This is a genomic window from Amylibacter sp. SFDW26 (assembly GCF_009184395.1).
Taxonomy (GTDB): Bacteria; Pseudomonadota; Alphaproteobacteria; order Rhodobacterales; family Rhodobacteraceae; genus Amylibacter.
On sequence record NZ_WEIC01000004.1, the window covers coordinates 1 to 225,992 of the forward strand.

Consider the following 225,992-nt stretch of genomic DNA (forward strand, 5'->3'; position numbering starts at 1 on the left):
CGACAACTTGAAGTTTGCAGTAGAATTGATCTACCCAATCGCGATGGAAGAAGGCTTGCGCTTCGCTATCCGTGAAGGTGGCCGCACTGTAGGCTCAGGCGTCGTTTCTAAAATCCTTTAATACACTACACTAATAACCTTCGGGTTCGACGTAGGGCGACAGGTTCTCTGTCGCTCTACCTATCAACTCTAACGCCTTGAAAGGCTAAACAATGCAAAGCCAAAACATTCGTATTAGGCTAAAAGCTTATGATTACCGTGTGCTAGATGCGTCTACACTGGAAATCGTAAACACAGCCAAGCGGACTGGTGCACAAGTACGTGGCCCAATCCCTATGCCGAATAAGATCGAGAAGTTTACTGTTTTGCGTGGTCCACACGTAAACAAGAAATCTCGTGAGCAATTCGAAATCCGGACGCATAAGCGTCTATTAGACATCATTGACCCAACTCCACAAACAGTAGACGCGCTTATGAAGCTTGATCTTGCTGCTGGTGTGGATGTTGAGATCAAACTATAAAAGGGGCCTGGATATTATGCGCTCTGGAATTATAGCAAAAAAAGTTGGCATGACTCGTTTGTTCATGGAAGACGGTAAACAGATCCCTGTAACTGTTCTTCAAATGGAAAACCTACAAGTTGTGGCACAACGCACATCTGAAACTGACGGCTACACAGCTGTTCAACTTGGTGCTGGTGTTGCTAAAGCAAAACGCCAATCTGCAGCAATGCGTGGCCACTTTGCAAAAGCAAAAGTAGAACCAAAACGCAAAATCGCGGAATTCCGTGTTTCTGCTGACAACCTGATCGAAGTTGGTGAAGAGATTACTGCAAACCACTTCTTAGACGGTCAGAAAGTTGACGTATCCGGCACATCAATCGGTAAAGGTTTTGCTGGTGCGATGAAACGTTGGAACTTCTCTGGTTTGCGTGCGACACACGGTGTGTCTATCTCTCACCGTTCACACGGTTCAACAGGCCAATGTCAGGACCCTGGTCGCGTTTTCAAAGGTAAGAAAATGGCTGGTCACATGGGCGCTGCTCGTGTCACAACACAGAACTTGGAAGTTGTTAAAACAGACATCGATCGTGGTCTTATCATGATCAAAGGCGCTGTTCCTGGTTCAAAAGGTGGTTGGGTGACTGTTAAAGACGCTGTGAAAAAGAAAGCCCCAGAAGGTCTTCCTTTCCCAGCAGCTCTACGCAGCCAACAAGCACCAGCTCAGGTAGAAGAAGCTCAAGTTGCGACCGCAACCGAAGCACCTGAAGGAGGAGCAGAATAATGAAAGCTGACGTAATCAAGTTGGATTCTAAAGCCGCTGGTTCTATCGATCTTGACGATACAATCTTTGGTCTTGAGCCACGCGCTGACATTCTTCACCGTGTTGTGCGTTACCAATTGGCGAAACGCCAAGCGGGTACACACAAAGTGAAAACACGTTCTGAAGTAAGCTACTCAACAAAGAAGATTTACCGTCAAAAAGGTACTGGCGGCGCTCGTCACGGTGCTCGTTCGGCGCCTATCTTCCGCGGTGGTGGTGTTTACAAAGGTCCAAAAGTTCGCTCACACGCGCACGATTTGACAAAGAAGTTCCGTAAATTGGGTCTTCGCCACGCTTTGTCTGCAAAGGCAACTGCTGGTGAGTTGGTGATCCTAGATGCGGCGACTTTGAAAGACGCAAAAACTAAGGAATTGGCAAAAACTGTCAAAAACCTTGGCTGGAAAAAAGCACTTGTGATTGATGGTGCTGAAGTGGATGCAAACTTCTTGTTGGCATCACGTAACATCGACGGTTTGGACATTTTGCCAAGCCAAGGTGCGAACGTGTACGACATCTTGAAGTCAAACACTTTGGTTCTAACAAAAGCTGGCGCTGAAGCATTGGAGGCTCGTCTAAAATGAGCACTAAAGCAGAACTATACGATGTAATTCGCAAGCCGATCGTTACGGAAAAAGCAACTATGGCTTCTGAAGCCAACGCTGTTGTTTTCGAAGTTGCTATTGATGCGAACAAACCTCAGATCAAAGAAGCTGTAGAAGGCTTGTTCAATGTTAAAGTAAAAGCAGTGAACACTACGATCACTAAAGGTAAAGTAAAGCGTTTCCGCGGTCAGCTGGGTAAACGTAAGGACGTTAAAAAAGCATATGTTACACTTGAAGAAGGTAACACAATCGACGTCTCTACTGGTCTTTAAGACGGTTTAAATAGATTTAAGAAGCCCTCGGCGTATGCTGGGGGCTTTTTTCGTTTAGGGGGTATGTCCCAGTTGGGACATTTGTCTATCTTATTGATAGTAATGCGCCTTTCTCTGATTAACTTAAATTCTGTGTGCTGGTTTGAACATCATGTCTTGTTTCTTAATGTGTAATTATGTTATAATATAACAATCTTAGTATCTTGGATAAAATGACGCCAATAATGCCCACATCTGCCACACGCCTGCCTGTCACTTTGCTGACTGGGTTTTTGGGTGCGGGTAAAACAACGCTTCTTAATGCAATATTGGCCAATGCCGTTGGTACAAAGATTGCTGTGATTGTGAATGAGTTTGGTGAAGCTGGGCTTGACCATGATCTTATTCAAACCGTGGACGAAGAAGTCGTGTTGATGCAATCGGGGTGTTTGTGCTGTTCCATTCGCGGTGATCTGGCGCAAACTTTGCAAGACCTGATGGAGCGTAAACAGTCAGGCAACATAACGTTTGACCGTGTGGTGATTGAAACAACCGGTCTTGCTGATCCTGCCCCAATTCTGCACACGTTATTGGTCGATCCATATTTGGCAAAGAACTTTCGTATGGACGGTGTTGTGACAGTGGTCGATGCAGCGGCAGGCCCTGATACGCTTGATCGTCAATTCGAAGCTGTTTCACAGGTGGCAATGGCGGATTTGTTGGTGCTAAGTAAAACTGACCTAGTGCCAGAACATGAGTGGCATACATTTGAAACGCGCCTAAAATCACTGAACCCAACAGCAAGCATTTTAAAAGCCGATCGTGGTGTCGTTCCGACTACCTCTCTTTGGGGGCTGAGTGGTATGGATGAAACGGGGAAACCAGATCAGGTTATGGCGTGGTTGATACCGAATGATATCAAGCCCAAGCCAACATCATTGGATAATCTTTCGGGGTTGGCACCGTTCACGCCAACGAAAGCATTGCCACATGCACATGATGCGCGCATTGGTTCAGCATCAATCGTGCTGGATGATCCCATTCCGTCTGACGTCTTTGATCTTTGGCTAGATACTTTAATCTTATTGCGCGGTTCTGATATTTTGCGTGTCAAAGGGATTGTGCACCTGGAGGGTATTGAAACGCCGTTTGTTTTCCATGGGGTGCAACACTTGTTTGATCCACCCGTAGCTTTATCAGATTGGCCAGGGGGTGATCGCCGTTCCCGTGTTGTTGTGATTGCGCGGGATATGACGAACCCAGAACTGGCCCGCAGTCTTGATATGTTGCGAAGAAATAAGTTTGAAGAAGATCATTCGGCTGTTGAGATACTGTAGTCTGTTGCGAAAGCTCTGCGTGAATATTACCGAAACACCAAGCGTAACTTATTCCTAATACGGACCTCACCAACATTGGTTTGTTTTGTAAATGCGATGATGAGGGGGAGGAGTGGATCATCTGGGGTCAAGTGCCCTTCGTCAAACAACATCTGCAAAATTAATGATCTGGTGCGCTTGGTTATGTAAATGGTGTGCAAACTGTTGCTGTGTGGAAATATCATCATGGGCTAATACGCCGCTCCCTTAAATCAAATATACAAATGAAAACGGCCGTCGGATGATCCGACAGCCGGGGAGTTCGTTAGCCGCGTGAACCACGACTGCTATGACCTTTAGGCCGAAACCCTGGACATACGTCATAACCTCCCCGACCTTTGAATATCGAGAAGGTATCATTTCAGCTGACACCAGCTGGTTCACGTGGGGTAACGACACCCCGAGATGAGCTGTGGCTCATCCTGAGGTTAGGATAGGGGATGTGTTCGGGCTAGGGAAGGGGGAATAAATTTTATAAATATTATGTGGTTTAATAAGTAGATTTCTTTTTAATAATAAGGATAGTTTTTAAATCTTATTTTGGAGCAGAAAAATGCGCGAAAAGTGGAAAAGTATCCCCCCCGTAGGTCACTCAAGCTGGAATGATATAGAGGCTTGGATGAGCGCACATTATCCAGACGTATTCGAAGAATACTTTCCTGAGCGTAATCGGGGGGATAAATATTTTTGGTATAAAGAGGTTACAAAGCGGCTTGTTATTGGTTTGATAGGATTCATTATAGCTGCTATTTTCTATTGGTATAATACAGTTAAGAACCCATCAGGTCTCTTTAATGTTGTAATTTTTCCCGACAGCTCAATTGGAATGTCGATAAATACATTTATGTTTTTTTTATTAGCAACATGTATTTCCGTTAGCCTGATTGTTTGCTGTTTCTTTTTATATAGAACTATTGTTTGTAAACGCTCTTTTGGAAAAGCGAATAGCATTGGTGCCCAAATTAATGAGTTAAAAGTTAAGTCCCAGACCCAACCGTCAGTAGTGGTCGGGGATCAAAGTACATTGAACATGAATTGGGGTAATGAAAGTATTGTGGGTGCTAATACTGTGTCTAATACTAACACTTATAATATTGGTGAATTTAACGCAGAGATAAAAAGACTGGTGCAATATTGCAGTTCTAATGAAGAGCAAGAGGCTGTAAAAATCGTACATTTTTTGCAACAGGCAATTGAGAAAGGTGAAAATAAATCAGTTATTTTTAAAATATGGAACCAGCTTTTCAAAGTGATTTCTGATGTTAATCAATTAGCTAAATTGGAAAACTATATAGGCCAATACTTTAATGGGCATTAGCGCCCGATCCGAGGGTGGGTGTGAAGCACCCGCCCGTGGGGGCGGATCGGGTGCTGTCCGTGCCTTGCACGGACTGGGTGCGGAAAGCGCGGTGTTTTGTAGGATCGTTTTGGTGGTTTGAGCGTCTAGATGGCATTATGTGGCATGCTTGCAATCCCCAATAAAACAACGCTAAACCTATAGACAGTCCCCCCTATCCCTGATACTCCCACCCAATCGATTGGCTTCAGATTCGTTCTGGGGCCTCTCATACTTTTTAAAGCCGAGTGTTTTGCACTCTGAATTGACGGACCTACGGGGCCGTATAACCACAGCGGTCTGCGGATCGCGCTAAAAACGGAAGACAGAAAGAAATGGCACTAAAGTCGTATAAACCGACGACGCCAGGCCAACGTGGGTTGGTTCTGATTGACCGTTCCGAGCTTTGGAAAGGCCGTCCTGTTAAAGCGCTCACTGAAGGTGTGCGTAAAAACGGCGGTCGGAACAACACCGGACGGATCACTATGCGTCGCAAAGGCGGTGGGGCGAAACGCCTATACCGTATCGTTGACTTCAAACGCAACAAAATGGACATGCCAGCCACGGTAGAGCGTATCGAATACGACCCTAACCGTACTGCGTTCATCGCGTTGATCAAATATGAAGACGGTCAACAAGCATACATCCTTGCACCACAGCGTTTGGCTATTGGTGACAAAGTAATTTCATCTGCTAAGGCAGATATCAAACCAGGTAACGCAATGCCGTTCACTGGTCTACCAATCGGTACAATCATCCACAACATCGAGTTGAAGCAAGGCAAAGGCGGCCAAATGGTACGGGCTGCTGGTTCATATGCTCAGTTTGTTGGTCGTGATGGTGGCTATGCTCAGGTGCGTTTGTCATCAGGTGAGCTTCGCTTGGTTCGTCAAGAGTGTATGGCAACAGTAGGCGCAGTATCTAACCCAGATCACAGCAACCAAAACTTGGGTAAAGCTGGTCGTAACCGTCACAAGGGCATTCGCCCATCTGTACGTGGTGTTGTTATGAACCCTGTTGATCACCCACACGGTGGTGGTGAAGGTCGTACATCTGGTGGTCGTCATCCTGTGACACCATGGGGTAAGCCGACTAAGGGTGCTCGTACACGTTCAAACAAGACAACGGATAAATACATCGTTCGTTCTCGTCATGCTAAGAAGAAGGGTCGCTAAGATATGCCTCGTTCAGTCTGGAAAGGCCCATTTGTTGATTCATACGTGCTTAAAAAAGCGGAAGCTTCACGTGAATCAGGGCGTAATGAAGTAATTAAAATTTGGTCTCGTCGTTCGACGATCCTACCTCAGTTCGTTGGTTTGACTTTTGGCGTTTATAACGGCCACAAGCACATCCCAGTAAACGTATCTGAAGATATGATTGGTCAGAAGTTTGGCGAATACAGCCCGACCCGTACATACTACGGTCACGCGGCTGATAAAAAAGCGAAAAGGAAGTAAAAGATGTCTAAGTCTAAGAACCCTCGTCGCGTTGCAGATAACGAAGCTATGGCCGTATCTCGCATGCTAAAGACTAGCCCGCAGAAAATGAATCTTGTTGCGCAACTTATTCGCGGCAAATCAGTAGACAAAGCGTTGGCTGATCTTACATTTTCTAAAAAGCGTATTGCTGATGATGTTAAGAAAACATTGCAATCAGCGATTGCGAATGCGGAAAACAACCACGGTTTGGATGTTGACGAGTTGATCGTTGCAGAAGCTTGGGTTGGTAAAAACCTTACAATGAAACGCGGACGTCCACGTGCTCGTGGCCGCTACGGCAAAATCTTGAAGCCATTCGCTCAAGTTACTATCGTAGTACGTCAACCGTCAGCTGCAGCAGAGGAGCAAGCATAATGGGTCAAAAGATCAATCCAATTGGCTTCCGTTTGCAAGTCAACCGTACATGGGACAGCCGCTGGTTTGCTGAAAGCAAAGACTATGGCGACCTTCTATTAGAAGACCTTAAGATCCGTGACTTCATCAAGAAGGAATGTGTTCAAGCTGGTGTTGCTCGTGTTATCATCGAGCGTCCACACAAGAAGTGCCGTGTGACTATTCACTCTGCACGTCCTGGTGTGATCATCGGTAAAAAAGGTGCTGACATTGAAACACTTCGTAAGAAGGTTTCTGCGCTTACAGATTCTGAATTGCACTTGAACATTGTTGAAGTTCGCAAGCCAGAACTAGACGCTGCATTGGTTGCTGAATCAGTAGCTCAACAGCTAGAGCGCCGTGTATCTTTCCGTCGTGCGATGAAACGCGCTGTTCAAAACGCAATGCGTATGGGTGCCCTTGGTATTCGTATCAACTGTGCAGGCCGTCTTGGTGGTGCAGAGATTGCGCGTACTGAATGGTACCGTGAAGGTCGCGTTCCGTTGCACACATTGCGTGCGGACATCGACTATGCACGTGCAGAAGGTCTGACAGCTTATGGTATCATCGGTATCAAAGTTTGGATCTTCAAAGGTGAGATCATGGAACATGATCCACAAGCACATGATCGCCGTGCTGCTGAAGCACAAGAAGGCGGTGCGCCGCGTCCACAGGGCAACCGCCCTCCACGCCGCTAAGCTGAAGGAGAACTACAATGCTTTCACCAAAGCGTACTAAATTCCGCAAAGCGTTTAAGGGCCGTATCCACGGCCAAGCTAAAGGCGGTTCTGATCTGAACTTTGGTTCATTCGGTCTAAAAACGACTGAACCAGAGCGTATCACAGCCCGTCAAATCGAAGCGGCGCGTCGTGCAATGACACGTCACATGAAACGTCAAGGTCGTGTTTGGATCCGTATTTTCCCAGACTTGCCTGTTACCAAAAAGCCTACTGAGGTTCGTATGGGTAAAGGTAAAGGTTCTGTGGAATTTTGGGCAGCCAAAGTTAAACCTGGCCGTATCATGTTCGAAATCGACGGCGTAAGCGAAGACGTTGCACGTGAGGCTTTGCGCCTTGCAGCAATGAAATTGCCAGTGAAAACACGTGTTGTACAACGCGAAGACTGGTAAGCTTTCACGCTTCTAAAAAATTAGAAACCCCTGATCGCAAGGTTGGGGGTTTCTTTATTATCATATGCATAAAGTTAAAGGATTATTTTGCGGGTACACGTGCGATAGCTTTAACTTCAAAAACAAATGGCTCTGCCAGAGCGGCAACTCCAATGGCTGTCCAGTTTGGCGGTGTTTCCACACCAAAAAACTTTTCCCTTATGGGGCGCGCTAAACCGCCATGTTCGGGGTAGTTGGTATAAAATGCGGATAAATCAACGACATCATCATAGGTTGCACCTGCGGCATGCAGCACAGCACCCATATTCACAAAAGCTTGTTCTATTTGTTGCGCTGGATCTTTTGGCGTGGTGCCATCTGAATAGATGCCTACCTGCCCACCAATGAACAACAGATCATCTGATTGAATAGCTGGAGCAAACCCCCAAGCATTGTAAAGGTCTTTTATGTCTTTTGGGGCCACAATATTTCGTCCCATATCAATTCCTTTCATTTTGGTATGGTTTGAAAGTATCACTTGTATATAAATCTTAACAAATCAGGCTTTCTATGCAGGTGCCTTAGAAAATCTATTCCATAAACAGGTTCTATTTTATGACATATCGACTGCCATCTTTGAACGGGTTGCGTGCATTTGAAGCATCGGCGCGGCATTTGAGCTTTAAGCGCGCAGCGAGTGAATTATGTGTCACTGCTGGTGCAATCAGTCAGCAGGTCAAAGCTCTTGAAGCAACAATGGGTGTGCAACTGTTCCAAAGATTACCACGTGGGTTGGTTTTAACGGAACAAGGCGAGGCCTATCTTAGCCCGATCAGTGATGCGTTTCGCCTCATTTCGCGCGCAACAGATGAGGCTTCAAGTATTTTGAAAAGTCGCACATTCAGGTTGGGTATTGCTACGTCTTTGGGGCCAGAGTTTCGCACAGCGATATCAAAACTGCGCGATGAAAAAACAAATGGCCCTATTGCGGTTATAACTGAGGCGAGCGATCCAACCATGCTGTTGGATGGTGGCATTGATGCGTTGTTGCGCCAACCTCTTGCCAGACATCCAGAGCTGCATTTGGAACAAATGGCTTTCAGAATGCCAGATGGTTCAACAAAAGAGGTTACCTTGGCAATGTTGCCTGCTGTTTCGGGGTGTCGGGAGCATCAACTGCTGCAAAATGCTATGATGAGGCGGTCCCAAGAAACGTCAGATTTGGAGAATTAACTTAAACCATCCCGAAATGCTGCGACCTTTGCGCGGTTGCCGCAGGTTTTCATGCTGCACCAGCGGCGTTTTGAGCCGCGGGAGGTATCTTTGTAGACCAACACGCATTCTGGGTTAGAGCAATTCTTTAAGGTACCATCTGCAACGGATGCCAATAGCTCTGCGGCCATCTGCGCCAGTTTTCCTAAAATCGCATGCGGTTCCAGTTCTTCATCCCGTGGGCGCAGGGTAAAGGTTTTGTTTACATAAGTCAGTTGCAGATTGGGCGTATAGGACGCCACATAGGCGTCAATTGTAGCAATATCTTGCGCTGATGGTGTTTTGTCAGACATACGTGCATCAAACACAGCCTTCATCGCTGTTCGCAATCCATAAATCGCTTGCATTTCATCCATTGAGAACGTGCGCTTTGGGGTGATCCCTGCCGCTTTCAACCAACCATCGAACTTTGCCGCATCTGGAATTAAGTCCAATGGTGCATCCTTATAGGCGACCAGCGTGTTGACAAAATCAAGCGCTGTATCGTTGCCGATAAACTGAAAGGGGACACGTGTTTGTGACATGTAACCTATCTAAGTGCTGTTGACTGGTTAATCAAGTTGAAATAGCAATGTAACCTATATGGTGTAATCAAGAAGGTTACAAAAGTAAGTGAGGCAGCTTTGCCCGCAATTTGGAGAACATAATGTTGAACATATTTAAATCAGCCGTCGCAGGTGCCGTTTTGCTGGCATCAACAGCGGGTTTTGCAACAGCCGAGGTGAGTTACGGTTATGAAAGTGTGAAGGGGACAAAAATCTTTTACCGCGAAGCGGGAGATCCATCGAAACCGTCTTTGGTTTTGTTGCATGGGTTTCCAAGTTCTTCGCACCAATACCGCGATTTGATTGATGATCTGAGTGACGCCTATCATGTTATCGCGCCAGACTACCCAGGTTTTGGGTCGAGTGATTTCCCATCCCCTGACCAATATACATATTCCTTTGATAATTTTGCCGATACGATTGACACATTCTTGGAACAACGCGGCATTTCAAAATACTCGTTGATGATGCACGATTACGGCGCCCCTGTCGGTTTCCGTATTGCCACTGAACATCCAGAACGTGTTGAAACCTTGCTGATCAAAAACGGCAACGCGTATGAAGAGGGTATCAACAAAGAGGTTTGGGCGCCGATCCTATCGCTGTGGGAAAACCCAACGCCTGAGTTGCGCAAAACGATTGCCGAAAATATTTACAGCCTTGGTGGAATGCAGTGGCAATACACGCATGGCACGCGTAACCCAGAGGCGATTTTGCCAGACAACTGGTTGTTGGATTATTACAACCTGACCCGCGAAGGCATGCATGATGTGCAGTTGGATCTGTTCTATGATTATCGTAACAATGTGAAGCTTTACCCTGAGTGGCAGGCGTACCTAAAAGAAAACCAACCGCCTGTTTTGGTTGTGTGGGGTAAGAACGATGCGTTTTTCCCAGTGTCTGGTGCCGAAGGCTATAAACGTGACGTCAAAGACATTGATTACAATATCTTGGACACGGGCCATTTCCCACTGGAGGAAGAAGGTGAATTTATTGCTGAAAAAGTGCGGACCTTCTTAATAGAACGTGGCATTGAATGAAAAAAGGAGTGCGTGGAAAACCACGCACTCTACAACTTTATCAGGCTCGCGCTTGCAGTTTGTTTGCGCTATCTATCCTGTATGTCACAAATTGATTCACTTTTCGTAACCCGCTTGTACCGCGCTGCTTTGAATGAAGTCGGCAGCAAAATTGATGCCTCTGAGTTTGAGAATACTTGCCTCTCTATCGCCGAAGATGATGAGGCTGGACAGCTGTGGTGCGAGGAAAATGACTTCCCTGGGTACACCAGCTATGCTTCCCTCGACGATCTGGAATGGCGGTTCCCGATCTTTCAGGATGTAGCAGCAGCTCTTGATAAACACGTCATGGCTTTTGCTGAGGATTTGCAATTTGATCTGGATGGTAAGGAGTTGAAGCTCGATAGCCTTTGGATCAACATCCTGCCGACAGGTGGTATTCACACATCTCACATTCACCCACATTCAGTGATCAGTGGCACCACCTATGTCTCTCGCCCAAAAGATGCCAGTGCGATTAAATTTGAAGACCCGCGGTCGCAAATGATGATGGCCGCACCTACACGCAAAAGTGATGCGCGAAAAGAGATGCAAAGCTTTATATATGTGGAACCAGAGGCAGGGGATGTCTTGCTTTGGGAAAGTTGGTTGCGACATGAGGTGCCCATGAATATGTCAGATGAAGAACGCATAAGCGTCAGTTTTAATTACGGTTGGGGATAATGGGAATTTTCAAACAGATTATTGTGCCGCTGATTGCAGTGGTGTTTTTAAGTGGGTGTGTATCTACATCTAACCCAACTGAATTGCCGCCTGTCACACAACAAGAGGTGACAGAGCTTACAAGTGGCATCCTTGCATTGGGTCCTAATATTGATCCTGAAGAGGCTGCGCGCGCTGCCCGTATTGCCTATGAATACCCGCGCCAGTTGGCGGTTGAGTATGGGATCACGGATACCCCGCTGACACATAATACCAAGGTGAATTTGGGTTACCGCACACGTGGCCTGTGTTGGCATTGGGCCGATGATCTGGAGGCGCGTCTGGCAAAAGAGAATTTCAAAACGTTGGATTTGCACCGTTCTATTGCCAATTCCCGCAAACCTTTGCGGATTGAACACAGCACCGTTCTGGTTGGTCGCAAAGGAAGCAGTTTGTACGAAACATTGGTACTTGATCCATGGCGTAAAGGTGGGCTGCTGTTTTGGGCGCCACCACTAGAAGATAAACGCTATGAATGGTTGCCTGTTGAGGTTGTTTTCGCAGAACGTCGTGCCAAGAAGGCAAAGCAAGGCCTCTGAACAAAATCAGGTGGGTATTGCCCACCTTTTTGCATCTAGTCTAATATGCCCGCAGAGGAATCCAGTGTGTTGTCTATACTGTTGTCCACGGGGTCTATGATCGGATCTGATGGTGGCGGGAGTAAAAGCTGTGTCGTTTCACCGTCTTCTCTGACGACCCCAAAGGAAAAATCTTCACTTTCGCCAAAGCTGTCGGTGTCTGATCCTGTTCCATCGTCTGTAGACAGGTCAATGGCGCCATCCCAGACGGCTAGAAAAAAATTGCCATCAACGATTTCGATTTCAAAGTGTTGTGCCGTGGCTTGTATTGGGAATGCCGCAATTGTTGCTGCGATAATATATGATAGGATTTTCATGGGATACTCCTTAAAAACTACGGCTGACTTTTAGGCCAATGGAACTGTCGCCAGAGATGGCGCCAATGCCTGAACTGCCTGTCAGACTGACTGTTGTTACGGCGCCAAAACGTTGGGACAGACCGACGCTAACATAATTGGCTTGGTCCACCAAATGGGCGGTTATGTTTTCGTTGGAAAACAGGGATTTTGCACCAACGGAAAGGGATGTTTTTTCTGCGATTTTCTGTGTGTATTGTAATCCCAACGTCGTGATGTGCCGCGTATCTTCAAACGGGGTGCCCGTGAAATCCTGATCCAGCACACTGACCGCATGATTGATACTGCCCACCAATGTGGATTTTCGCCCAATACCAAATAACCTTTGCAGCCCAGCCACGATTGTGACCGCATCGCCGTCACTGGTGGCAGGCGCGCCGCCGCCATTAAACACTTCGGCATTGTCGTTATAGGAAAATGCAAGTGTGGCGATGGTCAGTTTACTGACATTAAATGTCATGCCTGCACCGATACCGTTGATGTCCGCGTCTGAGGTGCCAAAGGCATTGGTTGCATCCAAATTCGCATTATACAGATAAAAGAACCCGCTGGCCTTGGGCGCGAACTTTTTCGTATAGCGCAGAATTGTCGAAATACGTTCGCGATCTCGGTTGGTTGTGTTGCTGTCAGATTTGCTGAACCGTAATTGCAGCGAAATCTTTTGATCGTTTTTAGTGTCGGCAATCCCTGGAACAGCGCCAAGGCATGCGATACATGCGGATAATAGTAGTTTTCGTATCATTCATCTCTCCCCTGCATTATTTGTATTGTATACATTAAAGCTGTCAATGGCGGGGTTCTTGGTTTACCTGCGAAACAACCTAGACTTCGGCCCACCTATCGTGGATAGTCTGATCTAAAAACAGGACGCCCATGCAAACCAGCCTTGACCATTTACCGCCGCGAAAACAGCGCGAGTTGGCGCAGGTTGTGGATGTGTTGCGCGCAGGGTTGGCGGCGAAGCTGGAAAACGCCACGCAGCCGCATAAGCGGAACGGCAAAATCCTGAAAGTGATCCTTTATGGGTCCTATGCCCGTGGTGGCTGGGTCGAGGATCATAAGGGCGGGTATTATTCGGACTTTGATATTCTGGTGATCGTCGATCATCCCGACTTTACGGATGTGGTGGATTACTGGATGCCGACCGAGCAGATATTGCAAGAGATCAAAACGCCCGTTCAGGTGATTTACCATACGTTGGATGAGGTGAATTCGGCACTGAAAGACGGACAGTATTTCTTTTTTGATCTCTATAATGATGGTGTGATGCTCTATGAGTATCAAGATGCTAAGAACGGTTCGCCAAAATATCGTCTGGCAGACCCGACAGCGCCTGATGCACAACGTGCTTATGATATGGCGAATGATTATTATGAATTATGGATGAATAATGCTCGTAATTTTCTTAAGGGTGCGGACTTCTACATAAACGAAAATATACATAACAATGCAGCTTTCGAATTACACCAAGCAACTGAAAGTGCATACGCAGCCTTTCTGCTCACTCATACTTTATATAGCCCAAAATCACATGATATTGGGAAACTTCGTGCACGTTGTGAAGAGATAAACCAAACCTTGCGAAATGTATGGCCAAGAAACCAAAAACCTTATGACCGCTATTTCAGCCTCCTAAAACGAGCTTATGTAGAGGCTCGCTATTCCAAGCACTACGAGATTACAAAAGAAGAGTTGGAATGGTTGGATAGGCAAGTGAGTAAATTGATAGGGATAGTGGATCACGCCTGCCAAACCCATTTAGATAAATTGCAACACAGCGCCCGAGACTAGGGTGGGCGCAGTGCGCCCTCCCGTGGGGGAGGATCGGGCGCGGCCCGCAAGCGGGCCAGTTGAAAACATAAGCTAACAAGCAAACTGTGACTCAAGATTAGGCAACCTATGCTTGCTAAATCGTTTTGTGTGATTTTATATTCTGGTATTAATTTAAATAAATTGAGAAAATTATGAGTAATGGTTTCCCAGCACGACTGCATGTTCTTCTAGCCAGAGAAAGTTCGAAAGCTGTTGTTATTAGGCGAGGGCCATCAAAAAAAGTAGGTTTATTTGGTTGGGACCGAAAAACTGATAAAATCACGACTGGTCAATGGTTGAAGGGGCGCATTTATGAGTTTCGTTGCGATTTGTCTCCAGACGGTAAGTATATGATCTATTTCGCAATGAATGGCCGTTGGGATGATCCTGTTAGTTTGGGCTCTTGGACTGCAATTTCTCGCGCACCATATTTAAAGGCACTGACATTTATCCCTTGGGGTGATTGTTGGAATGGTGGTGGATTATTTAACGACAATAAGACGTACTGGTTAAATAGGGGTTGTACAGAAATAAATAAAGTGAGGGATCATTGGGAGATTTCAGAAAAACATGATCAACAAAGTGATGGGAATACCCGTTCGGAATGCCCAGACATTTACTATCGCCGCCTACAACGTGATGGTTGGTTAGAAATTGGCCGTGAAGGTGATCCAGCCGATTGGCGAACCCCGCATGTGACATTTTTTGAAAAGGATTTATGGGCACATTGGAAGATCAGGAAAAGTGCTATAGCAGATATTAACCAACCTATTGGTCGAGGAACTTACCGGGATGAGCATGTTTTGGTTTCACAAAGTAATGAAGAGGTACCATGTCTAGATTGGGAGTGGGCTGAACAAGATGGTAAAAACATTATTTATGCGTCAGAAGGTAAGCTCTGGCGACAAAAGATAAACAGCCAGGCTAAATTGGCAGAACCCAAATTAATACATGACTTCAATAAAGAAAATTTTGAGGCGATAGAGGCGCCGTATTAATTTGTTGGTGAAGAACCATTGAATACATCATATTGTGCCCAAACAGCACAAAGCATTTAGCCCTTTATAAATATCCCTGTTTTCCCCTTGCCATATAGCCGTTTCAGGCGTAAAGGAGCCGTTCATCATGTACTCCACTGGAATCAGGGTGACCCATGGGCGTGTCTAAACGTTCTGTTAGCGGGGCCTACCAGTGATGTTGAAAGGAAAATGGCGATGAATGCCAACGAACTAAAAGACAAAACACCTGACGAGCTGCGCGACGCGTTGGCTGCGGCTAAAAAAGAAGCGTTTAACCTACGTTTCCAAGCTGCAACAAACCAGTTGGAAAACACAGCTCAGATTAAGACTGCACGCCGTTCTGCTGCGCGCATCAAGACAATTTTGAACCAGAAAGCTGCCGAAGCGGCAGCTGAATAAGGGGACTGACATGCCAAAGCGTATTCTAACCGGCACAGTAACAGGCGACAAGAACGAGCAAACAGTATCTGTTTCAGTTCAGCGTAGCTTCCAGCACCCGGTTCTTAAGAAAACTATTCGTAAGTCTAAGACATATCGTGCACACGATGCGAATAACCAATTCAAAATCGGGGATACTGTTCGTATCGAAGAGTGTAAGCCGATTTCGAAAACGAAACGCTGGACTGTTTTGGCTGACGCCTAAGCAACCAGTTTAACGAAACCGTAGGGCCACAAAGCATCGGTCCCTACAGGTCGGAGGAAACCACATGATCCAGATGCAAACTAATCTGGATGTAGCTGACAACAGCGGCGCTCGCCGTGTTCAGTGCATCAAGGTTCTGGGCGGTTCTAAACGGAAGTACGCTTCCGTTGGCGACATTATCGTAGTTTCTGTGAAAGAAGCCATTCCACGCGGTCGCGTGAAAAAAGGTGACGTTCGCAAAGCTGTGGTGGTTCGCACTGCCAAAGAAGTCCGTCGTGAAGACGGCACAGCAATCCGCTTTGACGGCAATGCTGCAGTCATCCTAAACAATGCGAATGAGCCTATGGGTACACGTATCTTTGGCCCAGTTGTTCGCGAACTACGCGCGAAGAACTTCATGAAGATCATTTCGCTTGCACCGGAGGTTCTGTAATATGGCTGCTAAGTTGAAAAAAGGTGACAAGGTCATCGTTTTGACTGGTAAGGACAAAGGTAAAGAGGGTGAAATCTCTTCTATCAATCCTACAACTGGTAAAGCAATCGTTGCAGGTGTTAACTCTGCAATCCGTCACACGAAACAATCACAAGCTGGTCAAGGTGGCCGTATCCCAACAGATATGCCGATCCAATTGTCTAACTTGGCTTTGGTCGATCCAAAAGAAGGCGGCGCAACACGCGTTGGTTTCAAAATGGAAGGCGACAAAAAAGTACGTTTCGCTAAAAAATCAGGAGCGTTGATCGATGGCTGATTATACTCCACGTCTAAAAGCACATTATGACGGCACTGCTCGTCCTGCTTTGAAAGAAGAGTTCGGTTACAAGAACGACATGATGATCCCAAAACTAGACAAAATCGTCTTGAACATGGGTGTCGGTGAGACTGTAAACGACTCTAAGAAAATCCGCTCAGCAGTTGCTGACATGGCGTCTATCGCTGGTCAACAACCGGTGATCACTAAAGCTAAGAAATCAATCGCTGGTTTCCGCGTACGTGAAGACATGCCTTTGGGCTGTAAAGTTACACTACGTGGCGAAAAGATGTATGAATTCTTGGATCGCTTGATCACTGTAGCTATGCCTCGTATCCGCGACTTCCGCGGTATATCAGACAAAAGCTTTGATGGCCGTGGCAACTATGCCATGGGTCTTAAAGAGCACATCGTATTCCCAGAAATCGACTATGATAAAGTAGACGAGATGTGGGGTATGGACATTGTTATCTGTACGACTGCTAAAACAGATGCAGAATCTAAAAGCCTATTGAAGCAATTCAATATGCCTTTTACCAGCTGATCGCGGAAGGAAAGAACATGGCAAAAGCTGCAATGGTTCAACGCGAAGTAAAGCGCGCAAAATTAGTAGAGAAATATGCTGCTAAACGTGCTGCACTTAAAGAGATCGCGAATAACCAAGATCTACCAATGGAAGAGCGTTTCAAAGCACGTTTGAAATTGGCTAAACTACCGCGCAATTCGGCACCAACTCGTCTGCACAATCGTTGTCAGGTAACTGGTCGTCCTAAGGCGTACTATCGTAAACTAAAAGTGTCACGTATCGCTCTTCGTCAATTGGCGTCAGACGGTATGATTCCTGGCATGGTTAAGTCAAGCTGGTAAGGGAGAGAATTTATGAACGATCCTATCGGTGATATGTTGACACGTATTCGCAACGCTCAAATGCGTGGCAAATCTACAGTATCAACACCAGCGTCAAAACTGCGTGGTTGGGTGCTCGACGTTCTTGCGAACGAAGGCTATATCCGCGGTTATGAAAACTCGACATCAAAAGCAGGCTTTCCTGAGTTGGAGATTTCTTTGAAATACTTCGACGGCGCGCCTGTGATCAAAGAGCTTAAGCGTGTGTCCAAACCTGGCCGTCGCGTTTACTCTGCTGCACAAGAAATTCCTTCTGTGCGTCAAGGTCTTGGTGTTGCAATCGTATCTACGCCACGTGGCGTGATGTCAGATGCACAAGCACGTTCTGCCAATGTTGGCGGCGAAGTGCTTTGCACAATCTTCTAAGGAGTATCTGATGTCTCGTATTGGTAAAAAACAAGTTGATCTACCAGCAGGCGTTACTGCCTCTGTGTCAGGTCAAACGATCGAAGTGAAAGGTCCTAAGGGTGTTCGCACGTTTAAGGCCACTGATGATGTAACAATCGAAGTTGCTGACAATGTCGTAAACGTTAAGCCTCGCGGCTTATCTAAGCGTGCTCGTCAGCAATGGGGCATGTCCCGCACACTTATCGCAAATTGCGTAACGGGTGTAACGGAAGGCTTCAAAAAGGAACTAGAAATTAACGGTGTTGGTTACCGTGCTAAGATGGAAGGTAAAACACTGAACCTTACTCTTGGCCTATCACACGACGTTAACATCGACTTCCCTGAAGGCGTAACTGTTACGGCACCAAAACCAACTGAAATCATCGTCGAAGGTATTGACCAACAACAAGTTGGTGAAGTCGCTGCGAAAATTCGCGAGTGGCGTAAGCCTGAGCCTTACAAAGGCAAAGGGATCAAATACAAAGACGAATATATCTTCCGCAAGGAAGGTAAGAAAAAATAAGGAGCGCATAATATGGCTAATAGTAAGAGAACTCTGTTCCTTAAGCGTCGCATGCGCAACCGGAACAAAATTAAGAAGATGGCCGCTGGCCGTCCTCGTTTGAGCGTACACCGTTCGTCTAAAAACATCTCGGTTCAATTGATCGATGATGTGGCTGGCGTAACAATCGCAGCGGCTTCTTCAATGGAGAAAGCACTGGGTGTTGTAGGCAAGAACAACGTTGAAGCATCTGCAAAAGTAGGCGCAGCTTTGGCTGAGCGTGCGAAAAAAGCTGGTGTTGCTGAGTGTTATTTCGACCGTGGTGGCTTTTTGTTCCACGGCAAAGTGAAGGCACTTGCTGACGCAGCCCGCGAAGGCGGTCTGAAATTCTAAAATTGTAGGTGGGCTTCGGTCCACCTCGATGATCCGGGGAGCATACTGCTTCACTTGGATTGAGTTTAATAGGCGCAAGCCTGATATCTTAGGAGGCCATTATGGCTAGAGATGACAATCGCCGGGGTCGCGATCGCGATGAAGCTCCGGAATTCCAAGATCGCTTAGTTGCGATTAACCGTGTTTCAAAAACAGTAAAAGGCGGTAAGCGCTTTGGTTTTGCTGCACTTGTTGTTGTTGGTGACCAAAAAGGTCGCGTTGGTTTCGGTAAAGGTAAAGCAAAAGAAGTACCTGAAGCGATCCGTAAAGCGACTGAACAAGCGAAACGCCAAATGATCCGTGTGCCTCTACGTGAAGGCCGCACATTGCACCACGACGTAAATGGTCGTCACGGTGCTGGTAAAGTTGTAATGCGTACAGCCCCTCAGGGTACTGGTATCATCGCGGGTGGTCCAATGCGTGCTGTGTTTGAAATGCTTGGCGTTCAAGACGTTGTTGCAAAATCAATCGGTACACAAAACCCATACAACATGATCCGTGCAACAATCGACGGTCTGTCAAAAGAAGCTTCACCTCGTAACGTTGCACAACGTCGTGGTAAGAAAGTTTCTGACATTTTGCCAAAAACTGACGCGGCTCCTGCTGCGAAAGAGGAGGCTTAAGACATGGCTAAAACTATCGTAGTTAAGCAAACAGGTTCACCAATTCGTCGCCCTCAAAAGCAACGTCAAACTTTGATCGGTTTGGGTTTGAACAAAATGCACAAAACACGTGAGCTTGAAGACACACCAGCCGTACGCGGCATGGTTGCTAAAGTTTCTCACATGGTAGAGATCATCGAAGAAAAAGGCTAACTGGCCTGACACTTTGAGTTAAGAATTGAAAAACGCCTCGTAGAGATACGGGTCGTTTTTTGTTTTGAGTAAACTGCATTTTAAAAATAGGTTAGGCGTATCTTAAACTGTGCGCCCTGGTGTAAATAAGTGTATTCAAAAAACTTCGTTAACGAATTATTAACCATAATTAATATACCTTAAAAACTTGTGAATTAGAGTTAACGGCTTTCTTTACGAGTTACTCTTTCCATAATTTTTGTAGGTATATTTCGCCTTTCCCTAAGTCACATGATGTATGCTTCGGGGACTAAGAATAATCATGTCTCGAAGCTTGATCTTATCGTTGGCTAAAGTGCTGTCGACGGTTTTTATTCATTTTAAAAGAAAGAGCAAAGATATGTTAGATTTATCGAACCTACCAAATGATTTTGATGGCCTAAGCTCCCGTGAGGTAGCTTTAAGAATATGTGCGCCACTTCAAGAACGCAACGGAGTTGATTTAATTTCCATAATGTCATGTCCCAAGATGAGCTTTGATGAAAAGCGGCGAGCCATGGTTGAAGCTTTGCTTTGTTCGAAATTCGAACGTGAGTATCAGGCTGGAAATGAGTTTTTCATGGATGAAACAGAGCAAGACACAGCAGAAATCATTACACTTGATGAGATGTTGAAAGCTGAAATCGACATTGAGCCAAACCTGAGCTTTTCTACAGCGAATGCGGATGTGTTGCGCACATATACAGGCTCAACGCTAAAAACATATGTTTACAACTTGACGAAGCGATTTGAAAATATGGAGAAAGCTGCAACGCCTGGTCAATTGGCATTGGAAATCGTGGGCGGAGCTTTGCTTTCTGTGGGAGTACCCATGGCTGTTGGAACTTATAAGGCTATGGGGCCAGGTATTAAGTTTTTGGCGGCTCTTAAAAAAGGTATTACTGGAATTGGTATGAAAACTGCGGTTGCGGCTATCGTTGTCGTTCTTGTAGTGTTGTTACTTTATCTGTTTCTTGAAAACCCGAAAAAGATTTTAGGGTTCATCATAAATAAGACAGACCATGATTTTAAAGTTAAGAATTGGAATAATGACAACAAAGGTGATTTATTCATGCAGCATGGTCACATGGTCGATTTCATGGAAGATAATAAGTTTGGTGATTTATCAGCACCAAAAGTACAAATCCAAGCTATGGTTGATTTTGGTGATAGTGATCCTGAAAGTTTTGTATTTGCTGGTGTATTCTTTGCAGATAGAAACTTCGGCTTAAGAGGTGCAGAAGGTGTGATGCGCTTTACATCTCTTGATAATTCATTGCGTTTTGCACAAATGTTTGCAGTGCCATATTTTCAGGATAACGGTACCAATATTTGTGTTTTGAAAGACAGCTCAGATGATATGTCGAAGCTTTTCAGAACAATGTACGATAATAAAGCTGTACGCAAAGATTATACGGATCAAGGCTTTAAGCTGACATCCACTGTAAATGATGCAAGAGGCGGGGTTGTTGCCTGCATTGCGTCTATTTCTAAATAGGGTGCGGAGAAAAGAAGAACGTCCCATATGTGTGGGGCGTTTTTATTCATTTGATTGTTTGAAAATTTCTTGCATCCAATAGAACCTCAAGCAAAAGTATTTACAAACAACAAAGGTACTCATCTCATGCCCATCCGCCTAGAATATTGGAACACCGCCCCTGATGTCCTGCGCTATATTATGGACATCAAAAAATACCTCGAAGACTCCACGCTTGATGTACAACTACGGCATATCGTATTGTTGCGGATCAGTCAGATTAATGGGTGCAAGTATTGCATCGATATTCACGCCAAAGAAGCTCTGCGGGATGGCGAAACACAGGCGCGGTTGGATGTGTTGGTGGATTGGCGGGACAGCGCTGTTTTTTCAGAAACAGAAAAGGCGGCATTGGAATGGGCTGAGGTTTTGACGAACGTGACACCTAAGGGGACATCAGACGCGCAATATGCAACCGTGCACAGTCATTTCAACGAGCGGGACTTGGTTGATCTGACATTCTTGATTTCCACAATGAATGCATGGAACCGTGTCAGCATCGCGTTTGATCACGAGCCTGATTAGTCGCGCACGAACACCAATGCTTTTTGTAGTGCTGTCTTATCTTTGAGTGATACGCTTAGCACCGACCCCTTAAACTGACATCGCTTTAAGGTGTAGATATCTAGGTGGTTTACTTGTTTATCAAGTGCAAATTCAGCGTTTGACCTGGTGCAGGTTTCTGCCTCTGTGATGTCAATTTTTGGGGTAGTGGTAATAGGTTTATGCCTGTTTGCGCGTGGCGATGTAAACACCAACGGCGGCAATCGCGATACCGACCCATGTGATCATTGGCATGGTCTCTCCCAGTAAAAGCCATGCAAGGAAGGCCGCAAAGGGTGGGATCATAAAGAACAGGGATGAAACAGAGCTAACGTCACCTACGCGGATCATGGCAAGGAGGAGGCCTACTGCGATGACCGAGTTTCCTACAACTAGATAGAACAGGGCCGCGCCAAATTGCCATGTCCAATCGATTTGCATGGTTTCCAATGTCAGCATGAAAGGGAGAACGCCCAATAGGCCCGCAGCATACCCCACTAAGTTCGCTGTTACGGGGTGATGAGATTTCCCAAACCGTTTTTCCCATAGTGTACCGATGGTAATGCCCAGTAATCCGATAGCGCAAAAGAATAGCCCAAGCATACTGGGAGGGGCCACGCCAGATTTTGCAATGATCACAAATGCTGTGCCCACCAACCCCAAGGCCAAGCCCACCCAACGCAACCACCCTACGTGCTCTTTGGTCCATGTGGGCGCTATAAGGGCGACCAATATGGGTTGTAAGGACATGATCAAGGCTACTGTACCAGCGGCGACACCGTCACGGAATGCGAGCCAACAAAATGCAAAATATATCGTTTGGATTAGGATGCCCACGATGGACAGGTGCACCCATTCAGAAAGGGTTTTGGGTAGGGGCGGTCTGATGATGGCGAATATGACCAACATGATCGCAACCACACAGGCATAACGAATGGATAGCATTGTCATGGGTTCTGCATATTGAAGGCCAACTTTTGCAACGGCGTAGCCACCAGACCAAAGAGCCAGAAAAATGAAAGGTGCAAAAGAAAGCCAACGTGGTTGCATAGTAATAATCCCCTTAGCCGTTATTTTGGAGCCTACTCTTAATTCCCACATGTAAAAGCGCAGAATTCTAGTTTTGGGTTTTCGATTGCCAGCGCGCGAATTTAAAAAACTGTAGTCTTGCTTTTAGCGGATTTTTTTGATGTGCGTGTGACCCATTTCTTGCGCATTGCATTGGTCTTTTGTTGTGATCGCAAGAAACGGATCGCAATATTTATTACCTTTTGTACTTGGAGCTTATGTTTTGAAAAATGGAGCTCAAGATGGAACTGAAAAACAAAACGATTATTATTACAGGTGCAAGTAGCGGCATTGGCGAGGCTGCTGCACTATTGTTTGCGCAAGAAGGCGCTAATCTTATTATAGGGGCACGTCGTGAAGCTGAATTAGAACGTGTTGCAACATTGATTGGCAAAGATAGCGTTAAAACCTTAGCAGGTGATGTGAAAGATCTTGATTATGCTCAAGCATTGGTAGAATTAGCTGTCGGATCCTTTGGTGGTTTGAATGGTGCATTCAACAATGCGGGGCTTATGGGGGATACGGTGGATATATCGACCATGTCATTGGATAATTGGAATGATGTGATGGCGACCAATTTGACCAGCGCATTTTTATTAGCAAGGACACAGGTTCCAGCATTGAAAGCCCAAGGCGGCGGTTCAATTGTGTTCACGTCTTCTTTTGTCGGCGTTACAAATGGTGGAATGCCTGGAATGGCAGCGTACGCAGCTTCAAAAGCGGGATTGAACGGTTTTGTGCAGTCTATTGCGTCGGAATATGCCGCGGATGGTGTTCGTGTAACTTCGCTTATGCCTGGGGGTACTGTAACCGCGATGGCTGGTGATGATCCTGAAGTGCATAGTTTCATCTCTAACTTGCACCCAATGAAACGTATGGCAGACCCAAAAGAAATTGCACAATTGGCAATGTTTCTACTGTCAGATCGTGCAAGCTTTGTAACAGGTAGCGCTATTGCCGCAGATGGCGGAATGTCTGTTAGGTTGTTGTAGGCTGTGGTTTATAAAACAAGGTGGGATATCTCCCCTTGAAAACCTGACAAAGCCCGCGTATATGACCGCATCTGGATCATAAGGTTCAGAATCAAACATAATGCCGTGTTTGCCCCTTTGTCGCTAGTCGGGGGTAGTTCCGGCGATAGGAGATAGCGACATGAAATTGAATCAATTAAGCGATAATAAAGGTGCAACGAAAAGCCGTAAGCGCATTGGCCGTGGTCCAGGTTCTGGAACAGGTAAAATGGGTGGCCGTGGTATCAAAGGTCAAAAATCACGTTCAGGTGTATCTATTAACGGTTACGAAGGCGGTCAAATGCCATTGTACATGCGTCTACCAAAGCGTGGCTTTAACAACATCAATGCAAAAACATATTCTGTTGTGAACCTAGGTTTGTTGCAAAAATTTATCGACGCAAAGAAAATTGACGTGAAAAAACCAATCACAGAAGAAGTTTTGGTTGAATCTGGCCTTGTGCGTCGCGTTAAAGACGGTGTTCGTATCCTTGCAAAAGGTGAGTTGAGCGCGAAAATTGATCTGACGGTTACTGGTGCTTCTAAGTCTGCAATTGCTGCTGTTGAGAAAGCTGGCGGTAAATTGACTGTGACTTCTGCTAAAGAAGCAGCCCCTGCGGCGGAATAATACTTGTAGGCAGCGCAATCGCTGCTTACATATATACAAGTTTTTTGGCGCCGCGTGTCCTGAAAATGGATATCGCGGCGTTTCATCTGAAAGAAGGTTAGAAAATGGCATCAGCTGCAGAACAAATGGCATCCAACATATCTTGGTCTGCCTTTGGCAAAGCTAAAGAGCTTCAATCACGTATTTTATTCGCTCTAGGTATGTTAATCGTTTACCGTATTGGTACGTTTATTCCCGTTCCGGGCATTGACCCAGTTGCGCTAGCATTATTCGTGGATCAAGCACAACAAGGTATCGGCGGTATCTTAAACATGTTCTCAGGTGGTGCGATTGGCCGTATGGCGATCTTTGCCCTTGGTATCATGCCATATATTTCTGCCTCTATTATTGTTCAGTTGATGACTGCAATGGTGCCTCAGCTAGAGCAGCTGAAGAAAGAAGGCGAACAAGGTCGTAAGAAAATCAACCAATACACTCGGTATGGCACGGTTGTTTTGGCTGTTTTCCAAGCTTATGGCTTGTCTAGAGGATTGGAAGTCAGCGATTTGGCAACAAATCCAGGGTTTCTAACATTCCAACTACCTGCCATCGTAACGCTTGTTGGTGGTACAATGTTGCTTATGTGGATTGGCGAACAAATCACGGCACGCGGTATCGGCAACGGTATCTCTTTGATCATCTTCGTGGGTATTGTGGCTGAATTGCCTGCAGCATTGGCACAGTTCTTTAGCCAAGGTCGGTCTGGTGCATTGTCTCCTGCTGTTATCTTGGGGGTTATGGTCATGGTTGTGGCTGTGATCGCATTCATCGTATTTATGGAGCGCGCACTTCGTAAAGTGCATATCCAATATCCAAAACGTCAGGTTGGTATGAAAGTATACGGCGGTGAGAGTTCCCACCTACCGATTAAAATCAACCCTGCTGGTGTTATCCCACCGATCTTTGCATCAGCATTGCTATTGTTGCCAACAACTGTCAGCACGTTTTCAGGCACACAAACATCACCGTTAATGTCTACTATACTAGCGTATTTTGGCCCAGGTCAGCCGCTATACCTTGCATTCTTTGTGGCGATGATCGTGTTCTTCTCATACTTCTACACAGCGAATGTTTCATTCAAGACAGATGAAGTCGCGGAAAACCTACAAAAACAAAACGGCTTTGTTCCGGGTATTCGCCCAGGTGCAAAAACGGCTGAATACCTAGATTTCGTAACAACGCGTATCTTGGTTCTTGGTTCTGCATATTTGGCGGCTGTTTGTCTGTTGCCAGAAATTCTGCGCAGCCAACTGGCTATTCCATTCTACTTTGGTGGTACTTCACTGTTGATCGTTGTATCTGTGACTATGGATACAATCACACAGGTACAGTCGCATCTATTGGCACACCAATATGAAAGCTTGATTGAAAAATCACAATTGCGCGGTAAGAACCGCTCTAAAGCACGCAGAAAGGCACGTAAGTAATATGAATATTATCCTATTAGGCCCTCCGGGAGCAGGCAAAGGCACTCAAGCAGCGCGTTTGGTTGAAGAGCGTAATATGGTTCAACTTTCTACAGGGGATATGCTGCGCGCAGCAAAAACATCTGGCACTGAGATGGGGAACAAAGTTGCGGCTGTTATGGATCGTGGCGAGTTGGTGACGGATGAAATCGTAATTGGTTTGATCGAAGAGCAATTGGACGGTGACAATAAAGGTGGGTTCATCTTTGATGGCTTTCCGCGTACGTTGGCACAGGCAGATGCACTTGCTGATCTTTTGGCATCTAAAGGCAAAACGCTGGATACAGTGATTGAGATGCGAGTGAAAGACGAAGTTCTGGTTGATCGCATTGTAAACCGTGCAGCAGAAGCCGCCGCAGCGGGCCAACCTGTACGTGCAGATGACAATGCTGAAAGCTTGAAGGTACGCCTTATGGCTTATTACAAAGAGACGTCACCTTTAATCGGCTATTACCATGCCAAAGGCCAACTTCAGTCTGTAGATGGTTTGCAATCTATCGAAGACGTAGCTGCTAGCATTTCTGGCGCATTGGAAAATGTATCTTAAGGGAAGATAACGCCCTTAAATACTTGACGTTTTTAGGGATTTCCCCTAAAGGACGACCTTCTAGGCAAAAATCTTAGGGTTTTTCTGAAAACTGCCGATTCGGCAAAGTCTCGGAAGTGGTCTGGAATTAATCAGCCCAGCGGCAATTTCGCTGGGTTTTGTTGTGAAAACAGGTTCTGGAAACACGGAACCGCAACCAAAGGACTATAAAACGTGGCACGTATTTCTGGCGTGAATATTCCCGATCATAAACGGGTAAAAATCGCTCTAACTTATATCCACGGCATTGGTAACACCTCTGCTGTTAAAATCTGTAAAGATCTAGAAATTGCTGACGAACGTCGTATGAACGAATTGTCAGACGCGGATCTTTTGAAAATTCGCGAATACATCGATGCAAACTTCGAAGTTGAAGGCGATCTGCGCCGTGAAGTTTCTATGAACATCAAACGTATGATGGACATGGGTTCTTATCGTGGTCTTCGTCACCGTCGTGGTTTGCCTGTTCGTGGTCAACGTACAAGCACAAACGCTCGCACACGCAAAGGCCCTGCAAAGGCCATTGCTGGTAAGAAGAAATAGGAGGGTTTGAACAATGGCTCGTGAAGCACGCATGAAGCGTAAAGAACGTAAGAACATCACAACTGGTGTTGCACACGTGAATTCGTCATTCAACAACACAAAGATCTTGATTGCAGATGCCCAAGGCAACGCAATTTCATGGTCATCCGCTGGTACAATGGGTTTCCGCGGCTCTCGTAAATCAACACCTTACGCAGCTCAGATGGCTGCTGAAGATGCTGGTAAAAAAGCACAAGAGCACGGCGTTAAAACTTTAGAAGTAGAAGTTCAAGGTCCAGGTTCTGGCCGTGAATCAGCTCTTCGCGCCCTAGCTGCAATTGGTTTCAACATCACAGCAATCCGTGACGTTACACCAATGGCACACAACGGCTGTCGCCCACCAAAGCGTCGCCGCGTATAATAATTCTGGGCTGGTTTTAGGGCTGGCCCAACGTCATTTCAACCTCGAGCGTTTGCTGTTTCGGATCCATAACAGTGAACAAGAATGGAGGCCCACATGATCCATAAGAATTGGCAGGAACTTATTCGTCCTAACCAACTAGACATTAAACCAGGTGCAGATCCTTTGCGCTCTGCGACAGCTGTTGCAGAACCTTTGGAGCGTGGCTTTGGTTTGACACTAGGTAACGCATTGCGTCGTGTATTGTTGTCATCTCTGCAAGGCGCAGCGATCACTTCTGTGCAAATCGACAATGTATTGCATGAGTTTTCATCAGTTGCTGGTGTACGTGAAGACGTAACAGACATCGTTTTGAACCTTAAAGGCGTGGCTATTGCCATGGAAGCCGAAGGTCAGAAACGTGTTTCTATCTCTGCAAAAGGTCCTGGTGTTGTAACCGCTGGCGATATCACTGAAACGGCTGGTATTGAAGTTCTAAACAAAGATCACGTGATCTGTCACCTAGACGATGGCGCATCTTTGTTTATGGAAATGACTGTTGAAACAGGCAAAGGCTACATTGCTGGCGACAAAAATCGTCCAGACGATGCGCCTATTGGCTTGATCCCAATCGATGCTTTGTTCTCACCTGTTAAGCGCGTGTCATATGATGTGCAACCAACACGTGAAGGTCAGGTTCTTGATTATGATAAACTGACTATGAAAGTTGAAACAGACGGTTCAATTTCTCCTGAAGATGCAATCGCGTTTGCGGCACGTATCCTTCAAGATCAATTGTCAGTCTTCGTAAACTTCGACGAGCCAGAATCTGCGAACCGCCAAGAAGAAGAAGACGAGTTGGAATTCAACCCACTTCTACTGAAGAAAGTGGACGAATTGGAATTGTCTGTGCGTTCAGCAAACTGCCTGAAGAACGACAACATCGTTTACATCGGCGATTTGATCCAAAAGACAGAGGCAGAAATGCTTCGTACGCCAAACTTTGGCCGCAAGTCATTGAACGAGATCAAAGAGGTTCTGACTGGCATGGGTCTGCACCTAGGTATGGACATTGTGGATTGGCCACCGGACAACATCGAAGAGTTGGCTAAGAAATACGAAGACCAGTTCTAATAAAGTTTCGGGCAGGCTTACGAGCCTGTCCAAAAAATGCCCACAAATGGTGGGGAATATCTGGGCAATAATGCCCCAAGGAGTGTGAGACCCAACGCAGGCTCGCCAGACAAAGTAAAAACGAAGATAAAGGATTAATATTATGCGTCACGCACGTGGTTACCGCCGCCTAAATCGTACACATGAACACCGTAAAGCGTTGTTCTCGAACATGGCTGGCTCGCTTATTGAACATGAGCAAATCAAAACAACATTGCCGAAAGCTAAAGAACTTCGCCCAATCGTTGAAAAACTAATTACATTGGCAAAACGTGGTGATCTTCACGCACGTCGCCAAGCCGCATCAAAACTAAAGCAAGAAGCATATGTTGCTAAACTGTTTGAGGTTTTGGGCCCACGCTACAAAGAGCGTCAAGGTGGTTACATCCGCGTTCTTAAAGCGGGCTTCCGTTATGGCGATATGGCACCTATGGCGATCATCGAATTCGTTGATCGTGATGTAGATGCAAAGGGTAAAGCCGATAAAGCTCGCGTTGCAGAAGAAGATGCAGCCGAAGAATAAGTTTCCCCTACGTTAGTATTGGAAATACGAAAGCCCTGCTGCGAAGTGGGGCTTTTTTGTGTCATAAATTTGAAAAGTTACCTGTCTAAAGGTTAGTTTTTGTTGACTATTCTATATTTTCGCCCTCTAAGGAAGTATGGCAGATAAAAGTAATTTAGATAGTGAATTAAAAAAACTCGAGGAAATTTCTCCTCTGGGCTATAGTATTGGTTTGCATATTCGTTTCGCTTCCCCACTTATTTCTTCGCACACGTGGTCGAAGAAATGGCAGGATCATTATACCAACAATGTCTATGGTTTGCGTGACCCTATGGTCGCTTGGTCATTTGCTAAACAAGGCGTTTGCCGCTGGAATGAATGCCCTCTCCCAGACCCTTTTGATATTATTAAGCAAGCCCGTGAGCATGGGCTTAAACATGGTGCAACAATCTCTCATGGACGCATTTCCTCACGATCTATCGTGGGAATCGCACGTGAAGATCGTGAATTTACCATTGATGAACTCTTAGAAGCACAGAAAATCGTAATGGATCTTCACCGTAAGGCTGAATTACCTGCGCGATTAACGGATGCCCAACGCGAAGCTTTAGAGCTTGTTGCTGATGGGTATCGATACGAAATGGCAGCTGCAAAGCTTGGCATATCGGTGAGTGCTTTCAAGGTAAGATTGTTTTCTGCGCGCTCTCGTCTGTTGGCGAAAACGACTGCAGAAGCAGTGCAACGTGCGAAGGACTATAAGCTATTGTAACTTAGTAGCCCGTCAGAATTATTACCCCAGCTTGTAGTGAATATTAATGCCTATTTAAAGGATGAGGCTACTATGCAAGCGACTACTTTATCATTTAACAATATCCATACTTATGGAGAATTATTTACGAATTTGCTCAAAGCACGTTATGAAAGTTTCTCTTTAGGGAAGCCTGCGGAAACCCCTGGAACTGAAGGAATGGAGTTTGACCAATATGACACTCCTGATAGCCGTTGGGTCGCTATTCATGATGCTGGGCATGTTCTTGGTGGTTTCCGGCTAACACCAACAACGGCAGAATGTGGCATGTATTCTTATATGATCAAAGATGCGCAAGCTGGGTTGAGTGAAGCAATCCCAGACGACCTTTTGTATGTAGAAGCACCATGCGCCCCTCATATTTTTGAATTTTCCCGTTTTTTTATTACTGATGGGCTACCTTCGCATACACGGAAAACCGTACAGTCACGTTTGTTGTATGCGTTGTTGGAAACACGTCAAACACTGGGTGTTGAGATTGTTTTGGGTTTGGGCTCTGTCAGCTTGGGGCGCTGGATGAAACGTAGCGGTTTGGAAATTGATCCGTTGGGCCCGATTATTGAAATCGATGGTAAAGAACACCAAAGCTATATCGTGAACCTGCCTGAGGTTGCACTGTAAGGAAAAGCTTTTGTGCTGATTGCAAGCTTCTGACTGCTGTGAGATACATGCCCTATGGCGGATTTATTTGACACAGTTGGCGCAAAGCCTGAACACGCGGAAAAGAACACTCCGCTTGCAGATCGTATCAGACCTCGGACATTGAACGAGGTGATTGGTCAGCAGCATCTGATTGGGGATGATGGTGCGCTGACGTTGATGTTGAAATCCAGTAGTTTGGCGTCGATTATATTCTGGGGGCCACCTGGGGTGGGGAAAACAACATTGGCAAGATTACTTGCCAATGAGACTGACAAAACATTCGTCCAAATAAGCGCTATTTTTTCAGGTGTCGCTGATCTGAAAAAGGTCTTTGAGGCCGCTAGGCTACGTCGTTCGAATGGCACACAAACATTGCTGTTTGTGGATGAGATTCACCGCTTTAACAAATCCCAGCAAGATAGCTTTCTGCCGTTTATGGAAGATGGCACAATTATTTTGGTCGGTGCCACGACAGAAAACCCATCGTTCGAGTTGAACTCTGCGCTTTTATCGCGATCACAGGTTTTGGTGTTGGAACGGTTGGAGTTGAAAGATCTAGAGCTTATGGCGCAACGTGCCGAGGCTGAGGTTGGAGAAAAGCTGCCACTAAAGGCCGAAGCACGCGAAGCTCTGCTGGAAATGGCAGATGGCGATGGGCGCAGCTTACTGAACTTGATCGAACAATGTTTTGGTTGGGGTTCAAAAAAGCCAGTTGATATTGAGGATTTGTCGAAACGCCTACAACGGCGTGCCGCGCAATACGATAAATCTGGGGACGGGCATTACAATCTGATTTCTGCACTGCACAAGTCGGTGCGGGGTAGTGACCCCGATGCTGCATTATATTGGTTTACACGTATGTTGGATGGCGGCGAAGACCCGCGGTATTTGGCGCGGCGTATTACACGTATGGCTGTAGAAGACATCGGGTTGGCTGATCCGAATGCGCAAGCCGTATGTTTACAATCGTGGGAAACCTTTGAACGACTTGGCAGTCCAGAAGGTGAACTGGCTTTAGCGCAGGCGCTGATCTATTTGGCTTTGGCTCCGAAATCGAATGCAGCTTATGTGGCTTATAAAGCGGCTTACGCGCAGGCTAAATCTACAGGTTCTAAGAAGCCACCTAATCATATTTTGAATGCGCCAACTAAGATGATGAAAGAGCAGGGGTACGGTGATGGATATGCCTATGACCATGATGCCGAGGATGGGTTTTCTGGTCAGAACTACTTCCCTGATGGTATGAACCGTGGTGTGTATTATTTCCCCGTTGAACGGGGTCATGAGCGTGAATTCAAAAAACGCATGGATTATTTTGCAAAATTGCGTGTTAAAAGGAACGCGGACAAAAAATAAACGCGGCTTTACTCTCGTATCCCGTCATAAAGCGCAGTAAGGGTACCGCGAATTTAGGGGATGATCCCAATGTTAAACACAATCGGACTTGTTGCAGTTGGCGGCGCTATTGGCGCTGTTTGCCGTTATAGTATGGTTCTATGGGCTGCGCGCATGTTTGGCGCAGGGTTTCCTGTGGGCACGATGATTGTGAATATTATCGGTTCGTTTGTCATGGGCATGATTGCAGTGGTGTTTATGCACAAGGTACATCATCCCGTTATTGTGCCGCTTGTGATGACTGGTGTTTTGGGTGGTTTCACAACATTTTCTGCATTCTCGTTGGATGCACTCGCATTATTTGAAAAAGGTAAGATCGCAAGCGCTGGGTTTTATGTTTTTGGGTCGGTTGGTTTATCCATCTTTGCCCTGTTTTTGGGTTTAATCTGCGCGCGGAGTATATGGGCATGAGCCGAGTACAAATGTTAGAAGTCGAAGCCGACGGCGACGGCCAACGTGTTGATCGTTGGTTACGTAAACGTTTTCCGCATCTCAGCCAAATACGGATCGAAAAGATGTGCCGTAAGGGTGATTTGCGCGTGGATGGTAAACGCGTGAAAGCGAACAGCCGTGTGGAAGAAGGCCAAAGTGTGCGTGTACCACCGATCCCAGATGAAGGCGCTGCTGAAGTACGCGGGCGTGAGTATCATGTGTCTGACGCAGATGCCGCGATGATCCAATCCTGCGTGTTATATAAAGACGACGATATTATCGTTTTGAACAAACCGGCTGGTTTGGCAGTGCAGGGCGGAACGAAGACAAATGTTCACGTAGATGGTTTGGCCGAAGCGTTGAAATTCGGCAATGATGATAAGCCCAAACTGGTACACCGTTTGGACCGAGATACGTCTGGCATTTTGCTTTTGGCACGCACAGGTAAAGCGGCACAATGGCTGGCGAAAGCGTTTCAATCCCGTGATACGCGTAAGATTTACTGGGCTGCAGTTGCTGGTGTGACACGCCCTAAATTGGGAACTATTCGGTATGGCTTGGTCAAAGCTGGTGGTCATGGGCCAAATGGCGGTGGTGAAAAGATGTATTGTATCCATCCGAATGAGGTGGATGCTACGAAGGGTGCAAAACGTGCCACGACGGATTATGCCACGATCAATGAACTTGGGCGCCGTGTATCTTGGATGGCATTGGTGCCAATCACAGGCCGCACGCACCAATTGCGCGCACATATGGCAGAGATCGGAAATCCGATCATTGGCGACGGTAAATATGGTGGCAGCGCACAGGTGAATGACGGTGATGGTTGGGGATCACAGTTGGGTGGTGACATTAGTAAGAAGCTGCACCTTCATGCGCGTTCTATTTCGTTTGATCACCCATCAACAGGTCGCCGCATGACATTCACAGCAGATTTGCCAGACCATATGAACCGTACATGGGAGTTTTTGGCCTGGGATATTGCCGATGCACCTGCGGATCCCTTTGAAGAGCAGTTTGAATAATGGCAGATTGGGCGCAAAAAGTATTTTGGTCTGAAGTCAGCGTTGGCAAAGTGGCAGAGGGGTATTCTATTTTGCTGGATGGACGTGAAGTCCGTACGCCATTAAAATCGAAATTATATGTACCGACTGAAGCGTTCGCGCATGAGATAGCTAAAGAGTGGGCATCACTGGAAGAGAAGGTTGATCCTGAGAAGTTACCGCTGACGAAAATTGCAAATGCTGCGATTGATAAGGTATCTGTCCAGTCTGATGCTATCATTCCAATGTTGGCTGAATATGCGACAACGGATTTGCTATCTTATCGTGCCGTTTCCCCCGAAGGATTGGTTGAGCGCCAACAAATGACATGGGACCCTTTGCTGGATTGGTTTGCAAAAGAATATGATGTGACTTTGAAAACAGGCACTGGTGTAATGCCTGTCGAGCAGGCACCTGATGTGCTGGATGTGTGTTCGAAGATTTTACAAAAATACACAGCTTTTGAATTGGCTGCAGTTTATGATTTGATTACTTTGTCTGGGTCGTTTGTTATTGGTCTTGCGACTGCCCAAAAACGCATCGACGTTTCGACGGCTTGGGCGGCTTCACGCATTGATGAAGAGTGGCAAATTGAGCAATGGGGCGAAGATGAAGAAGCGACGTCTCTTACGAAAGCTCGCTGTGATGCCTTTAAACGTTCCTTTTTTGTTCTGAAAATGATCTAAAGATTGCTATATATAACATTTGTTTTTTTATTTTTGCATAAAAACAGGGCATTAACGCGACGAAAACATGACTCGTCCCTTGACGTGCAAGCCAACTCCTGTCCAAATGTGGGTCTAGATTAAGGGATTCCTTACTCTATCAATAATACTGGCTGTGATGGCCGGGAGAGAGCCCCTAATGGGGCTGACCATCAGGAAGAGGTAAAAAAATGAAAAAATCTGTATTTCTAGGCACGCTAGCCGCAGCATCTGTAGCTGCTGGTGTAGCTGCTGCGGGTACGCTTGACGATGTCAAAGCTGCTGGCGAACTAAAATGTGGTGTTTCCACAGGTCTAGTTGGTTTTGCTGCTGCTGACGCGAACGGTAAGTGGGGCGGTTTCGACGTTGATGTATGTCGCGCTGTTGCTGCTGCTGTTTTGGGCGACGGCTCAAAAGTTAAGTTCGTACCAACAACTGGTAAAACACGTTTTACTGCTTTGGCTTCAGGCGAAGTTGACATGTTGGCACGTAACACAACATGGACATTCTCACGCGATGTAGACCTTAAGTTTGAATTCGTTGGTGTGAACTACTATGACGGCCAAGGTTTCATGGTTCCAAAAGCATTGGGTGTTACATCTGCTAAAGATTTAGACGGTGCTACTGTATGTATCCAAACTGGTACAACAACAGAGTTGAACTTGGCGGACTTCTTCCGTTCAAACAACATCTCTTACGAGCCAGTTCCAGTGGAAACAAACGCTGAAACACAAGCTCAATACCTAGCTGGTGCATGTGACGTTTACACAACTGACGCATCTGGCCTAGCGGCTACTCGTGCGACATTTGAAAATCCAGATGACCACACAGTACTACCAGAAATCATTTCTAAAGAGCCTTTGGGCCCACTAGTACGTCACGGTGACAACCAATGGGGCGACATCGTTCGCTGGACATTGAACGCTTTGATCACAGCTGAAGAGCTAAACATTACATCTGCAAATGTTGCTCAATCTTCAGCCGCTGCTGGTAACAACCCAGAAGTTAACCGTCTGTTGGGTACAGAAGGTGACTTGGGCGCGATGCTTGGTCTAGACAAAGCATGGGCATCTCGTGCAATTGCGAATGCTGGTAACTACGGTGAAATCTTCGCGACTAACATTGGTGAAGGTTCTCCAATCGGTATCGCACGTGGTTTGAACGCTCCGTGGACAGATGGTGGTTTGATCTACTCTCCACCTTTCCGTTAATCGGTTAGAGTTAAGGGCGCAGCATAGTCTGCGCCCTTTTCTTATATAAAAAAGACTTACAAAAAACTCCGGGGAGGGAAGGTTTTGATGTGAGCACGCACATCAAGCCACTAATCATTACCCGCATAAAAAAGGGAGTGTAGACACATGTCTGCAATAACCGATCCAGTTAAGGGCGGTTTCCGACCAAGCATGCTGTTGTACGATACACGTTATCGTTCAATGACAATCCAGATTATCGCCCTCGTTGGCTTTTTAATCGCGATTGGCTGGCTGGTCAGTAACACAGCACAAAACCTTGCTGATCTTGGTAAACCACTAGGATTTAGCTTTTTATGGGAACCAGCAGGTTATGATATTAACCAGCGGTTGATCGAATATAATTCACAAATGACACACGCACGCGCGTCACTGGTAGGTGTTCTAAACACTATGTTGGTGGCATTTCTTGGGTGTATCACAGCGACAGTCATCGGTGTTTTGGTGGGCGTTATGCGTCTTTCGAAAAACTGGTTGATCTCGCGTTTAATGACAATCTACATCGAAGGCTTCCGGAATGTTCCTGTTCTGCTTTGGATTTTGATCACGATGGCTATTTTCATCGAAGTTTTCCCACAGCCAAGAGACTTTCGTGGTGAAGATGCTGTCGCATCTATGTCATTGTTTGACAGTGTCGCATTAACAAACCGCGGTATTTATATTCCAGCACCAACTTGGTTTGCTGGGTCAGGCGCTGTAATCGCAGTATTCTTGGCATCTATCGTCGGTATGGTCTTCTTTGGTAAATGGGCGCGCAAACGCCAAGAACAAACAGGTGAAATCCTGCCAACGTTCTGGATCAAACTTGCGATTTTCTTTGTTCCAGCCATTCTAGCCTATTACATTTTGGGCAAGCCAATTGGTTTGGAATATCCAGAATTGAAAGGCTTTAACTTTAAAGGTGGCTTCTACATGCGGAACTCGTTGATCGCATTGTGGTTTGCTTTGTCTCTTTATACGGCTGCATTTATCGCGGAAACAGTTCGCTCTGGTATTCAGGCCGTTTCTAAAGGTCAAACAGAAGCTGCTGCTGCTTTGGGCCTTCGCCAAGGACGCATCACAAGCTTGGTTGTTCTACCGCAAGCTTTGCGCGTGATTATCCCACCGATGATTTCGCAATATCTGAACCTGACCAAAAACTCGTCATTGGCGATTGCGGTTGGCTATATGGATATTACGGGCACATTGGGCGGTATTACGTTGAACCAAACGGGCCGTGAAATGGAATGTCTGATGATCCTTATGGCGATCTATCTGGCAATCTCGCTAACAATCTCGACGGTTATGAATTGGTATAATGACCGCGTTAAGTTGCAGGAGCGTTGATATGACAGATTTTTCATATGTACGTACGGAAATGCTGGAAGAACGCCCAGCACCTACATCGCAAACGGGTATCGTTAAATGGTTGCGTGAGAACTTGTTCTCATCTGTACCAAACGCGATACTATCTATCGTGGCACTTTGGGCGATTTATTTCACCCTAAGCCACTTGTTACCGTGGGTTTTCCAATCATCATGGACAGCTACCTCACTGAAAGAATGCCGCGCGAGTATTGCGGCAGCTCATGGTGAAGGCACAACAGGTGCATGTTGGGCAGTTATCCGTGAACGCTATTTGCAGTTGATCTATGGTTTCTATCCAGCTGACAGTTACTGGCGTCCGAACCTGGCCTTCATTATGATGTTGGTTGCTTTGGCTCCTGTATTGTTCAACAGCATTCCTAAGAAGATGATGCTGTTCACAGCTCTTTACCCATTCATTGCCTTTTGGTTGCTATGGGGCGGCTCTATCTGGTTGCCACTTTCTGTGATCGCTGGTTTCGTATTGGGTTATGTAGCGTTGAACGTTGTAAGCAAAGCTTCAAGCGAGTTGGTGGGCATGATTGCTTGTGCTGTTGTTCCAATTCTTTGGTTCTTGTTCTTTGCAGGACCTGTTGCTGATATTATGCAAGGTATCATTCCGATCTCACTTGAAAGCGTTGAATCTGCAAAATTTGGTGGCTTTATGCTGTCTATTCTGATCGGTATCACAGGTATCGCATTCTCATTACCAATTGGCATTGTATTGGCGTTGGGTCGTCAGTCTGATCTGATGATTGTGAAAGTGATCTGTGTTGGCTTTATCGAATTCATCCGCGGTGTTCCGTTGATCACATTGTTGTTCGTTGCATCAACATTGTTGAACTACTTTATGCCTCCGGGAACAAACTTCGATATCATCTTGCGTGTTATCATTATGGTGACCTTGTTCGCATCTGCCTATATGGCCGAAGTGATCCGGGGGGGCTTAGCAGCCTTACCAAAAGGACAATACGAAGGTGCAGACAGCCTTGGTCTTGATTTCTGGCAAGCAACACGCCTGATTATCATGCCGCAAGCGTTGAAAATCTCGATCCCGAATATCGTATCGACATTTATCGGTCTTTTCAAAGACACCACGCTTGTTTCGATCATCGGTCTTTTGGACCCGATCGGGCTTTCAACCAATATTCGCGCGGACCAATACTGGAACGGAATTATCTGGGAACTTTACGGCTTTATCGCTGTAATCTTCTTTGTCTTCTGTTTCGCAATGTCTCGTTACTCAATGTATCTGGAGCGCAAGCTTCAGACAGGCCACTAAGGAGTTATTCTCATGGCTACAGCAAAAAAGTTAGAAGTATCTGACAAAGTCGCAATTCAAATCGATGCGATGAACAAATGGTATGGTTCATTTCACGTGCTTAAAGACATCGACCTAACGGTTTATGAAGGTGAGCGTATCGTGATTTGTGGACCATCTGGTTCTGGTAAATCAACGCTGATCCGTTGCATCAACGCGTTGGAAGAGCATCAACAAGGTAAGATCACTGTGGATGGCACTCACCTGTCATCTGATCTGAAAAACATCGATACGATCCGGTCAGAGGTTGGCATGTGTTTCCAACACTTCAACCTGTTTCCGCATCTGTCGATCCTTGAAAACTGTACTTTGGCACCGATGTGGGTTCGCAAGATCCCAAAGAAAGAAGCCGAAGAAACAGCGATGCACTTCCTTGAAAAGGTGAAGATTCCTGAGCAGGCAGATAAATACCCTGGCCAGTTGTCTGGTGGTCAGCAACAACGTGTGGCGATTGCGCGCTCACTGTGCATGAAGCCACGCATCATGTTGTTCGATGAACCGACATCTGCGCTTGACCCAGAGATGATCAAAGAGGTGTTGGACACCATGATCGAACTGGCGGAAGAGGGCATGACAATGCTTTGTGTGACGCACGAGATGGGCTTTGCCCGTCAGGTTGCAAACCGCGTGATCTTTATGGATGCGGGTCAAATTGTGGAGCAGAACGAACCAGAAGAGTTCTTTAACAATCCACAATCAGAACGCACACAGTTGTTCTTGAGCCAAATCTTGGGTCACTAAGAATACAGTTTATAAAGTTAAAAAAGCCCCGCTATTGTGCGGGGCTTTTTGTCTTCGATGAATGGTATTTTTTATTTTTTTAGTTTGCCTAAATCTTTTTTCACTGCATCGGCTAATTTTACACCTGCATCAGAAAGCATTTCGTTTTTGGTTTTCCCTGGAGTTACAAGCGTGACTACACTAACAGGCCGATCTTCGACTATAGTGGTTTTTGTACTCAAATCTTTTATACCATATTCGCAAATCAAAAATACATTAGTAAGTAAATTAACGGTTTGAGAGAACTTCGTTGGTAGCTGAACTCTACATTTTATATCAAATGCGTAAGGTTTTTCGCCTTTGAAAGTGCTAAGTTTAGCTTTTAACTGTGGAAGCACAGCGGCCTTTACTGCGTTATCGTTTGTAATTCCTGTGATTACACCATCATCATTATTTGTTGCGTCATCCAAAGGTCCCGAATAACTAATTTCACGAAAATTAAAGTTTTGGTCTAGGTTAAGATTAGGAGGAGCGCAGCCTGCTAATAAAACTAATGCGAGACATTTTATTGGTTTCATATAATGGTTGCCTTTCAAAAATGATTGTCACTTTTCGCACATGTATACGTGATAATGAGTATTATAAGATAGGATATAAATGTACTTCTAGGATATGTGCCAGACTTTATTAATGAAATTAGTTGTCGAGATTTAAAGGTAGATACAAAAATAGCAACCTGAATGAAGTTTTTTATCATTAGTGCGTTACAACATAGAGCAGAACTTGAAAGTTTGATGAAAAACAATTGAACAAAATATAGGAATTGCTTTATGAAGCTACGCACACCCCGTCTTAAATTATCTAAAAAGAACTCCTGCATATTATTAGGTCTTGCTGCATGCTTGTCATTTGGAACGTTTTCAGCTCGTGCTGATATCGTGCTTGAGGATGGTGTGACACCGCATAAAGGTATTGATGCGCTATATGAAAAACTGGCGGCTGCGACGGCGTCTTTAAATACCGAAAGTTTTTCCAAGATATATGCCGAGGATGCATTTTACCTCATTCCAACCGCACCTCTTATCCAAGGTATTGATGGTATCAAACCAGATTGGGATGATTGGTTTGTCTGGATGAAAGAAGGCAATGGATCTCTTGATATGGATTTTAGGATCGTTGCCAGGGAAGTGCATGATGATGCCATTGGGTATGACATAGGCTATGCGAAAACATTGCAGAAACGCCCGAATGAAGCGGATGTAACCTATGAAACCAAGTTCGTTGTGGTGACAAAGAAACTGCCGAATGGTGAATGGCGGTATCAGGTTGATGCTTACAGTCAGCTTAAGAAGGACAAATAGAAATCGCCCAAATTTAAAAACCCCTTAGTATTTAAATAACATTTGAACAAATCATCCCCTTACAGACAGGGGTGGTTCATTTTTGAAAACAGGATTACGATCATGAAGAAAATCTTCGCACTTATATCAATAATTTCAGTAACTCTATTGAGCACGCTGCCCCTTTACGCAAATGCACAAGACAACAAAGACCTTGTCGTTAAATTCTACCAACAAGCCCTGATCGAGAAAGATGTTGAAGCGGCTGCCATGGCGTATCTTTCAGAAGGGTACATTCAGCATAACCCTAATGTTCCAACGGGTCGCCAAGGACTTATTGACGGGTTGTCAGGATGGTTTGCGGCTGTGGATGTAGAGATGTCAATCGTGCGTGCGATTGCCGAGGATGATTTTGTTGTTTTGCATGTAAAGCAGGTGTCAGGTGGCAAAACCAAGGCTGTTATAGATATTTTTCGCGTTGAAAGCGGAAAGATTGTGGAACACTGGGACGTGTCGCAAGAAGTGCCAGAACAGATGGCGCATGACAATGGAATGTTCTGATTGAGCCATTAATGGGAATTAGATTTAGAGAGCTTCAAAAGCCCCGCAATTATATGGGGCTTTTTATTATACTATATTTATCCCAACCGACGCGGAATAATAAACGCTTCCAGCTTACCTGATCGCAATGACAGCTCTGACCAATCTGCAATATCGAAATCAATCACAGTAGTAGCGGCTGTTGGGTATTTATACAAATCACGGTCCTTGGGGCGACTTTCCAACAACTCTTCTGCAAAGGCCGATACGCCTGGGTTGTGGCATAGAAATAAGACTGTGTTGGCATGAGCTGCCGTAAGTTTTTCACGTAATAGACTGCCGTGGGCGTGATATAAGCTGCGGTCGAATGTCGGTTCGATCTCTAAACCCATAGTCTCTTTCAGCCCCGCCCATGTTTCCATGCAGCGGACTGCGGTGGAACAGATGACTTGGTCTGGCACATAGTTATTTTCAACCAACCAATTACCAATCATCACGGCGGATTTGCGTCCACGGTCGTTCAATGTGCGGTCGTGATCGGATAAATCCAGATTGTCCCAGCTAGACTTTGCATGGCGCATTAGAATGACACGTTTCAAACTGTTATCTTCCTCGAAAGGCCCGCATATGTAGGGCTGATTGTGCGTCTTGTCGGTTGGCACCTACGCTGATGGGGCAGGACCTGCGAGCTATACAGCCCATGGTCATACATTCCGCACCTGCATCTGTGTCCAGATAGGCGTGACAAGCCTGAACATTATAGCCATTCGGGCCAAGCGCGTCTACGGGACAAGCGACAACACAGGGTTTGGTTTCACATGTGTCGCAAGGTTTTTTAGGGGCTTTGGTGGGAAGGTCTAAAATTTCGTCAAATGCCAGTGCACCGCGGTACGAAACCATTAATCCTGTTGTATCGTGGATTAACATGCCAACGGGGGATGCCCATGCGCGGCCTGATTGCTTTGCCCATGCAATGAATGGTGCGTATGGCGGGCCGCCAAAGGGGAAAATGGCGTGGGCCGATACGGTATTGGCGAGGTCAGTTAAGACACGTGTGGACCAGCGATCGATGGGGTTTCGCGTTTTGTCTGTGTATTCGGGTGATTTGGTGAATATGTTCCAAAAATCCGCCGATGGACCAAGCATGACAAGTGTCTTGGCTTCGCTCATATCATCCGCATCAGGATGGAATGCACCGTATATATCCAAACCTGCCGGCGCGATGGTGGTTTGGATATCTGTTAGCTTCATTTTGCGCGAAATGGCAGCCATAGGCTCCATCCCAGTTTAGATGGACGATCGTCTTGCCATTGCAGACCGATGGTCATGTCATCATGGCTTTTTTCGGGTTGGGCAATATAGGTGCCAAACATGCGATCCCAAATAGATAATGAAAAACCATAGTTGCTGTCATGCTCATGGCGGTGCACCGAATGATGCACGCGGTGCATGTCGGGTGTGACAAGGATCAGACGCAGGTATTTATCGACTGTAAGCGGCAGTTTGATGTTGGCATGGTTGAACATTGCGGCACCATTAAGAATGATCTCGAACAGTATCACCGCCAATGCTGTTGGGCCAAGGATGTAAACTGCACCGATTTTGATCAGCATCGATATAGCGATTTCGATAGGATGGAACCTGATAGCCGTAGTCACATCAATATCGACATCCGCATGATGTACGCGGTGTAGTCGCCATAAAAGCGGGACTTTATGTGTGATCAGGTGCTGTGCCCAGATCACGAAATCCAGCACCAAAATAGCAATTAGTATTTCCAGCCAGTTTGGCCAGTTTACCGCCCCCAAAATCCCCCAGCCTTTGGCGCTGGCGTCAGCAGCGGCAGCAACGGCCAGTACGGGCAACAGAACTGCCATGAGGCGCACTGTAAGCGTATCAATGACAGTAATGCTGATATTGGTGAACCAGCGTGCTTTGCGGGTTTGACTGCGCACACGGCGTGGTAAGAGTGCCTCTGCACTGGCTAAGAGCGCAAAGAGGCCCAAAAAGACCATCAGACGTATTGCGACTTCGTTTTCCATACCAACACCTTATCTATTAGGCGCGGATCATGCTTCCTGCGCCGTAATCTGTGAACAACTCCAGCAAACATGCATGAGGTGCACGTCCATCCATAATCACAACTGCGCGAACGCCACCATTTATCGCATCTAATGCCGTTTGCGTTTTGGGGATCATGCCACCAGCAATAACCCCTTCTTTGGTAAGTGATGCAACTTGATCCGAAGTCAAGTTTGTCAGCACATCGCCTTCGGCATCTTTCACGCCTTCAACGTCAGTTAAAAGCAACAAACGATCGGCATCTAGTCCAGATGCGACTGCACCTGCTGCTGTGTCACCGTTGATATTGAATGTTTCACCGTTTTCGCCCGTTCCAATTGGGGCAATTACAGGGATAAATCCGCCGTCTGTCAGTGACTTTATCACTTCCGCGTCTACTTTTACGGGATCGCCGACCATGCCCAGATCGCCCGCAGCTTTTACACACTGGATAAAGTTGCCGTCTTTGCCAGACAGACCAACAGCTTTGCCACCTTGGTTGTTGATGGCTTGGACGATGTTTTTGTTCACTTTACCAGACAGAACCATTTCCACGACTTCAACTGTTTCAGGTGTGCTGACACGTTTGCCGTTTACGAATTCAGTTGGGATATCCAATTTTTCTAACATGGAATTGATCATAGGGCCGCCACCATGCACGATGACAGGATTCAAACCGCACTGACGCAACATAACTACATCGCGTGCAAAGTTATCCATAGCCTCGGCACTGCTCATCGCGTGACCGCCCAGTTTGATCACGACCACAGCGCCATCATAGCGCTGCATCAAGGGCAAGGCTTCGCTCAAAAGTCTGGCGGTTGCAATTGAATCGCGTTTCATTGCTTTGGACTTCTCCATGTCATTCATCCGTATTGTCTATCTGTAGTTTTCATAACCTTTTGTGATGGATGCGCCAAGGGTATTGCAACTTGTTTGAAATTCTTGGTTAATGTCTGCAACACTTCTGACACAGATAGGTTTTGATCATGGCAAGTTTTGACCAAAAGAAAATCACAGAAATTCATCAACATTTGCACAGCCATTTGCCATCGGATTCTGCGCTGCGTGTGAAAGCGCTGGAAACGATTTTAGTGGAAAAAGGCATGGTCAAGAGTGAAAGCATTGATCGTTGGGTTGAAGTTTACGCAGACGATATTGGCCCCAAACGTGGTGCCCATGTTGTTGCTCGGGCTTGGACAGACCCCGCATTTAAGGAGCGCTTGTTGGCTGATGCCGCAAGTGCTGTGGATGAAATGGGATATAAAGGCCCAGCTTCAGGGCATCTGAAAGCGGTAGAGAACACAGATGATATACATAATGTGGTCGTTTGTACGCTCTGTTCTTGTTACCCATTTGCGATTTTGGGCATGGCGCCAAATTGGTATAAAACGGCTGCTTACCGCGCCCGTGTGGTGCGCGAACCTCGAGCGGTGTTGGAAGAATTTGGTGTGACACTTGGGGAAGATGTTGGAGTGCATGTTTGGGACAGTACAGCAGAATTACGTTATATCGTGATCCCACAACAGCCTGCGGGGACGGATGGTATGTCGGCTGAAGAATTGGCGGCGTTAGTGACGCGCAATTCTATGATCGGGACAGACCGTGATTTGAAGGTGGGTGCATAATGGACGGTATTCACGATTTAGGTGGTAAACTTGGTTATGGCTCTGTGGATGTGAATGAGCCAGAAGAGCCTTTTCACTATGATTACGAGGGCCGCATGTGGGCGATGTCGCGGATTGCGAAAGCACCTGATATCAACATTGACTGGTGGCGGCATGTGCGTGAATTGATCCAAGAGGATGATTATCTGAACCGTCCATATTTCGATAGTTGGGCGCAAACGACAATTGCGACGATGATCGATTCCAAAGTGTTCACGACGGATGAATTGGCAAGTGGGGTGTCGGCTACGCCACCTTTGGCGGATGTTCTGGAAGTGGATTACGAAGGTGTTTTGCAGCAAAATGCCGAGATAGCTTTTGATTTTTCACGCCCTGTGGATACAGAACCTACATTCAGTGTTAGCCAAACGGTTGTAACGAATAAAGAGGGGCACAGTGGGCATACGCGATTGCCCGAATACGCGCGTGGGAAAACGGGTGTGATACACAGTTACCACAACGCGCATTGCTTCCCCGATGATTATGCAAAGGGAAAGCCAAGTGCGCAGCATTTGTATACCGTGGCTTTTACTGCAACAGAATTATGGGGAGCAGATGCCAACCCGAATGATCGTGTGACGTTGGAGTTGTGGGAGGATTATCTTGCACCCAAATAACGATACATTGATCCCCTTGCAGCGGTTGGATGACCAACCATCGTTTGATGAAGCATGGCAAGCACAGGTTTTGGCAATTGCTCAAAACCTTGTGGATGAGGGTACTATTGCTGCCGCCGATTGGTCGAACGCGTTGGGTGTTGCTTTGCGCAAACATCAAGTAAATGCGGATATGGATACGCCAGAAGTGTATTACAAAGCTGCGCTAGAGGCATTGGAAACGGTGTTGCAGGACAAATGTGATGTCCCACAAGATTTGATGGATGAACGTAAAGCGGATTGGACCCATGCGTATGAAACAACACCGCATGGTGAGCCTGTTGAACTGCCTTAGCAGTCTAAGCTGGCAATAGATTGGCCGCAGTTTCATCGCGGTGCTTTTTTAGATACCGCATGAACGGTGTGCTTCCTGTGCGCTGGTGGGCGGTATATGTGCAACTGATCTAGGGAATTTTAATGGGTCTGCTGCATGGCGGATACCCATAAGGGCATCCATTGTAGGGACTTCGAAAGATAAAAAGCTGTAAGCGTTGATTAGATCAATGTTGCGATCACAGAGCGCAGCGTATCTATACCATCGCCTTTTTCAGAAGAGGTCAGAATGATTTCTGGGAATGCGGCTGGGTGTTTTTGTAAAACATCCTTGGTACGTTGAAGTGATTTTTCCAATTCTTTACCACGTGGTTTATCGCATTTGGTTAAGATCACCTGGAATGTTACAGCGGAGCGGCCGAGCAATGTCATGATCTCTTCATCCACAGGTTTGGCACCGTGGCGGCTGTCGATCAAGAGGAACACGCGGCGCAATGATTGGCGGCCAGACAAATAGGCTTTTAACAGACGTTGCCATTTTTCAACGATGGCAACAGGGGCATTGGCGAAACCGTAACCTGGGACATCTACAAGGTAGTGTTCTTCGCCTAATGTGAAGAAGTTAATCTCTTGTGTGCGGCCTGGTGTATTAGATGTACGTGCAAGGGCTTTGCGTCCTGTTAAAGCATTAATCAAGCTAGACTTGCCAACGTTTGAACGGCCTGCAAAACAAACCTCAAGACGGTCCGCAGGTGGCATGCCATCCATGGCGACAACACCTTTTAAGAACTCTGCACCGCCAGCAAACATCTTGCGGCCAATTTCACGCTCTGAGTATTCAGGGCGTTCTGTAATTTTGAATTCTAAGTCCATTACAGAACCTCTACCATATCATTCACAGAGATTGCGCCAGATTTTGTGACAACGCCAAAAATACCAAAATCACGGTGCCCCCAGTTGTCTTTTAATGTATTCAGGGTTTGCAGATCAGAAACACCTGTGTCTGGATTTACAGTTGTTGCCATACAGCGTTCGATACGATCTATGATTTCCAACTCTACCTGACCGATGCGGATATGTTTTCCAACCCAACCGAATTCTTCCCATGGCTCGGCTGTGCCATCTAACCAGATGTTGCCACGGAACCTGCGTTGATCAAGTGATGCGCCAATGGTTTTTGAGAACTCATCCAATGATGCTTTGGTCAATATAGAAAGGGTCTGTGCACTACTGTCTGTCATGCCGCGGCCTGCTTTGAAAACATGTGATGGCAACGAACGTTTTGGATCGCTGATTTTTGTGACCCATTCAATTAAATCGCGTGCATCAGATGCATCTTCTGGGTTCACTGTGATGTTGTCCAAATCGGGATGTTGTAATGTAATTTTACTAGTCACTTCATCGTACTGAGATGTAACGGCCATCAATTTATAGCCACGCGCGCCACGTGCAAAATTCAAACAACGTACCCATTCAGGATTGGCATAGTCCACTTTGGCATCAGCATGGGCCAAAGCCCAATGACGATCCCAAGGCATAGTTTTACCTTTCTGTAAGGCAACCGATCCAAGCTGTTCACAGCCGACACCCTTAATCGGGTGCCGCCATAGATCAGTTACTGTGATCATTTGCTTTCCGCTTCTTCTTTTTTGAAGCGTTTGAAAATGTTGCCCAAGATATCTGGTTTCACACCTTGGCTGCGCATGATTGTGTATTGCTGAATGAATGTGATCGTGTTGTTGGCCACCCAGTACAACACAAGACCAGCTGCGAATTGGCCCAACATAAACATGAACACCCAAGGTAACCACGCAAATATTTGTGCTTGCGTTTTATCGGTCGGGGCTGGGTTCAGCTTTTGTTGAAGCCACATCGTGATACCCATAAGGATTGGATAAACACCGATAGAGAAGAATGCAAAGATTGTGCCAACTTCAGGTGTACCCCAAGGGAACAGGCCGAACATGTTTAAGAAGGATGATGGGTCTGGTGCAGACAAATCGTGTATCCAGCCAATGAATGGTGCGTGATACATTTCGATCGTTACAAAGATCACTTTATAGAGCGAGAAGAAAATTGGAATTTGTAGCAAGATTGGCAGACAACCAGCTGCTGGGTTGACCTTTTTTTCTTTGTATAATGCAAGCACACCTTTTTGCATCGCTTGCTTATCTTCTCCGTGCTTCTCCTTTAGCTTTTCCATTTCTGGCTGCAGCTCTTTCATACGTGCCATTGACACGTATGATTTGTAGGCTAATGGGAACAACAACGCTTTGATCAAAAGTGTCAGGCCAATAATGGCAATACCCATATTTCCGATAAGATTGTTCAATAAGTGCAGTACAAGGAAAATTGGCTTGGTTAGGAAGAAAAACCAACCCCAGTCAATTGAATCGATGAAACTGTCTACGTTTGCATTTCTTTCATAGTCTTTGATGATTTCGTATTCTTTTGCACCTGCAAACAGTGATGTTGTGATGCCTTGTGTGGCGCCTGCTGGAATTACCATGCTTGGAAGACGTGCATCCGTTTGGTATGTATCGCTGTTTGCAGAATACTTAGAAACAGAGTTAAAAGCTTGCCCTGTATTCGGGATTAAAGTTGTCATCCAGTATTTATCTGTAAAACCGATCCACCCGTTTGCTTCAACGTCCACAGCACTGACAGCTGCGTTTTCACGCGGGTCGATTGCTTCATCTGGCATATCGTCGTAATCGATTTCTTCGATCTCACCATCGCTGGCGCGAACAACACCTTCGTGTAGAATATAAAAGCCGATTGTTTCTGGTTCACCTTGACGTGCAATGATCCCATATGGTGCAAGGCGTACATCTTCGTCTGTCGTATTTTCTACGGATTGTTCAATGTTGAACATATAGTTGTCATCCACGCTGATTGTGCGGCGGAAGATCAGACCTTTATCGTTTTCCCACTTCAATGTGACAGGAGTTGCTTCTGTGATGATGTCACCACTTTCAACAGCCCATTCAGTATTTGCATGAGGAACATCATTGTAAGTTAAACTGTCGTATGGTGTCCAACCGTGTAGCGCGTAATAAGCTTTTGGCCCGCCTGTAGGGGATAGCAATGTAATCTTGTCGGAAGGATCATTCAGGCGAACATTGTAATCAGTTAAATGCAGATCATCGATACGTGCACCTTTTAGAGAAATTGAGCCATCCAAACGGGGCGTTTTAATCGCAATACGATTTGTCTTTGTAAGGGCATTTTCACGTGTCCCAATTGTCTCAGCAGTATCAACAGGTACACTTGTTCCACCTGCCGCTGGTGCTGATGCAACAATACTTCCATCAGGTTGTGTGCCAAGTGATTGATTTGCGCCGCCACGTCCATCTGCAACAACTTTTTCTGGTGGAATAACCTCAGGTTGCTCTGGTGGGAAAATAAGGAACCAACCTATAATAACAAGGGCGCTTAGGGCCATGGCTAGCATTAGGTTTTTGTTTTCGTCGTCTTGCATCGATGCGTCCTGAGAAGGTTGTAAAAGGGTTGGCTCGGTTCAATAGAAAACCCGCCAAAAGGTCAAGGTTTTTCGGCGTCATTTGGGTTCGGGCGCACCAATCCTGCAAAGTCGAACAGGCCTTGGTCCAAAAGGTGGGTGGGGCGGGCGTTCATTAGGCTTTTGAACATCACTTGACGGCGGCCTGGGCTGTTGGCTTCCCACTGGTCCAAAATCGCCTTCACTTGCTGCCTTTGCAACCCGTCCTGAGAGCCACATAAGTCACATGGAATGATCGGATATTGCATGTCACGCGCGAACTTTTCACAGTCTTTTTCAGCCACAAAAGCCAGTGGGCGATAGACGAATAAATCGCCCTCATCATTCACCAATTTCGGCGGCATTGTCGCCAAACGACCACCATGGAAGAGGTTCATAAAAAACGTTTCCAACATGTCGTCGCGGTGGTGCCCAAGTACGACGGCTGAACACCCCTCTTCGCGTGCAATTCTGTATAGATTTCCGCGTCTTAGGCGGGAACACATCGCGCAATATGTCCGACCCATCGGCACTTTTTCTTTGACGATGGAATACGTATCTTCGTATTCAATACGGTGTTCCACACCCATCTTTTCCAGAAACTCTGGCAACACAGTTGCAGGGAAATTTGGCTGCCCCTGATCAAGGTTACAGGCCAGCAATTCCACAGGCAAAAGCCCACGCCATTTCAGTTCATGCAGTACTGCCAAAAGCGTATAGCTGTCCTTGCCGCCTGACAGGCAGACAAGCCATTTGGCGCCGCGTTCGATCATGCCATATTGCTCGATCGCTTCGCGGGTTTGGCGCACAATACGCTTCCTAAGTTTCTTAAACTCTGTTGTGCTGGGCGCACCTTCGAAAAGGGCGTGAATATCGGTGGTTTCATCTAACATAGCGCCCCTATACCGCGTGATTCCCTGATTTACCAGTGAACGCTTTGTTAAGTCTGCGCACGCTGGGGGAATGAGGGGCAAAAAGCGGTGTATGATCGGCGTGCACCGTACGTGCACAGGGCGTATGACATTTGTACGATTTAACGAAACACCAAACACAGCTTATTTCTGATGCGGATTTCGCCAACATTGGTCTGATTTAGAAAAGCGGTGATCAGGGGGAGGAGTGGATCATCGGGGTTCAGGTGCCCTTCGTCGAACAGCATCTGTAATATCAAATATCTGGTACGTTTGGTTATATAAATGGTGTGCAAACTGCTGCTGTGTGGAAAAATCATCATGGGCAAATACGCCGCTCCCTTAAATCAAATATACAAATGAAAACGGCCGTCGGTTTGATCCGACAGCCGGGGAGTTCGTTAGCCGCGCACGCACGACTGCTATGACCTTTAGGCCGAGACCCTGGACATACGCCATAGCCTCCCCGACCTTTGAAAATCGAGGAGTACCATTTCGGTTGATACCAACCGACGTGCGTGGGGTAACGACACCCCGAGATAAGCTGTGGCTCATCCTGCGGTTAGGATAGGGGATGTGTGGGGGCTAGGGAAGGGGGGATTTTGAAACTATTGATCGAAAAACATTTGCTAGTTTGTTTGCCGATCGGCTATTAGATTTAATATTATACTAGAAAGCTAATTATGACTTCATTTAACCGTAATGAGATAATCCGTTTAATTAAAGCGTTTAACAAAGAGGCCGCAAAGCTACATGATGTAAGTATTGAACAGGTTGTAATCACACAGTCAAACCTTGGTAAACAAGAAGTTGAAAACTCTGGTCACTATGTACTTCTTTGGCAGTATTATGGCTCCGTTGGAGGTGATGATGATATTGAAAACCTTTTGGAGAATTTGAAGAGAAGTGATTTGCAGATTGGTATGAAAGGCGCAGAGCTTTCGCAATTTGCTATAGTTAAAGGAAAGAAGCAACAAAGGGATAAGTTTATTAAACTAGCTTTACGAGCTGGAAATTTGTTTAACAAAGAACAGGCAGAAGAAATAAAGCGTCGAGTGTTGAATGATATTACTGATGCCGAAAAGAAAAATAAACCATCAAAAAAACCTATTAGCGTAGTTAATGATAACGGCTTGGCTATTTGGATTAATTATCTAATATATTATTTATCGATCACTCATTCAGGAAGGGAATTTTCTAGGATTATTCAACCTGAACCTTTTACTCTCTCATTACTTGTTCTTGAAAAGTTGTTAGACGATGGAATGGTTGGAAAGAGTGATCGCTCAAACAAACGTATAGAAGACTTAGACTTTGAAGTTGCTGTTTCTTTTCCAGGTGAGCAGAGAAAATATGTTTCTGATGTAATGAAGGTTCTTCGGAAGGAATTAGGCGTTGATAAAGTATTTTATGATTTAGATTACCAAGCACAGCTAGCGCGTCCGAACTTAGATACTTTATTGCAAAGTATATACCATAAACGTTCTAAGTTGATCGTTGTATTTCTTGCTACTGAGTACAATGAAAAAGAATGGTGTGGCTTAGAGATGAGAGCGATAAGAGATATCATTAAAAGTAAAGATGATGAGCGTTTAATGTTTGTTAAGTTTGATGATGCGGTTATTGAAGGACTTTTTTCAATCGACGGATATATAGATGCAAAAGTAAACAAGCCGAGAAAAGTTGCAGAATATATCTTAGAACGAGTGAAGCTTATAAAAGATACTTAATTGCCATTGTTTTTGTTGACCTTTGCACCCGCCCGTGGGGGCGGATCGGGTGCTGCTTTTGAAAAGCAAAAGCGGGGTGCGATTGGATGTGGTGTTTTGTATGATCGTTGTTTCAAGAATATCTGTGGGATCGGCTCTCGCGCATTGCTTTGCAATACGCTGCCGCTAGACCATTGCAAGCAATGGTCTTGGGTACTGTCCGTGCCTTGCACGGACTGGGTGCGGTAGGCGCGGTGATTTGAATGATCCTTTTCGCCCTTAGCTCCGTAGAAAGGGCATGAAACAGTTTATTGCTTTATGCGCCGCCCTTATCCTTTCTGCTTGTGCGGGGAAGCCCTCTTTTGATGATCCCAGTTTGGGTGGGCCTAAGCTGGATTTGGAAGCTTATTTCGATGGCCCTGTGGTGGCTTATGGTCAATTCCAAGATGTGTTTGGCAAGGTGCGCCGTAAGTTTGAGGTGGATATCACTAGCACTTGGGATGGTAAAACCCTGACGTTGACCGAGGATTTTACCTATGATGATCAGACAACTGAGCAGCGTGTTTGGGTGTTAACCAAAACAGGTGATGATAGTTGGACGGGCACAGCGGGCGGCGTGCTGGGACAGGCCGTAGGTGTGGAACAGGGGGATCGGTTTAACTGGAAATACCGCATTGATTTGCCTGTGCCCGATGGCACCTTGCGTGTGCGGTTTGACGATTGGATGTGGCGGCTGGATGAGAAACGCGTTTTGAACCGCGCGTATATGTATAAGGCGGGGGTTTTGATTGGTGAGGTTATTATATTCTTTGAGAAGGTTTAGTTATTGCAGCTTGGCTTTGTGTTGTTCGTTCAACCGTTTTACGGCGCGGTCTAGGGCTTTCATGCTGTCGCCATACAACAGCGCCTCGGGGATTGTATCGCGGGCGGTGACCTCGAACTTTGCATAGCTGTCCATCAAATCCATGTTGTGGATCAGGCGTTGGTGGATGGTTTTGATTTTGGCTTGAAAAGGTGTGTTCATTGTAAATCCGCACTCGTTATGGACCTATGAATTGAGCCGTTCGGGGTGATTTGACAAGTTTAAAATCTGTAAAATTTTATATCGGTGGAAGTTTGCTTGTGCTTAGTCGGGCACGTTGTCGATGCCGCTGCCGCCCCATGGGTGGCATTTTGATATGCGGCGTAGGGCCAGCCAACCGCCCTTGATCCCGCCGTGTTTTTGCAGGGCTTCCAATGCATAGGACGAGCATGTGGGCTGATAGCGGCAATTGCTGCCGATCATGGGGCTGATCACTGTGCGGTAGAATTTCACAGGCAAGGAAAAGAGGAAGGCGAGTGGTGTCATTTGTTACTCATAATGTGTGCTTCCATGGCGGCAAGACCTTCGTCGAGGCCATGACGACCGTAACCGAGGCGGAAATGATTGGTTGGGGTGTCGCCTAGGCGGGTGTAATAGATGGAGCCGGGGAGGAGGAGTACGCCGCTTTGCTCAACAAGCGATTGGGCGAATGCTTCGACGCCTTCGGGGCCTTTGTATTTGGGGAAACCCATGCAGGAACCGTCGGGGACAGTCCAATCGAATAGGTCTGGGTGGCGTTCAAAGAAGGCTGTCCATTTTGGCAGGTTTTCGTCGATGATGGCGTTGTTGCGTTTCAGGAGTTCATCGCGGTGGTTGATGGCGATTTTTGCAAGACGTTCGCTGGGGCCAGAGTTGCAGATAGAGAGGTAGTGTTTTAGGCGTTCCATCTTGGACAGGATTTCGGTGTCTTGGCAGGCGATCCAGCCGATGCGCAATGCGGGAAGCCCGTATGATTTTGAGGTGACGCCCAAGGAGAGGCCACGTTCGTATACGTCGGCGATGAGGGGCAGGTGTTTTGTGCCTGTGGGGCCGAGGCCGTTGAAGATTTCGTCGTGTAAGATGTAGATGCCGTGTTTGCGGCACAGCTCGATCAAGGCCATGTAGCGATCAAGGGGCAGGATTGCACCTGTTGGGTTGTGTGGGAAGTTGATTGTCATCAATTTGGTGTTGGGGCGGATGGCGGCGGCGACGCGGTCGATGTCTAGCGACCAGTTGTCGTTTGGGTCAAGCGGGATGCCTGTGGCGTCGCAAATGGCAAGGGGGAGTTCTTCGTGCGATTGGTAGTTTGGTGTGACGACCAAAGCGTGGCTGTCTTTGTCTAGAATTACGTTGTTGGCCGCGAAGATGCCTTCGCTGGCGCCTGCAAAACAGAGGATGTTTTGGGCGGTTTGGTTTTGGAATGTCGAGGCGATGGTTTCACGCAAATCTGGTGCGCCGAATGTTTCCGTGTAACCCAGCCACTGATCATCAAACTCTGCACGTTCTTCGGGTGTGGCCATATCAAGGAGTTCGCGCATAGAAATGCTTTGCGCGTCTGAGGCCGTCATGTGGTAGCGCGCTTTGAATTCCCACTTTGAGAAATGTGTTTCCAACTTGAAGTCTGGTAGCGTGGTCATTTGGGAACCCTAAAAGTTTGATAAATAGTTTCGGTTTCATAGACATACGTAAATTGGTTTTGAAATGCTAGAACCACGGCTTAAAGTTTTCTGGAACCCCTGAAAACAAGTGTATATTCCCCATGCTTGCAAAGCTTTATGTCATAGGACATGCTTTATAGAGCTTAGGAGTTGTATTCATGAGTTTTGCCGCTTTGTTATTATTTATTATCTTTGTCGCTGTAGCGATCGTTTCGATGGCTATGATTAAGAGAGCAGGGCAAAGACCATCTTCGCATGCTGAAACGGCTGCGTTGGATGATCGTCCTGTGAAGAAAAAACGTGTTGCGGCTGTTTTAGGTGTCTTTGGGGCTCTTGCGGCTGGCATACTCTTATTCGGGATGTCGGGTCATAGTAAATCATGGAGATTGACGACGGGTACGGATCCGTTCACGGGGGCTGAAACAAAACGTATTACAGGGTTCCCCGAAACGTATAGCGGGCCTAAGAGACCGACAATGTTGGTTGAATGTCGTGCGAAGGATGTAGCGATATCCATAAATTTTGGTGTGCCAATGAAGAATTCACATAAAGGTACAAAAGTATCTTTGGTCACGGTGGAACTTAAACTAGATACTTCGGATGTCATTCCATTAGCGTTTTCACCATCTGAAGATTGGACAAGAGTTTCTGTATTGGATTATTCGACGGCAAGTGGTGCGCTTGAAGGGATCGGGGTGACGATCGATAATTTGATATTCCAAGCGCTGGGTATAGATAATGCACCACGGGCGGATTGGACTGCATCTAAGCTTTTTGGTCAGATGCGGTCTTCGAACAGTTTGTCTATTCGTGCGAGTACCCGAGCTGGGCAAACAATTTCCGCACAATATTTATTAGAAGATTTAAAGCCTCTTTATGAAGAGCTGCCTGTTCAGTGCCGATAATGCTGTCAGTGTTATTCGTGCACTTTCTTTAATGCATATTTTAGATCAGATTGTAGTTCTTTGAAGTCGCGCATGGCTGTGACTTCGCGTTTGCCTATTAACACGTAGTCCCACCCTGCGCGCCCTTTTGTAGGGATCATCAGGCGAGCAATTTCGCGCAAGCGGCGTTTGGCGCGATTTCGTGCGACTGCATTTCCGACTTTTTTGGAACAAGTGTAGCCAACGCGGATGGTTGGGTTGTCGTCTTGGCGGTTGCGGGCTTGTAATATGAACCCACGTACAGAACGGTAGGGGCCTTTGTTACAAGCCAAGAAGTCTTTGCGTTCTTTTATCACTGTTAGACAAACAGAAACCGCCGGAGGCGTTTCACCGGCGTCCCTTTGGGTGCCTTGTGTCGCCTTCGACGGTTTCATAATCTTATAGACCTTTTGGTCGGCGTCTTACGCAGATAGCTTTTTACGGCCTTGGTTGCGACGGCGGTTCAAGATGATGCGACCATTTTTAGTCGCCATACGTGAACGGAAACCGTGACGGCGTTTGCGAACGAGGTTGCTCGGCTGGTATGTACGTTTCATGTCGATCTCCTGATCGGGTATTTACGGCTTGAATCATGAATAGATTCGAAACCCATCTATTTGGAAGCTGCTGTTTAGGCGCGAAACAGAAGTAAGTCAATTCGCCTGAGCGGCTTTTATTGCAAGAATTACAGGTTTTCTATGGTTTATTTTGCCTGATTGTTACAAGAACCCCAGTTTTTGTAATGAAACAGGGGAAATCAATCACCTGCGATCACTCAGACGTGAGGTACCTATCTTCAACACATAGAATGTCGCAATAAGGGTCAACGCAACCAAACAATGTTGGTAGAGATATGAAAAATTCTGGTTCTTCTGAGACCCAAGCAGACACAAAAGGCTTTTCGCTAAAGCGGATGCTGCCGTTTGCTGTTATTATTCTTATGGCCGTTTTAGGCTTTGTTTTCCTTAAAGATTATCTGAGCTTTGAACAATTAGCTGAGAACCAAGAAGCGCTGAAAGCATGGCGTGATGGTAACTTTATCCTCGCGTCTTTGGCTTTCGTGGCAGTTTACGTTGTGATTGTGGCCTTCTCCCTCCCAGGGGCTGCAATCGCTTCGTTAACTGGTGGTTTTTTGTTCGGTGTTGTTACGGGTTCTGTTTATAATATCGTTGCAGCGACAATAGGGGCTACGGCAATCTTCAGTGCGGCGCGTATGGGCTTTGGTGAAACTTTGTCTGCGAAGATGGACAGTTCTAAAGGGGCTGTTAAAGCTTTGAAAGACGGACTGAAAGAAGATGAAGTGAGTTACTTATTGATTATGCGCCTTGTACCTGCTGTTCCGTTCTTTGTGGCGAACTTGGTGCCTGCACTTGTTGGCGTGAAGTTGAAACGGTTCGTATGGACAACATTCGTGGGTATCATTCCTGGTGGTGTGGTTTACACATGGGTTGGTGCTGGCTTGTCAGAGGTGTTTGCACGTGGTGAAACGCCTAATTTGGGTATTATTTTTGAGGTTCAAGTTTTGGGCCCACTATTAGGATTGGCGGCTCTTGCGATGCTGCCGATCGCTTTGAAAAAATTTAAAGGAAAATAATCATGGTTCATCGTATTAAAACTGATCTTTGTATCATTGGCGGTGGCTCTGGCGGCCTGTCTGTTGCCGCTGGTGCAGTGCAAATGGGCGCTAACGTTGTACTTGTCGAAGGTGGCAAGATGGGTGGTGATTGTTTGAACTATGGCTGTGTTCCATCAAAAGCTTTGATTGCTGCGGGTAAACATGCCCATGCGATGACAACAGGGGCGCCGTTTGGTGTGGCACCTGCAAAGCCGAAAGTGGATTATGCTGCTGCGAAAGATCATGTTCGCAACGTGATTGCTGGGATCGAACCGCATGACAGCGTGGAACGGTTTGAAGGTTTGGGCGTGAACGTGATCACCGAGTACGGCACGTTTATTTCGCCTACTGAGTTACAAGCGGGTGACACGATTATCACTGCACGTCGTTTTGTGATTTCAACGGGGTCTTCGCCTTTTGTGCCACCCATTCCGGGTTTGGATAAGGTCACGCATTATACGAATGAAGATATCTTTGAACTGCGTGAACAACCAAAGCACCTGTTGGTGATTGGCGGTGGTCCGATTGGTATGGAATTGGCGCAGGCGCATGTGCGTTTGGGGTCAAAAGTGACTGTTATCGAGGGCTTTAAGGCGCTTGGTAAAGATGATCCTGAAATGGCTGCGATTGCTTTGGAACGTTTACGTGCTGAGGGCATTGTGATCGAAGAGGACGCTTTGGCAGAAGAGATCAGCCAAAAGGGTGATGTGATTACGGTTAAGACCAAAGATGGCCGCAGCTTTAAAGGCTCGCATTTGTTGATGGCGGTTGGGCGTAAGCCGAATACGGATAAGTTAAACCTAGAGGCTGCTGGTATTGAGCCAACACGCGGTGGGATCAAAGTGGATGCATCCCTGAAAACCACAAACAAGCGCGTTTATGCGATTGGTGATGTGGCGGGGGGGCTGCAATTTACCCATATGGCTGGGTATCATGCGGGTGTTATTATTAAATCCGCCTTGTTTGGTTTGCCATCAAAAGCAAGCTCTGCGCATATTCCTTGGGCAACTTATATTGATCCAGAGATGGCGCAGGTTGGTTTGACCGAAGCGCAAGCGCGTGAAGAACATGGCGATAAATTAGAAGTTGTTCGGTTTGAATACGCTGAAAACGATCGTGCGCGTTCTGAATTGGCAACAACAGGTCTGATCAAAGTGATGATCGTCAAAGGTCGGCCAGTTGGGGCAAGTATTGTGGGTGCACAAGCCGGCGAATTGATACAAACGTGGGCATTGGTGATTGCGAATAAGCTGAAAATCGGTGCTGTGGCGGCGATGGTGGCCCCTTATCCGACATTGGGTGAGATCAATAAACGCGCAGCCGGAGCGTATTATACACCGCGTTTGTTCGAGAGCGACTTTGTTAAAAAGGTGGTTAGGTTCGTACAGCGCTTTTAGTCGCAAGCGTAATATAGTTGTTGTCTAAGCCATTGATTGTAATCTTTGATGGCTTAGATTAGATCGTATGCATTATGTTATAGGGGAAACATGTTTCTTAAGTCACTTTCAGGACGGTTTTTATTACTGACGATCATCTTTGTGATGCTCGCAGAGGTCTTGATCTTTGTGCCGTCTGTTGCACGTTTCCGAGAAGATTATCTGCAAGCACGTTTGGAACGTTCGCAAATCGCATCTTTGGCTTTATTGGCCGCTCCAACCGATATGGTTGATGACGAGTTGGAAGCGGAATTGTTACGCAATGCAGATGTATTGAACGTTGTATTGCGCCGTGATGCTGTGCGCCAATTGGTTTTGGCGTCGCCTATGAGATCGACCATCGAGCAATCGTATGATTTACGTAACCCTGGTGCGATGATGTTAATGGGTGATGCGATGATGACTTTGGCGAAAGACCAAGACCGCGTCATTCGTGTGATTGGGGAGCCTGTGAAAGAGGCTGGCCAAATGATCGAAGTTACGATGTATGAAAAGCCGTTGCGCGATGCGATGATTGAGTATGGGTTGAATATTCTGAAGTTATCGGCCTTTATCTCTGCCATAACAGCAGCATTATTGTTTATTGCCGTGCGGATATTATTGGTCCGTCCGATTGATCGTTTGGTGTCGCAAATGCGCAGCTACGCAGCGAACCCAGAAGATGTGCGTAAGATTATCCAACCTCAAGCTGGTGCTGTTGAACTGCGCGAAGCGGAAACGGCGTTGCAATCGTTGCAAACTGATCTAAGCCAATCGCTGAAACAAAAGGGTCGCTTGGCGGATCTAGGTGGTGCTGTTGCGCGGATCAGTCATGATTTACGGAACATTTTGACGACCACACAATTGTTGGCTGATCGCATGGAAATGAGTGATGACCCGCAAGTAAAAAAAACGGCGCCTAAGTTAATCAATTCTCTGTCTCGTGCGGTAAACTTGTGTGAAAGCACGCTGAGCTTTGGTAAGGCAGAAGAAACGCCACCACAACTGACACAATTCGCGATGACGCCTTTGTTGGCGGAGGTTGTGGAAGGCGAGCGATTAGCTGTGGGTGATGCCGACGTTCGTATTCGTTTGAATGTAGAGCGTGGTGTTAGGATGTTTGCGGATCGTGAGCAGCTTTATCGTATTGTCAGTAATATTGTGCGTAATGCACGCCAAGTGCTGGCTTTGAGGGATGTGCCGGGTGAAATTCGTGTGTCTGGCGCCGAAACAACCGATCATTGGACGATTGAAATCGCAGATAATGGCCCTGGATTGCCAAAACGTGCAGTGGATAATTTATTTACGCCGTTTGAAGGCGGGGCACGCAAAGGTGGCTCTGGCTTGGGTTTGGCGATTTCTGCTGATTTGGTTAAAGGCCATGGTGGGGCATTAGAATTGGTGTCTACTGGCGAAAATGGCACGGTATTTATGATTAATTTGCCAAAATCAGTTTGATGTAAGTCGACGCTGGCAAAATCAGACAATTCACCCTAATTTTGACAAAATCCTATGCTTAATCGCGAGCAAAAAATAAGAGTAGTAGGGGCATTTCTATGCAATTAACGATGATTGGAACTGGTTATGTTGGCCTGGTTTCAGGTGTGTGTTTTTCAGATTTTGGGCATGACGTTGTTTGCGTTGATAAATTGCCAGCTAAGATAGAAGCACTAGAACGTGGCGAAGTGCCGATTTATGAGCCTGGTTTGGATGAACTGATGGCTAAAAATGTTTCGGCTGGACGATTGAAGTTCACATTGGAATTAGATGCGGCTGTTGGGGCCGCCGATGCTGTATTTATTGCTGTGGGCACACCTACGCGTCGTGGTGACGGCCATGCGGATTTGACGTATGTATATGATGCAGCACGCGAAATTGCGCGGTCGTTGCAGGGGTATACGGTCATTGTAACAAAATCGACTGTTCCCGTTGGAACGAACCGCGAAGTAGAACGTGTTATTCGTGCGGAAAACCCTGATGCGGATTTTGATGTATCGTCTAACCCTGAGTTTTTACGCGAAGGTGCTGCGATTGAGGATTTCATGCACCCCGACCGTGTTGTGGTAGGTGTTGAAAGCGAACGCGCCCAAGATGTGATGGCTAAGATTTACCGTCCACTTGCACTGCGTGAAGCGCCGATTGTTTATACCGATTTAGAAAGTGCTGAGATGATCAAATATGCGGCGAACGCATTTTTGGCGACGAAGATTACGTTCATCAATGAAATAGCTAACCTGTGTGAAAAGGTTGGAGCAGATATCAAGTCAGTGTCTAAGGGCATGGGAATGGACAATCGTATCGGTAAAAAATTCCTGCATGCAGGGCCCGGATATGGTGGTTCGTGCTTTCCGAAAGACACGAAAGCATTGGCGCGTATTGGCCAAGACCATGCCAGCCCGATTAAGATCGTAGAACAAGTGATTGCCATCAATGATGAACGCAAACGTCAGATGACCGATAAGATCATGTATCTGTGTGATGATAAGGTAAAAGGTAAAAAAATCGCTGTATATGGTGTGACGTTTAAGCCGAACACGGATGATATGCGCGATAGTCCGTCGCTGACGATTGTTCCTGCTTTGGTGGGCGCTGGTGCAGATGTGTATGTGGTGGATCCGCAAGGGCGTAAAGAAGGCGAAGAGATGTTGCCGTCTGTGACATGGCAAGAGGATCCTTATGCTGCAGCTCAGGATGCTGATGCTGTTGTGATCCTCACGGAGTGGAACGAGTTCCGTGCATTAGATTTAAGCCGTTTGGCAGGTTTGATGAAGTCGGCAAAGATGGCGGATCTGCGCAATATTTATGATCCAGAGGATGCACAATCTGCGGGCTTTGAATATGTTGGGGTGGGAAGGTGAAGTTCCAATATTAACTATTGAGTTGCGACCACCCACGAGATCGGATCGGGGACTGGGTGGCCGCTTTATTACGTGGGATTAACCGATTGGTTGGTTATCCGCACGGGATATGGCAACGATACCAGAACGGGGAACACTGGTACCACCATTGGGGAAATGGCTGTTGCCTTTTTCGCCAGGGTGCTGGACGCCGACGAATGCGGTTTTTCTGTCTGCTGACCATGCGATGCCAGTTATTTCAGCCTCTTTTGGCCCAACAAGGAAGCGGCGAATTTCGCCTGTTGCTGGATCGCCGACCAACATTTGGTTGTTACCCATACCAGCGAAGTCACCTTCGTTTGAATATTTGCCATCTGTTTGGATCCATAACAGACCTTTGCTGTCAAAGCTGATGCCATCTGGGGAGTTGAACATGTTGCCAGAGTTGATGTTTGGAGAGCCTGCGTATTCATCGTCGTGAACATCTGGGTTACCAGCCAATGCGAATATATCCCAGCTGAACGCATCGTTTGCGTGGTCTTGCATATCGGGCACCCAACGCAAGATTTGACCGTATTTGTTTTCCGCACGAGGGTTTGGGCCATCCACTGGCGTTGCATCACCACCTTTGTTTGGCTTCACACCGCGGTTTTTGTTGTTTGTCAAAGCAACATAAGCCTCAATCTGTGTTGGGTTATGTGTGACCCATTCAGGGCGATCCATTGTTGTTGCACCAACGATTGAAGCCGCTTGACGTGTGTGGATACAAATCTCTGCTTGTGAAAGCCCTGTTGTTTCGGGTGTCAGTGCCAGCCATTCGCCACGTTGATCGTCGGTAAATTTCGCAGCATATAGAATACCATCTGTTAACAGGTCTTCTGTATCGCCACCTTCGGCATAGTAACCGTTTGAAACGTAGCGGTATAGGAATTCGCCGCGTTCGTCGTCACCCATATAGACAACGATTTTGCCGTTTGGTGCCACGACAACATCAGCGTTTTCGTGTTTGAAACGACCCAATGCTGTGCGTTTTTTTGGTGTTGATGTTGGGTCTGTTGGATCGATTTCAACAACGTAGCCTGCGCGGTTTGGTTCATTAGGGTTTTTAGAGATGTCGAAACGCTCATCTGTCATTGCCCAGTTGTAGCCCCAGTCATCGTGACCGATGCCGTAGCGTTTGAAACGTTGTGGCAATTCCATTTCTTTGTCTGATGATGAGAAATACCCATTGAAGTTTTCTTCGCATGCAAGATATGTACCCCATGGTGTTTCGCCGTTACCGCAGTTGTTCCATGTACCAAGGGATTGTGTGCCTGATGGATCGGCAGATGTTTTCAACAGATCATGACCTGCTGCTGGGCCGGTTAATTCCATTGGTGTGTCGGCTGTGATGCGACGGTTTAAGGGGCTGTCTTTGATCACTTCCCAGTTTTCGCCAACTTTGTGGACTTCTGCCACTGTTACGCCGTGTGCGGCTTTACCCTTTGCTACATCATCTGGTGTTTCGGGTAATTTGCTGTCGCGGTTGCCGTAAATGATAGGGCGGTTTGTGTACTCGTTGTTGGCAACCAAAACGTGACGGTTGCCGATTGCGAACATGGACATGCCATCGTTGTTGTCACCAAAGGCACGCAATTGACTGGCGGCTGTGCCGCGTGTTGCTTCGTCAAATTCTGGTGCGTCGGACCATAATGGATCGCCCCATTTTACCAACATGTCCCATTTGTAGCCTTCTGGAACAGAGATTGTATCATCTGTGCTGGCTGCAACTTGTTTGAACCCAAAGCGATCTGTTGCTGCTTCTGCAACATTCACAAGGCTGGATGTACCCATCACAAATGTGCCTGCGCCAAATGTCAAAACGCCTGATAGGAAGCCGCGACGTGAAATTGCGGCGTCAACTACGGCGTCAAATTGTGGGTCTTCGGTGCGTGGGCTGTTTATTTCGTCGAATTCGTCAAATGACAATTCGTCGTGGGTGATGTTCGTATCTTTCATGGTGGATAATCCTTAAACTGTTTCGGTAAATCCCCAAGGGAATCGCCTTAACAAAAGATTAAGGATGATATGTAACAACGTGGGTTCATTCATGATGCGCCCACGTTACAGAATTATGAAAGATTTGTAACCTTAGCGGCTGCGGATCATTCCAACGATATCGTAAGCATCTGCCAAAATTGGTTCTGCGATTTCAGCGGCACGATTTGCACCATCGCCCAAGATACGGTCGATTTCGGCAGGGTCAGCCATAAGTCGGCCCATCTCATCTGCGATTGGGGCAAGATGTGCGACGGCTAGATCTGCCAATAATGGTTTGAATTGGCCGAACTGTTGCCCTGCAACCTCTGTCAGAACTTCGGCAGGTGTTTGCCCTGAAATGCCTGCATAGATGTTGATCAAGTTGCGGGCTTCTGGACGGTCTGCAAGGCCATCCATATTGTCTGGTAACGGTTCAGGATCAGTTTTGGCTTTGCGGATTTTCTTGGCAATTGCATCGGCATCATCTGTCATATTGATGCGGCTCATATCGGATGGATCAGATTTTGACATTTTCTTGGATCCATCGCGCAAAGACATCACGCGTGTGCCAGCGCCATCAATGATTGGTTCTGGCTCTGGGAAGAAATTCGTTTTGAAATCGTGGTTGAATTTATTTGCAATATCACGAGTTAGTTCAACATGTTGTTTCTGGTCTTCCCCCACAGGGACATGCGTGGCTTTATAGGCCAAGATGTCTGCCGCCATCAGGGATGGATAAGCGTATAGGCCCAGCGACATTTTTTCGGCGTTTTTACCAGCTTTGTCTTTGAATTGCGTCATGCGGTTCATCCAGCCAAGGCGGGCGACGCAGTTGAATAACCAGCCGAGTTCTGCATGTGCAGACACTTGGCTTTGGTTAAACAGAATGGATTTTTTCGGGTCTAGGCCACAGGCCAAATAGGCAGCGGTCAATTCGCGTGTTTGGCGGCGCAAAGCTTCTGGGTCTTGCCAGACGGTGATGGCGTGCATGTCGACCACGCAATAGATGGTTTCGATGCCGCTGTTTTGCATTTCCACAAAGCGCTTAACGGCGCCTAGGTAGTTGCCAAGCGTCAGGTTCCCAGATGGTTGGATGCCTGAGAAAACACGTGGTGTGAAGGCCGCTTCGGTCATAGTAATCTTGCTCCGCCTAGAGTAATAAGGTTTTAGGCTTATCGCGCCACAAATGCGCGGCGTCAACTAAAAGGGCACCTGAATGTACGAACCTGACTTGAATGCACCCCCCATTAACCCTTTGCCGCCCGTTGTGATCGTTTTGGTGTGCTTGTTGGGTGGTGTGGAATTGGTGTTTCAAGCCGCTGAAGCTGGTTTCGCTGGTGGGGCAGCTGGTATTGGTTGGCGGATTGAAGCGGTGCAGCAATATGCGTTCAGCGACAGTGTTTTTGATTGGATGCGTGAAACGGGGCAATATTCGTGGGAAAATATGCTGCGGTTTTTGACCTATCCATTTTTGCATCAGTCGTTCATGCACACATTGTTTGCGGTCGTGTTCGTGTTGGCGATTGGGAAATTTGTGTCTGAGGTCATGAATTCATTCGCAGTTTTATTGATATTCTTTGCCAGCTCGGCGATTGGGGCAGCGTTGTATTCAGTGGTGCTAGATCAGCAATATGCGTTGATTGGTGCTTATCCTGCCGTTTTCGGATTGATTGGTGCATTTACGTGGTTGCAGTTCAGCAGTCTTAAAAGATCAGGCCAAAGCGGGCTGAAAGCATTTACCCTTATCTTGTTCTTCTTAGGAATTGCGCTGCTTTATAAGTTCTTATTTGGTGGAACCAACGAATGGTTGGCCGAAATGATTGGATTCTGTGTTGGGTTTGCACTGTCCATTGTGCTGGGGCCAGATGGCAAAGAACGGTTGCAAAAGGTGTTATTGATGGCGCGGCAACGTTAACCGCGTTTCACAAACCCTTTGATATCTGTGACTGAATAAGCCCCTGTGCCGATAAGGGCGATCGCGTAGGTTGCCATGCCTGATATCACTAATGCTGCCAATGCAATGTAGCGTTTTCCGTGTGTGTGCAACGCTTCTGTTAGTGTTAATTGGACGCCGTAAACAACGACACCCATTATGGCGACCGCGATTAAGACTTTTGGCAGTGTTTTTACAAAGCGGTCATCGAAACGTGCCGCATCACCCATATTTTTAGTGCCAAGCCAAAGTAGGATGATCATGCCCCATGCGGATACTGTGGTGCCAAGTGCAGCAGCGATATATCCGAATTGATAGGATAGACCGACGGCAACAACCAGATTGATTATCATAGAGACGAGGGCGAAGTAGAACGGTGTTTTGGTGTCTTCGCGTGCGAAATAGAGTGGCTGGATGACTTTTTGGAATACAAATGCAGGGAGGCCACAAGCGTAGACTGCAAGTGCTGTGGCTGTGGCAATTGAATCTGCGGATGTAAACCTGCCACGTTCAAAAAGAACGGAGATGAGGGGTTCAGCGGCAATGCATAATGCGGCGGCTGAGGGGAGCGTCAGTGCCAATGAAAACTCTGCTGCGCGGTTGAAAGCGTGACGACCACCATCTGTGTCATTGGCGCGGATTTTGCGTGATAGGTCGGGTAGTAGTACGACGCCAATGGCGATGCCGACCACGCCTAGGGGGAGTTGATACAAACGATCTGCAACAGAAAGCCATTGGATGGCACCATCGAAATAACTGGCGACCTGACGTCCTACCAAAAGATTAACCTGCACCACCCCACCAGCAAGCGCCGCTGGGGCAGCGATTATAGCGAGTTTCTTTATATCTGGTGTCATTTTAGGTAGGCGTGGGATAAGGCGTAGGCCTGCACGATCTGCGGCATACCAGACGAGCCCCATTTGAGCGATACCAGCCACAGGCACAGCCCAGACAAGGGCGCGGGACGTGTCCCAACCCAGTAGGTATGCGCTGCCCATAGCAGCAACGATGATGATATTTAGGAAGACGGGCGCTGCTGCGGCTGCCGCAAAACGCCCACTGGCATTTAGAACGCCACTTAAGAGTGCCGCGAGAGATATAAACAGGATGTATGGGAAGCAGATACGGGCGAAATCGACGGCGGTATCGAACCTTGTGTCGCCCACGAAACCGCTGGCCATTGCCCAGACGAACCAAGGCATGAACATTTGTGCGATAAGGGTTAGAACGATGAGGACAGCTGCTAATCCTGCAAAGGCGTCTTGAGCGAATTCTACAGGGTTTTCATCAGCCTCTAGTTTTTTGGAAAACATTGGTACGAAAGCCATGTTGAATGCGCCTTCGGCAAAGAAGCGGCGGAACATGTTTGGTAAGGAAAACGCAACCTGAAAAGCTTCGGCAATGGGGCCAGAGCCAAAGAAGGCGGCGATCATGATGTCACGGACAAACCCAGCAACACGGCTGAGAAGCGTCCAAAGGCCAACAGTGAAAAAAGACGCAACCAGACGTATTGGTTTTGTCATGACATTGCCCCCTTTGCCCCTTTTGCAATCGCATCACGCAGTTTTTTCTCAATCGCATCGCGTTTGCTTTGCGCATGCAATTTCAAGCCAAATGTATCTTTAACATAAAACACATCTACGGCTTGAACGCCATATGTGGCAATTACAGCGGAGGCGATGTAGATATTTGCGTTGCGCAGGGTGAGGGTCAGATCATGTAAAAGACCAGGGCGATCACGAGTATCTACCTCAATAATCGTATAGATTTCTGATCCTTCGTTATCGAATGTAATCTCGGTTGGTACGATAAAGTCGCGCTCGCGTTTCTTTAGTTTATCGCGTGATTTAAGGGCGTCACGGGCAATAACTTCGCCTTTGAGTGTTTTCAGGATCATTGATTTTAAGCGATCAATACGTCCCATTTCATATGGCTTTTCATCGGCATCTTGGATCCAGAATACAGCAGTCGCATACCCATCCGCAGTGGTATATGTCCGTGCGTCCACGACATTTGCACCAACCAAGGCAAGAGCGCCTGCAAGACGTGAAAATATGCCAGGGTGATCTTGCATCACAAAACATGCGCGTGTGGCATCGCGGTCGATGTCAGGAACGATATCGATTGCCATTTCTTCATGGCCCATTTTTGAAAATAGATGCGCAAAAATGATATGTGCCGCGGTATCCAAACCTTGCCAATATGGGTCGTAATGACGTTCATCTTCTGCTTCGTATAGTTTTTTGTGTTCTGATCCCAATGCCGTTTGTAAGGCTGCTTTAGATTCATCTAAACGGTGTGCATTCGTAAGCTTATCCATGCCATCTTTGAAAACCTGAGCGCTGGCATGATATAATGTTCGGATCAGTTGGGCTTTCCAGTTATTCCATGTTTCGGGGCCAACGCCGCGAATATCGCAGACGGTTAGGATCGTAAGCAAATTGAGGCGTGAACTGCTTTTTACAACACGGATAAAATCGCGAACGGTACGCGGATCAGATAGGTCACGCTTTTGGGCAACGTCGGACATTAGCAAATGGTTGCGGATCAGCCAAATAACGGTTTCTGTTTCTGCCGCATTCAGTCCCAAACGTGGGGCGATGGTTCCTGCCATACGAGCACCTGCAATGGAATGATCTTCGGGTAAACCTTTGCCGATATCGTGCAGAAGTAAAGCAACATAAATGATCCTGCGATTGACCCCTCTTTCCAAAAGGCGTGATACGATTGGCAAATCTTCTTGTAATTCACCGCGCTCAATTTGTGCGAGGTTAGAGATACATTGGATGGTGTGTTCGTCTACGGTGTAGTGATGGTAAACGTTGAACTGCATCATCGCGATGATGCGTTGGAACTCTGGGACAAAGGCGCCCAAAACACCCAGTTCATTCATGCGTCGCAAGGCGCGTTCTGGGTTCCCTTGTTCTATCAGTGTATCAAGGAAAATTGCGATGGCTTCTGGGTTTGTGCGAAAATCATCATCTATTAGATCAAGGTTTGCCGAGATAAGGCGCATGGCATCTGGATGAATTAGAATTTCCGATCGTAACGCTTCTTGGAAGATGCGTAAGATATTCAAAGGATCATCGAATACAGTATTTTCATTATCAAAGGTGATGCGCCCGTGTTGTACAGCATAACCTGCGGCAACTTTTTCGCGCCCCCAACCCACAGCTTGCATCAGTCGTTTGCCAAAATGCGGTTGTTTTTTCACATGTTGCGCTTCTAGTGCTGTCAGGAAGATACGTGTTAGATCACCCACTTTGGTGGCATGACGGAAGTAATCTTGCATGAATTTTTCAACGCCGCGTTGCCCGTCTTGGTCTTCGTATCCAAGAGCTTCGGCGACTTCGATTTGCGTGTCGAATGTTAGCTGTTCTGTCGCGCGTTTGGTTATCAGATGTAGATGGCAGCGTACTGTCCATAGAAACTCTTGCGCTTCAAAGAACTGCTCGTGTTCTTCTGCTGTGAAATACCCTTGTTGGATCATCTCTTCGGGGTTTTCAGCATGGCTGAGGTATTTTGTGATCCAAAAAAGGGTCTGAAGGTCACGTAAACCGCCTTTGCCCTCTTTTACATTAGGCTCAAGCATAAACCGTTGGCCGCCCTGTTTGGTGTGGCGATCTTCGCGCTCGATCAGTTTTTGCTCAACGAACTCTGGACCTGTTTTGCTAAATAGCTCTTTCCATAGGCGGCGATCTAATTGGTTGGAGAGGGTTTTCTTGCCAGCAAGATACCGAGATTCCAATAATGCTGTGCGGATGGTTAAATCTGTTTTGCCAAGTTTTACACATTCATCGATCGAGCGTGTGGCGTGGCCCACTTTCAATTTCACATCCCACAGCATGTATAGAATGGATTCGACAACTGTTTCTGTCCACTCTGTTAAACGCTGCGGGGTTAGAAATAAGAGATCAACATCGGAATGCGGTGCCATTTCTGCGCGACCATATCCACCAACCGCGATCATACACACGCGACTATGTTTATCATCTTCTGGATTTGGGTGAAGCATCGTTGCCGCAACCTTAAAAGCTTCGCAAACGACTTGGTCGGTTAGGTAAGTGTATGAGGTTGTGACACGATGTGTTTCAAACGGAGCTTTTTCATAAGCTTCGCGTATTGCAGCGCGGCCTTGGGTATAAGTATCGCGTAAGACGGCTGCGATTTCAGCGCGTCTGCCTGTTTTCATGTTTGCGTCGAAAACTTTGCGAATGTCCGCGGTGACTTGTTTTTTATCAAAAAGAACGTCGGGCGGGCATATTAACTCGTCCGACGAAGGTGCGGATTGAAATTTTCGCGATAAATTAAAGGCCTGCTCCACCAAATCCCCTCGGTGCTGGATCGATTACAACTGCTTTACCTTCGCGAACTTCTGCGATGGCTAGGCCGCGTTGATTTGTTCCGTCAGGCATTAACCTGAATACACCATTTACACCAGCAAAACCGCCAGACCGCGTCAGTTTGGACCGCGTTAAAGCATCAGATGAGCCTGTTGCTAATAGTGCGCCGACCGCAGCAACACCGTCATATGCGAAACCTGCCAACGGATGCGGCTGTTTTCCATAGCTGGCTGAATAGCGTGTTCTGAATGCTGAGATAGAACCAGTATCAGGTAGAGTGAACCACCCACCTTGTAGTCCTGGGATAGCCAATGTGCTTTTTGGGATGTCCCAACGTGTAAGGCCCATGTATTGTACTTTAGCGGATGTTACACCGTTTTCTGGTAGGAGCTGGGCAAGGATTGGCAAAGCACCTGCTGAATCAGAGGAGAAAACCAAACCTTCGGTACCAGTACTGGATACTTGCTGTTTAATAGCAGGTACTGCAGCAACAACACCTTCTGATGAGAACTCATAAGATGTAGAGCCAGTATAGTTAGCACCCGATTGAGATGCGGCTTTACGCACAGCTTCTAACGCAACGGAGCCTGCTGCGTTATTTGCTGCAACAGCAGCTACATTACGTTTGCCTTTGCCAACAGCATAACGCACCAAACGGTTGGCCTTGTTTTCGAACGTACTACCCAGAACAAATACGTTTCCACCTGCGATTTGAGTGTTGTTTGATAGGCTAAGAACATTCACATTACGAGCTGCAACAGCAACACCTGCTGCGTTTGCGGCTTGTGCGAAAAGTGGTCCGACTAAGATTTTAGCGCCTTCATCAACAGCTTTTTTAGCGACAAGGCTGGCTTGCGATGCAGAACCACCTGTTGAGTAAACCTTTAGATCGATTTGCGCGCCTTTTATATCGCTGGCAGCAAGCTTTGCTGCGTTCACAAGGCTTGCTGCTAAAGCGTCTTGTTGCGCATTGCCTGTTCCAGCTGGAACCAAAAGGGCGACTTTTACTTTTTTACTGGGGTTAACTGTTTGCCCAACGTTACTTGTCTCTACACAGGCAGATAAAAAGGTCGCTGCGCAGGCTAAGAAGCCAAATCGTATTGTTTTTGAAATATTTGTTGGTTTTTGCGCACTCATTATTCTTCCCCATTATATTGAATAAACGACTCGTTTGCGTTGAAACCTAGGTACTGTCATAAGCGAAATCAACGCCTTGGCCTAAATAGACTGGAAATAAGCAAGTGACTGCTGCAAAACTGCCGCCCGGATTATACATTGTTTCGACCCCGATTGGGGCCGCACGCGACATTACATTGAGGGCTTTGGATATTCTAAGTTTGGCAGATATTATCGCTGCTGAGGATACACGTAATACGCGAAAATTGATGGATATTCATGGGATTACTTTGGGTGATCGCAAGTTGATTTCTTATCATGATCACAATGGCGCAGAAAAACGTCCGTTTTTGTTGAAAGCTTTGGAAGAGGGACGGTCTGTGGCTTTGGTTTCTGATGCAGGGACACCTTTGTTGGCTGATCCAGGATACCACTTGGCGCAACATGTGCGTGATGAAGGCCATAATGTACGTACAGCTCCCGGTGCGTCTGCATTGTTGGCAGCTCTTTGTGTGGCAGGGCAACCAACGGATAAGTTTTTCTTTGCAGGTTTTGCACCTAATAAGACCAAAGCACGTACGGATTACTTCCGTAGTTTGGCGGCTATTCCGTCAACGCTTGTATTTTACGAATCCCCTAAGCGGCTATCGAAATGCTTGGCGGATATGGTTACGGCTTTTGGCGGTGCGCGTTCTACAACGATTTGCCGTGAGTTGACCAAGAAGTTCGAAGAGGCACGGAGTGGCACTTTGCAAGAGTTGGTGGACCATTATGCAGATGTACCAACACCCAAAGGCGAGATTGTGATTGTTGTGGGTACCCCTGTGAAGGTGGAAATGACCCAAGATGATATTGATGCGGCTTTGTTAACCGCATTGAAAGATATGAAAGTCAAAGATGCAGCGAATAAGGTATCCCTTGAAATGGGTATATCACGCAAGGAAGCGTATAATCGTGCATTGGACATAAAGGATAATGGTTAATCAAAGCTCTTACTACAAAGGGATTGCTGCTGAAGATATAGTTGCGGATCATTACAAACGGCTTGGATATGTTTTGAAGGAAACACGTTTCAAATCAGCACATGGTGAGATTGACTTGATTTTCATGGGGCAACGCGAATGGGTGTTTGTTGAGGTGAAATGCAGCAAAACCTTTGATACTGCGGCTGCGCGAATTTTGCCGCGCCAAATCCAACGGATATACGCAGCTGCCCAAGATTACCTGTCTGATATGGCAGGGGATGTGGATTGCCGATTTGATGCTGCATTGGTGGATAAGGTCGGTCGCGTAGAGGTGATTGAAAACGCATTTCTCTAATTGCAACTCTGGTCGTGCTGGGCCATGAATGGGTAAATTAGAAATTAGGTGAATACATGTCTCTTAAAGTAGCCATTCAAATGGACCCGATTGAGCCGATTGATATCAACGGCGACAGTTCGTTTCGCATTGCATTAGAAGCCCAAGCGCGTGGTCATGAATTGTTTTATTACACGCCAGATCGTTTGTCGTATCAACAAGGTAAAGTGACAGCCAAAGGCTGGCCGTTGGAAGTGCGCCGTGAAGAGGGTAATCACTTCTCACTTGGTGAGTTTCAGGAAATTGATCTGAGTACACAGGATGTAGTTTGGTTACGCCAAGATCCACCGTTTGATATGGGGTACATCACGACCACGCATATTTTGGATATGATCCACCCTGATACTTTGGTGGTGAATGATCCAGAATGGGTGCGCAATTATCCTGAGAAGTTGCTGGTTTTGAATTTCCCTGATCTGACACCACCCACAACGATTTCGCGTGACTTGGACACGTTGAAAGCATTCAAAGAAGAGCATGGCGATATCATTTTAAAGCCGCTTTATGGCAATGGTGGTGCAGGTGTGTTCCGTCTGCGCGCCGATGATAACAATCTGAACTCTCTGCATGAGTTGTTTGCGGGTATTAATCGTGAACCGTTGATTGCGCAAAAGTTTCTACCTGATGTCAGTAAGGGCGACAAACGTGTGATCTTGGTGGATGGCTACCCTGTAGGAGCAATTAACCGCGTTCCTGCTAAGGGTGAGACGCGATCCAATATGCATGTTGGTGGACGTCCTGAGAAGGTGGCGTTGGATGAACGCGACTTGGAGATATGTGAACGTATCGGGCCATTGCTGCGCGAAAAAGGTCAGATTTTTGTAGGCATCGATGTCATTGGTGGCAATTTGACCGAGATTAATGTGACATCGCCAACGGGTATTCAGGAATTGGAACGGTTTGACGGTGTGAATGTTGCCGAAAAAATCTGGGAAGCGATTGAAGCGAAAAGATAGGTTGGTAATATACGGCTGATAACGATGGTTTCGTATCAGCCGTATAAGGTCACGTTTGTTATGCTATTGTATCCAGATAGCCTGATGGAACTTCGTAAAATTCGGGAATATCTTCTGCTGTTTCATAGAAAATAACGTCCGTTTTTTCACCGTCAGCATCATATAATATTTCTTTTGCAAACCAGTCTTTGTCATCGTCACCATCAATACCTAAACGAGCTTGAATTGTACCTTCGTCATAAAATTCGAATATAGAGTCTGTGTCATCAAAGTAGGTAACTTTTGAGGCGAGCTTTCCATTTTCATCATAATTTTTTCTTATAAGGCCCCAATCCTGCCCCAAGCCATCAGCAGAATTATCTAACTGCAAGTTTTCAGAACGTACTCCACCTGTATATTTAATAAATTCATCGATACCGTTATCATAGGTCGTGTTGCGTTTTTCTACATTGCCTGCAGCGTCATAAAAGATTGTCAAAGCCTGCCAATTTACAGCTGACCCATCTTCAGAATAATCGCCTTCTAACCTGTGCCTAAGTACACCATCAGTAAAGAATCTATATGATTCAACGCCATTATCGTATTTTATATTTTGGCTGATAAGGCTTCCTTCTGTATCGTATTGATTGCTAAGAAATTTCCAATTTGCAGCTAGTCCGTCTTCGGATAAATCTTCTTTTACTATATAAGTTCGAATGCCATTTTTAAAGCCTTCGTTTTTTTCAATGTTGTTGTCAAATTGAGTAAATTTTGTCGTAAGATTTCCTTCGGCATCGTATTCATTTACCTGTGTTTGCCAATTTGCGGCTAATCCATCTTGTGATTGATCTTGTTGTTCAATAAAAGTTCGAACGCCGTTTTCGAAGTTTTCGATTTTTATGATGTCATTATCGAATTGTGTGAAATTACTTTTAATATTCCCTTCTGCATCATATTCAGCAACGCGCGTTTGCCAATTTGCGGCTAACCCATCTTGTGATTGATCTTGTTGTTCAATGAAAGTTCGAACGCCGTTTTCGAAGTTTTCGATTTTTATGATGTCATTATCGAATTGTGTGAAATTACTTTTAACATTCCCTTCTGCATCATATTCAGCAACGCGCGTTTGCCAATTCGCAGCTAACCCATCGTATGATTGATCAAGCCATTGAACATAAGAAAGAGTACCATTTTCGTAATTCACGTCTTTTAGAAGGCCATTATCGTAAAGTGTGTGACGGGATACAATTACACCGTTTTCATCACGCGCTGTATGTATTTCACTCCAGTTATATTGGTTATCAGTATCAAATCGACTAATTATGGTTTCCATAAAACCTCACCTTATAATTACATTAAATATGGTTTTGTTAGAATTCGATTGTGTCTAAAAAAAGGCTAAGCATGCATCAATTTGAGATTATTGAATTGCTTAAATGTTTGCACTGACCAATCTGTAACTGACTGCCTCTGCGATGTGATGGCGGCGGACATTTGGTTCGCTTTCTAAGTCTGCAATTGTGCGGGCAACACGTAGCACGCGGTGATATCCGCGGGCGGTCATGCGGTATTTATCTGCGACTTTTGAGAGAAGTTCTGCGCCTTCTGCATCAGGTGTGGCAACGGCTTCTAGAACCTCACCTTCGGCATCTGTGTTTAGGGTTGCACCTAGAGTGTCTTTATAGCGGTTCGTTTGAATATCGCGTGCTCTAGCGACACGGTTCGCTATATCTTCACTACCTTCTTTTGGGTTCTCTAAGGAAAGGTCTTGTAAGGTAACGGGTGGAACTTCTACGCGTAGGTCGAAACGATCCATAAGAGGGCCTGAAACGCGCCCTAAGTAATCCTGCCCACATAGGGGAGCGCGTGCGCATGCGCGAGCAGGATCGGCTAAATATCCGCATCGGCAGGGGTTTGCAGCACTTACTAACATAAACTTGCACGGGTATTTTACATGGGCGTTTGCGCGGGCGATCATGACATTTCCGTTTTCTACGGGTTGGCGTAGGGTTTCTAGCACTTGGCGGGAAAACTCGGGGAGTTCGTCCAAGAACAACACACCGTTATGTGCCAATGAGATTTCGCCTGGTTTTGCACTGCGACCGCCGCCGACTATGGCGGCCATAGAGGCTGTATGATGCGGATCACGAAAGGGGCGGGTTTTGGATATGCCACCTTCGGATAATAGCCCTGCGAGGGAATGGATCATCGAGGTTTCCAGCGCTTCTTGAGCGTTCAATGTTGGCAATATACTGGGCATGCGCGATGCCATCATGGATTTGCCTGATCCGGGAGACCCGACCATAAACAGGTGGTGCCTGCCTGCGGCGGCGATTTCCATGGCACGTTTGGCGCGCTCTTGGCCTTTGACATCGCGTAAGTCGCGTTCTTCTGTATCTTTGGTAACTTCGCCCGGTTCTGCGCTTTTTAGGATTTGCTTGCCGTTGAAATGGTTCATAACTTGCAAAAGCGTTGCGGGAGCGATGACGTTTACGGAACCAACCCAAGCGGCCTCTGCACCGCAGTCTTTGGGACAGATCAAATCGCAAGAGGCCTCCGCAGCGGCAAGGGCTGCGGGGAGGGCGCCGATCACGGGGATGAGTTTGCCATCAAGCGAGAGTTCACCCAGTGCCACTTGTCTAGACACCTCGTCGTTTGGGATGACTTCCATGGCTGCAAGGAGGGATAGAGCGATAGGTAGGTCGAAATGGGAGCCTTCTTTGGGGAGGTCAGCGGGGGATAGGTTTACAGTGATACGTTTTGAGGGAAGTGCCAAGGCCATAGAGGTGAGTGCGGCGCGCACGCGCTCTTTGGCTTCTGATACGGCTTTGTCGGGCAGGCCCACAATGTTAAAGGCAGGAAGGCCTGGAGAGAGGGAGCATTGTACCTCGATCAAGCGTGCCTCGACGCCTATGAATGCAACTGTGTAGGCGCGTGTGACCATGGTCTTCCCCTGTGAACGTGGTTAACAGCTAACAGGGGGAATGGTTTATTTTTGGTAAATTTCCATGAAGGCAGGCCAAGCTTCTGCATCAGCAACAGTCTTATCGCGGCAAAATGTGTTGCAGAAGCCGAATATACGGCCGTCTAGTTCTAAGAAATCAGTGACTGGCTTGCCTGAATAAGGACAGTTCGTGTTTTCAGATGGACCTGCATCCACTGGATTTGCTGGCAGGCGTTTGGGACCTGTCCATTCACCCTCTGGTAAATCGTTGTCATAGCCTGGTTGGATGTAGTTTTGTGCAAAGCCCATAGCGCGCCAGCGGCGGAATGCTGGATCGGCGAGATGCGCATCTATATAGGCATCTGATACATCATTACGTGGCAAATTGAATGTTGCAAAGCGTGTGGCAACGGGTGCGTAGAAGACGTCTGCGATTGTGTAATCGCCGAATAACCACGGGCCGTTCGTACCGTATGTTGCGCGTGCGACTGACCAGAGTTCTTCGACCCTTGCGGTGTCTTTTAAAACTGCGTCGGATGGGGCAAATGTTGGATAATTACGGCGCAAATTCATTGAGCAATCGGAACGTAAATTCACGAATGATGAATGCATTTCTGCAACCAGATTACGGGCCATAGCGCGGGCTGCTGGATCGGTTGGCCACATATTTGCCTCTGGATGGCGTTCAGCCAAAGTTTCGGCCATTGCCAATGTATCTTGAACCACAATGCCGTCAAATTTCATCGCGGGTACAAGGCGCGAAGGTTTGAAACCCTCTAGCATTTTGTAGAATTCATCTGATTTCATCCGTGCCCAATGTGTTTTCACAGGCAGGTTGAATTTTTCGAATAACAACCAACCGCGTAGCGACCAGCTGGAATATATATAATCCCCAAGGGCGAGTTCATAAGTCATGAAGGTTAGTATGGTGAGGTTTTGGGGAAATGCAAAACGTGATTTGTGAAGGGGTGTATCACGGTTTGTGATTAACGCCTGCGATGCGCCACGTGTCATCGCCCAGATGATCAAGCTTTGTGACAGACAGATTGTCGATTTGGAAACTTGTGGCGGCTTGGGCAGTCATACTGCCTGCAACTTGGATTTGCGTAAGGATCACACCGTAATGGGCGACGACAATTATATCTCGGCCTTTATACGTATCCGCAAGGTTGGCGACCTCTGTATTTACACGGTTTGACAGTTGGTTCCAGCTTTCACCATTTGGGGTACTGTGATCGCCTGGGTTTTCCCAGAAGGTGCGCAGGTATTCTTGTTGCCCTTTGGGGATATCGTTGAAATGGGTATCTTCCCAATCACCGAAGTGAAGTTCACGTATGCCTGCGTTGTGTGAAAGACGTTCGCGCCCCTCGCTCAGAGCATTTGCGGTATCCACGCATCTGATGAGATCAGAGGATACAATGACGGCATCCTTTGGCAGGTGGTCGTTTAGGCGTGCAATCTGGTCTGTGTTGGATAGGTCAGCGGGGGCATCAGTCCAGCCGATCATGGTTTTTTTATGAGTTGGGCCGTGGCGCACCCACCAAAAATTGGTCATGGTGTCACCTGTGGAAGTTGGCCTTTTAAGGACAATGGGAGCCCTGCGGTGATGAGGACGACAAGATCGCATAGAGCGGCAAGGTCTTGGTTCAATTCGCCTTGGGCTTGGCGAAATTGGCGGGCGAGTTTGTTGTCTGGGACGACACCTTGGCCGACTTCGTTTGTAACGATTACAACGGAGCCATTTGCATTTTTGAGGCCGTTTAGGAAATGTACTTTTTCTTCGGCTAAGTTAGCGTCATTTATTAACATGTTGGAGAGCCAGAATGTTGCGCAATCTAATAGGGTTACATTGGCTTTATCTATTCCCGCCAGAGCTTCCCAAGGTTTGAAAGGAGCTTCGTATGTATCCCAATCCGCACCGCGCTGGGCTTTGTGTTTTACCACTTTATCACGCATTTCATTATCTAATGCTTGTGCTGTAGCGATATAGCTGCGGGGATGTCCTGAAGTGATAACCAAATTCTCTGCATAAACGGATTTGCCAGAGGCGGCACCGCCGATCACCATGGTTAATTTTGGTAAAGTTAAAATCATTCTATTTCAAAGTGATCCAATTGTGCGTTTCATCCGTAATAAGTCACATAAAGTTAAAAAACCAGATGTTTGCTGAGAGGATATTATGTCGACTGATGCACCGCAGGGTATAACCATTACGAAACGCGCGATGAAAGCGGAGCTTTTGGACGCGGAAACAGAATATGCATTGGCTGTTGCTTGGCGTGATGATCGTGATGAAAAAGCGTTGCATCGTTTGATACATGCTTACATGCGCTTGGCTGTATCCATGGCGATGAAATTTAAAAGGTATTCAGTATCACAACAAGATTTGATTCAAGAAGCTGGCATCGGGTTGATGAAAGCTGCCGAAAAGTTTGACCCTGATCGTGGGTTTAGATTTTCGACCTATGCACAGTGGTGGATTAAGGCGTCTATTCAGGATTTTGTAATGCGGAATTGGTCTATGGTCCGTACAGGATCTACGACTTCGCAAAAGTCACTTTTTTTCAATTTGAAACGGGTCCAGGCCAAGATCGAGCGTGAAGCGCAGCAAAGTGATGTGCAATTGGATAGGGCTGAGTTGGATGAATTGATTGCACAAGAAATCGGTGTGCCGCTTCGTGATGTGGAAATGATGCAGGGGCGTATGTCTGGATCTGATTTTTCATTGAATGCACCGCAAGCAAGTGATGAAGATACGCGTGAATGGATGGATACGTTAGAGGATCCAAGTCCTCAGTCTGCTGAAGTGGTGGAACGCGAGCATGATTTGAATAAGATGCGTGGATGGATCACGGATGCGATGAGTGTTTTGAGTGATCGTGAGAAATATATCATTGCGCAACGTAAACTGATGGACGAGCCACGTACGCTTGAGGGTATCGGGACTGAGTTGAAGTTGTCCAAAGAGCGTATTCGTCAAATTGAAGCTGTTGCATTGGAAAAATTGCGGAAGCGATTGGAAAATAATGCGGGCAAAGCTGCGCGTGCTTTGGTGATGGCATAATTTAGCGAGCTTGCACCTTTGTGGGTGCGCCTCTACATATGTTCCAAGTGAAATTGGAATGGAATGTTGCCATGCTGGCAGGTCGTAAAATCCTATTGATAATTGGGGGCGGTATTGCTGCCTATAAAAGCCTTGATTTGATCCGTCGTTTTAAAGAACGGGGCGCATCAGTTGTGCCCGTATTGACGAAAGGTGGATCAGAGTTTGTGACACCTTTGTCTGTCACGGCTTTGGCGGGTGAAAAACTGTATAGCGATTTATTTGACTTGGGTGATGAGGCTGAAATGGGCCACATTCAATTGTCGCGCGCGGCTGATTTGGTTGTGGTGGCTCCTGCAACGGCTGATTTGATGGGGAAAATGGCAAGTGGTCAGGCCAATGATTTGGCGACGACTTTGTTAATGGCTACAGACAAGCGTGTTTTGATTGCCCCTGCGATGAATGTGCGGATGTGGGATCATGCATCTACGCAGGCGAATGCAGAGCAATTGAAAAAAGACGGTGTTCTGTTTGTTGGTCCAAATGACGGCAATATGGCGTGTGGTGAATTTGGGCCAGGTCGTATGGCCGAACCGATGGAAATTGTAAAAGCCGTTGAAGATATATTGCTGAATGGGCCTTTAAAAGGCCGTCATATTGTTGTGACCTCTGGCCCTACTCACGAGCCGATTGATCCAGTACGCTATATCGCGAACCGCTCATCTGGTGCTCAAGGGACTGCGATTGCAAATGCATTGGCAGGGCTTGGGGCAACTGTGACGTTTGTAACGGGCCCCGCGCGACATCCTTGGCCAAGTGGGTGTAAGATTGTGCCTGTGGAAACAGCTGATGAAATGATGGCGGCCGTTGATGCCGCTTTGCCTGCGGATGCTGGGGTGTTTGCAGCTGCTGTTGCAGATTGGAAAGTGACGAGCGCTTCCGACCAGAAGATCAAGAAGACCAAAGATGGGTTGCCTGAGTTAAGCTTTGCAGAGAATCCTGATATTTTACGTACAGTTTCTAATCTGAAAAAGAACCGCCCCGAATTGGTTGTGGGCTTTGCTGCGGAAACCAATGATGTGTTGGAAAATGCGACAGCGAAGCGCAAACGCAAAGGCTGCGATTGGATTGTTGCCAATGATGTATCCCCTGAAACGGGTATCATGGGTGGTGATGATAATGATGTGACGCTGATTTCTGACGGTGGTGCTGATAGTTGGCCACGTATGAGCAAAGAAGAAGTGGGGCATCAGTTGGCTGATAAAATTGCGGCTGCTTTAAGGGGATAAAAAGATGCCTGATATCAACGTGAATGTTATGCGTGTCGCAGGCTCTGATCCTGCGATTGAAATGCCTGAATATGAGACGGCGGGTGCGGCTGGCATGGACTTACGTGCAAACTTTAAGGATGATTTGCGCGGTTCTGGTGTGGTTCTAAACACTGGTGAACGCGCGTTGATCCCAACGGGTTTAGCATTTGCTTTACCTTTTGGGTATGAAGCACAGGTACGCCCGCGCTCTGGTTTAGCTTTGAAAAAAGGTGTGGCTTTGGTGAATAGCCCAGGCACTATTGATTGCGATTATCGGGGTGAGGTTGGCGTGATAATCATCAATCATGGCGCTGATGCGTTTGAGATTAAGCATGGCGATCGCATTGCCCAAGTTTTGTTCGCGCCTGTCACGCGCGGCACGTTAACAGTTGTGGATGACTTAGATGAAACCGATCGCGGTGCGGGTGGTTTTGGATCTACAGGCCAAGGGTAAATGGATATTTTCGGCGTAACATTTAGCCCAGAACGGCTGCAGTTCATCGTGATGATGGTACTGTTGTTGGCTGTTTTGCTTTATGTGCGTATGTTGAAGAAAATCCGACAAAAGCCAAAAGACCAAAGTATTACAAAACCTGATGATGGGTCGATGTCTGACACTGAATTGGATCGTTATGCACGCCATATAGTACTGCGTGAATTGGGTGGTGCTGGGCAACAAAGACTACGCAAAGCCAAAGTTTTGGTTGTTGGTGCAGGGGGGCTTGGATCGCCTGTATTACAATATTTGGCTGCGGCAGGTGTTGGAACGATTGGGGTGATTGACGATGATCATGTCAGCTTGTCGAATTTACAACGCCAAGTGCTTTTTGATGAAGAACAACTCGATATGCCAAAGGTGTTTGCAGCTCAGATAAAATTAACTGCTTTGAATCCACATATCGAAATACGCCCGTATCATCGACGTCTTGATTTGAAAGATGCTAAAGCATTGGTTGCAGATTATGATTTGGTTCTGGATGGCACTGATAATTTCATTACGCGTAGTTTGGTAAATCAGTCATGCGTGGCGCAATCTGTGCCATTGATTTCAGGGGCGATTACGCAATGGGAAGGGCAGATTACGTTGTTTGATCCTGCGAACGGTACACCTTGTTATGCATGTCTGTTTCCAGAAGAGCCAGCTGACGGTTTAGCACCGAGTTGTGCAGAAGCTGGTGTTGTTGGGGCTTTGCCTGGGATTGTTGGGTCAATCATGGCGGCAGAGGCGATCAAGCATATTACGGGCGCAGGGCAAACCTTGTCTGGTGAAATGCTGATCTTTGATGCGCTTTATGGTGAAAGCCGCAAGATTACATTGCAAAAGACAGATGATTGCCCTGTTTGTTCTTAGCGTTGCGGGATGACTTGATCTGGTGGGCGGTGCCCCAGTTCAAAAGTTTTGATATTCAGGATAACACGTTCACCCATGTCCACACGTGCTTCGGTCGTGGCAGAAGCCATATGCGGTAAAAGCATCACGTTATCACGGTCACAAAGCTTTGGGTTCACTTCGGAACCTTTTTCGAACACATCCAAGCCAGCACCTGCGAGTTTTTCAACTTCTAATGCTGCAATCAAAGCATCCTCATCAATGACCTGCCCGCGTGCTGTGTTGATGATAAACGCGGTTGGTTTCATCAATGCCAAACGATCAGCATTCATCAAATGATGCGTTTCTGGCGTGTTAGGGCAATGTAAGGATAGAACGTCTGCCATTGGTAACATCTCTTCGAGGTTTTCAATGTAAGTTGCATCCAAATTGCGTTCGATCTCTGGGTGGACTGCTGAACGGTTGTGGTAAACGACCTTCATACCAAAAGCATTCGCGCGGCGTGCAACAGCCATGCCGACACGACCCATACCGATTATGGCGAGTGTTTTGCCGCCTATTGAGGAACCAAGGAAAGTGGATGGCGACCAGCCTTTCCAATTGCCAGATTGCAATGCAGCAGAGCCCTCTTTGAAACGGCGCATCACTGTAAGGATTAATGCCAATGTCATATCGGCAGAATCTTCGGACAAAAGACCTGGTGCATTTGTCACCATGATACCACGGGCATCTGCCGCTTCGATATCGATGTGATCATATCCAGAGCCGTAATTCGCGATCAATTTCAACTGATCGCCTGCTTCTGCAAGAACATGTGCATCTAATGTGTCATTGAGTGTTGGCACCAAAATATCAGCACGACCAATGGCATTGATCAACTGATCTTGTGTGAATGGCACGTCATTTACGTTGAGTTCGGCGTCAAATAATTCTGCCAATCTGTCTTCTACGGGCTTGGGTAACCGTCGCGTCACGACAACACTTAGTTTTGAACTGGACATCATGCACCTATATTGACTGGATTTTTCTATTTCATTCTGCCAAATTTTACATCAAATGGGCAAGGGCGAAACAACAGTCTTATGTGAAAAAAGACAGAAGTCCCGACAGGCAGTAAAAATGGTATATAAACGCGTAAATAATTGGTTTTTGGGCACTTTGGCAACGGTTTTTTGCCTAAGTACATCTGTGCTTCATGCCGCTGAACGTGGCCCCGTTACGAATTTACCTTTGCCGCGCTTTGTTTCGATGAAAGCAAAAGAGGGTAATGTGCGTCGTGGCCCAAGTTTAACACACCGTATTGATTGGGTTTTTCAACACAGTAACATGCCATTGTTGATCACAGCCGAGTTCGGCCATTGGCGTCGTGTTCAAGATATGGAAGGCCAAGGCGGTTGGATGCATTATGCATTGTTGTCAGGTGTGCGAACTGTCGTTGTGAAAACACCCAACCTAGCATTGCGTTTGAAACCTAATATTGCAGCGGCAACAGCTGTTTTTGCTGAAGAACGGGCAATTGCGGCGCTAGAGGAATGTATTATTGACTGGTGTGAAATTTCATCAGGCGGTCATAGTGGGTGGGCGCCCAAAGCTGATCTATGGGGTGTTTGGGATCACGAGATTCGCGATTAACGCTTATTGATCTGAAAAATGTTACAAAAATTATTGTAAACTCACGCTGGCTTGAACAGACGTGTTTTTACATCTGTAATCACTCAAATTATATCTTCATTAAAGACGCAGCCAATAGGGTGATATCTCCCCTGATCGAACTTTACTGGTTGTGCACTATCCCTGACTATCCCAATGGGTGCCGCTCCTTTTCCCCTGAGGAGCGGCAACTCTTTTTATACGGCGTCTAATCCGCGACCTTTTAAAAGGGCATCCACTTTTGGCAATGCACCACGGAATGCAGTGTATAATTCTTCGGCATCTTTAGAACCACCTGTAGAGTAAATGTTGTCATATAATTTCTGAGCCATTTCTGGATCAAAAGCATCACCCGTTTCTTTGAAGGCTTCAAAGGCGTCGGCATCCATGACTTCGGACCACATATAGCTGTAGTAACCGCTGGAATACCCATCGCCAGCAAACACATGAGCGAAATGTGGTGTTGCATGGCGCATTGTGATTGCTGATGGCATGCCGATACGATCCAAGATTTCAGCTTGTTTTTGCATGGGATCGGTTGAAACGGGTTCTGTATGGAACGCCAAATCCACCAATGCACTGGCTGTATATTCCACTGTCGCAAAGCCTTGGCCAAAGTTATCTGCGGCTAGCAGACGTTCTAGTAACTCTGAAGGGATAACTTCGTTAGTATCCGCATGACGTGCGAACTCTTCGAGTACTTCTGGAACGGATAACCAATGCTCATAAAGTTGGCTTGGCAGTTCCACAAAGTCACGTGCCACAGAAGTGCCCGAGATGAAGCCATAGGTCACATCTGACAGCATAGAGTGCAATGCATGGCCGAATTCGTGGAATAATGTGCGCGCATCGTCAAAGGTTAATAAGCATGGTTCGCCTTCTGGAGCTTTGGCAAAGTTACAGACGTTTACGGTGATAGGGCGCACTTCTTTATCCAAGTTTGACTGGGAACGGAAACGAGAGCACCATGCGCCAGAGCGTTTAGAAGAACGGGCAAAATAATCACCAATAAACACTGCGATGTGGCGATCACCTTTTTTGACTTCCCAAGCCAGAGCATCTGGATGGTAAAGGGGCACTTCTAGCGGCTGAAATGTTAGGCCAAAGAGTTTAGTTGCGCAGGCAAAAGACGCTTCAATCATTTGGTCCAGTTGGAAATATGGTTTTAATTCGGCTTCATCCAAATCATGCTCTGCTTTTCGCAGTTTTTCTGCATAATAGCGCCAATCCCATGGTGCTAGATCACCTTGAACGCTTTCTGAATGCATGAGGGCTGTCAATTTTTCGGCGTCTTTTTCAGCTGCTGCTTTTGCAGGCTTCCAAACAGCCATTAACAAATCACGTACGGCTTGGGGTGTTTTGGCCATCTCAGGAGCCAGTTTGAAATCAGAAAACGTATCAAACCCCAACAGGTTTGCACGTACTTGGCGTAGATTTAAGGTTTCTGCCACAATTTCACGGTTGTCAGTTTCACCACCATTTTCACCGCGTGCAACCCATGCTTTGAATGCTTTTTCGCGTAGGTCGCGACGTGGAGAGAATTGTAAGAATGGTACAATCAAAGAGCGGGATAGTGTAATAACATAGCCATCTATATCACGCTCTTTTGCCGCTTCTTTTGCGGATGCGATTAGGAAGTTGGGACAGCCATCTAAATCACTATGGCTTAATGTCATTGACCAAGAGCGTTCATCTGCAAGCAGGTTTTGGGTAAATGCTGTACCAAGTTCTGCCAAGCGTTGGGAAATTTTTGCTAGATGATCACGGTTTTCGCCAACCAAGTTTGCACCAGCGCGGACAAACATTTGGTGATAAAGCTCTAAAACGCGCTTTTGTTCATCTGTAATGTCTAAATCTTCACGCGCTTCGAATAGTGTATCCACGCGAGAGAAAAGTTCTGCGTTCATCATCGTTTCAGAATGAAATGCGGCGTACTGGGGGGAAATCTCGCGTTGTAAGGCTTCTAAGGTTGGGTTTGAATTTGAGCCTGAAAGGTTAGCAAAAACTGAACCAACCTTGTCTAAAACCTCTGCATCCAATTCCATTGCATCAATTGTGTTTTCAAATGTAGGTGCATCAGGGTTGCTTGCGACTTTTGCAACATCAGCACGTGCTTGTCTGAATGCTTCTTCAAATGCAGGCGCAAAATGCTCGTCTTTGATTTGGTCAAATGGGGGCATTTCAAAGGGTGTGTTCCAGTCGGAAAAGAAGGGGTTTGTTTGCATTTTTGTTCATTTCTTTTAGGTGTTTAAGTGTAAATAGATCACATTTTTAAAGGAACCGCATCTTATTTAAGCCATATTTATATATGTATAGATAAGAAATATTTTTTATTATGTTTACTAAGGCTCAAATTGTTATGTTTAAGGCGTTCTCTAGAATTTTTAAATTATGCTGCTTTTGTAGTCTGTGTCTTTATATTGTTTTTGTCTTTAGAGTTGTCGATGAAACACAAAAAGAAGGCGGGATCATTGATCAAGTCGCTGGAGATATAACCACCATTGATATAGCTGGCCAATTTAGCGGCGAAAAAAACTATAAAAAGAAAAAAGAAAAAGAGAAACGTATAAAAGTATCTGGTGATGACTCTTCTTCCTGGCCTCTTAATTTGAATGTATTAACGTCAATGTACTCTAAAAATGAAACGAGAGATATCACAGTTCATCGTATTCCAGATGGTTTTTTCGTTGGGGAAAATACAGGTTCATTACGTATTAAGGTAAACAATACAGAGCCTAGTAAGTTTGATAAATTTGTGAATAACGTTAAAGGTTTTTTCTCTTTTCTTGCTGGGTAGCTACATCACATTTACAAGTTAAGTTATTACGAATCTGGAAACCCATTAACATTGTATTTCATACAAATGTCGTTTTCGGCTAAATCTAGTCGGCAGCCCCTAGCATCAATGCATCAAATTCTGCAATCTATCCTTAGAATTTAATCTCAAGGAATCGGATCATGAAAACGCATGTAAAAGCTTTGGTTGTTGGCGGCGGTGCTGTTGGCGCAGGGATTGCATATCATTTGGCGAAATATGGCTGGAAAGATGTGATGCTTTTGGAGCGTGATGAATTAACGTCTGGTTCCACCTGGCACGCGGCTGGTTTGTTGCCGCTGTTTAACATGGGTTATGCCACAACGCACTTGCATGATTATTCCGTTGATTTTTATAAATCGCTTGAAGCTGAAACTGGCTTAAATGCTGGGTTTTCTGTTGTTGGTAATTTGCGTATGGCACAAACCAAAGACCGTATGGATGAATATATGTTATACGGATCGACTGCGGAAACTGTCGGCATTGAGTATCATCATATGACACCAGCACAAATCAAAGAGCGCTGGCCGCTGATCAATACATCCGACTTGGAAGGGGCAATTTATCATCCAGGTGATGGCTATATAAACCCTGCGGACGTGACGATGGCGATGGCGAAAGGTGCGCGCCAACGTGGTGTGACGATTGAACGTAAGTGGCAGGTTGATGGCTATGAATGGACAGGCTCTGAGTGGAAAGTGACCTGTACGAAAATGGTGGAAAAAGGTGGTAATCTTGTGCCGTCTGAAGAACAAACTGTAATTACGGCAGAGCATGTTGTGACGGCAACGGGCAACCATGCGCAACGTACGGCGCAAATGTTGGGTATCAAAATCCCTGCTATTCCAGTGGAACACCAGTTTATCGTAACAGATGCAGACCCAGCATTGGTGAAATGGCGTGCTGATGGTAATCCAGAACACCCAGTGATCCGTGATGCTGATGCTCAATCTTATGTGCGTGAGGAACGTGGCGGGTGGATTTTAGGTGTGTATGAGAAAAACGCACCAGCCCGTTTTGAATATGGTGTTCCTGATAGCTTCCGCGCTGACCTATTCCCATTGGATTTGGAGCGTATTGAAGAGCAATATATGGCGATGATCCACCGTATGCCGTCTTGTGAAGAAAGCGGTTTGAAAGACGACTTCAACGGGCCGATTTGTTATACTCCTGACGGCAACCCGCTGGTTGGTCCAGCTCCTGGTCTGCGTAACATGTGGTTGGCAGAGGGCTTTAGTTTCGGCATTACAGCTGCTGGCGGTGTTGGTAATTATTTGGCGCAAATGATGGTCGAAGGTGAAGCTGAAATAGATATGGCTTCGCTTGACCCTAAACGTTACGGCAGTTGGATGACGACGGAATATGGCGCGCGAAAGAACGAAGAATGCTATGATCACGTTTATATCCTTCACCACCCTGATGAAGAACGCCCAGCTTGTGCTGGTTTGCGGACTTCTCCTGCTTATGATCGCCAAAAAGCTGCTGGGGCACAGTTTGGTCGTGTGAATGGTTGGGATCGCCCGAATTACTTTGGCCCTAAAGATGCGGATGAGAATTTTGACCATGATGGGCGTTCATTCCGACGTGGCACATGGTGGCCTTATGCCGTGGAAGAAGCGAAAGCGATCCGTGAAGGTGTTGGTTTGGTTGATGCAACAGCATTTACAAAACACGTTGTTAAAGGGCCAGGGGCAACACAGTTCCTTGATTGGTTCACATGTAACAAACTGCCGAAAATTGGCCGTATTAATCTGACTTATGCGCTGACTAGCCATGGTACGACACGTACGGAATATACGATTGTGCGTAATGGTGAGAATGAATATTACCTTGTGTCTGCGGGTGCATGGACAGCTTATGACGCAGATTATCTGCGTAAGGCTGCCGAAGATAAGATGGAAGAGTTTGGGTATATCGAAATCCAAGATGTGACGACACAGTGGGGTGTATTCGCCATTGCTGGTCCGAAGTCGCGCGAGGTTTTAAACAAAATCATCAAGGATGCTGATCCTGAAACAGCGCTATCAAATAAGCGTTTTCCTTGGTTGTCTGCAAAACAGATTGAGTTGGGTATGTGCCCAGTGAATGCGATCCGTGTGGCCTATACAGGTGAATTGGGTTGGGAATTGCACCACCCGATTGAAATGCAGAACTATCTGTATGATCTGTTGATGGAAGCAGGTGCCGATGTTGGCATGAAACTGGTTGGTGGACGTGCGCAAAACTGGTTGCGTCAGGAAAAATCATACCGTGCGTTTGGCACAGAACTTGGTCGTGATGCGACACCACAAGAGGCTGACTTGCCACGTTTCATTGATTTGGAAAAAGACTTCCACGGTAAAGAGGCAATGCTGAAAACGGGCGTGCGTTCAAAATGTGTGACACTTTTGATCGACGGCCCTGACGATGCTGATCCATGGGGCCGTGAGGCGCTTTATGATGGTGATACGAAAGTGGGTCGTTTGACGTCTGGTGGGTATTCCGTGGCTTTTGGTAAATCCATCGGCATGGGATATGTGACACCTGAGTTGGCAAATGTTGGCCAAAAGCTGAAAGTGAAGATGTTCGCACAGCTTTGGGATGCAGAGATTGTTGAAGACAGCCCATATGATCCGACGAATGCGACGATCCGTGTGAACGGTTAACATCGTACCAATACCTATTGACGAAAGAGCCGCGCCCGATAGGGTGGCGGCTCTTATTCTTTGGATATTAATATGACGCAAGCTATTCGGCTCCAATCCGTTTTCATGATGCTATTGGGCATGACCTTGATTGTGACGGGTGATACCGCTGGTAAACTTTTGCTGGCAGCAGGTTTTACACCATTTTTCGTTGCTGCAACGCGGTTCTTTTTTGGAGCTTTGATGTTGGCACCATTTATGGGGCTGACACGTGCGGATATTCCAAACTTCTTTAACTGGCGTGTGATCTTACGAGCTTGTTGTGTAACTGGTGCGATCTCGTGTATTTTAACGGCCCTTTCAACAGAGCCTATTGCGAATGTGTTCGGCGCTTTCTTTATTGGTCCGCTTTTGTCGTATTTCTTATCCGCGGTCTTGTTAAAAGAAGCTATTACTTGGCGGCGTACAGCTCTGATCCTTACGGGCTTTGCGGGAGTTGTATTGGTAGTGAAGCCTGGTTTTGGCATGACAACAGGTATGGGGTTTGCTGTGCTTGCAGGCTGTTTTTACGGTTGCTTTATTGTGGCGACGCGTTGGTTGGCTGGACAGTATCGCCCACGGTTCTTGCTGATCTCGCAATTGATGATTGGATCGTGTTTCTTAATGCCAATGGCAATTGGGCCTATCCCTGACTTGAACATCAAGCTTAGCAGTCTTGTAGCAATCAGTGCATTAAGTTCGGGTTTGGGTAATTTATTATTGGTTGTAGTTAGCCGCACAACACCAGCCAACGTTGTGGCGCCTTTGGTATATACACAATTATTAGCAGCAACGATATTTGGATTTTTAGTGTTTGGAGATTGGCCCGATACGCTTAGCTTTATAGGATTAAGTGTTATCTTGTTTAGCGGTCTGGCGTCATTCTGGTTGGCAGGACGTGGGAAATAAGCCACCTCTGTATGACTTGTAAATTTACATTCTTTACAAATTTACAAGTCAAAATTTACAAAACCCACACAAAATCACACGAAAAAACGCCGCATGGGCGTAGAGAGGGGAGACTCTTTTAAGTGACAGGCGTAAATCAGCCTCAGAAACTCCCGAGTCGCCACTGACTCAACAACCAAAGGAACAGTAATATGCCTTATGATTCTGATAATGCTGAACTACAAAGCCTGATCGGCGAGCATGGTAATGCTTGGGCTGCGATCAACCCAGAGTACGTTTCTCGTATGCGCGCTCAAAACAAATTCAAAACAGGCCTAGATATCGCTAAATACACAGCTGACATCATGCGCGCTGATATGGATGCATATGACGCTGACTCATCTCAGTACACACAATCACTTGGTTGCTGGCATGGTTTCATCGGTCAACAAAAAATGATCTCAATCAAAAAACATTTCGGTACAACAAAGCGTAAATACCTTTACCTTTCAGGTTGGATGATTGCTGCGTTGCGTTCAGAGTTCGGCCCATTGCCTGACCAATCAATGCACGAGAAAACATCTGTTCCAGCTTTGATCGAAGAGTTGTACACGTTCTTGCGTCAAGCTGATGCGCGCGAATTGGGCGGTTTGTTCCGTGACCTAGACGCTGCACGCGCTGCTGGCGACACTGCAAAAGCTGCTGAAGTACAATCTGCAATCGACAACCACGAAACACACGTTGTGCCAATCATCGCAGACATCGACGCAGGCTTCGGTAACCCAGAAGCTACATATCTACTAGCTAAGAAAATGATCGAAGCCGGTGCATGTGCATTGCAAATCGAAAACCAAGTATCTGATGAAAAACAGTGTGGCCACCAAGATGGTAAAGTTACTGTTCCTCACGAAGATTTCTTGCAAAAAATCCGCGCATGTCGTTATGCATTCCTAGAAATGGGCGTTGAAAACGGTATCGTTGTTGCACGTACAGACAGCTTGGGTGCTGGTCTTACAAAACAAATCGCTGTGACGAATGAGCCGGGCGATTTGGGTGACCAATACAACAGCTTCCTAGATTGTGACGAAGTTACTTTGGACACTATGGGTAACGGCGACGTTGTTATCAAACAAGACGGCAAACTAATGCGTCCAAAACGCTTGCCTTCAAACTTGTTCCAGTTCCGTAAAGACACAGGCGTTGCACGTTGTGTTCTAGATTCAATCACATCATTGCAAAATGGTGCGGACATGATCTGGATCGAAACTGAAAAACCACACATCGGCCAAATCGGTGAGATGATCAACGAAGTTCGCAAAACTGTTCCAAATGCTAAATTGGTGTACAACAACTCACCATCTTTCAACTGGACATTGAACTTCCGTCAGCAAGTATTTGATGCATGGACAGAAGAAGGCAAAGACGTATCTGCATATGACCGCGCTAACTTGATGTCAGTTGATTACGATGGCACAGAATTGTCAGATGCAGCAGACGACAAAATCCGTACATTCCAAGCGGACGCTGCTCGTGAAGCTGGTATCTTCCACCACTTGATCACATTGCCAACATACCACACAGCTGCGTTGTCTACAGACAACCTTGCTAAAGAGTACTTCGGTGCTGAAGGCATGTTGGGTTACGTGGCTGGTGTTCAGCGTAAAGAGATCCGTCAAGGTATCGCATGTGTGAAACACCAAAACATGTCTGGTTCAGACATGGGTGATGACCACAAAGAATACTTTGCTGGTGAAGCAGCACTTAAAGCTGCTGGTGAAGACAACACAATGAACCAGTTCGGCTAAACCAAACTGATTTAAGACTTTGAAGGGCCCGCAGCGAAAACTGCGGGCCTTTTCTTTATGCTGCTACTGTTTCTTTCCGAAGGAGTATTGGCGTGATGAAAATGGCTAAGAAACCAGTATTGAGCACAGCATTAAACCATGCACCTACTAATACTGAAGCTGTGCTATCTATAATGAACCACGTCAAAACCGCCGTTAAAATGATTTGACCTCCGAGTTTTGGATCATTGGTGTAAACAGTGTTGGTGATCATATAGATCATGATACCCCAACCGATGGATATTCCGCTCATTATTGCAATCAAGATTTTACTTTCAGGATTGTTGAACGTTTGCAGGCCATCGAGCGGTAAGAAAACTAGATCAGCGAAGAATTCGGCAAGAACTGAAACAGGTGTGAAAAGGGCGAAAAAGAAGAGGGTGCCAAACCCGATTAAAATTTCTGATGCGAGTTTGAGATAAAAGATGCTGGATGAATGTGACATGCTGTCTCCGTTTGTTGTGAACAGCTTTGTTTTGTCACACGGGGAAACATCAAAACAATTACCTCATAGGTAAGTGCAGCGCGTTATTTTTTACGCTATTCTATTTTAGGATAGGCATAAAGGTGGATGGTATGGATAATCTATTTGGTGAAACTCTAAAAGATTGGCGTAACCAACGACGGATGAGCCAACTTGATCTTGGGTTAAGTGCAAATGTATCCGCGCGACATATCTCCTTTCTAGAAACAGGGCGTTCGAAACCAAGCCGCATGATGGTTCTCAGATTGTGTGAGGAATTGGATGTCCCGCGCCCCGCGCGCAATCAATTGTTAAATTCCGCTGGCATGGCGCCTGCATATGTGAAGCGCGATTTATCAGAGCAAGATATGGAACCTGTCAGATCAGCCGTTGATTGGATGCTAGAACGCCATACGCCGTACCCAGCAATTGCTATGGATAAATCGTGGGCAATCTTAAATATGAATAAGCCTGCCATGTTTCTGTTATCGGGTATGAACATCAATATAGGGGATAGCATGATTGTTGCGTTGGCAGAAAATAAAATGGTGCGGGATGCAATCGAAAACATTGATGAGGTTATTGCACATACCGTTGCACGTTTGCGAACTGAGAGTGCCCATTTGGGTGGGGATCAAGTTTTGGATACTGCCATTGAAAAATTGACGGCTCAGCTTGGTGATTATACGCACCCTGAAACGGGGGTGTTACCTGCGTTTATTCCAGCGCGATATCGTGCGAATGGGATGGTGTTTTCGTTTTTCTCTACGTTTAGTCAGTTTGGAACAGCAGAAGATATTGCTTTGTCAGAGCTGAAAATAGAAATGATGTTTCCTGCGGATGATCTGACGCGAGACTTGTTAATTGGTATGATGACCAACACCCAATAGTGTCGTGTTAATCTGAGGGTGGTTTATCTTTGTTTTTTTGCCTTTGATTAAGAGAAGCGCCAACGACAACGCCAAAACACATACCTATAGCCAGACCCATTCCAGGGTCATTAAAGAGACCTTGGCCCACTGCTAGTCCCAAACATGTTCCAAGAGCTAATGAAACTGGAATATGATCTTTGCTTTTGTTATTTTCATCATTCTTCATTCTCAACGGTATCCTTTGAAATGTCGGATTTGAGTTTATTTGCTCTGGGTGCATCAACATTGAATAATGTTTATCAAAGTATCGAGCATAAGTTTTTTATTATGCCAAATGAGCGGTTGTTGGCGACTTGTTGTTGTATTTTCAAACGTCACTTGCTGAAACGCCCTTAAAGTCTACCGTCCCTCAAAAGGAGATGGCTATGCAGAAGTTTTCGAGGCGTGTAATTCTGGGTTTATTTTTAACTACGGCTGCTGGTTGTAGCATTGCCGAAGAACCTAAACCAGTTTTGCGATCAGATGATATCCCATTACATCCCCAAGAAACGCCTGAATTGCGTGTTTTGATAAATAAATATGCAGATTTGTATGAAGTTCCTCGTGAATTGGTACACCGTGTTGTTCACCGCGAAAGTCGACACAATCCTAAAGCGCTTAGTAGACCCTATTATGGTTTAATGCAGATATTGCCTGCAACGGCAAAATCGATGGGGTTTCAGGGAAAACCTATGGATCTGTTAGATGCAGAAACGAACTTAAAATATGCTGTGAAATATTTGCGCGGCGCTTGGCTGTTGTCAGATGGCAGTTATGATACGGCAGTGAAATGGTATTCGCGTGGGTATTATTATGAAGCGAAACGACGTGGTATGTTGGTGGAAACAGGATTGCGTAAAAAATGACAGAAGTTATGAACGATCTAATAAGAGTTCTAAAAACTTAACAGCGTCTGTTTGAACAGTATTTGCATCTGCCCGTACACCGCTTTGTGCTGCATGAACCCATACACCATCCATATAGGATTGGATGGCGATACGCGCGGTTTCTACGGATTGTTTTGGGAGCAATCGTTTTAGTTCTGCTCGGAGATTACTGCGAATGCGGTTTTTATTCATCATTTGCAGGCGTGCCAAGCTTGGTGAGTATGGTGCGTATGCCCAAAATTGAACCCATACACTTGTACTTTGGTCTGTGAAAAACAAAGCATCAAAGTTGCCTGTGACAACTGCAATAAGTCGTTGTTTTGGGTCGGTTTGTCCTTGCATACGTACGGAAATTGCATCTTTTAAGATAGACAATAGATGCCGCATTGTTGCTTCTAATAATGCATCCTTACCACCGAAATAATAATGAATACTTCCCGTAGAGGTCTCGGCTTCTTTTGCGATTTGGCTAACGGTTAAATCTGCAAAACCATATCTATGAATTGTAATCATCACAGCATCAATAAGCTCTGCTCGACGGATTGATTTAATATCTTGGCGGCCCATGGCTCTCTCTAAAATTTGAGATATTTGTACAACTAATTAAATTTTGACACAAGTGACTAAAAAATTGCACACTTGTGCAAAATATGAAGTTAGAATCACTATCTAATTAATAAGAACTCATTGGGAGATGAGGTAAACGCAGCACAGAGAGGCTGCACAACAAAGGGGAGGGACGCCATTATGGCTGCCATACTTTCAATAATCATATCCTTCGGGATTATACTTGCGCTGACGCTGGTCGTATTTTGTGTGATCAAGTGGTGGGGCGTGCGGGTCGTTGGTGTAACGCCAGTGCCGCTGTTCACCTTTATGGCTATTCTGTTTACATCTGGACTTGACGTGGGACTGATCATGTTCCCGCTTGGGGAATTCCCGGTTTATGCGGATGCGGCGAACGCTGAATATGGATTTACCAATCCACTTGCGATTGAGTTTGGATTTTGGGGCTTCTTAATCTGGGGCTTCTATTTCCTTACCAGCTTCTATTTCTGTATCGTAGAGCCGCGCGTACAGTTCTTTAAGATCCCAATTGTGAAATGGTTGAACAACCTTGTTATTATCGGCACATGTGCTTTCACTGCCAGTTTATTCTTGATTTACTTACCATTCTACATCCCAGAAATTGGCGATGGTGAAACGGTTGTGGCAACATTCTATGTCATCGTATTCTGCGTGATCTTAGCTGCTGCATATTCCAGTACAGATATCAAGTTCGTGCGTATATTGAGTGTTGGCTCAACAGTATTATTCCTTGCTTTGATCCTGTTGATGTGGGCAAACGCTGGTATCGGTTTGGGCGAAATGGGCTCAACAATCGGACTGATCAGCGGATATTTTGGTAACATCCATAAGTTCGTTCTGCCGATCAATGATTATCATGAATTCTATCTGTTCTGGTGGTTCGCTTGGTCTATCATGATTGGTCAATTTACATCACGCTTTGTGGGTGGCATGAAAACGCAGCATCTATTAGCAGCACTTCTTGTGATCCCATCTATTCCATTGGCGATATGGTTCTCGATCTTGTATTACTACTATGCAAACGGGATCGATACGACTGGCCTGTTGAATGGTGCGATGATCGTTGTGGGTATTACATTCGTTATCAACTCACTTGATAGTTTGATCCGCCTGTATTCAGATAATCTGTCCATCACAACAGCGCGTTTTGGCAAGGCGAAATACATTGTTGGTAATGTAGCAGTGTTGTTCGGCCTGACATTGTTGTTCAAAAGCCAGTGGTTGCAAATCCAATGGATCGGTGCCGTGGTTGTTGGTATTTACCTAGCCTGTGTGGTGTTTATTTTCCTCACGAAGCGCAAAGAGGTTATGTCAATCGAAGCATCGCCAGAACAAAATGAACTGGACTTCAATAAGATTAATAAAGTGCATTGATCTGGTTTGAATAAACGACAAAGGCCTGCGGGGAAACCCGTAGGCCTTTTTTATAGCAAGATATTAAAGTTATCGCGGACTTTGCGTTCTATATCCGTTGTTAGATACTCAGGGTGATATTCGACCAATACACGCTTAGCCTCTTCGCGGGCACGCTCCCATGCATCGGGTCGGCCATTTTCGCGCCATGTAATAGGCGGGTCGCGATCGGCAAACTCTGGATAATAATAGTCGCGCTCCATAGCTGCTAAAGTATCTGCACTACCAAGGAAGTGACCCTCGCCCAAAACGGCATCTTCGATGGCTTCAAAACTTAAGGTTTCATCATTCACTTCTATACCGCGCAATGTGCGGTAGATTGCGGAATGCATATCATTGTCTAACAGAAAAGCCTCAAAGGATGCACCCAAAAGGGAGGCTGTCATACCAGAACTTTCATAAATAAGGTTACCACCTGCCAAACCAGCAGCCAGTGATGTAAGTGCTTTCTCTGCACCATATTGGGCATCAATAGCTTTGGCATCTGTCATCGAAGACGCAACACCAGATGGCAGCCCCAGCCAATTTGAAAGCTGTGCAGATGCAGCATTCATCACGGCGCATTCGCCACCACCGCCTGCAAAGGCACCTGTACGTAGATCGATTACTAAGGGCCAGTTTGAAAACACCATTGGATAACTAGGTTTGATGACGTGAACCATCAATAAGGCTGCTAATGTCTCTGCTAATGATTGAGCTAAAAAACCCGCCAAGGTTGCTGGTGCCGTTGCACCTGATTGAGCGGCGGTAATGTTTGAGATTGGAATGTTATGCTTCATACATTCGAAAACCACATCCACAGCGTCTTCGCCAAATCGCATGGGGGAAATCAATGGGCTTACATGTGCTTTGATATAAGGGCGTTTGGAAAATGAACCTGTGCCGCCTTCGATCATATCCAGCATATCTATAATCGGTTGTATGCTTTCAGCAACGGTGAAAGAGGTAGCTACGGGTTTTGTCGTGCCCTTCAAAAGCGCAAACACAGTGTTCACATCTAAGTCTAATGTTGTTTCCATATCCGTAGCGACACAGCACCTTGTGAACCAACTGACGTTATCCAATTGATCTTGCAGTCGTGTGAAATCATAGAGATCTTGTAACGTTGAAGGGCGATAATCATGGGTGTTCAAATCCAAGGTTTGAACGGCAGCACCGCCCGTTCCAAAATGCACACGATCCCCACCCACTTCGATTGTGCGGTTTGGGTCGCGCCCGTGTAAGGGGAATGTTTTAGCTGCTTTATCGATGGCCTCTTCAACAAGGCCTTTGGGAAAGTACACGCGGTCATCTTTTGCTGTGGCGCCTGCCTTAATAAACAGATCGATTAACCGCTGTGGTGTTTCTCCAATTCCAAGATCGCAGAGCAATTTTAGGGCCATATTATAGATGGCCTTCAATTCTGTTGTGTTGAGTGGTTTGTAAAAGCCGCCAACTTGTCCAGGAGGGCAAGGGTTTGTTGTTGGCGGCGCTGCGCGCAGTGCCAACCTGTCTTTTCGTCCTCCCGATCGTCTTACCACATGCGTATCCTTAATAAACTTTGGAACATCAGAAATGACAAAGTGAAACGGATCAAGCATACGATCAGAGTTTCATTAAAAATAACGGCCAAGATAATAGAAGCTGAAAGGGTTTACCCCAAAAGTGCCTTTACCATTTCAGAATTCATATCCTTTAAACCGTCTACCACTGTGAAATGGTGCATAGTCGGTTCGATCATTAACTTTGTATCTACACCCAGTTCTGACCACTTCTCATGTAGTATCTTTGTTTGACTTATAAACTCTGGCCGCTCATCAGCACCCACCCAACAGTTTAATGGAATGTTGGAAAGTGGCGTTTGTAAATAAGGGCTTTCTGATATGGCTTCTTCAGTGGATAAGCGTAAGACTTCGTTTAATTCGGTATGGCAAAGATTACGTAGATCATGAACGCCGCTGACTGAAACCACATTTTCTATACGGCTTATGATTGATGCATCCAATGACGTGTCTTTGCACATCATACGCGTTGCCAAATGCCCTCCTGCGGAGTGGCCAATCAAACGAATTGGGCCCTCTATGCGCTTTGCTGCGGCTGTAACCGCGTGAGCAATTTCAAACGTCATCTCATGAATATAAGCATTGGGGGCAAGGGTATAGGATGGCATCGCAACAGCCCACCCATGTGCTAATGGTCCTGCAGCAAGATCGGAAAAATAGCTGCGATCCAAGCGCTTCCAATAACCACCATGGATAAAGACAACCAAACCTTTTGGCGTTCCCTCTGGCCAGAACATATCGAATTTTTGGCGTTCCATGTCACCATATGGCTGATTTATCTCTGCTTTAGTATGAGTATTGCGAAATGCAGCGGCGCGACCACACCATATGTCAAAGAATCCTAATGCGTTTGGCACATGGCCTACATTGTCAAATTCGTCATCCCAATCTTTCATGCTTTATTTCTCAACGATCTTCGTCGTACAGACGCATGTGCGCAATGATTTGCCCGTGATCTGAAGCCAACTTATTGTAGGGTGCTTCTGGGTGCGAGCCGTCTGTCAGATGGTCATTTAGAACAGAGAAATATTCCATCGTAGCAACAGCATTTTCATTTTCAGGATGGAAATGGCGTGACATCAAAATTTGGTCAATGCTTTCATAAACACCACCAAATGCAGAGGTATAAACCATATCACGTAGGGATTTACGTACGAATAGTTTCTCGGCACTCACTAACTGCATTGCTTCAATATCACCGCGGATTTGTTCATTTTCTTCACGGGTATACCGGTCGTTCTTTTTCTGGGCATCATGGCGACGCATCCATGAATAATTCTTAAATGGTTTCTCGCCCATCACAATTTCAGAAGAGACAGCATGTTCGCTGTCATTGAAATCACCCAGTGACATGACGGGATGCCCTGCCTTTAATTCGTCTACAATCAAACGGCGCAAAACCAATGCTTCCGCTGTTCTGCGTAACGATGCACGCAAACTGCCTAATGCACGCCCTGTTGGATCGTAATTCGTTAGATCGGCCTCTGGAGAGAAGGGTGCACCTTTTGGTGTCAGGTACTCGCCAAGTTTGGATTTGAAATGGGTGTTGAAAACGGTGATCACTTCACCACCGACACGAATACGTGCTTTGATGATTGGACGCGAAAGTTTTGTTAATGTGAAGTTGCCTGCATGGCCACCTCCCAATTCTGGAAATTCAATAACCAGAGGTTCGGAAAGTTTTTGAATAACTTCTGGTGTGCCTTCGAACCCATAACGGGACAGAATAGCCAGGCCAGGTCTGCGATGCCCTGGTTCACCATCATTTACGTTGGGCGCAAAGAATAAAGAACCGTCTTCATAGGGTGTATAGCTGAGTTTGCGAAAGATTGCTTTGCGGTGGTAGCGTTTGGAACGATCTGGAATAACCTCATCATTCAGTGCTTCGCCACTTTCGTTTGCTGCTTTAATCACTGCATACAAAGACGGTTGGTCGAAAATTTCCTGAAAACAAACGATGTCTGTGTCCATCGTAACAAGTTGATCCGCCAGCCAGCTTTCTTTCCAAGCGTGTTCTTCTTCTGTGTATTCTTCAAAGCGATAATACTCGCTGTTGGCACCGATTAAATTTTTGACGTTAAAACTGGCAATCGTAAATTCTGTCACGCTTTGCTCCCATATTTATCTAAGGCCATTTGGAAAATAGCTGCGTCTACATTACCGCCTGTTGCTACGGCAATCATCGTATCATTATCACTATCTTTACTGTGAAAGAGCGCTGCCGCCAATGCCGCAGCACCGCCTGGTTCAATGACAATTTTGAGGCGTTCAAATGCAAGAGCCATTGCATGTAGGCACTCGTCTTCAGTAACGACGTGACCTGTTCCACATAGGCGTTTCATTATTGGAAATGTGATGTCACCTGGTTGGGGTGTTAAAATCGCATCACAAATTGATGTGGCTGGCGCGTTTTGTTTGATTTCGCCCGCTACAAGTGATCGGGCAACATCATCAAATCCCGCAGGTTCGCATGTGCGCATCGTATAAGATGGCGCATCTCGTTCTAACGCCAATGCTATACCAGACGTTAAACCACCGCCTCCGCAGCAAACCAAAACATCTGCGGCATCTATATTGGCATCGTTGGCTTGTTCTGCAATTTCTAATCCAACTGTACCTTGCCCCGCTATGACTTCGTTATTATCGAACGGTTGGATCAAGGTCATATTACGCCCTGCGTTTGCTTTATTGGCGATTTCTAAACGGTCGTCATTGAAACGATCAAATAAAACGACTTCAGCGCCGAATGCTTTGGTGTTCTCAATTTTGATTTTTGGGGCATCTGACGGCATGATAATAACAGCTGGAATACCGTGTTCTTTTGCTGCAAATGAAACACCTTGTGCATGGTTGCCAGATGAAAATGCGATCACACCACATTTACGATCCGCTTCTGGTATTGCAGAAACGGCTGACCAACCGCCGCGAAACTTGAAAGATCCTGTATGCTGTAAACATTCTGCTTTGACATAGACTTTGCGCTCTGCAATTTCATCCAGAAAGGGCGAGGATAAAAGAGGTGTTCTTATTGCTTTACTGCCAATTCTTTTGGCGGCGGCCTGGATCATTTCATAACTGCTCATAAACGTTAAAACTCTTTGGCAAGGTTTGGGATTTTATGGAGTGTTTTTAATACTTCACGAGGCGTCCATGGCAATTTATCTTGTGGTTCTCCTGCGCGGTTTACCCACGCAGTTTGGAAACCGAATTTTGAAGCGGCCGCCGCGTCCCAGCCGTTTGAAGAGACGAATAGCACTTGATCTGGTGTGCAGTTAAAACGGTCACATACCATCTGGTAAACGACTGGAGCAGGTTTAAATATACCGACATCTTCAACGCTTAGTACATCATCCAAGACATCCCCAACACCAGCAGATTGCACTGCGCCATCTAGCATTTTAGGGGATCCGTTGGATAGGATCGCAGTATTGTACCCCGCTGATTTTAAAGCAGTTAACATCTCTGGAACTTCTTCGTAGGCGTCTAATTCCCAATAAAGTGCTAAAAGACGTTCACGTAATTCAGTATCGCCAGATAGCCCGCTCGCTTCTAGTGCGTAATCCAAACCATTTTGTGTGACGTCCCAAAAGTCTGCATGTGCATCCATAACAGCACGCAACCACGTGTATTGAAGTTGCTTTAAACGCCAATCATTGGCGACCTTTGTCCAAACCTTTGCAAAAGCTTCACGATTTGGCTCAGATGCAGCTTGGCGTGCTGCGGCGGCTACATCAAATAACGTGCCGTATGCGTCGAAAATACAGGTGGTAATTGGCATGTGTAACTCTCCTTGAGCGGAGCTTTACACATGCGCTTTTAGAATGGAATGGGGAACCTTACAGATTTTCAGGTTGGGCCATCCCAAGTACGTGATAACCACCATCCACACAGATGACTTCACCGGTTGTGCATTCGCCGTAATCAGAAGCCAGATAAACGGCTGTACCGCCCACTGCTTCCAATGTTGCATTTGCCCGTAAAGGTGAGTTTGCTTGTGTAGCTTTGAACGTTTTGCGTGCACCACCAATAGCCGCGCCTGCCAATGTCCGCATTGGGCCTGGGCTGATTGCATTAACACGAATCCCATCTGGACCAAGGTCGTTGGCCAAATAGCGCACAGCACTTTCTAAAGCGGCTTTCGCGATACCCATTACGTTGTAATAAGGGGTGACACGGTTAGAGCCTTGATATGTCAACGTAAGGATTGTCCCGCCGTCTTTCATCAATGGTTTCGCACGACGTGCAACCTCAATCAAAGAATAACATGAGATATCTAGAGAATTTTTGAAATTCGCGCGAGATGTATCAACAATACGACCTGTCAGTTCATTCTTGTCAGAATAAGCAATGGCGTGGATCAAGAAATCAAACTTGCCCCATTCTTTTTCTAAAGATGCAAACAAAGCACCAAGAGAAGCATCATCTTGAACGTCTGCTTCTAAAACAATGTTTGACCCGAGGCTTTCCGCCAATGGGCGCACACGTTTTTCAAAAGCTTCACCTTGGAATGTGAATGCCAATTCAGCGCCTTCAGCAGCCATAGCGCATGCAATGCCCCAAGCGATTGATTTGTCGTTAGCTACGCCCATTACAAGGCCGCGTTTGCCTTTCATAAGATCAGCCATGGTATTTACTCATTGCTAGGGTCGCGTTTGTGCCACCAAAGCCGAAGCTGTTGGAAATAACTGTATCTAGCTCCACATTGTCACGACGTGTTGTTACGATTTCTTCAGGTTTCAGGTTTTCATCCAACTCTGTCACATTTGCAGAAGCTGCGATAAAGTTGTTTTGCATCATAAGAAGTGAATAGATGGCTTCTTGCGCACCTGTTGCACCTAATGAGTGACCAGTCAAAGACTTGGTTGAACTGATTGGTGGTGTTGATTCTTCTCCGAATACACGGCGAACAGCTTCAACTTCGGTTACATCACCTGCTGGTGTCGATGTGCCGTGTGCGTTGATGTAATCGACTTTGCGTTCACCAATTGTGGATATTGCAAGCTTCATAGAACGTTCACCACCTTCACCAGATGGCGCAACCATATCGTGGCCGTCTGATGTAGCACCGTAACCAGTAACTTCTGCATAAATTCTGGCGCCACGCGCAAGTGCGTGATCAAGCTCTTCTAGAACTACAACCGCACCGCCACCAGCAATTACAAAACCATCGCGGTTTGCGTCGAACGCTCGAGAAGCTTCTGTCGGTGTGTCATTGTATTTAGAAGACATCGCACCCATCGCATCAAATAAGCAGGACAATGTCCAATCCAATTCTTCACCACCACCAGCAAACACAATGTCTTGCTTACCAAGTTGGATTTGCTCAACGCCGTTGCCAATACAATGTGCTGATGTTGAGCAGGCTGATGTGATGGAATAGTTAACGCCTTTGATTTTAAACGGGGTCGCCAAACAAGCAGAGTTTGTTGACGACATACCACGTGTCACCATGAATGGACCCATACGTTTTGGGGCGCCTTTTTCGATGACGATTTTATGTGCATTGAACAGGTTGATCGTTGACGGGCCGCCAGACCCCATTACCAAACCTGTGCGTTCGTTAGAAACTTCGTTCTCTTCCAACCCACTGTCTGCAACAGCTTGTTCCATGGCTAGGAAGTTATAAGCAGCACCCATACCCATAAAGCGCATCTGACGCTTATCGATGTGCTCTACTGGATCAATAGATGGCATGCCGTGAATTTGGCTGCGAAATCCATGCTCTTTGTAGTCTTCTGCGGCACTGATGCCAGACGTTCCATTTTTCAAAGAGGCTAGAACCTCTTCTGTATTGTTCCCGATTGAGGAAATAATCCCCAAACCTGTGATAACGACACGGCGCATTAGCGTGCTCCTTTATTTGGGTATTAGTTTGACAGATCAACGGCAGCGAGGCCTACTTTCATATCTGTGACTTCATAGGCGAGTTCATCGTCTGCATAGACTTTACCATTGGCCACGCCAATCTTGATTTTACGATCAATGACACGTGTGAATTCAATGTCATATGTCAGCATTTTACATTCTGGTGTCACCATGCTCATTAATTTCACTTCACCAACACCAAGAGCCATACCTTGGCCCAGCATTCCGCGCCATCCAAGGTTGAAGCCTGTAAGTTGCCAAAGGCCGTCTAAACCAAGACAACCTGGCATAATCGGGTTTCCAGGAAAGTGGCATTCGAAAAACCAAAGATCAGGCGTGATATCAAATTCAGCTTTAATGTGGCCTTTGCCATGTGCGCCGCCATCAGCAGAGACTTCTGTAATGCGGTCCATCATCAACATTGGCGGCATGGGTAGCTGTGCATTGCCTGCACCAAACATCTCTCCCTTGGCGCATTTAATCAGTGCATCTTTATCAAAACTTGTTGGTCTTTCGGACATGTTTGCCTGTCTCCATTTATTCATTTCCAATTGTGAGTATCACTACTTTTGTCTGACTATCAATAGGTGGTGGCACTTAAGCGCATGCACTGCATATCTGTTTTTGTTGAACTTCTGATAAAATACCGTCATAATCCCCAAGAAATGTATAAACTGGTGAACTGATATGCATACCGACCCGCAAACGCGTGGCAGGCAATGGCTTGAAAGCAAAGATGTACGTCCGACCAAACAGCGTTTGGCTTTGGCTACTTTGCTTGTGGGTGATGGCAAAAATCGCCATGTAACGGCTGAAAGCTTACATGAAGCTGTGTCAGATACAGAAGCGTCAGTTTCATTGGCAACGGTTTATAATACATTACGGTTGTTCTGTGATGCGGAGTTAATGAATGAAATCACTGTTGATGGGAATAAATCCTATTTCGATACGCGCACAGACCAACACCCTCATTTCTTTTGGGAAGGGGATCGTAAATTAACGGATGCTCCCACAGAAACGTTGAAATTTGAAAGCATACCAACACCACCAGACGGTATGGAAATTGCAAGCGTTGATGTTGTCATTAGGTTGCGTAAGCGTCAGTAATTTAAAACCACTGACCTGGTTCCATAAATCCGTGATCCATGAGTTGTTGTGAATTCCAGCGGAATTTTACAGATTTTGACCATATAAAATTATCAATCTCATACATAGATCCTGGATTCGTTTTGAGGCTCTTCGCCGTGCGGAATGAACAAATCGCAATTGTTGTATTGTGATGCCAAGGGCAAGAGAAAGTATTGTATTCCCCAATATTGAAATATCCATCTTCGCCCATTTCCAACCCTGCTTGTGGTTTGAATAAGCCAACACGGTTTAAGCGTCTGCGCTGATAAGGTAGATGTTCTTCGAAACGCCATTTTAAGCCACCATAGATATCTAATTGACGATCTTGGGCTTCACCTTCGATGTATCGTTGCAAAGCATAATATCCTGCTCCATCAAAATGCGCGTCTTCTAATGAAAATCCATCCTTAGCTTTGCCGAGATCATCAGCATAAAGATCAATTGTGTAAGTGAAAACAGATGATCGTTTTTCTTCGGTGGCAAAATCCGTCAAATCTGTAATAGCCCGGGTCTCACAAAAAGGAAAATGCAGGTATTCTGCATTAAAGCAGTAATAAACCCACCGATTGAGGCATAATTCTATCATGCGATTCAAGTAAGGTGATACGTCAGAAAAAAATGCATCTTCGATATCAATTGTATCGCAAAGTTCGGCACAACTTTCAGGAAGTTCTAAGTCTGGGCGTTTGATTACAAACAAATTTTCAAATCCCAAACGCGAATGATGGCGAATACACGAGCTAAGGCCAGTTAGGTCCTCTGCAAGGATAAAGCCGATAGGACCTTTGCCCGTATCGCTGGATGGAATGTCGAAAAGTGCTTTTGCCATATATGCCTGCTATTACTCGTTATTTCTAAACTTTTATAATCTCTATTCAGTCTAAGTTGAAAAATCCAGTAAAGAGTATTTTAAAATGCCTAAATATTACAAAGTCGCTAAGACATTGCGGATTATGCCTTAGGGGTGTAAAGCGCTGGCTTTAGAAACCCCATGCTGAGTGTTAAAAGATGTCGGAACAGAAAAAGCTTTATATTAAGACATATGGTTGCCAGATGAACGTATACGATTCTGAACGTATATCGGATGCTTTGGCACCAGAAGGCTATTCTGTGACTGCGGATGAAAACGAGGCAGATTTGGTCTTGTTGAACACTTGCCATATTCGCGAAAAAGCTGCGGAAAAGATTTATTCAGAACTTGGCCGTATGAAGCAGTTGAAGCTTAAGAAACCTGAAATGCAATTTGGTGTCGCTGGGTGTGTTGCGCAAGCTGAGGGTCAAGAAATTATCAATCGCCAGCCAATGGTGGATTTGGTTGTGGGTTCGCAAGCCTATCATAATCTGCCCGAAATGATGCGTGACGTGGCAAAAGGGCAAAAGCCTGTTGATATAGATTTTCCAGCAGAAGATAAATTCGACCATATCCTGCGCAGCAAAGGGAAACGCAAATTGCCAAGTGCGTTTTTAACGGTTCAAGAAGGTTGCGATAAATTCTGTGCTTTTTGCGTGGTGCCTTATACACGCGGCGCCGAAGTTTCGCGACCAGCGCAAAAAATTATCGATGAGGCAAAGCATTTGGTGGATCAAGGTGTTGTTGAAATCAACTTGCTTGGTCAAAATGTGAATGCCTACCATGGTCAAGGTGCTGATGGTGAATGGTCACTTGCACGCCTTATCCGTGAGTTGGCAAAGATTAATGAATTGAAGCGCATTCGTTTCACGACATCGCACCCAAATGACATGGATGACGATTTGATTGCAGCACATGGCGATACTGAAAAATTGATGCCGTATCTACATTTGCCTGTTCAAGCAGGCTCTGACCGTGTTTTGAAGGCTATGAATCGTAAACATACAGCTGAAGAATATCTAAAGCTTATCGAGCGTATCCGTTCTGTCCGTAAAGATATCGCTTTATCTGGCGACTTCATTGTTGGATTTCCTGGCGAAACCGAAGCTGATTTTCAAGATACTTTGAATTTGTGTGAAGAGGTTCGCTATGGGCAAGCATATTCTTTTAAATATTCAACGCGCCCTGGTACGCCTGCAGCGGACCGAGACCAAGTTGATGAAGTGGAAAAAGCAGATCGCTTGAAGCGGTTACAAACACTGCTGACCAAACATCAGTATGAGTTCCAATTATCTATGGTTGGGAAGATACTTCCTGTTCTTTTGGAAAAACCGGCACGTGATCCAGGACAATTTGTTGGCAAATCGGAATATTTACATGCGGTTCATATGGATGCAAAAGCTGAACAAGTTGGCACAATTGTACAAGCTAAAGTGACTCGTACTGAAAGAAATTCTCTTGGGGCGGAAATTGTAAAATAAGGTGAAAAATCTTATTTTTCAAACAATTGGTTCCATTGTGGATACAATAGAAGCTTACGCAAGGTTAATGTTTCCCAACTATACATAGTATAGTGAAGTTTTTCCTTCACAAACTGTAGATATTTGCTACCCTTAGGTAAAATTAATGTTAAGTATCACCAAATAATTGGTGCGCTATCGCTTTTTTAAGTGTTGGTAATAGTTTATGTAGTAGAAGGGGAGCAGTAGGGTGTTCAAAAATCTATTAAAGATTGCAGCTGTGACTGTAGTAGGGGCGTCAATTGCTTCCGCAGCCAGTGCAGATCTTGTTGTAACAAAATCAAGTCAGAGCGAAAGATATGTTCCTACGATCTGGGTTGACCCAGATGGGTGCGAACATTGGGTTATGGATGACGGTGTTGAAGGTTATATGACGCCGCATACAACCCGTGATGGTATCCCTGTTTGTCGCCGTGGTAACACATGCGCAGTGATGAACACGGATCAGTTATTCGCTGTTGATAAATGGCACATCAATTCTGCAAATCGTTCACGTTTGCAAAATTTCTTTAAAAGCGCTGGTGCAACAGCCTATTTGGTTGATGGTCACACAGACAGCGATGCGAGTGATGCTTACAACATGCGCCTTTCACAAAATCGTGCCATTGCAATTGCTAAGATTGCACAAAGCGTAGGTGCTAAAGCGCAAGCGCGTTGGTATGGTGAACGTGTTCCTGTGGCGTCAAATAAAACGAAACATGGTAAGTCAAAGAACCGCCGTGTTGAAATCACTTGTATCCGCTAAGCTGGAAGGAAAAACTATGAAACTTGTAAAAGCAATTTCAATCGCACTTCTACCTTTAGCACTTGCTGCTTGCTCGGGTACAAAAGTAAACAAAACTGTAGATCGCGGCTTTGACGCTAAACACCTTAGCCAGCTTAAAGCGGGTATATGGGTTGACCCACGCGGGTGCGATCATTGGATCATCGATGATGGTGTGGAGGGATACCTATCCGCACGTTTGGATAAATATGGCAAACCAGTTTGTTCTGGTATAGCTCCGCCAAATACTGCTAATGGGGCGTTTAAATCTGGTAGTACATTTGGTGATACAATCTAATTAGAGCCAGCATAATTTTAGAAAGGCCGCGTTTTTCGCGGCTTTTTTTTTGATATTAGCTCTTGCAGGAATCCGTTTATCTTGCGACTATTTTCATAACCCAAGCTAGGAGGCCACACTGGTGAACACTGCCACACCACCCGCACAAGATGCGGTAAAAAACCCAGAAGTTTTTTTGAATTTTGAGAACAATAGATATCTAATTGATTTATGTGGCGAATTTGATCGTAATCTAGCCCAGATAGAAGCAGCCTTAAGTGTACAGATATTACGCCGCGACAATGGTCTTGGTGTATTAGGTGGTGCAGATGAGCAAGCAAAAGCTTCAAATATCTTGCAGTATTTATATGGGCGCGCAGAGCGTGGTAAAAGCATTGAACCTGCAGATATAGATGCAGCGCTTCGGTTTTTGAAAGAGCAAAAGCACGATGCGCAAAAACCAGCGGATCAGATTGAGATGTTTAAAGGCGGTGCGTTAGAAATCCGTACACGTAAGAAAACCGTTGAACCACGCACAGTCACGCAAAAGAAATATGTCGAAGATTTAATGTCCAAAGAGTTGGTATTTGGTCTTGGGCCTGCGGGTACTGGTAAGACATACATTGCGGTTGCAGCGGCGGTTTCCATGTTCATCAACGGTATGGTTGATAAAATCATCCTTGCACGTCCAGCGGTTGAAGCTGGGGAACGGTTGGGATTTTTACCTGGCGACATGAAGGAAAAAGTTGATCCATATATGCAGCCACTTTATGATGCTTTGAATGACTTCTTTCCGGCTAAACAAGTTGAGAAGCTGATCGAAGATAAACGCATTGAAATAGCGCCGTTGGCTTTCATGCGGGGGAGAACGCTTAGCAACGCATATGTGGTTTTGGATGAAGCGCAGAATGCCACGACAATGCAAATGAAAATGTTCCTAACCCGCATGGGCGAAGGGTCACGGATGGCAATCACTGGCGATATGAGCCAAATAGATTTGCCGCGCGGTGTGCCATCTGGTTTGGTTGAAGCAGAAAAAGTATTGCGAGATGTTAAGGGTGTAGCTTTTACATATTTCAAGGCCGAAGATGTTGTGCGGCACCCGATGGTAGCTAAAATCATCATCGCGTATGATAAACACTCTAAAAATAATGGATAATGAGATTGATATCCTAATCGAAGAAGAGCTTTGGGCGTCTATTGATTTGGAAGAGATTAGCCATAAAGTTATGGCACATATATCAGTTGCGCTAGATATAGCGACTGCCCCATATGAGGTCAGCATTCTGGCTTGTAATGATACACGTATTGCTGTGTTGAATACTGAGTTTCGAGGTAAGAAAAAGCCTACGAATGTGCTGTCGTGGCCAAGTTATGATTTAAATCCAGAGATTGCAGGCGAAATTCCATCTTTGCCACCAAAGCCAGATTTCGGAGATCCGTTTGTAAATCTTGGCGATATAGCAATTGCATATGAAACTTGTATCAACGAGGCGAAAGCGGCTGAAATTTCGCTGTACAACCATGTTACACATCTTTTAACGCACGGTATTTTACATTTGCTAGGATATGATCATGAAACAGATAAAGATGCAGAGTTAATGGAAAACCTAGAGATAAAACTACTTGCAGATATGGGTATTGGAAACCCGTATAAAACCGTGTAATTTGACGATGAATATTGGAAAGAGGCTATGAGCGATACCATCGAAGGATCTTCTAACGCGGCGCAAAGCGCGCAGCTTGAAGGTATAGAAAAACCAGCAGGTTTTTTTAAACGTTTGTTTGCGGGAAAAACTGAAACAAACGAACCAGCACCGTCTTATTCTGACACATTATCACCTGTAAGTGGGTTGAAAATTCTCAGTGATCTGCGTGTGGAAGACGTTGCTGTCCCACGGGCAGACATAATTGCAGTATCTAATGACCTAAAACTTGATGAATTGCTGAAAGTTTTTACAGATAGCGGTTATTCACGCCTGCCTGTTTATAATGAGGCGCTAGATACACCAGACGGCCTGCTTCATCTAAAAGATTTAGCCTTGAAACACGGTTTTAATGGCAAAGTTACACGGTTTTCAATAAAGCGGCTTGTACGGCCATTGCTATATGTTCCGCCGTCAATGACGATTGGTGTTTTACTACAGAAAATGCAGGCAGATCGTATTCACATGGCGCTTGTCATCGATGAATATGGCGGTGTGGATGGTCTTGTGACGATCGAAGACTTGGTTGAACAAGTTGTCGGTGAAATTGCTGATGAGCATGACGTCGAAGAAGATGATTATTGGATCGAAGAAAAGCCAGGCGTTTATATGTGCCAGGCACGCGCACCGTTAGATGAGTTCGAAAAAGTGCTAGAAGTTGATTTAGCAAGTAGTGCTGATGACGAAGATATCGAAACACTTGGTGGTTTGGTCTTTATGATGATCGGACGTGTGCCTGTGCGTGGAGAAGTGATTAAACATCCAGATGGTTTTGAATTTGAAGTGGTTGATGCGGACCCGCGCCGTATTAAAAAGCTTCGTGTTAGTAGGTCACAAAAACGGTGATACATCAAAGGCTGGAAAAACTACTGATGTGGTTGGACCATAGCCCGAAACGGATGTGGGTTTTAGCATTTGTTTTGGGGGCTATACTGGCGCTGGGACAGGCGCCTGTTTCGTTACCTATAGGTGTATTTATATCTATACCTATCCTTGGATATTGTGGTTTTCACACTCAAACAAAAAAACAAGCTTTTGGAATTGGTTGGTGGGCTGCTTTTGGATATTTTGTCTTTGGCCTTATTTGGCTGGTTGAACCATTTTTTGTAGAACCAGAAAAACATGCAATTCTGGCCCCTTTTGCTTTGGCGATGATGTCAGGTGGGTTGGCATTGTTTTGGGGTGCAGCATTCGCTGTTGCAAAAATTTGGGGTGAAAGTTTGATGCGTTACAGCATTGGGCTTGCGGTTGCTTTTGTGTGTGCAGAATATCTACGTTCTGTGTTATTTACAGGGTTTCCATGGGGGCTTTTATCTTACATGTGGATTAATACGCCTGTTGCACAAGCAGCAGCTTTTATTGGACCGTATGGATTAACATTTGTGACTTTGTTGGGCGGCCTATTGATGCTTTCTTTTGCTAAGCACCGCTTTATGGGGCCCATAATCTCTATCTGTTTCGTCGGTATTTTTGCTGTTATGGGAGCTTATCGGCTTTCTGTGGTTTCTGAGATGTCAGAAACGCGCGTTCGTTTGGTACAACCAAACGCGCCTCAACATCAAAAATGGCATCCTGAATGGAAGCCAGTCTTTTTTCGAAGAGGCTTAGAGTTTACACAGGCAAAAGCTGACAAACCTATAGACCTAGTGGTTTGGCCTGAAACTTCAGTGCATTTCCTATTCGAAAATAATACTGCAGATCTAGGAATACTATCGAACTATGCAGGCCCGAACGCACATATCATCGCGGGGATTCAACGAGCTCAATTTAATGCGCAAACACAACGTGATCAATATTACAATTCATCAGTTCACTTGGATCCACGCGGTGGTTTGTTATCCACATATGATAAAAGTCATTTAGTGCCATTCGGGGAATACGTCCCTTTTTCCGAATATTTATCCGAGTATGGGTTTCGTGGACTTGCCCAAACCATTGGGGGCTTTTCGACAGGAGAAGGCTTGAGGGTTGTTAAAACACAAGGTCTTCCATCCTACATGCCTATGATTTGCTATGAAGCCATCTTTCCAATGGCAATTAATGGACACCCAGAACGCCCAGAGTTCTTATTGCATATGACAAACGATGCATGGTTCGGTGATTATATTGGACCATATCAACATCTCGTCCAAGTGCAGTTTCGTGCGATTGAACAAGGTTTGCCTGTTGCGCGGTCAGCCAATACAGGCGTATCAGCAATGATTGATCCATATGGGCGTATACTTGATCAGCTTGAACTTAATAAAAAAGGGTTTCTGGATGCTAACTTGCCAAAACCGTTAAATCCTACGGTTTATTCGCAATACGGTGAACTTCCAGTACTTATCTTGCTATTACTCTTGGGTTTAGGTGCTAAATATGTGACATTTAGGCCTAATCTGCGACAACACGACCAATAATTTTATTGACCCAAGCTATCCGTATCTCTACCTGAAGGATACCTATCGCTACAACGGCTTCCTGAAGTGGCGATTTAATCTTACTGGAGCGATATTTATGTCCCGACAAAATTACCTATTTACTTCGGAATCCGTTTCCGAAGGTCACCCAGATAAAATCTGTGACCGTATTTCAGATGCAATCTTGGATGCATTTCTAACAGAAGAAGAATTGGCACGTGTTGCCTGTGAAACGTTCGCTACAACCAACCGCGTTGTGATCGGGGGCGAAGTTGGCCTGTCTACACCTGAAAAGCTTGATGCTTTTATGGGCGGTGTTGAAGGCATCGTACGCGATTGTGTTAAAGACATTGGTTATGAACAAGACGGTTTCCACTGGAAAAATATGTCTGTTGAAAACCATCTACATGCACAATCAGCGCATATCGCACAGGGCGTTGATGCCGCTGGTGCGGGCGACCAAGGTATCATGTTTGGTTATGCTGTAGATGAAACTACAGAATTGATGCCAGCACCAATTCAATATTCACACGCGATCCTACGCAATCTTGCAGAAGCACGCCACGAAGGTACGCTTGGAATGCTTGGTCCAGATGCAAAATCTCAGCTTTCTGTGAAATACGTTGATGGCAAGCCAGTTGGTGTAACATCTATCGTTCTTTCAACTCAGCACTTGGATGAAACAATGACATCTGCGGATGTACAAGCGGTTGTAGAGCCATACATTCGCAATACATTGCCAGAGGGTTGGATTTCTGCCGAAACTGAATGGCACGTGAATCCAACAGGCAAGTTCGTGATCGGCGGCCCTGATGGGGATGCTGGCCTAACTGGTCGTAAAATCATCGTTGATACATACGGCGGTGCAGCCCCTCACGGTGGTGGTGCATTCTCTGGTAAAGATCCAACCAAAGTGGACCGTTCAGCAGCATATGCAGCACGTTACCTTGCGAAAAATGTTGTTGCGGCTGGTATGGCGAAACGTTGTACAATTCAGCTGTCATACGCGATTGGTGTAGCCAAACCACTTTCGATCTATTGCGATACACATGGCACAGGCCAAGTACACGAGTCAGAGATTGAAAAAGCAGTGGCACAAGCAATGGATTTGACACCAACGGGTATCAAAGATCACTTGCAACTGACACGTCCCATTTACGCACGTACAGCGGCTTACGGTCACTTTGGCCGTACACCAACAGATGACGGTGGTTTCTCTTGGGAACGCACAGATTTGGTGGAAGCACTGAAAAAGGCTGTTTGATCTAAGCTTGATCAAACACGCATGAAAAGCTAGTGAAGCCCCGAGATAACTCGGGGCTTTTTCTTTATGGATGACCATCAGCGTAAAAAACACGTATCAGGCGCACCTTGGCGCAATTTCTATGGTCGTATCAAAGGCAAAGGCCTGCACCAAAGCCATGAGCGGTATTTGGAAGAGGATTTGGATAAGCTTGCGCCAAAGAATGTAAGTTGGAAAGAAAACCCTGATCGCAACCCGCTTAACCTGTCAGAACTGTTTGGCAACGATAACCCTGTTTGGTTGGAAGTAGGCTTTGGCGGTGGTGAGCATTTGGTGCACCAAGCACAGCAAAACCCTGATGTGAATATCATTGGGTGTGAACCTTATATCAATGGTGTGGCAACACTGCTTGGTAAAATCCGCAAAGCTGGCGTGACCAATCTAAGTGTCCATCCAGGTGATGCACGTGACATGATGGATGTACTGCCAGAAGGGTCTATTGAGAAAGCATTTCTATTGTACCCCGACCCATGGCCCAAAGCGCGCCATCACCGTCGCCGTTTTGTAACACCAGAACATCTTGATCCTTTGGCGAAATGCCTGAAAGCAGGATCGGTCTTCCGTGTTGCCACAGATATCGAAGATTATGTACGCCAAACACTGGAGCAAGTGCCAACGCGCGATGATTTTGAATGGTTGGCAGAAAGCCCAACAGATTGGCGCAACGCTTGGCCTGATTGGTATTCAACGCGGTATGAGCAAAAAGCATTGCGCGAAGGCCGCACACCGCATTATTTGACTTTCCGCAAACTCTAGTCTGTTCGGAATAGACCGCCCGTTCGCAATAGGGTATACGCTAGGCAAATTAGACTAGGACGACCGATATGTCAGGACACGGCACCCCCATTCCAATGCAATCCCGCGCAGGCGGCCCTCTTTCGGGCACAGCTGAAATTCCGGGTGATAAATCAGTATCGCACCGCTCGTTGATCCTTGGTGCTTTGTCTGTTGGTCAGACAAATATCAGGGGGTTGCTTGAGGGCGAAGATATTCTGGACACAGCCAAAGCGATGGCTTCATTTGGAGCTGATGTTGAACGTATTGGTTATGGTGAATGGACTGTTAACGGCGTAGGCGTTGGTGGTTTTGCGGAGCCCGAAGATGTAATCGATTGCGGTAACGCGGGCACTGGCGTGCGCTTGATTATGGGCGCAATGTCTACATCTCCGATCACGGCGACTTTCACGGGGGACGCATCTTTACGCTCTCGCCCAATGGGTCGTATCACGGATCCGCTGGCATTGTTTGGTGCGCAATCTGTAGGGCGCGATAAAGGTATGTTGCCACTGACGATGGTTGGTGCGCGTGATCCGTTGCCTGTGCGCTATACGTCACCACATCCATCTGCCCAGATTAAGTCAGCTGTGCTTTTGGCGGGTTTGAATACGCCTGGGAAAACTGTGTTGATCGAAAAGGAAAAAACTCGGGACCATACGGAACGTATGTTGCGTGGCTTTGGGGCTGAGATTGAAACGGTTGAAACGGATGAGGGATTTGAGATCACTTTGACGGGGCAACCTGAATTGAAGGCGCAGGATATTGCTGTGCCGCGCGATCCAAGTTCAGCGGCTTTTCCTGTCTGTGCGGCTTTGATCGTCGAAGGATCAGAGATTGTTTTGCCCAACATCGGCTTGAACCCAACACGCGCTGGGTTGTTTACAACGCTTGTTGAAATGGGTGCGGATATTACCTTTGAAAACGAGCGTGAAGAGGGTGGTGAGCCTGTTGCTGACTTGCGTGTAAAAGCAAGCAAACTCAAAGGGATAGAGGTGCCAGAAGATCGTGCGCCAAGCATGATTGACGAATATCCGATCCTGTCCGCAGTGGCTGCTTTTGCGACAGGTAAAACCGTTATGCGCGGCGTGAAAGAGCTGCGCGTTAAGGAATGTGACCGCATTGATGCGATGGCGCGGGGGCTTGAAGCGCAAGGTGTGCAAATCGAAGAGGGTGAGGACTTTTTGATTGTGCATGGGCAATCTGGTGATGTGAAAGGTGGGGGGACGGCTAAGACGTTTATTGACCACCGTATCGCCATGTCATTCCTGTGTATGGGGCTTGCGACGAAGGAGCCTGTGAGCGTGGATGATGGGGCTGCGATTGCGACAAGTTTCCCTATATTTCAAGACCTTATGAAGGGTCTGGGCGCTGATATTTCATGAGTTTCACGGTCGCCATAGACGGGCCAGCGGCGGCTGGTAAGGGAACTATTTCCAAGGCTGTGGCGGCGCATTTTGGGTTTCATCATCTGGATACGGGGTTGCTGTATCGGGCTGTTGGGAAGAAGGCCTTAAATTACTCAAGAACCAGCTATTACCCTGAAATTGCTGAACAATTAGCGTTGGAACTGACGGCAGAAGACCTGCAAGCGACTGACCTTAGAACGGCGGAAGTGGCGCAGGCGGCTAGTAAGATTGCGGTTATTCCGCAGGTCAGAACGGCACTTGTTCAATTCCAAAAAACCTTTGCAAAACAAGAGGATGGGGCGGTTTTGGATGGGCGTGATATCGGCACTGTGATCTGCCCTGATGCGGATGTGAAGCTTTTTGTGACTGCCAGCGCGCGGGTGCGGGCGGATCGGCGGTTTAAGGAGCTGTCTGCCAAAGACCCATCTGTGGAATTTGAGCAAGTATATCAAGATGTTATGGCACGTGACGCGCGGGACGCGGAACGGGATGTGGCGCCTATGGTGGCGGCTGATGATGCCCATTTGATCGACACATCTACGCTTTCTATTGAGGAAGCAATCCAAGCGGCCATCGCGGTGATTGACGCCAAAAAATAGCTGTATGGAATGCGTATGGCAGACGTATGGAAAGCGTATGGCACCCGCAGGGTTAATGAAATAGCAACTGTATGCGGTTTCTGATGCGGATTTCATTTACATTTTCTTGACGGGCAAAGGCGGCGATGATCGGGATCAGGGGATCATCGGCATCTATGAATTTTTCTTCGATCAGAAAATCCACGACATGTGGTTTGGTCTTTTGGGTGAAATACACGGTCTGCATACCGCTGCTTTTTGGAAATATCATCATGGCGCAAACGCCGCTCCCTTAAATCAAATAAACAAATGAAAACGGCCGTCGGTGTGATCCGACAGCCGGGGAGTTCGTAAGTCGCTCATCACGACTGCTATGGCCTTTAGGTTGCCCCTGGACATACGCCATAACCTCCCCGACCTTTTGAAATCGAGGAGGTATCATTTCGGTTGATACCAACCGGATGAGTGAGGTTACGACACCCCGAGACAGACTGCTGCCTGTCCTTCGGTTAGGATAGGGGATGTGTTGGGGCTAGGGAAGGGGCTGGTTCATTATATTAAAAATATTCCTTGCATCGTTTAATATTTTGCTCCACAAACGAGGTGAGAAAAATTAAACGGAGTGTTTCTGTGACTGTTTTTAAAACGGCAATAATTAGTAACGAGGATGATGTAGCCCAGCGCCTTGAAGAGTTAGGAGTAACTGCAGAACAGATTATTTCTGTAGGTCTTGTTGCACGTGCTCGACAAAATGATGCTAGCCCACTTATGCCAATCAATGCGCCTGGAAGTCTTGCGTATATTTTTGGTGTAGAAGAGATGCGCCAGCAAATCAGTGGTAGCGATTGGTATTCAGAAAGAAAGTATGGTGTTGAGGCGATTGTAAATCGTAAAAGTAATATTCGCATTGCCTATCAAAATGTTGATGAAGCATGTTCGATTACATGGAAACCAAAGCCACGTTCAGCAAAAGGTACAGGCTCAGAAAATCTATGCAGCCCTACTTTATTTGAGCATGCTGGTGTTGACGCTGGACCACTTACAAATGTCTGCTCTGATGGGCTAACTACTTATTACATAATGGTAGGGGAAAATGGTGGTATAGAATTATCATGCCCTGTAATCTCAAATAAGACATTTGCGGCTTTTATTGAGCGAATTTTTGTCTACATTCCTTCTAATGAATTAGATGAAGTTGCAAATGATAATTCTGATAGTCCAATAGAAGATTTTGAGATAAGCGTGTCTCTAAAAGAATCTGAGTAATGTTTAATATCAAAAGATTTAAGCTTGCCAAACAAATACGGCGGCTAACTGGTAAAAGCCTAGCTGAAAAAGCTGGGCTAACACCCGTTACAATCTCGAAAATTGAAAACGGTCACGCCCCAGAAAAAGAAACAATTGAGCGTTTAGTAAAAGCTTTAGGGTTTCCTAAAAGCTTTTTCGTCATGGACGATCCTGAATTGCTAGACAGTGAGGCTGTCAGTTTTAGAAGCTTATCAAAAATGAATGCTAAAGAACGTGATGCATCTCTTGCTGCTGGGGGGCTTGGAATTGAGTTATATAACTGGATCAATGATAAATTTAATTTACCCGAAGTAGATTTAATTGACTTAAACAAAGAGAGAAATCGTCCAGAAACAGCGGCAAGAATGTTGAGGCAACATTGGCAATTAGGCGATCGACCTATTGGAAATATGCTTAAATTGCTTGAGTCTAAAGGGATAAGAATATTATCGCTTTCGGAAAGTACAAAGAATGTAGATGCATACTCCTTTTGGCACAGTAATTCTGCTTATATATTTCTCAATCAAGAGAAAACAGCAGAAAGGTCTATTTTTGATAGTGCTCATGAACTGGCACATTTAGTTCTACATCATCACGCAGGTGCAAAAAATGATCGCGGAGCTGAGATGCAAGCTGATCGTTTTGCATCTGCATTTTTAATGCCAGAAGCAGATATAAGAAGTAATGTTAGGCATAACGTAATAACAGCTACCGAGGTTATAAAGCTTAAATTTAGGTGGAGAGTATCTGCTATGGCTCTAGCATATCGTTTGCATGCCTTAGAGCTACTCAGTGATTGGCGTTACAGGTCGCTTTGTATCGAATTAGGACAGCGAGGTTACCGTAGCGGTGAACCAAAAGGTGTAAAAAGAGAAACTTCTGTTGTTCTAGAAAAAGTGTTTAGAGCTCTTTGGTTAAAGCAATTCACAAAAGAGGATTTAACTGAAGAATTGTCTTTTCCTTTAAATGACCTAGAAAACTTAATTTTTAAGCTTTCAGTTGTGAATGAAGTGAGCCAATCAGAAGAAGCCGTAGAGGGACTTCGACTCGTTAACTAATCTCACAATAGTGCTTGCTAGCCTTAGCGCCCGATCCGAGGGTGGGTGTGAAGCACCCGCCCGTGGGGGCGGATCGGGTGCTGTCCGTGCTATAGCACGGACTGGGTGCGGCTGGGTTGTGTGGTTTGTAGGATCGGCTCTCGCGCATTGCTTTGCAATACTTTGCCGCCTGACCATTGCAGGCAATGGTTTTACGCGTGGGCTGAAGCCCACCCTACGGTTTGATTTTGAATTGATAGCTTGGCTGGAATAGATACCTGCAAACATTTGTAAATTGACGCAAGCGGGATGGTGATGCTTTAAATTATGGTTCGCACAAGCACCTAATCATCCTCCCCCAAAGGAGTGTGGCATCCCGCTTGCGATGTACCACCCCCGCAAGGGTGGTAGATGGGATTTATGCAACCGCGCGTTGTTTGGCAGCTGACAAAATTGCAGACAAATGTGCCGCTTCGCCGATCAGCAGGTAATCCAACCGTTCCGAGGCGCCGTTGAACACATGGAATTTTTCCGCTTTGACATCAAGAATGGCGAATTTGATCGATGGGTATTGTTCATGGAACATATTTTCCATGATCAACCCAGCCGCTTGTGCTTTGAGATCAGAGAGCTTTTTGTTGTTGATATAGAGTTTGATTGCATGAACCTCTCCATCCAGTATCAGCCCTATTTCTGGGTTTATGTTCACATCAAATTCTTGCAAGGCCCAGATTTGTTTAGGCGGTTCAAACCATGCCGCAGAGACATAGTTGCTCTTCCATTTGTAAAATTTAATCAGGGCATCGCGTGTTGCTTCTTGTGCTTCTTCTTTTTGGTCGCGAATGAATTCTTCCCAGTCGGTGTATTTCCCCGACCTCTCCGCCGTGATCAAGGCTTCTCTTAAGTTTTCATAATAATGTGTGCGCGAATTTTGCATGTTACCGCTTTGGTAGAAGGCCGCTAATGCTGATGCAGCTTTGGCACTACCTGTTTGTGCGGTAAAATCCAGAAACTTGGTAAATCCTACGTGTTTCACTTTAGCCTCCTGTTCGTTTTTCTGCTTGTACTTAATGCTAGGATTCAACCATGACGTTCGTCAATTGGCGAAAATCGCAATGTTTAAAATACCTTTAAAAAGCCATTAAGAACCTTGGAATTGCCACAATTCAGGGGAGATTTCATGATTTTGACAAATTACGTGACGTGTTTGTGGTTAATATTTAGGCACACTACATTTAGTAGGTTGCTGGGGTTGGCATCCAATAGGTTGGGGTGAAATCTGTTTTTGTTTGTTGGGTGCGTTTTGAAATGCTTCTGAATTGTGCGCAAAAAAGGGCAAAAATTGATTTTTTCCTTAGGCGGAATTCCACCCGTTTTTGTTACAGCCAAGCGTGGCTTTCAATTAACCCACCTGTTGAAGCGTGTGAGAGGCGTTATTTCAATTTGAATTTATAGCCGCGGCTTGAGTAGATGCCGTTGCCTTCTTTCTTTACTTTATCGCAATGTTTGTAGCCGTTGTTGAATTTGCGGCAGTATTTGTTGTCTTTGATCCACCATTTGCCGGAGAAATTGCCGTTGGTTTCATCCTCTACGGTGAATGTGGTGGGGGTGTAGTGGGATGTGCCCTTGGTCTTGCCCCAATATTCAAAGGAGTGACTTGTGTAGAGATCGCCGATTTCGGGGCCAGTTAGGTATTTTGACCCTGCTTGTGCTGATGTGGCTGTGGCGATGAATGTGGCCGTAATGAGGGTGGTTTTTAGGTTGGGCATTTGGGTTCCCCTTTGTGTGTTTGTTTAGCAGGGTAATGGGGCGGTGTTTAAATGCAAGTGACGTCTGTGTGAGCGCATTCGCTTCCTTTCGAGATCAAGCGCTTTGTATCTGGTTTGAGATGGCGGCGTTTTGCGCAGGATTTTTCCAACTATACTTGCATATGCTACGATAATCTCTTATACGCGCGACAGTCGTAAGGGCAGGGGACGTTAGATTCCCAAACTTATAGCAGAGCAGGGCCGAAATTTCGGCCCTTTGTGTGTTTGTAGCTTTGCTTGGTTCTGTCGGCTGAAACGAAACCTAAAGACCCGTGGTAAACCGCGTGGCCCGAAAAAACGTTATAAGGATGTATATATATGTGCGCTAAAGCCACTATGGAGGAATTCGAAGCCCTCTTGAACGAAAGCTTCGACGTAGACACACCTGATGAGGGTAGTGTTGTAAAAGGCAAAGTTATTGCGATTGAAGCAGGACAAGCCATCATCGACGTAGGCTATAAAATGGAAGGCCGCGTTGATCTTAAAGAATTCGCAAATCCTGGACAAGCTCCTGAAATCGAAGTTGGTGATTCAGTAGAAGTGTTCCTTGAGCGTGTTGAGAATGCGCGTGGTGAAGCTGTTGTTTCACGCGAAAAAGCGCGCCGTGAGGAAGCTTGGGATCGTCTTGAAAAAGCATATGAAGCTGAAGAGCGCGTTGAAGGTGCAATCTTTGGTCGTGTTAAAGGCGGCTTTACAGTTGATCTGGGCGGTGCGGTTGCATTCCTACCAGGTTCACAAGTTGACGTACGTCCAGTACGTGACGCTGGCCCATTGATGGGTATGGCGCAACCTTTCCAAGTTCTTAAAATGGACCGTCGTCGTGGCAACATCGTTGTATCACGTCGTGCAATCCTTGAAGAGTCACGTGCAGAGCAACGTGCAGAGATCGTTGGCAAGTTGGCTGAAGGCGATGCAGTTGACGGTGTTGTTAAGAACATCACTGAATACGGTGCATTCGTTGACTTGGGCGGCGTTGACGGCTTGTTGCACGTCACAGACATGGCATGGCGCCGTGTGAACCACCCATCTGAGATCCTGACAATTGGTGAAACTATCAAAGTTCAAGTGATCAAGATCAACAAAGATACACACCGTATTTCATTGGGCATGAAACAGTTGCAAGACGATCCATGGTCAAATGTTGAAGAGCGCTTCCCATTGGAGTCAGTTCACATGGGCCGTGTTACAAACATCACTGATTACGGTGCGTTTGTAGAATTGGATTCAGGTGTTGAAGGTTTGGTTCACGTTTCTGAAATGTCTTGGACTAAGAAGAACGTACACCCAGGTAAAATCGTTTCTACATCTCAAGAAGTTGAAGTTATGGTTCTGGAAATCGATCAAGAGAAGCGTCGTGTTTCCCTTGGCTTGAAACAAACTCAAGGCAACCCATGGGAAGGTTTCGCTAAAAACTTCCCAATCGATACAAAAGTTGAAGGTGAAGTTAAGAACATCACTGAATTCGGTTTGTTCGTTGGTCTTGAAGGCGACATCGATGGTATGGTTCACTTGTCAGATCTTGACTGGAACCGTTCTGGTGAAGAAGCAATTGCGGACTATAAGAAGGGCGATATCGTAACAGCTATCGTTACTGATGTTGACGCAGAAAAAGAACGCATCTCATTGTCTATCAAAGCGCTTGACGGTGACCCATTCGCAGACGCTACTTCTGGTGTGAAACGCGGTGCGGTTGTGACTGTTGAAGTGACTGCGATCGAAGACGGTGGTGTTGAAGTTGAATACGATGGCATGAAAGCATTCATCCGTCGTTCAGACCTTGCACGTGACCGCGCTGATCAACGCCCAGAGCGTTTCAACGTTGGTGACAAAGTTGATGCTCGTGTGACAAACATCGATGCGAAAACACGCAAATTGGGTCTTTCAATTAAAGCACGTGAAATTGCTGAAGAGAAAGAAGCAGTGGAACAATATGGTTCAACAGATGCTGGTGCATCATTGGGCGATATCTTGGGCGCTGCTTTGAAGAACCAAGACAACGACTAATATTTATCCATAGGGTAAATGAAAACGGCGCCTGTTTGGGCGCCGTTTTTTGTGCGAATCATATATTTGAGAAATTGAACTGGGTTCGGAAAAAGTCTAATAAAGTTGGGTTCGGGCGAACCGCTGACCTTAGGTTAAGCCCGAAAAACGACAAAAACAGGCGTATTTTTCAAAAAAAACAACACCTTCGCGGCCAAGGATATTCCCAGAGCGCATTATTTCTGCAAGTATCCTTGAAAAATTAGACACTATTTAAATTGCCTTGGGGAGGGATATATTAATGATACGTTCTGAATTGGTTGAGAAAATTGCTGAAGAGAACCCACATCTGTATCACCGTGATGTAGAGCGGATCGTCGCAACCATATTTAACGAGATCATTGATGCTATGGCCGAAGGCAATCGTGTTGAGTTAAGAGGCTTCGGAGCCTTTTCAGTCAAAAAGCGAGATGCTAGAGTTGGTCGTAACCCCCGCACTGGGGATTCTGTTTCTGTTGACGAAAAACACGTTCCGTTTTTTAAGACAGGCAAACTATTGCGAGATAGGCTTAACGGAAGCTGATGCTCGCTTAAACTGCGAGTATTTAAATGCGTTTCATTCGATATTTTTTCCTAGGTGCAATTGCCCTTGTTTTGATCATTGTGGCTGTGGCCAATCGTCAACCTGTACAACTGCAACTTTTACCTGAAGATTTAGCGGCTTTCGTGCCGTTTGCAGGTAGTATTACAGTTCCATTATTCTTGGTTATTTTTGCAGGCGTCCTTGGCGGCCTACTGATCGGATTTGTTTGGGAATATTTACGCGAGTTTAAAATCCGTAATGATCTTTCTAAAAGCACCAAGCAGGTGAAGAGCCTTGAACGTGAAGTTGGTAAGCTACGTGCGAAGACTGGCGAAGGTCAGGATGAAATCCTAGCCTTATTGGATTGAGTTCAGTGGCTGTCAAAATCTGTGGTTTAAAAACCCCTGAAACGCTACAAGCGGCTGTTGATGCTGGTGCACGTTATATCGGGTTTAATTTTTTCCCTAAATCACCGCGTTATGTAACTGTCGAACAAGCCAAAGAACTGGCAGAACAGATACCCATGGGCGTCTGTAAGGTGGCGTTGGTTGTGGATGCTACAGATGATACGCTGGATGCGATTACGGCATCTGTACCCGTCGATATGCTTCAATTACATGGGCATGAAACACCTGAGCGGGTTTTAGAGATTAAAGAGCGTTACGGTTTGCCTGTAATGAAAGTCGTTGGCGTAGCGACTGCTGATGATTTGGAACGTATCGATACCTATTCGCGTGTTGCAGATCAGATATTGGTGGATGCGAAAGCGCCAAAAAATGCCGTGCTTCCAGGAGGAAACGGATTACCTTTTGATTGGACGTTGATTGCGCAGCGTCGTTGGGCTGTTCCGTGGATGTTAGCGGGTGGTCTTACGCCTGAAAACGTGGCAGAAGCGGTGAAAATGACGGGTGCACCCCAAGTGGATGTAGCGTCAGGTGTGGAAAGCGCACCAGGGATAAAAGATGTGATTAAGATCGCGGCCTTTGTTGCTGCCGCGCAAGGAGAATAAAATGTCAGAGCTGTTTAATTCATTCATGAATGCACCAGACGAAAAAGGCCGTTTCGGCGATTTTGGTGGGCGTTTTGTTTCTGAAACGTTGATGCCTTTGATCCTTGATCTAGAAGCAGAGTATGAACGCGCTAAAGTGGACCCAGAGTTTTGGGCCGAGATGGATCATTTGTGGAAGCATTATGTTGGCCGCCCAAGCCCATTGTATTATGCGGATCGTTTGACAGAAGAATTAGGTGGAGCAAAGATTTATCTAAAACGTGATGAGTTGAACCACACTGGTGCGCATAAAATTAACAACGTGTTAGGGCAGATTTTGCTGGCGCGCCGTATGGGTAAGACACGGATTATTGCAGAGACAGGTGCAGGTCAGCACGGTGTTGCGACAGCGACTGTTTGTGCGAAGTTCGGTTTGAAATGCGTAGTTTACATGGGCGCACATGATGTTGAACGTCAGGCGCCAAATGTATTCCGTATGAAACTGTTGGGTGCAGAAGTTGTGCCTGTGACCTCTGGTCGTGGCACTTTGAAAGATGCGATGAATGATGCGCTGCGTGACTGGGTGACTTATGTGGACGAGACATTTTATTGCATCGGTACTGTGGCTGGTCCGCATCCGTATCCCGCCATGGTGCGTGATTTCCAATCTATCATTGGTAAAGAAGTCCGTGAGCAGATCATGGAGCAAGAAGGCCGTTTGCCAGATACGCTGATTGCTGCGATTGGCGGTGGATCAAATGCGATGGGTTTGTTCCATCCGTTCTTGAATGACAAAGACGTTAATATCATCGGTGTTGAAGCGGGTGGTAAAGGTGTGAACATGAAGATGGAGCACTGTGCATCACTTACAGGTGGCCGCCCAGGTGTGTTGCATGGCAATCGTACATATTTGCTGCAAGATGAAGATGGGCAGATTTTAGAAGGTCATTCGATTTCTGCCGGCTTGGATTACCCAGGTATCGGGCCAGAGCATTCGTGGTTACATGAAATCGGCCGTGCGGAATACGTGTCCATTACTGATGTAGAAGCTTTAGAGGCATTTCAATTGTCATGTCGTACAGAAGGTATCATTCCTGCGTTAGAGCCATGCCATGCCTTGGCACATGTTGCGAAAATCGCTGGTGACCTGCCAAAAGATCATTTGTTGGTTATGAACATGTGTGGCCGTGGCGATAAAGATATCTTTACGGTGGCAAAGGCACTTGGTTTGGATATGAACGAAGAGTGATCTACAATCTTGATGTATTGTGTTGTGCTGTCAGATTATGCGTGACACCCATGATAACGGTAATGTCCGCATCAAGAAGCCAATCAATGCCCAAGGCCAATAAGGGACGTATGCTTTAGCTGGTTTGCGTTCAATCGCTTTAACCAAAAGTTTACACCCTTTTTCGGCATCAATGATAAACGGTGTCTTTGATTTTGGCAGGCCTTGATTGATCTCTGTGCTTATATAGCCAGGGTAAATTGTACTGACATTGATTTTTGGTTTTCGCAGCATATCTGCACGAATACCTTCGGCTAATGCGGAAACGGCGGCTTTACTTGTTGCATAAGCCGTCATTGCGCTGCGCATGCCCCGCATAGCGGTGATCGATGACATCATGACCAAGTGTCCCTCGTTTTGATCACGGAAGATTTCCATTGCTGCCTCGGATTGTGCCATGGCAGCGATCAGGTTTGTGTTCATTAGCGTAAGGTTTGTTTCAAATGCACCTTTACCAATTGGGGCGCCTTTACCTATGCCAGCGTTGATGATGATGCGGTCAATTTTGCCAAAGCTGTTGCGAAATTCATTAAAGACGTCGAATACGGATGCATATTCAGTGACATCTAAACGCGCTGTTTCTATGCGTGCTTCTGGAGCGATTTTTTCTATGTCGGCTTTTAATTCATTCACCTGTTCAATACGGCGGGCAGAAAGGGCCAGATCATAGCCACGTTTGGCGAATTCTTTGGCCATACCTGCGCCCAATCCAGAGCTGGCACCAGTGATCAAGATAACAGGGCGGTTTCTTTTATCTGTAGGTGACATAATGGGCCTCTTGGTTTTGAAGGTGGGCGTGACAATTCAAAGTGATCAGACGGGGTGTATTGCCTCGTAACGACAAGCTTGTGACGCCCGTATTTACCATTGTGCGTTCAATTCGGCGTGTTGCGTCTTCGCTTAAATCTAATGCATCTTGGACAACTGCACTTATAGGGCCGCCAGAACTGAAGATATAAACAGATTTGTCTTCTGGGGTGTCTGCACAGAGGTTTTCTAATGCAGTGCGAACGCGTGTGCGAAACGCTGTGCGGCTTTCTGTGTAATCATTGTCATACTCGCCTGAAGCCCACCGCGATACTGCGGCGTCATAAAGTTTTTGAAATGCTTTGTTTGGGTTGGATGTATTGGCAAACTCTTTGACCAAGGCAGCGTGTGTTTCCATATCTGGGCGGTGTGCTTTGATCACATCGAGATAATCAAACTCATTCCACCGTTTATCTTGAGTTATAGAAACAGTTTCTGATTGCTCGGATAAAAAAGCCGTGGCGGTTTGTATATGTCTGCGTAGAGTGCCACTGACAGTATTACTGCCATTTACTTTACGTGATTTACCTAAAATACGTCCCTGAAGCATTCCAGTGTCACTGAGTTGGTCGTAATCTGACGCACCAAAGGATGCTTGTCCGTGGCGGATTAAATGAACACGTACCATTTTAACGCGCGGCTTTCATGATTTTGCGGCATCGATAGTGTAGGTAATGGATGATAATCCAGAAATTTTTGAATGCTGGGTTACGTGTTTGTTTGTGATGGTAACGGTAATAAATTTGTTGCGCGATGGCGGAGAGACGGAACAATCCATAAACCTCGTAAAATGCAAAATTATCTTTAGGAAAGCCCATTTCAGAGTGATAATAATTGATCACTTCTTGGCGGGTCATCATGCCATCCAATGTGGTTGGTTGGCGACGTGTGGCTTTTGCCAAACGATCATCACCTGCCTCGACCCAATAAGCGAGCATGTTGCCTACATCCATCAAAGGATCGCCAATCGTTGCAAGTTCCCAGTCCAATACACCGATCACGCGGGTCGGATCGTTTTCGTCTAAAACAACATTGTCGAACCTAAAATCATTATGCGTTATGCAAAGAGTTTCTTGTTCCGGCATGTTATTTTCCAGCCAGCGCATGATCTTTTCACCACGTGGTACATTCCATGTGCGGGCATTGCGATACCGTTTGTTCCAACCTGTGATTTGACGCTCTACATACCCTTTGCCTGCGCCTAATTCCTCTAGGCCAGCCGCTTTGTAATCAACTTTATGCAGGTCAATCAATGTATCCAAAACATTGGTGCACATCTGACGAACTTGGTCGGCTGACATATCCAAGCCGCGTGGTAAGTTTTTGCGTGGGATAATACCTGCAACACGTTGCATCAGATAGAATTCTGCCCCAATTACATCGTCTTCACCGTAATAAGCACGCATTTCGGGAACATGTGGAAACACAGGTTTGAGCGCTTTTTGTAAACGATACTCACGGCCCATATCATGGGCTCCTTTGGCGCGTGTTCCAGCAGGGGGGCGGCGTAAAATCAAATCGTCGTTTTCAAATTCCAAACGATAAGTCCAATTAGATGCGCCACCTGCATATTGTGTGATTTTGGGCGTGCCTTTGATCTCTGGCAGTTCTTTATCAAGCCATTTTCGCAGAGCTGTGACGTCCAACTCTTCGCCTGAACGCACATCGCCTGCTGTATCTATGATTGCCTTACCGCTCATGATTGATCCTTTTCAGGGCGTGCCATACGTTCATCTAGTTTTTTCATTTGCTTGCGGATTTTGTTTAGGAACATTCCAAAAGGCAGATATCGTTTCATCATCCATGCTTGGCGCGCCTGTGGATGTGTAAAGATGTGTATGTCGCCTTTGGTAATTCCATCTACAACCGCTTTTGAAATCTCTTCCACACCAATTCGGGATCGTTCGACAAGACGCTTTGTGACGCGTTCTTGTTCTGGATCACTGGCGCGCATGTTTTTGGCAAGGTTCGTGCGGAAAAAGGCAGGGCAGACGACCGAAATATCAATGCCAAAATCCTCTAATTCTAACAGCATAGTTTCAGAGATAGCGACGACAGCAGCCTTGGTCGCGTTATAGGCCGAAGCGTTTGGCATGTGCAATAAACCAGCCATAGAGGCAATGTTAACGATGCGCCCATGTCCTTGTTTTTTGAGCATTGGTACGAACACGCGGCTGGATTTCGCAATGCTTAGAATATTGATATCGATGATCCATTGCCAATCTTCAATCGAGGTTTTGTCGATTGGCCCCATTTGGGCTACGCCAGCATTATTTATAATTATGTCAACGCCACCCCAGTTGTTTTTTAACCAAGAGGCGGCACTGGCAAAGTCGTCTTCTTGGCGAACGTCACAGTGGACGTAATGTGCACTGCCACCCATAGATTGCAATTGTGTAAATGTTTCGGCACCAGCTTCATCATCGATATCTGCGATGCAAACCTTGTCACCATTACGCACATAGATTTCCGCCATTGCACGGCCAAGTCCAGATGCGCCGCCTGTTATGAATATGCGTTGTGTCATATCAGCTGTTCCTACGGTATTTACCGAATTCTTGACGGGCAACCATTGCGCGGTGCACTTCGTCTGGACCATCTGCATAACGTAGGGCGCGCGCCATCAAATATAAATCCGATAAAGGTGTGTCATGCGATAGACCTGCGCCGCCATGTATTTGCATTGCGCGATCAACAACCGATTGTAATACATTCGGGGCAACAACTTTGATGGCAGATATTTCTGTCATGGAAGCTTTGGCGCCGAAGTTGTCGATTTTCCAAGCTGCATAAAGTGTCAGTAAGCGTGCCTGATCTATTTCCAAACGGGACTGCGCAACGAGATCTGGGTTGCCGCCAAGTTTAATGATTTTTTGACCAAAAGCTTCGCGTGTACCACCACGTATGATCATTAATTCCAACGCGCGTTCAGCAGCGCCAACAGCACGCATACAGTGATGGATGCGCCCTGGTCCAAGACGCCCCTGAGCTATGGCAAAGCCTTTGCCCAAACCAACCAACAGGTTTTTACGGGGTACCCGCACTTTGTCGAACACTACCTGTCCATGACCATAAGGCGGGTCATATTCACCGAATGTTGGCAGCATACGTTCAATTGTGACACCTGGTGTATCAAGGTCAACGAGCACCATTGAGTGGCGCGAATGTGGTTCGCCATCAGGATCAGAAATACCCATGAAGATTGCCAGTTTTGCATCAGGGTGCCCAATGCCAGTAGACCACCATTTGCGGCCATCTAAGATTAAGTCATCACCATCTTCGGTGATGCTGGCTTGAATATTTCGGGCATCAGATGAGGCTACATCTGGTTCTGTCATGCAGAATACGGACCGAATTTCCCCATTCAACAGTGGTGTAAGCCATTTGTCTTTCTGAGGTTTTGATCCGAAGTGATACAGTACTTCCATGTTGCCCGTATCAGGTGCGTTGCAGTTGAATATCTCTGGGCTGAATGGTGCACGACCCATGATTTCTGCAAGAGGTGCGTATTCTAATGTGGTCAGACCTGCACCAAGTTCATCATCAGGTAGAAACAAATTCCATAACCCAGCTGAACGTGCTTTTTCTTTTAAGTTTTTGATCATGGGCGGGACTTGCCAGCCGTTCCAGTCTTCGCCTGCATTCAAGCGACGGTTTTCTGCTAAGTATTCTTTTTCACGTGGGAAAACCTCTGCATCCATAAAGGTTTCCAATTTTTCTTGATACTCAAGAGCACGAGGGCTGGGTGAAAAATCCATTAGTTCATCATCCTGTTGATTTTGTGCAGATATGTAAATGTGCCTGTAATCTATTGATTAAGCAAATGATGATTGTTAATTATAAAGGATGAATATGATTCATCATAGAGTGGATCAACTTGATCTGAATTTGCTAAAAGTTTTTGAAGCGGTTTACCGCGAAAAACACTTAGGCAGGGCGGCTGCAATGTTGTTTTTAACACCATCTGCTGTAAGTCATGCCATGCGCAGATTGCGTGAACATCTTGGTGATCCGTTATTTGTACGCGATGGAAGATGTATGCGTCCAACGCCTGTTTGTGCCCGTATGGCCCCAGAACTGTTGGAAGAATTGGCAAACCTACGATCGTTGTTGCAGCGCTGGGGGGTGTTTGAACCTGCAAAGAGCAGGCAACATTTCCGGTTGGCTATGCCTGATGCAATTGAAGTGATGTTGTTACCTGATCTGGTTAAGTTATTGGCAGAAGAAGCGCCAAATACATCATTAACAACAGCGCATCTTGACCGCCGAGATATGGTATCATCATTGGCGGGAAACGTTTTGGATGTTGCTATTGATGTTGCGGTCCCAATTGATAGCGATTTACAATTTCAACCTTTGTTTCATGATCAGATGTGCCTTGTGACCCGAAAAGATCATGCATTGGCCCAAAAAATGACCGCAAAAAGATATCTGAATGCTGAACATATAGCAGTTTCGTCACGTGCAGCGGGAACTGTTATCGAAGATGCATCTTTGGCCAAGCTTGGATTAACCCGCAAAGTTGCGTTGCGATGTCAGAACTACCATTCGGCCGTTGCCATTGCAGAAAGTTCTGATTTCGCTTTAACCATACCACTGGCATTGGCGCGTACAATTACGGCTGGCAAAGGGCTCGTTATTTCAAAACTACCGTTTGAATTACCATCTGTTGATCTTAATCTTTATTGGCATTCTGACATGGAAAATGATGCTGCTAATGTTTGGTTTCGCAAATTGATTTTAGACCACTTTAGCCTTTCCGATGTGTTTCAGCCTTAATTTTCAACTTCGAAAATCAACCCAGCATTCGAACTCACACGTTTTATAATAGCGTCTCCGAATACAGGTGCTGGTGTTAAAATGCCACCATCAGCATTTGCAACGTCTTCCAACAAGCATACGGCACATTCTGTAAGGACTTTGCATGTCGATCCATAACCTGGATCGCGGTCACCCTTAACTCCGACGATAAGGCGTTCGCCGTTTTCGGATACACCTGTAAACATCATATCGTAGCTGCCGTTTTCACGCTCTTCTTTAGATGGGCCGTCGCCAGGTTTTAAGTCACTTTGCCCTGCGATAGGGTCTGTATCTGCGATGTGTTTTGCCATCGCTTCACCCTTTGGTCCAGGGCCTGTGAAAATCATTTCTTCATATGTAAAATCAGTGCCATACGGATGCCCCATCAACATATTAGAACGATGAACGTTTTTTGTATTCACAGGAGCCATGAAAAAAGGAGCAACCCATGAGCCAAGGTCGATATCTTCATATGGTTTATTTCCATAAGGTTGTTCAACGCCTTGAAAGCCTGGGGTTAGAGCGAAGGGTGAAAGCAATTTTTGCATGGTTTTGGGGTTGCTCATCGCAGCTTTCATAGTTGCGCGGCCTGATGCAGCGGTTCCGCCAGAGAATGTGCCATTCAAGCTTCGTACACGACATCTGACATCTTTTAAGGGCGTACCAAAGCGTTTCGAAGCTTCGGCCTGTAGAAAGTACACACCCATATCGGATGGAACGCTGTCAAACCCACAAGAATGTACGATACGTGCACCAGATGCTTTGGCCACATCATTATACTTATCAATCATGTCCCACATAAAGGAAGGCTCGCCTGATAGGTCGACATAATCCGTACCCACTTTTGCGCAGGCTGCTACAAGTGGTTCACCATATAATTGATATGGCCCAACAGTTGTGATGATCACTTTGGTTCGTTTGGCCATTGCTTCGATTGATATAGGATCGGACGCATCTGCGGTTACAAGAGCCGTATCACTTGGTAATCCCATTTCATCACGTACCGCTATAAGCTTATCAAGGTTACGCCCAGCCATTGCCCATGGTCGGTTCGAGTAATTTGCATTGATGTATTCAGCAACCAAACGTCCTGTAAAACCAGTTGCACCATAAATAATAATGTCAAATTCAGCCATAATACGTCTCCCTATTGTAAATCAGGTTTATATAAACACTCTTTTAAGCCTAGTGTTACCTCACGTTATTTCACCATTTATAAATCATGAAAAATATAGCTAGCTAATTCTTTTGAGGGTATGAACCGTATATAAACCTGCGATATATTGCATGTCTAATCTGGAGCCCAGAAATGCTTTCGCGGCATCGTTCTAAAAACCACTATTTTGAATATTCTGAAACCGATAGGATTGATGAGTTCTGGTTGTAATAGCTTACTATTTTCGGCCAGTTATGGAAAAGAAAAAACACGTCCTCCAAACCTAATCTGAAGATATCAAGTCACACTAAAAATGAGAATACTGTCTGTTACATATTAATGTTGTGTAATCCTAAGTTACATAAAAATATGGTTTTCGGAGATTGCTTTTACGGCTGCTTGTGCACGGGTGTTTGCGTTTAATTTACTACAAGCATTACTTATATAAAATGTGATTGTACGCTCTTTGAGATTTAGAATGTTCCCTATTTCCCAAGACGTTTTTCCGACTGAAACCTAATATAAAACCTCTTTTTCCCGTGGTGATAGTAGATTTTTCATGTCTTTGCGTGCTGTAATTTGAGAGCCAATAATTTCTTCATGAATAAGCATTCCAAAGTAAGGTAGATCTGGAAGTAAGTGTTGTTTTGTATAGGCCCAATCCTCTTCAGGCATGTCCGTTGATATAGAAAGAAGAGCTAGGTCTTCATAAGCACCGCGTATAGGAATGGTTATACCTTTATGTGAAATTCCAAATTCAGAGGCTTCATTGAAAAAAACTTCATTTGTTGCACTTTGTTTTTTGATTTTGCACCAATCCAGAGGTAGAGATGATTTAACACCTTCAATGATTATCGGGTCATGATTATTATAGTTTCTTGAAAAATAATGATCTTCCCAATCTTCAGAGTATGTTGTGAACAGAATACGTTTTGATACAATATCTTTGGGTGACCTGAGGCAAAAGTATGCAATATCTTTTATGCCAAAACTCGACACAAGTTTATTTAGAAAAACGCATTTTTTTTTGCTTCTCCGAAAGGCTTTGATATTCTTTGTAAGGGTTTCTGAAATTCGTTCCATCTGTCCTATTATGCCACCACATTGTGTTAAGAGATATTACCTAAGCTTACAGCAGATTCATGTAACACTTTAATGAATCGTATGAGCAGGCACATTTACGGCGGTAAAATGCTTATTTGTATACCTTAGGCTCTATTAAGTTAATTGATATGATGCACTGGCTGTAAATTATCTAAATGCGACTTTTCTAATACATTTATATCTTTTGATATTTCGGCACCAAGATTATCTGAAACGTTAAACAGCCCTGCCACTGTTTTTAAATCATCATATTTATGTACTGGACCAACACGCTTGAAGATACATCCTGCGCGGCGCAAAACACGTTCGACATAAATATCATAGACCGATATTATATCCTTTATGCCTATTGCATTTGCAGTTGTGAATAATCCCGATAAGAGCTGGCTTGTAACAATGTTGATACCTTCGGAACCAAAGAATTTTGCAGCTTCGGTATCTACACAAAACCGCGAACTTTCTAGAACCAGATGATGCCGTATTATTTTTTTATCACCCATAACTTCAGGAAATACTTCTGATAACATGTGAGGCTTATTGGTTGGCAACAAGCGCAATGAAGCTAATAGCTTTCCTTTTTTTGAAACAACACAAATATAAAGCGGGTTTTGTTGGTCAAAATGATCGCGTTCCTGACCGTTTTTAACAACAACACGCCATCCTCTGCGCTCGCTAAATTGGCGAGCTCTCAGTTGGTACATTTGATCTAATATAGTCTGGTGCTTTTCAGTCTGTTTTGCGTAAATTGTTAGTAACATTTTTTTTCTCCAATTTAGGTAAAATTGGAAAAGTGGCTGGGTAATGTCATTACTGTAAAAATACAGTACCGAATTAAATGCTGATGTTATCTGTACTCGAAGCTTACTCCTGGGGGCTAGGCCTGCAATTTTCCGTTTAACTTCGGCAGTCGTTATTAATTACAAGATTGAACCTACTTATATTTGAGCCTTTGTGGAAACAACAATACGTAATTTCAACCGTAGTGTAACGCGATAGATATTGGAACACTTTAGTTTGTAGATGGATTGATAATTTGAGTCGCGGCCTCTCTGCAATCGAATTGTCAGGTGCATCGCAACCGAAACAATAACCTCAAAGGTGACCCAATGCTAAAAAACGCCCCAGTGACCGAGCGTGGTCGATATAGAAATACAAAATACGTTATAGACACTTCTCATCCTCATTTCGAAAAGGCCTACCAACTCGATGTCATGGGAGTAACTGCTAAAGTTAGAGAAGGACGGAATGTACTTTGGCAACATCCAAAGCAGTCAACCGCTACTTCCAAAGAGCTTATAGATTTTGCACGTTGCTCTTATTTAGGACTTGATAACCACCCCAAGATTGTAAATGGGGCTATCGATATGGTTCAGCAAAACCAAGCTTTACATTGGTCTTGTGCAAGGACACGCCTAAATTTCGAACATCTAAGGGTGTTAGAAGGAGCTCTTTCCTCACTCTTTAGTGCAAGAGTGGTAGCATTCTCGTCGGTCTGGTTGGCAAACTTAGGTGTGATGCCTTTGTTGGCCTCTGGTCATTTAACAAATGGCGTTAAACCTGTGATCGTATTTGATAGGTCGTGTCACGTGTCTTTAGCTTATCACAAACCGGTAGTGGCTGACGAAACAGAAGTCATGACGATCCCACATAATGATATGAATGCATTAGAGGATATTTGCCGCAATCATGAGTGTGTAGCTTATGTTGCCGATGGTGTTTACTCGATGGGAGGTTCAGCACCTGTCGCAGATATTCAAAAGCTCCAAGAAAAATATGGTCTTTTCGCATACATTGATGATGCTCACGGTATTTCGATTCACGGTGAAAATGGCGAAGGTTATGTACGCAGTCAATATCCGACTGAACTTGGTGATCGTACAATAATTGCTGCATCTATGGGTAAGGGCTTTGGTGCTTCTGGTGGAATTCTAATGTTAGGAACGCCTCAACAAGAAGAAATCTTCCGACGTTATGCACCTCCTTATGCTTTTTCTGCTGCTCCTAATTTGGCCGCCGTCGGTGGTGCGCTTGGGTCTGTTGATATCCATAATTCTCCTGAATTAGCTCAAAGACAAAAGCTGCTGCGTGATAGCATTGCAGTGTTTGATGAGGTGATCGAAACGCCACAAACTGGTGAGCCATTTCCAATTCGTGTGGTTGCCGTTGGGTCTGAGCAAACGACGATTGAAAGCGCGCGATTCTTAATGGAGCAAGGGTTTTATGCATCAGCGGTGTTCTTCCCGACGGTTGGGAGAGGTCTATCAGGACTGCGAATTTGCCCTACTGCAGCGCATGAGCACGAGGATATCAGACGTCTTGGTTCACTGATTGATGACTTGAAAAAAGGCTGGGCAACTAAAAAGGCCAGCTAATGCAATTTAGGCTCACATAGCTTTTGTGAAATATTTGGGAGATTTCCTATGGCTTTGATTGAGTCACTTCAATCTCAATATAAAGCAAGGCATATTGTTCATCTTAATGGTATACTTTATTGCCTTGCCGCTACCTTCTTTTTTTGGCTTGCTAATGTTGTTGGCAAAATTACAGCAGAAGCTTACCCCATTCCGCTGATTATCTTTTTCCGTAGTGCGTTTGCTCTTATGGCCTGTACGATCTTTGCAGTTGTTTACTGTGAAAAAAACCCAATTAAAACTAAAAGACCTCGAACACTTATATTGAGGGGTATCGTTTGGATGTCTATGCTCGCCTGCTCAATCACGAGTTACCATCTGTTACCTCTGACCGACGCTGCAGCAATTGAATTTACGGGGCCAATAATGGTTGCAATTCTTGCGGGTTTGATTTTGCACGAAACCGTTGGTTTTCGAAAATGGCTTGCAATATTAATCGGATTTTCTGGAGTAATAATGATTGTGCAGCCAGGTATGGGAAGCGGTGGTCTTGGGGTTGTTTTTGCTCTTGGGAATGCATTCCTTTATGCCATAGGAAGCTTAATGGTACGTAACCTTGGCCGTGCGGAAGATAGTATTACGATTGTTTTCTATTGTTGTTTGGTTGCTGTTGTCATCTCTGGTGTATTTGTCCCTGTGTTTTGGGAAACTCCAGATATAAGGACTTTAGGGTTACTTTGTTTACTGGGTGTTTTCGGAGGTGTTGCACAACTTCTAATGACCAAATCTTTGCAATGTGCGCCAGCATCAGTTGTTTCTCCTATTTCATATAGTGGTTTAATCTGGGTGCTCATCTTTGGCTTTTTGTTTTGGAATGAAATTCCTGATATAATTGGAGTAACGGGCGCTGTTTTAATCGTGATAAGCGGAATATACATAGCAATTGATGGCAAAAGACGTAAAGGAAGAAGTCAATCTTGAATTCAATTCATGTATTTGTATCCGCATAGTATTGTTTGTTTAAGGGTGTTGTTTTTGCAAAAAATTTTCGACATTCCCGATATCAAACAAGTGTCTAATTAATATCCGTACTATTTTGCCATTCTTTCCTCTTTTGTAGCTCATGACAGAGAGTGTCATATTTTTGTTGCAATGATATTTTTGATGTTTTATATATCAAAAATATCATTGCGCTGGGAGAGATAATCCCTTTCGTGAACCCAAAAGCGATGAATTAGAACAAAGCTAGTTATATTAGTTAGTAAAATCTTCTGGGGGGAAGAAATAATGGATATTGTATTAAACGCCGTTCAAACGGTATTCGCGCTGGAAAACTTAATCTTTCTTGTCGGGGGTGTTGCGTCTGGTGTTATTTTGGGTGCCATACCAGGGCTTTCAGCAACGATGGGGATTGCGCTTATCATACCATTCACGCTTACTTTGGGGCCAGTTCCAGCACTCTTGATGATGATGGGCGCCTATAAGGGCGGAATTTATGGGGGCTCAGTTGCAGCAATATTGGTTAAAGCACCAGGAACATCTGCTGCTGCTGCCACAGTCGCCGATGGGTATTCATTAGCCAAAAAAGGTAAGGGGATTAAGGCCCTTAAGGTTTCCTTAGTTGCGTCTGTGATAGGGGATACATTTAGTGATATTGTTCTAATTCTTTCTGCTGCACAGCTCGCAAGAGTAGCGTTGGAGTTTGGTGCCGTAGAGTACACGGCAGTAGCAATTGTAGCTCTTACAATTGTTGGATCAGCTTCAGGGAAATCTCTTATTAAGGGTATTTTTGCCGCGGCAGCAGGCCTCTCCGTTGCTTTGATCGGATTGGATCCAACAAGCGGATTGCCTCGACTTTCATTCAGTGTGATTGAGTTTTATGGAGGGTTGCATCTGCTTCCTATGCTTATTGGGCTTTTGATTATGTCGGAGCTTATTATACAGATGGAGCAAGTGAAAAGTGTTTCGGTGGCCCATTTGCCCAATTCTACCGAACGTGATGATAACCGGATTACAAAATCTGATGCAAAGTTAATGGCTCGGCCGATTTTCGGTGGCTCAATCATAGGTACAATTATTGGGATTATTCCAGGCCTGGGCCCAACATTAGGTGCTTTCCTTGGTTACGACAGTGCGTATCGATTTTCAAAGAAGCCAGAGCTATTCGGTAAGGGGTCAGTCGAAGGAATTGCGGGCGCTGAATCTGGGAACAATGCAGTTAGTGGTGCAAATCTAATCCCTCTCATGGGGCTTGGGATACCTGGTGATATTGAAGCTGCCATTCTTGTTGGAGCTTTTCTTATTCACGGTTTGACGCCTGGCCCATTAATCTTTCAGGAAGCTCCAGATGTTGTTTATGGGATATATGTAGGTTTGCTATTTGCAAACGTTGCGTTGCTAATGATTGGCTGGACCTTAATTCCTGTCTTTGTGAAGGCTGCTAAAATTCGCGTTGGGCTCCTTTTCCCAGCTGTGTTTGTACTGTCTCTAGTTGGTGCTTACTCATTTCAGCAAAGTGTATTTGATGTTGGTATCGCGCTTGTTTTTGCTGCGGTTGGCTATTTGATGGCTAAATTACATGTTCCTAAAACAAGTTTTCTAATTGGTTTTATTCTTGCGACACTGCTTGAGGATAATTTCCGTAGATCACTCCAGCTTTCAGATGGCGCATATTCAACATTTTTCTCAAGCAGTCTTGGTAATGTGCTTTGGGTTCTTGCTCTCGTATCAGTGATATCGGCTATCCTGCAGCGCAAATCGAGGCGCGATAAAAAAGAGGCCATGATGTCTAATAGAGAAATAGAAACTATCGCTTCGAATGGAAAAGTATAATGTTTAGTAATCTTAATCGAATGGGAAATATTGCTGCGGCAACTGTGCTTTTAGTTGTTGGGATTGTATTGGTTCAATTCATCTTCCCATCACAAATTCCTGAAGGACTTGAGGGGGACATATCATCAGGCCAATACCCTAAATTTATCATGTTTATTTGGATACTTTCCGCAATAGCGTGGTTGGTATCTGCGTTGCTGGGGCAAATGGATGATGAAGGAAGTGATGAAGCTAGCTGGATTACAAAACGCAGTGCATTAATCATATTTATCGTAGCTATAGGATACGGTGTCTTTGCGACTGTTGGTTTTTTGGCAGCTGGTTTCATGTTGATTGCCTCTTTGTCGTATGTTTGTGGGGAGAGAGGAGTGGGGCCTTGGGTCTTGGCGGCTATAATGCCACCAGCTGTATTTCTATTTTTAGATTTTTTCTTAGATGTCACTTTGCCTACAATTTTATTGAGTTAACGAATTACTTGCATAATTTAAGTATTTGATATATTATCTTTGATATATCAAATTGATATCCGTATTTAGTATCCAAAGGGAGGGAACTATGAACATTAAACTGAAAAAAATCGCTCTATCTGCCGCTATTGGTCTTGCTGCTTTAACATCGGGCATGGCGCAGGCTGAAACTTTTCCAGAAAAAGAAGTCACAGTCGTTGTAAACTACGGAGCAGGCGGGGGCACAGACCTTTCTACTCGATCACTTGCTGAAGCTATGGAGGAGGCTTTAGGTAAACCTTTAAAGGTCGTGAATCGTAGTGGCGGCTCAGGCACAGTAGGACCTACATTTGTCGCATTCGCAGACAATGATGGCTATACGATTGGGGTGACAAGTTTTTCACCTATGGCTGTAACGCCTCACATGCAAGACGTTCCGTATAAAGTAGATTCTTTTCGTTATCTGGGTGGGTTCGCGCGTTACTTAACGGGTATCGCTGTACCTGCAGATTCACCATATAAAACGACACAAGATTTGATTGATGCAGCTAAATCGGGAGCAAATATTAAATACGGTGCTGCCAGTTCAATAGAATCTGTTGCAATTACAAGGTTGGCAACCGCAGCTGGCGTGGAGTTTAAGTGGATTCGCTACAAATCAGGTCAAGAAGTGTCAACAGCAGCCCTTAGCAAAGAAGTGGATGTGATTGTTGGAGATCCTAAAGAGATTGCGCCGTTTGTGAAAACTGGCGAAATGAGAGCGATTGCTTCGGCGAGCAATGTACGACTTCCAGGGCTTCCAGATGTGTTGACATTAAAAGAGCAGGGTTTTGATGTGGCAACCGAGAGTTATGCTGGAATCGCTGCGCCAGCAGGTATTGATGAAGATAAGGCTGCTATATTGGAAGCTGCGATGAAAGAGGCGTTTAAGGCGCAATCATTTCAGGACACGTTGACAAAGTTAGGTCTGGAACCAGCGTATTTTTCAGGTGCCGAGTATCAAAAGCTGATAGAAGATGGTTTTGCTGATATGGGTGCTGATTTGGCAGCTTTGGGTATAACTAAAAAGTAGATAACTGACTGTCAGTTTTGATAATAATGAAACCCTGGCTTTGTGCTGGGGTTTTTTTAATTTACCAAGAATGTGCAACTTGATATATGAAATATAACTCTATAAATGTAACTTAGAGCAAGTCTGCTAAGTTGTTGAAATTTAATTAAATGGAGTTTCTAAATGAGTATTGACGGTATAGCGCCTGTTGCCAGACACAAGACACTGGCTGAAGATACTTACGATAGGTTACGGCAGGCGATTAAGACTGGTAATGTGATGCCAGGGGAAAAAATTTCTGCACGCTCGGTGGCAGATTCTGCAAAGGTCAGCTTTACTCCTGCCCGCGAAGCCGTTGCGCGCCTGATATCTGAGGGTGCTTTGGAGCAGAGTGGACCCAAAACGGTCGTTGTCCCTACACTTACAATACAAGACTTGGCGGAAATAAACGCAATCCGTAGAAACGTAGAGGGCCTTGCTGCCGAGCTTGCTGTAGCAAATTTTCAGAATGCCGATATTGAGGAACTTGAAGCGATCCAAACGCTCTACGAGAATACTCGTAAGAGTACCAGCTTTCAGGAATCGCTACGGTTGAATGAGAAGTTTCATTTTAAAATCTACAGGGCGTGCGGATTGCCCCGCTTGGTTGCCATAATTGAAACTTTGTGGATACAGATAGGCCCTTCCTTCAACCTTTTGAATTCTGCAGACCCATTGCCAGAAAATCCACATCAGTTTCATCGCGACGTTATTCAAGGGATGAAGGATAAGGATGTTATAAAGGTGCGCCAAGCTATTCAAACAGATCTTGAATTCGGATATGAACGTCTTGTGGGGTTATACAAACAAAAAGAATAAAATGGCTTGAAAAGAGTATATTAATTTTGCGTTTTAATTATTGATATATCAAATATTATGTTGTAAAAAATATTTACATTAATTTTACTTACATATGAAGGTCTATCATGCGGCAGCCACCTATCGGATTAGAAATAGTTAAAGAGCAAACCGATGATGAGGAATTTGCCCCTGAGAACAGTTCGAGTGTTTCTGTAAGGCGGGAGAGCAATCAGTTTTCACTGCAAGAATCTGAAAGTCATTACCAAAAAGCAAATCGTGTTCTGCCGGGCGGAACGACACGCGTTACTGTGAAGAGAATGCCTGTTCCCATCTATATGGATCATGGTGAAGGGGCATATTTGGTCGATGTTGATGGCAATAGGTATCTAGATCTCGTCAATAATTATACCGTTCTAGTACATGGTCACGCGTTTGATCCAGTTTCAACTGCGGTTAAGCAGCAGATCGAAAAGGGAAGCTGTTATGCTAATCCAACCGATTCAGAAATAAAGTTGGCTAATATTCTAACCGAACGTGTGCCTGCTGTTGAAAAGGTTCGTTTTACCAATTCTGGAACTGAAGCTGTCCTGTTTGCGGTTAAGGCCGCTAGAGCATACACGGGGCGCGCTAAAATTGCCAAGCTGGAAGGCGCCTATCATGGCGCATATGATTGGGTTGAGGTAAGTGAAAACAGTACGCCAGACAATTGGGGGGATAAGGAACCTTTATCTACGCCGTTTTGTGCGGGGGTGCCTGAATCGGTTCTTTCTGAGACAATTGTATTACCTATGAATGATGTGGAGACATCTCGTGAATTGCTTTTACGTAATTCAGAAGATCTGGCCTGTATCATAGTTGACGTAATGCCAAGTCGAGCTGGGCTGATTCAGCTCTCACAAGATTATCTGATTATGTTGCGCGAGGTAGCTACAGAGAAAAATATTGTTTTGATTTCGGACGAAGTGCTTAACTTCAGATATGCTTATGATGGTATTTCTGCTGCCTTTTCATTTGAACCTGACCTTATAACTTTTGGTAAGGTTATCGGTGGAGGTTTGCCGATAGGCGCTGTGGGAGGAGTGACTGATATAATGTCAGTTTTTGATTCCTCTAAGGGTCGTCCCAAATTGCCACACGGTGGTACTTTCGCTGCTAATCCAATTTCGATGGTGGCGGGGGTTGCTTGTATGGAATATCTTACAGAAGAGAGCTTTCTGCACCTGAATGCCCTTGGAGATCGTGCTCGGTCAGGAATTGAAGAACTGGCAAAGCGTAGGAAATTACCTATCTCTGTGACGGGTGTGGGTTCGATGTTTCGGTTCCATTTGGTTGAGAACGCACCAACATCAAACAGAGCAGCTTTTGTTCCACCAAAGGCAGACAGTATCCATAAAGAAATTAGCGAACGTTTGTTAGCACATGGCGTGATGATACCAAGTGATACATCCGCCTGTTGTTCTACAGTAATGACATTCGCTGATATTGATCATCTTTTAACATCTCTTGAAGCAGTCATTGATGAGATGCCTGACTTCGCCACGCGCTTAAAGGCGTCTCAGATAGAAAGAGAGAGTTAGATATGCATTCAAACGGAAAAACAATGCCTAAAATTCAAGCTAATGCCATTGTAACAGGTGGTTCCACTGGCATTGGGTTAGCAATAGTAAAGCAGCTTTTGAGTAATGGATTCAATGTTGGTTTCTTTGGAAGTACGGCATCTCGTGTAGAGGCCGCGCAAGAGGAGTTGCTGCAGTTAGGTTTCTCACCAAATACATTTTTGGGGCGAACACTTGATTTGCGTGATGAGAAGGCTGTCATCGGTTTTTTTGATGACTATGAAGGCGTTTATGGGCCAGCTGGTGCTCTTGTAAATAATGCGGCAATTTCCCCGAAGCAGGATGGGAAACGTATTCCGATACATGAAACAAAACGATCTCAGTGGTCGGATGTCTTAAATGTAAATCTAACATCTGCTTTTTGTTGCACTCAACGTGTTTTGCCTGGAATGCTTGAGGCCAAATTCGGCCGTATTGTAATGGTTGGATCGATTGCTGCTCGTGCTTTGCCAAGATTTGCAGGTGCCGCATACGTTGCATCAAAAGCAGGTCTTAATGGATTGGCGCGCTCTATTACGTCGGAGTATGCCAGCAATGGTATAGTAGCAAACTCCGTTGCTCCTGGTAACATAGCAACAGTTATGACTGGCGGAACGTTATCAGAGCAAAATATTGCTGCTGCTAAGAATATTCCAACGGGACGGATTGGTGAACCAGAAGATTTGGCTGGAATAGTTGCATTCCTTTGCTCAAAACAGGCTGCTTTTATCAATGGTGCAACAATCGATGTGACTGGCGGTGAATATATCAGTCCCTGATCAAAACAACATCCCAAATATAATCTAACATTGGGTCGCAGTTATTGCTGACCCACATTAAAACATGAGAAGATAAAAATGCCCAAACCTAAAATTCAAACAGTCGCACAACGTATTGCCCAATTACTTGAGGCTTATGGCGTTACAGAAATGTTTAGCCAAAGCTTACCTAGTGCTGTTGTGTTAGCATGTGAAGACACAGGTATTCGTCAAATAACTTATAGAACAGAGAATGCAGCTGGTACTATGGCGGATGCCTACGCTAGGACATCCAGTAGAATTGGTGTGGTTTGCGCTCAAAATGGTCCAGCAGCAACATTGCTTGTACCGCCTTTGGCAGAAGCACAAAAAGTAAGTGTTCCTGTATTGGCTATTGTACAAGACGTCCCAAGAAACCAGACTGATAAGAACGCATTTCAAGAGCTTGATCATTTAACACTTTTTGCATCTTGTACGAAATGGGCGCGCATTGCAAACGACCCAAACCGCATTGATGATTATGTTCGACAAGCTATTACCGCGGCAACGACAGGTCGACCTGGGCCAGTGGCTTTGATGTTGCCAGCAGATGTTTTGCTTGAGAAAATCGAAGTGCGTGACATTGATGTATCAGGCGCATTCGGTACGTGGCCATTAGATCGGTCGGTCGCTGCTCCTGATTTGATTGAAAAAGCTGCTACTCTTATTGCACAAGCATCAGCTCCTCTTATTATTGCAGGGGGCGGTGTGCATTGTTCAAATGCAGCAGGAGATCTTGCAGAACTACAAGAAGCGGCAAGCCTACCTGTTGGTACAACAATGATGGGTAAAGGCAGTGTCGATGAACGTCACCCTTTATCACTTGGTATTATTGGGAATGTAATGGGGTCCAACTCCACTGGGAAACATCTGAAACACTTAATAGATAATGCTGATGTTATTTTACTTGTTGGCACACGAACCAATCAAAACGGAACTGACAGTTGGTCATTATACCCAGAAACCGCAAAAATCATCCATGTTGATGTCGACGGAACGGAAGTTGGGCGAAATTACTCAGCACTTCGCTTAATTGGAGATGCTAAACTTACACTTGAAGCTTTAAATTTAGCAATTGCTTCTAAGGATTTGGGAAAACGTAATCAGGGTCGTCATAGGGTTGTAGAAGATATCGAAGCTGCGCGTGGGCAACGTAATCAGGAAGCATCTGATGTTGTTACAAGTGATCAATCACCAATTCGCCCAGAACGTATTTTGTCAGAAGTAGAAAAAGTCATGACTTCTGATACCACTCTTGTCGCCGATGCAAGCTACTCGTCTGTCTGGATCAATTCTTATCTACCATCATTGAAACCCGGTATGCGTTTTATTACACCGCGTGGCCTTGCTGGCCTTGGTTGGGGATTTCCAATGGCCCTAGGAGCTAAGCTAGCCGATCCAACAAAAACCGTGATCTGCTTCGCTGGTGATGGTGGATTTGGACATGTTTGGTCAGAGTTGGAGACCGCAGTTCGTGAGAACATACCTGTTATAATGCTTGTTCTAAACAATGGTACATTGGGTTACCAAAAAGACGCGGAAGATGTGAAATTTGGCCGCCACACAGGCGCCTGTTATTTCAACCCTGTTGATCATGCACAAATCGCAAAAGCTTGTGGTTGTGATGCTTACACAGTTTCTGACCCAAGTGATTTGCATAAGACGCTTAAAGCAGCAATTCAATCAGAGCATCCAGTACTTATAGATATCATCACAGACCCAACGGCTTATCCGCCATTAACAATGATGGAGACTACTTTGGAAGAGGTTCGCCTCTCAAAGGTTTCTTAAGCTGCAAAACTAAATGTAGGAATGAATAATGACGAACCCCATACGAACGCAATGTTTTGTGAATGGTGCTTGGGTTGGGAATGGCAGTATTGCTGTTACCAACCCTGCGACAGATCAGGAGCTTGCCAAGGTGCCAAACTTTGGCTTTGATGAAACGAATGAGGCGATTGCGGTTGCGAAGGTTGCTTTTGGATCATGGTCAAAAACCCTTGCTAAAGAGCGATCTCAGATACTGCGGCGTTGGTATGATCTGCTTGTTGAACATGCGGATGAGCTTGCGCATATTTTGACCTCAGAACAGGGGAAACCCTTGGCCGAAGCCAAAGGGGAAATCCTTTATGCAGCTTCCTTTATTGAGTTTTATGCGGAAGAAGCAAAACGTATATATGGGGAAACTATACCGTCTCATATTCAAGACGGACGTATTATAGTTACGCGCCAGCCCATTGGTGTTGTTGCGGCTATAACGCCTTGGAATTTTCCAGCAGCTATGATTACCCGTAAAGTCGGGCCAGCTTTGGCAGCAGGTTGTACTTGCGTCGTAAAACCAGCAATGGAAACGCCATTGACTGCATTCGCCTTGGCGCAGTTAGGGCAAAAAGCAGGGCTTCCTGATGGTGTCTTGAATGTGATTACAGGGGATTCAAAAGAAATAGGCAAAGCTCTGTGTGATAGCCCAGATGTACGGACACTAACATTCACAGGATCTACACCTGTAGGGAAACTATTGATGCAACAATGTGCATCTACTGTGAAGAAACTTGGCCTTGAGCTTGGTGGCAATGCTCCTTTTATCGTGTTTGATGATGCCGATCTTGATGCCGCTGTGGTTGGGGCAATGGCTTCGAAGTTCCGCAATGCAGGACAAACATGTGTTTGTGCTAATCGTATTTATGTACATGATGCTGTCTATGATGCTTTTGCAGAAAAACTTGCAACCGCAGTTAGGGCTTTGAAGGTTGGTAATGGACAGGATGCGGCGACGACACAAGGCCCTTTGATCACAGAAAATGCCGTGCAAAAAGTAGAAGAGCATATTGCCGATGCAGTTTCTAAAGGTGCTTCTACTATTGAAGGCGGGCAGCGGCATGAAATGGGGGGTACCTTCTTCCAACCTACAGTGCTTCGGGATGTAACACAGTCTATGGTTATTGCAAAAGAAGAGACCTTTGGTCCTATTGCACCACTCTTCAGGTTTAAGGCCGATAACGAAGTTATTGCTATGGCGAATGACACAGAGTTTGGCTTAGCGGCTTATTTCTATTCCCGTGATATTGGGCGTGTTTGGCGTGTTGCGGAACAGCTTGAATATGGGATGGTCGCGATCAACAGCGGGATGCTTTCAACAGAAGTTGCCCCATTTGGCGGTGTAAAAGAATCTGGTATTGGGCGTGAGGGATCATCACATGGAATGGATGAATTTACTGAAATCAAATACATGCTTATGGCTGGGCTGTAGATATTAATAACGCCGCCGTAATCTCCCACGGCGGAATGTAGGCCCAGTAGTACGCTTCCTGATACTGCTGGGCCTCGTGAATGAATGTTGGTTTATGTTGCTGTCGGTATTGCTGAAACAGATGATGTTGGCGTCCAAACTGTTGCACGTAAAGCTGATGAGAATAATTTTATTCAGTGGTCATCTTACTGTCGGGCAAGCGGTTTGTATAAACTTGATAACAATACGAAAAATGGCATATTTTCCTTGGGCAAAGCACGAGAAGAAACTTATCTGTAGAAGCCGTGTTGCGTAAAGTAGGCACTATGTTTCGAAACTTGTGAGCAATGAACGCATTACGAAATATCTGGTAGGGGTGATGGCGGACCGAGGAGGATTCGAACCCCCGACCCCCTGATTCGTAGTCAGGTACTCTATCCAGCTGAGCTATCGGTCCGTGAGGGTGGGATTTAGTCTGCTTTGCGAAGCTTTGCAAGTGGCAAATCACAATATTGCAAACAATTACGTAGTTCCAGATTTTGCTTTCAAATCGATTGCGGCTGCGATCAATGCACGTGTATATTCTGTCGTTGGATTATTAAATATATCTTCACCACGACCGATTTCCACAACATCACCTTGGCGCATTACAATCACTTTATGGCTTAATGCGCGAACCACTTTAAGGTCGTGACTGATGAAGAGGTAAGCAAGACCGTATTTTTGTTGTAAGTCGCGCAAGAGTTCTACAATTTGAACTTGGACAGTCATATCTAATGCGGATGTTGGTTCATCCAAAACTACTAGCTTAGGCTTTAAGATCATGGCGCGTGCAATTGCGATGCGTTGGCGTTGGCCGCCCGAAAATTCATGTGGGTAACGATCAATCATTTCGGCTTCTAAGCCGACTTCTACAAGGATATCTTTGACCAATTGGCGACTGTCTTGGCCTGGCTCCAAACCATGAACGCCAAGCCCTTCGGAAACGATCTGTTCTACTGTCATGCGTGGGCTGAGTGATCCATAAGGGTCTTGGAAAACCATTTGCATGTCGCGTCGTAGGGGACGGATTGCTTTTGATTTCAAGCCATCAATGTTCTTGCCTAAAAACAAGATGGATCCTTTGGAGGAGATTAAGCGCATTACAGCAAGAGCTAATGTGGTTTTACCCGAACCACTTTCGCCGACAATACCTAAGGTCTCGCCTGCGCGAATTGTAAAGCTTGCATCATTCACAGCCTTGACATGACCAGCTGTTCTGCGCATGAGGCCACGTTTAATTGGAAACCAGACGCGCAGGTTTTTTGTACTTACGATTTCTTGCGCATTCTCTGCGGCTGCTTCGGGAATTCCTGAAGGTTCTGCCGAGAGCAGCATTTTGGTGTACTCGTGCTGCGGGTTGTCAAAAATGCTATGTGTTGGGCCTGTTTCAACAATTTCACCGTTTTGCATCACGCAAACACGATCTGCGATTTTACGTACAACGCCTAAATCATGGGTGATAAACAACATGCCCATTCCTTCGGCCTTTTGCACCTCAGCCAGCAGGTCCAAAATTTGCGCTTGGATTGTTACATCTAGTGCTGTGGTCGGTTCATCTGCAATTAACAGGTCTGGGCCATTGGCAAGTGCCATAGCAATCATCACGCGTTGACGCTGGCCGCCTGATAATGTGTGTGGGTAATCGTTTAATCGTGTTTCTGGATCGCGAATACCCACCTTATGCAATAGCTCTAAAATGCGGGGACGAGCCTCTTTACCTCTTACGCCCTGATGTAGGGCGAGACTTTCACCCAATTGCCGCTCAATCGTGTGAAGCGGGTTTAAAGATGTCATTGGTTCTTGAAAGATAAAACTAATGTCATTGCCACGGACACGTTGCAATGTCGTTGCGTCTGCGCCAACCATTTCCGTCCCGCGATATGTGATTGATCCAGATTTGCGTGCACTGCTTGGTAATAGATCTACCGTTGAAAGTGCGGTTATGGATTTACCTGACCCGCTTTCACCAACAAGGGCCACTGTTTCACCTGCGCTCACATGAAAGCTAACATTTTTGACCGCGTCTTTGCCATTGCCAAACTCAATACATAGGTTGGATATTTCCAATACTTTTTCGGTCATTTGAATGTCTTTCTTGGATCAAAAGCATCGCGTAGACCTTCAAAGATAAACACCAGAAGGGATAGCATGACGGAAATGGTAAGGAAGGCTGCAAAAGCCAGCCAAGGTGCTTGGAGGTTGTTCTTTGCTTGTAAGGATAATTCACCCAATGATGGATAAGATGGTGGTAATCCAAAGCCTAAGAAATCTAGGGAGGTTAATGTGCCGATGGCACCTGTGACTGCAAATGGTAGAAAGGTTAAGGTTGCGATCATTGCATTTGGTAACAAGTGGCGCAGCATAATTTTCCAATCTGGAACACCCATAGCACGAGCTGCACGAACATATTCGAAATTTCTTGCACGTAGGAATTCTGCACGTACCAGACCGACTAACCCTGTCCACCCGAATAGAATAACAATCAAGGTAAGAATGAAGAAATTCATTTTCAAAATAGCTGCCAAAATAATGATGACATACAGCATAGGCATACTGGACCAAATTTCTACAAAGCGTTGGAACAGCAGGTCGGTTAATCCGCCAAAATAGCCTTGAGCTGCACCTGCCATAATACCGAGTATTGAAGACGTGATAACGACAATCATTGCGAAGACGATAGATATACGAAAGCCGTATATTATGCGTGCAAGAACATCGCGTGTTTGGTCGTCCGTGCCCAGTAAATGGTTGCTGTCTGGTGCTGATGGGGCTGTTTGAACATCATAGTTGATGGTGTTGAAACTATAGGGGATTGGAGCCCAAATTAACCATCCTTTTTCTATAGGTTGGTCCTCGAACGTTCCATCTAATATATCCTCGGCTACGCTTTCTGGGTCATCTAAACAAGCCTCTAATCCACCTGATTTTATTAAACACTGAACCTCGGGTGAGGGGTACTCTGCCTCTGTTTCAAACTCACCGCCAAAATCTGTTTCTGTGTAAAAACTAAAAGCTGGAGTGTAGAAATCGCCTTTATAGCTGACCAAAAGAGGTTTGTCGTTTGCAACGAGTTCTGCGAAAGCACAAATAACAAAGAGAACGCTAAAGATTATTAATGACCAATAGGCGCGGCGATTGGCTTTGAAATTAGCAAACCTGCGTTTTGTAAGTGGGGAGTTGAACATGCTTATGTCTCCCTACTTTCAAAGTCGATGCGGGGATCAATCCAAACGTACATCAAATCAGAGATTAATCCGACAACGAGTGACATTAAGCCAAAGATATAGAGTGTGCCGAAGAACACAGGGTAATCGCGATTTACGGCGGCTTCAAACCCTAAGCGGCCCAAGCCATCTAATGAGAATACGATTTCGATAATCAGGGACGCGCCAAAGAAAACCCCGATAAAAGCGCCAGGGAAACCAGCGATAACAATCAACATAGCATTTCGAAACACGTGGCCATAAAAGACTTTGTTTTCCGCTAACCCTTTGGCACGCGCCGTAGTAACATATTGTTTGTTAATCTCATCTAGGAATGAGTTTTTGGTCAATAATGTAAGGGTTGCAAATGCACCGATTGTTGCGGCTGTGACTGGCAATACAATATGCCAAAGGTAATCTTTGAGCTGTCCAAGGAATGTGAGATTGTCGAAACCATCAGATGTTAGTCCACGTAGTGGGAATATTTTCCAATACGAACCACCTGCAAATAGAACCATTAACATAATCGCAAATAGAAAGCCCGGAACGGCATAAGCTGCAATGATGATACCCGATGACCATGTGTCGAATTTACTGCCGTCATGGACAGCTTTACGGATGCCAAGCGGGATAGATATGAGATAAGCGAGTAATGTAGACCATAAGCCGAGTGTGACCGATACGGGTAGTTTTTCAAGAACGAGGTCGATTACGGTGATTGATCTGAAATAACTTTCACCAAAGTCGAATTGCAAATACCCAAGCATCATATTGATAAAACGCTCATGGGCAGGCTTATCAAAGCCAAATTGTTTCTCTAGTTCCTTAATATATTCTTCGGGCAGACCACGGCTGCCTTGGTACTGATCTGAATTACCCGCAGGGCTGGATGTTTCAGATCCGCCGCCAGAAATACGATCTGTTGCGCCTGCTTCATTTTCAACTTGTGCAAGAATAGTTTCAATTGGACCACCTGGCACAAATTGTATGAGCGCAAAGTTGATGATCATGATCCCAAGTAATGTTGGGATCATCAGCATTAGCCGTCTTAGGATATAAGAACCCATATATGTGTTTACTCGCCGCTTCTGTTTATGTTTATGCGTGCACCTGCGGCCTTAAGTTTATCTGCTTTTTCCTGATCCCACCACCAAAAATCTGAAAACCCCAATGCATAAGGTGGAATCGTTTCTGGACGCCCGTATACATCCCAATATGCAACCCAGTGGTTTGCATTATACCAACGTGGTACCATTATATGTAATGAACGTAATCCACGATCTAATGCCTTGATTGTGATTGTCATCTCTTCGTGGTTTTTTGCTGCAAGCGCCTTGTCGATCAAAGCATCAACACCAGGATTTTTAATGCCAGTGAAATTACGAGATGGTACATCAGCACTTCCAGATCCAAACCATTGATATAGACTAACATCAGGGACAAGGGATGTCTCATGTCGTGTCGTTAGGATGTCGTAGTCATGTTTGTTCCGCCGCTCCACAAATTGCGTAACGTCGATTGTTTTAACGGCTGCTTTGATCCCGATTTTGCGAAGGTTCTCAATATATGGATTGATAAAACGTTCTGCTATGTCGCTCGCCAACATGAACTCAATAGTCAATTGCTCGCCATTCTTTACACGAATGCCATTTTCCAATTGCCAGCCAGCTTCATCCAATAGCTTGTTTGCTGTCCGTAGACGTTTGCGGTCAATCTGGCGCTTGCCGGAAACGGGTTGTATTACAGCAGGCTCTGATAAAAGTGTGTTAGGGAAATACTCTTTGTATGGTTCTAGAATTGCGATTTCTTCTGCAGAGGGTAAATCAGTAGCTTCTAATGCACTGTTCTCCCAAAAAGAATCTAATCGATTGTAATAGCCGTGAAATAATGTGTTGTTTGACCATTCAAAGTTGAACATTTCACTAACAGCTTTGCGGACACGAATGTCCTTGAATTTTTCTTTACGTAGATTGAAGTAGAATCCCGAAGAAACAGGAAGGGCACCGTCAGGTATCTCTTCGCGTTTGACCCAGCCTTTTTCAACTGCGGGAAAGTTATAGCCAGTCGCCCACTTTTGTGATTCACCTTCAACGCGAGATAATATGGTACCTGCTTTAAAGGCCTCGAATGCTGCGTTGGCATCACCATAATATTCTTCGCGTATATAATCGAAATTGTTGCGGCCTTTATTAATAGGCAAATCCTTGCCCCAATAATTTGGATCACGCTTTAGAACAATTGAGCGACCTACATCGATTTTGTCTAAAACATATGGGCCAGAGCCAAGGCCAGGAACTAAAGTTGATTCTGAAAAATCTTTTCCTTCCCAATGTTTTCTGGAAAATGCAGGCATACTAGCCGCGAGTTTTGGCAAACCTCTTGTTGCAGCACCTTCGCGAAATGTGAATTTTACGCGATGTTTTTCGAGGGCTTCTACTTTAATAATATCTGCGAAAACTTTTCGAAGGGACGGAATGCCTTTTTCAAGTAAGATATTAAATGTGAATACAATATCATCAGCGGTCACTTCACTCCCGTCTGAAAAACGGGCTTCTGGGCGCAAATTAAAGATCGCCCACTGACGGCTTTCTGGGTATTCGATTGTTTCTGCCAAAAGGCCGTAAAGAGCATCGGGGTCATCAGCAACAGAAGTCATCAAATCTTCAAAGAAAACGATCGTAATATGCCCACCTTTACCTTTAATCGTATAGGGGTGCATTGAATCAAAAGTACCTAAGGCAGGGGTTGTATATGTCCCCCCTTTAGGTGCATTAGGATTTACATAATCGAGGTGTTTGAAGTCTGGACCGTATTTCAAATCGCCATAGGTTGAAACACCGTGGGATTTTATGATTGTTTCTTCGCTAAGAGCAGGGGATTGTATGAACCAAAGTGCACTTAGGAATGTAATAATCAGTTGTACGGTCTTTTTCATGTCTTCTACCTTGCAAATTTCCCTTAATATGTAGGTAAAATAAGACATAGGTAAACAGCAATTAGCTTTTCCGTGATGATATTGAAATGTTTCCAATAAAAAAGCCGCCCAAAAGAGCGGCTTTTTATAAAATATGCGGTGTCGATTATTTGATTGTTTGTAAATATGCGATCAAGTTTGCACGATCAGCATCTTTTTTCAAACCGCCAAAACTCATTTTTGTGTCTGCGATCAGTTCTTTTGGTTTTTTGATGAATGCGTTCAGTGTCGCAATATCCCAAATTCCACCAATACCAGACATGCCACCCGAGTAGCTAAAGCCAGCGGTCTTACCGATTTCACGGTCAACAATGTTAAACAGGTGTGGGCCTGTGCCATTCGCACCGTCATCTAGTTTGTGACAAGCTTTACACTTTGAAAATACTTTTTTGCCTTTAGCGACATCAGCTGATGCAAGTAATTCTTCAAATGATGGACCATCGGCTGGATCACCTGTGGCAGTTGTGTCTGCAACTTCGATTTTGTAACCTTGTGCGTGTTCTTCACCGTGTGCACCGTGACCACCACCTGTGTGGTACAATGTTTCTGCGCCCCAGTGGATCATCAGGTAGATTAATAAGGCTCCACATAGGCCGCCGACTATTTTGGTTATGTTCATTGTATCCATGGCTTATTCACCTTCGTTGCACGAATTTTTAGAAATCGCTGATTCATTTGCAACCTTCTAAGCGTTCCTATAAATGCTTTCAAGGTAAAGAACCGCGACGAAACGCCCATTCTGGCAGGAAACAAGATGAATATATCCCCTAAAAAAGTAGCATTCCAAGGTGTCATGGGTGCTTATTCACACCAAGCGTGCACCGAAGCCTTTCCAGAAGCACAGGCAATTGCCTGTAATACTTTCGAAGGTGCTATTGCTGCGGTTAAGAATGGCAAGGCTGATGTTGCTATGTTGCCAGTGGAAAACTCTACATATGGGCGTGTTGCCGATATCCATAGTTTGCTACCAGAATCAGGTTTGCACATTGTGGGTGAACACTTTGTAAGAGTGCATATTGATTTGATGGCTAAAAAAGGTGCGGAATTAGAACAAGTCAAATCGGCTATGAGCCATACTGTTTTACTGGGGCAGTGTCGTAAGTTTCTAAAACAGCACGATATTGCGCCAGTTGCGGGACCTGATACTGCAGGTTCAGCCCAAGCTGTTGCAGAAAACGATGATCTATCTATGGGAGCTCTTGCATCACCTTTGGCGGCGGAAATCTATGGCTTAGACGTGCTTGCCCATCATATCGAAGATAATCAGCATAATACGACGCGTTTTTTGGTCATGTCGCCAGAAAAAGATCTACCCGAAAATGGTGAAGATGAATATCTGACGACTTTTGTTTTTCAGGTTCGGAATATCCCTGCTGCTTTATATAAAGCCATGGGCGGTTTTGCCACGAACGGCTTAAATATGGTTAAATTGGAGAGTTATATGATCAACGGCTCTTTTACTGCGACACAATTTTATGCTGATGTAATTGGTCACCCAGAAGATCCAGCCCTAAAACGCGCGTTAGAAGAACTTGAATATTTCACGACGCATCTGGATATTCTGGGGGTTTATAAAACAGATATCTTCCGCCAAACGGCATAGTTTAGACGTAGTATTTATCTTCGATCTTTTTGGCAAAATCATGTATACGACCATCGAATTTGCGATCAAGCGTCTTTTTTGCAAGCCGTGCAGATTGCAAGGCGACACGTGCAGATAAGCCTTTTGCCTGTATATCAATGGATGCTTTTAGGCGCGTTTCTTTTTTACTTAAAGGGATCACGGTAAAGCCAACGATTGCGTCTAAAGAATTTGACACGCAGAGATATGATAAGCTTTCCACTGGATTGTAGCTATCAAGTGTTAACTCAACATTACGGGCTTTGCCGCGTAAAACTCCGGAAATATTCCAGCACATACCAGGTTGCGGATGCTCGTAGTTGTCGATGCGTTCTACCTGTGCACCTAAACGCATTGCATAAGATTCGTAGAAATCAAAGTCTGCCAACTGAAGGAAAACGTGCTCTGCGGGTGCAATAATATCTTGTTTACTGGTGAAATTCATCTTTGGCCTGCGGTTTTATTGTTATTTTCGTTACGATATACTGTCTTTTAGCCAATTTTCTATTAAAAATTGTGCAATAGAGCCCTTTCTTGCAGGAAGAATATCATCACTGTTGCCGCAGAGACTCTCTATAAGGTCTTCCTTGGTGGCCCAAAGGGCATCTTCCAATTCATTTTCATCTAATTTGATCTCTGTTGTGGCTGCAATTCCTTCACAACCGATCATCAGGGACGATGGAAAAGGCCATGGCTGGCTGGTCATATAGCCAACGGTTCCAACTTCTATTCCACTTTCCTCAATCACTTCGCGGCGCACGGCTGCTTCTATTGTTTCACCTGGTTCCATAAAGCCTGCCAAAAGCGAATACATCTTTTCCGGCCAGTGTGGGGAGCGACCCAGCAGTACTTTATTACCATGGGTGATCAACATAATGACACATGGGTCTGTTCTGGGGAAATGGGAAGCACTACATGTGCCGCAATTCCGTTGCCAGCCAGCTTCGGTCATATCAGAGGGCGCGCCGCATTTCGCACAAAACTTATGACTTTCATGCCAACTTAAAATGCCTTTTGCAGCGGCAACTAACTCTGCACCATCACGCGATAATAATGCCATGATTGCACGTGTTTCTTGGAAGGCGCAGATATCTGGTGCGTCTGGGTGATTTTGAAGTGTTTGGTCTATGAATGACACGTCATCTGGGTCAGCATCAGGTTCCCATGATGAGATATCATAGGCAAAAACGGGGCCATTTTCGCCCAAGCCCAAGAATATGCGCGCGTCAGGGTTCTTGAGAATCGGATGGGACATCGGGAAATGCGCGACTTTGACTGTTTTTGTTTCGATCAAAGGTTTGCCGCGCCACATGACGATGGCTTGGGCTGTTGGATCTTTAGCCAATTTATCCGCTGATTTTCGTAAATGTGCGGCGCGATCAAGGGTTGAGGCCCCAAAGGTCACCGTTTCTGCGTTTCGCATCGCTAAAATCCTGCTTGGCTTGCTGTCGTATTTTTTATGTTAGAGCATCTTGAAGCTTAGAATAGAAGCCTATAAATAGGGTATCGAGAGGTTGGCGCGGGCGAGCGCCTCGCCAACCCGGTCAGGTCCGGAAGGAAGCAGCCGTAACGAGTCCCGTTTGGGTCGTTGTCCAGCCTCTCACTTTCCATAGGTATCGACGTTGTTTTGGAAATGTCCCAATTGGGACGTTGGTTTAAGTATTTGATATCATTAAATTAACATAGATTTTTATTGGTTTGAAACATTATTAGTTCGATCTAAAGTTCATGACCATCAACCAAATGATCATAGAGTGTGGTAAGAATACTTGTGCCTATTATCGACCATAAGCCATATAAAATATGAATGCAGACACCTGTTAGAATTGTGTCAAAATAAGCCCAATTCAATTCTTGTAATGTCATAAAAGGTACAATGAAAATAATGCTTAACAGCCAAAGTGAGCGCGATATTTCTGCAGTACTATTCCAGGAAACTCCTAATGGAATGGAGCTACCTATTGCTGTTGCAGGAAGAACAAGGCCCAAACGAAAAGAATAGTAAGAGAAAATTACACAGAATAGTATTATGACTGGCATATCATATGCATCGCTTCCATCATAATTCAGTGCAAAAAACAGGATTATAATCAGCGTGATCGGTAGACCTACAATAAGTGTGATTATTATACTTTTCCCAACATAACTTAATATTCTACCGCCATGCCATTTAGGAAAAAATGCATTCGGTTGTTCTTGAAGTAAAATGAACCGATGCCACCCTATCAATACCCACAAAAAGAAAAGTGCCTCAATAATAATTGGTATTAAGAATTGTATGCCCTCTATGTCTTCCATTTGAAGACTCGTTGGAATTATTCTCCCGTGTTGGAGGAAATTGTATGTAAATTGTGTAAAGGTTACAATCAACCAAGGAAGCAAAGCGATACGTAAAACTATTGGAAAATTATTAATAAGCATTCTGTAGGAGTGTATTAATATCTTTAATGTCATCAATGAATTCTTTCAAAATTATGAATTGGAAAACTATTTTTACTTCAGTTTGTCATTAAAGAATTAGTCTATTTTATGACATATTCCAACGGTTAAGGCTCCCCGTTATTTAGTGGAGTTGAATTGTGCGAATTAATTCTTTGTTGTGTTTTGAAGTGATTTAATATGCTGTCTCTGACAGCTCCTCAACTTTCCCTCTATTCTCCCAATCTTAATCTAGCATTTCCCCCAAACACTGAGTAATGTCTTTAAGATCATGGGAGCACCGACTTAATGTCCAACGAATCTGAAAACGCTTATCAAGTCCTCGCGCGGAAATACCGTCCTGCGACTTTTGAGGATTTGATTGGGCAGGATGCTATGGTGCAGACGTTGCAAAATGCGTTTGAGGCGGATCGGATTGCCCATGCGTTTGTGATGACAGGTGTGCGCGGTGTGGGGAAAACCACGACGGCGCGGATTATTGCCAAGGGTATGAATTGTGTGGGGCCTGATGGGACAGGTGGGCCGACGATTGCACCTTGTGGAGTTTGTGATAACTGCGTTTCCATTGCAGATGGGCGCCATGTTGATGTGATGGAAATGGATGCCGCCAGCCGAACGGGTGTGGGCGATATTCGTGAGATTATTGACAGTGTGCATTACCGTGCGGCCTCTGCCAGATACAAGATTTACATCATTGATGAGGTTCACATGCTATCGACCAGTGCGTTTAATGCGCTGTTGAAAACGTTGGAAGAACCGCCAGAGCATGTGAAATTTATCTTTGCAACGACTGAAATTCGCAAAATTCCCGTTACGGTGATGTCGCGGTGTCAGCGGTTTGATTTGCGCCGTATCGAGCCAGAGGTGATGATCGCGCATTTGCAAAAGATTGCTGGGCTGGAAAATGCTGCCGTGGCTGAGGATGCTTTGGCCTTGATTACCCGTGCTGCAGAGGGTTCTGTGCGCGATGCGTTATCCCTATTGGATCAAGCGATTGCGCATGGGGCAGGGGAAACCTCGGTTGATCAAGTGCGGGCTATGTTGGGTTTGGCGGATCGTGGGCGTGTTTTAGACTTGTTTGATATGATCATGCGCGGTGATGCGGCGGGGGCGTTGAATGAGCTGTCTTCGCAATATGCCGAGGGCGCTGACCCTATGGCTGTGCTGCGCGATATGGCTGAGATTACCCATTGGGTTTCTGTGATTAAGCTGTCGCCCGATGCGGCAGAGGATCCGACGGTGGCACCTGATGAGCGGGAACGTGGGAAACAAGCGGCGATTGATTTGCCGATGCGGTCGTTGACGCGTATGTGGCAGATGCTGCTGAAAGCCTTGGAAGAGGTGGGTGCGGCACCCAATGCAATGATGGCAGCGGAAATGGCGATCATCCGTTTGACGCATGTGGCAGAACTGCCAAGTCCCGAAGAATTGGTGCGTAAGCTGCAAGATATGCCACCTGTGCCACCAACGGGTGGCGGCGGCGGTGCTGGTGCGCCTATGGGTGGTGGTGTTGAGGCTGCTGGTGCTTCGGTTTCTGTGTCTGGTACGGTTGGGACTGCACCAACGGCTATGGTTGCAGGCGGTGGGCAAGTTGCAGCGCCGCAATCCAATGCGGAAGTGGCTTTGGCGCGGTACACGGAATTTAACCATGTGATTGAGCTGATCAAATCACGTCGTGATATGAAGCTTTTGGTTGAAGTGGAAACATTTCTGCGGTTGGCGAAATATTCCCCAGGACGGATAGAGTTTCAGCCGACAGAAGATGCACCGAATGATTTGGCGACGCGGTTGTCGAACCGTTTGATGGCATGGACGGGTGTGCGCTGGGGTGTCACTGTTGTGTCTGACGGTGGTAAGGCCACATTGGCAGAGGAACGTGCGGCACACCGTGATGATTTACAAGGTCAAGCGATGCAGCATGATTTGGTGAAGGCGGTTTTGTTGGCGTTTCCAGGTGCCGAAATTCGCGATGTGAAAACATTAGAAGACATAAATGCGGCAACAGATGCAGCTGTGGAATATTTAGATACGGGCGAAGACGATGATGATTGGGACCCGTTTGATGATGATTAAAAGGAGCATGACATGCTAAAAGGAATGGGCCAGCTGGGCGATATGGCAAAGCTGATGAAACAAGCGCAAGAAATGCAAGGCAAGATGAAAGACGCCCAAGATGCATTGGAACAGATCGAAGTCACAGGTGATGCGGGTGCTGGATTGGTCGAGGCAACGGTGACAGCTAAGGGCGTGTTGAAACGTTTGAATGTTGATCCATCCATTATGGTGCCAAGTGAAAAAGAAGTTGTGGAAGATTTGATCGTTGCGGCGATTAAAGACGCCCAAGACAAAGCGGCAGAGACAGCAAAAGCGGAAATGGCAAAGATTACTGAAGGTTTGAATTTGCCTGCAGGTATGGAATTGCCGTTCTAAGATCATACGGGCAGAGCAGCAGTGAACAGCAATAATTCAGACATCGACGATTTGATTGCTTTGATGGCTAAACTTCCTGGGCTTGGCCCAAGGTCGGCGCGTCGTGCTGTTCTGCATTTGATTAAGAAACGTACGATATTGCTGAACCCATTGGCGGATGCGCTGTTTTCGGTGGCGCAAACGGCGCGTGAATGTGTGTTGTGTGGGAATATCGGCACGGCTGATCGGTGCGAGATTTGCACGAATGGCAAACGGATGAACCGCCAAATTTGTGTGGTTGAAGATGTGTCGGATTTATGGGCTATGGAACGCGCCTCTGTTTTCAAGGGACGTTATCATGTTTTGGGTGGATCGCTTTCAGCCTTGGATGGGGTTGGTCCCGAAGAATTGCGTATCCCGCTTTTGATTGAGCGGGTTAAGGATGAAGAGATCACCGAAGTCATCTTGGCGTTGAACGCAACTGTCGATGGGCAAACGACGGCGCATTATATTGCGGATCAGTTGGAAGATATGGATGTTGAAATCAGCCTGTTGGCGCAAGGTGTGCCGATTGGGGGCGAGTTGGACTATCTGGACGACGGGACCATTTCGGCAGCTTTGGCTGCACGTAAATCTATTTAGCCTTTTTCAACATTGCCTCGCGCCGTGCGATATAAAGCGTTGAGCCAATGATGATTGTTGCACCAAGAACTGTCGGCCAATCAGGGATTTCGCCAAACATGAAATAAGCAGCGATGCCGATAAACACGAGGCGCGTGTATGCGGCTGGTGCCAAAATACCTGCTTCGCCGTATCTATAGGCGTATATATCAGCGACACCGCGTAGCATGCTCATCAGAGCAACAACAAACAACAATATCCATGTTGCGCTTTCTGTTGGGATGCCTGAGCCATCGAACATCAGTGGTAAAGTTGCCAGCCCTGTGATCACGACAGAGGATAAATATGTGCTGAGCGGGCCATCTGCCTGTGCAATGCCTCGGGTCATTGCCAATGCTAATGCAAAGGTAATTGAACTGCCTATGGCTGTGAGCATACCAAAGCTTAATTCACTAAAGCCTGGGCGTAAAACAACCACTGCCCCCAAAAAACCTGCGAATATAGCTGCAATGCGGCGGGGGCCAATACTTTCGCCATGTACGAAAATGGAAAGAACTGTTGCAAAGATAGGGGCGGTGAAAAACAATACAGTTGCCGTGGCCAATGGAATATGTGCGATGGTGTAGAACCCAAAATGAGTTGCTGCTGCTACCAATATGCCACGGATTAAATGCGTATATGGCTTTGAGAATGAAAGCTGTTTGCGCATCGGTGATATTAGGACCAATGCAGTGCAAACCAGTGCGGTTGCTATGATAGAGCGGTAAAACACAACTTCGATACTGCTGACATCTGCAGAGGCCAACCGTACCATAACGGTCATAACACTTGCGCCAATGACAGACACCATCATCCATAAAATACCGCGAAGGTTATCGCGTTCTTCGGTTTGCGGTGTTTGCGTTCTTATGGCCTCTATTGGCGCGCTGTGTGGACTTGGCATGTGCTATTTCTCACTTTCCATAATTGGTAGGCTTGCGATTTTTGAATGGCAACTGAGAAAGTGAAAATTGGTACAATAAAAAAATTCAAAATATGGCATTTGTAATATTTACAATCGCTGCTGAAAAAGCGAATGTGCGCCGACGTCAGGCAGGCCCGCGTGATGGAATGGTAGACATAAGAGACTTAAAATCTCTGGGCGAAAGCCGTGCCGGTTCGAGTCCGGCCGCGGGTACCACTTTTCAGGAATGGAAAGCGATTGTCTGACGTCTTATTCTTTTAAGATGTGATGATAAGTTTGGCCTTCATGTGTGGATGATACACACAGTAATATTTGCCAGACATCTCTGTTGTGATCGTGAGAGTTTGAGATTGTTTTTTGCCCAACTCATCTGTTGTCCAGCTGTCGTCATTGGCTGTGGCTGTATGGGGCGCGATATCTTTGTTTAGCCACGTGATTGTATCACCGATGCGGACATCCAATGTGTCAGGTACGAATTTGAAGCGACTAATTGTGATATCATGATGGGCTGGTGTTTTTGTTGTGGCATGTATCGCCGATGATGAACCCGTGACAGCAAGCGCTGCCACAGATGTTTGTAAGAAGTGACGTCGCTGCATCAGTTGACTTTTTTGACCATCATTTCAGCATGGCTTTCATGTGCTTTGAAAATTTCAAGGCCAGCTTCGAATAGGCTTTTGACTTCGGCATTTTCGATGTTTGGAATGAATGCCGTTTCGACCAAGTTATTTACGGCCTTATGATATGCCAGCTCGTTTTCTGCATAACGTTTGTCAAAAGCATCGCCGCGCAGTTGGCTCATTTCGGTGATCAGTTCTTCGGCACCTTTTTGCAATGACTGACTTAAGAAGTTGTCTTGTGGTTGCGCATTTAATTTACCCAATAATGCCAAGGCTTGTTCATTTACAGCCTCATGATCACGGATCATAGTTTTAGCAAATTCATGGATGTCTGGGTTCGAAGATATAGCAAGTGCAAGATGGGCATAACGAATATCGATTACATCTGCGACATAAGCCACATGGGCAATTTCTAAGTCGTTTAATTTTGAAGGATCATCTGCTTTGGCGGTTCCTGTCATAGACACGATCAGGCTGGCAGCGAGTAAAGTCATTTTAAGTTTCATTTGAGGCTCCATAAGGTTTGTTTCCGAGGCATCAATCGGTATCAATGCGAGCACTCATGCTAGGATGTGAATGAAAACCTTATAATGGTCAGTCATTCATAATTATTGCTAGATCGTACAGAGAATCCTGCATTTGACTTAAATCGTATAGATTGGGGCCGTATCAGATCATTCTGTTGTGATTGCTGGGATAGATTTTAAGTATTTAGCAATTGCCGATAAATCCTGGTCTGACAGTCGAGATGTATTGTCTATGACAGCAACCATGGATCCGCCTACGCTATCGAAGTCAGGCGTGAACCCAGTTTTTAGATAATTCACGATTTCACCTTCTGACCATGATCCTATACCTGTGTCATGCGGGGTGATGTTTGGTATTTTCCCGTCACCATCAGGATTAGGGCCACCTGCCAGCCAGTAATCTGTTTGTAGGCCGCCAATCATATTGCGCGGTGTATGGCATTCTGAGCAATGCCCAGCACCCTCAACCAGATATTGCCCGCGTTGGATTTGTGGATCATTTGATGCTGCGATTACGGGCGTGTCATTCAGGTATAATTGTTTCCACAACCCAAGCCCGCGGCGGATATTGAATGGGAAAGAGGTTTGATGTGGTTGATTTGGTTCTTCGGATTTTGGCAGTGTTTGCATGTAGGCATAGAGATCGACAGCGTCAGTTGTCGTCATGCGGGCATAGGATGTAAATGGAAAGGCAGGGTAATAATGCTGCCCTTTTGGTGAGACGCCTTTTTTCAATGCATTGATGAACTCATAAACGGTCCAATCGCCGATACCGTGAATGTTGGATGGGCTGATGTTGGGGGCTATGAATGTGCCAAAATCAGTTCTGAAGTGCTGCCCTCCTGATAAAACATTTTTTGTTTCACCCTTTGCATCAGGTGCTGCGTGGCATGATGCGCAACCGCTTTGATAATACACATGTTCGCCATTTGCGATATCGCCTGATTGCGTGGGGATGCTAGTTGCGGGCAGATAAGAGGGGGCAGATATAAACCAGCCCATACCGCCTGCGACGATGCCTAGTAGAACCACACCTTTTAATGCTTTACGCATACGATCAACCTATCCATGTTTCAGGAATAGCGTGGCGGAAATTTAATGTAAAATCAAGTGGGTAGGGTTAACCCAAGCGTACGACACGGCGTTTTTGTGGAACCAGTGAAAACCGCAAGTCTGTGTTTTCTAAAGCTTCCATAACGGCCTCTGGACGTTGGACTAATGAGCGCAACAACTTTGTTGATCTGTCTTTTGCAAAGGCTGTGTCTTTTACAGGGACCATGTGTTTCGCTTCCAATTTGAACGGTTTCATAATTTACTCCATTTACTAGTTACTGTTTCCAATTTGGCAACAAAACATGTGCTGGAAAGGTCCGAAATGTGGCAATTTTGGGGTAATTTAACGAAATATTAAGGCGCGTATTTGGTGCATGAAATACAATGTGTCATGTAAAGGTATTCAATATCAGTATGTTATGGATTATTTGTTGGCTCTAGACCGTTTGTAATGTAATGCGTTTTCAAAGCCATGGTTTATGTAGCCACCGCCAGATTTCACTTCGAACGGGGACTTTGAGACGCGTACGTGCACTTCGTATTGGTCATCATCTGAAGCGTCCAAATAAGTGTCCGAATGAGCTGCGTTTACGAAAGAAACATCTTTGATATCAATGATTTGATAGGATGGTTTTTGATTAGGTATAGAAATGATAGCAGTTAACGCAAGCGTGGCTGCGCCTGCAATTACGATACCGAGTGTTTTGTTTAAAGCGTGCATGGTGGGAGATCCATATAGCTGTGTTTCAAGTTACCTCTAATATGCGCCTATCACCATTCAGGGGCAATATCAGTACCGCGCAACTTTGTTCACATCGGCGTGCGCAAACTGTGAAAAACTGTGTATGATCCATGTGCACCACGCGTGCACAGGGCGTATGACAATTGTCATAAAAAAGGCGGGTTCGATATGACCCGCCTGATTGGTATTAGTGTCTAAATCTGCGTTTAAACGTGTTGTGTCTGAAATGACCACGACTATGTTTGAATGATCGGTGGCTGCGTTTATAGGCATGTCTGTTGTGGCGCTTTTTCTTGAATACGAAATGCGTAACACCGTGATGGCGTTTTGCGTGATAATTCGTGCCACCTTGGGCTGCAAAAATGATCTTTTGCCCCGTGTGGGTTTTCAAGATGCCAGCCGAGGCTGGTGCGGTGATCGCCATGGCCACTGCGACAGCGGCCATTTGGACTTTATGTCTGTACTTCATCGATACTCTCCTTACTGGGTTACGGATTGAGTATAGGATGAAGCCAATCAGGCAGATTTCAACAAACAGATAGTCAAATGCATGTGTGTGCGACGTGACTTATGCCACGGACAGACAGGCACATGTGGCCAAGTGGCTAACGCGTTGGCTGGTGCTGCCCAGAACCAAACTGCCAACGGCACCCAAGCCGCGACGACCTGTTATGATCAGATCGGCACCGCAATCTTCGGCGCAATGCAGGATTTGATCGGCGGTGTTTCCGTGGGTCAAATGCGTTTCAACCTTTTTGCAGCCAGCACTGCCTGCGATCTCTTCGCCGTTTTTTAACACGGCTTTTCCCGCTTCATCCATTTCCTCTTGGCGGGGTGAGGCGGCGACGGTTGCATAGCCTGTTGTGGCGCCTACAACGACAACTGTTTCGGGTTCGGGGGTGTGCACCAGATGGATTTCCGATTTGTATTTCTTGCCCAAATCACAGGCCACGCGCAGGGCGTTTTCGGATGGGTCAGAGCCGTCTAGGCCAACGACGATTTTTTTAAACATATTGGGTCTCCTATTGATTGCTATGACTATAGGATAGGAGATTGCGCAGATCATTGCTTTGATCTGGGTCAATAGGATTATCGCTGGAAATCGGCGTATGATCGGCGTGCACCACACGTGCACAGGGCGTATGACTTTTGTCAGATCACCGAAACACCAAACGCAACCTGTTTCTGATCCGCACTTCGCCCATATTGGGCTGGTTTAGGAAAGCTTGGACCATGGGCATCAATGGATCGTCAGGATCAAGATGGCCTTCGTCGAAGAGCATTTGCATCACCAAGTGCCGTGTGCGTTTCGTAATATAGACGGTGTGCATAGCACTGCTGGTTGGAAATATCATCATGGCGTAATTGCCGCTCCCTTAAATCAAATCATCAAATGAAAACGGCCGTCGGATGATCCGACAGCCGGGGAGTTCGTTAGCCGCTCAAACACGACTGCTATGACCTTTAGGCCGAAACCCTGGACATACGTCATAACCTCCCCGACCATTAAATCGAGAAGGTATCATTTCAGCTGACACCAGCTGGTTTGAGAGGGGTAACGACACCCCGAGGCCAACAATGCGCTGACCCTATGTGAGAGGATAAGCGAGGTTGGGGGCTAGGGGAAGGGGGAAGTTGTTAATAGGGAATATGAAAGATATCACAGTCTGATGCTGGCAAATTACCAGTCTGAAATAATGGGGATTCATATGTCCCTTTAGCAAAAGTTAAATTGCAGAAGCTATAAGAGAATTTATCTCTGAATGTCCTTTCCATGCTGTGCGCATTGTGGCTTTTTCTGCGGAAATAAAATACTGAGCTGAATATAGGATTGCTGCGCGTACATATGGGTCTTCATTGTCATATTTTGCTCGTATAGCCCTCCTATCGCGCGCTGTACCAAACTTTGCTATAAATATTGCTGCTATCGCACGAGTCGCCGATCCCACCATTGGGCTATTAAACCATGTTGTTACATGGCGAACTGTCCTTGCATCAACACTTTCACAAGGCAAAACACCTGCCATATAGTACATTTTTTGATAATCTAAATGAAAACCATTCTTTCTAATAAGTTCTTCAATTCGATTTTGTACATCTAGATTTATTTTAGCAAAATGATTCAAATATGAAAAATACAGGCGAGTTAGATGTGGTCTAGAAATTAAACCATTAAAAGCACGTTCAACGCCATAATCATCTCCTGAAGCTCGTAAATATGGCAAGCAAAAACGGTCGATTTTTTCAGCTTGATCTTCACTCTCATAAACAAAATCTATTAGGCTTCTTACAGCGAGGAGTTCTATTTCATCGTCTTCATCTAAAGCGGCTTCGACATCATCAGAATTAATCCAATCTCCTTGAAAACCGTATCCACCCTCTTCTACGAAATCTTTAATCGAATCTAGCTCATCTCGAGCCGCGTCAAACAATAAATCGACTTCTTTTTGTTCGAAAAGAAGATCTGATGCTTGAGTGATTTTTGTTTTATCGGGATTTAAGCTCAAACCTACTTTTCTTAAATCTTCAACCATTGAGTTGAGGTATGTCTTCGCTTGAAGTTCATCAGGAAAACCGACGTAAATGTCATCCACATATCTTGCCGATGCTAAGTTAGCTAAGCTAAAATTTGCGTCAAAATCAGTTAAGTAAAAGTTTCCAAGCACATCTGATGGGTAGACGCCCTGTATTATCCCTTGAGAACTTTTTTGTCTAAAAATAGATAAAACTTTTTCAAGCAGCCTGACGGCTTCAGTTCTACTTCCACAGCCTTCGAGAGCATTTATTAAATTATGCTGCGGCAAGGTTTCAAAGAAGTTCGCAACATCGCATTGCAATACAAAAGCGTTGTTACCACATATGCTTTCGATTTGTTCTTGGAACTGCCCCCAGCATTCGTGTGATGGTTTGAATAACTCTCCATCTTTATCTGAAGGTATGTGGCTAAAAGCAATATTTCTATCAAATTGAGATTCTATTTGAGGCAACATGTCTTCTACTAGGCCTTGATATAACAACCTATCTTGAGGCAATAATATACTTCCTGGACGAGTTAGAATCCCCTTTTTGGGGACACTTATAGTCATTGGGAGTTGTGGTTCATATGAACCCGATGTTAAAGCTGAACATAGTTGCTGTATTAATTCACCGCCTTTTTCTCGGTATATGACGTCTAGGTGAGGTGAAAGGATGAAATCTGTACGGCTATCTACTGCAATATTTTTAATTGCTGATGACCATTCAATTTCTTTTACAACAGTTTTGTCCAAGCCAGGCATAAGTACTTCCAAATATAAATAAAATATATTTGGAAGCTAATCGTCTATCTTTGTTATTGCAATATTTAGCTTATAGAAACGCTGGTTTAGACTAGTGTGTCCATGAACTTACCGAGTAAACTTCTTATATTTCACCCGTGTTGGCTCCAATGCGTCTGGCCCCAGTCTACGTTTCTTGTCTTCTTCGTAGTCTTCAAAGTTGCCTTCGAACCATTCGACGTGGCTGTTGCCCTCGAACGCCAGCATGTGGGTACATATGCGGTCTAGGAAAAAGCGGTCGTGGGAAATGACCACGGCGCAGCCTGCGAAGTCGCTGATGGCGGCCTCTAATGCGCTGAGTGTTTCGACGTCCAGATCGTTTGTTGGCTCGTCGAGCAGCAATACGTTTCCGCCGTCTTTCAGCAATTTCGCCATGTGGACACGGTTGCGTTCACCGCCTGACAACAGGCCAAGTGGTTTTTGTTGATCGCCGCCTTTGAAGTTGAACGACGAGCAATAGGCGCGGCTGTTCATTTCGGCGTCGCCTAACATGATGATGTCTTGGCCACCGCTGATTTCATCCCATACGGTTTTTTTGTCGTCCAGCGCATCGCGGGATTGGTCGACGTAGGAGAGTTTGACTGTATCGCCCAGCTCGATTGTGCCGCTGTCAGGGGTTTCTTGGCCTGTGAGCATGCGGAAGAGGGTGGATTTACCCGCGCCGTTGGGGCCGATGACGCCGACGATACCGCCCGGTGGGAGGGAGAAGGACAGGTTGTCGATCAAAAGGTTATCGCCGTAAGCTTTGGAAATGCCGTTCACATCGATCGCTTTGTTGCCCAGACGAGGGCCGTTCGGGATGATGATCTGGGCTTTGCCGATTTTATCGAGTTCGGATTGGCCTGCCAGTTCGTTATAGGCGTTGATACGCGCCTTTTGTTTGGCTTGGCGGGCTTTTTGACCACGGCGCATCCATTCCAATTCGCGTGCGAGTGTTTTGGATTTGGATTTGTCTTCGCGGGCTTCTTGTTCCATGCGTTTGGCTTTTTGTTCCAGCCATGCAGAGTAGTTGCCTTCGTATGGGATGCCGCGACCGCGGTCGAGTTCAAGAATCCATGATGTGATGCTATCAAGGAAGTAGCGGTCGTGGGTGACGATCAGGCAGGTGCCTTTGTAATCGATCAGGTGGTTTTGCAGCCATGCGATTGTTTCAGCGTCAAGGTGGTTGGTCGGCTCGTCGAGGAGCAGCATGTCTGGTTTTTCTAAGAGCAGTTTACACAGGGCAACGCGGCGGCGTTCACCGCCTGAAAGGGTTGCTGTGTCTGCGTCATCTGCGGGGCAACGTAGGGCTTCCATCGCGATGTCGATGGATGCGTCTAGGTTCCACAGGTCGTCTGCATCGATTTCATCTTGAAGTTTGGCCATTTCATCGGCGGTTTCTTCGGAGTAGTTCATCGCCAATTCGTTGTATTTGTCGAGGATGGCTTTTTTCTCGGCCACGGCCAGCATGACGTTATCGCGTACGTTTAAGCTGTCGTCCAATTCAGGTTCTTGGGACAGGTAGCCGATTGTAGCCCCTTTGGCGGCCCATGCTTCACCGCTGAAGTCTTTGTCTTGGCCTGACATGATGCGCATGAGGGTGGATTTACCTGTGCCGTTCACACCGACAACGCCGATTTTTACGCCTGGGAGGAAGGACAGATGGATGTTCTCAAAGCATTTCTTGCCACCTGGGTAAGTTTTGGAAACGCCTTCCATGTGGTATACGTATTGATAAGATGCCATTTTGAGAGCCCTTTTGTGCGAATTTTCTATGGGTTGTTGTATTTTTTAATGGTGTGATGTGCAAACGGGAAATCGCATTGTATTGCGGAAAAATCTGGTGTTTTAAGGGGGAAATCCGAAATATCTGGATAAAGGTGATTTGATATGAAGATAAGCTCTTTGATTTTGGTTGTTGTGTTGGCTGGCTGTGCATCATCGGCTGGTGTGACGCAGACGAGTACGTTGGATGCGTTTCCATCCAATGAAGAATTCTTTTTGGACGAATGATAAACTTTTCATAACGGGTATTTGAAGTTTTGCTATGGCTTGTTGATTCATCATTTTTGGAAAGCTCTATTAGGGTCTGGGGGCAGATATTTAATAGGAGACTGGAAATGATTGATTACGCAATGAGCATGGCAAACGGCAAAGTAGGCACGGTTGCAAAATGTTTGGTGGTTCTGGGTTTGGTTGCTGCTTGTGGTGACGTGGGCGGCGGTGATTTCATCAACGCAGGTAGCTAATCACGAAGGGGGCTTTTAGCCCCCGTTTTTTTATTATAATAACCGATATAACCTACAGACCTAGCCCAATGCCAATCTGTGGTTTTTTCATGTAAGGATATATCGATGACAAAACCTAAGAAGCCTGCGCCCCGTATACTAACAGTTAAAGACGCGTTTTATCTAACGCCGCATATGATCCGTGTGGTGTTTCAGGGGCCTGAATTGGCAAGCGTATATGCTGGTTGTGCTGGGGCGAATTGTAAGATTTTTGTGCCCGAGATTGGACAAACACGAGCCGATTTTGAGGCGTGTTTTGTGGATGGGCCAGCGCCCGTGAAGCGGACGTATACTGTGCGTAGTTTTGATCCTGACACATTGGAAATGGTAATTGATTTTGTGGCGCATGGTGATGAAGGTCCTGCGAGTGCTTGGGCGATGCGTGCTGAAACTGGATCATTCCTTGGGTTTGCGGGGCCAAGTGAAGTTAAGATCAAAGAGTTCTATGCGGATTGGTATTTGGTGGCGGCAGATATGTCGGCGTTGCCCGTAGCAGGTGCTGCATTGGAAGCGATGCCACGAGATGCAAAGGGCGTTGCAATCTTTGAGGTGCAATCGGCAGAAGATGCGCAGGATTTGGATGTGCCTGCTGGGATTGATGTGCATTGGTTGGTGCAGGCGAACCCGCATAAACCGTCAACAGCACAAGAAGAATTTATGCGTAATATGGTTTGGCCTGAAGGTGTGGTGCAAACCTGTGTGGCTGGGGAAAGTGGCGTGATCAAAGCTATTCGGGGGTACTTTACAAAAGAACGAGAATTGCCGCGTGATGATGTTTATATCTCTGGTTATTGGAAAATAGGATTGATTGAAGATGAGCACCAATTGGTTAAACGCCAAGAGGCGGCGGCTGTCTAAGCAATTACGCTACGTTTTCGTAGACACAATATGCCCTTATACATAGCATTTACGCAATCTGTTTAAGGGTATGGGGGCGTGATGCGAAAGATATTTTTGCGAATAACGGGTGTTTTATTACTGCTGGTTATAGGTTTGTCTGTCGTCATAGGGATAAATACTGCGCGGTATAAACCTGCGGATCATAGCAATGCAGAGGCTTTTGCATTGGGTGCTGACTTAGATCAAGCGGTGCAAAACCTATCGCGTGCTGTGCAATATCAAACAATTTCTGCAAAGCGTGATCAGATTGAGTTTGATGGGTTCCTATCGTTCTTGGAAACGGCTTACCCCGTTGTTCACGAGAAGATGGAAATGGTAAAGTTGGATGCTGATACCCCTTTGTTTAAATGGGTGGGGACGGACGAAAGCTTACAGCCTGTATTATTAGCGGCGCATTATGATGTTGTGCCAATTGCGCCTTGGTCTTTGGATAAATGGGACTATGACCCGTTTTCAGGGGCTGTTGAAGGTGGTTATGTTTGGGGACGTGGCACATTGGATGATAAAGGTGCGTTGATTGCCATTTTGTCGGCCGTTGAACATTTGATTTCAACAGGATTTACCCCCAAACGCACGATTTATCTAAGCTTTGGTGGTGATGAAGAGGTGGGTGGTCTTGGTGCCAAAGCTGTCGCTGAGTATTTAAACGAGAATGATATTCAATTGGCTTGGACTTTGGATGAAGGGTCGTTTGTCTTGGATAAGATTGTTCCCGGGTTGGATGTGCCTGTGGCCAGTATTAATCTGTCTGAAAAAGGTTATGTGACGGTTAAATTGGTAGCAGAGGCTGACGGAGGACATTCAGCATTGCCGCCACGTGTGACGACTGTTGGACGTATTGCGCGTGCGGTAAGCCGTTTGCAGGATGAGCCTGTTTCAGGTGGATTGGATGGTGTTTCCGCTGAATTTTTTGATGGGTTAGGTCGGCATTTTTCATTGGAAAAACGCGCATTATTTGCAAACCGTTGGTTGTTTAACCCGTTATTGGAAGCAATTTTGTCGGGCTCAGCGTCTACAGATGCAATGCTACGAACAACCACGGCGCCGACTATGGTGACGGGATCGAATAAAGAGAATGTTTTGGCGTCACAAGCGACAGCAACAATTAACTTTCGCATCCATCCAAGGGATACGGTTGATGATATCGTTAGCCATGTGATTGACGTGATTGACGATGAAAATATCAAAGTCATCGTCGACAGAGATGCGGCATCTGAGGCATCCCCTGTTGCGAGTAAAACCGCAGATGGATACCGTGATATTGAGACATCTATTGTATCTGTATTTGGACCGATTGCATCTGTGCCTGGTTTAACAATCGCGGCAACTGATGCCCGTCATTATGCGAAAGCGTCGGACGCGGCTTACAGGATTAACCCGTTCATTGTGAATAGCGATGATATCGCGCGCTTTCACGGTATTAATGAAAGGCTTTCTATTGAGAATTTAGGACGTGGGATTGATTTTTATGGGTCGTTGCTGAGTAAGCAATAATAGACTGAATTCTGGGGGAGGTTCCCCAGCAGATTAAGGGAAAAGGGAGCACCTGCTGGGGTCAAGGATACGGACCTAATTGTCCGCGTCTTGTTCTGTTTTCGCTTTAACAGCGATGATTTTAGGGGAAGCTGTATCTTCTTTGGTAACTGATGCTTTATCTGTGTCTTGGGTGAACTCTGCATAGAAATCAGGAACATATACAGGGATGTCAAAATCCCCTGCAAACGATGCAGTTGGAGTTAGTGTTAAAGCGGCTGTTGCGGCTATGATTAAAGTTCTCATTTTCTTTCCTTTTCGTTGCGCTGGGAGGTGCGCGATTGAAAACAAGTGATCAGTTGTGATCGCTGTTACGTAACGTTAGAATGAGTCGCATTGATCGGGTATACTAAATAAAGTTATTTCATTATTTTGAAAAATCGCATAATGTAGTTTCATGTTACCAAATCTTAAATCACTGGCGGTTTTCGCCAAAGTTGCTGAGACGGGATCTTTTTCTGGGGCAGCAAATGTGTTGGGTATATCTGCACCTGTTGTCAGTCAGCATATTTCCCAGCTTGAAGAAACATTGGATACGGCACTGGTGTATCGCTCTACGCGGTCTTTGACGCTGACAGATGCTGGGCAGAAGTTGTCCAAATATGCGCATGATATGTTGGATGCTGCGGAAACAGGGTTGGAAGAACTGCAAAATGTGATGGTCAGCCCACGTGGTAAGTTATCTGTGTCTATGCCAAGTTTTATGGCATCTCCGAAGTTTACGGCACTTTTGGCAAACTTCATGGATACATATCCTGATATTCTGTTAGAGGTTTGCTATGAAACGGGACATCATAACCTGAATGAAAGTGGTTATGATCTTGCTATTCAATTGGGCGATATTTCGGATAGCAACTTTATGGTACGTAAATTAACCGAAGGGCATGCGTGTTTATATGCGAGCCCAGATTTAATTGAAAAGCTTGGACCTATTACTGAACCTGAAGACTTTGAGCGATTGGCATATCCTTTTATTTGTGAAGCGGGGTGGCCCAAGATGACTTTGCATAAATTGGGGAATGATGGTGAGGTGTTCGAGCGTGGGTTTGATCCCAAGGAATGGCCGCAAAATAAATTTTGGTGCAATAATGGTGAAGCAAAGAAGCAAATGGCTTTGCTTGGGCGTGGCATTACATGGTTACCAGAGATGTATGTTATGAATGAAGTTGCTGTTGGCACATTGGTGCGTGTTTTGCCTGAATGGACCAGCGAGCGTATTGGTGTTTATGCCGTTTGGCCGCGTAATGCGGGTAGTCGTAGTCTAACGCGTCTATTTTTGGAGTTTATGGTTGAGAAGTTTATTAAAGGTATGAAGCGCGATAACGCGGCTTAAATAGCCGTTTTTGCGAAATATGCCTTCTAATTCTTTAAATTAGCACTTAGTTAAGTATCAACTGAACATATTCTAAAGGGTATATCATGATTATTCCTGGTAGCGCCGAAATGAAATCGCAATTGGAAGCGGCTTTTGATCTGGAGCCATCTTTGGCTTTGGCTAAAGAAACGCGTCATTTGCATGAACGATGTGACCGTGTGATCCCAGATGCGGATTGGGCCCGTCATGCGCCGTATATCGTTGCGATTAATAAGCTGAAAAAAGAAAAAGATGCTGTGATTTTGGCGCATAATTATATGACGCCAGATATTTTCCACGGTGTTGCCGATATTGTGGGCGACAGCCTGCAATTGGCGATTGAAGCCACGAAGGTTAAGGAAAGCACCATCATTCAGGGCGGTGTGCATTTTATGGCGGAAACGTCTAAAATCCTGTCCCCTGAAAAGACGGTTCTGATCCCTGACAGCCGTGCGGGCTGTTCTTTGGCGGAAAGCATTACAGCGGCGGATATTGCCAAGATGCGCGAAGCCAATCCAGGGGCGCCTGTTGTATCTTATGTGAACACAACTGCGGAAGTGAAAGCAGCGTCTGATATTTGTTGCACATCGTCCAATGCGGTTCAGATCATTGACAGCATGGACAGCGATATTGTGATCATGACACCAGACGGTCATTTGGCGCAAAACGTTGCCAAGCAAACGAAGAAGAAGATCGTTTATTGGGAAGGTGCTTGCGAGGTTCATATCGAGTTTAAGGCGGATGAACTGCGTGAATACCGTAAATACGAGCCTGACGCGGTGATCATTGCACACCCTGAATGTCCGACAGATGTTGTGGATGAGGCTGATTTCAGCGGCTCTACATCTGGGATGATTAACTTTGTGCGTGAAAACCAGCCAGAGAAGGTTCTGCTGATTACGGAATGTTCCATGGGCTCGAATATTGCGGATGAGGTGCCAGAGGTAAATTTCCTTGGGCCGTGTAATTTGTGCCCGCATATGCAGCGCATCACTTTGGAGAAAATCCTTTGGTCTTTGCATACTGGTACAGAAGAAGTGACAGTTGATCCTGATTTGGCTGAAAAAGCCCGTTTGGCTGTGCAGCGCATGATTGACGTGAAGATTTAATCTTGAACGATCAACATAATATTTTGATTATTGGCGCAGGCCTTGCGGGCCTGTATGCCGCGCTAAGTTTGGCACCACGTCCTGTGACTGTGTTGTCGCCGAAACCACTTGGTTATGGTGCATCGAGTGCTTGGGCGCAGGGCGGTGTTGCGGCAGCGATGCATAAGAATGACACGCCCGAAGCGCATGCTGTAGATACGGTGAATGCGGGTGATGGGATTGTGGATGCGGATATTGCATCTTTTGTGACATCACAGGCGAAAGAACATGTTTTAGAGTTGGCCGAGGTTGGCACACCGTTTGACCGTACGGATGACGGCGGTTTTGTGATGTCCAAAGAAGCTGCACATGGGTTTGCCCGCGTTGTACGGGTGAAGGGCGATCAGGCAGGTGCTGCGATCATGGAAACCCTGATCAAGGAAGTGGCGGAAACGCCGTCGATTACTGTGATCGAAGGGGCGACTGCACTAGAGTTGTTGGTCGAGAATAATGAAATGCAAGGCGTTGTGGTGTCAGAGGACAATACGACGCCTTATGTGATTCAGGCCAAAGCTTATTTACTGGCCGCTGGTGGGGCAGGGAGCCTGTATCTAAAAACAACCAATCCACCATCTGTGCGTGGTTTGGCTGTGGGAATGGCTGCGCGTGCGGGTGCTGTGATTGCTGATGCAGAGTTTGTGCAGTTTCACCCGACGGCTATGGATGTTGGAATTGATCCAAACCCACTGGCAACCGAAGCGTTGCGTGGGGAAGGGGCGATCCTGATCAACAAGCATGGTGAACGTTATATGCTGGATGTGCATCCAGATGCAGAGCTGGCACCACGTGATATTGTGGCACGTGAGAATTTTCGCCAACATCAAATGGGCAATGTGCCGATGTTGGATACACGCGAAGCGATTGGCGAACATATCAAGGATGAGTTCATTTCGGTTTATCGGTATTGCCAGCAATCTGGGATTGATCCAGTTAAGGAACCCATCCCGATTGTGCCAGCCGCACATTATCACATGGGTGGTGTGGCGACAGATAAGGCTGGCAAGTCTTCGATCAAAGGGCTTTGGGTTTCTGGTGAGGCGTCTTCAACAGGGTTACATGGGGCTAACCGATTGGCATCAAACGGTTTGTTGGAAGCTTTGGTTTATGCTGCTACGGCGGCAGACGGTATGATTAAGGCGATTAAATCTAATGGCGGGCAGCCCTATGTCGATGGGCTGAAGACACCTGATATTGGATTTAAATACGTTGATGAAGATGCTGTTATGGAACTGCGTGCGATTATGTCATCTAAAGTTGGTGTGATGCGCGATGGGGATGGTATTGCGCAGGCCTTGCGGGATTTACGTGAGTTAGCAGATCGTCATGGTGATGTTTCGACAAATTTCGATAATATGTTGGCAGCGGCAACATTGATTGCGGCTGCTGCGTATAATCGTAAAGAGTCCCGTGGGGGGCATTATCGTACGGATTACCCTGATAAGGACGACAGTTTGCAGCACCGTACCGAGATTACTTATGAAGAAGCGATTGCTTTGCGGGATCGTTTGTAAGGAGGGCATTATGGTTTTACAAAATATTGCTAAGGTATGTTTACTGACGAGCGTTTTTTTCGTTTTGGGAGCATGTCAAGAAGATCAAGATACCGTGCAAAAGAACGCAGTGAGGGAAACGCCCGCCATTTCACCGCAATGCCCTGCGGGTGATTATATTGATCTTATTGGTGAAAAATCAGACGCATTAAAGGCGCTTGAATTGCCTAAGCTACACCGTATCATCCACCCAAATACAATAGTTACCGCAGATTATATCGAAACCAGGGTTAACTTTTTGATCAATGAGGCTGGTTTGATCGATAATATTAAGTGCTATTGACTGATAAGATGAGGGATATTCCAATGAACCACGCTTCTATTCCAGATTTTTTACTACAGGATTTAATCTCTCGCTCTTTAGATGAAGATTTAGGCGGCGCAGGCGATGTGACCAGCCGTGCAGTTATTCCTGATGGTACTGTATATGGTGCGCGAATGAATGCGCGTGATGCTGGGGTTATTTCTGGTATGCAATTGGCGCGTTTGTCTTTTCATACGGTTGATCCATCTTTGAAAGTGGAAACGCTTATCCCTGATGGTGGCGTTGCAAAAGCTGGTGATGTGACGATGACAATTACGGGTGATGCCAAAGCGATTTTGATGGGGGAGCGTGTGGCGTTGAACCTTGCAGGGCGTCTGTCTGGAATTGCAACGATGACGGCTGCTTTTGTTGCGGAAACTAAGGGTACAAAAGCCAAGATCACCTGTACGCGCAAAACGACACCTGGTTTGCGGTTGGTGGAAAAAGAAGCTGTGCGTCATGGGGGGGGATCGAACCACCGTTTTGGATTGAATGATGCGATTATGATTAAGGACAATCATATTGCAGCAGCGGGGTCTATTGAGGATGTACTGACACGTGCACGCGAGTTTGCATCGCACATGCGCCGTATTGAGATTGAGGTGGATAACTTGAGCCAACTTGAAGAAGTGTTAAAGGTTGGTGTCGCTGATGTGGTGTTGTTAGATAATATGAGTAATGCGGATATGACATCGGCAGTTGGTATTGTTGACGGTGCTATGGTCGTTGAAGCTAGTGGGAATATGCGGTTGGAACGGATTGCGGAAGTGTCGGCAACAGGTGTGGATTACATTTCGGTTGGGGCGCTAACGCATACTGTGACGAACCTTGATTTGGGTTTGGATTTTTAAGCTTTGAAGAATGGGTTTCCGATAGCAACCTCTGGTCTGCGTGTAGGCCTTTTGGGGGGATCGTTTGATCCGCCACATAATGGGCATTTGCATATTTCTAAGTGGGCTTTGAAAGAGTTTGGCTTGGATCAAGTTTGGTGGCTTGTATCGCCTGGAAACCCCTTGAAAAAACGAGGACCTGCATCGCTTGAACGGCGCATGGCAGCTTGTGAAGAATTGGTGCAACACCCTCGGATTAAGGTCACAGATTTAGAATGTCAGTTGGGCACGCGGTATACGGCGGAAACGTTGGAACGGTTGTTGGCAATTTATTCTGATGTGCGGTTTGTTTGGTTAATGGGTGCAGATAATCTGGCAAATTTCCATAAATGGGATCGCTGGGATGATATTATGATGACATTACCAATTGGTGTTTTAGCGCGTCCAGAAGAACAAGTTATGGCGGGCAGTTCACCTGCGGCGCGACGGTTTTCAAAGTCGCGTTTGTCTGCGCGGCGCTCTACGGCTTTGCCATTTCGTTCAGCACCGTGTTGGAGCCTGTTGAATGGACCGATGGTCGATATGTCATCCACAGAGATCAGAAAACGTGGTGATTGGTAAAAAGTGAATTGCCATAGAGGTGGTCGCCCGTTTACTGTGTTGTTATGAATGATATTTTATCAAGTTTAAAACCGAACAGACGCCATATTTTGGCATTTGCTTTCGCTGCTTTGGCTGCTGTGCCTGTATTTGGGCAAGATCTGAAGATTAAGAACTCAATTGGTACGATTGTTGCAGGCGCTGGTCTGTCTGGATCGAAAAGCATTGTGGTGATGGATGCTGTTACTGGGCGTGTTTTGGAAAGCCATAATGGGTCGAAAGCTTTACCGCCTGCAAGTGTGACGAAAGCGGCAACAGCACTTTATGCGATGTCTACTTTGGGTTCGGAAAGCACATATAAGACGCGTTTGTTAACGACAGGATCGATTCAAAACGGTGTTTTAAGAGGCAACCTGATTTTAGAGGGCTCTGGTGACCCGCGTTTGGATACAGACGCGTTGGGATCTTTGGTTGGTCAGTTGAAAAAGGCTGGTGTGAAATCGGTTAAGGGTAAGTTTTTAGTCTATTCTGGGGCATTGCCATATCAGCCGCAAATTGATGAAACACAACCCAGTCATGTTGGGTATAACCCGACGATTTCTGGATTGAATCTGAACTTTAACCGTGTGTTTTTCCAATGGAAACGCAGTACCAAAGGCTATGATGTGGATATGTTTGCGCGGGCGAAGAAATATTCACCCAATGTGCGCGGTATTAAAATGGCAGTGAAAAACCGTGATTTGCCCGTTTTCAAATACCGTTCTGTGAATGGGGCGGATCATTGGTCGGTTGCACAATCGGCCCTTGGCAAAGGGGGCAGTCGTTGGTTGCCTGTACGCCAACCTGCGGATTATGCGGGTGAGGTGTTTCAATCTGTGGCTGCGATCAATGGTATTCGTGTGCCAAAGCATAAAGTGGTGACGCGGCAAGTTTCTGGGACGCCAATTGCGGTTTGGGAAAGTAGCACCGTTCGTCAGTTATCAAAGTCGATGATTAAATATTCTACGAATATGACGGCAGAAACGCTTGGTCTGTCTGCGAGTGTGAAACGTGGGGCAAAGGCCCATAATCTGCGTAATTCCGGTAAAGCAATGACAGATTGGTTGGAGGCGACTTACGGTGTGCGCGGTGCGCGGTTTGTGGATCATTCGGGACTTGGATCTGACAGCCGAATTTCTGCGCATGAAATGGCGCGGTTGCTGGTGAATGCGAAATGGAATGGGCCACTGCGACCTATTATGAAAGAGATTACACTGCGTAATGCACAGTTTAAAAAGGCACCTATTAAAGGGGCCAAGGTTGTTGTCAAAACAGGGACTTTGAATTTTGCGAGTGCGTTGTCTGGATACATTACGTGCCCGAATGGGCGCAAATTGGCATTTGCTGTGTTTACTGCGGATCAAAAAAAACGTGGTCAGATTGCGAAAAAGGATCGTGAACGGCCTACGGGTGGTAAAGCTTGGGCACGTAAGTCACGCGTGATGCAACATCAGTTGATCAGGCATTGGGTGCAAACTTATGGGACATAAAGGGCGCGTATATGTCTGGTGAGATGGATTTAGATACACTGATCGGGTCTATGGAACCAGTTTTATACCCTGAACACTATGTTTTCGCGACAACAACGGATACGGAAATTGTTACGCGCGCAAAGGCGAAGATGGTTTTTGAAGAGGCAGAAGGGACGACTTTGATTGTTCTCAAAGAAGAGGCTGAACGGCTGGGATTAGAAGGCGAGTTTTTGTGCCAGATGATCACATTGAACATTCATTCATCGCTAGAGGCTGTTGGATTTATGGCGCGGATTGCGACACATCTGAGCAAGTTAGATATGGGCGTGAACCCTGTTGCGGGGTTTTACCATGACCATTTGTTTATTCAGGTGGAAAAAGTGCCCGCTGCAATGGGTGGTTTACGGGAATTGATTGCATCTGTTTGATTTACAAGTTTTCTGTGGGCGCAAATCGTTTTTGGTATGCCCCAACAGTTGTCATGAGATGTCGTTTGAAAGCACGTTGCATACGTTGAAAGTCGCCAAATCCGCAGTGTTCGATTGTTTTACCAACGGACATGCCCGCATTTAAGACATCGCAAGCCTGTTTGACCCTGACTTGTTCTAGAAAATTCACAGGTGATGCACCCAGTTCAGATTTAAAACGGCGGGATAATGTGCGGGGCGTCATATTTATATGATCTGCCATCATTGCCAAATCCCATGGGTGGTTGGGCTGCTGTATGATCTGTTCTACCAATTTGCTTAGCATACCTTCTGTATTGAACTGAGCTTGCAAGATATTGGCGAATTGGCTTTGCCCGCCAGACCGTTGCAAATAGACGACCAATTCACGCGCGACTGATAAAGCCACTTGCGGGCCGCAATCTTTGCGGATGATTGCAAGTGTTAAGTCGATGCCAGAGGTTATCCCTGCGGAGGTCATAATGGTATCTTCGATTGTATAAAGCTGGTTGAGGAGCCAATTCACTTTTGGGAATAAGTTTGTTGCCTGTGCTTCTCTGCTCCAGTGTGTTGTGGCTTTCTGTCCGTCTAGCAGTCCTGTGTTCGCCAATAGTAAAGCGCCTGAACAGATTGAGATGAGGCGTCTATTCTGGCTTGTTTTCTGCCAATCTGTAATCAATGCCTTAAGATTAGTATTTTTAAGCATATGATCTGTGCCTTTGCCTCCAGGAATGATCAGGTCATTGGCAAAGCTGTTTGTACTGGCTACAGCATCTGGACATAGTGTTAAACCGCATGATGATTTAACGGGTCTGCCATCCATAGAAACGAAACGTGTTTTGTAGAATGCATTCTGCCCTTCATTTGCCGCTTCATAAGCTTGTGCAGGGCCTGCGATGTCTAGGATACTGACGTTGTCGAATAATAAGATATCAATGTGGCGATGAGGTTTGTCCATAATTGACTATCATATGACATTTACGCCAATAAGCAATCTGATAAATTTACAGCTAACTTATTTGGAAAACGATAATGCTGAATCGAAATTTTGTATTGATCTTGATCTCTAATATCATACTTGGTGCGCCTATGCCGATGTTGATCATTCTAGGTGGTTTGGCTGGTGGGTATTTATCCCCCATTCCCACAGCAGCGACTTTACCACCATCTGTACAAATGATTGCAGGTATATTGGTTGCTGCTCCTATGTCACTTTATATGGGGCGGGCTGGGCGTAAAAAGGGCTTTTTACTGAGTGCAGTTATGATCATTGTCGGTGGACTATGTGGTGTTACCGCATTGATGTCTGGAAGTTTCATATTGTTGTGTGTCGCCCATTTATTATTGGGTGGCGCATTAGTAGGTATTAACTTTTTCCGTTTTGCATCGGCTGAAGCTGTTGATGAAAAGTACAAAGCTAAAGCGATTTCATATACTTTGGCGTCTGGCTTGGTTGCGGCCTTTATAGGGCCAGAGATATTCTCTTATTCCAAAGATTTGTTGTCTCCAGTTCTGTTTGCAGGGGCTTATATGGCTGTTGCTGTATTAGGCGTTATTGGTCTGTTGCCTGTATTAGCGATTGGGCAGCTTGCAACCGTTTCCGTTATGCCAAAAGGACAAGCGTCTAAGGATGTACGTAAAGCATTGTTTCGCAGGCCTGTTGTTATTTTCGCGATTGCTGCAGCGGCAGTTTCACAAGGTGTTATGTTGTTGATTATGACGCCAACAGCACTGGCTATGGTTGGATGCGGATTTGCGGATGATCAAGCCGCTGATGTTATCAAATGGCATGTGGTTGCGATGTTTGCACCTGGGTTTTTCACGGGATCACTGATCCAACGGTTTGGTGTGTCAAAGGTTATTGCGACGGGTATGATAATCCTTGCGGGGTCAGCTATGACGGCTATTGCGGGAATTGAGCTGACACATTTTTATATGTCGCTTGTTCTGTTGGGCATCGGTTGGAACTTTGGGTTTATTGGTGCGACGCATTTGTTGCAGATATCGTTAAGCGCAGAAGAAAAGCCATTGGTGCAAGGAACGAACGATACGATTTTAGCCATTGCGGGGTCTGTTGCATCACTCGCATCTGGTGCGCTGTATGTGGGTATCGGTTGGACCGCGATTGCTATCTCTGTATTGCCAGTGATTGCAGTGTCTATGTTGCTTTGGTTTGTTGTTGCTCAGAAGGTGCAATTACAAAGTTAAGCTGTCATATGACGCGCACGAGCGCCGCGCTCGATTGCTGCCGTACACAGGCGATCTAAGTTCAATTCGTAGCGTGTTTCTTGTAGAAAGCGTAACTCTTCTTCACGTAAACGCCCATCAGACGCTGCAACATCGCAGCATAGAGCATAGGATGTTTCGTATAGTTTTTCTGGCAGTGCTGCGCGGACAAGGCCAAATAGGGCATCTAAGCCGTCCTCTTCTTCAAAAAGATCGAAAACAGTTTGAGAAATTGTTTTAAGACGTGCTTCATCATAGTCTGCAAAAATTGGCAAATGATCGACGATACGTTGAATAGACAACATTTCTAGCGTTTTGATGGCTTCGTCTGAGACAGCGCCAGCCACCATCATGGCAACTAATGCGTCTTGGTGGGTCCATGGAGCATGTGTTTGTGTCATCTTTGTCGACTCTTTATATGAATTACCCCCCGATATTATTGACCAACCTCGTTTGGAGCAATAGGTGAGTGTTTGAAAACAACCTTAATGGATAGAACAATGTCTGAATTGCGCGAAATTGCGATGAAATCTAAAGCTTGGCCCTTTGATGAGGCGCGCAAGCTTTTGAAACGATTCAAAAAGGGCACACCTGAAAAGGGGTATGTTTTATTCGAAACGGGTTATGGCCCATCTGGTTTGCCACATATCGGCACGTTTGGTGAGGTTGCGCGGACTGCGATGATCCAGCATGCGTTTACGGTGTTGAGTGATATTCCAACGAAGCTGGTTTCCTTTTCCGATGATTTGGATGGGATGCGCAAAGTGCCGGGCAATGTTCCACAGCAAGAGATGATGGAAGAACATTTGCAAAAGCCATTAACGGATGTGCCTGATCCGTTTGGCACGCATGACAGTTTTGGTGCGCATAACAATGCGATGCTGCGCCGTTTCTTGGATACTTTTGGGTTTGAATACGAGTTTTATTCATCAACAGAGTATTACCGTTCGGGTGCTTTTGATCAGGTGCTTTTACGCGCTGTTGAAAAGTATGATGAGATCATGGCTGTGATGTTGGAAAGCTTGCGGGCTGAACGTGCGCAGACATATTCGATTTTCCTGCCTATTTCACCAAAATCTGGTCGTGTGTTGTACGTGCCAATGAAGTCTGTGAATGCTGTGGATGGTACGATCACGTTTGATGATGAAGATGGCGAAGAAACAACGCTGCCTGTGACAGGTGGCAATGTGAAGTTGCAATGGAAACCAGACTTTGGCGCACGTTGGGCCGCTTTGGGCGTGGATTTCGAGATGTATGGTAAGGACCATTCAACGAATACGCATATTTACGATAAGATTTGCCGTATCTTGGGTGCGCCTGCGCCTGCACATTATTTCTATGAAATGTTCTTGGATGAAAAAGGCGAGAAGATATCGAAATCTAAAGGCAACGGTGTTTCGATTGATGAATGGCTGACATATGCGTCTGCTGAAAGCCTGTCATATTTCATGTATCAAAAACCGAACACGGCAAAGCGGATGCATTTTGATGTGATCCCTAAGGCCGTGGATGAGTATCATCAGCAATTGCGGGCTTATGTGGATCAGGAGCCAGCGCAACAGTTGAACAATCCTGTGTATCACATTCACAAGGGTGATGTGCCCCAATCCGATATGGTTGTGCCGTTTGCGATGTTGTTGAATTTGGCCTCTGTTTCGAGTGCCGAGACAAAGGATGCGATGTGGGGTTTTATCAATAAATATGCGCCTGATGCATCACCAGAGGCAAACCCTGTGATGGATGAAGCGGCTGGTTTTGCGGTGCGGTATTACCATGACTTTGTGAAGCCAACGAAGGTGTTCCGCACGCCAAGTGATCAGGAACGTGCAGCGTTGACAGATTTGATGGCAGGTTTGAAAGATGTCGATGTGGCGAAAGCTATGATCGACAAAAAGAACGCTGATATGGGGAAAGAGCCTGCTGATTTATCGGCCTATGCTTTGGACAATGGGGATGATTTGCAAGCGTTGGTTTTTGCTGTGGGTAAGAACCATGGGTTTGAAAACCTGCGTGATTGGTTCCAAGCGATTTATGAAGTTCTGTTGGGTGCATCCCAAGGGCCACGCTTTGGTGGTTTTGCAGCGCTTTACGGTGTTGATGAAACCATTGCGTTGATCGAAAGCGGTTTGAAAGGCGAATTACTCGCCTAAGCCAAGCAAACGCAGTCTTGGTTTGTGGCGTGCTTTGTATATGAAGCGCGCCCATAAAACGAAGATGGGGGTCATAAGCCCCGCATCAATTTCAATTGTATCTGTTAGACGTGATCCTGTTTTTGTGGGGGTCACGTGCATATTGTGGCGCCAACTTTTCACACCTGCGCCACGTTCAAACGATTGTGCGATCATTTGGTCGTGATTGCAGGACACGACTTCCATGTAATAAGGCTGTTTTGGGAGCCTGCCGAATAGAGACACTTCGATATCCATTTTTTGACCTGCTTGAAGTTGTCCGCTTGGGGTGCCTGTATAGCTGACGATGCCTTTCATCACTTGCTCTAAGGCATCGTAGTCTGTGACCAAGTCCCATAGTTTTTTTGGTGGAACTGCGTAATCGTGAATGATCTGGATTGTTTTCGGCATGGCTTTACCCGATTTGTGAAACACCTAGGGCGAGTATAGCGGACAGGGCTAGGACGCCAACCACATTCCAATGACGCTTGAGCAATAAATATCCTGACAGGATTGCGAGAGCCATGACGATTGGGTTGATGGTTGAAAGCTCTGGTAGCCAGAGTGTGAGCAGGCCTGTTTTGGTTTTCGTTACTGTGTCGAAAAATACATGGAGTGCGAACCAGATTGAGAGGTTTAGGATGACACCAACGACTGCCGCTGTGATGGCAGATAATGCACCACGCAGGCGGGGCTGTGTGCCGATCCAGTCAATGTAGGGAGCACCTGCGAATATCCATAGGAAACAGGGGGTGAAGGTGACCCATAGGGTGACGATGGCTGCTGCTACGCCCAGCCACAAACCGCCTGCGGCGAAGCCTGCTAGGAAACCTACGAATTCGGTGACGAGAATTAGGGGGCCAGGGGTGGTTTCGGCTAAACCTAAGCCATCCATCATCTGACCTGCTGTGAGCCAGCCTTTGAGCGTTACGACGTCTTGGCCCATATAAGCAAGAACAGCATAGGCGCCGCCGAAAGTTACGACTGCAAGCTTAGAGAAGAAATAGGCGATTTCATTTAAGATGCTGGTTTCTGTGATTATATCGAGCAATAGGATGGGTGCCCACCAGATGGCGAGCCAAATTGCGATGGTTTTCAAGGTTTTGGTAATAGGTTGCCTGTGTTGGATTTCTTCTTCGGGTTCCGATGATTTGTCATTGAAGAATAGGCCGTAGAGGGCTGCGATTAAGACAATCAATGGGTAGGGGATGTTTAGGAAGAATATGCCTACGAAAGACAGGCCAGCTATGATCCAATGATCGGTTCGTTTTAAAGCTTTCTTTGAGACACGCAGTAATGCTTCGATTACTATCACGACGACGGTGGCTTTGATGCCGAGGAAAAGCGCCTCTACGATTGGGACTGTACCAAGGTAGGCATAAAGTGTTGCTAGAGCTAGGATGACCAGAGCGCCGGGGATGACAAAGAGGAGCCCAGCGATAAGACCGCCCAATAGTCCGTTGATACGCCACCCTGCATAGGTGGCGAGTTGCATGGCTTCTGGACCTGGTAGGAGCATGCAAAAGCTGAGTGCATTTAAGAACTGTTTTTCTGTGAGCCATTTTTTGTCGTCAACAACTTCACGGTGCATCATTGCAATTTGGGCGGCTGGGCCGCCAAAAGAAAGCACGCCGATTTTGCCCCAGACGCGAAAGGCTTCGGATAAGGTCGGTTTGGTCGTCATCGTCTTATCCTTTTGCGCCATTCGTAGGCCAATCGTGCGTTTCATCCGAGGCATCACGGGTCCAACGATAGAAGGCATCATATAGCAGCATACCTGCATCCAGTTGCGCGATATCATCTTTGTACATGCGTGACAGCCCTAAAGAAGCTGCCATCAGGCCTGCCGCTTCTGGTGCGATGTCATGGCGGTCTGTGTCTGCACCGCGTACGATTGTTGCGAGTCTTTTTAGGGCAGGGATTTTGAGATCGAATTCTGTGACCATTTTATCAAATGTGCAGGCGTCACCATCGTGTGTCCAAAAACAATCTTCGACGTCAAACGGTGTGGCGTTGAATTTTTCAGAGACGTTTAGGACTTGGGATGGTGAAACGAATAGAAACTTTGCCTTTGGGTCGATGAAACGGCGGATCAACCATGGGCAGGCGATGCGGTCTATTTTTGGGCGGTGGCGTGTCACCCATAGGGTGCTGCCATCAGGTTGAAAAGGTACCTTATTTGTGGGGATTAGGGGAAGGTTAGCATCACGCCAACCGACGATGCCACCTTGGACGGTTTCGCATTGAATGCCGTGGTGACGTAACAATGCAGCGGCACCTTGGCTGAGTTTTAGACCTTTGTGGCATATCAGGACGGTCTTCTGTCCTTGTAGTTCTGGAATGAGTTCTTCGATTTTGGTGAAACAATGACGACGTGCACTTGGGATCAGGCGGGGGTCTTGGTTGAAATCTTCGTCGGTGCAGACGTCGATGATGATTGGGCAGTCTGGGGTGCCGATTAGACGGTTCAGTTGGCTTGGTGTGATTTCTGTTGGGGCGGGCATAGCGCATCCTTCCTTTGGTTAGGGTTATCGGATGCGAAACTTGGGCTGGCGCCTCACGGGGCATTCGCGGTCCCCATGTAGGCAGTTTTTACAGAATATGGTCTTTCGTCAAGGGGGAGGATTTGACAGCTAGCATTTTAAAACTAATTTTAAACGGTATCGTGTGGAGGGAAAGTTATGATGTTATTGCGGGCATTTTTTATTTTTGTGGTCATGGCGTTTCCTGTGAAAGCGCAAGAGACAGATATTCAAAGGGTGATATCTGGCCAGATTAATGCGTTTTTAGCAGATGATTTTGACACGGCATTTACCTTTGCTGCCCCCAATATTGTTCGTTTGTTTGGAACCGCTGACCGATTTGGCACGATGGTGCAACGTGGGTACCCCATGGTGCATAGACCAGCATCATTTCGATTCGCGAAATTAAGTGATGAGGCTGGTGAATGGTTGCAGAAGGTTGAGTTGAAAGATGAGGCTGGGCGGTTGTTTATTGCGCATTATGTCATGGAGCAGACTGAAACAGGCTGGAAAATCAAAGGCGTAAGCGTTTCAGAAGCCCCTAAAGCCTAAGCAGCGTACGCTGGTCAAATTTTGCATTAATATTTCATAGATAAATTCAACTTCGGAGTGATGACCCGTTTGGGTGTGTTCGAAGAGGAATTATTATGAACAAAGTTATTACAGAAGGTATCATCTTAACGCCACCTGCATTTGGGGATGGATTAGATGTATGGTCTAGCGAAGATGGTTTGGCGGGCGACCCAACTTATGATGGGGCGCCTAATGCCAGTTTGATTGCTGCGGATGCGGATTTTGGCACTTGTTTAGAGTTGGTCAAAACACAAGACGTACAAAAATTACGTGCTTTGTATGAGACGCCAATAGAGACAGGATGTTATTTACGGGTGCGCGTACGTGTGAAGGCGATATCTGGCGTTTTGCCTGCTGTGCGTATAGGCGCTTGGGCTGGGGGATCAAATGGTACGCATTTGAACGGGGTTGTTGAGATTGGTGCTGCTGAACAGTTGACGACTTACGGTGAGGTTGTTGAGGTGAGCGCGATTGTTGGGTCTGGATCACGCACTGGCGTGGATATGGTTTGGGGGCGGAATGCAACCTTTGGCCACTTTGGTTTAGATCTAACTGGGAATACGGGAGGTGTTGTCCGTATTGAGGATATTATTGTTGAAGATGTGACCTCAGTATTTCAATCAGATCTATTAGACGTGGTAGATGTGAAAGATTTTGGGGCCGTTGGGGATGGTACCACAGATGATACAGCTGCATTTGAAGCGGCTGATCAAGCTGCCAACGGACGGGATGTGTTAATTTCTGAGGGGACATTCTACTTGGCTCGTACAGTGACCTTTGCATCGCGAGTGCGTTTTCAAGGAACTTTGGTGATGCCTGATGCCGCTATTTTACAGATTACACAAAATTATTCTTATGGGGCGTACTTAGATGCTTTTGGGAATGAGACCTTAGCCTTTAAGAAAGCTTTCCAAGCGCTGTTGAATTTTACCGATCATGACACATTAGACCTAGATGGATATAGCATAGTCTTGGATGAACCTATTGATTTACATGCAGCGGTTGGGAATAGGGATACGTTTGCATCGCGCCGTGTGGTTTGTAATGGACAATTTGAAGCTAGGAACAATGCGAGTTGGGGTGATGAGATTACCACTTCAACCGCATCTTATTCGGCAAGTGACCCCAACCGCTTAACAGATGTTGCAAATATTGCATCTATCCCAGTTGGAGCATTGATAGAAGGTGTTGGTGTTGGTGTTGAAATTTATGTACGTGCTGTTGATGTGGGCAGTGGCACGATCACATTGAGCAACCCGCTTTGGGGGGCACCTGCATCGCAGACGTATACGTTTACGCGGTTCAAATATATGATGGACTTTAGTGGGTTTACACGTATAGCAAGATTTACATTCGATAGTGTCGACTTCAATGGACGTAGTTTGGCGAGTGCTGTTATGATTTCGCCAAATGGGCTAATTTATCATTTCAAAGACTGCTTCTTTTCTAATAATAAGGACCGCTGTATCACATCCATTGGTAGCGGGTGCTCTGGTATGTTGATTGACCGGTGCCAGTTTTTGTCAGATGAACAAGCTTTGGATGTTGGAGATCGCAAGTCTATTGCTTTTAATTGTAATGCGAATGATATCAAATGCCGCGACAATCGTGCAATAAGATACAAACATTTTGGTGTGATTGGCGGAACTGGAAACATCATTACTGGGAACCATTTCTTTCAAGGCGATAATGCGGGGGTTGGGGACCGTACAGCGGGTATGATTTTCACAATTGCGAATTGTAAAAATACGTTTCAGGGCAATTACGTTGATAATTGCTATCTGCAGTGGACGAATGAGTATGATCCGACGCCAGATTTGGTGACGGGATTTTCATTTGGGTCTTTTACCCTGACAGGGAATATCTTCTTTTCGACTGGCGTAGACAAATGGTTCCGTTTTATTCAGTTAAAGCCGTTTGGAACGAACCATTATCTAAATGGTTTCACAGTTGCGAATAACTTGTTCAAGGCGGTGAATGGACCTTCTTTAGATCGAGTTGAGACGGTTGATACGACGCACGCGGAATTAAACCACACCAGAGCCAGAAACGTAACAGTAACTGGTAATACATATCATTCTGTGAGTGATCGTATGGAAAACCCTGTAACTGTAAGTGTTTCACGGACGAGCCCCAGCCAATCGTGGGCGAATGATGTTTCGGATCATTTACCATTTGGTGGGCACACAAAGACGGTAACGGCAATTGTTCCAGAAGGGCAAATTTTAGACGCTGCAAACCGAGGTGTTTTTGAGCAACCTTATGCATCTGTTGGGCAGGGGAGTAATAGAGCTGAATTTAATGTGACATGGTCAAAGCCTGTTAAAGGGCAAGTGCAAGTCACTGTGCGAAGTGACACGCCAAATTAATATTGTCTGACATGATATAGATCAAAGAACGCCTTTGTTCCCTCTGGTAATTTCAAGGGAACAAAGGAGACTGACCATGTATAAACATATTCTTTTAACCATTGCGCCTGACCATGAACGTGACATGACGGATGCGTTCAATGTTGCCTCTCATTTAAGTAAAGAGGGCGGGCGCATTACGTTATTTTCCGTTATAGAAGCACTGCCAACTTATGTGGCCTTAGAGTTGCCGCAGGAACAGATGGAGCGGAATGCTAAAAAGCTAGAAAAGAAGCTTTTGGAAGATGCAAAAGAACTGCCTGGTAGCGGAGTGGAAGTGATCATTGGACATTCGGCCAATTCTATTTTGGAATATGCGGGTAAGAATGATGTGGATTGTATTATCGTTTCATCGCATCGCCCAACGTACCACGATTACTTGTTAGGATCGACGGCTTCACGTGTTGTGCGTCATGCAACCTGTGCGGTGCATATTACACGCTAAGATGTTTTGGGAATGCCCAACTGTATGATAGATTGGGGCAAAGGAGATTTCTGATGCCCCATATTAAAACCGATACATCTGCCCAAACCGTATTAACCACTTTTGAAGTTACCCCTGGCACATGTCAGGACTTGCTTGATTTGCTAACAGACGCTTATCGCGAAGTGATTAGTAAGCAATCAGGGTTTATAGCCGCTGGGTTACATGTGAATGATGCACAGACGCGTATCGCCAACTATTCACAATGGGAAGATCGCGGTGACTTTCAAGCGATGTTACGCACAGATGAGATGCGCAAACGGAACCGTGTCATCAACGAGATGTGTAAGAGCTTTGAGCCTGTGATGTATGATGTCGCGGCAGTGTTTTAAAATTTCTTTTGCGACTTGCCACGATACGTCCGTGTGCCACCTTTACCGGCGGTACTTCGACCACCACGTTTAACGGCGTCTTCTACGGCCGCATCTACAGCAGATTGTCGTGCAAGAGGGTCATCAGCGATTGTAAGTTCCACAGCTTCCAGCCGTTTGACTTCATCGCGAATGCGGGCGGCTTCTTCAAATTCTAAGTTCTCTGCTGCTTTCAGCATATCTTTACGCAAGCTATCCAGATGTGTTTGTAGGTTTTCACCAACCATTGGCTTTTTATCGACTTTTGCGGTGATACGACTTTCGTCTGTATCTGCGCCAAAGACACCTTCTAGAACATCTTCTACGTTCTTTTTGATTGTTGTTGGTGTGATGCCGTGCTCTTCGTTATAGGCCTGTTGTTTTGCGCGGCGTCGGTTGGTTTCGCTTAATGCGCGTTCCATACTACCAGTGATTTTATCAGCATACATGATCACGCGACCTTCTGCGTTTCGCGCAGCGCGTCCGATGGTTTGTACGAGAGATGTTTCTGACCGTAAAAAACCCTCTTTATCAGCATCAAGGATCGCGACGAGTGCACATTCTGGGATATCCAAACCTTCGCGTAATAGGTTGATGCCGATCAGAACATCGAAGGCACCAAGGCGCAGATCGCGCAGGATTTCGATCCGTTCGATTGTATCAATGTCAGAGTGCATGTAGCGCACGCGAATACCTTGTTCATGTAGGTATTCGGTCAAGTCTTCGGACATGCGTTTGGTGAGTGTGGTGACTAGAACGCGGTTGCCTTCTGCGGCAACAATACGGATTTCTGATAACAGATCATCGACTTGAGTGTTTACAGGACGAATTTCTACAGGTGGATCTAGTAGGCCTGTTGGTCGAATGACTTGTTCTGCAAACACGCCTTGGGCTTGTGCCAGTTCCCATTTTTGCGGGGTAGCGGACACGAAGATCGATTGAGGGCGCATAGCATCCCATTCTTCGAATTTAAGAGGGCGGTTATCCGTACAGGATGGCAAACGGAAGCCGTGTTCGGAGAGGGTATTCTTGCGATTAAAGTCACCCTTATACATGCCGCCGATTTGGGGGACGGATACATGGGATTCGTCCGCAAATACGATGGCATCATCTGGGATATATTCGAATAGGGTCGGTGGGGCTTCGCCGGGTGCGCGGCCTGTGAGGTAACGAGAATAGTTTTCGATGCCTGCGCATACGCCTGTGGCCTCTAACATTTCAAGATCGAATTTTGTGCGTTGCTCTAAACGTTGGTATTCCAGTAGTTTACCATCTTTTTCGAACTGCTTTAGGCGAATTTCCAGTTCTGCTTTGATACCTTTGATTGCTTGTTGCATCGTTGGGCGTGGCGTCACGTAGTGTGAATTCGCATAGATACGTACGGTTTCCAAGGTGCCCGTTTTTTCACCTGTTAGTGTGTCGAACTCGGTGATGCCTTCTAGTTCTTCGCCAAAGAAGGAAAAACGCCAGCCGCGATCATCAAGGTGGGCAGGCCAGACTTCCAATGTATCACCACGGACGCGAAATGACCCACGTTGGAATGCTTGATCGTTGCGACGATATTGTTGGGCCACAAGATCGGCCATGATTTTACGCTGGTCGTATTCGTTGCCAGAAATCAAGTCTTGGGTCATTGCTGTATAGGTTTCAACAGACCCGATACCGTAAATGCAAGAAACGGATGCCACGATGATCACGTCATCGCGTTCAAGTAGTGCTCGTGTTGCAGAGTGGCGCATGCGGTCGATTTGTTCGTTAATCTGGCTTTCTTTTTCGATATACGTGTCAGACCGTGCAACATAGGCCTCTGGTTGGTAATAATCATAGTAACTGACGAAATATTCGACAGCGTTATCTGGAAAGAAGCCTTTGAATTCGGCATATAATTGTGCCGCAAGCGTTTTATTTGGTGCAAGGATGATAGCTGGCCGTTGTGTAGCTTCTATCACTTTGGCCATGGTGAATGTTTTGCCTGTACCTGTTGCGCCTAGTAGAACCTGATTTTGTTCACCTTCATTGATGGCTTCTACCAGTTCGGCAATTGCCGTGGGTTGGTCACCTGCAGGTTCGAACTCGGTATTCATCACAATTTTACGACCACCTTCCAATTTGATCTTGGCATGGCGGTCTGGTGTGTTCAAAAGAGGCGGTGATGATTGCGACATTCTGCAAGTTTTTCCTTTTAGACGAACATGCAGCAGTTGTCGGAAAGTTCAAGGCTGTTGGTGAAATATTTAATTAACCTTAGATTGTGTAGCTTTATTAATTGCAATAAAAAAACGATTAGAATGTAGACAGAGGCTTGCACCTTTTGTTCGTTTTGGCGATAAGCATATAAGCAATCAGTTTGAGGCAATCATGCTCGCACGTATTTACCAACCTGCACGTAATGCAATGCAATCTGGACAAGCAAAGACTAAAACTTGGATTTTGGAATTTGCCCCTGAAGAAGCACGCAAAGTGGACCCTTTGATGGGGTGGACAAGTTCAGGTGATATGAATGCACAAGTGAAATTGACTTTCGAAAGCAAAGAAGCTGCGATTGAGTATGCGACTGGAAAAGGGATTGCTTATACGGTGTCCGAGCCGCAAAAACGCAAACCAAATGTTCGTAATGGTGGTTATGGCGAAAACTTTGCCACAAATAGGCGAAGTGTTTGGACACACTAAGGTACGGTCCCATAGCTCAACTGGATAGAGCACCTGCCTTCTAAGCAGGGGGTTTCAGGTTCGAGTCCTGATGGGATCGCCATTCTTCAATATTAATTGTTTTGTGATGCAAGCTCTTCTTGGCGTTTACGGTGCACAGCTGCGCGTTTTGTTGCTATGGATGCGGTGATGACGCCAATGGTGACAATGCCAATCAAGAGCGTTGAGAGTGCATTGATTTCAGGGCTGACGCCAAGTCGTACAGCGCTGTAGATTTTTATAGGTAAAGTCGTTGCAGCGGGGCCCGTCGTAAAGCTGGCGATGACCAGATCATCTAGGGACAGTGTGAACGCTAAGAGCCAACCAGATATTACGGCTGGAGCAATGATTGGCAGAGTGACGGATTTAAACGCATCAAACGGTGTGCAGCCCAGATCATAGGCGGCTTCTTCGATGCTCTGATCAAATGAGATTAACCGGGATGATACGACAACGGATACATAGCACATGGAAAAAGTTGCATGTGCTAGGACGATTGTGAATACACCGCGATCCACGCCTGCGGCGATGAATAGGAGGAGAAGGGATAGGCCTGTGATCACTTCTGGCATAACCAGTGGGGCGTAGATCATGCCGCTGAATAGTGTGCGTCCGCGAAATTTACCGCCACGTACGAGGACTAGGGCAGCAATTGTGCCAAGAACTGTTGCGATTGATGATGATATCAAACCAACCTTTAGCGTTACCCATGCTGCATCTAAGAATTGTTGGTTTTGTAAAAGTTCGCCGTACCATTTGGTGGAAAATCCAGCCCAGACAGTTACAAGGCGTGAAGCATTGAAGCTGTAGATCACCAAAATAAGGATTGGGACGTATAGAAATGCAAAACCGAGCGTTAAGGACGTAGCGTTGAAGAGGGTAAACCGTTTCATGAATCCGCCTCTTGTTGGCGTTCTTGTTGTTTTTGGAACAAGACGATTGGGATCACGAGGATCAGTAATAGGATGATCGCTACGGCTGATGCCACAGGCCAATCGCGGTTGGCAAAGAATTCATCCCATAAGACTTTGCCGATCATCAAAGTTTTTGATCCACCCAACAGTGATGGGATCACAAATTCGCCAACAGCTGGGATAAAGACAAGGAAACACCCTGCGATAACGCCTGGTTTTGAAAGCGGTACTGTGACGGACCAGAAAGCCTGTGTGCGTGAACACCCTAAATCTTCGGCTGCTTCTAAATAGGATGGGTCTAATTTTTCCAAAGTCGCATAGATCGGTAAAATCATAAATGGAATATAGGTGTAGATAATCGCAATATAGACGGCCCAATCAGTATTCAGTATTTGCAGTGGGCTATCGATTAGGCCGATCCAAAGTAGGAATTGGTTCAAGAAACCTTCGGTCGATAATATGCCCATCCATGCGTATACGCGGATCAGGAAACTTGTCCAAAATGGTAGGATGATCAACATCATCAGCGTTGGCTGCCATTCTTTTGGGGCTTGGGCCATTGCGTATGCGATTGGGAAACCTGCCAAGAGTGTCAATATTGTTGATATGATCGCGATCTTTAAACTGGAGAGGTAAGCTTTCCAATAGAGATCATCCTCGGTCAACCATATGAAGTTTTCGAAATCTAATTGGGATAAGAACTCTTTGAATCCAGCCCATCCAGCCGAAAAATCGAAGTTAGGTGTGTATGGTGGTATTGCCGTTGCTATGTCGGATAGTGATATTTTCAGGACGATCCCAAAAGGAACTAGAAACAATGCTACTAGCCAGAGATAGGGGATTAATATGACAACAGCGCGGCGCATGGATTATTCCGTCAACACAATGCCAGCGGTGTCTGACCATGACAGCCAAACAGGATCTTCCCATGTAAAGCTGCGGCGAGACAAGCGGCGTGCATTTGCGATTTGCGCTTTGATTGTTTGACCTGTGGCGGTTTCGACGTAGTAGGTTGAAATATTACCGAGATATGCAATGTCTAAGACTTTACCTTGAACGGCATTGCCACTTTTGGGTTTTGCAGTAGCGATCGATACTTTTTCAGGGCGGACAGCAAAACGAACTTCTGTGTCTTTCTTGAGCTTAGAAGGAGGTTGTGCCGTTATGGTTCCGCCTTGCCATGCGATCTTACAAGATTTCTCTGTGCTAGAGGTGATCTTACCATCAATCAAATTAACTTCACCGATAAAATCAGCAACATAGCTTGAATTCGGGCGCTCATATATCGCATCTGGTGTTGCTATTTGTTTTATCTGACCCGTGTTCATAACAGCCACACGACTGGCGACTGTCATGGCTTCTTCTTGGTCGTGGGTGACGATCATAAATGTGGTGCCAAGCTTTTCTTGGATGTCCATTAGTTCGAACTGCGTCTCTTGGCGCAGCTTTTTATCGAGTGCTGCAAGAGGTTCATCCAACAATAGAACTTTTGGGTTCTTGGCTAAAGAACGTGCGAGTGCCACGCGTTGGCGTTGGCCGCCAGAAATCTGGTGTGGTTTACGTTTGGCGAATTGGCGTAGCTGTACCATGCCAAGCATTTCATCAACACGCCCATCAATTTCGGATGCGGGCATATCGGAGCGTTTCAAGCCAAAAGCGATGTTATCTGCGACGCTTAGATGTGGAAATAACGCGTATGATTGAAACATCATGTTTACTGGTCGTTTGTTGGCTGGAATAGGGGCGATGTCTTCGCCAGCTAGTGTAATACGGCCCTCGGTTGGGCTTTCAAACCCTGCAAGCATACGCATCAATGTGGTTTTGCCACAGCCAGATGCACCCAATAGGGCAAAAAATTCGCGCTCATATATATCAAGTGTCAGATTATCTACGGCTGTAAAATCACCAAAACGTTTGGTTACGTTTTCAAAGCGGATAAGTGGTGTTTCTTTGGGATTTTCCCAAGGAGCAAAGACATCGGCAGACATAGAGAACCCTTTAAAAAGTAATCCCCGCACGATGGGGTGCGGGGATTATTGTATTAAATTATTGACCAGATTTTACCTTTGTCCACATACGCGTCACGACACGCTGCAATTTGGCTGGATAAGGGCGTGCTGTGTACAAATTTTTCACAGTTTCATCATCAGGGTAAATCGCTGGATCGCCGATAACGTCTTCCTCTAATAATGGCTGAGATGCTTTGTTGCCATTTGCGAAGTAAACGTAGTTTGATGCGGCCGCCATGTTTTCTGCATCCATGATGAAGTTCAGGAACTTATGTGCTGCATCTGGGTTTGGCGCATCTGTTGGGATCGCCATTTGGTCGAACCACATCAAAGCACCTTCGGATGGTGCGTTATATGCAATCTCGACGCCGTTCTCTGCTTCAGCTGCGCGGTCGCGTGCTTGCAGAACATCACCAGACCAACCAACGGCTACACAGATGTCACCATTTGCAAGCGCGTTGATATATTCTGATGAGTGGAATTTTTGCACATATGGCGCAACAGCAGCCAATACAGGTTCTGCTTTTTTGATCACTTCTGGATCATGGCTGTCTGGGTTTTCGCCTAGATAGGCTAAGGTTGCTGGGATGATTTCTGTTGGTGCGTCCAGAATGTGAACGCCACAGCTGGCAAGTTTTTCCATGTTTGCAGGATCTAGTACGAGCGCCAATGAACCGATAGGAGCATCATCCCCTAACACTTCTTTAACTTTACCAACATTTACACCAATGCCCGTTGTGCCCCACATATAGTTGATGGAATAAGCGTTACCTGGGTCGTATTGTTCTGTGCGGTTTTCAATCACATCCCACATGTTACCTTTGTTGGATAGCTTGCTTTTGTCTAATTTCTGGAAAGCACCCGCTGTGATTTGGCGTTGCAAGAAGTCACCTGTAGGAACAACAACATCGTAACCTGAGCTGCCCGCCAACATTTTTGTCTCTAGAACTTCGTTAGAGTCGAACACGTCATAGATTAATTTAATACCTGTTTCAGTTTCGAATTTTGTGAGCAGTTCTTCATCAATATAGTCGGACCAGTTATAGACGCGTACCTCTTCTGCATTTGCTATAACCGTGCTGGCCAGTAGGGCCGTAAGCATCGTAGTAATAGATCGTTTCATTGTGTTCTCCCTAAATATTCGACTCGTTTTCCTTAAATTTGATCAAATCTTTGACCAAAAGCAAGCTTTTGCTTATTATGATGATAAATGGAAAACGATAGAAACCAAGTTGAAAACAAGAAAACCGTCTAAAAGATAGACGCGTAAAAGACTATTAAGAGGCTTACTTTGGCAACTAAAATACCAGTACATGAACAGGTTTACCGCAAATTACGTGAAATGATTTTGTACGGTGAATTGGCTCCAGGGCAAGCTGTGACAATTTACGGTTTAGTGGATGAATTAGATGTTGGCATGACGCCAGTACGTGAAGCCATTCGACGTTTAACAGCGGAAGGCGCGCTCGTCTTTCAAGGCAATCGCCGTGTTTGTTTACCCGACTTAGGGGCGCAAGACCTTGAGGATATCGCATTTGTAAGACGTAGCATTGAACCAAAGCTTGCGATGCAAGCAGCAGAAAATATAACGCCTGATGTTATTGAGAATATGAAAGCAATTGACGCCAAGCTGAATGACGCGATCGCAAAGGGGAATGTTCTGGATTATATGCGATATAATCATCAATTTCATTTCACTCTATATGCAGAAGCGCAGTCTGAATTGCTACATTCTATGGTTTCAACTTTATGGCTTCGCTATGGTCCGCTTTACCGCGTTATTTCTGGTCGCTGGGGTACGCAACAATTGGTAGATCGTCATGATGAAACAATTGCTGCTTTGTCCAACGGTGATGTCAAAGGGGTCGGAGATGCTATTTTGGCAGACATGGATCAAGGATTCGATATTGTTCGAAAGCTCTTTGATTAAAATTTGATCAAATTATTTGACGGACTCATTTCTTTAAGTTTAAGTCGTATTCAAATGAATGCAATTTAGCGATTAGAGGATACCATGACATTAATCGATAATCACCTGCCGACTGCCGAGCTGCAAGCTTTGGATGCAGCACATCATATACACCCTTTCACTGCTAATACTGCGCTGGGTAAAAAAGGAACGCGTGTTATCACGCAAGCAAGTGGTGTGTATCTAACAGATAGTGATGGTGAACGCATTCTGGACGGAATGTCTGGTTTATGGTGTGTGAACATTGGGTATGGACGTAAAGAGCTAGCGGATGTCGCAAGCGCGCAAATGAACCAGCTTCCTTATTATAACACGTTTTTTCAAACCAGCCATCCGCCTGTGATTGCATTGGCAGCACGGTTAGCTGAATTGATGCCAGGTGATTTGAATCATGTGTTTTTTGCGGGCTCAGGTTCTGAGGCGAATGATACAAACATTCGTATGGTACGCCATTATTGGGCACTTAAAGGGAAACCAACTAAGAAAACGATTATCAGTCGTAAGAATGCTTATCATGGGTCTAGTATGGGCAGCGCAAGCTTGGGTGGGATGCAAGGGATGCATGCCCAAGGTGGTATGCCAATTCCCGACGTCACGCATATCGATCAACCGCATTGGTATAGCGAAGGTGGGGATATGTCGCCTGAGGAATTTGGATTGCATTGTGCGCGCAAATTAGAGGCTGAAATCGATCGCTTGGGCGAAGATAATGTAGCTGCGTTTATTGCTGAGCCAATTCAAGGGGCAGGGGCCGTTATTATCCCTGCGGAAACGTATTGGCCTGAGATACAACGTATCTGTGATGAACGTGAAATTTTGCTTATTGCGGATGAGGTGATTTGCGGTTTCGGACGAACAGGCAATTGGTTTGGTAGTGATACCTTCAATATCAGCCCTGACATCATGACAATCGCGAAGGGATTAAGTTCTGGTTACTTACCTATTGGCGGCTCTGTGGTTACTGATGAGATTGCAGAAGTAATAGGTTCTGATGAATTTAATCATGGTTACACATATTCTGGTCATCCCGTTGCATGTGCCGTTGCATTGGAAAATCTACGTATTCTGGAAGAAGAGAAAATTGTCGATTATGCACGTGATGATATCGGGCCTTATTTACAAAAGAAGTGGATGGCTTTGGCTGATCATGCATTGGTTGGTGAAGCGCGCATGACTGGTATGATGGGGGCAATTGAGCTTTCGCCTGACAAAGTTAACCGTGCAGCTTTTGCTAGTGATAAAGGAACTGTAGGTTTTATCGCTCGCGAACATTCGTTTGGTAATAATTTAATCATGCGCCACGTCGGAGACGCGATGATCATATGCCCGCCCTTGGTTTTATCGCATGATGAGGCAGACATTCTTGTTGATCGCGCCGTTAAAACATTGGATCAAACGCATAAATATTTAAAGAAAAATGGTATGATGGTTTCTGCTTAGTCAGGTTTCTGTTGGTTCAGTAAAGATTTTATATGAATTTGACCTATCGGAAACTTTTTACCTAGTAGTTCTTCGGAGTTGACCATCTAGGCGACGTATTTTTACACGGCAGCTATCGTGCAGTCGTGTAATTTATGTTTTAAGAACACGATTCTTTCATTTTTTGGGGACCCCATGACTGATTTTTCTAAGATACTGATCGCCAACCGTGGTGAGATTGCCATTCGTATCATGCGCGCAGCGAATGAGATGGGCAAAAAGACGGTAGCTATTTATGCGGAGGAAGACAAATTAGGTCTTCATCGTTTCAAAGCGGACGAAGCTTATCGTATCGGTGAAGGTATGGGGCCAGTTGCGGCTTACCTAAGTATCGAAGAAATTATTCGTGTGGCGAAGATGTCAGGTGCGGATGCGATCCACCCTGGATATGGTTTGTTGTCAGAAAACCCTGACTTTGTTGATGCTTGTACCGATGCGGGTATCAAGTTCATTGGCCCGAAAGCAGAAACAATGCGCAAGTTGGGTGATAAAGCCTCTGCTCGTCGTGTTGCGATGGAAGCGGGTGTTCCTGTTGTGCCAGCAACAGAAGTTTTGCCTGATGATATGGATGAAGTGCGCCGCATGGCGGATGAAGTTGGTTACCCATTCATGCTGAAAGCCTCATGGGGCGGCGGTGGTCGCGGTATGCGTCCGATTATGTCAGCTGATGAGCTTGAAGAAAAAGTATTAGAAGGTCGTCGTGAAGCAGAAGCAGCATTTGGTAACGGTGAAGGTTACCTTGAACGCCTTGTGCGCCGCGCGCGCCACGTAGAAGTTCAAATTCTTGGTGACAGCCACGGTGAAATTTACCACCTTTATGAGCGTGATTGTTCGGTACAGCGCCGTAACCAAAAAGTTGTGGAACGTGCGCCAGCGCCATATCTGAGCGAAGAGCAACGTGCAGAGATTTGTGCTTTGGGTCGCAAGATTTGTGCGCACGTTGGTTATGAATGTGCAGGTACTGTTGAATTCCTAATGGATATGGACACAAATGAGTTCTTCTTTATCGAAGTGAACCCACGTGTTCAGGTTGAGCATACTGTGACAGAAGAAGTCACAGGCATCGATATCGTTCGCTCACAAATCTTGATTGCAGAAGGCAAAACATTGGCAGAGGCCACTGGTAAAGCGTCACAAGATGCGATCAGTCTGAATGGCCACGCGCTGCAAACACGCATCACTACAGAAGACCCACAAAATAACTTCATCCCTGACTATGGCCGTATCTCGGCTTATCGTTCTGCGACAGGTATGGGGGTGCGTTTGGATGGCGGCACAGCATATTCTGGTGCGGTTATCACGCGGTATTATGACAGCCTGTTGGTGAAAATCACATGTTCTGGTCCAACACCAGAAGCAGCGATTGCACGTATGGATCGTGCGCTGCGCGAATTCCGTATTCGTGGCGTCTCTACAAACATTGCGTTTGTGATCAATTTGCTGAAGCATCCAACATTCTTGGATTACAGCTATACAACCAAGTTTATTGATGATGCGACAAGCGATCTGTTTAACTTTAAACCGCGCCGTGACCGTGCAACGAAGATTTTGAAATACATTGCTGACATCACAGTGAATGGTCACCCTGATGTTGAAGGCCGCCCAATGCCTGATATGTATGCTAAGGCGCCAAAATCTCCTGCAAATCGTGCGGATACACCAGCCTATGGTACGCGTAACTTGCTAGAGGAAAAAGGCCCGCAAGCGGTTGCTGATTGGATGTCTGAGCAAAAGCAATTGTTGATCACAGATACAACAATGCGCGATGGTCACCAATCTTTGTTGGCAACACGTATGCGCAGTTTCGATATGATCGAAGCAGCGGATACTTATGCACACAACTTACCACAACTATTTTCAATGGAATGTTGGGGCGGTGCTACGTTTGATGTAGCTTATCGTTTCTTGCAAGAATGCCCATGGCAGCGTTTGCGTGATTTGCGTGCAAAGATGCCAAACTTGATGAGCCAGATGTTGTTGCGTGCCAGCAATGGTGTGGGGTATACGAACTATCCTGATAACGTTGTACAAGAGTTTGTACGCCAAGCGGCGGAGACGGGTGTGGACGTGTTCCGCGTGTTCGACAGCTTGAACTGGGTTGAAAACATGCGCGTGGCAATGGACGCCGTTGTTGAAAACGGCAAGGTTTGTGAAGGTACTGTTTGTTATACAGGTGACATTCTTGACCCGAACCGTTCAAAATATGATCTGAAATACTATGTTCAGATGGGTAAAGACCTGAAAGCGGCTGGCGCACATGTTCTTGGTTTGAAAGACATGGCAGGTTTGTTGAAACCTGCCTCTGCACGCATTTTGGTAAAAGCGTTGAAAGAAGAGGTTGGTTTGCCAATCCATTTCCACACACATGACACATCAGGTATTGCGGCTGCGACTATTCTTGCTGCTGCGGATGCAGGTGTTGATGCTGTGGATGCAGCAATGGACGCGTTTTCTGGCGGTACATCGCAACCATGTTTGGGTTCAATCGTGGAAGCATTGCGCAATACAGATCGTGATACGGGGCTGGACATTGAAGCGGTTCGTGAAATCTCTGATTATTGGGAACATGTTCGGGCTCAATACGCGGCGTTCGAAAGCGGTTTGCCGGCACCAGCTTCAGAAGTTTACTTGCACGAAATGCCAGGCGGTCAGTATACAAATCTGAAAGCACAGGCACGTAGTCTTGGCCTTGAAGAACGTTGGCCAACTGTTGCGAAGACATATGCCGAAGTGAACCAAATGTTTGGTGACATCGTGAAGGTGACACCAAGTTCAAAAGTTGTAGGCGACATGGCTTTGATGATGGTCACACAAGATTTGACACGCGAAGAAGTGGAAGATCCGAAAGTGGATGTGGCATTCCCTGATAGTGTGATCGACATGATGAAGGGTAATTTGGGTCAACCTCCAGGTGGTTTCCCTGATAAGTTTGTTTCTAAAGTACTAAAAGGTGAGAAGCCTGAAACATCGCGCCCAGGTGAGCATTTAAAACCGCTTGATTTGGAAGCTGCACGTAAAGAACTGTCTGGTCTATTAGATGGCGAAACCGTGGATGATGAAGATCTGAATGGTTACTTGATGTATCCGAAAGTCTTTACCGATTACATGGCACGCCATGCTGAATACGGCCCTGTTCGTACACTGCCGACCAAAACATTCTTCTATGGTATGGAAGCTGGTGAAGAAATCAGCGCTGAAATTGATCCAGGTAAGACGCTTGAGATTTTGATGCAGGCTGTCGGTGAAACAGATGATGCAGGTGATGCACGTGTGTTCTTTGAACTTAATGGTCAACCACGTACTGTGCGTGTGCCAAACCGTAAAGTTGCTGCAACTACGCAGAAACGCGCACAGGCTGAAGCAGGCAACGATGCACACGTAGGCGCGCCAATGCCAGGTGTGATTTCAAGTGTAGTTGTCAAAGCAGGTCAAGAAGTTAAGCAAGGTGATTTGCTATGTACTATCGAAGCCATGAAAATGGAAACAGGGATTGCTGCGGAACAAGATGGTGTTGTGAAAGCAGTTCATGCACCAGCTGGTAGCCAAGTAGATGCAAAAGACCTGTTGATTGAATTCGAGGCATAAAAATGAAAAAATTGCTGGCCTTTACTGACTTACACATCAGGGCCAGCAATATCATTGGTTTGGACCCTGTTGAGCGATTCAAAGAGGGGTTGGCACACTCTTTGGCTCATCATTCAGATGCTGAAGGTATCGTCCTTATGGGGGATTTAACTCATAGTGGCACGGTTTCTGAATACGAGCTTTTGAAATCATTATTAATGGGTATTGAACTGCCTATTATTTTCATGATGGGCAATCATGATAGGCGTGATGCGTTTATGCAGGTATTTCCTGATGCTGTTTTGGATGGCAATGGTTTTGTGCAATCGAAACGTAATATCGGGGGTTGGCATTTTATCACTTTAGATAGCTTGGATGGACCACCTTACCCAGACAAACAACATTCAGGCCGTCTATGTGATGATCGGTTAACTTGGTTATCTGATGCTTTAAGGCAAGCATCAGACAAACCTGTGGTTCTCTTTATACATCATCCTCTCGGGGATGTTGGTTTCCCTGGAATGGATGATATAAAATTGACCAATGCGGATGATGTATTGGCATTGATAAATCATCACCAAATGCCCGTGCATGTCGTTGCAGGACACGTTCACCGTACGATTTCAGGAATGTGGTCTGGTGTGCCTTATACGATCTTTAAAAGTCCATGCCATCAACAACCGCTGGACTTTACGATTGCGAATTCGTCTTTGGCTGTTGATGAACCGGGTGCTTATGGTTTGCTGATATTTGATGAGGGTAATTTGATCATTCACAGTGAGGATTTTGGGATCGCACAACGCGATATACCCCCTGATCCCGATGTAGATGGGTGACAAAAAAGGGGCTTTTTAGCCCCCTTAGGATTTCAATTCTGTAGCGCTCAGGCGAATGCGTTTAGAATTAGGAATATACTTGCTGATAGCAAAGCTGCTGCTGGTACAGTGATAACCCAAGCTGCAATGATAGTCATGAAGTGTGATCTACGAACCAATTTACGATGCTTACGTTTACCTTGCTCTTTTTTCTCAGCTTCAGTTGCCACAATTTTTTCAACTTTTGAGTTGTTTGTCGTGATGCGCCAATGTGCTTCGCGGAAAAAACCTACGCCAAATACTGCGCCAACTGCGATATGTGTAGAGCTTACTGGCAGTCCTAACCAAGAAGCAATGATCACTGTGATAGCAGCTGAAAGTGCCACACAATAAGCGCGCAAAGGATTCAGTTTTGTGATTTGTTCGCCAACCATTCTAATTAGCTTAGGGCCAAAAAGAAGAAGGCCGAACGATAAACCAAAGGCACCTACAGCCATGACCCAAATTGGGATAGATACTTTTGTAAGAACATCACCAGCTTCTGCCGTATGCACGATGGCGGCCAACGGGCCTACTGCATTTGCGACGTCGTTTGCGCCATGCGCAAAAGACAAAAGAGCAGCTGCAAAGATCAAAGGGATTTTGAAAAGTTCACGAACGCTTTTCTTTGTATTTTCTTTGCCATCAGACTGACGACGAATAAGAGGTCGTGTGATGAAGTAAGTTGCTGCAAAGGCAAACGCACCAATGAGGAGAGCTGTTTGTAGATCAATCTTAATGATCTTCTTTAAGCCTTTCACTGCAAGGTATGCTGAAAAAGCACCTGCCATGATCGCGATAAGTACAGGAACCCAACGGCGTGCAGCAGCAATTTTGTCTTGCTTGTCGGATACTTTTGATTTGATAAACCATAAGAATAGAGCCGCAACGATGCCGCCTAGTAGAGGTGAAATTACCCAGCTGGCAGCTATTTTGCCCATTGTTGGCCAATTCACCGCTGCAAAACCTGCAGCTGCGATACCTGCGCCCATGACGCCACCTACGACTGAGTGAGTTGTCGAAACGGGTGCGCCGATCCATGTGGCTAAATTTACCCAAAGTGCAGCAGATAACAGAGCGGCAAACATCGCCCAGATAAAGATTTGAGGATTGCTTACATAAGTTGGATCAATAATGCCTTTTGATATGGTGCCAACAACGTCGCCGCCCGCAAGAAGTGCACCCGCACTTTCAAATATGGCTGCAATTATCAATGCGCCGACCATAGAGAGAGCATTAGAGCCAACAGCTGGACCTACGTTGTTTGCAACATCATTCGCACCAATGTTCAATGCCATATAGGCCCCAACAGCGGTTGCCGCAACGATAAGATACGTTTCAGAATTCCATCCGAATGACAGGCTGGCAATCAAACCTGCTAATAAAATAAATGCACCAGCAATGCTTGGTGCAACGAATGGTCTGCGTGTGGCTAGATTAGCTTGTTCTAGATTTACGCGACTTCTGAGATCTCTATCCAGCGTTTTGTTCGGGCGTGGATTTTTAGATGCCATGCTGCGAATTCCTTTTTTGACTTACTATTTTAGTAAGATTTCCCCTATAGAATCACACGAATGAATGATTCTTGACGTTTGTATGACACTTACGTAACAGTTTTGTAACGGGCGTGAAATTAACTGCGTTTTTTACATATTTTATATGTTGAATGAATGAAAGTTTACGAGTGTAAGGTGTGTAATTTTGACTCGGTTTGTTTTAATTCTGCCAGAAAGCCACAAAATTGCCTAATTGTGATCCTAGCGACGGCACCAAGTATTAGACAGGGGCACATATTGTTACGTTCGATTTTTATTTTAGCTGCGGCATACGCTCTTTCACCATTTTCTTTTGCACATGCAGAGGGGGTGTTTAAATCTAAGCCAGCAGGTGAAAAGAAACTCCAAATATCTTCTGTTTTCACCAATGATTTCTTAGGGGATGGGGATGACCGCTGGAGAACTGGCTCGCTTGATGTTTCAGCCACATTTGGTGGTGGTGATTTGCGCGAGTTACCTGAAAAAGCATGGGAAAGGTATCAACTGCGGTTTCGGGGTGAGATTATATCCCCAAGCAATATTTCGACGCCATCTGCAACAGATCGCCAATATGCGGGTGTCCTTGGTTTAGGGTTGTTTACGCATTTTCAAAAAAACAGCTATGATGTATATTATGGCGGGGAACTTGTTTTTGTTGGTGAGAACACGGGCATTGGTGCTTTACAAAGAAATTTCCACGAAGAGTTGGATATATTGCCGCCGTCAGCCGCTGTTTTGAACAATCAAATCCCAAATGCGACCTACCCGACTGTTCATGGCGGTTTGTCAAAGAGTTTTCGTTCTGAACGACGTTTGATCCGCCCTTTCGCAGAAGTACAAGCCGGTGTTGAAAGCTTTGCACGAGTTGGAATGGATATCGTTTTGGGTGGCGCTTTGATTGATGATTTCTTATTGCGTGACAGCGTGAGTGGTCAATTAGTCAGCCATTCCAAAGCTGATGATAGCAAAGGTTTTGGCTTTTTGATGGGGGCAGATGCAGCATATGTTGTGGATAGCAACTATCTACCAAATTCAGGAACGCTTGCGTTTGAAAACCTCCGTCCGCGTGCACGTGCAGGAGTAGTCTATCAACAAGAGAAATTTGGCTTGTTTTATGGCATTTCATGGCTTGGTAAAGAGTTTGAGGCACAAAGATCAAGCCAAGTCGTAGGTAGCCTTAATATAAACGTGAGTTTTTAACGTTTAGGCTTGTTGACTCTGTTCATTTTATCCCTATAAACCGCCCATCGCTGCTTTGCAGTGACCATATTGGTGTTTGTGGCCCTAGCAATAGGTCGCCTGTCGCCCAAAGCAGTTAAGCCGCGGGAAAGGAAAGCATCTTTCATAAACCTGAAAGGATCCAGCCGTGACTAAACGTACAGCTGCCAAATACAAAATCGATCGCCGTATGGGCGAAAACATTTGGGGTCGCCCAAAATCTCCAGTAAATCGTCGTGAATATGGACCAGGTGTTCATGGTCAACGTCGTAAAGCTAAATTGTCAGACTTCGGTATCCAGTTGCGCGCTAAGCAAAAACTAAAAGGTTACTACGGTGATTTGACAGAAAAACAATTCCGCCGCATCTACACAGAAGCTGTTCGCGTGAACGGTGACACAGGTGAAAACTTGGTAGGTCTACTTGAGCGTCGCTTGGATGCTGTTGTTTACCGTTCAAAGTTTGTTCCAACAGTATTTGCTGCACGTCAGTTCGTGAACCACGGTCACGTGAAAGTAAACGGCAAGAAAGTGAACATTCCTTCATACCGCGTTAAAGAAGGCGACGTGATCGAAGTTCGTGAAAAATCAAAGCAAATGGCTTTGGTTCTAGAAGCTGCAGGCTCTCAAGAGCGTGACTTGCCAGAGTACCTAAATGTAGATCACGGCAAAATGACTTCTACATTCGTTCGCACACCAGCACTTTCAGACATCCCTTACCCAGTGATGATGGAACCAAACTTGGTTGTGGAATATTACGCGAAGAACTAATCTTCGCCGAACATATAAGAACTCGAAAAGGTCGCCTGTTGGGCGGCCTTTTTTTGTATGGGTGCTATATTAAAAGATAAAATATATTTGGTGGAAACGGAGTTTCGATTTAAAATTAGAATATTGTTAAGCTATAGATTGGATTTTTTATGACGTTCTATCACGGCCTAAAGTATTATAAAGACGACCCAGATTACCCAGAAAAACAAGCATGGATTGCCTCTAGATTATTAACATTGAGGCATGATCTCTACCAACAGATTGAAAAAGATCGGCATCCAAAGTCGCTGATCATTGGTTCGTGGAATATCCGTGCTTTTGATGATGGAATGCCGCGTTTGGATGAAAGCTATCATTACATTGCTGAGATTATTGATCACTTTGACATATGCGCCATTCAAGAGGTGAAGGCGGATTTAGCGCCATTAAGACGGTTGGTGAAATTATTGGGCCCGAATTGGGATTACTTTGTCTCAGATGTATCAGAGGCCAAGGGTGGTAATAATGAACGTATGGCGTTTGTTTATAATACGGACCGGGTGTTTTTTAGAAATCTGATTGGTGAAATTGTCATTCCAAGAGAGGATTTGATCGCGGGTGAACAAGTAGCACGTTCCCCGTTTTTTGCATCATTCCAAGCGGGTTGGTTTAAGTTTTCACTTTGCTCAGCTCATATAATCTATGGTGATGATTTAGATTTACGTGCGCAAGAGATCAAAGTTATTGCGGATACTTTGGTACGTCGTTCGAAAAAGGAAGATCAGGTACATGTGTTCCTTGGTGATATGAACATCGAGAAGGAAGATGATGTCGTCATGCGGGCACTTAAAGAGTCAAAAATGACTGTACCTGATTTTGGGCCAACGAATATGAGTGGCAATCGGTATTTTGATCAGATGGCCTTTACCACAAAAGGCAAAGCAGGGCTTAAGACGAGATTACTTCGCCATGCGACGTTTGATTGGCGACATGCTGTGTTTGGCCCGCATCCAAAAGTGCCAGCTTCTGCATTCACTGAAAAGCAGAACAAGCTTGGCATGTCGCGTATAGATCGTGATGGGTTGCTGGCGCACTATAAGGATATTGTGACTGCTGCTCGGACGAAGTATAAGAAACAGCCTTATTCAGATTGGCCGAAATCCTATAAGAATTGGACAACGTTTGAAATGTCAGATCATCTGCCTATCTGGATGGAACTTGAGGTGGATTATTCCGATGATTATCTGCGAAGGTACCTAAAGTAACGATAGGGTTAGCGGGTTCGATTGGTACAATATTGCGCTTGTGCCTGTTAAGTATTTCCCGTTAGGTCGCGCTATGCAGTCCAGTTCTATTCTTATCAGCAACGCGGGCCATCTTCCGTTTTGGCGCCGCCCGTTCACTTTGCTCGCTCTTATGGCGTTTTGCATGCCAATGGCATTTTCAACGTGGATGGCATTGCTGAATAATTTTGTAGTGCATGAGGCTGGATTTAACGGGCGTGATATTGGCTGGTTGCAATCTATCCGTGAAGTTCCCGGATTCTTCGCAGTCGGAGTGATCATTGTTATTCTGTTTATCCGAGAGCAACTATTGGCAATTATCAGCATGATGTTACTCGGGGCTGTGATTGCTGTGACGGCATGGTTCCCAACGTTTTATGGTCTTTTGATAACGACTTTCTTATCCAGCCTTGGTTTCCATTATTACGAAACTGTAAAAATGTCATTGGAACTACAGTGGCTTAGTAAAGAAGAAGCCCCCCAAAAACTTGGTTGGTTGATATCAATCGGATCAGCTGCATCGCTCATTACCTATCTGTTTATCATGTTCACATGGAAAACTTTGGGGTGGGATTACAATACGCTTTATATGATTGGCGGCGGGGTTACTTTTGTTGTTGCGATCTATTGTTGGGCGGCATTCCCGCGTTTTGAAGGCGATGTAATCCAGCATAAGAATATGGTGCTGCGCAAACGCTATTGGTTGTATTACGCACTACAATTTATGGCGGGTGCGCGCCGCCAAATTTTCATCGTTTTTGCGGCCTTTATGATGGTCGAACGTTTTGGATTTGAAGTGCATGAAGTAACTGGGCTTTTCCTTGCCACTTATTTTGTAAATATCTTCATTGCGCCAATCATGGGCCGTATGGTTTCCAAGTTTGGTGAACGTAATGCTTTGGCGTTCGAATACGTTGGGCTGGTTGCTGTATTCTTAGCATATGCGGGTATTTACGTGTTTGGCTGGAGTGTAGTTGTCGCTGCAGGGTTATATTTATTAGACCACTTCTTTTTTGCGCTGGCTTTGGCGCAAAAGACTTACTTTCAGAAAATTGCAGATCCAAAGGATATTGCCCCAACAGCGGCAGTTGCATTCACAATTAATCATATCGGCGCTGTCGTTTTACCTGCCTTGTTAGGATATGTGTGGCTGGTGTCGCCTACTGCAGTGTTCGGTATAGCAGCGGCAATGGCAGGGGTCTCATTAGGTCTTGCTTTGTTAATACCACGCCATCCTATGATGGGGCGTGAAACTATTTTCGCGAAACAAGGTTAGTATATGGCTGAGGGTAAACAAGCGCGTTTTCTAACAGGCTCTACCATGCGCCATGTTTCGGTTATGACCGTGACAGGTATGATCGGGCTAACATTCTTGTTTCTGGTCGATGCGGCAACAGTATTCTGGGTTTCATATTTAGATAATGAGACATTTATGGCAGCTCTGGGGTTTGTCTGGATCGTACAGTTGTTTATGATTTCGACCAGCATTGGTTTTATGATCGCGGGCACTGCATTGGTTGCAAAATCACTAGGGCAGGGCAATTTACAAAATGCGCGGGAACAGGCCACAACATCTTTAGTCATTGGTATTACGACGCAAAGTATATTGGCTTTGATCATTACTATTTTTCGGTACGAGGTGTTGCAATTATCGGGGGCGTCGGGAGAAGTCTTGCAGATTAGTGCAGACTTTTTGTTTATTTCAGTACCGTCTTCCACATTTATCGTAACAGGCATGATCTCATCAGCTGTCTTGCGTGCCGAAGGGGATGCGCGGCGTTCTATGTATGTAACTTTATCTGCTGGTTTGGTCGCTATGATCGTAGATCCATTCCTGATCATTTTTATGGATATGGGCATTTATGGTGCTGCTTGGGGCGTGGTGATTTCACGTCTAGCATCATGTGCATTAGGGTTGTATTTCCTTATTGGTGTTCACAATTTAGCGGCACCTATTAAATTACATTTTGTCAAACGCTGGAGTATGCCGTTTTTCATTATCGTCTTACCTGCACTGATCACACAGCTTTCATCGCCTTTTGGAAACTATCTAATTACGCGCATCATGTCTGAATATGGCGAAAGCGCAGTTGCGGGTTGGGCCGTTTTGGGGCGCTTAACTGTGCTTACATTCGGTGGCGTGTATTCATTGTCAGGTGCTATTGGCGGGATCATTGGTCAAAATTACGGGGCACATATGTTTGATCGTATTCGCATGGTGTACCGCGACGCTTTGATCTTTTGCGTGGTTTACGTTGTGATTGCTTGGATAATCTTGGCAGCAATGACTGACCCTATTATCGCGATTTTTAATTTAACTGACGAAGCTGCCGAAGTGATTAAGTCATTCACATATATTGCGGCGGGCAGTTATGTTTTTGCAGGCGCTTTATATGTTTCAAATGCTTCTTTTAATAATTTAGGACGCCCTGTTTATTCGTCGTGTATTAATTGGTTCAAGGATGGCGTCTTGATGTGGCCTCTATGTTTATTAATGGGTACATATTATGCAGCCCCTGGCGTTATCTATGGCCAAGCATTGGCATGGTGCATTGCGGGTACAGTAGCAATGATGCTTGGTTGGTATTTCATTGGTAACGTTGAAGAGAGGGATGCGGCTAAGGCTAGACATAAGGCCCGTAAACGCTAAATATCAGGTTAAATCTATGGAGAGATCAGATGTTCTTTAAGCGCCCTGTCGAAATTCCAACAAAATCACAAGCATTGGTTGGTCGCAGCGAAGCAATTCCTACGGCTGAAACGCATTTTGTGAATGGTCGCGCATTGCAAACGGATATCCCTGCTGGTTTTGAGCAGGCTATGTTTGGCATGGGCTGTTTCTGGGGTGTGGAGCGCATGTTCTGGGGGCTTGATGGTGTATGGGTGACAGCTGTTGGTTATGCGGCGGGTCATACGCCAAATGCGACTTATGAAGAGGTTTGTACTGGTAAGACTGGGCATAATGAGGTTGTGTTGGTCACCTATGATCCGTCAGTGATCAGCTATGATGCTTTGTTAAAAGTGTTCTGGGAAAACCATGATCCAACACAAGGGATGCGCCAAGGTAACGATCAAGGTACGCAATATCGTTCTGGCATTTATACATATTCAGATGCACAGTGTGATGCTGCAAAAGAGAGTTTAGCAGCATTTCAACCACGTTTGGCTGATAAAGGTTATGGAGCCATCACGACTGAAATCATCCCTGCACCAGAGTTTTTCTATGCTGAAGGATACCATCAACAGTATTTGGCAAAGAACCCTGATGGTTATTGTGGCATTGGTGGAACTGGTGCAGTCTGTCCGATTGGCTTGAACGCTTGACCTAATGGCTGCACTGTCTTATCCGCGGGTCAAACGAACCCCCGTGAGGATATCATGCCGACATATACTGCTTTAACCACACTTGCGAATAAACAAGCTGCCGAAGTTATGGGCGAGATGTTGGAAAATTTAGAACCAACGCCAATCGGTGTGGGTGTTTTCGAAATGGAAGATGGCTCTGGTTTATTTGAGGTTGGTGGGTATTTTCTGGAAAAACCAGATGAAGTGGCCTTAGCTTTGATTTGTGCTGCAAGTGATGCAAAGCCATTCGCGGTTTCTGAAGTCCCCGATAAGGATTGGGTTGCAGAAGTACGGCGCGAATTGGCACCAATTTGCGCGGGTCGCTTTTACCTTTATGGCAGCCATGATGCGGATTCTGTGCCAGAAGATTGCGTGCCAATGTTGATTGAAGCTGCAATGGCTTTTGGTACGGGTCACCATGGTACAACACAGGGCTGTTTGACGGCACTTGATGCCATCGCGAATGATGGATTTATGCCAAAGAATGTCGCCGACATTGGCTGTGGTACCGCCGTTTTAGCAATGGGTGCTGCGAAAGTTTGGGATGTTCCCATGATTGCCAGTGATATTGATGAAGTGGCAACAGATACAGCGGTTGCGAACTTGTCTTGTAATGATTTGGATGGACGGGTCGAAGTTGTTACCTGTGCAGGTTTTGATCACCCGCGTTTGCGTGAAGAGGCACCGTTTGATTTGATCTTGGCTAATATCCTTAAAGGCCCGTTAATAGCTCTATCCGCAGATATGGGTGCATCTTGTGCAAAAGAGGGATATGCGATCCTATCAGGTATTTTGAACCACCAAGCAGATGATGTTTCAGAAAGCTACCAAAGCAATGGTTTTGTTGAAAAAGATCGTTTGGTTATTGGTGAATGGTCTACCTTAACATTGCAAAAATCTTAACATAATTTCGCCACACTCGTATGATTGATTTACGTTAAGTAAGTCTGTTTTTATTTTTAGTAGAAGAGTGTTCGTTATGTCAGACATCCAAATAGATGAGTTCCGCTCACGCGTGGACCGAATTGAGCGAAATATGGGTAAGTCACGTCGCAATATGCGCCGTGACCGTTTTGGCGCGATTCACAGTCGCAAAGATAGTGTTCCCAAAAGCGCCATGTTTGGAACATTTAAACTGGTTGCTAAGCTTTATATTATCTTTGCTGTTACAAAAGCGGCTTTGATTTATAACTCTGACCAAGCTGTATATGCTGAAAAAATTGAAAAATGGTCAACTGGTGTTGGAGCTGCGCCTATTATGTCTGTCGTTATGGCGCCAGATTATTTCACAGTTCCGATTCACGGCGGGATTGATAAGCTTGCAGCTTTCATAAAAGCCGATGCAAAAAAATAAGTCGCCCGAAATCGGACGACTTTGAAAACTTAGCAAATTTTATTTACGCTTAAAGGATGCGAAAGAAGCCTGTGTTTAGTGCTTCTACGTCTGCACGTGTCATGCCGATATCTTCTAGCTCGCGGTTTGTAAGGCGATCTAGCATTTTGTACGTATTGCGCTTTGCGCTCCACATTGCAAGGCTGTTAACAGCAGCCTCAACAGCACGTGGAGTGCGGATTGAAAGAGCACCGAATGGTGCAGCATTTGTTGGGTTCATTGTAGCCATGGGCTTAATCCTTGAATGTGGTCATTATGACCGTGTTTATAATTCCCATTTATGCCTGCTAACATGTTCTTACAATGGTAATTATTGCATGCCTGAAATGCTTTTTTTGCATAGCGGGTTAACAATATATTAACGCGAGTTTATAAAGATGCTTGGCTAATGTTCTTGTTTCGTGCTATTGCTGCTCTAGGCAAGAAACAGGACTAATATGCGTGTTATAGGGATCGATCCGGGTTTGCGGAACATGGGGTGGGGTATTATTGATATCTCGGGTACTAAATGTAGCCACGTCGCAAACGGTGTTTGTAAATCTGAAGGGACTGATTTTGGGAAACGTTTGTTAAGTTTACATGGTCAGTTAACCGCAATATTCCAAGAATATGCGCCTGAAACAGCGGCTGTTGAGCAAACCTTTGTAAATAAAGATGGTGCTGGGACATTGAAATTGGGCCAAGCAAGGGGGATTGCAATGCTTGTTCCTGCACAATTTGGTTTGGAAATTGGCGAATATTATCCCAATGCGATCAAAAAAGTGGTTGTCGGTGTTGGGCATGCCGAAAAGAAACAAGTGGATCATATGGTTAAATTGCAATTGCCTGGCGTAAAAATTGCTGGCGCAGATGCTGCAGATGCGCTTGCAATTGCATTATGTCATTCACACCACGCGCAGTTTTCCAATAAGTTGCACGATGCGATTGCCAAAGCTGGAGCCGTAGCATGATTGGTAAGATTACGGGTAAGGTTGATTACCGCGCCAAAGATCATGTCTTGGTTGATGTTCAGGGCGTCGGGTATTTGGTCTATTGTTCGGAACTTACATTAGCATCTTTGCCGCCAGCGGGTGGCGTTGTAGCACTTTATACAGATTTGTTAGTACGTGAAGATAACTTGCAATTGTTTGGTTTCCTTACACTAGCGGAAAAAGAATGGCATAAGTTATTAACCACTGTTCAAGGTGTTGGTGCAAAAGCTGCATTGGCGATTGCGGGGACACTTGGAACGGACGGTGTTTCACGTGCCATTACATTGGGTGATATTGCGGCGATTAAAGCTGCACCAGGTGTGGGGCCAAAGATAGCACAGCGGATTGTGACAGAGTTAAAAGACAAAGCTGCTAGTATTATTTCTATGGGTGCAGCTGGGTCGGAACAAGCTGTTGCGGATGATAGTATGGTTATTGATGTACCTGTTGCGACTGAAGCAAAGGTTAAGCCTGTATCTTCTAGTATGAATTCAGCTGGGGCACAGGCAGACGCTCTTTCTGCACTGGTGAATTTAGGCTATGGTCAAGGTGAGGCTGCAAGTGCTGTTGCAGAGGCCTCTGGTACTGAACCAGAAGCAGGTTCTGGTGCTTTGATAAAGGCTGCTTTGAAACTACTGGCACCGAAAGGGTGATAATATGACGGAACCTGATCCGAATTTACGCCCTGAGGAACAACCGGCAGATATTGACCGTGCGATGCGCCCTCAATCTTTGAATGAATTTGTTGGGCAGGCTGATGCACGTGCCAATCTGAAAGTATTTATCGAAAGTGCACGCCAACGAGGGCAAGCAATGGATCACACATTGTTTTATGGCCCTCCTGGACTTGGCAAAACAACACTTGCGCAGATTATGAGTAAAGAACTGGGGGTGAATTTCCGCATGACCTCTGGCCCTGTTTTGGCAAAAGCAGGTGATTTGGCGGCGATTTTAACCAACCTAGATGAGCGTGATGTTTTGTTCATTGACGAAATACACCGTTTAAACCCTGCAGTTGAAGAAGTGCTTTATCCAGCTTTGGAAGACTTTGAACTGGATTTGGTGATTGGTGAAGGTCCTGCTGCACGGACTGTACGTATTGATTTGCAACCATTCACTTTGGTTGGGGCAACGACGCGACTAGGTTTGTTAACTACGCCTTTACGAGATCGCTTTGGTATCCCAACGCGGTTAGAGTTCTACACTGTTGATGAGTTATGTCACATCGTTGATCGTGGTGCGCGATTGATGGGGGCAGATGCTACAGAAGATGGTGCACGTGAAATTGCACGACGTTCACGTGGCACGCCGCGTATTGCTGGCCGCTTATTGCGCCGTGTTGTGGATTTCGCAATTGTTGAAGGCAACGGTAAGGTTGATCAGCAAATTGCAGATATGGCTTTGACTCGTTTAGGTGTAGATGATCTAGGGCTTGATGGTGCTGATCGCCGATATCTGCGCTTACTTGCAGAGAATTATGGCGGTGGGCCTGTTGGTGTGGAAACAATTGCCGCAGCATTATCCGAAGCACGTGATGCCATTGAAGAAGTTATTGAACCTTATTTATTGCAACAAGGCCTTATTCAGCGTACTCCGCGCGGGCGTATGTTGGCGGCGAAAGCATGGAAACATCTGGGATTGGATGCACCAAAGCCAACTGCACAAACGGATATGTTTGGGAACGGTAAATGAGCGATGAAATGTTAAGTGTAGAAGCTGCCACGCAGTTGTTTATACGTAAGACGGGTGAATATAACTTTGCACGCTGGGGACGCCCAATTGCGCCTGTGGTTTTTGGCGTAGATGATACTACGCTTACCTGTCTAAAGGATGCGATTGCACAGACTGTTGCCGTGACTGGTGGTACATTGGCGGAAACAGATCCTGAATTGGGCGCAAATTTCATGTGGTTCTTTTGTTCTGAATGGGATGAGGTCGGACGTGTTCCGGATCTTGAAAAGCTTGTTCCTAATCTGGGTGATTTAGTGGCAACTCTACAAACAAAGAATGTAAATGAACATCGAATGTTCATTTTTGATGCAGATGGCGCGATCAAAATGTGTTTGCTTTTCATTCGTATGAAAGGGGCAGTTGCGGATATGTCCGTTCAGGCTCTTGCTACAGGTGAGACATTGCAGAGTCTTTTGACATGGTCCGAAGATGCATTTGACACGCAAAGCCCAATTGCGACAATTAAAGAAAATGGCATATGTATTGTTAAGCCAAGTTTTGCTTGTCTTGTGCGTGCGGCTTATGATGCAACGATGCCACCGAGTGCGTCTGATGCTAGTCATGCAATGCGGTTACATCCGCGAATGCAAAAATTGTATAGTGATTTAGGGCAATGAAACATAAATTCCCCATACGCGTCTATTACGAAGATACCGATTTGGCGGGGATTGTTTATTACGCAAATTATTTGAAGTTTATCGAACGTGCGCGCAGCACTTTGGTGCTGGAAGCAGGCATCGATCAGGTTTCTATGCGTGATCAAGAATTGGTGTTTGCTGTTAAAAAGGTCGAAGCAAACTACATAGGTAGCGCAAAGTTGAACGATGATTTATCGGTGGAAACCATATTAAGTGGTGTAACGGGCGCTAAAATCGTCTTCACACAAAATGTCTACCGTGATGGTCATGCGATTTTTTCTGCTTTAGTTACAGTTGTTTGCATCACAATTTCTGGGAAAATTGTTCGTTTCCCAGCGGATATTCGCGCAAAATTGAACGAATTGGTGAAATAACGCAGCAAAAGCTATGCCTAGCATGGGTTTTTTGCTAAAAGACTGCCAAGAACAACAATAACACGAAGTCATCACAAAGATGGCTCACAGGCAGAACGAGTAGTCTTATGGCAGTAGAAACACTGGGTGCAGTGCAAGATGTTGATTTTTCAATGCTTGCTTTATTCTTGCGTGCAACAATCACAGTTAAATTGGTGATGTTGGTTTTGATCTTCGCGTCTTTTTGGTCGTGGGGCATCATTATTCAAAAATTCATAAACTATCGTAAAGCAAGGCGAGATACCGACAAGTTTGATCGGGCGTTTTGGTCTGGTGAGCCGTTGGATGGTCTATACCAGCAATTGGGCGACAATCCGAACGGTGGTTCTGAACGTATCTTTGTGGCGGGTATTTCTGAGTGGCGTCGTTCTCATCGTTCTGATGGCCAAATGATCGCAGGGGTACAGCAACGGATTGATCGTTCTATGGATGTGGCGATTGGTCGTGAGTCTGAGAAACTGAACAACGGTTTAACATTCTTGGCGACTGTTGGTGCGATTGCACCTTTCGTTGGTTTGTTTGGCACCGTTTGGGGTATTAAGCACTCGTTTGAACAAATTGCGATTCAGCAAAATACAAACCTTGCTGTTGTGGCGCCTGGTATTGCCGAGGCACTTGCTGCTACTGCTCTTGGGTTGGTTGCCGCGATCCCAGCTGTTATTTTCTATAACAAACTCTCTACAGATGCTGACCGTATCATTGGTGATTACGACAGTTTCGCTGATGAGTTTTCGACAATTCTTTCCAGACAGCTAGACGCATAGGAGCAAACTATGGGTGCAGGTGTTATTCAAAGTGGTGGAGGCGGCGGTAAGCGTCGCCGTAGCCATGCGAAACGTAAACCAATGGCTGAAATCAATGTGACACCATTTGTGGATGTCATGTTGGTGTTGTTGATCATCTTTATGGTTGCGGCACCATTGTTGACTGTTGGTGTTCCAATTGAGTTGCCAAAAACGGCTGCTACGTCTTTGCCGACTGAAGAAGAAGAACCACTAACAATCGCAATTGCTGCGGATGGGACATTGGTTCTGCAAAGCACAGAGATTGATCGCAATACGTTGATCCCTAAATTACAAGCGATTGCAGCGGAGCGTGAAAATGACAAAGTGTTCTTGCGGGCGGATGGCTCAGTCTCATATGAAACCGTTATGCAAGTCATGGGTGCGCTGAATGCGGGCGGATTTCGGGATATCGGTTTGGTCACAGATGCTGGTGGCCCGTCATTGAATGATCAGGACGGCTGAGGTGTAGTGTGCAAACAGGCACCAAAATATCAGGAGCATTGCATGTAGGCTGTATCGGGCTTGCTGTGTTTGGCGTGGATTTTTTTGATTCCACGGACAGTACACCTATACAGATATCTGAGGTCAGCATTATTTCTTCTGACGAGTTTGCGACCTTACAGACTACGGCACCTGAAACTGCGCCTGAACCAGAAAAAGCTCCTGAGCTGAATGAACCGAAACCAGCACCACGTGAAGAAAAAGCGCCAGAGATTGCACAGCCTGAGAAACCTGCGGAACCCAAATCAGATGAACAAGTTGCGATTGCTGCCCCTGAACCAACACCTGCGCCGCGGATTGATAAGCAATCTGCACCAAAGCCAGATATCAATGCCAAAGAAGCTGAAACGACCGTGAAAGAAACAGCGCCTGATGAGGCGGCTGAAAAGACGGAGCAGGCGGAAGAGCCTAAGCAAGAACAAGCGCCAAAAGAGGCGGCGACTGAAATTGTGACTGAGGCTGAAAAGCCAAGTGAATATGCGCCGACAACATCAAGTGTCCCACGCTCACGACCAAAGGATATCAAGCCTAAGGTTGCTGAGGTAGAAAAACCTAAGCCAAAAGAAGAACCTGTAAAGGAAGAGCCAAAGGACAACACAGCCGATGAGATTGCCAAAGCGTTAGCGCAAGCGGAAAAAGAAGCGCAAGAAAACAAGCCTGCTGTGCCTGTTGGCCCGCCTTTGACTGGTGGTGAACGTGAGGGTTTGGTTCTGGCGGTGCAAAAATGTTGGAACGTACCTGTTGGCCTGCAAAATGCAGATGATTTGACGGTTGTGATTGGTATGGAGTTGAACCCTGACGGTAAATTAGCTGGGGCTCCGAAATTATTAGAGCCTTCTAGTGCGCCTACTGGTGCGTTGAAACAGGCTTTTGAAGCTGGTAGACGTGCGTTAATTCGTTGCGCACCTTATGACTTACCACAAGATAAATACGAACAGTGGCGACAAATCGAAGTCGTCTTTAACCCTGAAAATATGGTATTGAGATGATGAAAAAAGTTTTAACATTTTTATGCAGTGCTTTAGCGGCTGTTACACTGATATCGACACCCGTCATGGCGCAAGGCAAACCTTTGCGGATTGAAATCACTGATGGCGTGATTGAACCGCTTCCATTTGCAGCGCCTGTGTTCGTTGCGGAAAATGCAGCGGCGGGTACATATGCAAATGATTTGACGAAGGTTATGGCATCCGACCTGATTGGATCCGGTTTATTCCGTGAAATCCCAAATGCGGCGCATATATCCAAGATCACTAATTTCAATGCGCCAGTGCAATTCGCTGATTGGAAAGCTATCAATGCACAGGCATTGGTGACGGGTTCTGTCAGTGTGACAGGTGATAAACTGACGATCAAATTCCGCTTGTTTGATGTCTTTGCACAAACACCATTGGAAGGATTGCAATTCTCAGCATCTGTAAATAGCTGGCGTCGTATGTCGCATAAAATTGCAGACGCAGTTTACAGCCGTTTAACGGGTGAAACCGGTTACTTTGACAGCCGTGTTGTTTATATCGCGGAGGATGGGCCAAAGAACAAACGCCAGAAGCGTTTGGCATTGATGGATTATGATGGGGCTAATACGCGTTATTTAACGGATGCGAGCTCGATTGTTTTGGCGCCGCGGTTTTCACCAAATGCACGTGATATTATTTACACAAGTTACGAGACAGGATCGCCGCGTGTATTTCTGTTGAATGTGGATACGTTGCAACGCCGCATTTTGGGTGATCAACCGTCTATGGCATTTGCACCGCGCTTTTCACCAGATGGCAGCAAAGTTGTTATGTCTCTTTCTGAAAACGGTAACTCAGATATATTTGTGATTGATGTTGCAAGTGGACGTCGTGCGCAACTGACGAATTCACCTGCTATTGATACGGCTCCTAGTTTTTCACCAGATGGGTCGCAAATTGTGTTTGAATCGGATCGTGGTGGCGGTCAACAAATCTATGTGATGTCTGCAACAGGCGGTTCTGCAAAACGGATCAGCTTTGGCAAAGGCCGTTATGGCACGCCAGTTTGGTCTCCACGTGGTGATATGATTGCATTTACGAAGTTGAACCAAGGGCAGTTTCACATTGGCGTGATGCGTACAGATGGTAGTCGTGAAAAACTATTGTCACGTTCATTCCTTGATGAAGGGCCGACTTGGGCACCAAATGGACGTGTCATAATGTTTTTCCGTGAAACTGCAGGGGCTAACGGTGCGCCATCCATCTATTCAGTAGATGTAACTGGCCGAAATTTGCGCAAAGTAAACACGCCAACCTTTGGGTCTGACCCAAACTGGTCTGGTTTGTTAGAATAAGCGGGAAACCGTTCACAATGAATGTGACTTCTGATATAAATACAAAAAATGATGGCAAAAAGCGATCGAGAGAGGCAGAGTAGGCGATGATTATGAATAGTATACTAAAAGTAAGCACAACATTGGTCTGTGTTTTGGCGCTAAGCGCATGCGGTGATAAATTCGGTGGTTTTGGCAAGAAGCCAGGTGATGTTACCCCGAGTGGCGGGATACAACAGGGTAGTCTGGATGATCCAACGTCTGTCGCGTATTTCCAACAAACAATCGGTGATCGTGTGTTGTTCGCTGTCGATCAAAGCTCGTTGAGTCCAGAAGCAACAGCTGTACTGGATGGTCAAGCGAACTGGTTGAACCAAAATACACAATATAACGTAACGGTTGAAGGTCATGCAGATGAACAAGGGACACGCGAATACAACCTTGCATTGGGCGCACGTCGTGCAAGTGCTGCGAAAAACTACTTAGTAAGCCGTGGTGTTGCTGAAAACCGCGTGAACACATTGACATTTGGTAAAGAACGCCCACTTGAAATCTGTTCAACAGAAGCATGTTGGTCTAAGAACCGTCGTGCAGAAACAGCGATTAATGCTGGTTTAGGTAGTTAAGAGGCATCTTATGTTTATTGGGCGTAAATTTGTAAAAGCAACATCCCTTTGTATTTGGGCAGCTTGTACACCTGTACTGCTGCACGCTCAATCTAATGAAGAAACTCTTGCCGATATTCGGCAAGAGCTGACATTTCTAAATATTGAGATTCAACGCTTAAACCAAGAACTATCAACATCATCAGCATCAGATACATCCGCTACAAGTTCGGGCTCACTATTGCAGCGCACTGATGCATTAGAGCAGGAATTACGTCGCATTACGGGTGTTGTTGAGAATTTGCAATTCCGTATCGAAAAGATTGTTCAGGACGGAACAAACCGTATTGGTGATTTGGAGTTCCGCTTGGTAGAGCTTGAAGGCGGTGATGTTACGGCTTTGGGCCAGACATCAACATTGGGTGGTTTAGAGTTAACTGCCCCTACGCAGCCAATTACACAGGACAATAGTATTGAGTTAACTGCTTCGGAACAGGGCGATTTTGATCGCGCAAAAAGTGCTGTAGAAGCTGGTAAATTTGCAGAAGCAGTTACAGAATTCGACCAATTTTTACTGACGTACCCAAATGGACCTCTTACAAGTGACGCCCACTATTGGCGCGCTGAAGGTTTGGCTGGGCAGGGTGATTGGAGTAATGCTGCACGTGCTTTCCTTGAAAGTTTTAGTGGTACTCCAGACGCTGCAATTGCTCCTAAATCATTATACCGTTTAGGTGTTAGTCTTGCGCAACTTGGGCAAACCCAAGATGCATGTGCTACATTAGGCGAAGTTGAACGCCGCTATCCTGCTGCAGTTGAAGTTGGCGACGCGCAGGCTGAAATGACAGCGTTGAGCTGCTCCTAAGACCGGTGGACCAGACCGCATTATATACAAAACTAGATGCTGTGATGTGCAAGGTGCCAAATGGTGCTTTGGGTGTCGCTGTCTCTGGAGGTGGAGATTCAACTGCATTGTTACTTTTGTTGACAAAGTGGGCAAAGACGAATGGCCGCAAAATTTACGCTGCAACAATTAATCATAATCTAAGGGATGCTGCTGCAAATGAGGCTAATTTCGTTGCGGATTTATGCGTAACCCTAGGAGTCCCACATACGATACTTGAGTGGCAAGAATGGTCTGGCCATGGTAACCTACAAAATGCTGCGCGAAATGCGCGTAAAAAACTTCTTACAAAGTGGGCTATCGAGCACGAGGTATCAGTTATTGCGCTCGGCCATACTCAAGATGATCAAGCTGAGACGTTTTTAATGCGTCTAACACGTGGTTCTGGGGTTGATGGATTATCTGGTATTCGATCTGCAAGTGGAAGTAACCCTGTTTGGGTACGGCCATTGTTAGAGGTTACGCGACAAGCGTTACGTGATTACTTGACCGATTTGGGACAGGGTTGGATCGATGATCCTTCAAATGATGATGATATTTTTGATCGTGTAAAAATTCGCAAAGCACTCCCCGCGCTAGCAGAATTAGGTTTGACGGTCGAACGTTTAGCCCAAACGGCAGAAGGGTTACAGCCATCACGGTTGGCATTGGAAAAAATGACGCAAAATGCGGCTCATCACTGCTGCAAGCCAAATCAGTATGGTGTTGTTGAAGTCGATTTGGATATCCTTCAGCAAGAACCTTTGGATATTCAATATAGGCTTTTAAGTTATTCTATGAGTTGGGTTTCTGGCGCAGTTTATCGCCCTCGCTTTAAAGCTTTGAAATCTATCTATGGCAATCTATTAGATGGATGCTCGCAAACGCTTGCGGGATGTTTCTTGAAAATAAGTAATGATCGCAATCTTATTGTGATGCGCGAGCTCTCTAATTTGCACTTTGTGCAGCTTAAGAATGAGTTATACGATGGGCGATGGCAGGTTTCTGCTGATAATAACGATGAAGTAACTATTGGCCCATTAGGAGAAAAGGGGCTGCCACAAATCGAAAATTGGCGTGAAATAGGTGTTTTACGAGATATTCTAATGCAAACGCCTGCCGTTTGGGATAATGATGTCGTAATCTCTGCATCTTTAGCTGGATTAGAAGGAAATGTTGTAATCTCACTAAAAACTGATCTTAAACATTTCTATAAAGACATTGTTTCACATTGAATAACCTCAAAAGAGGATTATGTTCATAAGTCATCGCACTAAGCGAGTCGGCAATTGCCGACATAAACAGGAGAAAACCCTTGGGTAACGCCAGAAATCTTATTATTTGGGTCGCGTTGTTTTTACTCGTGATTGGACTATTTAGTATCTTTAACAACAATGCGGCATCGCAAAGTGGTAAAGCAATTAATTTTTCACAGTTTATGGAGCGCGTGGACAATGGATCCGTTAAGCGTGTGGTTCTAGATGGTGAAAAAGTTTACATTCGTGGAACAGATGACCAACAATACCGTACTGTGAAACCAGTTGAACTGGATATTACAAAGCAATTGTTGGCTGCTAACATTGAAGTTGAAGCTGTAGCGCAAGAACAGACAGGCTTTATGAGTACTGTTTCATTGTGGTTACCATTCTTATTGCTGATCGCTGTGTGGATATTCTTTATGAACCGCATGCAAGGTGGCGGTAAAGGTGGGGCTATGGGCTTCGGTAAATCCAAAGCACGCTTGTTGAACCAAAATGAAGACCGCAAAACATTTGACGATGTTGCGGGTATCGATGAAGCTAAAGAAGAGCTTGAGGAAATTGTGGAATTCCTACGTGATCCACAGAAATTCTCGCGCCTTGGCGGTCAAATTCCAAAAGGTGCTTTGTTAATTGGTCCTCCAGGTACTGGTAAAACATTGCTTGCACGGGCTATTGCTGGTGAAGCAGGTGTTCCGTTCTTTACAATCTCAGGTTCTGACTTTGTTGAAATGTTTGTTGGCGTTGGTGCGTCACGTGTGCGTGATATGTTCGAGCAAGCGAAGAAGAATGCGCCATGTATTGTTTTCATCGATGAGATCGATGCTGTGGGTCGTCACCGCGGAGCGGGCCACGGCGGTGGTAATGATGAGCGTGAGCAAACATTAAATCAATTGTTGGTTGAAATGGATGGCTTTGAAGCGAACGAAGGCGTGATCCTTTTGGCTGCTACCAACCGTCCTGATGTGTTGGATCCGGCTTTGAAACGCCCTGGTCGTTTTGATCGTCAAGTTCAAGTCCCGAACCCAGACATTAAGGGTCGTGAAAAGATTTTGAACGTTCATGCTCGCAAAACGCCACTTGGTCCCGATGTTGATTTACGCATCATTGCGCGCGGTACACCTGGGTTTTCTGGTGCTGATCTTGCGAACCTTGTGAATGAAGCTGCTTTGGGTGCCGCACGCACTGGCAAGCGCTTTGTCATGATGGAAGATTTTGAAACAGCTAAAGATAAAGTGATGATGGGCTCAGAACGTCGCTCTATGGTTCTGACTGAGAAACAGAAAGAACACACAGCGTATCACGAAGCTGGCCATGCTTTGGTTGGCCTAACATTGGAAGAATGTGATCCTGTTTATAAGGCGACAATTATTCCACGTGGTCAGGCATTGGGTATGGTTGTATCACTTCCAGAAATGGACCGTCTTAACTGGCATAAACGGCAGTGTGAGCATAACATTGCGATGACGATGGCTGGTAAAGCTGCGGAAATCATCAAATGGGGCGAAGAAAACGTATCGAACGGTCCATCAGGTGATATTCAGCAAGCGTCTTCGTTAGCACGTGCTATGGTAATGCGCTGGGGTATGTCAGATGTTGTGGGTGATGTAGATTATCAAGCAGCACATGAGGGTTATTCTGGTGGTAACGTTGGTGGTTTCTCTATTTCAGCAAAAACAAAAGAGCTGATCGAGGATGAAGTTAAACGTATGATCGAAGATGGTTACCAAACAGCTATGACCATTCTGAAGAAGAAGAAAAAAGAGTTTGAGCGTTTGGCACAAGGCCTTTTGGAATATGAAACTTTGACTGGTGATGAAATCGTTAAAGTTATGAAGGGCGAGAAAATTGGAGGAGACGATGATCCATCTGATTCCGGTGAAACACCAAGTGTAACTGCGGTTCCTAAAACAAAAAAGCCAAAGGCTAAGCCAACAGGGGACATGGAACCCGAACCGTCTTAAATAAAAAACTAAATCATTGAAAAGCCTGCAAATTTGCAGGCTTTTTTCGTTTTCTAACAAACGAGTCGTTTTTCACGCTTCATTCTCTCTTTGCGCTTATGTTTCTTTGAAAATTCATGTTTTTCGCCCCTTTGGTAAACATAAGTTTCCAATAGTGAACTTTTAAAACCCTAAAAGACGATTCAGGGACGCAGAATGTCGGTTTCTAAGGGATGAAATGTCGCAGTCATAGGCGATAAGATCTCCAGAGAAACGCCCCTATTGGGCAAATACAAAGGTATCCGCTCGTGTCCTATAAAACTGATATTGAAATTGCTCGCGAAGCTAACAAAAAACCAATCCAAGAGATTGGTGCAAAGCTTGGTATCCCAACTGATGACTTGCTGCCATTTGGTCATGATAAAGCTAAAGTGTCTGCTGAATTCATCAAAGCGCAAGCTGGCAAAGAAGATGGTAAACTAATTTTGGTTACTGCGATCAACCCTACACCAGCTGGTGAAGGTAAGACGACAACTACCGTTGGTTTGGGTGATGGTTTAAACCGCATTGGAAAAAACGCTGCAATCTGTATCCGCGAAGCTTCATTGGGACCATGTTTTGGTATGAAGGGTGGCGCTGCTGGTGGTGGTTATGCTCAAGTTGTTCCAATGGAAGACATGAACCTACACTTCACAGGTGATTTCCACGCAATCACATCTGCACACAACCTTTTGTCTGCAATGATCGACAACCACATTTATTGGGGTAACGCGCTGAAAATTGATCAACGTCGTGTTGTATGGCGCCGTGTTCTAGATATGAACGACCGCGCATTGCGTGACGTTGTAACATCATTGGGTGGCGTATCTAACGGCTTTCCACGTCAAGCTGGTTTCGACATCACTGTTGCTTCAGAAGTTATGGCTATCTTATGTTTGTCTAACGATCTGGACGATCTTAAGAAACGCTTAGGTGACATCATTGTTGCATACACACGTGACCGTGAACCAATTTACTGCCGCGATATTAAAGCAGACGGCGCTATGACTGTTCTATTGCAACAAGCAATGCAACCAAATTTAGTACAAACATTGGAAAACAACCCAGCATTTGTACATGGTGGCCCATTTGCGAACATCGCACACGGTTGTAATTCTGTAGTGGCAACAAAGACTGCTTTGAAATTAGCAGACTACGTTGTGACTGAAGCTGGTTTTGGTGCTGACCTTGGTGCTGAAAAATTCATGAATATCAAATGCCGTAAAGCAGGTATTGCACCATCCGTAGTGGTTTGTGTGGCAACTGTACGTGCTATGAAAATGAACGGTGGTGTTGCAAAGGCTGATCTTGGCCCAGAAAATGTAGCAGCAGTTGAATCTGGTTGTGCAAACCTTGGCCGTCACATTGAAAACCTAAAAGGTTTCGGTGTTCCAGTTGTTGTCGCTATCAACCACTTCGTGACTGACACAGATGCTGAAATCCAAGCGGTTAAAGACTACGTAGAAACACAAGGCTCAGAAGCTATCCTATCCCAACACTGGGAATTCGGCTCTAAAGGTTCTGAAGACTTAGCAAAACGAGTTGCTGAGATCGCTGATGCGGACATTGCAAGCTTTGCACCTATCTATCCTGATGATATGCCATTGTTTGAAAAAATCGAAACAATTGCAAAACGCATCTACCGTGCTGACGAAGTCCTTGCTGACAAGAAAATTCGCGATCAATTGAAACAGTGGGAAGAGCAAGGATATGGTAATTTGCCAGTGTGTATGGCGAAAACACAATACAGCTTCTCTACAGATCCTAACTTGCGTGGTGCGCCAACAGGTCACTCACTTCCAGTGCGCGAAGTCCGTCTGTCCGCAGGTGCTGGTTTCATCGTAGCAATCTGTGGTGAGATTATGACAATGCCTGGCCTGCCACGTGTGCCAAGCGCTGAAGCAATCATGCTGAATGATG

The 225,992-nt window shown here is 45.7% G+C and carries 243 protein-coding genes, 3 tRNA genes, 1 other RNA gene, 1 pseudogene and 1 riboswitch (1 of these 249 running past the window's edge); of the genes and pseudogenes, 160 read left to right on the plus strand and 88 right to left on the minus strand.

The annotated features are described in order from the left end of the window. From F9L33_RS11555 to rplP, 12 genes are all read left to right on the plus strand, one after another. The coding region (locus F9L33_RS11555; protein WP_152142957.1) for a hypothetical protein at positions 1 to 121 on the plus strand (121 nt) is incomplete at its 5' end. Between the two features lie 91 nt (positions 122 to 212). Beyond that, a complete protein-coding gene (gene rpsJ, locus F9L33_RS11560; protein WP_152142958.1) occupies positions 213 to 521 on the plus strand; it encodes a 30S ribosomal protein S10 in 309 nt (102 codons plus the stop codon). A gap of 16 nt (positions 522 to 537) precedes the next feature. Further along, positions 538 to 1,284 carry a 50S ribosomal protein L3 gene (rplC, locus tag F9L33_RS11565; protein WP_152142959.1) on the plus strand — a complete coding sequence of 249 codons (747 nt, stop codon included), beginning with the start codon at positions 538 to 540 and terminating at the stop codon, positions 1,282 to 1,284. Beyond that, positions 1,284 to 1,904 carry a 50S ribosomal protein L4 gene (rplD, locus tag F9L33_RS11570; protein WP_152142960.1) on the plus strand — a complete coding sequence of 207 codons (621 nt, stop codon included), beginning with the start codon at positions 1,284 to 1,286 and terminating at the stop codon, positions 1,902 to 1,904. Before rplC ends, rplD begins: the two co-directional genes overlap by 1 nt. Further along, positions 1,901 to 2,197 carry a 50S ribosomal protein L23 gene (locus F9L33_RS11575; RefSeq protein WP_152142961.1) on the plus strand — a complete coding sequence of 99 codons (297 nt, stop codon included), beginning with the start codon at positions 1,901 to 1,903 and terminating at the stop codon, positions 2,195 to 2,197. Before rplD ends, F9L33_RS11575 begins: the two co-directional genes overlap by 4 nt. Positions 2,198 to 2,421: 224 nt before the next feature. Further along, the gene (locus F9L33_RS11580; RefSeq protein WP_193222045.1) at positions 2,422 to 3,513 is read left to right on the plus strand and encodes a GTP-binding protein; all 1,092 of its coding nucleotides are present in this window, start codon (positions 2,422 to 2,424) and stop codon (positions 3,511 to 3,513) included. Between the two features lie 592 nt (positions 3,514 to 4,105). After that, the gene (locus tag F9L33_RS11585) at positions 4,106 to 4,870 is read left to right on the plus strand and encodes a hypothetical protein (RefSeq protein ID WP_152142963.1); all 765 of its coding nucleotides are present in this window, start codon (positions 4,106 to 4,108) and stop codon (positions 4,868 to 4,870) included. A 353-nt stretch (positions 4,871 to 5,223) separates the two neighbouring features. Beyond that, positions 5,224 to 6,063, plus strand: coding sequence for a 50S ribosomal protein L2 (gene rplB, locus F9L33_RS11590; protein ID WP_152142964.1), 840 nt, complete (start codon positions 5,224 to 5,226; stop codon positions 6,061 to 6,063). A gap of 3 nt (positions 6,064 to 6,066) precedes the next feature. After that, positions 6,067 to 6,345: a 30S ribosomal protein S19 gene (gene rpsS / locus F9L33_RS11595; protein WP_152142965.1), complete on the plus strand. Its 279-nt coding sequence runs from the start codon at positions 6,067 to 6,069 to the stop codon at positions 6,343 to 6,345. A gap of 3 nt (positions 6,346 to 6,348) precedes the next feature. Continuing rightward, positions 6,349 to 6,741, plus strand: coding sequence for a 50S ribosomal protein L22 (gene rplV, locus F9L33_RS11600; RefSeq protein WP_152142966.1), 393 nt, complete (start codon positions 6,349 to 6,351; stop codon positions 6,739 to 6,741). After that, a complete protein-coding gene (rpsC, locus tag F9L33_RS11605) occupies positions 6,741 to 7,457 on the plus strand; it encodes a 30S ribosomal protein S3 (protein ID WP_152142967.1) in 717 nt (238 codons plus the stop codon). The genes rplV and rpsC overlap by 1 nt, the downstream gene beginning before the upstream one ends. A 17-nt stretch (positions 7,458 to 7,474) precedes the next feature. Next, entirely contained in the window at positions 7,475 to 7,888 is a 414-nt protein-coding gene (rplP, locus tag F9L33_RS11610) for a 50S ribosomal protein L16 (RefSeq protein ID WP_152142968.1), read from the plus strand. A gap of 82 nt (positions 7,889 to 7,970) precedes the next feature. Here rplP and F9L33_RS11615 read toward each other — a convergent pair whose 3' ends face one another. Then, positions 7,971 to 8,366 (minus strand): Rid family hydrolase, encoded by a 396-nt coding sequence (locus F9L33_RS11615; RefSeq protein ID WP_152142969.1) that lies wholly within the window; start codon positions 8,364 to 8,366, stop codon positions 7,971 to 7,973. A gap of 116 nt (positions 8,367 to 8,482) precedes the next feature. Between F9L33_RS11615 and F9L33_RS16070 the strand changes: the two genes are divergently transcribed. Then, positions 8,483 to 9,100 carry a LysR family transcriptional regulator gene (locus F9L33_RS16070; RefSeq protein ID WP_152142970.1) on the plus strand — a complete coding sequence of 206 codons (618 nt, stop codon included), beginning with the start codon at positions 8,483 to 8,485 and terminating at the stop codon, positions 9,098 to 9,100. Here F9L33_RS16070 and F9L33_RS11625 read toward each other — a convergent pair. Next, positions 9,097 to 9,663 (minus strand): CGNR zinc finger domain-containing protein, encoded by a 567-nt coding sequence (locus F9L33_RS11625; protein WP_152142971.1) that lies wholly within the window; start codon positions 9,661 to 9,663, stop codon positions 9,097 to 9,099. The genes F9L33_RS16070 and F9L33_RS11625 overlap by 4 nt on opposite strands. Positions 9,664 to 9,785: 122 nt before the next feature. Here F9L33_RS11625 and F9L33_RS11630 point away from each other — a divergent pair, with 122 nt between their 5' ends. The 3 genes from F9L33_RS11630 to F9L33_RS11640 all read left to right on the plus strand — a co-directional run bounded on the left by F9L33_RS11630 (position 9,786) and on the right by F9L33_RS11640 (position 12,004). Next, complete coding sequence (locus F9L33_RS11630; protein ID WP_152142972.1) at positions 9,786 to 10,724, plus strand: alpha/beta fold hydrolase; 939 nt, start codon at positions 9,786 to 9,788, stop codon at positions 10,722 to 10,724. 81 nt (positions 10,725 to 10,805) lie between these two features. Then, entirely contained in the window at positions 10,806 to 11,426 is a 621-nt protein-coding gene (locus F9L33_RS11635) for a TIGR02466 family protein (RefSeq protein ID WP_152142973.1), read from the plus strand. Continuing rightward, positions 11,426 to 12,004 (plus strand): hypothetical protein, encoded by a 579-nt coding sequence (locus F9L33_RS11640; RefSeq protein ID WP_152142974.1) that lies wholly within the window; start codon positions 11,426 to 11,428, stop codon positions 12,002 to 12,004. Before F9L33_RS11635 ends, F9L33_RS11640 begins: the two co-directional genes overlap by 1 nt. A gap of 35 nt (positions 12,005 to 12,039) precedes the next feature. On the opposite strand, the gene F9L33_RS11645 is transcribed toward F9L33_RS11640, so the two are convergent. Then, positions 12,040 to 12,360, minus strand: coding sequence for a hypothetical protein (locus F9L33_RS11645; protein WP_152142975.1), 321 nt, complete (start codon positions 12,358 to 12,360; stop codon positions 12,040 to 12,042). Between the two features lie 10 nt (positions 12,361 to 12,370). Then, positions 12,371 to 13,141 carry a hypothetical protein gene (locus F9L33_RS11650; protein ID WP_152142976.1) on the minus strand — a complete coding sequence of 257 codons (771 nt, stop codon included), beginning with the start codon at positions 13,139 to 13,141 and terminating at the stop codon, positions 12,371 to 12,373. Between the two features lie 131 nt (positions 13,142 to 13,272). Between F9L33_RS11650 and F9L33_RS11655 the strand changes: the two genes are divergently transcribed. The 15 genes from F9L33_RS11655 to F9L33_RS11725 all read left to right on the plus strand — a co-directional run bounded on the left by F9L33_RS11655 (position 13,273) and on the right by F9L33_RS11725 (position 21,744). Beyond that, positions 13,273 to 14,190 (plus strand): HEPN domain-containing protein, encoded by a 918-nt coding sequence (locus tag F9L33_RS11655; protein ID WP_152142977.1) that lies wholly within the window; start codon positions 13,273 to 13,275, stop codon positions 14,188 to 14,190. A gap of 173 nt (positions 14,191 to 14,363) precedes the next feature. After that, positions 14,364 to 15,209: a hypothetical protein gene (locus F9L33_RS11660; protein WP_152142978.1), complete on the plus strand. Its 846-nt coding sequence runs from the start codon at positions 14,364 to 14,366 to the stop codon at positions 15,207 to 15,209. A gap of 216 nt (positions 15,210 to 15,425) precedes the next feature. Next, the gene (gene rpmC, locus F9L33_RS11665; RefSeq protein WP_152142979.1) at positions 15,426 to 15,629 is read left to right on the plus strand and encodes a 50S ribosomal protein L29; all 204 of its coding nucleotides are present in this window, start codon (positions 15,426 to 15,428) and stop codon (positions 15,627 to 15,629) included. 10 nt (positions 15,630 to 15,639) lie between these two features. Then, positions 15,640 to 15,873, plus strand: a complete 234-nt coding sequence (rpsQ, locus tag F9L33_RS11670; protein ID WP_152142980.1) for a 30S ribosomal protein S17 — start codon at positions 15,640 to 15,642, stop codon at positions 15,871 to 15,873. Between the two features lie 64 nt (positions 15,874 to 15,937). Next, positions 15,938 to 16,306, plus strand: coding sequence for a 50S ribosomal protein L14 (gene rplN / locus F9L33_RS11675; RefSeq protein WP_152142981.1), 369 nt, complete (start codon positions 15,938 to 15,940; stop codon positions 16,304 to 16,306). Between the two features lies 1 nt (position 16,307). Next, positions 16,308 to 16,622, plus strand: a complete 315-nt coding sequence (gene rplX / locus F9L33_RS11680) for a 50S ribosomal protein L24 (protein WP_152142982.1) — start codon at positions 16,308 to 16,310, stop codon at positions 16,620 to 16,622. Then, positions 16,615 to 17,166: a 50S ribosomal protein L5 gene (gene rplE / locus F9L33_RS11685; RefSeq protein WP_152142983.1), complete on the plus strand. Its 552-nt coding sequence runs from the start codon at positions 16,615 to 16,617 to the stop codon at positions 17,164 to 17,166. Before rplX ends, rplE begins: the two co-directional genes overlap by 8 nt. Before the next feature lie 17 nt (positions 17,167 to 17,183). Then, positions 17,184 to 17,489 (plus strand): 30S ribosomal protein S14, encoded by a 306-nt coding sequence (gene rpsN, locus F9L33_RS11690; RefSeq protein ID WP_152142984.1) that lies wholly within the window; start codon positions 17,184 to 17,186, stop codon positions 17,487 to 17,489. A gap of 12 nt (positions 17,490 to 17,501) precedes the next feature. Then, the gene (gene rpsH, locus F9L33_RS11695; protein ID WP_152142985.1) at positions 17,502 to 17,894 is read left to right on the plus strand and encodes a 30S ribosomal protein S8; all 393 of its coding nucleotides are present in this window, start codon (positions 17,502 to 17,504) and stop codon (positions 17,892 to 17,894) included. 10 nt (positions 17,895 to 17,904) lie between these two features. Beyond that, positions 17,905 to 18,438, plus strand: a complete 534-nt coding sequence (gene rplF / locus F9L33_RS11700) for a 50S ribosomal protein L6 (RefSeq protein ID WP_152142986.1) — start codon at positions 17,905 to 17,907, stop codon at positions 18,436 to 18,438. A 12-nt stretch (positions 18,439 to 18,450) separates the two neighbouring features. Beyond that, entirely contained in the window at positions 18,451 to 18,810 is a 360-nt protein-coding gene (gene rplR / locus F9L33_RS11705; RefSeq protein WP_152142987.1) for a 50S ribosomal protein L18, read from the plus strand. Positions 18,811 to 18,911: 101 nt separating this feature from the next. Further along, entirely contained in the window at positions 18,912 to 19,472 is a 561-nt protein-coding gene (gene rpsE, locus F9L33_RS11710) for a 30S ribosomal protein S5 (protein WP_152142988.1), read from the plus strand. A gap of 3 nt (positions 19,473 to 19,475) precedes the next feature. Beyond that, complete coding sequence (rpmD, locus tag F9L33_RS11715; RefSeq protein ID WP_152142989.1) at positions 19,476 to 19,664, plus strand: 50S ribosomal protein L30; 189 nt, start codon at positions 19,476 to 19,478, stop codon at positions 19,662 to 19,664. A 379-nt stretch (positions 19,665 to 20,043) separates the two neighbouring features. Beyond that, positions 20,044 to 21,180 carry a hypothetical protein gene (locus F9L33_RS11720; protein WP_226804104.1) on the plus strand — a complete coding sequence of 379 codons (1,137 nt, stop codon included), beginning with the start codon at positions 20,044 to 20,046 and terminating at the stop codon, positions 21,178 to 21,180. Between the two features lie 126 nt (positions 21,181 to 21,306). Then, positions 21,307 to 21,744, plus strand: a complete 438-nt coding sequence (locus F9L33_RS11725) for a carboxymuconolactone decarboxylase family protein (protein ID WP_152142990.1) — start codon at positions 21,307 to 21,309, stop codon at positions 21,742 to 21,744. Between the two features lie 198 nt (positions 21,745 to 21,942). Here the strand turns inward: F9L33_RS11725 and F9L33_RS11730 are convergent, their stop codons facing one another. After that, entirely contained in the window at positions 21,943 to 22,812 is an 870-nt protein-coding gene (locus F9L33_RS11730) for a DMT family transporter (RefSeq protein ID WP_152142991.1), read from the minus strand. A 260-nt stretch (positions 22,813 to 23,072) separates the two neighbouring features. Between F9L33_RS11730 and F9L33_RS11735 the strand changes: the two genes are divergently transcribed. The 18 genes from F9L33_RS11735 (at position 23,073) to F9L33_RS11820 (ending at position 38,836) form a co-directional block, all read left to right on the plus strand. Further along, entirely contained in the window at positions 23,073 to 23,822 is a 750-nt protein-coding gene (locus F9L33_RS11735) for an SDR family oxidoreductase (RefSeq protein ID WP_152142992.1), read from the plus strand. A 160-nt stretch (positions 23,823 to 23,982) separates the two neighbouring features. After that, positions 23,983 to 24,468: a 50S ribosomal protein L15 gene (rplO, locus tag F9L33_RS11740; RefSeq protein ID WP_152142993.1), complete on the plus strand. Its 486-nt coding sequence runs from the start codon at positions 23,983 to 23,985 to the stop codon at positions 24,466 to 24,468. A 104-nt stretch (positions 24,469 to 24,572) separates the two neighbouring features. Further along, positions 24,573 to 25,934 (plus strand): preprotein translocase subunit SecY, encoded by a 1,362-nt coding sequence (secY, locus tag F9L33_RS11745; RefSeq protein ID WP_152142994.1) that lies wholly within the window; start codon positions 24,573 to 24,575, stop codon positions 25,932 to 25,934. Between the two features lies 1 nt (position 25,935). Further along, positions 25,936 to 26,520 (plus strand): adenylate kinase, encoded by a 585-nt coding sequence (locus F9L33_RS11750; RefSeq protein ID WP_152142995.1) that lies wholly within the window; start codon positions 25,936 to 25,938, stop codon positions 26,518 to 26,520. 213 nt (positions 26,521 to 26,733) lie between these two features. Then, positions 26,734 to 27,102, plus strand: coding sequence for a 30S ribosomal protein S13 (gene rpsM, locus F9L33_RS11755; RefSeq protein WP_152142996.1), 369 nt, complete (start codon positions 26,734 to 26,736; stop codon positions 27,100 to 27,102). 13 nt (positions 27,103 to 27,115) lie between these two features. Further along, the gene (gene rpsK / locus F9L33_RS11760; protein ID WP_152142997.1) at positions 27,116 to 27,502 is read left to right on the plus strand and encodes a 30S ribosomal protein S11; all 387 of its coding nucleotides are present in this window, start codon (positions 27,116 to 27,118) and stop codon (positions 27,500 to 27,502) included. 96 nt (positions 27,503 to 27,598) lie between these two features. Further along, positions 27,599 to 28,615, plus strand: coding sequence for a DNA-directed RNA polymerase subunit alpha (locus tag F9L33_RS11765; protein ID WP_193222037.1), 1,017 nt, complete (start codon positions 27,599 to 27,601; stop codon positions 28,613 to 28,615). Positions 28,616 to 28,757: 142 nt separating this feature from the next. Next, entirely contained in the window at positions 28,758 to 29,177 is a 420-nt protein-coding gene (gene rplQ, locus F9L33_RS11770; protein ID WP_152142999.1) for a 50S ribosomal protein L17, read from the plus strand. Positions 29,178 to 29,313: 136 nt separating this feature from the next. Beyond that, complete coding sequence (locus F9L33_RS11775) at positions 29,314 to 29,925, plus strand: autoinducer binding domain-containing protein (protein WP_152143000.1); 612 nt, start codon at positions 29,314 to 29,316, stop codon at positions 29,923 to 29,925. A gap of 72 nt (positions 29,926 to 29,997) precedes the next feature. Next, on the plus strand, positions 29,998 to 30,585 hold the full coding sequence (locus F9L33_RS11780) for an acyl-homoserine-lactone synthase (protein ID WP_152143001.1): 588 nt from the start codon (positions 29,998 to 30,000) through the stop codon (positions 30,583 to 30,585). Positions 30,586 to 30,639: 54 nt separating this feature from the next. Further along, entirely contained in the window at positions 30,640 to 31,962 is a 1,323-nt protein-coding gene (locus tag F9L33_RS11785) for a replication-associated recombination protein A (protein WP_152143002.1), read from the plus strand. 69 nt (positions 31,963 to 32,031) lie between these two features. Beyond that, positions 32,032 to 32,412 carry a fluoride efflux transporter CrcB gene (gene crcB, locus F9L33_RS11790; RefSeq protein WP_152143003.1) on the plus strand — a complete coding sequence of 127 codons (381 nt, stop codon included), beginning with the start codon at positions 32,032 to 32,034 and terminating at the stop codon, positions 32,410 to 32,412. Then, positions 32,409 to 33,458: an RluA family pseudouridine synthase gene (locus F9L33_RS11795; protein WP_152143004.1), complete on the plus strand. Its 1,050-nt coding sequence runs from the start codon at positions 32,409 to 32,411 to the stop codon at positions 33,456 to 33,458. Before crcB ends, F9L33_RS11795 begins: the two co-directional genes overlap by 4 nt. Next, positions 33,458 to 34,162, plus strand: a complete 705-nt coding sequence (locus F9L33_RS11800) for an ATP12 family chaperone protein (RefSeq protein ID WP_152143005.1) — start codon at positions 33,458 to 33,460, stop codon at positions 34,160 to 34,162. Before F9L33_RS11795 ends, F9L33_RS11800 begins: the two co-directional genes overlap by 1 nt. A gap of 209 nt (positions 34,163 to 34,371) precedes the next feature. Next, complete coding sequence (locus F9L33_RS11805) at positions 34,372 to 35,391, plus strand: amino acid ABC transporter substrate-binding protein (protein WP_152143006.1); 1,020 nt, start codon at positions 34,372 to 34,374, stop codon at positions 35,389 to 35,391. Between the two features lie 147 nt (positions 35,392 to 35,538). Then, positions 35,539 to 36,756, plus strand: coding sequence for an amino acid ABC transporter permease (locus tag F9L33_RS11810; RefSeq protein WP_152143007.1), 1,218 nt, complete (start codon positions 35,539 to 35,541; stop codon positions 36,754 to 36,756). Position 36,757: 1 nt separating this feature from the next. Then, positions 36,758 to 38,056 (plus strand): amino acid ABC transporter permease, encoded by a 1,299-nt coding sequence (locus tag F9L33_RS11815; protein ID WP_152143008.1) that lies wholly within the window; start codon positions 36,758 to 36,760, stop codon positions 38,054 to 38,056. Positions 38,057 to 38,068: 12 nt separating this feature from the next. Next, the gene (locus F9L33_RS11820; protein WP_152143009.1) at positions 38,069 to 38,836 is read left to right on the plus strand and encodes an amino acid ABC transporter ATP-binding protein; all 768 of its coding nucleotides are present in this window, start codon (positions 38,069 to 38,071) and stop codon (positions 38,834 to 38,836) included. 71 nt (positions 38,837 to 38,907) lie between these two features. On the opposite strand, the gene F9L33_RS11825 is transcribed toward F9L33_RS11820, so the two are convergent. Then, complete coding sequence (locus F9L33_RS11825) at positions 38,908 to 39,393, minus strand: hypothetical protein (RefSeq protein ID WP_152143010.1); 486 nt, start codon at positions 39,391 to 39,393, stop codon at positions 38,908 to 38,910. 252 nt (positions 39,394 to 39,645) lie between these two features. On the opposite strand from F9L33_RS11825, the gene F9L33_RS11830 reads away from it, so the two are divergent. Beyond that, positions 39,646 to 40,176 (plus strand): hypothetical protein, encoded by a 531-nt coding sequence (locus F9L33_RS11830; RefSeq protein WP_152143011.1) that lies wholly within the window; start codon positions 39,646 to 39,648, stop codon positions 40,174 to 40,176. 102 nt (positions 40,177 to 40,278) lie between these two features. Then, positions 40,279 to 40,716 carry a nuclear transport factor 2 family protein gene (locus F9L33_RS11835; protein WP_152143012.1) on the plus strand — a complete coding sequence of 146 codons (438 nt, stop codon included), beginning with the start codon at positions 40,279 to 40,281 and terminating at the stop codon, positions 40,714 to 40,716. Between the two features lie 77 nt (positions 40,717 to 40,793). On the opposite strand, the gene F9L33_RS11840 is transcribed toward F9L33_RS11835, so the two are convergent. From F9L33_RS11840 to argB, 4 genes are read right to left on the minus strand one after another with little or no spacing between them, the layout of a single operon-like run. After that, positions 40,794 to 41,294, minus strand: coding sequence for a histidine phosphatase family protein (locus tag F9L33_RS11840; protein WP_226804106.1), 501 nt, complete (start codon positions 41,292 to 41,294; stop codon positions 40,794 to 40,796). Positions 41,295 to 41,298: 4 nt separating this feature from the next. Next, on the minus strand, positions 41,299 to 41,967 hold the full coding sequence (locus F9L33_RS11845; RefSeq protein WP_226804108.1) for a ferredoxin: 669 nt from the start codon (positions 41,965 to 41,967) through the stop codon (positions 41,299 to 41,301). Then, positions 41,943 to 42,737: a sterol desaturase family protein gene (locus F9L33_RS11850; protein WP_152143014.1), complete on the minus strand. Its 795-nt coding sequence runs from the start codon at positions 42,735 to 42,737 to the stop codon at positions 41,943 to 41,945. The genes F9L33_RS11845 and F9L33_RS11850 overlap by 25 nt, the downstream gene beginning before the upstream one ends. Positions 42,738 to 42,753: 16 nt before the next feature. Beyond that, positions 42,754 to 43,617: an acetylglutamate kinase gene (argB, locus tag F9L33_RS11855; protein ID WP_226804110.1), complete on the minus strand. Its 864-nt coding sequence runs from the start codon at positions 43,615 to 43,617 to the stop codon at positions 42,754 to 42,756. Positions 43,618 to 43,745: 128 nt separating this feature from the next. On the opposite strand from argB, the gene nthA reads away from it, so the two are divergent. The 3 genes from nthA to F9L33_RS11870 are packed head-to-tail and all read left to right on the plus strand — an operon-like array spanning position 43,746 to position 45,374. Then, positions 43,746 to 44,384, plus strand: coding sequence for a nitrile hydratase subunit alpha (gene nthA, locus F9L33_RS11860; protein WP_152143015.1), 639 nt, complete (start codon positions 43,746 to 43,748; stop codon positions 44,382 to 44,384). Continuing rightward, positions 44,384 to 45,040: a nitrile hydratase subunit beta gene (nthB, locus tag F9L33_RS11865; protein WP_152143016.1), complete on the plus strand. Its 657-nt coding sequence runs from the start codon at positions 44,384 to 44,386 to the stop codon at positions 45,038 to 45,040. The genes nthA and nthB overlap by 1 nt, the downstream gene beginning before the upstream one ends. Then, positions 45,027 to 45,374 carry a hypothetical protein gene (locus F9L33_RS11870; RefSeq protein WP_152143017.1) on the plus strand — a complete coding sequence of 116 codons (348 nt, stop codon included), beginning with the start codon at positions 45,027 to 45,029 and terminating at the stop codon, positions 45,372 to 45,374. Before nthB ends, F9L33_RS11870 begins: the two co-directional genes overlap by 14 nt. Positions 45,375 to 45,574: 200 nt before the next feature. Here the strand turns inward: F9L33_RS11870 and yihA are convergent, their stop codons facing one another. From yihA to ttcA, 4 genes are all read right to left on the minus strand, one after another. Next, entirely contained in the window at positions 45,575 to 46,225 is a 651-nt protein-coding gene (gene yihA / locus F9L33_RS11875; RefSeq protein ID WP_152143018.1) for a ribosome biogenesis GTP-binding protein YihA/YsxC, read from the minus strand. Next, positions 46,225 to 46,980, minus strand: a complete 756-nt coding sequence (locus F9L33_RS11880) for an MOSC domain-containing protein (RefSeq protein WP_152143019.1) — start codon at positions 46,978 to 46,980, stop codon at positions 46,225 to 46,227. The genes yihA and F9L33_RS11880 overlap by 1 nt, the downstream gene beginning before the upstream one ends. Beyond that, positions 46,977 to 48,833 carry a membrane protein insertase YidC gene (gene yidC, locus F9L33_RS11885; protein WP_152143020.1) on the minus strand — a complete coding sequence of 619 codons (1,857 nt, stop codon included), beginning with the start codon at positions 48,831 to 48,833 and terminating at the stop codon, positions 46,977 to 46,979. Before yidC ends, F9L33_RS11880 begins: the two co-directional genes overlap by 4 nt. Positions 48,834 to 48,895: 62 nt before the next feature. Continuing rightward, entirely contained in the window at positions 48,896 to 49,744 is an 849-nt protein-coding gene (gene ttcA / locus F9L33_RS11890; protein WP_152143021.1) for a tRNA 2-thiocytidine(32) synthetase TtcA, read from the minus strand. Between the two features lie 701 nt (positions 49,745 to 50,445). Between ttcA and F9L33_RS11895 the strand changes: the two genes are divergently transcribed. Next, positions 50,446 to 51,492, plus strand: a complete 1,047-nt coding sequence (locus F9L33_RS11895) for a TIR domain-containing protein (RefSeq protein ID WP_152143022.1) — start codon at positions 50,446 to 50,448, stop codon at positions 51,490 to 51,492. Positions 51,493 to 51,769: 277 nt separating this feature from the next. Then, positions 51,770 to 52,294 carry a DUF3833 domain-containing protein gene (locus F9L33_RS11900; RefSeq protein WP_152143023.1) on the plus strand — a complete coding sequence of 175 codons (525 nt, stop codon included), beginning with the start codon at positions 51,770 to 51,772 and terminating at the stop codon, positions 52,292 to 52,294. On the opposite strand, the gene F9L33_RS11905 is transcribed toward F9L33_RS11900, so the two are convergent. The 3 genes from F9L33_RS11905 to F9L33_RS11915 form a co-directional block, all read right to left on the minus strand. After that, complete coding sequence (locus F9L33_RS11905) at positions 52,295 to 52,495, minus strand: hypothetical protein (RefSeq protein ID WP_152143024.1); 201 nt, start codon at positions 52,493 to 52,495, stop codon at positions 52,295 to 52,297. 102 nt (positions 52,496 to 52,597) lie between these two features. Beyond that, complete coding sequence (gene yidD, locus F9L33_RS11910; RefSeq protein ID WP_152143025.1) at positions 52,598 to 52,819, minus strand: membrane protein insertion efficiency factor YidD; 222 nt, start codon at positions 52,817 to 52,819, stop codon at positions 52,598 to 52,600. After that, entirely contained in the window at positions 52,816 to 53,949 is a 1,134-nt protein-coding gene (locus tag F9L33_RS11915) for an aminotransferase class I/II-fold pyridoxal phosphate-dependent enzyme (RefSeq protein ID WP_152143026.1), read from the minus strand. Before F9L33_RS11915 ends, yidD begins: the two co-directional genes overlap by 4 nt. Positions 53,950 to 54,128: 179 nt before the next feature. Here F9L33_RS11915 and F9L33_RS11920 point away from each other — a divergent pair, with 179 nt between their 5' ends. Continuing rightward, the gene (locus F9L33_RS11920) at positions 54,129 to 54,875 is read left to right on the plus strand and encodes a hypothetical protein (protein WP_152143027.1); all 747 of its coding nucleotides are present in this window, start codon (positions 54,129 to 54,131) and stop codon (positions 54,873 to 54,875) included. A gap of 11 nt (positions 54,876 to 54,886) precedes the next feature. Here the strand turns inward: F9L33_RS11920 and rnpA are convergent, their stop codons facing one another. Then, complete coding sequence (gene rnpA, locus F9L33_RS11925) at positions 54,887 to 55,288, minus strand: ribonuclease P protein component (RefSeq protein WP_152143028.1); 402 nt, start codon at positions 55,286 to 55,288, stop codon at positions 54,887 to 54,889. A 27-nt stretch (positions 55,289 to 55,315) separates the two neighbouring features. Then, positions 55,316 to 55,450, minus strand: a complete 135-nt coding sequence (gene rpmH / locus F9L33_RS11930) for a 50S ribosomal protein L34 (RefSeq protein ID WP_152143029.1) — start codon at positions 55,448 to 55,450, stop codon at positions 55,316 to 55,318. Positions 55,451 to 55,746: 296 nt separating this feature from the next. Between rpmH and F9L33_RS11935 the strand changes: the two genes are divergently transcribed. The 4 genes from F9L33_RS11935 (at position 55,747) to F9L33_RS11950 (ending at position 60,781) form a co-directional block, all read left to right on the plus strand. Beyond that, positions 55,747 to 56,487 carry a TVP38/TMEM64 family protein gene (locus F9L33_RS11935; protein ID WP_152143030.1) on the plus strand — a complete coding sequence of 247 codons (741 nt, stop codon included), beginning with the start codon at positions 55,747 to 55,749 and terminating at the stop codon, positions 56,485 to 56,487. Between the two features lie 2 nt (positions 56,488 to 56,489). After that, positions 56,490 to 57,905, plus strand: coding sequence for an NAD(P)/FAD-dependent oxidoreductase (locus F9L33_RS11940; RefSeq protein ID WP_152143031.1), 1,416 nt, complete (start codon positions 56,490 to 56,492; stop codon positions 57,903 to 57,905). 90 nt (positions 57,906 to 57,995) lie between these two features. Beyond that, positions 57,996 to 59,381 carry a HAMP domain-containing sensor histidine kinase gene (locus tag F9L33_RS11945; RefSeq protein ID WP_152143032.1) on the plus strand — a complete coding sequence of 462 codons (1,386 nt, stop codon included), beginning with the start codon at positions 57,996 to 57,998 and terminating at the stop codon, positions 59,379 to 59,381. A 98-nt stretch (positions 59,382 to 59,479) separates the two neighbouring features. Beyond that, on the plus strand, positions 59,480 to 60,781 hold the full coding sequence (locus tag F9L33_RS11950; RefSeq protein ID WP_152143033.1) for a UDP-glucose/GDP-mannose dehydrogenase family protein: 1,302 nt from the start codon (positions 59,480 to 59,482) through the stop codon (positions 60,779 to 60,781). Between the two features lie 78 nt (positions 60,782 to 60,859). On the opposite strand, the gene F9L33_RS11955 is transcribed toward F9L33_RS11950, so the two are convergent. Together F9L33_RS11955 and trpS are read right to left on the minus strand one after the other, a co-directional pair. Continuing rightward, positions 60,860 to 62,758 (minus strand): PhoX family phosphatase, encoded by a 1,899-nt coding sequence (locus F9L33_RS11955; protein WP_152143034.1) that lies wholly within the window; start codon positions 62,756 to 62,758, stop codon positions 60,860 to 60,862. A 132-nt stretch (positions 62,759 to 62,890) separates the two neighbouring features. Continuing rightward, positions 62,891 to 63,913, minus strand: coding sequence for a tryptophan--tRNA ligase (gene trpS / locus F9L33_RS11960; RefSeq protein ID WP_152143035.1), 1,023 nt, complete (start codon positions 63,911 to 63,913; stop codon positions 62,891 to 62,893). An 82-nt stretch (positions 63,914 to 63,995) separates the two neighbouring features. Here trpS and F9L33_RS11965 point away from each other — a divergent pair, with 82 nt between their 5' ends. Next, positions 63,996 to 64,694, plus strand: coding sequence for a rhomboid family intramembrane serine protease (locus F9L33_RS11965; protein WP_152143036.1), 699 nt, complete (start codon positions 63,996 to 63,998; stop codon positions 64,692 to 64,694). Here the strand turns inward: F9L33_RS11965 and murJ are convergent. From murJ to F9L33_RS11980, 3 genes are read right to left on the minus strand one after another with little or no spacing between them, the layout of a single operon-like run. Next, positions 64,691 to 66,235, minus strand: a complete 1,545-nt coding sequence (gene murJ / locus F9L33_RS11970) for a murein biosynthesis integral membrane protein MurJ (protein WP_152143037.1) — start codon at positions 66,233 to 66,235, stop codon at positions 64,691 to 64,693. The two genes, F9L33_RS11965 and murJ, sit on opposite strands and share 4 nt — an antisense overlap. Then, entirely contained in the window at positions 66,232 to 69,036 is a 2,805-nt protein-coding gene (locus tag F9L33_RS11975; protein WP_152143038.1) for a [protein-PII] uridylyltransferase, read from the minus strand. The genes murJ and F9L33_RS11975 overlap by 4 nt, the downstream gene beginning before the upstream one ends. Beyond that, positions 69,020 to 70,192 carry a penicillin-binding protein activator gene (locus F9L33_RS11980; protein WP_152143039.1) on the minus strand — a complete coding sequence of 391 codons (1,173 nt, stop codon included), beginning with the start codon at positions 70,190 to 70,192 and terminating at the stop codon, positions 69,020 to 69,022. The genes F9L33_RS11975 and F9L33_RS11980 overlap by 17 nt, the downstream gene beginning before the upstream one ends. 104 nt (positions 70,193 to 70,296) lie before the next feature. Between F9L33_RS11980 and rsmI the strand changes: the two genes are divergently transcribed. Genes rsmI through gshB form a run of 3 tightly spaced genes read left to right on the plus strand, consistent with a single transcriptional unit; the run spans position 70,297 to position 72,486 of the window. Next, positions 70,297 to 71,154 carry a 16S rRNA (cytidine(1402)-2'-O)-methyltransferase gene (rsmI, locus tag F9L33_RS11985; protein ID WP_226804111.1) on the plus strand — a complete coding sequence of 286 codons (858 nt, stop codon included), beginning with the start codon at positions 70,297 to 70,299 and terminating at the stop codon, positions 71,152 to 71,154. Continuing rightward, positions 71,147 to 71,491 (plus strand): YraN family protein, encoded by a 345-nt coding sequence (locus F9L33_RS11990; RefSeq protein ID WP_152143040.1) that lies wholly within the window; start codon positions 71,147 to 71,149, stop codon positions 71,489 to 71,491. The genes rsmI and F9L33_RS11990 overlap by 8 nt, the downstream gene beginning before the upstream one ends. 56 nt (positions 71,492 to 71,547) lie before the next feature. Further along, positions 71,548 to 72,486: a glutathione synthase gene (gene gshB / locus F9L33_RS11995; protein WP_152143041.1), complete on the plus strand. Its 939-nt coding sequence runs from the start codon at positions 71,548 to 71,550 to the stop codon at positions 72,484 to 72,486. Between the two features lie 58 nt (positions 72,487 to 72,544). Here gshB and F9L33_RS12000 read toward each other — a convergent pair whose 3' ends face one another. From F9L33_RS12000 to cobU, 5 genes are all read right to left on the minus strand, one after another. After that, the gene (locus F9L33_RS12000) at positions 72,545 to 73,798 is read right to left on the minus strand and encodes a hypothetical protein (RefSeq protein ID WP_152143042.1); all 1,254 of its coding nucleotides are present in this window, start codon (positions 73,796 to 73,798) and stop codon (positions 72,545 to 72,547) included. Positions 73,799 to 73,897: 99 nt separating this feature from the next. Further along, positions 73,898 to 75,409 (minus strand): YifB family Mg chelatase-like AAA ATPase, encoded by a 1,512-nt coding sequence (locus tag F9L33_RS12005; RefSeq protein WP_152143043.1) that lies wholly within the window; start codon positions 75,407 to 75,409, stop codon positions 73,898 to 73,900. A 45-nt stretch (positions 75,410 to 75,454) separates the two neighbouring features. After that, positions 75,455 to 76,324: a glutathione S-transferase gene (locus F9L33_RS12010; RefSeq protein ID WP_152143044.1), complete on the minus strand. Its 870-nt coding sequence runs from the start codon at positions 76,322 to 76,324 to the stop codon at positions 75,455 to 75,457. Positions 76,325 to 76,382: 58 nt separating this feature from the next. Further along, the gene (locus F9L33_RS12015) at positions 76,383 to 76,964 is read right to left on the minus strand and encodes a histidine phosphatase family protein (RefSeq protein WP_152143045.1); all 582 of its coding nucleotides are present in this window, start codon (positions 76,962 to 76,964) and stop codon (positions 76,383 to 76,385) included. Further along, positions 76,961 to 77,503, minus strand: a complete 543-nt coding sequence (cobU, locus tag F9L33_RS12020; RefSeq protein ID WP_152143046.1) for a bifunctional adenosylcobinamide kinase/adenosylcobinamide-phosphate guanylyltransferase — start codon at positions 77,501 to 77,503, stop codon at positions 76,961 to 76,963. The genes F9L33_RS12015 and cobU overlap by 4 nt, the downstream gene beginning before the upstream one ends. A gap of 85 nt (positions 77,504 to 77,588) precedes the next feature. Here cobU and F9L33_RS12025 point away from each other — a divergent pair, with 85 nt between their 5' ends. From F9L33_RS12025 to F9L33_RS12040, 4 genes are all read left to right on the plus strand, one after another. After that, complete coding sequence (locus tag F9L33_RS12025) at positions 77,589 to 78,473, plus strand: RNA polymerase factor sigma-32 (RefSeq protein WP_152143047.1); 885 nt, start codon at positions 77,589 to 77,591, stop codon at positions 78,471 to 78,473. A 71-nt stretch (positions 78,474 to 78,544) separates the two neighbouring features. After that, positions 78,545 to 79,741: a bifunctional phosphopantothenoylcysteine decarboxylase/phosphopantothenate--cysteine ligase CoaBC gene (gene coaBC, locus F9L33_RS12030; protein ID WP_152143247.1), complete on the plus strand. Its 1,197-nt coding sequence runs from the start codon at positions 78,545 to 78,547 to the stop codon at positions 79,739 to 79,741. Positions 79,742 to 79,745: 4 nt separating this feature from the next. Further along, complete coding sequence (dut, locus tag F9L33_RS12035) at positions 79,746 to 80,216, plus strand: dUTP diphosphatase (RefSeq protein WP_152143048.1); 471 nt, start codon at positions 79,746 to 79,748, stop codon at positions 80,214 to 80,216. Beyond that, positions 80,217 to 81,113, plus strand: coding sequence for a HesA/MoeB/ThiF family protein (locus F9L33_RS12040; protein ID WP_152143049.1), 897 nt, complete (start codon positions 80,217 to 80,219; stop codon positions 81,111 to 81,113). Here F9L33_RS12040 and F9L33_RS12045 read toward each other — a convergent pair. Beyond that, complete coding sequence (locus F9L33_RS12045) at positions 81,110 to 82,093, minus strand: D-glycerate dehydrogenase (RefSeq protein WP_152143248.1); 984 nt, start codon at positions 82,091 to 82,093, stop codon at positions 81,110 to 81,112. The two genes, F9L33_RS12040 and F9L33_RS12045, sit on opposite strands and share 4 nt — an antisense overlap. Before the next feature lie 118 nt (positions 82,094 to 82,211). On the opposite strand from F9L33_RS12045, the gene F9L33_RS12050 reads away from it, so the two are divergent. After that, on the plus strand, positions 82,212 to 82,724 hold the full coding sequence (locus F9L33_RS12050) for an SH3 domain-containing protein (RefSeq protein ID WP_152143050.1): 513 nt from the start codon (positions 82,212 to 82,214) through the stop codon (positions 82,722 to 82,724). Between the two features lie 215 nt (positions 82,725 to 82,939). Here F9L33_RS12050 and F9L33_RS12055 read toward each other — a convergent pair whose 3' ends face one another. Beyond that, on the minus strand, positions 82,940 to 84,967 hold the full coding sequence (locus tag F9L33_RS12055) for a M3 family metallopeptidase (protein ID WP_152143051.1): 2,028 nt from the start codon (positions 84,965 to 84,967) through the stop codon (positions 82,940 to 82,942). A 110-nt stretch (positions 84,968 to 85,077) separates the two neighbouring features. Between F9L33_RS12055 and F9L33_RS12060 the strand changes: the two genes are divergently transcribed. The 4 genes from F9L33_RS12060 to F9L33_RS12075 all read left to right on the plus strand — a co-directional run bounded on the left by F9L33_RS12060 (position 85,078) and on the right by F9L33_RS12075 (position 90,913). Continuing rightward, positions 85,078 to 85,539: a hypothetical protein gene (locus F9L33_RS12060; RefSeq protein ID WP_152143052.1), complete on the plus strand. Its 462-nt coding sequence runs from the start codon at positions 85,078 to 85,080 to the stop codon at positions 85,537 to 85,539. 161 nt (positions 85,540 to 85,700) lie between these two features. Further along, the gene (locus F9L33_RS12065; RefSeq protein ID WP_152143053.1) at positions 85,701 to 88,202 is read left to right on the plus strand and encodes an FAD-dependent oxidoreductase; all 2,502 of its coding nucleotides are present in this window, start codon (positions 85,701 to 85,703) and stop codon (positions 88,200 to 88,202) included. A 72-nt stretch (positions 88,203 to 88,274) separates the two neighbouring features. Further along, on the plus strand, positions 88,275 to 89,129 hold the full coding sequence (locus F9L33_RS12070) for a DMT family transporter (RefSeq protein ID WP_226804112.1): 855 nt from the start codon (positions 88,275 to 88,277) through the stop codon (positions 89,127 to 89,129). Positions 89,130 to 89,320: 191 nt separating this feature from the next. After that, a complete protein-coding gene (locus F9L33_RS12075) occupies positions 89,321 to 90,913 on the plus strand; it encodes an isocitrate lyase (protein WP_152143054.1) in 1,593 nt (530 codons plus the stop codon). A 55-nt stretch (positions 90,914 to 90,968) separates the two neighbouring features. Here the strand turns inward: F9L33_RS12075 and F9L33_RS12080 are convergent, their stop codons facing one another. Continuing rightward, complete coding sequence (locus F9L33_RS12080) at positions 90,969 to 91,397, minus strand: excinuclease ABC subunit A (protein WP_152143055.1); 429 nt, start codon at positions 91,395 to 91,397, stop codon at positions 90,969 to 90,971. Positions 91,398 to 91,528: 131 nt separating this feature from the next. Between F9L33_RS12080 and F9L33_RS12085 the strand changes: the two genes are divergently transcribed. Continuing rightward, complete coding sequence (locus tag F9L33_RS12085) at positions 91,529 to 92,305, plus strand: helix-turn-helix domain-containing protein (protein ID WP_152143056.1); 777 nt, start codon at positions 91,529 to 91,531, stop codon at positions 92,303 to 92,305. Positions 92,306 to 92,312: 7 nt separating this feature from the next. Here F9L33_RS12085 and F9L33_RS12090 read toward each other — a convergent pair whose 3' ends face one another. Beyond that, the gene (locus F9L33_RS12090) at positions 92,313 to 92,513 is read right to left on the minus strand and encodes a glycine zipper family protein (RefSeq protein WP_152143057.1); all 201 of its coding nucleotides are present in this window, start codon (positions 92,511 to 92,513) and stop codon (positions 92,313 to 92,315) included. 199 nt (positions 92,514 to 92,712) lie between these two features. On the opposite strand from F9L33_RS12090, the gene F9L33_RS12095 reads away from it, so the two are divergent. Beyond that, the gene (locus F9L33_RS12095) at positions 92,713 to 93,192 is read left to right on the plus strand and encodes a lytic transglycosylase domain-containing protein (protein WP_152143058.1); all 480 of its coding nucleotides are present in this window, start codon (positions 92,713 to 92,715) and stop codon (positions 93,190 to 93,192) included. A gap of 6 nt (positions 93,193 to 93,198) precedes the next feature. Here the strand turns inward: F9L33_RS12095 and betI are convergent, their stop codons facing one another. Beyond that, positions 93,199 to 93,780 (minus strand): transcriptional regulator BetI, encoded by a 582-nt coding sequence (gene betI, locus F9L33_RS12100; RefSeq protein WP_152143059.1) that lies wholly within the window; start codon positions 93,778 to 93,780, stop codon positions 93,199 to 93,201. Between the two features lie 180 nt (positions 93,781 to 93,960). On the opposite strand from betI, the gene F9L33_RS12105 reads away from it, so the two are divergent. Continuing rightward, positions 93,961 to 95,175 carry a BCCT family transporter gene (locus tag F9L33_RS12105; protein ID WP_152143060.1) on the plus strand — a complete coding sequence of 405 codons (1,215 nt, stop codon included), beginning with the start codon at positions 93,961 to 93,963 and terminating at the stop codon, positions 95,173 to 95,175. 50 nt (positions 95,176 to 95,225) lie between these two features. Here the strand turns inward: F9L33_RS12105 and F9L33_RS12110 are convergent, their stop codons facing one another. From F9L33_RS12110 to fabA, 8 genes are read right to left on the minus strand one after another with little or no spacing between them, the layout of a single operon-like run. Beyond that, positions 95,226 to 96,794: a trimethylamine methyltransferase family protein gene (locus tag F9L33_RS12110; RefSeq protein WP_152143061.1), complete on the minus strand. Its 1,569-nt coding sequence runs from the start codon at positions 96,792 to 96,794 to the stop codon at positions 95,226 to 95,228. Between the two features lie 53 nt (positions 96,795 to 96,847). Continuing rightward, positions 96,848 to 97,651 carry an alpha/beta hydrolase gene (locus tag F9L33_RS12115; protein WP_152143062.1) on the minus strand — a complete coding sequence of 268 codons (804 nt, stop codon included), beginning with the start codon at positions 97,649 to 97,651 and terminating at the stop codon, positions 96,848 to 96,850. A gap of 10 nt (positions 97,652 to 97,661) precedes the next feature. Further along, entirely contained in the window at positions 97,662 to 98,861 is a 1,200-nt protein-coding gene (locus tag F9L33_RS12120) for an endonuclease/exonuclease/phosphatase family protein (protein ID WP_152143063.1), read from the minus strand. Further along, complete coding sequence (locus F9L33_RS12125) at positions 98,858 to 99,838, minus strand: threonine/serine dehydratase (RefSeq protein ID WP_152143064.1); 981 nt, start codon at positions 99,836 to 99,838, stop codon at positions 98,858 to 98,860. The genes F9L33_RS12120 and F9L33_RS12125 overlap by 4 nt, the downstream gene beginning before the upstream one ends. A gap of 5 nt (positions 99,839 to 99,843) precedes the next feature. Then, entirely contained in the window at positions 99,844 to 100,533 is a 690-nt protein-coding gene (locus tag F9L33_RS12130) for a haloacid dehalogenase type II (RefSeq protein WP_152143065.1), read from the minus strand. Between the two features lie 58 nt (positions 100,534 to 100,591). Next, positions 100,592 to 101,380, minus strand: coding sequence for an enoyl-ACP reductase (locus F9L33_RS12135; protein WP_152143066.1), 789 nt, complete (start codon positions 101,378 to 101,380; stop codon positions 100,592 to 100,594). Further along, positions 101,373 to 102,599, minus strand: a complete 1,227-nt coding sequence (gene fabB, locus F9L33_RS12140; RefSeq protein WP_152143067.1) for a beta-ketoacyl-ACP synthase I — start codon at positions 102,597 to 102,599, stop codon at positions 101,373 to 101,375. The genes F9L33_RS12135 and fabB overlap by 8 nt, the downstream gene beginning before the upstream one ends. 23 nt (positions 102,600 to 102,622) lie before the next feature. Then, positions 102,623 to 103,141 (minus strand): bifunctional 3-hydroxydecanoyl-ACP dehydratase/trans-2-decenoyl-ACP isomerase, encoded by a 519-nt coding sequence (gene fabA, locus F9L33_RS12145; RefSeq protein WP_152143068.1) that lies wholly within the window; start codon positions 103,139 to 103,141, stop codon positions 102,623 to 102,625. 166 nt (positions 103,142 to 103,307) lie between these two features. On the opposite strand from fabA, the gene irr reads away from it, so the two are divergent. Continuing rightward, positions 103,308 to 103,727, plus strand: coding sequence for a Fur family transcriptional regulator Irr (gene irr, locus F9L33_RS12150; RefSeq protein WP_152143069.1), 420 nt, complete (start codon positions 103,308 to 103,310; stop codon positions 103,725 to 103,727). A gap of 1 nt (position 103,728) precedes the next feature. On the opposite strand, the gene F9L33_RS12155 is transcribed toward irr, so the two are convergent. Beyond that, positions 103,729 to 104,577, minus strand: coding sequence for a hypothetical protein (locus F9L33_RS12155; protein WP_152143070.1), 849 nt, complete (start codon positions 104,575 to 104,577; stop codon positions 103,729 to 103,731). Positions 104,578 to 104,756: 179 nt separating this feature from the next. On the opposite strand from F9L33_RS12155, the gene miaB reads away from it, so the two are divergent. The 11 genes from miaB to cmk all read left to right on the plus strand — a co-directional run bounded on the left by miaB (position 104,757) and on the right by cmk (position 115,348). Next, entirely contained in the window at positions 104,757 to 106,079 is a 1,323-nt protein-coding gene (gene miaB, locus F9L33_RS12160; protein WP_152143071.1) for a tRNA (N6-isopentenyl adenosine(37)-C2)-methylthiotransferase MiaB, read from the plus strand. A gap of 229 nt (positions 106,080 to 106,308) precedes the next feature. Further along, positions 106,309 to 106,863, plus strand: a complete 555-nt coding sequence (locus tag F9L33_RS12165; RefSeq protein ID WP_370452126.1) for an OmpA family protein — start codon at positions 106,309 to 106,311, stop codon at positions 106,861 to 106,863. A 16-nt stretch (positions 106,864 to 106,879) separates the two neighbouring features. Next, positions 106,880 to 107,179, plus strand: a complete 300-nt coding sequence (locus F9L33_RS12170; protein ID WP_152143072.1) for a hypothetical protein — start codon at positions 106,880 to 106,882, stop codon at positions 107,177 to 107,179. A gap of 118 nt (positions 107,180 to 107,297) precedes the next feature. Further along, entirely contained in the window at positions 107,298 to 108,317 is a 1,020-nt protein-coding gene (locus F9L33_RS12175; RefSeq protein WP_152143073.1) for a PhoH family protein, read from the plus strand. Continuing rightward, positions 108,310 to 108,825 carry an rRNA maturation RNase YbeY gene (gene ybeY / locus F9L33_RS12180; protein WP_152143074.1) on the plus strand — a complete coding sequence of 172 codons (516 nt, stop codon included), beginning with the start codon at positions 108,310 to 108,312 and terminating at the stop codon, positions 108,823 to 108,825. The genes F9L33_RS12175 and ybeY overlap by 8 nt, the downstream gene beginning before the upstream one ends. Before the next feature lie 27 nt (positions 108,826 to 108,852). Then, positions 108,853 to 109,710, plus strand: a complete 858-nt coding sequence (locus F9L33_RS12185) for a hemolysin family protein (RefSeq protein ID WP_152143075.1) — start codon at positions 108,853 to 108,855, stop codon at positions 109,708 to 109,710. 26 nt (positions 109,711 to 109,736) lie between these two features. After that, positions 109,737 to 111,263: an apolipoprotein N-acyltransferase gene (gene lnt, locus F9L33_RS12190; protein WP_152143076.1), complete on the plus strand. Its 1,527-nt coding sequence runs from the start codon at positions 109,737 to 109,739 to the stop codon at positions 111,261 to 111,263. Positions 111,264 to 111,305: 42 nt separating this feature from the next. After that, positions 111,306 to 111,354, plus strand: a riboswitch (SAM-SAH riboswitch). 6 nt (positions 111,355 to 111,360) lie between these two features. Continuing rightward, on the plus strand, positions 111,361 to 112,527 hold the full coding sequence (gene metK / locus F9L33_RS12195) for a methionine adenosyltransferase (RefSeq protein WP_152143077.1): 1,167 nt from the start codon (positions 111,361 to 111,363) through the stop codon (positions 112,525 to 112,527). 66 nt (positions 112,528 to 112,593) lie between these two features. Then, entirely contained in the window at positions 112,594 to 113,322 is a 729-nt protein-coding gene (gene trmB / locus F9L33_RS12200; RefSeq protein WP_152143078.1) for a tRNA (guanosine(46)-N7)-methyltransferase TrmB, read from the plus strand. A gap of 68 nt (positions 113,323 to 113,390) precedes the next feature. Further along, complete coding sequence (gene aroA, locus F9L33_RS12205; protein ID WP_152143079.1) at positions 113,391 to 114,725, plus strand: 3-phosphoshikimate 1-carboxyvinyltransferase; 1,335 nt, start codon at positions 113,391 to 113,393, stop codon at positions 114,723 to 114,725. After that, complete coding sequence (gene cmk / locus F9L33_RS12210; RefSeq protein WP_152143080.1) at positions 114,722 to 115,348, plus strand: (d)CMP kinase; 627 nt, start codon at positions 114,722 to 114,724, stop codon at positions 115,346 to 115,348. The genes aroA and cmk overlap by 4 nt, the downstream gene beginning before the upstream one ends. A gap of 52 nt (positions 115,349 to 115,400) precedes the next feature. On the opposite strand, the gene F9L33_RS12215 is transcribed toward cmk, so the two are convergent. After that, positions 115,401 to 115,601: a hypothetical protein gene (locus tag F9L33_RS12215; protein ID WP_152143081.1), complete on the minus strand. Its 201-nt coding sequence runs from the start codon at positions 115,599 to 115,601 to the stop codon at positions 115,401 to 115,403. Positions 115,602 to 115,957: 356 nt separating this feature from the next. On the opposite strand from F9L33_RS12215, the gene F9L33_RS12220 reads away from it, so the two are divergent. Together F9L33_RS12220 and F9L33_RS12225 are read left to right on the plus strand one after the other, a co-directional pair. Further along, complete coding sequence (locus F9L33_RS12220) at positions 115,958 to 116,593, plus strand: hypothetical protein (RefSeq protein WP_152143082.1); 636 nt, start codon at positions 115,958 to 115,960, stop codon at positions 116,591 to 116,593. Then, a complete protein-coding gene (locus F9L33_RS12225; RefSeq protein WP_152143083.1) occupies positions 116,593 to 117,672 on the plus strand; it encodes an ImmA/IrrE family metallo-endopeptidase in 1,080 nt (359 codons plus the stop codon). Before F9L33_RS12220 ends, F9L33_RS12225 begins: the two co-directional genes overlap by 1 nt. A 397-nt stretch (positions 117,673 to 118,069) precedes the next feature. On the opposite strand, the gene F9L33_RS12230 is transcribed toward F9L33_RS12225, so the two are convergent. Both F9L33_RS12230 and F9L33_RS12235 read right to left on the minus strand, forming a co-directional pair. Further along, positions 118,070 to 118,687 carry a hypothetical protein gene (locus F9L33_RS12230; protein WP_152143084.1) on the minus strand — a complete coding sequence of 206 codons (618 nt, stop codon included), beginning with the start codon at positions 118,685 to 118,687 and terminating at the stop codon, positions 118,070 to 118,072. Positions 118,688 to 119,084: 397 nt separating this feature from the next. Then, entirely contained in the window at positions 119,085 to 119,420 is a 336-nt protein-coding gene (locus F9L33_RS12235; protein ID WP_152143085.1) for a hypothetical protein, read from the minus strand. A gap of 357 nt (positions 119,421 to 119,777) precedes the next feature. Here F9L33_RS12235 and rpsA point away from each other — a divergent pair, with 357 nt between their 5' ends. The 5 genes from rpsA to trpB all read left to right on the plus strand — a co-directional run bounded on the left by rpsA (position 119,778) and on the right by trpB (position 124,262). Next, positions 119,778 to 121,463: a 30S ribosomal protein S1 gene (gene rpsA, locus F9L33_RS12240; protein WP_152143086.1), complete on the plus strand. Its 1,686-nt coding sequence runs from the start codon at positions 119,778 to 119,780 to the stop codon at positions 121,461 to 121,463. Between the two features lie 280 nt (positions 121,464 to 121,743). After that, positions 121,744 to 122,025 (plus strand): integration host factor subunit beta, encoded by a 282-nt coding sequence (gene ihfB, locus F9L33_RS12245; protein ID WP_152143087.1) that lies wholly within the window; start codon positions 121,744 to 121,746, stop codon positions 122,023 to 122,025. A gap of 26 nt (positions 122,026 to 122,051) precedes the next feature. Beyond that, on the plus strand, positions 122,052 to 122,393 hold the full coding sequence (locus F9L33_RS12250; protein ID WP_152143088.1) for a lipopolysaccharide assembly LapA domain-containing protein: 342 nt from the start codon (positions 122,052 to 122,054) through the stop codon (positions 122,391 to 122,393). Then, the gene (locus F9L33_RS12255; protein ID WP_152143089.1) at positions 122,390 to 123,034 is read left to right on the plus strand and encodes a phosphoribosylanthranilate isomerase; all 645 of its coding nucleotides are present in this window, start codon (positions 122,390 to 122,392) and stop codon (positions 123,032 to 123,034) included. The genes F9L33_RS12250 and F9L33_RS12255 overlap by 4 nt, the downstream gene beginning before the upstream one ends. A 1-nt stretch (position 123,035) precedes the next feature. Further along, positions 123,036 to 124,262: a tryptophan synthase subunit beta gene (trpB, locus tag F9L33_RS12260; RefSeq protein ID WP_152143090.1), complete on the plus strand. Its 1,227-nt coding sequence runs from the start codon at positions 123,036 to 123,038 to the stop codon at positions 124,260 to 124,262. Between the two features lie 30 nt (positions 124,263 to 124,292). Here the strand turns inward: trpB and F9L33_RS12265 are convergent, their stop codons facing one another. From F9L33_RS12265 to F9L33_RS12285, 5 genes are read right to left on the minus strand one after another with little or no spacing between them, the layout of a single operon-like run. Next, complete coding sequence (locus tag F9L33_RS12265; RefSeq protein ID WP_152143091.1) at positions 124,293 to 125,069, minus strand: SDR family oxidoreductase; 777 nt, start codon at positions 125,067 to 125,069, stop codon at positions 124,293 to 124,295. After that, positions 125,053 to 125,736 (minus strand): histidine phosphatase family protein, encoded by a 684-nt coding sequence (locus tag F9L33_RS12270; RefSeq protein WP_152143092.1) that lies wholly within the window; start codon positions 125,734 to 125,736, stop codon positions 125,053 to 125,055. Before F9L33_RS12270 ends, F9L33_RS12265 begins: the two co-directional genes overlap by 17 nt. A 1-nt stretch (position 125,737) precedes the next feature. Next, positions 125,738 to 126,808: a phosphotransferase family protein gene (locus F9L33_RS12275; RefSeq protein ID WP_152143093.1), complete on the minus strand. Its 1,071-nt coding sequence runs from the start codon at positions 126,806 to 126,808 to the stop codon at positions 125,738 to 125,740. Further along, entirely contained in the window at positions 126,805 to 127,635 is an 831-nt protein-coding gene (locus F9L33_RS12280; RefSeq protein ID WP_152143094.1) for an SDR family oxidoreductase, read from the minus strand. The genes F9L33_RS12275 and F9L33_RS12280 overlap by 4 nt, the downstream gene beginning before the upstream one ends. Position 127,636: 1 nt before the next feature. After that, positions 127,637 to 128,866 (minus strand): acyl-CoA dehydrogenase family protein, encoded by a 1,230-nt coding sequence (locus tag F9L33_RS12285; protein ID WP_152143095.1) that lies wholly within the window; start codon positions 128,864 to 128,866, stop codon positions 127,637 to 127,639. A gap of 94 nt (positions 128,867 to 128,960) precedes the next feature. On the opposite strand from F9L33_RS12285, the gene F9L33_RS12290 reads away from it, so the two are divergent. Further along, positions 128,961 to 129,887, plus strand: coding sequence for a LysR family transcriptional regulator (locus F9L33_RS12290; RefSeq protein ID WP_226804116.1), 927 nt, complete (start codon positions 128,961 to 128,963; stop codon positions 129,885 to 129,887). On the opposite strand, the gene F9L33_RS12295 is transcribed toward F9L33_RS12290, so the two are convergent. From F9L33_RS12295 to F9L33_RS12310, 4 genes and pseudogenes are all read right to left on the minus strand, one after another. Then, positions 129,884 to 131,044: a trans-acting enoyl reductase family protein gene (locus F9L33_RS12295; RefSeq protein WP_152143097.1), complete on the minus strand. Its 1,161-nt coding sequence runs from the start codon at positions 131,042 to 131,044 to the stop codon at positions 129,884 to 129,886. The two genes, F9L33_RS12290 and F9L33_RS12295, sit on opposite strands and share 4 nt — an antisense overlap. Before the next feature lie 377 nt (positions 131,045 to 131,421). Then, positions 131,422 to 131,562, minus strand: a pseudogene (locus F9L33_RS16075) (LuxR C-terminal-related transcriptional regulator); the annotation flags it as partial. A gap of 18 nt (positions 131,563 to 131,580) precedes the next feature. Continuing rightward, entirely contained in the window at positions 131,581 to 132,147 is a 567-nt protein-coding gene (locus tag F9L33_RS12305) for an autoinducer binding domain-containing protein (protein ID WP_152143098.1), read from the minus strand. A gap of 140 nt (positions 132,148 to 132,287) precedes the next feature. Next, the gene (locus F9L33_RS12310) at positions 132,288 to 132,926 is read right to left on the minus strand and encodes an acyl-homoserine-lactone synthase (RefSeq protein ID WP_152143099.1); all 639 of its coding nucleotides are present in this window, start codon (positions 132,924 to 132,926) and stop codon (positions 132,288 to 132,290) included. A 348-nt stretch (positions 132,927 to 133,274) separates the two neighbouring features. Here F9L33_RS12310 and F9L33_RS12315 point away from each other — a divergent pair, with 348 nt between their 5' ends. The 11 genes from F9L33_RS12315 to F9L33_RS12365 all read left to right on the plus strand — a co-directional run bounded on the left by F9L33_RS12315 (position 133,275) and on the right by F9L33_RS12365 (position 145,609). Then, the gene (locus tag F9L33_RS12315; RefSeq protein WP_152143100.1) at positions 133,275 to 134,540 is read left to right on the plus strand and encodes an aminotransferase class I/II-fold pyridoxal phosphate-dependent enzyme; all 1,266 of its coding nucleotides are present in this window, start codon (positions 133,275 to 133,277) and stop codon (positions 134,538 to 134,540) included. A gap of 48 nt (positions 134,541 to 134,588) precedes the next feature. Next, positions 134,589 to 135,500 (plus strand): DMT family transporter, encoded by a 912-nt coding sequence (locus F9L33_RS12320; protein ID WP_152143101.1) that lies wholly within the window; start codon positions 134,589 to 134,591, stop codon positions 135,498 to 135,500. 306 nt (positions 135,501 to 135,806) lie between these two features. Then, on the plus strand, positions 135,807 to 137,351 hold the full coding sequence (locus tag F9L33_RS12325; RefSeq protein ID WP_152143102.1) for a tripartite tricarboxylate transporter permease: 1,545 nt from the start codon (positions 135,807 to 135,809) through the stop codon (positions 137,349 to 137,351). Continuing rightward, entirely contained in the window at positions 137,351 to 137,818 is a 468-nt protein-coding gene (locus tag F9L33_RS12330) for a tripartite tricarboxylate transporter TctB family protein (RefSeq protein ID WP_152143103.1), read from the plus strand. The genes F9L33_RS12325 and F9L33_RS12330 overlap by 1 nt, the downstream gene beginning before the upstream one ends. An 88-nt stretch (positions 137,819 to 137,906) precedes the next feature. Next, complete coding sequence (locus F9L33_RS12335) at positions 137,907 to 138,869, plus strand: tripartite tricarboxylate transporter substrate binding protein (protein WP_152143104.1); 963 nt, start codon at positions 137,907 to 137,909, stop codon at positions 138,867 to 138,869. 162 nt (positions 138,870 to 139,031) lie between these two features. Then, on the plus strand, positions 139,032 to 139,706 hold the full coding sequence (locus F9L33_RS12340; RefSeq protein ID WP_152143105.1) for a GntR family transcriptional regulator: 675 nt from the start codon (positions 139,032 to 139,034) through the stop codon (positions 139,704 to 139,706). A 107-nt stretch (positions 139,707 to 139,813) separates the two neighbouring features. Beyond that, complete coding sequence (locus tag F9L33_RS12345) at positions 139,814 to 141,265, plus strand: aspartate aminotransferase family protein (RefSeq protein ID WP_152143106.1); 1,452 nt, start codon at positions 139,814 to 139,816, stop codon at positions 141,263 to 141,265. Positions 141,266 to 141,288: 23 nt separating this feature from the next. Beyond that, on the plus strand, positions 141,289 to 142,062 hold the full coding sequence (locus F9L33_RS12350) for an SDR family NAD(P)-dependent oxidoreductase (protein WP_152143107.1): 774 nt from the start codon (positions 141,289 to 141,291) through the stop codon (positions 142,060 to 142,062). A 78-nt stretch (positions 142,063 to 142,140) separates the two neighbouring features. Beyond that, the gene (locus tag F9L33_RS12355) at positions 142,141 to 143,871 is read left to right on the plus strand and encodes an acetolactate synthase catalytic subunit (protein WP_152143108.1); all 1,731 of its coding nucleotides are present in this window, start codon (positions 142,141 to 142,143) and stop codon (positions 143,869 to 143,871) included. 28 nt (positions 143,872 to 143,899) lie between these two features. Continuing rightward, complete coding sequence (locus F9L33_RS12360) at positions 143,900 to 145,330, plus strand: NAD-dependent succinate-semialdehyde dehydrogenase (RefSeq protein WP_152143109.1); 1,431 nt, start codon at positions 143,900 to 143,902, stop codon at positions 145,328 to 145,330. Between the two features lie 84 nt (positions 145,331 to 145,414). Further along, complete coding sequence (locus F9L33_RS12365; protein WP_152143110.1) at positions 145,415 to 145,609, plus strand: hypothetical protein; 195 nt, start codon at positions 145,415 to 145,417, stop codon at positions 145,607 to 145,609. Between the two features lie 80 nt (positions 145,610 to 145,689). Here the strand turns inward: F9L33_RS12365 and F9L33_RS12370 are convergent. The 6 genes from F9L33_RS12370 to F9L33_RS12395 all read right to left on the minus strand — a co-directional run bounded on the left by F9L33_RS12370 (position 145,690) and on the right by F9L33_RS12395 (position 152,156). Beyond that, a tRNA-Arg gene (locus tag F9L33_RS12370) sits at positions 145,690 to 145,766 on the minus strand. Positions 145,767 to 145,831: 65 nt separating this feature from the next. Next, a complete protein-coding gene (locus tag F9L33_RS12375) occupies positions 145,832 to 147,433 on the minus strand; it encodes an ABC transporter ATP-binding protein (protein WP_152143111.1) in 1,602 nt (533 codons plus the stop codon). Next, positions 147,430 to 148,536 (minus strand): ABC transporter permease, encoded by a 1,107-nt coding sequence (locus F9L33_RS12380; RefSeq protein WP_152143112.1) that lies wholly within the window; start codon positions 148,534 to 148,536, stop codon positions 147,430 to 147,432. The genes F9L33_RS12375 and F9L33_RS12380 overlap by 4 nt, the downstream gene beginning before the upstream one ends. 2 nt (positions 148,537 to 148,538) lie before the next feature. Next, entirely contained in the window at positions 148,539 to 149,621 is a 1,083-nt protein-coding gene (locus tag F9L33_RS12385) for a microcin C ABC transporter permease YejB (RefSeq protein WP_152143113.1), read from the minus strand. Positions 149,622 to 149,629: 8 nt separating this feature from the next. Further along, a complete protein-coding gene (locus F9L33_RS12390) occupies positions 149,630 to 151,489 on the minus strand; it encodes an extracellular solute-binding protein (protein WP_193222038.1) in 1,860 nt (619 codons plus the stop codon). 145 nt (positions 151,490 to 151,634) lie between these two features. After that, positions 151,635 to 152,156, minus strand: coding sequence for a cytochrome c family protein (locus tag F9L33_RS12395; protein WP_152143115.1), 522 nt, complete (start codon positions 152,154 to 152,156; stop codon positions 151,635 to 151,637). 126 nt (positions 152,157 to 152,282) lie between these two features. Here F9L33_RS12395 and F9L33_RS12400 point away from each other — a divergent pair, with 126 nt between their 5' ends. After that, entirely contained in the window at positions 152,283 to 153,131 is an 849-nt protein-coding gene (locus tag F9L33_RS12400; protein WP_152143116.1) for a prephenate dehydratase, read from the plus strand. Position 153,132: 1 nt separating this feature from the next. Here F9L33_RS12400 and F9L33_RS12405 read toward each other — a convergent pair whose 3' ends face one another. Together F9L33_RS12405 and nudC are read right to left on the minus strand one after the other, a co-directional pair. Then, positions 153,133 to 153,594, minus strand: coding sequence for an SRPBCC family protein (locus F9L33_RS12405; RefSeq protein ID WP_152143117.1), 462 nt, complete (start codon positions 153,592 to 153,594; stop codon positions 153,133 to 153,135). Between the two features lie 30 nt (positions 153,595 to 153,624). Then, positions 153,625 to 154,572 carry an NAD(+) diphosphatase gene (gene nudC, locus F9L33_RS12410; protein WP_152143118.1) on the minus strand — a complete coding sequence of 316 codons (948 nt, stop codon included), beginning with the start codon at positions 154,570 to 154,572 and terminating at the stop codon, positions 153,625 to 153,627. A gap of 84 nt (positions 154,573 to 154,656) precedes the next feature. On the opposite strand from nudC, the gene ffs reads away from it, so the two are divergent. After that, positions 154,657 to 154,755, plus strand: an RNA gene (gene ffs / locus F9L33_RS12415) — signal recognition particle sRNA small type. Positions 154,756 to 154,868: 113 nt separating this feature from the next. Here the strand turns inward: ffs and F9L33_RS12420 are convergent. Beyond that, positions 154,869 to 155,447 (minus strand): hypothetical protein, encoded by a 579-nt coding sequence (locus F9L33_RS12420; RefSeq protein ID WP_152143119.1) that lies wholly within the window; start codon positions 155,445 to 155,447, stop codon positions 154,869 to 154,871. A 429-nt stretch (positions 155,448 to 155,876) separates the two neighbouring features. Here F9L33_RS12420 and F9L33_RS12425 point away from each other — a divergent pair, with 429 nt between their 5' ends. From F9L33_RS12425 to recR, 3 genes are read left to right on the plus strand one after another with little or no spacing between them, the layout of a single operon-like run. Further along, a complete protein-coding gene (locus tag F9L33_RS12425) occupies positions 155,877 to 157,661 on the plus strand; it encodes a DNA polymerase III subunit gamma/tau (RefSeq protein ID WP_152143120.1) in 1,785 nt (594 codons plus the stop codon). A gap of 12 nt (positions 157,662 to 157,673) precedes the next feature. Then, entirely contained in the window at positions 157,674 to 158,018 is a 345-nt protein-coding gene (locus F9L33_RS12430) for a YbaB/EbfC family nucleoid-associated protein (protein ID WP_152143121.1), read from the plus strand. 21 nt (positions 158,019 to 158,039) lie between these two features. Further along, on the plus strand, positions 158,040 to 158,639 hold the full coding sequence (gene recR / locus F9L33_RS12435; protein ID WP_226804118.1) for a recombination mediator RecR: 600 nt from the start codon (positions 158,040 to 158,042) through the stop codon (positions 158,637 to 158,639). On the opposite strand, the gene F9L33_RS12440 is transcribed toward recR, so the two are convergent. Further along, positions 158,632 to 159,561, minus strand: a complete 930-nt coding sequence (locus F9L33_RS12440; protein WP_152143122.1) for a DMT family transporter — start codon at positions 159,559 to 159,561, stop codon at positions 158,632 to 158,634. The genes recR and F9L33_RS12440 overlap by 8 nt on opposite strands. A gap of 153 nt (positions 159,562 to 159,714) precedes the next feature. On the opposite strand from F9L33_RS12440, the gene F9L33_RS12445 reads away from it, so the two are divergent. After that, positions 159,715 to 159,798, plus strand: a tRNA-Leu gene (locus tag F9L33_RS12445). A gap of 41 nt (positions 159,799 to 159,839) precedes the next feature. Here the strand turns inward: F9L33_RS12445 and F9L33_RS12450 are convergent. From F9L33_RS12450 to ettA, 10 genes are all read right to left on the minus strand, one after another. After that, positions 159,840 to 160,181, minus strand: a complete 342-nt coding sequence (locus tag F9L33_RS12450) for a cupredoxin domain-containing protein (protein WP_152143123.1) — start codon at positions 160,179 to 160,181, stop codon at positions 159,840 to 159,842. Further along, positions 160,181 to 160,708: a DUF4142 domain-containing protein gene (locus F9L33_RS12455; protein ID WP_152143124.1), complete on the minus strand. Its 528-nt coding sequence runs from the start codon at positions 160,706 to 160,708 to the stop codon at positions 160,181 to 160,183. Before F9L33_RS12455 ends, F9L33_RS12450 begins: the two co-directional genes overlap by 1 nt. 168 nt (positions 160,709 to 160,876) lie before the next feature. Then, entirely contained in the window at positions 160,877 to 161,782 is a 906-nt protein-coding gene (locus F9L33_RS12460; protein ID WP_152143125.1) for a cytochrome c, read from the minus strand. Positions 161,783 to 161,849: 67 nt separating this feature from the next. Continuing rightward, positions 161,850 to 162,038 (minus strand): hypothetical protein, encoded by a 189-nt coding sequence (locus F9L33_RS12465; protein WP_152143126.1) that lies wholly within the window; start codon positions 162,036 to 162,038, stop codon positions 161,850 to 161,852. Positions 162,039 to 162,206: 168 nt separating this feature from the next. Further along, positions 162,207 to 162,503, minus strand: a complete 297-nt coding sequence (locus tag F9L33_RS12470) for a hypothetical protein (RefSeq protein WP_152143127.1) — start codon at positions 162,501 to 162,503, stop codon at positions 162,207 to 162,209. A 208-nt stretch (positions 162,504 to 162,711) separates the two neighbouring features. Beyond that, positions 162,712 to 162,993, minus strand: coding sequence for a hypothetical protein (locus F9L33_RS12475; protein WP_152143128.1), 282 nt, complete (start codon positions 162,991 to 162,993; stop codon positions 162,712 to 162,714). 99 nt (positions 162,994 to 163,092) lie between these two features. After that, a complete protein-coding gene (locus F9L33_RS12480; RefSeq protein ID WP_152143129.1) occupies positions 163,093 to 163,536 on the minus strand; it encodes a universal stress protein in 444 nt (147 codons plus the stop codon). A gap of 145 nt (positions 163,537 to 163,681) precedes the next feature. Next, a complete protein-coding gene (locus tag F9L33_RS12485; protein WP_152143130.1) occupies positions 163,682 to 163,882 on the minus strand; it encodes a hypothetical protein in 201 nt (66 codons plus the stop codon). 369 nt (positions 163,883 to 164,251) lie between these two features. Further along, positions 164,252 to 165,802: an RNA-directed DNA polymerase gene (locus tag F9L33_RS12490; protein ID WP_152143131.1), complete on the minus strand. Its 1,551-nt coding sequence runs from the start codon at positions 165,800 to 165,802 to the stop codon at positions 164,252 to 164,254. A gap of 108 nt (positions 165,803 to 165,910) precedes the next feature. Beyond that, positions 165,911 to 167,566 (minus strand): energy-dependent translational throttle protein EttA, encoded by a 1,656-nt coding sequence (gene ettA, locus F9L33_RS12495; RefSeq protein ID WP_152143132.1) that lies wholly within the window; start codon positions 167,564 to 167,566, stop codon positions 165,911 to 165,913. Positions 167,567 to 167,710: 144 nt separating this feature from the next. On the opposite strand from ettA, the gene F9L33_RS16005 reads away from it, so the two are divergent. The 4 genes from F9L33_RS16005 to F9L33_RS12505 all read left to right on the plus strand — a co-directional run bounded on the left by F9L33_RS16005 (position 167,711) and on the right by F9L33_RS12505 (position 170,502). After that, entirely contained in the window at positions 167,711 to 167,833 is a 123-nt protein-coding gene (locus F9L33_RS16005; RefSeq protein ID WP_255478425.1) for a hypothetical protein, read from the plus strand. Between the two features lie 107 nt (positions 167,834 to 167,940). Next, positions 167,941 to 168,069 carry a hypothetical protein gene (locus F9L33_RS16010; RefSeq protein ID WP_255478426.1) on the plus strand — a complete coding sequence of 43 codons (129 nt, stop codon included), beginning with the start codon at positions 167,941 to 167,943 and terminating at the stop codon, positions 168,067 to 168,069. Between the two features lie 105 nt (positions 168,070 to 168,174). Continuing rightward, positions 168,175 to 168,966, plus strand: a complete 792-nt coding sequence (locus F9L33_RS12500) for a siderophore-interacting protein (protein ID WP_152143133.1) — start codon at positions 168,175 to 168,177, stop codon at positions 168,964 to 168,966. An 81-nt stretch (positions 168,967 to 169,047) separates the two neighbouring features. Then, a complete protein-coding gene (locus tag F9L33_RS12505) occupies positions 169,048 to 170,502 on the plus strand; it encodes a M20 family peptidase (RefSeq protein WP_152143134.1) in 1,455 nt (484 codons plus the stop codon). Between the two features lie 75 nt (positions 170,503 to 170,577). Here the strand turns inward: F9L33_RS12505 and F9L33_RS12510 are convergent, their stop codons facing one another. Beyond that, complete coding sequence (locus F9L33_RS12510) at positions 170,578 to 170,787, minus strand: hypothetical protein (RefSeq protein ID WP_152143135.1); 210 nt, start codon at positions 170,785 to 170,787, stop codon at positions 170,578 to 170,580. 151 nt (positions 170,788 to 170,938) lie between these two features. On the opposite strand from F9L33_RS12510, the gene F9L33_RS12515 reads away from it, so the two are divergent. The 8 genes from F9L33_RS12515 to F9L33_RS12550 all read left to right on the plus strand — a co-directional run bounded on the left by F9L33_RS12515 (position 170,939) and on the right by F9L33_RS12550 (position 178,266). After that, complete coding sequence (locus F9L33_RS12515; protein ID WP_152143136.1) at positions 170,939 to 171,874, plus strand: LysR family transcriptional regulator; 936 nt, start codon at positions 170,939 to 170,941, stop codon at positions 171,872 to 171,874. An 86-nt stretch (positions 171,875 to 171,960) separates the two neighbouring features. Further along, entirely contained in the window at positions 171,961 to 173,004 is a 1,044-nt protein-coding gene (gene nadA, locus F9L33_RS12520; RefSeq protein ID WP_152143137.1) for a quinolinate synthase NadA, read from the plus strand. A 2-nt stretch (positions 173,005 to 173,006) separates the two neighbouring features. Beyond that, complete coding sequence (locus F9L33_RS12525; protein WP_370452127.1) at positions 173,007 to 174,554, plus strand: L-aspartate oxidase; 1,548 nt, start codon at positions 173,007 to 173,009, stop codon at positions 174,552 to 174,554. Between the two features lie 10 nt (positions 174,555 to 174,564). Continuing rightward, entirely contained in the window at positions 174,565 to 174,876 is a 312-nt protein-coding gene (locus F9L33_RS12530) for an I78 family peptidase inhibitor (RefSeq protein WP_193222039.1), read from the plus strand. 23 nt (positions 174,877 to 174,899) lie between these two features. Beyond that, complete coding sequence (gene nadC, locus F9L33_RS12535; RefSeq protein ID WP_152143140.1) at positions 174,900 to 175,748, plus strand: carboxylating nicotinate-nucleotide diphosphorylase; 849 nt, start codon at positions 174,900 to 174,902, stop codon at positions 175,746 to 175,748. Positions 175,749 to 175,751: 3 nt separating this feature from the next. Further along, complete coding sequence (locus F9L33_RS12540) at positions 175,752 to 176,348, plus strand: nicotinate-nucleotide adenylyltransferase (RefSeq protein WP_152143141.1); 597 nt, start codon at positions 175,752 to 175,754, stop codon at positions 176,346 to 176,348. 44 nt (positions 176,349 to 176,392) lie between these two features. After that, a complete protein-coding gene (gene dacB / locus F9L33_RS12545; RefSeq protein ID WP_152143142.1) occupies positions 176,393 to 177,856 on the plus strand; it encodes a D-alanyl-D-alanine carboxypeptidase/D-alanyl-D-alanine-endopeptidase in 1,464 nt (487 codons plus the stop codon). Positions 177,857 to 177,867: 11 nt separating this feature from the next. Then, entirely contained in the window at positions 177,868 to 178,266 is a 399-nt protein-coding gene (locus F9L33_RS12550; RefSeq protein ID WP_152143143.1) for an ACT domain-containing protein, read from the plus strand. Between the two features lies 1 nt (position 178,267). On the opposite strand, the gene F9L33_RS12555 is transcribed toward F9L33_RS12550, so the two are convergent. After that, positions 178,268 to 179,242 carry a GlxA family transcriptional regulator gene (locus F9L33_RS12555; protein WP_152143144.1) on the minus strand — a complete coding sequence of 325 codons (975 nt, stop codon included), beginning with the start codon at positions 179,240 to 179,242 and terminating at the stop codon, positions 178,268 to 178,270. Positions 179,243 to 179,316: 74 nt separating this feature from the next. Between F9L33_RS12555 and F9L33_RS12560 the strand changes: the two genes are divergently transcribed. Beyond that, positions 179,317 to 180,492 (plus strand): MFS transporter, encoded by a 1,176-nt coding sequence (locus F9L33_RS12560; RefSeq protein ID WP_152143145.1) that lies wholly within the window; start codon positions 179,317 to 179,319, stop codon positions 180,490 to 180,492. On the opposite strand, the gene F9L33_RS12565 is transcribed toward F9L33_RS12560, so the two are convergent. Continuing rightward, positions 180,489 to 180,911, minus strand: a complete 423-nt coding sequence (locus tag F9L33_RS12565) for a tellurite resistance TerB family protein (RefSeq protein WP_152143146.1) — start codon at positions 180,909 to 180,911, stop codon at positions 180,489 to 180,491. The two genes, F9L33_RS12560 and F9L33_RS12565, sit on opposite strands and share 4 nt — an antisense overlap. Positions 180,912 to 181,010: 99 nt before the next feature. Here F9L33_RS12565 and F9L33_RS12570 point away from each other — a divergent pair, with 99 nt between their 5' ends. Further along, the gene (locus tag F9L33_RS12570; protein WP_152143147.1) at positions 181,011 to 182,660 is read left to right on the plus strand and encodes a lysine--tRNA ligase; all 1,650 of its coding nucleotides are present in this window, start codon (positions 181,011 to 181,013) and stop codon (positions 182,658 to 182,660) included. Here F9L33_RS12570 and F9L33_RS12575 read toward each other — a convergent pair. From F9L33_RS12575 to F9L33_RS12585, 3 genes are read right to left on the minus strand one after another with little or no spacing between them, the layout of a single operon-like run. Then, positions 182,649 to 183,089, minus strand: coding sequence for an SRPBCC family protein (locus F9L33_RS12575; protein ID WP_152143148.1), 441 nt, complete (start codon positions 183,087 to 183,089; stop codon positions 182,649 to 182,651). The genes F9L33_RS12570 and F9L33_RS12575 overlap by 12 nt on opposite strands. A gap of 4 nt (positions 183,090 to 183,093) precedes the next feature. After that, a complete protein-coding gene (gene chrA, locus F9L33_RS12580) occupies positions 183,094 to 184,362 on the minus strand; it encodes a chromate efflux transporter (RefSeq protein ID WP_226804134.1) in 1,269 nt (422 codons plus the stop codon). Positions 184,363 to 184,366: 4 nt separating this feature from the next. Continuing rightward, positions 184,367 to 185,182: a sulfurtransferase/chromate resistance protein gene (locus F9L33_RS12585; protein WP_152143150.1), complete on the minus strand. Its 816-nt coding sequence runs from the start codon at positions 185,180 to 185,182 to the stop codon at positions 184,367 to 184,369. Positions 185,183 to 185,359: 177 nt separating this feature from the next. Between F9L33_RS12585 and F9L33_RS12590 the strand changes: the two genes are divergently transcribed. The 4 genes from F9L33_RS12590 (at position 185,360) to F9L33_RS12605 (ending at position 188,997) form a co-directional block, all read left to right on the plus strand. Continuing rightward, complete coding sequence (locus F9L33_RS12590) at positions 185,360 to 185,752, plus strand: DUF4864 domain-containing protein (protein ID WP_152143151.1); 393 nt, start codon at positions 185,360 to 185,362, stop codon at positions 185,750 to 185,752. Positions 185,753 to 185,847: 95 nt separating this feature from the next. Then, positions 185,848 to 188,142 carry a glycosyl hydrolase family 28-related protein gene (locus F9L33_RS12595; RefSeq protein ID WP_152143152.1) on the plus strand — a complete coding sequence of 765 codons (2,295 nt, stop codon included), beginning with the start codon at positions 185,848 to 185,850 and terminating at the stop codon, positions 188,140 to 188,142. Between the two features lie 76 nt (positions 188,143 to 188,218). Then, complete coding sequence (locus tag F9L33_RS12600) at positions 188,219 to 188,626, plus strand: universal stress protein (protein ID WP_152143153.1); 408 nt, start codon at positions 188,219 to 188,221, stop codon at positions 188,624 to 188,626. A gap of 53 nt (positions 188,627 to 188,679) precedes the next feature. Continuing rightward, positions 188,680 to 188,997, plus strand: a complete 318-nt coding sequence (locus F9L33_RS12605) for an antibiotic biosynthesis monooxygenase (RefSeq protein ID WP_152143154.1) — start codon at positions 188,680 to 188,682, stop codon at positions 188,995 to 188,997. Here the strand turns inward: F9L33_RS12605 and uvrB are convergent. After that, on the minus strand, positions 188,994 to 191,180 hold the full coding sequence (uvrB, locus tag F9L33_RS12610; RefSeq protein ID WP_152143155.1) for an excinuclease ABC subunit UvrB: 2,187 nt from the start codon (positions 191,178 to 191,180) through the stop codon (positions 188,994 to 188,996). The two genes, F9L33_RS12605 and uvrB, sit on opposite strands and share 4 nt — an antisense overlap. 193 nt (positions 191,181 to 191,373) lie before the next feature. Here uvrB and F9L33_RS12615 point away from each other — a divergent pair, with 193 nt between their 5' ends. Both F9L33_RS12615 and F9L33_RS12620 read left to right on the plus strand, forming a co-directional pair. Then, positions 191,374 to 191,685 (plus strand): ETC complex I subunit, encoded by a 312-nt coding sequence (locus F9L33_RS12615; RefSeq protein WP_152143156.1) that lies wholly within the window; start codon positions 191,374 to 191,376, stop codon positions 191,683 to 191,685. 5 nt (positions 191,686 to 191,690) lie between these two features. Next, positions 191,691 to 191,767: transfer RNA gene (locus F9L33_RS12620), tRNA-Arg, on the plus strand. 10 nt (positions 191,768 to 191,777) lie between these two features. On the opposite strand, the gene F9L33_RS12625 is transcribed toward F9L33_RS12620, so the two are convergent. From F9L33_RS12625 to F9L33_RS12640, 4 genes are read right to left on the minus strand one after another with little or no spacing between them, the layout of a single operon-like run. Continuing rightward, positions 191,778 to 192,596 carry an ABC transporter permease gene (locus tag F9L33_RS12625; RefSeq protein ID WP_152143157.1) on the minus strand — a complete coding sequence of 273 codons (819 nt, stop codon included), beginning with the start codon at positions 192,594 to 192,596 and terminating at the stop codon, positions 191,778 to 191,780. After that, complete coding sequence (locus F9L33_RS12630; RefSeq protein WP_152143158.1) at positions 192,593 to 193,483, minus strand: ABC transporter permease subunit; 891 nt, start codon at positions 193,481 to 193,483, stop codon at positions 192,593 to 192,595. The genes F9L33_RS12625 and F9L33_RS12630 overlap by 4 nt, the downstream gene beginning before the upstream one ends. Before the next feature lie 3 nt (positions 193,484 to 193,486). Next, positions 193,487 to 194,605: an ABC transporter ATP-binding protein gene (locus tag F9L33_RS12635; protein ID WP_152143159.1), complete on the minus strand. Its 1,119-nt coding sequence runs from the start codon at positions 194,603 to 194,605 to the stop codon at positions 193,487 to 193,489. A gap of 58 nt (positions 194,606 to 194,663) precedes the next feature. Beyond that, positions 194,664 to 195,749 carry a polyamine ABC transporter substrate-binding protein gene (locus F9L33_RS12640; protein ID WP_152143160.1) on the minus strand — a complete coding sequence of 362 codons (1,086 nt, stop codon included), beginning with the start codon at positions 195,747 to 195,749 and terminating at the stop codon, positions 194,664 to 194,666. Positions 195,750 to 195,917: 168 nt separating this feature from the next. Between F9L33_RS12640 and F9L33_RS12645 the strand changes: the two genes are divergently transcribed. From F9L33_RS12645 to F9L33_RS12660, 4 genes are all read left to right on the plus strand, one after another. Continuing rightward, the gene (locus F9L33_RS12645) at positions 195,918 to 196,556 is read left to right on the plus strand and encodes a GntR family transcriptional regulator (RefSeq protein WP_226804120.1); all 639 of its coding nucleotides are present in this window, start codon (positions 195,918 to 195,920) and stop codon (positions 196,554 to 196,556) included. An 84-nt stretch (positions 196,557 to 196,640) separates the two neighbouring features. Further along, positions 196,641 to 198,035: an aspartate aminotransferase family protein gene (locus tag F9L33_RS12650; RefSeq protein WP_152143161.1), complete on the plus strand. Its 1,395-nt coding sequence runs from the start codon at positions 196,641 to 196,643 to the stop codon at positions 198,033 to 198,035. Positions 198,036 to 198,209: 174 nt separating this feature from the next. After that, positions 198,210 to 201,659, plus strand: coding sequence for a pyruvate carboxylase (locus tag F9L33_RS12655; RefSeq protein WP_152143162.1), 3,450 nt, complete (start codon positions 198,210 to 198,212; stop codon positions 201,657 to 201,659). A 2-nt stretch (positions 201,660 to 201,661) separates the two neighbouring features. Then, positions 201,662 to 202,474: a metallophosphoesterase gene (locus F9L33_RS12660; RefSeq protein WP_152143163.1), complete on the plus strand. Its 813-nt coding sequence runs from the start codon at positions 201,662 to 201,664 to the stop codon at positions 202,472 to 202,474. 47 nt (positions 202,475 to 202,521) lie between these two features. On the opposite strand, the gene F9L33_RS12665 is transcribed toward F9L33_RS12660, so the two are convergent. Then, positions 202,522 to 204,006 carry an inorganic phosphate transporter gene (locus F9L33_RS12665; RefSeq protein WP_152143164.1) on the minus strand — a complete coding sequence of 495 codons (1,485 nt, stop codon included), beginning with the start codon at positions 204,004 to 204,006 and terminating at the stop codon, positions 202,522 to 202,524. 279 nt (positions 204,007 to 204,285) lie between these two features. Between F9L33_RS12665 and F9L33_RS12670 the strand changes: the two genes are divergently transcribed. The 8 genes from F9L33_RS12670 (at position 204,286) to F9L33_RS12705 (ending at position 211,975) form a co-directional block, all read left to right on the plus strand. After that, on the plus strand, positions 204,286 to 205,227 hold the full coding sequence (locus F9L33_RS12670; RefSeq protein WP_193222040.1) for a lipid A-modifier LpxR family protein: 942 nt from the start codon (positions 204,286 to 204,288) through the stop codon (positions 205,225 to 205,227). A 166-nt stretch (positions 205,228 to 205,393) separates the two neighbouring features. Next, positions 205,394 to 206,014, plus strand: coding sequence for a 30S ribosomal protein S4 (gene rpsD, locus F9L33_RS12675; RefSeq protein ID WP_152143166.1), 621 nt, complete (start codon positions 205,394 to 205,396; stop codon positions 206,012 to 206,014). A 149-nt stretch (positions 206,015 to 206,163) separates the two neighbouring features. Further along, positions 206,164 to 207,258 carry an endonuclease/exonuclease/phosphatase family protein gene (locus tag F9L33_RS12680; protein WP_152143167.1) on the plus strand — a complete coding sequence of 365 codons (1,095 nt, stop codon included), beginning with the start codon at positions 206,164 to 206,166 and terminating at the stop codon, positions 207,256 to 207,258. Between the two features lie 73 nt (positions 207,259 to 207,331). Further along, positions 207,332 to 208,552 (plus strand): MFS transporter, encoded by a 1,221-nt coding sequence (locus tag F9L33_RS12685; RefSeq protein ID WP_152143168.1) that lies wholly within the window; start codon positions 207,332 to 207,334, stop codon positions 208,550 to 208,552. 3 nt (positions 208,553 to 208,555) lie between these two features. After that, the gene (locus tag F9L33_RS12690) at positions 208,556 to 209,926 is read left to right on the plus strand and encodes an MATE family efflux transporter (RefSeq protein ID WP_226804122.1); all 1,371 of its coding nucleotides are present in this window, start codon (positions 208,556 to 208,558) and stop codon (positions 209,924 to 209,926) included. A gap of 29 nt (positions 209,927 to 209,955) precedes the next feature. Beyond that, a complete protein-coding gene (gene msrA, locus F9L33_RS12695; protein WP_152143169.1) occupies positions 209,956 to 210,600 on the plus strand; it encodes a peptide-methionine (S)-S-oxide reductase MsrA in 645 nt (214 codons plus the stop codon). Positions 210,601 to 210,654: 54 nt separating this feature from the next. Next, positions 210,655 to 211,524: a 50S ribosomal protein L11 methyltransferase gene (locus F9L33_RS12700; protein ID WP_152143170.1), complete on the plus strand. Its 870-nt coding sequence runs from the start codon at positions 210,655 to 210,657 to the stop codon at positions 211,522 to 211,524. A 76-nt stretch (positions 211,525 to 211,600) separates the two neighbouring features. Further along, a complete protein-coding gene (locus tag F9L33_RS12705; protein ID WP_152143171.1) occupies positions 211,601 to 211,975 on the plus strand; it encodes a hypothetical protein in 375 nt (124 codons plus the stop codon). A 49-nt stretch (positions 211,976 to 212,024) separates the two neighbouring features. Here the strand turns inward: F9L33_RS12705 and F9L33_RS15940 are convergent, their stop codons facing one another. Then, positions 212,025 to 212,243, minus strand: a complete 219-nt coding sequence (locus F9L33_RS15940) for a DUF1127 domain-containing protein (RefSeq protein WP_226804124.1) — start codon at positions 212,241 to 212,243, stop codon at positions 212,025 to 212,027. Between the two features lie 208 nt (positions 212,244 to 212,451). Here F9L33_RS15940 and ruvC point away from each other — a divergent pair, with 208 nt between their 5' ends. The 14 genes from ruvC to F9L33_RS12780 all read left to right on the plus strand — a co-directional run. Then, positions 212,452 to 212,964, plus strand: coding sequence for a crossover junction endodeoxyribonuclease RuvC (gene ruvC, locus F9L33_RS12715; RefSeq protein ID WP_152143172.1), 513 nt, complete (start codon positions 212,452 to 212,454; stop codon positions 212,962 to 212,964). After that, entirely contained in the window at positions 212,961 to 213,638 is a 678-nt protein-coding gene (ruvA, locus tag F9L33_RS12720) for a Holliday junction branch migration protein RuvA (protein WP_152143173.1), read from the plus strand. Before ruvC ends, ruvA begins: the two co-directional genes overlap by 4 nt. A gap of 4 nt (positions 213,639 to 213,642) precedes the next feature. Next, positions 213,643 to 214,677, plus strand: a complete 1,035-nt coding sequence (gene ruvB / locus F9L33_RS12725) for a Holliday junction branch migration DNA helicase RuvB (protein ID WP_152143174.1) — start codon at positions 213,643 to 213,645, stop codon at positions 214,675 to 214,677. After that, on the plus strand, positions 214,674 to 215,333 hold the full coding sequence (locus F9L33_RS12730) for a hypothetical protein (RefSeq protein ID WP_226804125.1): 660 nt from the start codon (positions 214,674 to 214,676) through the stop codon (positions 215,331 to 215,333). The genes ruvB and F9L33_RS12730 overlap by 4 nt, the downstream gene beginning before the upstream one ends. Then, positions 215,330 to 215,728: a YbgC/FadM family acyl-CoA thioesterase gene (locus tag F9L33_RS12735; RefSeq protein ID WP_152143175.1), complete on the plus strand. Its 399-nt coding sequence runs from the start codon at positions 215,330 to 215,332 to the stop codon at positions 215,726 to 215,728. The genes F9L33_RS12730 and F9L33_RS12735 overlap by 4 nt, the downstream gene beginning before the upstream one ends. Positions 215,729 to 215,835: 107 nt before the next feature. Further along, positions 215,836 to 216,531 carry a protein TolQ gene (gene tolQ, locus F9L33_RS12740; RefSeq protein WP_152143176.1) on the plus strand — a complete coding sequence of 232 codons (696 nt, stop codon included), beginning with the start codon at positions 215,836 to 215,838 and terminating at the stop codon, positions 216,529 to 216,531. A 9-nt stretch (positions 216,532 to 216,540) separates the two neighbouring features. Beyond that, entirely contained in the window at positions 216,541 to 217,014 is a 474-nt protein-coding gene (gene tolR, locus F9L33_RS12745) for a protein TolR (protein WP_152143177.1), read from the plus strand. Between the two features lie 8 nt (positions 217,015 to 217,022). After that, positions 217,023 to 218,042: a cell envelope integrity protein TolA gene (locus tag F9L33_RS12750; protein ID WP_152143178.1), complete on the plus strand. Its 1,020-nt coding sequence runs from the start codon at positions 217,023 to 217,025 to the stop codon at positions 218,040 to 218,042. After that, positions 218,042 to 219,364: a Tol-Pal system beta propeller repeat protein TolB gene (tolB, locus tag F9L33_RS12755; RefSeq protein WP_370452129.1), complete on the plus strand. Its 1,323-nt coding sequence runs from the start codon at positions 218,042 to 218,044 to the stop codon at positions 219,362 to 219,364. The genes F9L33_RS12750 and tolB overlap by 1 nt, the downstream gene beginning before the upstream one ends. 92 nt (positions 219,365 to 219,456) lie before the next feature. Then, a complete protein-coding gene (gene pal, locus F9L33_RS12760) occupies positions 219,457 to 219,969 on the plus strand; it encodes a peptidoglycan-associated lipoprotein Pal (RefSeq protein ID WP_152143180.1) in 513 nt (170 codons plus the stop codon). A gap of 10 nt (positions 219,970 to 219,979) precedes the next feature. Next, on the plus strand, positions 219,980 to 220,813 hold the full coding sequence (gene ybgF, locus F9L33_RS12765; protein ID WP_152143181.1) for a tol-pal system protein YbgF: 834 nt from the start codon (positions 219,980 to 219,982) through the stop codon (positions 220,811 to 220,813). Between the two features lie 5 nt (positions 220,814 to 220,818). Then, complete coding sequence (gene tilS, locus F9L33_RS12770) at positions 220,819 to 222,066, plus strand: tRNA lysidine(34) synthetase TilS (RefSeq protein ID WP_152143182.1); 1,248 nt, start codon at positions 220,819 to 220,821, stop codon at positions 222,064 to 222,066. 80 nt (positions 222,067 to 222,146) lie between these two features. Further along, entirely contained in the window at positions 222,147 to 224,054 is a 1,908-nt protein-coding gene (gene ftsH / locus F9L33_RS12775) for an ATP-dependent zinc metalloprotease FtsH (protein WP_152143183.1), read from the plus strand. 287 nt (positions 224,055 to 224,341) lie between these two features. After that, positions 224,342 to 225,992: the 5' portion of a formate--tetrahydrofolate ligase gene (locus F9L33_RS12780; RefSeq protein ID WP_152143184.1), read on the plus strand. It continues 26 nt past the right edge of the window; 1,651 of the gene's 1,677 nt are visible here — the first part of the coding sequence; its start codon is at positions 224,342 to 224,344; the stop codon falls past the right edge of the window.

Bases quoted from the DNA above. Each gene is read 5' to 3' on its own strand.
- rpsJ (WP_152142958.1), top strand. From the start codon at position 213: ATGCAAAGCCAAAACATTCGTATTAGGCTAAAAGCTTATGATTACCGT.
- rplC (WP_152142959.1), top strand. From the start codon at position 538: ATGCGCTCTGGAATTATAGCAAAAAAAGTTGGCATGACTCGTTTGTTC.
- rplD (WP_152142960.1), top strand. From the start codon at position 1,284: ATGAAAGCTGACGTAATCAAGTTGGATTCTAAAGCCGCTGGTTCTATC.
- F9L33_RS11575 (WP_152142961.1), top strand. From the start codon at position 1,901: ATGAGCACTAAAGCAGAACTATACGATGTAATTCGCAAGCCGATCGTT.
- F9L33_RS11580 (WP_193222045.1), top strand. From the start codon at position 2,422: ATGCCCACATCTGCCACACGCCTGCCTGTCACTTTGCTGACTGGGTTT.
- F9L33_RS11585 (WP_152142963.1), top strand. From the start codon at position 4,106: ATGCGCGAAAAGTGGAAAAGTATCCCCCCCGTAGGTCACTCAAGCTGG.
- rplB (WP_152142964.1), top strand. From the start codon at position 5,224: ATGGCACTAAAGTCGTATAAACCGACGACGCCAGGCCAACGTGGGTTG.
- rpsS (WP_152142965.1), top strand. From the start codon at position 6,067: ATGCCTCGTTCAGTCTGGAAAGGCCCATTTGTTGATTCATACGTGCTT.
- rplV (WP_152142966.1), top strand. From the start codon at position 6,349: ATGTCTAAGTCTAAGAACCCTCGTCGCGTTGCAGATAACGAAGCTATG.
- rpsC (WP_152142967.1), top strand. From the start codon at position 6,741: ATGGGTCAAAAGATCAATCCAATTGGCTTCCGTTTGCAAGTCAACCGT.
- rplP (WP_152142968.1), top strand. From the start codon at position 7,475: ATGCTTTCACCAAAGCGTACTAAATTCCGCAAAGCGTTTAAGGGCCGT.
- F9L33_RS11615 (WP_152142969.1), bottom strand. From the start codon at position 8,366: ATGGGACGAAATATTGTGGCCCCAAAAGACATAAAAGACCTTTACAAT.
- F9L33_RS16070 (WP_152142970.1), top strand. From the start codon at position 8,483: ATGACATATCGACTGCCATCTTTGAACGGGTTGCGTGCATTTGAAGCA.
- F9L33_RS11625 (WP_152142971.1), bottom strand. From the start codon at position 9,663: ATGTCACAAACACGTGTCCCCTTTCAGTTTATCGGCAACGATACAGCG.
- F9L33_RS11630 (WP_152142972.1), top strand. From the start codon at position 9,786: ATGTTGAACATATTTAAATCAGCCGTCGCAGGTGCCGTTTTGCTGGCA.
- F9L33_RS11635 (WP_152142973.1), top strand. From the start codon at position 10,806: ATGTCACAAATTGATTCACTTTTCGTAACCCGCTTGTACCGCGCTGCT.
- F9L33_RS11640 (WP_152142974.1), top strand. From the start codon at position 11,426: ATGGGAATTTTCAAACAGATTATTGTGCCGCTGATTGCAGTGGTGTTT.
- F9L33_RS11645 (WP_152142975.1), bottom strand. From the start codon at position 12,360: ATGAAAATCCTATCATATATTATCGCAGCAACAATTGCGGCATTCCCA.
- F9L33_RS11650 (WP_152142976.1), bottom strand. From the start codon at position 13,141: ATGATACGAAAACTACTATTATCCGCATGTATCGCATGCCTTGGCGCT.
- F9L33_RS11655 (WP_152142977.1), top strand. From the start codon at position 13,273: ATGCAAACCAGCCTTGACCATTTACCGCCGCGAAAACAGCGCGAGTTG.
- F9L33_RS11660 (WP_152142978.1), top strand. From the start codon at position 14,364: ATGAGTAATGGTTTCCCAGCACGACTGCATGTTCTTCTAGCCAGAGAA.
- rpmC (WP_152142979.1), top strand. From the start codon at position 15,426: ATGAATGCCAACGAACTAAAAGACAAAACACCTGACGAGCTGCGCGAC.
- rpsQ (WP_152142980.1), top strand. From the start codon at position 15,640: ATGCCAAAGCGTATTCTAACCGGCACAGTAACAGGCGACAAGAACGAG.
- rplN (WP_152142981.1), top strand. From the start codon at position 15,938: ATGATCCAGATGCAAACTAATCTGGATGTAGCTGACAACAGCGGCGCT.
- rplX (WP_152142982.1), top strand. From the start codon at position 16,308: ATGGCTGCTAAGTTGAAAAAAGGTGACAAGGTCATCGTTTTGACTGGT.
- rplE (WP_152142983.1), top strand. From the start codon at position 16,615: ATGGCTGATTATACTCCACGTCTAAAAGCACATTATGACGGCACTGCT.
- rpsN (WP_152142984.1), top strand. From the start codon at position 17,184: ATGGCAAAAGCTGCAATGGTTCAACGCGAAGTAAAGCGCGCAAAATTA.
- rpsH (WP_152142985.1), top strand. From the start codon at position 17,502: ATGAACGATCCTATCGGTGATATGTTGACACGTATTCGCAACGCTCAA.
- rplF (WP_152142986.1), top strand. From the start codon at position 17,905: ATGTCTCGTATTGGTAAAAAACAAGTTGATCTACCAGCAGGCGTTACT.
- rplR (WP_152142987.1), top strand. From the start codon at position 18,451: ATGGCTAATAGTAAGAGAACTCTGTTCCTTAAGCGTCGCATGCGCAAC.
- rpsE (WP_152142988.1), top strand. From the start codon at position 18,912: ATGGCTAGAGATGACAATCGCCGGGGTCGCGATCGCGATGAAGCTCCG.
- rpmD (WP_152142989.1), top strand. From the start codon at position 19,476: ATGGCTAAAACTATCGTAGTTAAGCAAACAGGTTCACCAATTCGTCGC.
- F9L33_RS11720 (WP_226804104.1), top strand. From the start codon at position 20,044: ATGTTAGATTTATCGAACCTACCAAATGATTTTGATGGCCTAAGCTCC.
- F9L33_RS11725 (WP_152142990.1), top strand. From the start codon at position 21,307: ATGCCCATCCGCCTAGAATATTGGAACACCGCCCCTGATGTCCTGCGC.
- F9L33_RS11730 (WP_152142991.1), bottom strand. From the start codon at position 22,812: ATGCAACCACGTTGGCTTTCTTTTGCACCTTTCATTTTTCTGGCTCTT.
- F9L33_RS11735 (WP_152142992.1), top strand. From the start codon at position 23,073: ATGGAACTGAAAAACAAAACGATTATTATTACAGGTGCAAGTAGCGGC.
- rplO (WP_152142993.1), top strand. From the start codon at position 23,983: ATGAAATTGAATCAATTAAGCGATAATAAAGGTGCAACGAAAAGCCGT.
- secY (WP_152142994.1), top strand. From the start codon at position 24,573: ATGGCATCAGCTGCAGAACAAATGGCATCCAACATATCTTGGTCTGCC.
- F9L33_RS11750 (WP_152142995.1), top strand. From the start codon at position 25,936: ATGAATATTATCCTATTAGGCCCTCCGGGAGCAGGCAAAGGCACTCAA.
- rpsK (WP_152142997.1), top strand. From the start codon at position 27,116: ATGGCTCGTGAAGCACGCATGAAGCGTAAAGAACGTAAGAACATCACA.
- F9L33_RS11765 (WP_193222037.1), top strand. From the start codon at position 27,599: ATGATCCATAAGAATTGGCAGGAACTTATTCGTCCTAACCAACTAGAC.
- rplQ (WP_152142999.1), top strand. From the start codon at position 28,758: ATGCGTCACGCACGTGGTTACCGCCGCCTAAATCGTACACATGAACAC.
- F9L33_RS11775 (WP_152143000.1), top strand. From the start codon at position 29,314: ATGGCAGATAAAAGTAATTTAGATAGTGAATTAAAAAAACTCGAGGAA.
- F9L33_RS11780 (WP_152143001.1), top strand. From the start codon at position 29,998: ATGCAAGCGACTACTTTATCATTTAACAATATCCATACTTATGGAGAA.
- F9L33_RS11785 (WP_152143002.1), top strand. From the start codon at position 30,640: ATGGCGGATTTATTTGACACAGTTGGCGCAAAGCCTGAACACGCGGAA.
- crcB (WP_152143003.1), top strand. From the start codon at position 32,032: ATGTTAAACACAATCGGACTTGTTGCAGTTGGCGGCGCTATTGGCGCT.
- F9L33_RS11795 (WP_152143004.1), top strand. From the start codon at position 32,409: ATGAGCCGAGTACAAATGTTAGAAGTCGAAGCCGACGGCGACGGCCAA.
- F9L33_RS11800 (WP_152143005.1), top strand. From the start codon at position 33,458: ATGGCAGATTGGGCGCAAAAAGTATTTTGGTCTGAAGTCAGCGTTGGC.
- F9L33_RS11805 (WP_152143006.1), top strand. From the start codon at position 34,372: ATGAAAAAATCTGTATTTCTAGGCACGCTAGCCGCAGCATCTGTAGCT.
- F9L33_RS11810 (WP_152143007.1), top strand. From the start codon at position 35,539: ATGTCTGCAATAACCGATCCAGTTAAGGGCGGTTTCCGACCAAGCATG.
- F9L33_RS11815 (WP_152143008.1), top strand. From the start codon at position 36,758: ATGACAGATTTTTCATATGTACGTACGGAAATGCTGGAAGAACGCCCA.
- F9L33_RS11820 (WP_152143009.1), top strand. From the start codon at position 38,069: ATGGCTACAGCAAAAAAGTTAGAAGTATCTGACAAAGTCGCAATTCAA.
- F9L33_RS11825 (WP_152143010.1), bottom strand. From the start codon at position 39,393: ATGAAACCAATAAAATGTCTCGCATTAGTTTTATTAGCAGGCTGCGCT.
- F9L33_RS11830 (WP_152143011.1), top strand. From the start codon at position 39,646: ATGAAGCTACGCACACCCCGTCTTAAATTATCTAAAAAGAACTCCTGC.
- F9L33_RS11835 (WP_152143012.1), top strand. From the start codon at position 40,279: ATGAAGAAAATCTTCGCACTTATATCAATAATTTCAGTAACTCTATTG.
- F9L33_RS11845 (WP_226804108.1), bottom strand. From the start codon at position 41,967: ATGGCTGCCATTTCGCGCAAAATGAAGCTAACAGATATCCAAACCACC.
- F9L33_RS11850 (WP_152143014.1), bottom strand. From the start codon at position 42,737: ATGGAAAACGAAGTCGCAATACGTCTGATGGTCTTTTTGGGCCTCTTT.
- argB (WP_226804110.1), bottom strand. From the start codon at position 43,617: ATGGAGAAGTCCAAAGCAATGAAACGCGATTCAATTGCAACCGCCAGA.
- nthA (WP_152143015.1), top strand. From the start codon at position 43,746: ATGGCAAGTTTTGACCAAAAGAAAATCACAGAAATTCATCAACATTTG.
- nthB (WP_152143016.1), top strand. From the start codon at position 44,384: ATGGACGGTATTCACGATTTAGGTGGTAAACTTGGTTATGGCTCTGTG.
- yihA (WP_152143018.1), bottom strand. From the start codon at position 46,225: ATGGACTTAGAATTCAAAATTACAGAACGCCCTGAATACTCAGAGCGT.
- F9L33_RS11880 (WP_152143019.1), bottom strand. From the start codon at position 46,980: ATGATCACAGTAACTGATCTATGGCGGCACCCGATTAAGGGTGTCGGC.
- yidC (WP_152143020.1), bottom strand. From the start codon at position 48,833: ATGCAAGACGACGAAAACAAAAACCTAATGCTAGCCATGGCCCTAAGC.
- ttcA (WP_152143021.1), bottom strand. From the start codon at position 49,744: ATGTTAGATGAAACCACCGATATTCACGCCCTTTTCGAAGGTGCGCCC.
- F9L33_RS11895 (WP_152143022.1), top strand. From the start codon at position 50,446: ATGACTTCATTTAACCGTAATGAGATAATCCGTTTAATTAAAGCGTTT.
- F9L33_RS11900 (WP_152143023.1), top strand. From the start codon at position 51,770: ATGAAACAGTTTATTGCTTTATGCGCCGCCCTTATCCTTTCTGCTTGT.
- F9L33_RS11905 (WP_152143024.1), bottom strand. From the start codon at position 52,495: ATGAACACACCTTTTCAAGCCAAAATCAAAACCATCCACCAACGCCTG.
- yidD (WP_152143025.1), bottom strand. From the start codon at position 52,819: ATGACACCACTCGCCTTCCTCTTTTCCTTGCCTGTGAAATTCTACCGC.
- F9L33_RS11915 (WP_152143026.1), bottom strand. From the start codon at position 53,949: ATGACCACGCTACCAGACTTCAAGTTGGAAACACATTTCTCAAAGTGG.
- F9L33_RS11920 (WP_152143027.1), top strand. From the start codon at position 54,129: ATGAGTTTTGCCGCTTTGTTATTATTTATTATCTTTGTCGCTGTAGCG.
- rnpA (WP_152143028.1), bottom strand. From the start codon at position 55,288: ATGAAACCGTCGAAGGCGACACAAGGCACCCAAAGGGACGCCGGTGAA.
- rpmH (WP_152143029.1), bottom strand. From the start codon at position 55,450: ATGAAACGTACATACCAGCCGAGCAACCTCGTTCGCAAACGCCGTCAC.
- F9L33_RS11935 (WP_152143030.1), top strand. From the start codon at position 55,747: ATGAAAAATTCTGGTTCTTCTGAGACCCAAGCAGACACAAAAGGCTTT.
- F9L33_RS11940 (WP_152143031.1), top strand. From the start codon at position 56,490: ATGGTTCATCGTATTAAAACTGATCTTTGTATCATTGGCGGTGGCTCT.
- F9L33_RS11945 (WP_152143032.1), top strand. From the start codon at position 57,996: ATGTTTCTTAAGTCACTTTCAGGACGGTTTTTATTACTGACGATCATC.
- F9L33_RS11950 (WP_152143033.1), top strand. From the start codon at position 59,480: ATGCAATTAACGATGATTGGAACTGGTTATGTTGGCCTGGTTTCAGGT.
- F9L33_RS11955 (WP_152143034.1), bottom strand. From the start codon at position 62,758: ATGAAAGATACGAACATCACCCACGACGAATTGTCATTTGACGAATTC.
- trpS (WP_152143035.1), bottom strand. From the start codon at position 63,913: ATGACCGAAGCGGCCTTCACACCACGTGTTTTCTCAGGCATCCAACCA.
- F9L33_RS11965 (WP_152143036.1), top strand. From the start codon at position 63,996: ATGTACGAACCTGACTTGAATGCACCCCCCATTAACCCTTTGCCGCCC.
- murJ (WP_152143037.1), bottom strand. From the start codon at position 66,235: ATGACAAAACCAATACGTCTGGTTGCGTCTTTTTTCACTGTTGGCCTT.
- F9L33_RS11980 (WP_152143039.1), bottom strand. From the start codon at position 70,192: ATGAGTGCGCAAAAACCAACAAATATTTCAAAAACAATACGATTTGGC.
- F9L33_RS11990 (WP_152143040.1), top strand. From the start codon at position 71,147: ATGGTTAATCAAAGCTCTTACTACAAAGGGATTGCTGCTGAAGATATA.
- gshB (WP_152143041.1), top strand. From the start codon at position 71,548: ATGTCTCTTAAAGTAGCCATTCAAATGGACCCGATTGAGCCGATTGAT.
- F9L33_RS12000 (WP_152143042.1), bottom strand. From the start codon at position 73,798: ATGGAAACCATAATTAGTCGATTTGATACTGATAACCAATATAACTGG.
- F9L33_RS12005 (WP_152143043.1), bottom strand. From the start codon at position 75,409: ATGGTCACACGCGCCTACACAGTTGCATTCATAGGCGTCGAGGCACGC.
- F9L33_RS12010 (WP_152143044.1), bottom strand. From the start codon at position 76,324: ATGACTTATGAACTCGCCCTTGGGGATTATATATATTCCAGCTGGTCG.
- F9L33_RS12015 (WP_152143045.1), bottom strand. From the start codon at position 76,964: ATGACCAATTTTTGGTGGGTGCGCCACGGCCCAACTCATAAAAAAACC.
- cobU (WP_152143046.1), bottom strand. From the start codon at position 77,503: ATGATTTTAACTTTACCAAAATTAACCATGGTGATCGGCGGTGCCGCC.
- F9L33_RS12025 (WP_152143047.1), top strand. From the start codon at position 77,589: ATGTCGACTGATGCACCGCAGGGTATAACCATTACGAAACGCGCGATG.
- coaBC (WP_152143247.1), top strand. From the start codon at position 78,545: ATGCTGGCAGGTCGTAAAATCCTATTGATAATTGGGGGCGGTATTGCT.
- dut (WP_152143048.1), top strand. From the start codon at position 79,746: ATGCCTGATATCAACGTGAATGTTATGCGTGTCGCAGGCTCTGATCCT.
- F9L33_RS12040 (WP_152143049.1), top strand. From the start codon at position 80,217: ATGGATATTTTCGGCGTAACATTTAGCCCAGAACGGCTGCAGTTCATC.
- F9L33_RS12045 (WP_152143248.1), bottom strand. From the start codon at position 82,093: ATGTCCAGTTCAAAACTAAGTGTTGTCGTGACGCGACGGTTACCCAAG.
- F9L33_RS12050 (WP_152143050.1), top strand. From the start codon at position 82,212: ATGGTATATAAACGCGTAAATAATTGGTTTTTGGGCACTTTGGCAACG.
- F9L33_RS12055 (WP_152143051.1), bottom strand. From the start codon at position 84,967: ATGCAAACAAACCCCTTCTTTTCCGACTGGAACACACCCTTTGAAATG.
- F9L33_RS12060 (WP_152143052.1), top strand. From the start codon at position 85,078: ATGTTTACTAAGGCTCAAATTGTTATGTTTAAGGCGTTCTCTAGAATT.
- F9L33_RS12065 (WP_152143053.1), top strand. From the start codon at position 85,701: ATGAAAACGCATGTAAAAGCTTTGGTTGTTGGCGGCGGTGCTGTTGGC.
- F9L33_RS12070 (WP_226804112.1), top strand. From the start codon at position 88,275: ATGACGCAAGCTATTCGGCTCCAATCCGTTTTCATGATGCTATTGGGC.
- F9L33_RS12075 (WP_152143054.1), top strand. From the start codon at position 89,321: ATGCCTTATGATTCTGATAATGCTGAACTACAAAGCCTGATCGGCGAG.
- F9L33_RS12080 (WP_152143055.1), bottom strand. From the start codon at position 91,397: ATGTCACATTCATCCAGCATCTTTTATCTCAAACTCGCATCAGAAATT.
- F9L33_RS12085 (WP_152143056.1), top strand. From the start codon at position 91,529: ATGGATAATCTATTTGGTGAAACTCTAAAAGATTGGCGTAACCAACGA.
- F9L33_RS12090 (WP_152143057.1), bottom strand. From the start codon at position 92,513: ATGAAGAATGATGAAAATAACAAAAGCAAAGATCATATTCCAGTTTCA.
- F9L33_RS12095 (WP_152143058.1), top strand. From the start codon at position 92,713: ATGCAGAAGTTTTCGAGGCGTGTAATTCTGGGTTTATTTTTAACTACG.
- betI (WP_152143059.1), bottom strand. From the start codon at position 93,780: ATGGGCCGCCAAGATATTAAATCAATCCGTCGAGCAGAGCTTATTGAT.
- F9L33_RS12105 (WP_152143060.1), top strand. From the start codon at position 93,961: ATGGCTGCCATACTTTCAATAATCATATCCTTCGGGATTATACTTGCG.
- F9L33_RS12110 (WP_152143061.1), bottom strand. From the start codon at position 96,794: ATGCTTGATCCGTTTCACTTTGTCATTTCTGATGTTCCAAAGTTTATT.
- F9L33_RS12115 (WP_152143062.1), bottom strand. From the start codon at position 97,651: ATGAAAGATTGGGATGACGAATTTGACAATGTAGGCCATGTGCCAAAC.
- F9L33_RS12125 (WP_152143064.1), bottom strand. From the start codon at position 99,838: ATGAGCAGTTATGAAATGATCCAGGCCGCCGCCAAAAGAATTGGCAGT.
- F9L33_RS12130 (WP_152143065.1), bottom strand. From the start codon at position 100,533: ATGCCAATTACCACCTGTATTTTCGACGCATACGGCACGTTATTTGAT.
- F9L33_RS12135 (WP_152143066.1), bottom strand. From the start codon at position 101,380: ATGGCTGATCTTATGAAAGGCAAACGCGGCCTTGTAATGGGCGTAGCT.
- fabB (WP_152143067.1), bottom strand. From the start codon at position 102,599: ATGCGCCGTGTCGTTATCACAGGTTTGGGGATTATTTCCTCAATCGGG.
- fabA (WP_152143068.1), bottom strand. From the start codon at position 103,141: ATGTCCGAAAGACCAACAAGTTTTGATAAAGATGCACTGATTAAATGC.
- irr (WP_152143069.1), top strand. From the start codon at position 103,308: ATGCATACCGACCCGCAAACGCGTGGCAGGCAATGGCTTGAAAGCAAA.
- F9L33_RS12155 (WP_152143070.1), bottom strand. From the start codon at position 104,577: ATGGCAAAAGCACTTTTCGACATTCCATCCAGCGATACGGGCAAAGGT.
- miaB (WP_152143071.1), top strand. From the start codon at position 104,757: ATGTCGGAACAGAAAAAGCTTTATATTAAGACATATGGTTGCCAGATG.
- F9L33_RS12170 (WP_152143072.1), top strand. From the start codon at position 106,880: ATGAAACTTGTAAAAGCAATTTCAATCGCACTTCTACCTTTAGCACTT.
- ybeY (WP_152143074.1), top strand. From the start codon at position 108,310: ATGGATAATGAGATTGATATCCTAATCGAAGAAGAGCTTTGGGCGTCT.
- F9L33_RS12185 (WP_152143075.1), top strand. From the start codon at position 108,853: ATGAGCGATACCATCGAAGGATCTTCTAACGCGGCGCAAAGCGCGCAG.
- lnt (WP_152143076.1), top strand. From the start codon at position 109,737: ATGTGGTTGGACCATAGCCCGAAACGGATGTGGGTTTTAGCATTTGTT.
- metK (WP_152143077.1), top strand. From the start codon at position 111,361: ATGTCCCGACAAAATTACCTATTTACTTCGGAATCCGTTTCCGAAGGT.
- trmB (WP_152143078.1), top strand. From the start codon at position 112,594: ATGGATGACCATCAGCGTAAAAAACACGTATCAGGCGCACCTTGGCGC.
- aroA (WP_152143079.1), top strand. From the start codon at position 113,391: ATGTCAGGACACGGCACCCCCATTCCAATGCAATCCCGCGCAGGCGGC.
- cmk (WP_152143080.1), top strand. From the start codon at position 114,722: ATGAGTTTCACGGTCGCCATAGACGGGCCAGCGGCGGCTGGTAAGGGA.
- F9L33_RS12215 (WP_152143081.1), bottom strand. From the start codon at position 115,601: ATGATGATATTTCCAAAAAGCAGCGGTATGCAGACCGTGTATTTCACC.
- F9L33_RS12225 (WP_152143083.1), top strand. From the start codon at position 116,593: ATGTTTAATATCAAAAGATTTAAGCTTGCCAAACAAATACGGCGGCTA.
- F9L33_RS12235 (WP_152143085.1), bottom strand. From the start codon at position 119,420: ATGCCCAACCTAAAAACCACCCTCATTACGGCCACATTCATCGCCACA.
- rpsA (WP_152143086.1), top strand. From the start codon at position 119,778: ATGTGCGCTAAAGCCACTATGGAGGAATTCGAAGCCCTCTTGAACGAA.
- ihfB (WP_152143087.1), top strand. From the start codon at position 121,744: ATGATACGTTCTGAATTGGTTGAGAAAATTGCTGAAGAGAACCCACAT.
- F9L33_RS12250 (WP_152143088.1), top strand. From the start codon at position 122,052: ATGCGTTTCATTCGATATTTTTTCCTAGGTGCAATTGCCCTTGTTTTG.
- trpB (WP_152143090.1), top strand. From the start codon at position 123,036: ATGTCAGAGCTGTTTAATTCATTCATGAATGCACCAGACGAAAAAGGC.
- F9L33_RS12265 (WP_152143091.1), bottom strand. From the start codon at position 125,069: ATGTCACCTACAGATAAAAGAAACCGCCCTGTTATCTTGATCACTGGT.
- F9L33_RS12270 (WP_152143092.1), bottom strand. From the start codon at position 125,736: ATGGTACGTGTTCATTTAATCCGCCACGGACAAGCATCCTTTGGTGCG.
- F9L33_RS12275 (WP_152143093.1), bottom strand. From the start codon at position 126,808: ATGAGCGGTAAGGCAATCATAGATACAGCAGGCGATGTGCGTTCAGGC.
- F9L33_RS12280 (WP_152143094.1), bottom strand. From the start codon at position 127,635: ATGACACAACGCATATTCATAACAGGCGGCGCATCTGGACTTGGCCGT.
- F9L33_RS12285 (WP_152143095.1), bottom strand. From the start codon at position 128,866: ATGGATTTTTCACCCAGCCCTCGTGCTCTTGAGTATCAAGAAAAATTG.
- F9L33_RS12290 (WP_226804116.1), top strand. From the start codon at position 128,961: ATGATTCATCATAGAGTGGATCAACTTGATCTGAATTTGCTAAAAGTT.
- F9L33_RS12295 (WP_152143097.1), bottom strand. From the start codon at position 131,044: ATGGCTGAATTTGACATTATTATTTATGGTGCAACTGGTTTTACAGGA.
- F9L33_RS12305 (WP_152143098.1), bottom strand. From the start codon at position 132,147: ATGGAACGAATTTCAGAAACCCTTACAAAGAATATCAAAGCCTTTCGG.
- F9L33_RS12310 (WP_152143099.1), bottom strand. From the start codon at position 132,926: ATGTTACTAACAATTTACGCAAAACAGACTGAAAAGCACCAGACTATA.
- F9L33_RS12315 (WP_152143100.1), top strand. From the start codon at position 133,275: ATGCTAAAAAACGCCCCAGTGACCGAGCGTGGTCGATATAGAAATACA.
- F9L33_RS12320 (WP_152143101.1), top strand. From the start codon at position 134,589: ATGGCTTTGATTGAGTCACTTCAATCTCAATATAAAGCAAGGCATATT.
- F9L33_RS12325 (WP_152143102.1), top strand. From the start codon at position 135,807: ATGGATATTGTATTAAACGCCGTTCAAACGGTATTCGCGCTGGAAAAC.
- F9L33_RS12330 (WP_152143103.1), top strand. From the start codon at position 137,351: ATGTTTAGTAATCTTAATCGAATGGGAAATATTGCTGCGGCAACTGTG.
- F9L33_RS12335 (WP_152143104.1), top strand. From the start codon at position 137,907: ATGAACATTAAACTGAAAAAAATCGCTCTATCTGCCGCTATTGGTCTT.
- F9L33_RS12340 (WP_152143105.1), top strand. From the start codon at position 139,032: ATGAGTATTGACGGTATAGCGCCTGTTGCCAGACACAAGACACTGGCT.
- F9L33_RS12345 (WP_152143106.1), top strand. From the start codon at position 139,814: ATGCGGCAGCCACCTATCGGATTAGAAATAGTTAAAGAGCAAACCGAT.
- F9L33_RS12350 (WP_152143107.1), top strand. From the start codon at position 141,289: ATGCCTAAAATTCAAGCTAATGCCATTGTAACAGGTGGTTCCACTGGC.
- F9L33_RS12355 (WP_152143108.1), top strand. From the start codon at position 142,141: ATGCCCAAACCTAAAATTCAAACAGTCGCACAACGTATTGCCCAATTA.
- F9L33_RS12360 (WP_152143109.1), top strand. From the start codon at position 143,900: ATGACGAACCCCATACGAACGCAATGTTTTGTGAATGGTGCTTGGGTT.
- F9L33_RS12365 (WP_152143110.1), top strand. From the start codon at position 145,415: ATGTTGGTTTATGTTGCTGTCGGTATTGCTGAAACAGATGATGTTGGC.
- F9L33_RS12375 (WP_152143111.1), bottom strand. From the start codon at position 147,433: ATGACCGAAAAAGTATTGGAAATATCCAACCTATGTATTGAGTTTGGC.
- F9L33_RS12380 (WP_152143112.1), bottom strand. From the start codon at position 148,536: ATGTTCAACTCCCCACTTACAAAACGCAGGTTTGCTAATTTCAAAGCC.
- F9L33_RS12385 (WP_152143113.1), bottom strand. From the start codon at position 149,621: ATGGGTTCTTATATCCTAAGACGGCTAATGCTGATGATCCCAACATTA.
- F9L33_RS12390 (WP_193222038.1), bottom strand. From the start codon at position 151,489: ATGAAAAAGACCGTACAACTGATTATTACATTCCTAAGTGCACTTTGG.
- F9L33_RS12395 (WP_152143115.1), bottom strand. From the start codon at position 152,156: ATGGATACAATGAACATAACCAAAATAGTCGGCGGCCTATGTGGAGCC.
- F9L33_RS12400 (WP_152143116.1), top strand. From the start codon at position 152,283: ATGAATATATCCCCTAAAAAAGTAGCATTCCAAGGTGTCATGGGTGCT.
- F9L33_RS12405 (WP_152143117.1), bottom strand. From the start codon at position 153,594: ATGAATTTCACCAGTAAACAAGATATTATTGCACCCGCAGAGCACGTT.
- nudC (WP_152143118.1), bottom strand. From the start codon at position 154,572: ATGCGAAACGCAGAAACGGTGACCTTTGGGGCCTCAACCCTTGATCGC.
- F9L33_RS12420 (WP_152143119.1), bottom strand. From the start codon at position 155,447: ATGGAAGACATAGAGGGCATACAATTCTTAATACCAATTATTATTGAG.
- F9L33_RS12425 (WP_152143120.1), top strand. From the start codon at position 155,877: ATGTCCAACGAATCTGAAAACGCTTATCAAGTCCTCGCGCGGAAATAC.
- F9L33_RS12430 (WP_152143121.1), top strand. From the start codon at position 157,674: ATGCTAAAAGGAATGGGCCAGCTGGGCGATATGGCAAAGCTGATGAAA.
- F9L33_RS12440 (WP_152143122.1), bottom strand. From the start codon at position 159,561: ATGCCAAGTCCACACAGCGCGCCAATAGAGGCCATAAGAACGCAAACA.
- F9L33_RS12450 (WP_152143123.1), bottom strand. From the start codon at position 160,181: ATGCAGCGACGTCACTTCTTACAAACATCTGTGGCAGCGCTTGCTGTC.
- F9L33_RS12455 (WP_152143124.1), bottom strand. From the start codon at position 160,708: ATGAAACTTAAAATGACTTTACTCGCTGCCAGCCTGATCGTGTCTATG.
- F9L33_RS12460 (WP_152143125.1), bottom strand. From the start codon at position 161,782: ATGCGTAAAGCATTAAAAGGTGTGGTTCTACTAGGCATCGTCGCAGGC.
- F9L33_RS12465 (WP_152143126.1), bottom strand. From the start codon at position 162,038: ATGAAACCGTTCAAATTGGAAGCGAAACACATGGTCCCTGTAAAAGAC.
- F9L33_RS12470 (WP_152143127.1), bottom strand. From the start codon at position 162,503: ATGCACGCTTTAAACAAAACACTCGGTATCGTAATTGCAGGCGCAGCC.
- F9L33_RS12475 (WP_152143128.1), bottom strand. From the start codon at position 162,993: ATGAAGTACAGACATAAAGTCCAAATGGCCGCTGTCGCAGTGGCCATG.
- F9L33_RS12480 (WP_152143129.1), bottom strand. From the start codon at position 163,536: ATGTTTAAAAAAATCGTCGTTGGCCTAGACGGCTCTGACCCATCCGAA.
- F9L33_RS12485 (WP_152143130.1), bottom strand. From the start codon at position 163,882: ATGATGATATTTCCAACCAGCAGTGCTATGCACACCGTCTATATTACG.
- F9L33_RS12490 (WP_152143131.1), bottom strand. From the start codon at position 165,802: ATGCCTGGCTTGGACAAAACTGTTGTAAAAGAAATTGAATGGTCATCA.
- ettA (WP_152143132.1), bottom strand. From the start codon at position 167,566: ATGGCATCTTATCAATACGTATACCACATGGAAGGCGTTTCCAAAACT.
- F9L33_RS16005 (WP_255478425.1), top strand. From the start codon at position 167,711: ATGAAGATAAGCTCTTTGATTTTGGTTGTTGTGTTGGCTGGCTGTGCA.
- F9L33_RS16010 (WP_255478426.1), top strand. From the start codon at position 167,941: ATGATTGATTACGCAATGAGCATGGCAAACGGCAAAGTAGGCACGGTT.
- F9L33_RS12500 (WP_152143133.1), top strand. From the start codon at position 168,175: ATGACAAAACCTAAGAAGCCTGCGCCCCGTATACTAACAGTTAAAGAC.
- F9L33_RS12505 (WP_152143134.1), top strand. From the start codon at position 169,048: ATGCGAAAGATATTTTTGCGAATAACGGGTGTTTTATTACTGCTGGTT.
- F9L33_RS12510 (WP_152143135.1), bottom strand. From the start codon at position 170,787: ATGAGAACTTTAATCATAGCCGCAACAGCCGCTTTAACACTAACTCCA.
- F9L33_RS12515 (WP_152143136.1), top strand. From the start codon at position 170,939: ATGTTACCAAATCTTAAATCACTGGCGGTTTTCGCCAAAGTTGCTGAG.
- nadA (WP_152143137.1), top strand. From the start codon at position 171,961: ATGATTATTCCTGGTAGCGCCGAAATGAAATCGCAATTGGAAGCGGCT.
- F9L33_RS12530 (WP_193222039.1), top strand. From the start codon at position 174,565: ATGGTTTTACAAAATATTGCTAAGGTATGTTTACTGACGAGCGTTTTT.
- nadC (WP_152143140.1), top strand. From the start codon at position 174,900: ATGAACCACGCTTCTATTCCAGATTTTTTACTACAGGATTTAATCTCT.
- dacB (WP_152143142.1), top strand. From the start codon at position 176,393: ATGAATGATATTTTATCAAGTTTAAAACCGAACAGACGCCATATTTTG.
- F9L33_RS12550 (WP_152143143.1), top strand. From the start codon at position 177,868: ATGTCTGGTGAGATGGATTTAGATACACTGATCGGGTCTATGGAACCA.
- F9L33_RS12555 (WP_152143144.1), bottom strand. From the start codon at position 179,242: ATGGACAAACCTCATCGCCACATTGATATCTTATTATTCGACAACGTC.
- F9L33_RS12560 (WP_152143145.1), top strand. From the start codon at position 179,317: ATGCTGAATCGAAATTTTGTATTGATCTTGATCTCTAATATCATACTT.
- F9L33_RS12565 (WP_152143146.1), bottom strand. From the start codon at position 180,911: ATGACACAAACACATGCTCCATGGACCCACCAAGACGCATTAGTTGCC.
- F9L33_RS12570 (WP_152143147.1), top strand. From the start codon at position 181,011: ATGTCTGAATTGCGCGAAATTGCGATGAAATCTAAAGCTTGGCCCTTT.
- F9L33_RS12575 (WP_152143148.1), bottom strand. From the start codon at position 183,089: ATGCCGAAAACAATCCAGATCATTCACGATTACGCAGTTCCACCAAAA.
- chrA (WP_226804134.1), bottom strand. From the start codon at position 184,362: ATGACGACCAAACCGACCTTATCCGAAGCCTTTCGCGTCTGGGGCAAA.
- F9L33_RS12585 (WP_152143150.1), bottom strand. From the start codon at position 185,182: ATGCCCGCCCCAACAGAAATCACACCAAGCCAACTGAACCGTCTAATC.
- F9L33_RS12590 (WP_152143151.1), top strand. From the start codon at position 185,360: ATGATGTTATTGCGGGCATTTTTTATTTTTGTGGTCATGGCGTTTCCT.
- F9L33_RS12595 (WP_152143152.1), top strand. From the start codon at position 185,848: ATGAACAAAGTTATTACAGAAGGTATCATCTTAACGCCACCTGCATTT.
- F9L33_RS12600 (WP_152143153.1), top strand. From the start codon at position 188,219: ATGTATAAACATATTCTTTTAACCATTGCGCCTGACCATGAACGTGAC.
- F9L33_RS12605 (WP_152143154.1), top strand. From the start codon at position 188,680: ATGCCCCATATTAAAACCGATACATCTGCCCAAACCGTATTAACCACT.
- uvrB (WP_152143155.1), bottom strand. From the start codon at position 191,180: ATGTCGCAATCATCACCGCCTCTTTTGAACACACCAGACCGCCATGCC.
- F9L33_RS12615 (WP_152143156.1), top strand. From the start codon at position 191,374: ATGCTCGCACGTATTTACCAACCTGCACGTAATGCAATGCAATCTGGA.
- F9L33_RS12625 (WP_152143157.1), bottom strand. From the start codon at position 192,596: ATGAAACGGTTTACCCTCTTCAACGCTACGTCCTTAACGCTCGGTTTT.
- F9L33_RS12630 (WP_152143158.1), bottom strand. From the start codon at position 193,483: ATGCGCCGCGCTGTTGTCATATTAATCCCCTATCTCTGGCTAGTAGCA.
- F9L33_RS12635 (WP_152143159.1), bottom strand. From the start codon at position 194,605: ATGTCTGCCGATGTCTTTGCTCCTTGGGAAAATCCCAAAGAAACACCA.
- F9L33_RS12640 (WP_152143160.1), bottom strand. From the start codon at position 195,749: ATGAAACGATCTATTACTACGATGCTTACGGCCCTACTGGCCAGCACG.
- F9L33_RS12650 (WP_152143161.1), top strand. From the start codon at position 196,641: ATGACATTAATCGATAATCACCTGCCGACTGCCGAGCTGCAAGCTTTG.
- F9L33_RS12655 (WP_152143162.1), top strand. From the start codon at position 198,210: ATGACTGATTTTTCTAAGATACTGATCGCCAACCGTGGTGAGATTGCC.
- F9L33_RS12660 (WP_152143163.1), top strand. From the start codon at position 201,662: ATGAAAAAATTGCTGGCCTTTACTGACTTACACATCAGGGCCAGCAAT.
- F9L33_RS12665 (WP_152143164.1), bottom strand. From the start codon at position 204,006: ATGGCATCTAAAAATCCACGCCCGAACAAAACGCTGGATAGAGATCTC.
- F9L33_RS12680 (WP_152143167.1), top strand. From the start codon at position 206,164: ATGACGTTCTATCACGGCCTAAAGTATTATAAAGACGACCCAGATTAC.
- F9L33_RS12685 (WP_152143168.1), top strand. From the start codon at position 207,332: ATGCAGTCCAGTTCTATTCTTATCAGCAACGCGGGCCATCTTCCGTTT.
- F9L33_RS12690 (WP_226804122.1), top strand. From the start codon at position 208,556: ATGGCTGAGGGTAAACAAGCGCGTTTTCTAACAGGCTCTACCATGCGC.
- msrA (WP_152143169.1), top strand. From the start codon at position 209,956: ATGTTCTTTAAGCGCCCTGTCGAAATTCCAACAAAATCACAAGCATTG.
- F9L33_RS12700 (WP_152143170.1), top strand. From the start codon at position 210,655: ATGCCGACATATACTGCTTTAACCACACTTGCGAATAAACAAGCTGCC.
- F9L33_RS12705 (WP_152143171.1), top strand. From the start codon at position 211,601: ATGTCAGACATCCAAATAGATGAGTTCCGCTCACGCGTGGACCGAATT.
- F9L33_RS15940 (WP_226804124.1), bottom strand. From the start codon at position 212,243: ATGGCTACAATGAACCCAACAAATGCTGCACCATTCGGTGCTCTTTCA.
- ruvC (WP_152143172.1), top strand. From the start codon at position 212,452: ATGCGTGTTATAGGGATCGATCCGGGTTTGCGGAACATGGGGTGGGGT.
- ruvA (WP_152143173.1), top strand. From the start codon at position 212,961: ATGATTGGTAAGATTACGGGTAAGGTTGATTACCGCGCCAAAGATCAT.
- ruvB (WP_152143174.1), top strand. From the start codon at position 213,643: ATGACGGAACCTGATCCGAATTTACGCCCTGAGGAACAACCGGCAGAT.
- F9L33_RS12730 (WP_226804125.1), top strand. From the start codon at position 214,674: ATGAGCGATGAAATGTTAAGTGTAGAAGCTGCCACGCAGTTGTTTATA.
- F9L33_RS12735 (WP_152143175.1), top strand. From the start codon at position 215,330: ATGAAACATAAATTCCCCATACGCGTCTATTACGAAGATACCGATTTG.
- tolQ (WP_152143176.1), top strand. From the start codon at position 215,836: ATGGCAGTAGAAACACTGGGTGCAGTGCAAGATGTTGATTTTTCAATG.
- tolR (WP_152143177.1), top strand. From the start codon at position 216,541: ATGGGTGCAGGTGTTATTCAAAGTGGTGGAGGCGGCGGTAAGCGTCGC.
- tolB (WP_370452129.1), top strand. From the start codon at position 218,042: ATGAAAAAAGTTTTAACATTTTTATGCAGTGCTTTAGCGGCTGTTACA.
- pal (WP_152143180.1), top strand. From the start codon at position 219,457: ATGAATAGTATACTAAAAGTAAGCACAACATTGGTCTGTGTTTTGGCG.
- ybgF (WP_152143181.1), top strand. From the start codon at position 219,980: ATGTTTATTGGGCGTAAATTTGTAAAAGCAACATCCCTTTGTATTTGG.